The 230,686-nt window shown below is 41.2% G+C and carries 243 protein-coding genes, 12 tRNA genes, 6 rRNA genes, 1 other RNA gene and 3 other annotated features (1 of these 265 running past the window's edge); of the genes, 56 read left to right on the top strand and 206 right to left on the bottom strand.

Annotation, left to right across the window (positions count from 1 at the left end; all coding sequences use genetic code 11):
* Positions 1-10: 10 nt before the first annotated feature.
* From rplR to spoIIE, 77 genes are all read right to left on the bottom strand, one after another.
* Positions 11-373, bottom strand: a complete 363-nt coding sequence (gene rplR / locus HUX68_RS14030) for a 50S ribosomal protein L18 (RefSeq protein WP_174615412.1) — start codon at positions 371-373, stop codon at positions 11-13.
* Between the two features lie 32 nt (positions 374-405).
* On the bottom strand, positions 406-942 hold the full coding sequence (gene rplF, locus HUX68_RS14025; RefSeq protein WP_174615411.1) for a 50S ribosomal protein L6: 537 nt from the start codon (positions 940-942) through the stop codon (positions 406-408).
* 30 nt (positions 943-972) lie between these two features.
* On the bottom strand, positions 973-1,371 hold the full coding sequence (gene rpsH, locus HUX68_RS14020; RefSeq protein WP_174615410.1) for a 30S ribosomal protein S8: 399 nt from the start codon (positions 1,369-1,371) through the stop codon (positions 973-975).
* Positions 1,372-1,401: 30 nt separating this feature from the next.
* The gene (gene rpsN / locus HUX68_RS14015) at positions 1,402-1,587 is read right to left on the bottom strand and encodes a 30S ribosomal protein S14 (RefSeq protein WP_091275188.1); all 186 of its coding nucleotides are present in this window, start codon (positions 1,585-1,587) and stop codon (positions 1,402-1,404) included.
* Positions 1,588-1,615: 28 nt separating this feature from the next.
* The gene (gene rplE / locus HUX68_RS14010) at positions 1,616-2,155 is read right to left on the bottom strand and encodes a 50S ribosomal protein L5 (RefSeq protein WP_174615409.1); all 540 of its coding nucleotides are present in this window, start codon (positions 2,153-2,155) and stop codon (positions 1,616-1,618) included.
* Between the two features lie 26 nt (positions 2,156-2,181).
* Complete coding sequence (rplX, locus tag HUX68_RS14005; protein ID WP_174615408.1) at positions 2,182-2,493, bottom strand: 50S ribosomal protein L24; 312 nt, start codon at positions 2,491-2,493, stop codon at positions 2,182-2,184.
* Positions 2,494-2,531: 38 nt separating this feature from the next.
* Positions 2,532-2,900: a 50S ribosomal protein L14 gene (gene rplN / locus HUX68_RS14000; protein ID WP_174615407.1), complete on the bottom strand. Its 369-nt coding sequence runs from the start codon at positions 2,898-2,900 to the stop codon at positions 2,532-2,534.
* Between the two features lie 43 nt (positions 2,901-2,943).
* Positions 2,944-3,207: a 30S ribosomal protein S17 gene (gene rpsQ / locus HUX68_RS13995; protein WP_174615406.1), complete on the bottom strand. Its 264-nt coding sequence runs from the start codon at positions 3,205-3,207 to the stop codon at positions 2,944-2,946.
* A gap of 28 nt (positions 3,208-3,235) precedes the next feature.
* Entirely contained in the window at positions 3,236-3,427 is a 192-nt protein-coding gene (rpmC, locus tag HUX68_RS13990; protein ID WP_174615405.1) for a 50S ribosomal protein L29, read from the bottom strand.
* Entirely contained in the window at positions 3,417-3,851 is a 435-nt protein-coding gene (rplP, locus tag HUX68_RS13985; protein ID WP_174615404.1) for a 50S ribosomal protein L16, read from the bottom strand. The genes rpmC and rplP overlap by 11 nt, the downstream gene beginning before the upstream one ends.
* 18 nt (positions 3,852-3,869) lie before the next feature.
* A complete protein-coding gene (gene rpsC / locus HUX68_RS13980) occupies positions 3,870-4,511 on the bottom strand; it encodes a 30S ribosomal protein S3 (protein WP_174615403.1) in 642 nt (213 codons plus the stop codon).
* Between the two features lie 3 nt (positions 4,512-4,514).
* The gene (rplV, locus tag HUX68_RS13975; RefSeq protein WP_174615402.1) at positions 4,515-4,856 is read right to left on the bottom strand and encodes a 50S ribosomal protein L22; all 342 of its coding nucleotides are present in this window, start codon (positions 4,854-4,856) and stop codon (positions 4,515-4,517) included.
* An 18-nt stretch (positions 4,857-4,874) separates the two neighbouring features.
* Entirely contained in the window at positions 4,875-5,153 is a 279-nt protein-coding gene (gene rpsS, locus HUX68_RS13970) for a 30S ribosomal protein S19 (protein WP_174615401.1), read from the bottom strand.
* Positions 5,154-5,210: 57 nt separating this feature from the next.
* Entirely contained in the window at positions 5,211-6,041 is an 831-nt protein-coding gene (gene rplB, locus HUX68_RS13965; RefSeq protein ID WP_174615400.1) for a 50S ribosomal protein L2, read from the bottom strand.
* A 28-nt stretch (positions 6,042-6,069) separates the two neighbouring features.
* The gene (rplW, locus tag HUX68_RS13960; RefSeq protein WP_174615399.1) at positions 6,070-6,357 is read right to left on the bottom strand and encodes a 50S ribosomal protein L23; all 288 of its coding nucleotides are present in this window, start codon (positions 6,355-6,357) and stop codon (positions 6,070-6,072) included.
* Complete coding sequence (gene rplD, locus HUX68_RS13955; RefSeq protein ID WP_174615398.1) at positions 6,357-6,980, bottom strand: 50S ribosomal protein L4; 624 nt, start codon at positions 6,978-6,980, stop codon at positions 6,357-6,359. Before rplD ends, rplW begins: the two co-directional genes overlap by 1 nt.
* 26 nt (positions 6,981-7,006) lie before the next feature.
* Complete coding sequence (rplC, locus tag HUX68_RS13950; protein WP_174615397.1) at positions 7,007-7,639, bottom strand: 50S ribosomal protein L3; 633 nt, start codon at positions 7,637-7,639, stop codon at positions 7,007-7,009.
* Between the two features lie 30 nt (positions 7,640-7,669).
* Entirely contained in the window at positions 7,670-7,978 is a 309-nt protein-coding gene (rpsJ, locus tag HUX68_RS13945; RefSeq protein WP_174615396.1) for a 30S ribosomal protein S10, read from the bottom strand.
* Positions 7,979-8,528: 550 nt separating this feature from the next.
* The gene (tuf, locus tag HUX68_RS13940; RefSeq protein ID WP_174615395.1) at positions 8,529-9,719 is read right to left on the bottom strand and encodes an elongation factor Tu; all 1,191 of its coding nucleotides are present in this window, start codon (positions 9,717-9,719) and stop codon (positions 8,529-8,531) included.
* A 100-nt stretch (positions 9,720-9,819) separates the two neighbouring features.
* Positions 9,820-11,898 (bottom strand): elongation factor G, encoded by a 2,079-nt coding sequence (gene fusA, locus HUX68_RS13935; protein WP_174615394.1) that lies wholly within the window; start codon positions 11,896-11,898, stop codon positions 9,820-9,822.
* Positions 11,899-11,937: 39 nt separating this feature from the next.
* Positions 11,938-12,408 (bottom strand): 30S ribosomal protein S7, encoded by a 471-nt coding sequence (gene rpsG, locus HUX68_RS13930; RefSeq protein ID WP_174615393.1) that lies wholly within the window; start codon positions 12,406-12,408, stop codon positions 11,938-11,940.
* 35 nt (positions 12,409-12,443) lie between these two features.
* Positions 12,444-12,860, bottom strand: coding sequence for a 30S ribosomal protein S12 (gene rpsL, locus HUX68_RS13925; protein WP_174615392.1), 417 nt, complete (start codon positions 12,858-12,860; stop codon positions 12,444-12,446).
* 136 nt (positions 12,861-12,996) lie between these two features.
* The gene (locus tag HUX68_RS13920) at positions 12,997-13,248 is read right to left on the bottom strand and encodes a 50S ribosomal protein L7ae-like protein (RefSeq protein WP_174615391.1); all 252 of its coding nucleotides are present in this window, start codon (positions 13,246-13,248) and stop codon (positions 12,997-12,999) included.
* A 132-nt stretch (positions 13,249-13,380) separates the two neighbouring features.
* The gene (rpoC, locus tag HUX68_RS13915) at positions 13,381-16,992 is read right to left on the bottom strand and encodes a DNA-directed RNA polymerase subunit beta' (RefSeq protein WP_174615390.1); all 3,612 of its coding nucleotides are present in this window, start codon (positions 16,990-16,992) and stop codon (positions 13,381-13,383) included.
* A 102-nt stretch (positions 16,993-17,094) separates the two neighbouring features.
* Entirely contained in the window at positions 17,095-20,640 is a 3,546-nt protein-coding gene (rpoB, locus tag HUX68_RS13910) for a DNA-directed RNA polymerase subunit beta (protein ID WP_174615389.1), read from the bottom strand.
* Between the two features lie 574 nt (positions 20,641-21,214).
* Positions 21,215-21,817 carry a class I SAM-dependent methyltransferase gene (locus HUX68_RS13905; RefSeq protein ID WP_174615388.1) on the bottom strand — a complete coding sequence of 201 codons (603 nt, stop codon included), beginning with the start codon at positions 21,815-21,817 and terminating at the stop codon, positions 21,215-21,217.
* An 88-nt stretch (positions 21,818-21,905) separates the two neighbouring features.
* Entirely contained in the window at positions 21,906-22,271 is a 366-nt protein-coding gene (gene rplL, locus HUX68_RS13900) for a 50S ribosomal protein L7/L12 (RefSeq protein WP_174615387.1), read from the bottom strand.
* Between the two features lie 58 nt (positions 22,272-22,329).
* Positions 22,330-22,836 (bottom strand): 50S ribosomal protein L10, encoded by a 507-nt coding sequence (gene rplJ, locus HUX68_RS13895; protein WP_174615386.1) that lies wholly within the window; start codon positions 22,834-22,836, stop codon positions 22,330-22,332.
* Between the two features lie 72 nt (positions 22,837-22,908).
* Positions 22,909-23,067 (bottom strand) — a sequence feature (ribosomal protein L10 leader region).
* A 47-nt stretch (positions 23,068-23,114) separates the two neighbouring features.
* A complete protein-coding gene (gene rplA, locus HUX68_RS13890; protein WP_174615385.1) occupies positions 23,115-23,810 on the bottom strand; it encodes a 50S ribosomal protein L1 in 696 nt (231 codons plus the stop codon).
* 142 nt (positions 23,811-23,952) lie between these two features.
* Positions 23,953-24,378: a 50S ribosomal protein L11 gene (rplK, locus tag HUX68_RS13885; RefSeq protein WP_174615384.1), complete on the bottom strand. Its 426-nt coding sequence runs from the start codon at positions 24,376-24,378 to the stop codon at positions 23,953-23,955.
* Between the two features lie 247 nt (positions 24,379-24,625).
* Positions 24,626-25,159: a transcription termination/antitermination protein NusG gene (gene nusG, locus HUX68_RS13880; protein ID WP_174615383.1), complete on the bottom strand. Its 534-nt coding sequence runs from the start codon at positions 25,157-25,159 to the stop codon at positions 24,626-24,628.
* A gap of 213 nt (positions 25,160-25,372) precedes the next feature.
* Positions 25,373-25,546 carry a preprotein translocase subunit SecE gene (gene secE / locus HUX68_RS13875; protein WP_174615382.1) on the bottom strand — a complete coding sequence of 58 codons (174 nt, stop codon included), beginning with the start codon at positions 25,544-25,546 and terminating at the stop codon, positions 25,373-25,375.
* Positions 25,547-25,578: 32 nt separating this feature from the next.
* Positions 25,579-25,728, bottom strand: a complete 150-nt coding sequence (rpmG, locus tag HUX68_RS13870) for a 50S ribosomal protein L33 (RefSeq protein ID WP_174615381.1) — start codon at positions 25,726-25,728, stop codon at positions 25,579-25,581.
* 69 nt (positions 25,729-25,797) lie between these two features.
* Positions 25,798-26,436 (bottom strand): RNA polymerase sporulation sigma factor SigH, encoded by a 639-nt coding sequence (sigH, locus tag HUX68_RS13865; RefSeq protein ID WP_425509542.1) that lies wholly within the window; start codon positions 26,434-26,436, stop codon positions 25,798-25,800.
* Positions 26,437-26,545: 109 nt separating this feature from the next.
* The gene (locus HUX68_RS13860; RefSeq protein WP_174615379.1) at positions 26,546-27,055 is read right to left on the bottom strand and encodes an NYN domain-containing protein; all 510 of its coding nucleotides are present in this window, start codon (positions 27,053-27,055) and stop codon (positions 26,546-26,548) included.
* Positions 27,052-27,801, bottom strand: a complete 750-nt coding sequence (gene rlmB / locus HUX68_RS13855) for a 23S rRNA (guanosine(2251)-2'-O)-methyltransferase RlmB (RefSeq protein ID WP_174615378.1) — start codon at positions 27,799-27,801, stop codon at positions 27,052-27,054. Before rlmB ends, HUX68_RS13860 begins: the two co-directional genes overlap by 4 nt.
* Before the next feature lies 1 nt (position 27,802).
* Positions 27,803-28,201, bottom strand: coding sequence for a Mini-ribonuclease 3 (locus tag HUX68_RS13850; RefSeq protein WP_174615377.1), 399 nt, complete (start codon positions 28,199-28,201; stop codon positions 27,803-27,805).
* Positions 28,191-29,603 (bottom strand): cysteine--tRNA ligase, encoded by a 1,413-nt coding sequence (gene cysS / locus HUX68_RS13845; RefSeq protein ID WP_174615376.1) that lies wholly within the window; start codon positions 29,601-29,603, stop codon positions 28,191-28,193. Before cysS ends, HUX68_RS13850 begins: the two co-directional genes overlap by 11 nt.
* A complete protein-coding gene (gene epsC, locus HUX68_RS13840; RefSeq protein ID WP_174615375.1) occupies positions 29,584-30,252 on the bottom strand; it encodes a serine O-acetyltransferase in 669 nt (222 codons plus the stop codon). The genes cysS and epsC overlap by 20 nt, the downstream gene beginning before the upstream one ends.
* Before the next feature lie 121 nt (positions 30,253-30,373).
* Positions 30,374-30,573 (bottom strand) — a binding site (T-box leader).
* A gap of 43 nt (positions 30,574-30,616) precedes the next feature.
* The gene (gene gltX, locus HUX68_RS13835; protein WP_174615374.1) at positions 30,617-32,086 is read right to left on the bottom strand and encodes a glutamate--tRNA ligase; all 1,470 of its coding nucleotides are present in this window, start codon (positions 32,084-32,086) and stop codon (positions 30,617-30,619) included.
* 120 nt (positions 32,087-32,206) lie between these two features.
* A complete protein-coding gene (locus HUX68_RS13830; protein ID WP_174615373.1) occupies positions 32,207-33,313 on the bottom strand; it encodes a PIN/TRAM domain-containing protein in 1,107 nt (368 codons plus the stop codon).
* Between the two features lie 186 nt (positions 33,314-33,499).
* The gene (gene radA / locus HUX68_RS13825) at positions 33,500-34,873 is read right to left on the bottom strand and encodes a DNA repair protein RadA (protein ID WP_174616465.1); all 1,374 of its coding nucleotides are present in this window, start codon (positions 34,871-34,873) and stop codon (positions 33,500-33,502) included.
* A gap of 291 nt (positions 34,874-35,164) precedes the next feature.
* The gene (gene clpC / locus HUX68_RS13820) at positions 35,165-37,594 is read right to left on the bottom strand and encodes an ATP-dependent protease ATP-binding subunit ClpC (protein ID WP_174615372.1); all 2,430 of its coding nucleotides are present in this window, start codon (positions 37,592-37,594) and stop codon (positions 35,165-35,167) included.
* 17 nt (positions 37,595-37,611) lie between these two features.
* Entirely contained in the window at positions 37,612-38,676 is a 1,065-nt protein-coding gene (gene mcsB / locus HUX68_RS13815) for a protein-arginine kinase McsB (RefSeq protein WP_174615371.1), read from the bottom strand.
* Positions 38,673-39,209, bottom strand: coding sequence for a protein-arginine kinase activator protein McsA (gene mcsA, locus HUX68_RS13810; RefSeq protein ID WP_174615370.1), 537 nt, complete (start codon positions 39,207-39,209; stop codon positions 38,673-38,675). Before mcsA ends, mcsB begins: the two co-directional genes overlap by 4 nt.
* Positions 39,210-39,222: 13 nt before the next feature.
* Positions 39,223-39,696, bottom strand: a complete 474-nt coding sequence (locus tag HUX68_RS13805; protein WP_174615369.1) for a CtsR family transcriptional regulator — start codon at positions 39,694-39,696, stop codon at positions 39,223-39,225.
* A gap of 259 nt (positions 39,697-39,955) precedes the next feature.
* Complete coding sequence (locus HUX68_RS13800; RefSeq protein ID WP_174615368.1) at positions 39,956-40,654, bottom strand: MgtC/SapB family protein; 699 nt, start codon at positions 40,652-40,654, stop codon at positions 39,956-39,958.
* A 134-nt stretch (positions 40,655-40,788) separates the two neighbouring features.
* Positions 40,789-40,904, bottom strand: a 5S ribosomal RNA gene (rrf, locus tag HUX68_RS13795).
* 161 nt (positions 40,905-41,065) lie between these two features.
* Positions 41,066-43,984, bottom strand: a 23S ribosomal RNA gene (locus HUX68_RS13790).
* 145 nt (positions 43,985-44,129) lie between these two features.
* Positions 44,130-45,693, bottom strand: a 16S ribosomal RNA gene (locus HUX68_RS13785).
* A gap of 228 nt (positions 45,694-45,921) precedes the next feature.
* Positions 45,922-45,997 (bottom strand) — tRNA-Ala (locus HUX68_RS13780).
* 5 nt (positions 45,998-46,002) lie between these two features.
* Positions 46,003-46,079: transfer RNA gene (locus HUX68_RS13775), tRNA-Pro, on the bottom strand.
* Positions 46,080-46,083: 4 nt separating this feature from the next.
* Positions 46,084-46,160: transfer RNA gene (locus HUX68_RS13770), tRNA-Arg, on the bottom strand.
* A gap of 3 nt (positions 46,161-46,163) precedes the next feature.
* A tRNA-Leu gene (locus tag HUX68_RS13765) sits at positions 46,164-46,253 on the bottom strand.
* A 19-nt stretch (positions 46,254-46,272) separates the two neighbouring features.
* Positions 46,273-46,347, bottom strand: a tRNA-Gly gene (locus tag HUX68_RS13760).
* A 15-nt stretch (positions 46,348-46,362) separates the two neighbouring features.
* Positions 46,363-46,447: transfer RNA gene (locus HUX68_RS13755), tRNA-Leu, on the bottom strand.
* A gap of 6 nt (positions 46,448-46,453) precedes the next feature.
* Positions 46,454-46,529: transfer RNA gene (locus HUX68_RS13750), tRNA-Lys, on the bottom strand.
* 27 nt (positions 46,530-46,556) lie between these two features.
* Positions 46,557-46,632 (bottom strand) — tRNA-Thr (locus HUX68_RS13745).
* 10 nt (positions 46,633-46,642) lie between these two features.
* Positions 46,643-46,718 (bottom strand) — tRNA-Val (locus HUX68_RS13740).
* A gap of 14 nt (positions 46,719-46,732) precedes the next feature.
* A 5S ribosomal RNA gene (rrf, locus tag HUX68_RS13735) occupies positions 46,733-46,848 on the bottom strand.
* Between the two features lie 161 nt (positions 46,849-47,009).
* Positions 47,010-49,928 (bottom strand): 23S ribosomal RNA (locus HUX68_RS13730).
* A 145-nt stretch (positions 49,929-50,073) separates the two neighbouring features.
* Positions 50,074-51,637 (bottom strand): 16S ribosomal RNA (locus HUX68_RS13725).
* Together the 16S, 23S and 5S rRNA genes with 9 tRNA genes alongside form the textbook arrangement of a ribosomal RNA operon.
* A 496-nt stretch (positions 51,638-52,133) precedes the next feature.
* The gene (lysS, locus tag HUX68_RS13720) at positions 52,134-53,615 is read right to left on the bottom strand and encodes a lysine--tRNA ligase (RefSeq protein ID WP_174615367.1); all 1,482 of its coding nucleotides are present in this window, start codon (positions 53,613-53,615) and stop codon (positions 52,134-52,136) included.
* A gap of 260 nt (positions 53,616-53,875) precedes the next feature.
* Positions 53,876-54,097: a helix-turn-helix domain-containing protein gene (locus HUX68_RS13715; protein WP_174615366.1), complete on the bottom strand. Its 222-nt coding sequence runs from the start codon at positions 54,095-54,097 to the stop codon at positions 53,876-53,878.
* Positions 54,067-54,582 carry a 2-amino-4-hydroxy-6-hydroxymethyldihydropteridine diphosphokinase gene (gene folK, locus HUX68_RS13710; RefSeq protein WP_174615365.1) on the bottom strand — a complete coding sequence of 172 codons (516 nt, stop codon included), beginning with the start codon at positions 54,580-54,582 and terminating at the stop codon, positions 54,067-54,069. Before folK ends, HUX68_RS13715 begins: the two co-directional genes overlap by 31 nt.
* Entirely contained in the window at positions 54,579-54,944 is a 366-nt protein-coding gene (gene folB, locus HUX68_RS13705) for a dihydroneopterin aldolase (protein ID WP_174615364.1), read from the bottom strand. The genes folK and folB overlap by 4 nt, the downstream gene beginning before the upstream one ends.
* Positions 54,937-55,770, bottom strand: coding sequence for a dihydropteroate synthase (gene folP, locus HUX68_RS13700; RefSeq protein ID WP_174615363.1), 834 nt, complete (start codon positions 55,768-55,770; stop codon positions 54,937-54,939). The genes folB and folP overlap by 8 nt, the downstream gene beginning before the upstream one ends.
* Before the next feature lie 181 nt (positions 55,771-55,951).
* The gene (cysK, locus tag HUX68_RS13695; RefSeq protein WP_174615362.1) at positions 55,952-56,878 is read right to left on the bottom strand and encodes a cysteine synthase A; all 927 of its coding nucleotides are present in this window, start codon (positions 56,876-56,878) and stop codon (positions 55,952-55,954) included.
* Between the two features lie 89 nt (positions 56,879-56,967).
* Complete coding sequence (locus tag HUX68_RS13690) at positions 56,968-57,867, bottom strand: peptidylprolyl isomerase (protein WP_174615361.1); 900 nt, start codon at positions 57,865-57,867, stop codon at positions 56,968-56,970.
* Between the two features lie 17 nt (positions 57,868-57,884).
* A complete protein-coding gene (gene hslO, locus HUX68_RS13685; protein ID WP_174615360.1) occupies positions 57,885-58,769 on the bottom strand; it encodes an Hsp33 family molecular chaperone HslO in 885 nt (294 codons plus the stop codon).
* Between the two features lie 4 nt (positions 58,770-58,773).
* Positions 58,774-59,568 (bottom strand): type III pantothenate kinase, encoded by a 795-nt coding sequence (locus HUX68_RS13680; protein WP_174615359.1) that lies wholly within the window; start codon positions 59,566-59,568, stop codon positions 58,774-58,776.
* A gap of 126 nt (positions 59,569-59,694) precedes the next feature.
* A complete protein-coding gene (gene ftsH / locus HUX68_RS13675; RefSeq protein ID WP_174615358.1) occupies positions 59,695-61,746 on the bottom strand; it encodes an ATP-dependent zinc metalloprotease FtsH in 2,052 nt (683 codons plus the stop codon).
* 166 nt (positions 61,747-61,912) lie between these two features.
* Complete coding sequence (gene hpt, locus HUX68_RS13670; protein ID WP_174615357.1) at positions 61,913-62,458, bottom strand: hypoxanthine phosphoribosyltransferase; 546 nt, start codon at positions 62,456-62,458, stop codon at positions 61,913-61,915.
* 103 nt (positions 62,459-62,561) lie between these two features.
* Positions 62,562-63,947 (bottom strand): tRNA lysidine(34) synthetase TilS, encoded by a 1,386-nt coding sequence (gene tilS, locus HUX68_RS13665; protein WP_174615356.1) that lies wholly within the window; start codon positions 63,945-63,947, stop codon positions 62,562-62,564.
* A 238-nt stretch (positions 63,948-64,185) separates the two neighbouring features.
* Complete coding sequence (locus tag HUX68_RS13660; RefSeq protein WP_174615355.1) at positions 64,186-65,106, bottom strand: protein kinase domain-containing protein; 921 nt, start codon at positions 65,104-65,106, stop codon at positions 64,186-64,188.
* Positions 65,069-65,809 carry a vWA domain-containing protein gene (locus HUX68_RS13655; protein WP_174615354.1) on the bottom strand — a complete coding sequence of 247 codons (741 nt, stop codon included), beginning with the start codon at positions 65,807-65,809 and terminating at the stop codon, positions 65,069-65,071. The genes HUX68_RS13660 and HUX68_RS13655 overlap by 38 nt, the downstream gene beginning before the upstream one ends.
* A 96-nt stretch (positions 65,810-65,905) precedes the next feature.
* A complete protein-coding gene (gene spoIIE, locus HUX68_RS13650; protein ID WP_174615353.1) occupies positions 65,906-68,356 on the bottom strand; it encodes a stage II sporulation protein E in 2,451 nt (816 codons plus the stop codon).
* Between the two features lie 236 nt (positions 68,357-68,592).
* Here spoIIE and HUX68_RS13645 point away from each other — a divergent pair.
* Positions 68,593-68,666: transfer RNA gene (locus HUX68_RS13645), tRNA-Met, on the top strand.
* A 744-nt stretch (positions 68,667-69,410) separates the two neighbouring features.
* Here the strand turns inward: HUX68_RS13645 and HUX68_RS13640 are convergent.
* From HUX68_RS13640 to metG, 26 genes are all read right to left on the bottom strand, one after another.
* Positions 69,411-69,794, bottom strand: a complete 384-nt coding sequence (locus HUX68_RS13640) for a S1 domain-containing RNA-binding protein (RefSeq protein ID WP_174615352.1) — start codon at positions 69,792-69,794, stop codon at positions 69,411-69,413.
* 73 nt (positions 69,795-69,867) lie between these two features.
* Positions 69,868-70,248: an FtsB family cell division protein gene (locus HUX68_RS13635; protein ID WP_425509520.1), complete on the bottom strand. Its 381-nt coding sequence runs from the start codon at positions 70,246-70,248 to the stop codon at positions 69,868-69,870.
* Between the two features lie 6 nt (positions 70,249-70,254).
* Positions 70,255-70,854, bottom strand: coding sequence for a spore cortex biosynthesis protein YabQ (gene yabQ, locus HUX68_RS13630; RefSeq protein WP_174615350.1), 600 nt, complete (start codon positions 70,852-70,854; stop codon positions 70,255-70,257).
* Positions 70,851-71,153: a sporulation protein YabP gene (gene yabP / locus HUX68_RS13625; protein WP_174615349.1), complete on the bottom strand. Its 303-nt coding sequence runs from the start codon at positions 71,151-71,153 to the stop codon at positions 70,851-70,853. The genes yabQ and yabP overlap by 4 nt, the downstream gene beginning before the upstream one ends.
* Before the next feature lie 56 nt (positions 71,154-71,209).
* Positions 71,210-71,470: an RNA-binding S4 domain-containing protein gene (locus HUX68_RS13620; protein WP_174615348.1), complete on the bottom strand. Its 261-nt coding sequence runs from the start codon at positions 71,468-71,470 to the stop codon at positions 71,210-71,212.
* A 4-nt stretch (positions 71,471-71,474) separates the two neighbouring features.
* Positions 71,475-72,923 carry a bifunctional methyltransferase/pyrophosphohydrolase YabN gene (gene yabN / locus HUX68_RS13615; RefSeq protein ID WP_174615347.1) on the bottom strand — a complete coding sequence of 483 codons (1,449 nt, stop codon included), beginning with the start codon at positions 72,921-72,923 and terminating at the stop codon, positions 71,475-71,477.
* The gene (locus HUX68_RS13610; RefSeq protein ID WP_246206684.1) at positions 72,920-74,665 is read right to left on the bottom strand and encodes a putative polysaccharide biosynthesis protein; all 1,746 of its coding nucleotides are present in this window, start codon (positions 74,663-74,665) and stop codon (positions 72,920-72,922) included. The genes yabN and HUX68_RS13610 overlap by 4 nt, the downstream gene beginning before the upstream one ends.
* Positions 74,666-74,716: 51 nt before the next feature.
* Positions 74,717-75,253 carry a stage V sporulation protein T gene (gene spoVT, locus HUX68_RS13605; protein WP_174615346.1) on the bottom strand — a complete coding sequence of 179 codons (537 nt, stop codon included), beginning with the start codon at positions 75,251-75,253 and terminating at the stop codon, positions 74,717-74,719.
* Between the two features lie 134 nt (positions 75,254-75,387).
* Positions 75,388-78,909, bottom strand: a complete 3,522-nt coding sequence (gene mfd, locus HUX68_RS13600; RefSeq protein WP_174615345.1) for a transcription-repair coupling factor — start codon at positions 78,907-78,909, stop codon at positions 75,388-75,390.
* Positions 78,910-79,012: 103 nt separating this feature from the next.
* Positions 79,013-79,243, bottom strand: a complete 231-nt coding sequence (gene fin / locus HUX68_RS13595; protein ID WP_174615344.1) for an anti-sigma-F factor Fin — start codon at positions 79,241-79,243, stop codon at positions 79,013-79,015.
* 73 nt (positions 79,244-79,316) lie between these two features.
* Positions 79,317-79,883, bottom strand: a complete 567-nt coding sequence (gene pth, locus HUX68_RS13590) for an aminoacyl-tRNA hydrolase (RefSeq protein ID WP_174615343.1) — start codon at positions 79,881-79,883, stop codon at positions 79,317-79,319.
* 133 nt (positions 79,884-80,016) lie between these two features.
* A complete protein-coding gene (locus HUX68_RS13585; protein WP_174615342.1) occupies positions 80,017-80,661 on the bottom strand; it encodes a 50S ribosomal protein L25/general stress protein Ctc in 645 nt (214 codons plus the stop codon).
* 256 nt (positions 80,662-80,917) lie between these two features.
* A complete protein-coding gene (locus HUX68_RS13580; protein WP_174615341.1) occupies positions 80,918-81,871 on the bottom strand; it encodes a ribose-phosphate diphosphokinase in 954 nt (317 codons plus the stop codon).
* Between the two features lie 23 nt (positions 81,872-81,894).
* Positions 81,895-83,268, bottom strand: coding sequence for a bifunctional UDP-N-acetylglucosamine diphosphorylase/glucosamine-1-phosphate N-acetyltransferase GlmU (glmU, locus tag HUX68_RS13575; protein ID WP_174615340.1), 1,374 nt, complete (start codon positions 83,266-83,268; stop codon positions 81,895-81,897).
* 96 nt (positions 83,269-83,364) lie between these two features.
* Complete coding sequence (locus HUX68_RS13570) at positions 83,365-83,664, bottom strand: hypothetical protein (RefSeq protein ID WP_174615339.1); 300 nt, start codon at positions 83,662-83,664, stop codon at positions 83,365-83,367.
* A 188-nt stretch (positions 83,665-83,852) separates the two neighbouring features.
* Positions 83,853-84,143: a septation regulator SpoVG gene (spoVG, locus tag HUX68_RS13565; RefSeq protein WP_174615338.1), complete on the bottom strand. Its 291-nt coding sequence runs from the start codon at positions 84,141-84,143 to the stop codon at positions 83,853-83,855.
* Between the two features lie 130 nt (positions 84,144-84,273).
* Positions 84,274-85,086, bottom strand: coding sequence for a pur operon repressor (gene purR, locus HUX68_RS13560; protein ID WP_174615337.1), 813 nt, complete (start codon positions 85,084-85,086; stop codon positions 84,274-84,276).
* Between the two features lie 64 nt (positions 85,087-85,150).
* Entirely contained in the window at positions 85,151-86,008 is an 858-nt protein-coding gene (gene ispE, locus HUX68_RS13555; protein WP_174615336.1) for a 4-(cytidine 5'-diphospho)-2-C-methyl-D-erythritol kinase, read from the bottom strand.
* Between the two features lie 152 nt (positions 86,009-86,160).
* Positions 86,161-86,337, bottom strand: coding sequence for a small, acid-soluble spore protein, alpha/beta type (locus HUX68_RS13550; RefSeq protein WP_174615335.1), 177 nt, complete (start codon positions 86,335-86,337; stop codon positions 86,161-86,163).
* Between the two features lie 193 nt (positions 86,338-86,530).
* The gene (gene veg / locus HUX68_RS13545) at positions 86,531-86,788 is read right to left on the bottom strand and encodes a biofilm formation stimulator Veg (protein WP_174615334.1); all 258 of its coding nucleotides are present in this window, start codon (positions 86,786-86,788) and stop codon (positions 86,531-86,533) included.
* 182 nt (positions 86,789-86,970) lie between these two features.
* Positions 86,971-87,849, bottom strand: coding sequence for a sporulation peptidase YabG (gene yabG, locus HUX68_RS13540; RefSeq protein WP_174615333.1), 879 nt, complete (start codon positions 87,847-87,849; stop codon positions 86,971-86,973).
* A 385-nt stretch (positions 87,850-88,234) separates the two neighbouring features.
* A complete protein-coding gene (rsmA, locus tag HUX68_RS13535) occupies positions 88,235-89,116 on the bottom strand; it encodes a 16S rRNA (adenine(1518)-N(6)/adenine(1519)-N(6))-dimethyltransferase RsmA (RefSeq protein WP_281355750.1) in 882 nt (293 codons plus the stop codon).
* Positions 89,106-89,675: a ribonuclease M5 gene (gene rnmV, locus HUX68_RS13530; protein ID WP_174615332.1), complete on the bottom strand. Its 570-nt coding sequence runs from the start codon at positions 89,673-89,675 to the stop codon at positions 89,106-89,108. Before rnmV ends, rsmA begins: the two co-directional genes overlap by 11 nt.
* A 151-nt stretch (positions 89,676-89,826) precedes the next feature.
* On the bottom strand, positions 89,827-91,113 hold the full coding sequence (locus tag HUX68_RS13525) for a resuscitation-promoting factor (RefSeq protein ID WP_174615331.1): 1,287 nt from the start codon (positions 91,111-91,113) through the stop codon (positions 89,827-89,829).
* A gap of 249 nt (positions 91,114-91,362) precedes the next feature.
* On the bottom strand, positions 91,363-92,130 hold the full coding sequence (locus HUX68_RS13520; RefSeq protein ID WP_174615330.1) for a TatD family hydrolase: 768 nt from the start codon (positions 92,128-92,130) through the stop codon (positions 91,363-91,365).
* Between the two features lie 62 nt (positions 92,131-92,192).
* A complete protein-coding gene (gene metG, locus HUX68_RS13515) occupies positions 92,193-94,154 on the bottom strand; it encodes a methionine--tRNA ligase (RefSeq protein ID WP_174615329.1) in 1,962 nt (653 codons plus the stop codon).
* Between the two features lie 299 nt (positions 94,155-94,453).
* On the opposite strand from metG, the gene abrB reads away from it, so the two are divergent.
* Positions 94,454-94,741 carry a transition state genes transcriptional regulator AbrB gene (gene abrB, locus HUX68_RS13510; RefSeq protein ID WP_174615328.1) on the top strand — a complete coding sequence of 96 codons (288 nt, stop codon included), beginning with the start codon at positions 94,454-94,456 and terminating at the stop codon, positions 94,739-94,741.
* 338 nt (positions 94,742-95,079) lie between these two features.
* Positions 95,080-95,976, top strand: coding sequence for a glycine betaine ABC transporter substrate-binding protein (locus HUX68_RS13505; protein ID WP_174615327.1), 897 nt, complete (start codon positions 95,080-95,082; stop codon positions 95,974-95,976).
* A 349-nt stretch (positions 95,977-96,325) separates the two neighbouring features.
* Here HUX68_RS13505 and rsmI read toward each other — a convergent pair whose 3' ends face one another.
* The 17 genes from rsmI to tadA all read right to left on the bottom strand — a co-directional run bounded on the left by rsmI (position 96,326) and on the right by tadA (position 108,440).
* Positions 96,326-97,201 carry a 16S rRNA (cytidine(1402)-2'-O)-methyltransferase gene (gene rsmI, locus HUX68_RS13500; protein ID WP_174615326.1) on the bottom strand — a complete coding sequence of 292 codons (876 nt, stop codon included), beginning with the start codon at positions 97,199-97,201 and terminating at the stop codon, positions 96,326-96,328.
* Positions 97,179-97,472 (bottom strand): GIY-YIG nuclease family protein, encoded by a 294-nt coding sequence (locus tag HUX68_RS13495; protein ID WP_174615325.1) that lies wholly within the window; start codon positions 97,470-97,472, stop codon positions 97,179-97,181. Before HUX68_RS13495 ends, rsmI begins: the two co-directional genes overlap by 23 nt.
* A complete protein-coding gene (locus HUX68_RS13490) occupies positions 97,462-98,205 on the bottom strand; it encodes a tRNA1(Val) (adenine(37)-N6)-methyltransferase (protein WP_174615324.1) in 744 nt (247 codons plus the stop codon). The genes HUX68_RS13495 and HUX68_RS13490 overlap by 11 nt, the downstream gene beginning before the upstream one ends.
* 67 nt (positions 98,206-98,272) lie before the next feature.
* Positions 98,273-98,617 carry a DNA replication initiation control protein YabA gene (yabA, locus tag HUX68_RS13485; RefSeq protein WP_174615323.1) on the bottom strand — a complete coding sequence of 115 codons (345 nt, stop codon included), beginning with the start codon at positions 98,615-98,617 and terminating at the stop codon, positions 98,273-98,275.
* A gap of 14 nt (positions 98,618-98,631) precedes the next feature.
* Positions 98,632-99,459: a PSP1 domain-containing protein gene (locus tag HUX68_RS13480; protein ID WP_174615322.1), complete on the bottom strand. Its 828-nt coding sequence runs from the start codon at positions 99,457-99,459 to the stop codon at positions 98,632-98,634.
* A 5-nt stretch (positions 99,460-99,464) separates the two neighbouring features.
* The gene (holB, locus tag HUX68_RS13475; RefSeq protein WP_174615321.1) at positions 99,465-100,460 is read right to left on the bottom strand and encodes a DNA polymerase III subunit delta'; all 996 of its coding nucleotides are present in this window, start codon (positions 100,458-100,460) and stop codon (positions 99,465-99,467) included.
* Positions 100,461-100,576: 116 nt separating this feature from the next.
* The gene (locus HUX68_RS13470; RefSeq protein ID WP_077329907.1) at positions 100,577-100,906 is read right to left on the bottom strand and encodes a cyclic-di-AMP receptor; all 330 of its coding nucleotides are present in this window, start codon (positions 100,904-100,906) and stop codon (positions 100,577-100,579) included.
* 14 nt (positions 100,907-100,920) lie between these two features.
* Positions 100,921-101,556 carry a dTMP kinase gene (gene tmk, locus HUX68_RS13465; RefSeq protein ID WP_174615320.1) on the bottom strand — a complete coding sequence of 212 codons (636 nt, stop codon included), beginning with the start codon at positions 101,554-101,556 and terminating at the stop codon, positions 100,921-100,923.
* Positions 101,557-101,570: 14 nt separating this feature from the next.
* Positions 101,571-102,992, bottom strand: a complete 1,422-nt coding sequence (locus tag HUX68_RS13460; protein ID WP_246206683.1) for an aminotransferase class I/II-fold pyridoxal phosphate-dependent enzyme — start codon at positions 102,990-102,992, stop codon at positions 101,571-101,573.
* A gap of 325 nt (positions 102,993-103,317) precedes the next feature.
* Complete coding sequence (locus HUX68_RS13455; protein WP_174615319.1) at positions 103,318-103,509, bottom strand: sigma factor G inhibitor Gin; 192 nt, start codon at positions 103,507-103,509, stop codon at positions 103,318-103,320.
* Between the two features lie 202 nt (positions 103,510-103,711).
* Positions 103,712-103,975: a pro-sigmaK processing inhibitor BofA family protein gene (locus HUX68_RS13450; RefSeq protein ID WP_174615318.1), complete on the bottom strand. Its 264-nt coding sequence runs from the start codon at positions 103,973-103,975 to the stop codon at positions 103,712-103,714.
* A 65-nt stretch (positions 103,976-104,040) separates the two neighbouring features.
* Positions 104,041-104,259 carry a YaaL family protein gene (locus HUX68_RS13445; protein ID WP_174615317.1) on the bottom strand — a complete coding sequence of 73 codons (219 nt, stop codon included), beginning with the start codon at positions 104,257-104,259 and terminating at the stop codon, positions 104,041-104,043.
* Between the two features lie 131 nt (positions 104,260-104,390).
* A complete protein-coding gene (gene recR, locus HUX68_RS13440) occupies positions 104,391-104,987 on the bottom strand; it encodes a recombination mediator RecR (protein WP_174615316.1) in 597 nt (198 codons plus the stop codon).
* A gap of 422 nt (positions 104,988-105,409) precedes the next feature.
* The gene (locus HUX68_RS13435; protein WP_174615315.1) at positions 105,410-105,730 is read right to left on the bottom strand and encodes a YbaB/EbfC family nucleoid-associated protein; all 321 of its coding nucleotides are present in this window, start codon (positions 105,728-105,730) and stop codon (positions 105,410-105,412) included.
* A 30-nt stretch (positions 105,731-105,760) separates the two neighbouring features.
* Positions 105,761-107,452: a DNA polymerase III subunit gamma/tau gene (dnaX, locus tag HUX68_RS13430; protein WP_174615314.1), complete on the bottom strand. Its 1,692-nt coding sequence runs from the start codon at positions 107,450-107,452 to the stop codon at positions 105,761-105,763.
* Between the two features lie 193 nt (positions 107,453-107,645).
* Positions 107,646-107,911: signal recognition particle sRNA large type (ffs, locus tag HUX68_RS13425), an RNA gene on the bottom strand.
* A gap of 64 nt (positions 107,912-107,975) precedes the next feature.
* Positions 107,976-108,440 carry a tRNA adenosine(34) deaminase TadA gene (gene tadA, locus HUX68_RS13420; protein ID WP_174615313.1) on the bottom strand — a complete coding sequence of 155 codons (465 nt, stop codon included), beginning with the start codon at positions 108,438-108,440 and terminating at the stop codon, positions 107,976-107,978.
* 69 nt (positions 108,441-108,509) lie between these two features.
* Between tadA and HUX68_RS13415 the strand changes: the two genes are divergently transcribed.
* Entirely contained in the window at positions 108,510-109,043 is a 534-nt protein-coding gene (locus HUX68_RS13415; RefSeq protein ID WP_174615312.1) for a cysteine hydrolase family protein, read from the top strand.
* A gap of 118 nt (positions 109,044-109,161) precedes the next feature.
* Here the strand turns inward: HUX68_RS13415 and HUX68_RS13410 are convergent, their stop codons facing one another.
* Positions 109,162-109,680, bottom strand: a complete 519-nt coding sequence (locus HUX68_RS13410) for a type 1 glutamine amidotransferase domain-containing protein (protein ID WP_174615311.1) — start codon at positions 109,678-109,680, stop codon at positions 109,162-109,164.
* 270 nt (positions 109,681-109,950) lie between these two features.
* On the opposite strand from HUX68_RS13410, the gene hmpA reads away from it, so the two are divergent.
* The gene (hmpA, locus tag HUX68_RS13405; RefSeq protein ID WP_246206773.1) at positions 109,951-111,147 is read left to right on the top strand and encodes an NO-inducible flavohemoprotein; all 1,197 of its coding nucleotides are present in this window, start codon (positions 109,951-109,953) and stop codon (positions 111,145-111,147) included.
* Between the two features lie 93 nt (positions 111,148-111,240).
* Here hmpA and acsA read toward each other — a convergent pair whose 3' ends face one another.
* The 6 genes from acsA to HUX68_RS13375 form a co-directional block, all read right to left on the bottom strand.
* Entirely contained in the window at positions 111,241-112,956 is a 1,716-nt protein-coding gene (gene acsA / locus HUX68_RS13400) for an acetate--CoA ligase (protein ID WP_174615309.1), read from the bottom strand.
* 277 nt (positions 112,957-113,233) lie between these two features.
* Positions 113,234-114,784 (bottom strand): polyamine aminopropyltransferase, encoded by a 1,551-nt coding sequence (locus HUX68_RS13395; protein WP_174615308.1) that lies wholly within the window; start codon positions 114,782-114,784, stop codon positions 113,234-113,236.
* Positions 114,785-114,859: 75 nt separating this feature from the next.
* Positions 114,860-115,255, bottom strand: coding sequence for a DUF350 domain-containing protein (locus tag HUX68_RS13390; RefSeq protein WP_174615307.1), 396 nt, complete (start codon positions 115,253-115,255; stop codon positions 114,860-114,862).
* Between the two features lie 15 nt (positions 115,256-115,270).
* Complete coding sequence (locus HUX68_RS13385) at positions 115,271-115,879, bottom strand: DUF4247 domain-containing protein (RefSeq protein ID WP_246206682.1); 609 nt, start codon at positions 115,877-115,879, stop codon at positions 115,271-115,273.
* 68 nt (positions 115,880-115,947) lie between these two features.
* On the bottom strand, positions 115,948-116,619 hold the full coding sequence (locus tag HUX68_RS13380) for a PspA/IM30 family protein (protein WP_174615306.1): 672 nt from the start codon (positions 116,617-116,619) through the stop codon (positions 115,948-115,950).
* Positions 116,620-116,690: 71 nt separating this feature from the next.
* A complete protein-coding gene (locus HUX68_RS13375) occupies positions 116,691-117,200 on the bottom strand; it encodes a DUF4178 domain-containing protein (protein ID WP_174615305.1) in 510 nt (169 codons plus the stop codon).
* Positions 117,201-117,416: 216 nt separating this feature from the next.
* Between HUX68_RS13375 and speD the strand changes: the two genes are divergently transcribed.
* The 5 genes from speD (at position 117,417) to HUX68_RS13350 (ending at position 121,394) form a co-directional block, all read left to right on the top strand.
* Positions 117,417-117,794, top strand: coding sequence for an adenosylmethionine decarboxylase (gene speD, locus HUX68_RS13370; protein ID WP_174615304.1), 378 nt, complete (start codon positions 117,417-117,419; stop codon positions 117,792-117,794).
* 1,123 nt (positions 117,795-118,917) lie between these two features.
* The gene (gene tnpA / locus HUX68_RS13365) at positions 118,918-119,388 is read left to right on the top strand and encodes an IS200/IS605 family transposase (protein WP_174615303.1); all 471 of its coding nucleotides are present in this window, start codon (positions 118,918-118,920) and stop codon (positions 119,386-119,388) included.
* Between the two features lie 210 nt (positions 119,389-119,598).
* Positions 119,599-120,603: a DUF3231 family protein gene (locus tag HUX68_RS13360; RefSeq protein ID WP_174615302.1), complete on the top strand. Its 1,005-nt coding sequence runs from the start codon at positions 119,599-119,601 to the stop codon at positions 120,601-120,603.
* A 16-nt stretch (positions 120,604-120,619) separates the two neighbouring features.
* Positions 120,620-121,072 (top strand): hypothetical protein, encoded by a 453-nt coding sequence (locus tag HUX68_RS13355; RefSeq protein WP_174615301.1) that lies wholly within the window; start codon positions 120,620-120,622, stop codon positions 121,070-121,072.
* Positions 121,073-121,181: 109 nt separating this feature from the next.
* The gene (locus tag HUX68_RS13350; protein ID WP_174615300.1) at positions 121,182-121,394 is read left to right on the top strand and encodes a DUF2187 family protein; all 213 of its coding nucleotides are present in this window, start codon (positions 121,182-121,184) and stop codon (positions 121,392-121,394) included.
* A gap of 226 nt (positions 121,395-121,620) precedes the next feature.
* On the opposite strand, the gene HUX68_RS13345 is transcribed toward HUX68_RS13350, so the two are convergent.
* Positions 121,621-122,589: a helix-turn-helix transcriptional regulator gene (locus HUX68_RS13345; protein ID WP_174615299.1), complete on the bottom strand. Its 969-nt coding sequence runs from the start codon at positions 122,587-122,589 to the stop codon at positions 121,621-121,623.
* 134 nt (positions 122,590-122,723) lie between these two features.
* Here HUX68_RS13345 and HUX68_RS13340 point away from each other — a divergent pair, with 134 nt between their 5' ends.
* From HUX68_RS13340 to HUX68_RS13320, 5 genes are all read left to right on the top strand, one after another.
* Complete coding sequence (locus HUX68_RS13340) at positions 122,724-123,638, top strand: SDR family oxidoreductase (protein ID WP_174615298.1); 915 nt, start codon at positions 122,724-122,726, stop codon at positions 123,636-123,638.
* A 150-nt stretch (positions 123,639-123,788) separates the two neighbouring features.
* The gene (locus tag HUX68_RS13335) at positions 123,789-124,406 is read left to right on the top strand and encodes an NUDIX hydrolase (RefSeq protein ID WP_174615297.1); all 618 of its coding nucleotides are present in this window, start codon (positions 123,789-123,791) and stop codon (positions 124,404-124,406) included.
* Between the two features lie 268 nt (positions 124,407-124,674).
* Positions 124,675-124,941, top strand: coding sequence for a hypothetical protein (locus tag HUX68_RS13330; RefSeq protein ID WP_174615296.1), 267 nt, complete (start codon positions 124,675-124,677; stop codon positions 124,939-124,941).
* Positions 124,928-125,275, top strand: coding sequence for a type II toxin-antitoxin system RelE/ParE family toxin (locus HUX68_RS13325; RefSeq protein ID WP_174615295.1), 348 nt, complete (start codon positions 124,928-124,930; stop codon positions 125,273-125,275). Before HUX68_RS13330 ends, HUX68_RS13325 begins: the two co-directional genes overlap by 14 nt.
* Before the next feature lie 124 nt (positions 125,276-125,399).
* Entirely contained in the window at positions 125,400-125,753 is a 354-nt protein-coding gene (locus HUX68_RS13320; protein ID WP_174615294.1) for a hypothetical protein, read from the top strand.
* 619 nt (positions 125,754-126,372) lie between these two features.
* Here the strand turns inward: HUX68_RS13320 and HUX68_RS13315 are convergent.
* The 11 genes from HUX68_RS13315 to HUX68_RS13265 form a co-directional block, all read right to left on the bottom strand.
* The gene (locus HUX68_RS13315; RefSeq protein WP_174615293.1) at positions 126,373-127,623 is read right to left on the bottom strand and encodes a DNA polymerase IV; all 1,251 of its coding nucleotides are present in this window, start codon (positions 127,621-127,623) and stop codon (positions 126,373-126,375) included.
* A gap of 476 nt (positions 127,624-128,099) precedes the next feature.
* Positions 128,100-128,624: a DinB family protein gene (locus tag HUX68_RS13310; RefSeq protein ID WP_174615292.1), complete on the bottom strand. Its 525-nt coding sequence runs from the start codon at positions 128,622-128,624 to the stop codon at positions 128,100-128,102.
* Positions 128,625-128,750: 126 nt separating this feature from the next.
* On the bottom strand, positions 128,751-129,008 hold the full coding sequence (locus HUX68_RS13305) for a hypothetical protein (RefSeq protein WP_246206681.1): 258 nt from the start codon (positions 129,006-129,008) through the stop codon (positions 128,751-128,753).
* Positions 129,009-129,190: 182 nt separating this feature from the next.
* A complete protein-coding gene (locus tag HUX68_RS13300; protein WP_174615291.1) occupies positions 129,191-129,769 on the bottom strand; it encodes a nucleotidyltransferase family protein in 579 nt (192 codons plus the stop codon).
* 159 nt (positions 129,770-129,928) lie between these two features.
* Positions 129,929-130,129 (bottom strand): hypothetical protein, encoded by a 201-nt coding sequence (locus tag HUX68_RS13295; protein WP_174612719.1) that lies wholly within the window; start codon positions 130,127-130,129, stop codon positions 129,929-129,931.
* A gap of 51 nt (positions 130,130-130,180) precedes the next feature.
* Positions 130,181-130,507 (bottom strand): hypothetical protein, encoded by a 327-nt coding sequence (locus HUX68_RS13290; RefSeq protein WP_174615290.1) that lies wholly within the window; start codon positions 130,505-130,507, stop codon positions 130,181-130,183.
* 171 nt (positions 130,508-130,678) lie between these two features.
* The gene (locus HUX68_RS13285; protein ID WP_174615289.1) at positions 130,679-131,239 is read right to left on the bottom strand and encodes a hypothetical protein; all 561 of its coding nucleotides are present in this window, start codon (positions 131,237-131,239) and stop codon (positions 130,679-130,681) included.
* Between the two features lie 72 nt (positions 131,240-131,311).
* A complete protein-coding gene (locus tag HUX68_RS13280; RefSeq protein WP_174615288.1) occupies positions 131,312-131,674 on the bottom strand; it encodes a hypothetical protein in 363 nt (120 codons plus the stop codon).
* Positions 131,675-131,839: 165 nt separating this feature from the next.
* Complete coding sequence (locus tag HUX68_RS13275) at positions 131,840-132,352, bottom strand: type 1 glutamine amidotransferase domain-containing protein (protein ID WP_010530576.1); 513 nt, start codon at positions 132,350-132,352, stop codon at positions 131,840-131,842.
* A 450-nt stretch (positions 132,353-132,802) separates the two neighbouring features.
* Complete coding sequence (locus tag HUX68_RS13270; protein ID WP_174615287.1) at positions 132,803-133,102, bottom strand: hypothetical protein; 300 nt, start codon at positions 133,100-133,102, stop codon at positions 132,803-132,805.
* Positions 133,103-133,529: 427 nt separating this feature from the next.
* Positions 133,530-134,342, bottom strand: coding sequence for a pentapeptide repeat-containing protein (locus tag HUX68_RS13265; protein ID WP_174615286.1), 813 nt, complete (start codon positions 134,340-134,342; stop codon positions 133,530-133,532).
* Between the two features lie 254 nt (positions 134,343-134,596).
* Here HUX68_RS13265 and HUX68_RS13260 point away from each other — a divergent pair, with 254 nt between their 5' ends.
* Positions 134,597-134,800, top strand: coding sequence for a hypothetical protein (locus tag HUX68_RS13260; protein WP_085520978.1), 204 nt, complete (start codon positions 134,597-134,599; stop codon positions 134,798-134,800).
* A 212-nt stretch (positions 134,801-135,012) separates the two neighbouring features.
* Here HUX68_RS13260 and HUX68_RS13255 read toward each other — a convergent pair whose 3' ends face one another.
* From HUX68_RS13255 to HUX68_RS13240, 4 genes are all read right to left on the bottom strand, one after another.
* The gene (locus tag HUX68_RS13255) at positions 135,013-135,333 is read right to left on the bottom strand and encodes a hypothetical protein (protein WP_174615285.1); all 321 of its coding nucleotides are present in this window, start codon (positions 135,331-135,333) and stop codon (positions 135,013-135,015) included.
* A gap of 128 nt (positions 135,334-135,461) precedes the next feature.
* The gene (locus HUX68_RS13250; protein ID WP_174615285.1) at positions 135,462-135,782 is read right to left on the bottom strand and encodes a hypothetical protein; all 321 of its coding nucleotides are present in this window, start codon (positions 135,780-135,782) and stop codon (positions 135,462-135,464) included.
* Positions 135,783-135,930: 148 nt separating this feature from the next.
* Positions 135,931-136,200, bottom strand: coding sequence for a hypothetical protein (locus HUX68_RS13245; protein WP_174615284.1), 270 nt, complete (start codon positions 136,198-136,200; stop codon positions 135,931-135,933).
* Positions 136,201-136,764: 564 nt separating this feature from the next.
* Positions 136,765-137,025 carry a hypothetical protein gene (locus HUX68_RS13240; protein WP_174615283.1) on the bottom strand — a complete coding sequence of 87 codons (261 nt, stop codon included), beginning with the start codon at positions 137,023-137,025 and terminating at the stop codon, positions 136,765-136,767.
* A 298-nt stretch (positions 137,026-137,323) separates the two neighbouring features.
* Here HUX68_RS13240 and HUX68_RS13235 point away from each other — a divergent pair, with 298 nt between their 5' ends.
* A complete protein-coding gene (locus HUX68_RS13235) occupies positions 137,324-137,533 on the top strand; it encodes a hypothetical protein (RefSeq protein WP_174615282.1) in 210 nt (69 codons plus the stop codon).
* Positions 137,534-137,814: 281 nt separating this feature from the next.
* Positions 137,815-138,192: a YhjD family protein gene (locus tag HUX68_RS13230; RefSeq protein ID WP_174615281.1), complete on the top strand. Its 378-nt coding sequence runs from the start codon at positions 137,815-137,817 to the stop codon at positions 138,190-138,192.
* A gap of 141 nt (positions 138,193-138,333) precedes the next feature.
* On the opposite strand, the gene HUX68_RS13225 is transcribed toward HUX68_RS13230, so the two are convergent.
* The 37 genes from HUX68_RS13225 to HUX68_RS13045 form a co-directional block, all read right to left on the bottom strand.
* A complete protein-coding gene (locus tag HUX68_RS13225) occupies positions 138,334-139,560 on the bottom strand; it encodes an ArdC-like ssDNA-binding domain-containing protein (protein ID WP_174615280.1) in 1,227 nt (408 codons plus the stop codon).
* Between the two features lie 48 nt (positions 139,561-139,608).
* A complete protein-coding gene (locus HUX68_RS13220) occupies positions 139,609-140,424 on the bottom strand; it encodes a hypothetical protein (RefSeq protein WP_174615279.1) in 816 nt (271 codons plus the stop codon).
* 195 nt (positions 140,425-140,619) lie between these two features.
* A complete protein-coding gene (locus HUX68_RS13215) occupies positions 140,620-140,844 on the bottom strand; it encodes a hypothetical protein (protein WP_174615278.1) in 225 nt (74 codons plus the stop codon).
* A 6-nt stretch (positions 140,845-140,850) separates the two neighbouring features.
* Complete coding sequence (locus HUX68_RS13210; protein ID WP_174615277.1) at positions 140,851-142,995, bottom strand: type IA DNA topoisomerase; 2,145 nt, start codon at positions 142,993-142,995, stop codon at positions 140,851-140,853.
* Positions 142,996-143,042: 47 nt separating this feature from the next.
* Positions 143,043-143,912 carry a hypothetical protein gene (locus tag HUX68_RS13205; protein ID WP_174615276.1) on the bottom strand — a complete coding sequence of 290 codons (870 nt, stop codon included), beginning with the start codon at positions 143,910-143,912 and terminating at the stop codon, positions 143,043-143,045.
* Positions 143,913-144,114: 202 nt separating this feature from the next.
* Positions 144,115-145,362: a MobP2 family relaxase gene (mobP2, locus tag HUX68_RS13200; protein WP_174615275.1), complete on the bottom strand. Its 1,248-nt coding sequence runs from the start codon at positions 145,360-145,362 to the stop codon at positions 144,115-144,117.
* A gap of 3 nt (positions 145,363-145,365) precedes the next feature.
* Positions 145,366-145,818: a hypothetical protein gene (locus HUX68_RS13195; protein WP_246206680.1), complete on the bottom strand. Its 453-nt coding sequence runs from the start codon at positions 145,816-145,818 to the stop codon at positions 145,366-145,368.
* A 1-nt stretch (position 145,819) separates the two neighbouring features.
* The gene (locus HUX68_RS13190; protein ID WP_174615274.1) at positions 145,820-146,152 is read right to left on the bottom strand and encodes a hypothetical protein; all 333 of its coding nucleotides are present in this window, start codon (positions 146,150-146,152) and stop codon (positions 145,820-145,822) included.
* Positions 146,153-146,340: 188 nt separating this feature from the next.
* Entirely contained in the window at positions 146,341-147,504 is a 1,164-nt protein-coding gene (locus HUX68_RS13185; RefSeq protein ID WP_174615273.1) for a hypothetical protein, read from the bottom strand.
* A complete protein-coding gene (locus HUX68_RS13180) occupies positions 147,501-148,634 on the bottom strand; it encodes a peptidoglycan DD-metalloendopeptidase family protein (protein ID WP_174615272.1) in 1,134 nt (377 codons plus the stop codon). Before HUX68_RS13180 ends, HUX68_RS13185 begins: the two co-directional genes overlap by 4 nt.
* Positions 148,631-149,359: a hypothetical protein gene (locus HUX68_RS13175; protein WP_174615271.1), complete on the bottom strand. Its 729-nt coding sequence runs from the start codon at positions 149,357-149,359 to the stop codon at positions 148,631-148,633. Before HUX68_RS13175 ends, HUX68_RS13180 begins: the two co-directional genes overlap by 4 nt.
* A 1-nt stretch (position 149,360) precedes the next feature.
* A complete protein-coding gene (locus HUX68_RS13170) occupies positions 149,361-151,394 on the bottom strand; it encodes a VirB4 family type IV secretion system protein (RefSeq protein ID WP_174615270.1) in 2,034 nt (677 codons plus the stop codon).
* A gap of 16 nt (positions 151,395-151,410) precedes the next feature.
* Complete coding sequence (locus HUX68_RS13165; protein WP_246206679.1) at positions 151,411-152,094, bottom strand: hypothetical protein; 684 nt, start codon at positions 152,092-152,094, stop codon at positions 151,411-151,413.
* Entirely contained in the window at positions 152,091-152,429 is a 339-nt protein-coding gene (locus tag HUX68_RS13160) for a DUF5592 family protein (protein ID WP_174615269.1), read from the bottom strand. Before HUX68_RS13160 ends, HUX68_RS13165 begins: the two co-directional genes overlap by 4 nt.
* On the bottom strand, positions 152,426-154,228 hold the full coding sequence (locus HUX68_RS13155) for a pLS20_p028 family conjugation system transmembrane protein (protein ID WP_246206678.1): 1,803 nt from the start codon (positions 154,226-154,228) through the stop codon (positions 152,426-152,428). Before HUX68_RS13155 ends, HUX68_RS13160 begins: the two co-directional genes overlap by 4 nt.
* Positions 154,229-154,282: 54 nt before the next feature.
* Positions 154,283-154,870 (bottom strand): hypothetical protein, encoded by a 588-nt coding sequence (locus HUX68_RS13150; protein WP_174615268.1) that lies wholly within the window; start codon positions 154,868-154,870, stop codon positions 154,283-154,285.
* Positions 154,871-154,951: 81 nt separating this feature from the next.
* Positions 154,952-155,194 carry a YdbC family protein gene (locus HUX68_RS13145; protein ID WP_174615267.1) on the bottom strand — a complete coding sequence of 81 codons (243 nt, stop codon included), beginning with the start codon at positions 155,192-155,194 and terminating at the stop codon, positions 154,952-154,954.
* A gap of 15 nt (positions 155,195-155,209) precedes the next feature.
* Entirely contained in the window at positions 155,210-157,519 is a 2,310-nt protein-coding gene (locus HUX68_RS13140; RefSeq protein ID WP_174615266.1) for a VirD4-like conjugal transfer protein, CD1115 family, read from the bottom strand.
* Positions 157,503-158,564 carry a toprim domain-containing protein gene (locus HUX68_RS13135; protein ID WP_174615265.1) on the bottom strand — a complete coding sequence of 354 codons (1,062 nt, stop codon included), beginning with the start codon at positions 158,562-158,564 and terminating at the stop codon, positions 157,503-157,505. The genes HUX68_RS13140 and HUX68_RS13135 overlap by 17 nt, the downstream gene beginning before the upstream one ends.
* Positions 158,545-158,766 carry a hypothetical protein gene (locus HUX68_RS13130; RefSeq protein WP_174615264.1) on the bottom strand — a complete coding sequence of 74 codons (222 nt, stop codon included), beginning with the start codon at positions 158,764-158,766 and terminating at the stop codon, positions 158,545-158,547. The genes HUX68_RS13135 and HUX68_RS13130 overlap by 20 nt, the downstream gene beginning before the upstream one ends.
* A gap of 17 nt (positions 158,767-158,783) precedes the next feature.
* The gene (locus HUX68_RS13125) at positions 158,784-159,545 is read right to left on the bottom strand and encodes a hypothetical protein (RefSeq protein ID WP_174615263.1); all 762 of its coding nucleotides are present in this window, start codon (positions 159,543-159,545) and stop codon (positions 158,784-158,786) included.
* Positions 159,546-159,771: 226 nt separating this feature from the next.
* Complete coding sequence (locus HUX68_RS13120; RefSeq protein WP_174615262.1) at positions 159,772-160,419, bottom strand: hypothetical protein; 648 nt, start codon at positions 160,417-160,419, stop codon at positions 159,772-159,774.
* Positions 160,420-160,471: 52 nt separating this feature from the next.
* Positions 160,472-161,071, bottom strand: a complete 600-nt coding sequence (locus tag HUX68_RS13115; protein ID WP_174615261.1) for a hypothetical protein — start codon at positions 161,069-161,071, stop codon at positions 160,472-160,474.
* Between the two features lie 100 nt (positions 161,072-161,171).
* On the bottom strand, positions 161,172-161,363 hold the full coding sequence (locus HUX68_RS13110; protein WP_174615260.1) for a hypothetical protein: 192 nt from the start codon (positions 161,361-161,363) through the stop codon (positions 161,172-161,174).
* A 12-nt stretch (positions 161,364-161,375) separates the two neighbouring features.
* Positions 161,376-161,609: a pilin gene (locus HUX68_RS13105; RefSeq protein WP_174615259.1), complete on the bottom strand. Its 234-nt coding sequence runs from the start codon at positions 161,607-161,609 to the stop codon at positions 161,376-161,378.
* 5 nt (positions 161,610-161,614) lie between these two features.
* Positions 161,615-161,866: a hypothetical protein gene (locus HUX68_RS13100; RefSeq protein WP_174615258.1), complete on the bottom strand. Its 252-nt coding sequence runs from the start codon at positions 161,864-161,866 to the stop codon at positions 161,615-161,617.
* A gap of 435 nt (positions 161,867-162,301) precedes the next feature.
* Positions 162,302-162,784 (bottom strand): ArpU family phage packaging/lysis transcriptional regulator, encoded by a 483-nt coding sequence (locus HUX68_RS13095; RefSeq protein WP_174615257.1) that lies wholly within the window; start codon positions 162,782-162,784, stop codon positions 162,302-162,304.
* A 36-nt stretch (positions 162,785-162,820) separates the two neighbouring features.
* Positions 162,821-163,024 (bottom strand): hypothetical protein, encoded by a 204-nt coding sequence (locus tag HUX68_RS13090; RefSeq protein ID WP_174615256.1) that lies wholly within the window; start codon positions 163,022-163,024, stop codon positions 162,821-162,823.
* A 22-nt stretch (positions 163,025-163,046) separates the two neighbouring features.
* Positions 163,047-163,313, bottom strand: a complete 267-nt coding sequence (locus HUX68_RS13085; protein ID WP_174615255.1) for a hypothetical protein — start codon at positions 163,311-163,313, stop codon at positions 163,047-163,049.
* A gap of 1 nt (position 163,314) precedes the next feature.
* Positions 163,315-163,569 carry a hypothetical protein gene (locus tag HUX68_RS13080; RefSeq protein ID WP_174615254.1) on the bottom strand — a complete coding sequence of 85 codons (255 nt, stop codon included), beginning with the start codon at positions 163,567-163,569 and terminating at the stop codon, positions 163,315-163,317.
* Positions 163,562-163,990 carry a hypothetical protein gene (locus HUX68_RS13075; RefSeq protein WP_174615253.1) on the bottom strand — a complete coding sequence of 143 codons (429 nt, stop codon included), beginning with the start codon at positions 163,988-163,990 and terminating at the stop codon, positions 163,562-163,564. The genes HUX68_RS13080 and HUX68_RS13075 overlap by 8 nt, the downstream gene beginning before the upstream one ends.
* A gap of 2 nt (positions 163,991-163,992) precedes the next feature.
* Entirely contained in the window at positions 163,993-164,208 is a 216-nt protein-coding gene (locus HUX68_RS13070) for a hypothetical protein (RefSeq protein WP_174615252.1), read from the bottom strand.
* A gap of 104 nt (positions 164,209-164,312) precedes the next feature.
* Positions 164,313-164,495 carry a hypothetical protein gene (locus HUX68_RS13065; protein ID WP_174615251.1) on the bottom strand — a complete coding sequence of 61 codons (183 nt, stop codon included), beginning with the start codon at positions 164,493-164,495 and terminating at the stop codon, positions 164,313-164,315.
* Position 164,496: 1 nt separating this feature from the next.
* Positions 164,497-165,276, bottom strand: coding sequence for an ATP-binding protein (locus HUX68_RS13060; RefSeq protein ID WP_174615250.1), 780 nt, complete (start codon positions 165,274-165,276; stop codon positions 164,497-164,499).
* A 12-nt stretch (positions 165,277-165,288) separates the two neighbouring features.
* Positions 165,289-166,047 (bottom strand): phage replisome organizer N-terminal domain-containing protein, encoded by a 759-nt coding sequence (locus HUX68_RS19330; protein WP_174615249.1) that lies wholly within the window; start codon positions 166,045-166,047, stop codon positions 165,289-165,291.
* 95 nt (positions 166,048-166,142) lie between these two features.
* A complete protein-coding gene (locus tag HUX68_RS13050) occupies positions 166,143-166,427 on the bottom strand; it encodes a helix-turn-helix domain-containing protein (protein WP_174615248.1) in 285 nt (94 codons plus the stop codon).
* A gap of 217 nt (positions 166,428-166,644) precedes the next feature.
* Positions 166,645-166,869 (bottom strand): helix-turn-helix transcriptional regulator, encoded by a 225-nt coding sequence (locus HUX68_RS13045; RefSeq protein ID WP_174615247.1) that lies wholly within the window; start codon positions 166,867-166,869, stop codon positions 166,645-166,647.
* A 124-nt stretch (positions 166,870-166,993) separates the two neighbouring features.
* Between HUX68_RS13045 and HUX68_RS13040 the strand changes: the two genes are divergently transcribed.
* The 3 genes from HUX68_RS13040 (at position 166,994) to HUX68_RS13030 (ending at position 169,167) form a co-directional block, all read left to right on the top strand.
* Positions 166,994-167,383: a helix-turn-helix domain-containing protein gene (locus HUX68_RS13040; protein ID WP_174615246.1), complete on the top strand. Its 390-nt coding sequence runs from the start codon at positions 166,994-166,996 to the stop codon at positions 167,381-167,383.
* A gap of 280 nt (positions 167,384-167,663) precedes the next feature.
* Positions 167,664-168,047 (top strand): ImmA/IrrE family metallo-endopeptidase, encoded by a 384-nt coding sequence (locus tag HUX68_RS13035; RefSeq protein ID WP_174616458.1) that lies wholly within the window; start codon positions 167,664-167,666, stop codon positions 168,045-168,047.
* The gene (locus tag HUX68_RS13030; protein ID WP_174615245.1) at positions 168,019-169,167 is read left to right on the top strand and encodes a tyrosine-type recombinase/integrase; all 1,149 of its coding nucleotides are present in this window, start codon (positions 168,019-168,021) and stop codon (positions 169,165-169,167) included. Before HUX68_RS13035 ends, HUX68_RS13030 begins: the two co-directional genes overlap by 29 nt.
* Before the next feature lie 56 nt (positions 169,168-169,223).
* Here the strand turns inward: HUX68_RS13030 and HUX68_RS13025 are convergent.
* Positions 169,224-169,296 (bottom strand) — tRNA-Arg (locus HUX68_RS13025).
* Positions 169,297-169,450: 154 nt separating this feature from the next.
* Between HUX68_RS13025 and HUX68_RS13020 the strand changes: the two genes are divergently transcribed.
* Positions 169,451-170,095 carry a deoxynucleoside kinase gene (locus HUX68_RS13020; RefSeq protein WP_174615244.1) on the top strand — a complete coding sequence of 215 codons (645 nt, stop codon included), beginning with the start codon at positions 169,451-169,453 and terminating at the stop codon, positions 170,093-170,095.
* Between the two features lie 230 nt (positions 170,096-170,325).
* The gene (locus HUX68_RS13015; RefSeq protein WP_174615243.1) at positions 170,326-171,009 is read left to right on the top strand and encodes a deoxynucleoside kinase; all 684 of its coding nucleotides are present in this window, start codon (positions 170,326-170,328) and stop codon (positions 171,007-171,009) included.
* A 240-nt stretch (positions 171,010-171,249) separates the two neighbouring features.
* Here HUX68_RS13015 and HUX68_RS13010 read toward each other — a convergent pair whose 3' ends face one another.
* The 4 genes from HUX68_RS13010 to HUX68_RS12995 all read right to left on the bottom strand — a co-directional run bounded on the left by HUX68_RS13010 (position 171,250) and on the right by HUX68_RS12995 (position 174,673).
* Positions 171,250-172,179, bottom strand: coding sequence for an aldo/keto reductase (locus HUX68_RS13010; protein WP_174615242.1), 930 nt, complete (start codon positions 172,177-172,179; stop codon positions 171,250-171,252).
* 92 nt (positions 172,180-172,271) lie between these two features.
* Positions 172,272-172,994 (bottom strand): amino acid ABC transporter ATP-binding protein, encoded by a 723-nt coding sequence (locus HUX68_RS13005; RefSeq protein ID WP_174615241.1) that lies wholly within the window; start codon positions 172,992-172,994, stop codon positions 172,272-172,274.
* The gene (locus tag HUX68_RS13000; RefSeq protein WP_174615240.1) at positions 172,994-173,653 is read right to left on the bottom strand and encodes an amino acid ABC transporter permease; all 660 of its coding nucleotides are present in this window, start codon (positions 173,651-173,653) and stop codon (positions 172,994-172,996) included. Before HUX68_RS13000 ends, HUX68_RS13005 begins: the two co-directional genes overlap by 1 nt.
* Before the next feature lie 216 nt (positions 173,654-173,869).
* On the bottom strand, positions 173,870-174,673 hold the full coding sequence (locus tag HUX68_RS12995; RefSeq protein WP_174615239.1) for a glutamine ABC transporter substrate-binding protein: 804 nt from the start codon (positions 174,671-174,673) through the stop codon (positions 173,870-173,872).
* Positions 174,674-174,919: 246 nt separating this feature from the next.
* Here HUX68_RS12995 and HUX68_RS12990 point away from each other — a divergent pair, with 246 nt between their 5' ends.
* Complete coding sequence (locus HUX68_RS12990) at positions 174,920-175,129, top strand: hypothetical protein (protein ID WP_174615238.1); 210 nt, start codon at positions 174,920-174,922, stop codon at positions 175,127-175,129.
* A gap of 57 nt (positions 175,130-175,186) precedes the next feature.
* Here the strand turns inward: HUX68_RS12990 and proC are convergent, their stop codons facing one another.
* The 7 genes from proC to guaB form a co-directional block, all read right to left on the bottom strand.
* Entirely contained in the window at positions 175,187-176,002 is an 816-nt protein-coding gene (proC, locus tag HUX68_RS12985; protein ID WP_425509518.1) for a pyrroline-5-carboxylate reductase, read from the bottom strand.
* 498 nt (positions 176,003-176,500) lie between these two features.
* Positions 176,501-176,593, bottom strand: a tRNA-Ser gene (locus HUX68_RS12980).
* 119 nt (positions 176,594-176,712) lie between these two features.
* On the bottom strand, positions 176,713-177,987 hold the full coding sequence (gene serS / locus HUX68_RS12975; RefSeq protein WP_174615236.1) for a serine--tRNA ligase: 1,275 nt from the start codon (positions 177,985-177,987) through the stop codon (positions 176,713-176,715).
* A gap of 47 nt (positions 177,988-178,034) precedes the next feature.
* Positions 178,035-178,254 (bottom strand) — a binding site (T-box leader).
* Positions 178,255-178,285: 31 nt separating this feature from the next.
* The gene (pdxT, locus tag HUX68_RS12970) at positions 178,286-178,876 is read right to left on the bottom strand and encodes a pyridoxal 5'-phosphate synthase glutaminase subunit PdxT (RefSeq protein WP_174615235.1); all 591 of its coding nucleotides are present in this window, start codon (positions 178,874-178,876) and stop codon (positions 178,286-178,288) included.
* Positions 178,877-178,892: 16 nt separating this feature from the next.
* Positions 178,893-179,777, bottom strand: a complete 885-nt coding sequence (pdxS, locus tag HUX68_RS12965; protein ID WP_174615234.1) for a pyridoxal 5'-phosphate synthase lyase subunit PdxS — start codon at positions 179,775-179,777, stop codon at positions 178,893-178,895.
* Positions 179,778-179,813: 36 nt separating this feature from the next.
* Positions 179,814-181,151: a serine hydrolase gene (locus tag HUX68_RS12960; RefSeq protein WP_174615233.1), complete on the bottom strand. Its 1,338-nt coding sequence runs from the start codon at positions 181,149-181,151 to the stop codon at positions 179,814-179,816.
* A gap of 216 nt (positions 181,152-181,367) precedes the next feature.
* Positions 181,368-182,837: an IMP dehydrogenase gene (gene guaB, locus HUX68_RS12955; RefSeq protein WP_174615232.1), complete on the bottom strand. Its 1,470-nt coding sequence runs from the start codon at positions 182,835-182,837 to the stop codon at positions 181,368-181,370.
* A gap of 187 nt (positions 182,838-183,024) precedes the next feature.
* Here guaB and HUX68_RS12950 point away from each other — a divergent pair, with 187 nt between their 5' ends.
* Positions 183,025-183,993 (top strand): YaaC family protein, encoded by a 969-nt coding sequence (locus HUX68_RS12950; protein ID WP_174615231.1) that lies wholly within the window; start codon positions 183,025-183,027, stop codon positions 183,991-183,993.
* On the opposite strand, the gene HUX68_RS12945 is transcribed toward HUX68_RS12950, so the two are convergent.
* The 8 genes from HUX68_RS12945 to dnaA all read right to left on the bottom strand — a co-directional run bounded on the left by HUX68_RS12945 (position 183,966) and on the right by dnaA (position 194,016).
* A complete protein-coding gene (locus tag HUX68_RS12945; RefSeq protein WP_174616457.1) occupies positions 183,966-184,688 on the bottom strand; it encodes an EcsC family protein in 723 nt (240 codons plus the stop codon). The genes HUX68_RS12950 and HUX68_RS12945 overlap by 28 nt on opposite strands.
* Positions 184,689-184,856: 168 nt before the next feature.
* Positions 184,857-187,346, bottom strand: a complete 2,490-nt coding sequence (gene gyrA / locus HUX68_RS12940) for a DNA gyrase subunit A (protein WP_174615230.1) — start codon at positions 187,344-187,346, stop codon at positions 184,857-184,859.
* A gap of 86 nt (positions 187,347-187,432) precedes the next feature.
* Positions 187,433-189,355 (bottom strand): DNA topoisomerase (ATP-hydrolyzing) subunit B, encoded by a 1,923-nt coding sequence (gyrB, locus tag HUX68_RS12935; protein WP_174615229.1) that lies wholly within the window; start codon positions 189,353-189,355, stop codon positions 187,433-187,435.
* 28 nt (positions 189,356-189,383) lie between these two features.
* Positions 189,384-189,668, bottom strand: coding sequence for an extracellular matrix regulator RemB (remB, locus tag HUX68_RS12930; RefSeq protein WP_174615228.1), 285 nt, complete (start codon positions 189,666-189,668; stop codon positions 189,384-189,386).
* 167 nt (positions 189,669-189,835) lie between these two features.
* Entirely contained in the window at positions 189,836-190,948 is a 1,113-nt protein-coding gene (gene recF / locus HUX68_RS12925) for a DNA replication/repair protein RecF (protein ID WP_174615227.1), read from the bottom strand.
* A 15-nt stretch (positions 190,949-190,963) separates the two neighbouring features.
* Positions 190,964-191,182: a S4 domain-containing protein YaaA gene (yaaA, locus tag HUX68_RS12920; protein WP_174615226.1), complete on the bottom strand. Its 219-nt coding sequence runs from the start codon at positions 191,180-191,182 to the stop codon at positions 190,964-190,966.
* A 164-nt stretch (positions 191,183-191,346) separates the two neighbouring features.
* Entirely contained in the window at positions 191,347-192,483 is a 1,137-nt protein-coding gene (gene dnaN, locus HUX68_RS12915) for a DNA polymerase III subunit beta (protein ID WP_174615225.1), read from the bottom strand.
* A 183-nt stretch (positions 192,484-192,666) separates the two neighbouring features.
* Positions 192,667-194,016 (bottom strand): chromosomal replication initiator protein DnaA, encoded by a 1,350-nt coding sequence (gene dnaA, locus HUX68_RS12910; RefSeq protein WP_174615224.1) that lies wholly within the window; start codon positions 194,014-194,016, stop codon positions 192,667-192,669.
* A 554-nt stretch (positions 194,017-194,570) separates the two neighbouring features.
* Between dnaA and rpmH the strand changes: the two genes are divergently transcribed.
* The 13 genes from rpmH (at position 194,571) to HUX68_RS12845 (ending at position 207,069) form a co-directional block, all read left to right on the top strand.
* Entirely contained in the window at positions 194,571-194,705 is a 135-nt protein-coding gene (gene rpmH / locus HUX68_RS12905) for a 50S ribosomal protein L34 (protein WP_035507360.1), read from the top strand.
* Positions 194,706-194,811: 106 nt separating this feature from the next.
* A complete protein-coding gene (gene rnpA, locus HUX68_RS12900) occupies positions 194,812-195,165 on the top strand; it encodes a ribonuclease P protein component (protein WP_174615223.1) in 354 nt (117 codons plus the stop codon).
* 119 nt (positions 195,166-195,284) lie between these two features.
* A complete protein-coding gene (spoIIIJ, locus tag HUX68_RS12895; RefSeq protein WP_174615222.1) occupies positions 195,285-196,046 on the top strand; it encodes a YidC family membrane integrase SpoIIIJ in 762 nt (253 codons plus the stop codon).
* Positions 196,046-196,660 (top strand): RNA-binding cell elongation regulator Jag/EloR, encoded by a 615-nt coding sequence (gene jag, locus HUX68_RS12890; RefSeq protein WP_174615221.1) that lies wholly within the window; start codon positions 196,046-196,048, stop codon positions 196,658-196,660. Before spoIIIJ ends, jag begins: the two co-directional genes overlap by 1 nt.
* A gap of 386 nt (positions 196,661-197,046) precedes the next feature.
* Entirely contained in the window at positions 197,047-198,423 is a 1,377-nt protein-coding gene (gene mnmE, locus HUX68_RS12885) for a tRNA uridine-5-carboxymethylaminomethyl(34) synthesis GTPase MnmE (RefSeq protein WP_174615220.1), read from the top strand.
* Between the two features lie 95 nt (positions 198,424-198,518).
* Positions 198,519-200,405 (top strand): tRNA uridine-5-carboxymethylaminomethyl(34) synthesis enzyme MnmG, encoded by a 1,887-nt coding sequence (gene mnmG, locus HUX68_RS12880; protein ID WP_174615219.1) that lies wholly within the window; start codon positions 198,519-198,521, stop codon positions 200,403-200,405.
* 19 nt (positions 200,406-200,424) lie between these two features.
* Positions 200,425-201,141, top strand: coding sequence for a 16S rRNA (guanine(527)-N(7))-methyltransferase RsmG (rsmG, locus tag HUX68_RS12875; RefSeq protein ID WP_174615218.1), 717 nt, complete (start codon positions 200,425-200,427; stop codon positions 201,139-201,141).
* A 321-nt stretch (positions 201,142-201,462) separates the two neighbouring features.
* A complete protein-coding gene (noc, locus tag HUX68_RS12870; RefSeq protein WP_174615217.1) occupies positions 201,463-202,323 on the top strand; it encodes a nucleoid occlusion protein in 861 nt (286 codons plus the stop codon).
* 193 nt (positions 202,324-202,516) lie between these two features.
* A complete protein-coding gene (locus HUX68_RS12865; protein WP_174615216.1) occupies positions 202,517-203,290 on the top strand; it encodes a ParA family protein in 774 nt (257 codons plus the stop codon).
* Positions 203,271-204,113 (top strand): ParB/RepB/Spo0J family partition protein, encoded by an 843-nt coding sequence (locus HUX68_RS12860; RefSeq protein ID WP_174615215.1) that lies wholly within the window; start codon positions 203,271-203,273, stop codon positions 204,111-204,113. Before HUX68_RS12865 ends, HUX68_RS12860 begins: the two co-directional genes overlap by 20 nt.
* 167 nt (positions 204,114-204,280) lie before the next feature.
* Positions 204,281-205,435: an aminotransferase class V-fold PLP-dependent enzyme gene (locus HUX68_RS12855; protein WP_174615214.1), complete on the top strand. Its 1,155-nt coding sequence runs from the start codon at positions 204,281-204,283 to the stop codon at positions 205,433-205,435.
* 26 nt (positions 205,436-205,461) lie between these two features.
* Positions 205,462-206,166, top strand: coding sequence for a DUF554 domain-containing protein (locus tag HUX68_RS12850; RefSeq protein ID WP_174615213.1), 705 nt, complete (start codon positions 205,462-205,464; stop codon positions 206,164-206,166).
* A 447-nt stretch (positions 206,167-206,613) separates the two neighbouring features.
* Complete coding sequence (locus HUX68_RS12845) at positions 206,614-207,069, top strand: helix-turn-helix domain-containing protein (RefSeq protein WP_174615212.1); 456 nt, start codon at positions 206,614-206,616, stop codon at positions 207,067-207,069.
* Positions 207,070-207,348: 279 nt separating this feature from the next.
* Here HUX68_RS12845 and HUX68_RS12840 read toward each other — a convergent pair whose 3' ends face one another.
* Positions 207,349-208,227, bottom strand: coding sequence for an AraC family transcriptional regulator (locus tag HUX68_RS12840; protein WP_174615211.1), 879 nt, complete (start codon positions 208,225-208,227; stop codon positions 207,349-207,351).
* 244 nt (positions 208,228-208,471) lie between these two features.
* Complete coding sequence (gene yyaC, locus HUX68_RS12835; RefSeq protein ID WP_174615210.1) at positions 208,472-209,086, bottom strand: spore protease YyaC; 615 nt, start codon at positions 209,084-209,086, stop codon at positions 208,472-208,474.
* 89 nt (positions 209,087-209,175) lie between these two features.
* On the opposite strand from yyaC, the gene HUX68_RS12830 reads away from it, so the two are divergent.
* From HUX68_RS12830 to rpsR, 7 genes are all read left to right on the top strand, one after another.
* Positions 209,176-210,192 carry a YkvI family membrane protein gene (locus tag HUX68_RS12830; protein WP_174615209.1) on the top strand — a complete coding sequence of 339 codons (1,017 nt, stop codon included), beginning with the start codon at positions 209,176-209,178 and terminating at the stop codon, positions 210,190-210,192.
* Between the two features lie 79 nt (positions 210,193-210,271).
* On the top strand, positions 210,272-211,342 hold the full coding sequence (locus HUX68_RS12825; protein WP_343033650.1) for a mechanosensitive ion channel family protein: 1,071 nt from the start codon (positions 210,272-210,274) through the stop codon (positions 211,340-211,342).
* A 74-nt stretch (positions 211,343-211,416) separates the two neighbouring features.
* Positions 211,417-211,614 (top strand): DUF951 domain-containing protein, encoded by a 198-nt coding sequence (locus tag HUX68_RS12820; RefSeq protein ID WP_174616456.1) that lies wholly within the window; start codon positions 211,417-211,419, stop codon positions 211,612-211,614.
* 212 nt (positions 211,615-211,826) lie between these two features.
* Entirely contained in the window at positions 211,827-212,927 is a 1,101-nt protein-coding gene (gene ychF, locus HUX68_RS12815) for a redox-regulated ATPase YchF (protein ID WP_174615207.1), read from the top strand.
* A gap of 180 nt (positions 212,928-213,107) precedes the next feature.
* Positions 213,108-213,398: a 30S ribosomal protein S6 gene (gene rpsF / locus HUX68_RS12810; protein WP_174615206.1), complete on the top strand. Its 291-nt coding sequence runs from the start codon at positions 213,108-213,110 to the stop codon at positions 213,396-213,398.
* A 15-nt stretch (positions 213,399-213,413) separates the two neighbouring features.
* Positions 213,414-213,908, top strand: coding sequence for a single-stranded DNA-binding protein (gene ssb, locus HUX68_RS12805; protein WP_174615205.1), 495 nt, complete (start codon positions 213,414-213,416; stop codon positions 213,906-213,908).
* Positions 213,909-213,942: 34 nt separating this feature from the next.
* Entirely contained in the window at positions 213,943-214,173 is a 231-nt protein-coding gene (gene rpsR, locus HUX68_RS12800; RefSeq protein ID WP_170840739.1) for a 30S ribosomal protein S18, read from the top strand.
* 113 nt (positions 214,174-214,286) lie between these two features.
* On the opposite strand, the gene HUX68_RS12795 is transcribed toward rpsR, so the two are convergent.
* Genes HUX68_RS12795 through HUX68_RS12780 form a run of 4 tightly spaced genes read right to left on the bottom strand, consistent with a single transcriptional unit; the run spans position 214,287 to position 216,892 of the window.
* On the bottom strand, positions 214,287-214,916 hold the full coding sequence (locus HUX68_RS12795) for an ATP-binding cassette domain-containing protein (RefSeq protein WP_174615204.1): 630 nt from the start codon (positions 214,914-214,916) through the stop codon (positions 214,287-214,289).
* Between the two features lie 14 nt (positions 214,917-214,930).
* Entirely contained in the window at positions 214,931-215,608 is a 678-nt protein-coding gene (gene modB / locus HUX68_RS12790; RefSeq protein WP_174615203.1) for a molybdate ABC transporter permease subunit, read from the bottom strand.
* Positions 215,609-215,621: 13 nt separating this feature from the next.
* The gene (modA, locus tag HUX68_RS12785; protein ID WP_174615202.1) at positions 215,622-216,389 is read right to left on the bottom strand and encodes a molybdate ABC transporter substrate-binding protein; all 768 of its coding nucleotides are present in this window, start codon (positions 216,387-216,389) and stop codon (positions 215,622-215,624) included.
* A 14-nt stretch (positions 216,390-216,403) separates the two neighbouring features.
* Positions 216,404-216,892, bottom strand: a complete 489-nt coding sequence (locus HUX68_RS12780; protein ID WP_174615201.1) for a DUF1189 family protein — start codon at positions 216,890-216,892, stop codon at positions 216,404-216,406.
* A 216-nt stretch (positions 216,893-217,108) separates the two neighbouring features.
* Between HUX68_RS12780 and HUX68_RS12775 the strand changes: the two genes are divergently transcribed.
* The 11 genes from HUX68_RS12775 to HUX68_RS12725 form a co-directional block, all read left to right on the top strand.
* The gene (locus HUX68_RS12775; protein ID WP_174615200.1) at positions 217,109-218,056 is read left to right on the top strand and encodes a YybS family protein; all 948 of its coding nucleotides are present in this window, start codon (positions 217,109-217,111) and stop codon (positions 218,054-218,056) included.
* A gap of 29 nt (positions 218,057-218,085) precedes the next feature.
* The gene (locus tag HUX68_RS12770) at positions 218,086-220,059 is read left to right on the top strand and encodes a DHH family phosphoesterase (protein WP_174615199.1); all 1,974 of its coding nucleotides are present in this window, start codon (positions 218,086-218,088) and stop codon (positions 220,057-220,059) included.
* The gene (gene rplI, locus HUX68_RS12765) at positions 220,056-220,502 is read left to right on the top strand and encodes a 50S ribosomal protein L9 (RefSeq protein WP_174615198.1); all 447 of its coding nucleotides are present in this window, start codon (positions 220,056-220,058) and stop codon (positions 220,500-220,502) included. The genes HUX68_RS12770 and rplI overlap by 4 nt, the downstream gene beginning before the upstream one ends.
* 50 nt (positions 220,503-220,552) lie before the next feature.
* On the top strand, positions 220,553-221,926 hold the full coding sequence (gene dnaB, locus HUX68_RS12760) for a replicative DNA helicase (protein ID WP_174615197.1): 1,374 nt from the start codon (positions 220,553-220,555) through the stop codon (positions 221,924-221,926).
* 402 nt (positions 221,927-222,328) lie between these two features.
* A complete protein-coding gene (locus HUX68_RS12755) occupies positions 222,329-223,615 on the top strand; it encodes an adenylosuccinate synthase (protein ID WP_174615196.1) in 1,287 nt (428 codons plus the stop codon).
* A gap of 373 nt (positions 223,616-223,988) precedes the next feature.
* Positions 223,989-225,464, top strand: a complete 1,476-nt coding sequence (locus tag HUX68_RS12750) for a M23 family metallopeptidase (RefSeq protein ID WP_246206677.1) — start codon at positions 223,989-223,991, stop codon at positions 225,462-225,464.
* 394 nt (positions 225,465-225,858) lie between these two features.
* Complete coding sequence (yycF, locus tag HUX68_RS12745; RefSeq protein WP_174615195.1) at positions 225,859-226,563, top strand: response regulator YycF; 705 nt, start codon at positions 225,859-225,861, stop codon at positions 226,561-226,563.
* A 6-nt stretch (positions 226,564-226,569) separates the two neighbouring features.
* The gene (walK, locus tag HUX68_RS12740) at positions 226,570-228,402 is read left to right on the top strand and encodes a cell wall metabolism sensor histidine kinase WalK (protein WP_174615194.1); all 1,833 of its coding nucleotides are present in this window, start codon (positions 226,570-226,572) and stop codon (positions 228,400-228,402) included.
* The gene (locus HUX68_RS12735) at positions 228,399-229,736 is read left to right on the top strand and encodes a YycH family regulatory protein (RefSeq protein ID WP_174615193.1); all 1,338 of its coding nucleotides are present in this window, start codon (positions 228,399-228,401) and stop codon (positions 229,734-229,736) included. The genes walK and HUX68_RS12735 overlap by 4 nt, the downstream gene beginning before the upstream one ends.
* On the top strand, positions 229,717-230,646 hold the full coding sequence (locus HUX68_RS12730) for a two-component system regulatory protein YycI (protein WP_174615192.1): 930 nt from the start codon (positions 229,717-229,719) through the stop codon (positions 230,644-230,646). The genes HUX68_RS12735 and HUX68_RS12730 overlap by 20 nt, the downstream gene beginning before the upstream one ends.
* On the top strand, positions 230,643-230,686 hold the 5' end (the start) of the coding sequence (locus HUX68_RS12725) for an MBL fold metallo-hydrolase (RefSeq protein WP_174615191.1). 742 nt of this gene lie beyond the right edge of the window; 44 of the gene's 786 nt are visible here — the first part of the coding sequence; the start codon lies at positions 230,643-230,645; the stop codon falls past the right edge of the window. The genes HUX68_RS12730 and HUX68_RS12725 overlap by 4 nt, the downstream gene beginning before the upstream one ends.

Raw genomic sequence — 230,686 nt, 5'->3', positions numbered from 1 at the left:
TATCTATCGATTAAAATTCAAGACCTGCCTCACGGGCTGCATCTGCCAATGCTTTTACACGTCCATGATAAAGGTAGCCTCCACGGTCAAATACTACCAATTTGTAACCTTTATCCTGGGCACGTTTAGCAACCAACTTTCCTACTTCGACAGCTGCATCAACGTTAGCGCCGGACTGAACGTCAATTCCATTGTCTTTTGTTGAGGCGCTTGCCAATGTTACACCTTCAACATCATTAATCAATTGTGCATAAATGTGTTTATTTGAGCGGTACACATTGAGACGTGGGCGTTCCGGTGTTCCGGTAACATTCTTGCGAACACGCGTATGTCTTCTTTTGCGTACAGCATTTTTGTCAGGCTTTGTGATCATCTAGGTCACTCCTTTCTGCTCCCTAACTAACCTTACTTAGCAGTTTTACCTTCTTTTTGTCGTACACGCTCGCCTTCGTAACGAATACCTTTTCCTTTATAAGGCTCAGGCGGTCTGATAGCCCGGATGTTTGCAGCAACTGCGCCAACCAGCTCTTTATTAATACCTTTTACGATGATTTGTGTGTTTTTAGGAACATCAATTTCGATACCTTCGATCGGATCCAGTTCCACCGGGTGTGAATATCCTGCGTTAACCACTACCTTGTCACCCTGTTTTAGCGCACGGTAACCTACACCATTGATTTCAAGGTTTTTTTCAAAACCTTTATGCACCCCTTCAACCATATTACCGATCAGGCTGCGGGTGGTCCCATGCAATGCACGATGTTCTTTGTGCTCACTTGGACGTTCAACAGTAAGAACATTCCCTTCGATAACCACTTTCATATCTTCATGAAGGTCTCTTGTCAGTTCACCTTTTGGACCTTTTACTGTAATTGTAGTTCCGTCCAATTTAATTTCAACGCCCTCTGGAATTTCAATTGGTTTAAGTCCTATACGAGACATTTCGTACACCTCCTTGTCTTTAGATGTTTCTTACCAAACATATGCCAGTACTTCGCCACCAACAGCTTGTGTACGTGCTTCTTTATCAGAAAGCACACCGTTTGATGTGGATACAATAGCAATTCCCAAACCGTTCAGCACACGCGGTACCTCGTCAGCTTTTGCGTATACCCGCAAGCCCGGTTTACTGATGCGCTTAATGCCTGTAATTACGCGTGCCTTTTTAACGCCGTATTTAAGGAAAATGCGCAGAACACCTTGCTTGTTATCCTCAATGAATTCATAATCGCGGACAAAGCCTTCGCGCTTAAGGATATCGGCGATTTCCTTTTTTATCTTGGAAGCCGGAAGTTCCAGCTTATCATGACCTGCCATATTAGCATTTCGAATACGGGTCAGCATATCTGCGATTGGATCTGTCATAACCATTACATATTACCTCCTTCCCTAATCGGGGGTTTACCAGCTTGCTTTTTTGACACCAGGAATTTGACCTTTATAGGCAAGTTCACGGAAACAAATACGGCAAAGTTTAAATTTACGGATTACTGAATGCGGTCGGCCACATCGTTCACAGCGTGTATATTCACGTACTTTAAATTTCTGTGGGCGTTGTTGTTTCGCAATCATTGATTTTTTAGCCACAATTTTCCCTCCTTATATTGCTCTCAGCTTACTTCTGGAAAGGCATGCCTAACTGAGCCAACAATTCACGTGCTTCTTCATCAGTATTGGAAGTTGTTACAATGACAATGTCCATACCACGCACTTTACTTACTTTATCATAGTTAATTTCCGGGAAAATCAGTTGTTCTTTAACACCAAGCGTATAATTACCCCGGCCATCAAAAGCTTTTTTGGAAATACCACGGAAATCACGCACACGCGGAAGCGAAACTGCAATTAACTTTTGCAAGAACTCGTACATGCGCTCGCCACGCAGTGTTACTTTCGCCCCGATAGGCATTCCTTCACGCAAACGGAATCCAGCAATTGATTTTTTAGCACGGGTTACCATAGGCTTTTGTCCGGAAATTAATGATAGCTCTTCAACAGCATTATCCAATGCTTTTGAGTTCTGAACGGCATCACCAACACCCATGTTAATTACTATTTTTTCAACATCAGGTACTTGCATAACAGATTCATAATTAAATTTGCTCATCATTGATGGTAGTATATCTTCACGATACTTTTGTTTAAGTTCATTCATCATGTCGCCCTCCTTTCACCTGCGAACTATTTATCTACTGCTTCACCGGATTTTTTAGCGATGCGGACTTTCTTTCCGTCATTATCCTGATAGCCAACACGAGTTGGTTCGCCGGATTTCGGATCTATCAGCATTACATTAGAAACGTGGATAGGAGCCTCCTGATTGAGGATGCCACCCTGCGGGTTATCCTGAGACGGTTTTGCGTGCTTTTTGGTCATGTTGATGCCTTCAACCAAAACACGGTCCTTCTTCGGATAAGCTTCTAAAATAGTGCCGTCTTTACCGCGGTCTTTACCGGAAATAACTTTTACTTTATCACCTTTTTTTACATGCATGCTTTACGCACCTCCTTGACAAGGCTTTACTTTTCGCTTTATAAAACTTCTGGAGCTAGAGATACGATTTTCATGAATTTTGCATCGCGCAATTCACGTGCAACCGGTCCGAAGATACGAGTTCCTCTTGGACTTTTGTCGTCACGAATAATTACGGCAGCATTTTCATCAAAACGAATATATGACCCATCTTTACGGCGCATTCCTGACTTGGAACGAACGATAACAGCTTTAACAACTTCACCTTTTTTAACAACGCCACCTGGTGTTGCATGTTTAACCGTACAAACAATTACATCACCTATATTGGCTGTTTTCCGTCCGGATCCGCCTAATACTTTAACCGTTAAAACTTCTCTTGCACCAGAGTTATCTGCAACTTTTAAACGGGTTTCTTGTTGAATCATACGCTTGAGACCTCCCTTCGGATACCTTCCGAGCGAACTTTAATTATATAATTACCGCTTCTTCAACGATTTCAATCAGACGGAAACGTTTTGTGGCAGACAGCGGACGAGTTTCCATAATAGAAACAATATCACCAGTTTTTGCCTGGTTATTTTCATCATGTGTTTTAAACTTCTTGGAATACTTAACACGTTTGCCATACAGTTTATGAAACTTATATGTCTCAACCAGAACAGTTATTGTTTTATCCATTTTATCTGATACGACACGGCCTGTGTATACTTTGCGATCATTACGCTCAGTCATTTGAGGGTGACCTCCTCTCTTCAATTAATTACGCTAGTTCACGTTGACGCACAACAGTTTTCATTCGGGCAATAGACTTCTTTACTTCACGAATACGTGCAGTGTTTTCCAATTGGCCGGTTGCAAGCTGAAAGCGTAAATTAAAAAGTTCTTCTTTTAACGATTTAACTTTTTGTTCAATTTCGGCAGTGGTTAGTTCTCTAATTTCATTAGCCTTCATTGATTTCACCACCAATTTCTTCACGTTTTACAAATTTAGTTTTAATCGGCAGTTTGTGAGAAGCAAGACGCAATGCTTCACGAGCTACTTCTTCTTCAACACCTGCGATTTCAAACATAATTTTCCCGGGTTTTACAACTGCAACCCATCCTTCAGGAGCACCTTTACCGGAACCCATCCGTACTTCAAGGGGCTTTGCAGTGTATGGCTTATCAGGGAATATTTTAATCCAAACTTTACCGCCACGTTTCATGTAACGAGTCATTGCAATACGGGCAGCCTCTATTTGACGGCTTGTAATCCAGGAAGCATCAATTGCTTGCAGGCCATACTCACCGAAGGCAACTGAAGTGCCACCTTTTGCACGTCCTTTCATTTTACCACGATGCTGTTTACGAAATTTTACGCGTTTTGGCATTAACATAATGCATTTCCCCCTTCCTTAATTATTTGATTTAGTTGGAAGGACTTCTCCACGATAGATCCATACTTTGACACCGAGCTTACCGTAAGTAGTGTCAGCTTCAGCAGTGCCGTAATCAATATCAGCACGCAAAGTATGAAGTGGTACTGTTCCTTCACTGTAATGTTCCGCACGAGCAATATCGGCACCACCGAGACGTCCGGATACTTGTGTTTTAATTCCTTTTGCTCCAGCTCGCATTGCGCGTTGAATGGTTTGCTTTTGAGCACGTCGGAATGAAATTCGATTTTCCAGCTGACGAGCAATGTTATCTGCAACAAGTGTTGCATTCAAGTCAACTTTCTTAATTTCCATGATGTTTATATGAACCCGCTTGCCTGTCAGGCTGTTTAATGATTTACGCAGCGCTTCAACTTCAGAACCGCCCTTACCAATAACCATTCCAGGTTTACCAGTGTGAATCGTGATATTTACGCGGTTTGCCGCACGTTCAATCTCGATCGAAGAAACAGCAGCAATGCGCAAGCGATTTTCAAGATATTCTCTGATCTTAATATCTTCATGCAGTAAGTCTGCATAGTCTTTGCCAGCATACCATTTTGACTCCCAGCCATTAATGACACCGACACGAAGACCGTTAGGATTTACTTTTTGACCCACTGACTATCCCTCCTTCTTTTCAGTTACAACCACTGTAACGTGGCTTGTGCGTTTATTGATTTTACTTGCGCGTCCTTGTGCACGCGGACGAAAACGTTTCAATGTAGCACCTTCGTTAACGAATGCTTCGGAAATCACCAGGTTATCCGGCTCCATTTCATAGTTGTGTTCTGCATTTGCAATTGCAGAGTTCAAAACCTTTTCAACAACCGGAGAAGCACCACGTTGTGTATGACGTAGGATTGCTACCGCTTCACCAACTTCTTTTCCTCGAATCAAATCTATGACTAAACGAACTTTACGAGGAGCAATTCGAACTGATTTAGCAACGGCCTTTGCTTGCATGTGGAGTGCCTCCTCTCATTAGCGTTTTGTTTTCTTATCATCGCCAGAATGCCCTTTAAACGTACGGCTTGGCGCAAATTCACCCAGTTTGTGTCCGACCATATCCTCTGTTACGTAGACGGGCACATGTTTGCGTCCATCATAAACAGCGATTGTATGACCGACAAAAGATGGGAAAATTGTTGAACGACGGGACCAAGTTTTTACAACTTGCTTTTTATCAGTATCATTCAGGTTATCAATCTTTTTCAATAGATGGTCATCTGCAAAAGGTCCTTTTTTTAAGCTGCGACCCATGGATAAACCTCCTTTCGTAATCAAACGGCGAAATCCATTCCTCGCCGTCCTATCCGTTTATTTTTTGCGCTTACGAACGATAAATTTATCTGTAGGTTTGTTCCGCTGCCGAGTCTTGTAACCAAGCGTCGGTTTGCCCCAAGGTGACATTGGTGATTTACGGCCGATTGGCGCGCGTCCTTCACCACCACCATGCGGGTGATCGTTAGGGTTCATAACAGAACCACGTACAGTCGGGCGCTTGCCTAGCCATCTGGAACGGCCGGCTTTACCAACACTGATAAGTTCATGCTCAATATTACCTACCTGACCAACAGTTGCACGGCACGTTGACAGAATCAGACGAACTTCACCCGAAGACAAACGAACCAATGTATATTTCCCTTCACGGCCAAGAACCTGAGCTTCTGCACCCGCTGAACGTGCGATTTGACCGCCGCGTCCCGGTTTCATTTCAATGTTATGAATGATTGTACCCACTGGGATATCTTTAAGCTGCAGAGCATTCCCGAGTTTAATATCGGCATTTTCTCCGGATTCTATTTTTTGTCCTACTTTAATCCCTTTCGGCGCCAGAATATAGCGTTTTTCACCATCTGCATAGTGAATTAGCGCAATGTTTGCTGAGCGGTTCGGATCGTATTCGATTGTAGCAACGCTTCCTGGTATACCATCTTTATCGCGCTTAAAGTCGATGATACGATATTGACGCTTGTGACCGCCGCCCTGATGACGAGTCGTTAATTTACCTTGGTTGTTACGACCACCGCGTTTATACAACGGACTTAACAGGGATCTTTCCGGAGTATCTGTAGTGATCTCTGCAAAATCAGACGTTGACATGAAACGTCTTCCGTTTGAGGTCGGTTTGAATTTTTTAATCGCCATCTTTTTCCCTCCTTCACTCTTTTATAATTTACGCTTCAAAGAAGTCCAGTTCTTTACTGTCTTCTGATAACTGTACAATAGCTTTTTTGCGATCTGAACGGTAACCGCCGTAACGGCCCATCCGCTTAAACTTACCTTTAAGATTCATTGTGTTGACTTTTACCACATTCACACCAAAAACCAGCTCAACTGCATCTTTAATTTCTGTTTTATTGGCTTTCGGTTCCACTTCAAACGTATATTTTTTTTCCGCCATTAAATCAGCAGTATTCTCTGTAATGACAGGGCGCTTTATAATATCACGTGAATCTTTCATTATGCAAGCACCTCCCCTGCTTTTTCAGCTGCTTCTTTTGTGATGATCAGCTTGTCATGCGTTAACAAATCAAGTACGTTCAGTTCTGTTACCGTAAGCACTTTTACGTTTTGCAGATTATTTGCTGAACGGTTAACTGTTTCATCATTTTCAGCAGTTACAACCAGTGCTTTGGAATCCACTTTAAGTGCTTCCAGCATCTTCACAACTTCTTTTGTTTTTGGAGCATCAATTGAAATACTTTCCAATACTACTGCATCCTCTTCTTTAAGTTTGGAAGAAAGTGCAGATTTAAGTGCAAGCCGACGAACTTTTTTCGGCAATTTATAGCTGTACGTGCGTGGAGTAGGTCCAAACACAGTTCCGCCACCTACCCATTGCGGTGAACGGGTTGAACCCTGTCTTGCACGGCCGGTTCCTTTTTGACGCCAAGGTTTAGCTCCACCGCCTCTAACCTCTGCACGGTTTTTCACGGCATGTGTGCCCTGACGTAATGATGCGCGCTGCATCAGCACTGCTTCATTCATAGCGTGCGTATGTGGTTCAATGCCAAAAACGGAATCGTTCAATTCCACGTCGCCAGCTTGAGATCCATCTTGTTTAAATAGTGCTACTTTAGGCATGACATATCCTCCCTTCGTATAAATGATTAGTTAGCCTTTAATGCACTCGTGATTTTCACAAATGATTTCTTTGCACCAGGAATATTACCTTTAATCAAAAGCAGATTACGTTCGTTGTCCACCTTTACTATTTCAAGGTTTTGATTGGTAATTTGCTTTCCGCCCGTTTGTCCCGGTAATTTCGTACCTTTAAAGACACGCGCCGGGTCAGCTGCCATACCGATTGCACCTGGTCCTCTGTGAAAGTGGGAACCATGGGTTTTCGGACCACGTTGCTGATTGTGGCGCTTGATTGCACCCTGGAATCCTTTCCCTTTTGAAGTTCCGGTTGCATCCACCAAATCGCCAACCTGAAAAACATCAACGCTTAATTCTTGACCTACTTCATATTCATCAAGATTCGCGTTACGGATTTCACGAACGTAGCGCTTAGGGGCTGTGTTTGCTTTATCAGCATGACCTTTTTCCGCTTTGTTTGCACGTGATTCCTTTTCATCAGCAAAACCGATCTGTATAGCTTCATAGCCATCATTTTCTAATGACTTTTTCTGTAATACTACGTTTGGCTCAGCCTGAACAACCGTTACCGGTACAAGTTCTCCTTCATCGGAGAAAAGCTGAGTCATGCCGATTTTACGACCTAAGATTCCTTTCGCCATCCGTTACACCTCCTATATTAGTACATTAATTTATAATTTGATTTCAATATCCACACCTGATGGCAAGTCGAGTCTCATTAGCGAGTCAACTGTTTGTGGTGTTGGATTGACAATATCGATTAAGCGTTTATGAGTACGCATTTCAAATTGTTCGCGTGCGTCTTTGTATTTGTGCACTGCACGCAGAACAGTGTATACTGAACGCTCTGTAGGCAACGGAATCGGTCCGGATACACCTGCACCTGAACGTTTAGCCGTATCTACAATTTTTTCAGCAGACTGATCTAAAATACGGTGGTCATACGCTTTTAATCGAATCCTAATCTTTTCTTTTGCCATTATTTTCCCTCCTTTTCGCCCATTTTATAATAGACATTCTCCGTGAAAATTTCTTAACCACCCGCCATGGCAAAGGGGCCGGGTGTGTCAACAACCTTTCACTTCATCGCCTTTGTGACCAACATTCATATTATATAGATAAAATGCGGTCAATGCAACCATTTCTAATAAAAAACTTTTAGATTGCACATCTATGTATTATACAAACTAATTACATGGAATGCAAGGGATTATAGTGAAATTTTGCATGAAATTTGTTGATTTTTAAATTGAGGCAGGTTTTGGACTGCGCATATGTATTCCTGTACCAAAAATTTCGTTGCAGGAAAGTCTTTCTCTTCATTTGAATTGTGAAGTTCCAGCACTTGAATTATGAACTTCTAACACTAAAATGAGAACTTCTAGCACCTAATTTGTGAACTTCTAGCACTCTCAATGAATTCTCTAACACTTTGCTCAAAATAGCCGATTCCGGACGCCCTGATAAGCATAAAAACAGGCAGCGTCGTCACGCTGCCTGTTTTCTTTAGCTAGCTAGCTGATTGCTCTATTACTTCTGAATGGTAGTTACAACGCCGGATCCAACAGTACGTCCGCCTTCACGGATAGAGAAACGGGTACCGTCTTCGATAGCGATTGGTGAAATCAGTTCCACTGCCATTTCGATGTTATCTCCTGGCATTACCATTTCAACGCCTTCTGGAAGTGTAATAACACCAGTAACGTCTGTAGTACGGAAATAGAACTGTGGACGATAGTTTGCAAAAAATGGTGTATGACGTCCACCTTCTTCTTTTGACAATACATAAACTTCAGCCTTGAAGTTAGTGTGTGGTGTAATTGAACCAGGCTTAGCCAATACTTGACCACGGTTGATGTCATCGCGTGATACACCGCGAAGCAGTGCACCAATGTTGTCACCTGCTTCAGCATAGTCAAGAAGCTTACGGAACATTTCCACACCAGTAACAGTTGTTTTAGAAGCTTTCTCAGCAAGACCGATAACTTCTACTTCGTCACCAACTTTAACAGATCCGCGCTCAACACGGCCAGTTGCCACTGTACCACGGCCAGTGATTGAGAATACGTCCTCAACAGGCATCATGAATGGCTTGTCATGGTCACGTTCCGGAGTTGGAATGTACTCATCAACAGCAGACATCAATTCAAAGATTTTTTCTTCATAGTCTGCATCGCCTTCAAGAGCTTTCAGTGCAGAACCTTTAACAACTGGTACATCATCACCAGGGAAGTCATACTCAGTCAACAGATCGCGAACTTCCATTTCAACAAGTTCAAGAAGTTCTTCGTCGTCTACCATGTCACATTTGTTAAGGAATACCACGATTGCAGGAACCCCAACGTTACGTGACAGAAGGATGTGCTCACGAGTTTGCGGCATTGGACCATCAGCAGCAGACACTACCAGGATAGCTCCATCCATTTGTGCTGCACCAGTGATCATGTTTTTAACATAGTCAGCGTGTCCCGGGCAGTCAACGTGAGCATAGTGACGAGTGTCCGTTTCATACTCAACGTGGGAAGTTGCAATTGTAATTCCACGTTCTTTTTCTTCCGGAGCGCCGTCAATTTGGTCATAAGCCATTGCGGTACCTTTACCGGATTTTTTGTGCAATGTAGCAGTGATTGCAGCAGTTAAAGTAGTTTTACCATGGTCAACGTGTCCAATTGTTCCAATGTTTACGTGACTTTTTGAGCGATCGAACTTTTCTTTAGCCATTTATAGTTTCCTCCTTTAAATAAATACAAGTAATTTATTATTTTTAGAATAATTGTCTGCCTTCAATAAAAGTTATACTTCAGAATGAAGAAAAAATCAATTATTCTCCGGCATTTTTCTTAATTATTTCTTCTGAAATGCTCTTCGGTACCTCTTCATAGTGATCAAAATGCATCGTATATTGCCCGCGTCCCTGCGTGTTTGAACGCAATACCGTCGCATAGCCGAACATTTCCGAAAGCGGAACAAATGCTTTAATAACCTGTGCTGGACCACGTGCTTCCATACCTTCCACACGTCCGCGGCGTGATGTGACATCACCCATGATGTCGCCCATGTATTCTTCAGGAATAACAATTTCCACTCGTTCCATTGGCTCAAGCAATACCGCTTGACATTTTTCTTTGGCAGCTTTCAATGCCATTGATCCGGCAATTTTAAAGGCCATTTCGTTTGAGTCAACATCATGATAGCTTCCATCATAAACAGTTGCTTTGAAATCAATCAGTGGGTAACCGGCCAATACACCATTTTCTGCTGATTCAACTATACCCGCTTCAACAGATGGAATGTATTCACGCGGAATAACACCACCAGTAATTTTATTTACAAATTCAAAGCCCGCACCTTCTTCGTTTGGCTCAAATTTAACCCAGGCATGACCGTATTGTCCACGTCCACCTGACTGCTTTATAAATTTACCTTCCACTTCAGCAGAGGCGCGGAATGTCTCACGGTATGCAACCTGTGGAGCACCAACATTTGCTTCAACTTTAAATTCGGCCTTCAAACGGTTAACAATGACATCAAGGTGAAGTTCACCCATCCCGGAAATGATCGTTTGACCAGTCTCCACATTTGTTTCCGTTTTGAAAGTCGGGTCTTCTTCTGCAAGTTTACCCAATGCAATAGCCATTTTATCCTGGTCAGCTTTTGTTTTAGGTTCAATTGCAACAGAGATAACCGGATCAGGGAACTCCATGGACTCCAGAACTACGAGATCTTTCTCGCCACAAAGTGTATCCCCTGTAGATGTATCTTTCAAACCAACAGCAGCTGCAATTTCACCGGAGTAAACCGTTTTGATTTCCTCACGTGAATTAGCGTGCATCTGCAGAATACGACCGACACGTTCACGCTTATCTTTAACAGAGTTCTTAACATATGAGCCGGAATCCAATGTACCGGAATATACGCGGAAGAAAGTCAGCTTCCCAACATACGGGTCAGTCATAACCTTAAATGCCAGTGCCGAGAAAGGTGCTTTGTCATCCGCCGGACGGGTTGTCTCTTCCTCTGTCCCCGGAACGATACCTTCAATTGGAGGCACGTCAGTTGGTGCAGGAAGATAATCAATAACACCATCAAGAACTAATTGTACACCTTTGTTTTTGAATGCTGATCCACCGAATACCGGATAGAATTCAACATTCAATGTCGCTGTACGAATTGCCTGCTTCAGTTCCTCTTCAGAGATTTCCTCTCCTTCAAGATACTTCATCATCAGGTCTTCGTCCAGCTCAGCTACTGCTTCAACAAGACTGGCACGCAATTCTTCGGCCTTATCTTTGTATTCATCCGGGATTTCACGAGCTTCAGCCCGAGTGCCCAGATCATCTTCATAATAGAAAGCTTTCATCGAAATCAGGTCAATGATACCTTCGAAATTATCTTCAGCACCGATTGGCAGTTGAACAGCATGTGCATTGGCACCTAAACGTTCTTTCAGTGTATTAGTTGAATAAAGGAAGTCTGCACCGACTTTATCCATCTTGTTTATAAAAACAATTCTTGGTACACCGTATGTTGTCGCCTGACGCCATACAGTTTCGGTTTGCGGTTCCACACCCGATTGAGCATCAAGCACTGTTACCGCACCATCAAGTACACGCAGCGAACGCTCAACTTCAACAGTGAAGTCCACGTGTCCCGGTGTATCGATGATGTTTATACGATGGTTTTTCCATTGAGCAGTTGTTGCTGCGGAAGTGATCGTGATTCCGCGTTCCTGCTCCTGCTCCATCCAGTCCATCTGTGATGCACCTTCATGAGTTTCACCAATTTTATGAATACGTCCTGTGTAGAAAAGAATACGCTCAGTAGTAGTGGTTTTACCTGCGTCAATATGCGCCATAATACCAATATTACGCGTCTTTTCCAAGGAGAACTCTCTAGGCATGTATTCTTCTCCTTCCTGTTATTTGCTATATTTGGTTTTTTACCAGCGATAGTGAGCAAATGCTTTGTTTGCTTCGGCCATCTTGTGCAGTTCTTCGCGTTTTTTAACGGATGCGCCGGTGTTATTGGAAGCATCCAGAATTTCATTAGCAAGACGCTCTTCCATTGTCTTTTCGCCTCGCAGGCGGGAATAATTAACAACATAGCGCAAGCCTAATGCCTGGCGACGTTCCGGGCGCACTTCCATTGGTACCTGGTAGTTTGAACCACCGACACGGCGAGCTCGCACTTCAAGTACCGGCATAACGTTTTTCATTGCCTGTTCAAAAACTTCCATTGCATTCTGTCCGCTTCTCTCGGCTACAAGTTCAAATGCATTGTATAGGATTTTTTGAGCTTTACCCCTTTTACCATCAATCATAATCTGGTTGATCAATCGAGTTACTAATTTTGATTTATAAAGCGGATCCGGCAAGACATCGCGTTTAGGTACTGGTCCTTTACGTGGCATATGTCCCCCTCCTTTCCCTGAAGTTGATAGTCAATTTATTTCTTTTTAGGTTTTTTGGTTCCGTATTTGGAACGGCCTTGCATACGTCCTTCAACTCCGGCAGTATCAAGTGCTCCGCGCACGATATGATAACGTACCCCTGGAAGGTCCTTAACACGGCCACCACGAAGCAATACTACACTGTGCTCCTGCAGGTTGTGACCAATACCTGGAATGTATGCTGTTACTTCCATGTTGTTGGACAAACGAACACGTGCATATTTACGCAGTGCAGAGTTTGGTTTCTTCGGTGTCAGTGTGCCGACACGAGTACACACTCCGCGTTTTTGTGGTGAGTTCTGGTTTGTGAATTTCTTTTTGAAGCTGTTATACCCTCTGTTAAGTGCAGGAGAGTCATACTTCTTTGGTTTATTCACCCGGCCTTTACGTACCAGTTGATTAATAGTAGGCATTATATTTTCCTCCCTTCCTGTTATGGTTTTCTGTTAATACAGCATCCACCTGTTCGCGTTTTGTCGTCCCACATATCCAGGTGGTTCATCTTTGAGTAAAAAACAAAGCCTTCGCGTCAAAAGAACGCCAAAACCTTTATTGTCTTACTGCTGCTGCAGATGCTCCGACATCGATGCCGCATGCTTCCCCCAACCTTTTCATTGAGTCAACGCGCTTGCAAGAAACATTCATTTCATCGGCTAAAAGTTCTATCTTTTCCGTGATATGGTGATCAGCATCATCAGCAATAAACACTTCGCTAACTTGACCATTCCTTATAGCTTTAAGCGTTTGTTTCGTTCCGATTATTAAGTTGGATTTAACTTGAGCTACTTTTTCATAAGACATCCTCATATCCTCCAAAGTAACAAGCATAATCGGAAGCACCTTGATTATATTACCATTCTCGTTTTTTAATGTCAACTTAAATTTTTGGTATTTTTTTGTGCTCCCGATTTATTAACTTGTCATCGAAAATGATTATTGCACCGCTTCTGTTTCTTCGGCTGCTTCAACATTTTCCTCTATCTCATCTGTAGATGGTCTGATTTTACGATAACGGTTAATTCCAGTACCAGCCGGAACTAATTTACCGATAATAACATTTTCTTTCAGACCAAGCAGTTCATCCCGCTTTCCTTTGATAGCTGCATCTGTCAGGACACGAGTCGTTTCCTGGAAGGATGCGGCTGACAGGAATGAGTCGGTTTCAAGTGATGCCTTCGTGATACCAAGCAATACCGGTTTTCCGACTGCAGGTTCTTTCCCTTCCTGTAAGACAGGTGTATTGGCATCCTTGAATTGGTGAATTTCAAGCAATGATCCTGGTAGTACATTCGTTTCTCCTGATTCGATAACACGGATCTTACGAAGCATTTGCCGTACCATAACTTCAACGTGTTTGTCACCAATTTCAACACCCTGCATACGGTAAACGCGTTGAACTTCCATAAGCAGATAATCCTGCACGCCTTCTACGCCCTGAACGCGAAGGAGTTCTTTCGGATCGACTGAACCCTCGGTAAGTTCTTCACCCGCGATTACTTCATCACCAGCTGAAACTTTCATGCGAGCATTATATGGAACAGCATAGGAGCGCTGTTCTACATCTCCCTGGACAACTATCTCCTGTTTATCCTTCACTTCTTTAATTTCATGAATGGTTCCATGAATTTCACTGATAACAGCTTGCCCTTTAGGGTTACGCGCTTCAAACAGTTCCTGGATACGCGGCAGCCCCTGTGTAATATCGTCTCCTGCAACACCGCCTGTGTGGAATGTACGCATTGTCAACTGTGTACCAGGTTCACCGATAGATTGTGCTGCAATAATTCCTACCGCTTCACCAACTTCCACTTCATCACCTGTTGCAAGGTTACGTCCATAACATTTCTGGCAGACACCATGTTTTGTATTACATGTAAATGCCGAGCGGATTGTTACCTGTTCAATTCCTGCTTCAACGACTTGTTTTGCCTGATCTTCTGAAATGACAGTGTCATTTTCAACGATGACCTCACCCGTTTCTGGATGCTTAACATCCTGAAACGCAGTCCGGCCGATAAGCCGGTCAATTAATGGCTCGATGAGTTCTGTGCCATCTGTCAATGCTGAAACAGTCAATCCGCGATCAGTTCCACAATCGTCTTCTCGGATAATGACATCCTGCGCCACATCGACCAGTCGGCGGGTCAAATAGCCAGAGTCCGCTGTTTTTAGCGCTGTGTCAGCAAGTCCTTTACGGGCACCGTGTGTGGAAATAAAGTATTCCAATACGGTTAGTCCTTCGCGGAAGCTCGATTTAATCGGCAGTTCCATAATTTCACCGGCCGGGTTGGCCATCAGACCACGCATACCGGCAAGCTGTGTAAAGTTGGATGCGTTACCTCGAGCGCCCGAATCACTCATCATGAAAATCGGATTCCGCTTATCAAGGGATCCCATCAGTTTTTCCTGGATCGTGTCTTTCGCCTGTGACCAGATCGCAATAACACGGTCATAGCGTTCCTCATCGGTAATTAAACCGCGGCGGAATTGTTTCAGTACTTTATCAACTTTTTCCTGAGCTTCTTCAAGCACAGTTTCTTTCTCTGCCAATACAACAATGTCAGAAACGCCAACTGTCAGCCCAGCCTTGGTTGAATAACTGAAACCTAAATCTTTCATCCGGTCAAGCATTTTGGAAGTCTCACTGATTTTGAACCGTTTAAATACTTCAGCGATGATATCTCCAAGAATACCTTTTTTAAACGGAGCGATACCCTCCCGCTTTTCAATCTCTTCTTTAACGTTTGTGCCCTGTTCAACAAAATATTTCCCCGGTGTCTTAACTTCCAGGTTGTCATTTGTCGGTTCATTGATATACGGAAACGATTCTGGCAATATTTCATTAAAAATCAGTTTTCCGACAGTAGTCAGCAGCAGCTGATTATTTTGTTCTTTAGTAAATGACCTTTTGTTAAGGCTTGACGCCTGAACAGCAATTCTTGAATGCAGATGCACATAACCATTCTGATAGGCCATCAATGCTTCATTAATATCTTTGAAAATACTGCCTTCTCCTGCAGCACCTTCACGTTCAAGCGTGAGGTAATAGTTACCAAGCACCATATCCTGCGATGGTGTAACAACCGGTTTACCATCTTTCGGGTTCAGGATATTTTGCGCAGCCAGCATAAGGATACGTGCTTCCGCTTGCGCTTCTGCAGATAATGGTACGTGCACCGCCATCTGGTCGCCATCAAAATCGGCGTTATACGCTGTACAAACCAGTGGATGCAGCCGGATCGCGCGACCTTCCACCAACACCGGTTCAAACGACTGAATACCAAGCCGGTGCAATGTTGGGGCGCGGTTAAGCATAACCGGATGTTCCTTGATTACTTCTTCGAGCACATCCCATACTTCCGGGTGTACACGTTCGATTTTGCGTTTGGCTGATTTGATGTTATGTGCAAAGCCTTTTTCAACCAGTTCCTTCATAATAAATGGCTTAAATAACTCAAGTGCCATTTCTTTCGGCAGCCCGCACTGATACATTTTCAGGCTTGGTCCGACAACGATTACGGAACGACCTGAGTAGTCAACGCGTTTTCCAAGCAGATTCTGGCGGAAACGCCCTTGTTTACCTTTCAGCATGTGTGAAAGAGATTTAAGCGGACGATTACCCGGTCCGGTAACTGGCCGGCCACGGCGTCCATTATCAATTAATGCGTCAACTGCTTCCTGCAGCATACGTTTTTCATTTTGAACGATGATGCTTGGTGCACCAAGGTCCAACAAACGCTTCAGACGATTGTTTCGGTTAATAACCCGACGATAAAGATCGTTCAGGTCTGAAGTGGCAAAACGACCGCCATCCAGCTGTACCATCGGACGGATTTCCGGCGGGATTACCGGTAAGACATCGAGAATCATCCATGATGTTTCATTCCCGGAATGACGAAATGCTTCCAATACTTCCAGCCGCTTAATGGCCCTGGTCCTGCGTTGACCCTGTGCAGTTTTCAGTTCTTCCTGCAGCATATCAACTTCTTTTTCCAAATCAATGTCCTGCAGAAGCTTACGGATTGCTTCGGCACCCATTTGTGCCTTAAACGACTTTCCGTACTTATCATAATAAGCCCGGTATTCCTTCTCGGATAGAAGTTGCTTCTTCTCCAGTGGTGTATCCCCTGATTCCGTAACGATGTACGCAGCAAAATAAATAACTTCTTCCAGCGCACGTGGCGACATATCCAGCACAAGGCCCATACGGCTCGGAATACCTTTAAAATACCAGATATGCGATACCGGAGCAGCCAGCTCGATATGACCCATGCGTTCACGGCGTACCTTCGCCTTCGTTACTTCCACTCCGCAACGATCACAGACAACACCTTTATAACGTACACGTTTATATTTCCCGCAATGACATTCCCAGTCCTTTTGCGGCCCGAAAATACGCTCACAAAACAGACCGTCCTTCTCAGGCTTTAATGTACGATAGTTGATTGTTTCCGGCTTTTTAACCTCGCCGTATGACCAGGAGCGGATTTTTTCAGGTGAAGCCAATCCAATTTTCATATACTCAAAGTTATTTACATCTAGCAAGGGGCCTACCTCCCTTTTAGTGTCCGATTTTCCCAAATGCCAATAATGAAATTTATCATGATGATACTGGCCCCTATATAAAGGGCCAGTCACACTTCATATCTAACCTTCTTCAACTTCCAGATTCAATTTACTTGCGGCCTGTGTTTCCTCTTCCTCCAGTTCACGCATTTCAATTTCTGATTCATCACTGGAAAGCATTTTAACATCCAACCCAAGACTTTGCAGTTCCTTAATCAATACCTTGAATGATTCTGGTACACCAGGTTCCGGAACGTTGTCTCCTTTTACAATGGATTCATATGTTTTCACACGGCCAACAACATCATCAGACTTCACTGTTAAAATTTCCTGCAGTGTATAGGCGGCACCATATGCTTCCAATGCCCAAACTTCCATTTCACCAAAACGCTGACCACCGAATTGCGCCTTACCACCAAGCGGTTGCTGTGTTACAAGTGAGTATGGACCAGTAGAACGCGCGTGCAGCTTATCATCAACCATATGGGCAAGCTTAATCATATAGGATACCCCTACTGAAATACGGTTATCAAATGGTTCGCCTGTTCTTCCGTCATATAATACAGATTTGGCATCTTTAGGCATTCCAGCTTCTTCAAGGGTCTCCCAGACATCCTGTTCATTTGCCCCGTCAAAAACCGGGGTTGCCATATGAAGCCCAAGCTGTCTTGCTGCCATACCCAAGTGCAGTTCAAACACCTGTCCGATATTCATTCGTGATGGCACACCCAATGGGTTAAGCATGATATCGATCGGTGTCCCATCAGGAAGGAAAGGCATATCCTCTTCCGGAAGTATTTTCGAAATAACACCTTTGTTACCATGACGTCCGGCCATTTTGTCGCCTTCCGAAATTTTACGCTTCTGAACGATATAAGCGCGAACCAGCTGATTAACACCCGGAGGCAGCTCATCACCATCTTCACGGTTGAAGATTTTGACGTCAAGTACGATTCCACCTGCACCGTGCGGCACTTTCAGCGACGTGTCACGGACTTCGCGGGCCTTTTCACCAAAGATGGCGTGCAGCAGTCTTTCCTCGGCAGAAAGTTCTGTTACACCTTTAGGAGTTACTTTCCCTACTAAAATATCACCATCTGTTACTTCAGCACCAACACGGATAATTCCCTGTTCATCAAGATTTTTCAGCGCATCTTCACCAACATTCGGAATATCTCTCGTAATCTCCTCAGGTCCAAGTTTAGTATCGCGTGCTTCAGATTCATATTCTTCTATATGGATCGATGTGTACACATCGTCTTTAACCAGACGCTCACTCATGATGATGGCATCCTCGTAGTTATAACCTTCCCAAGTCATGAAACCGGTAAGGACATTTCGACCTAAAGCCAACTCTCCGTCTTCCATGGAAGGACCATCCGCCAAAATCTCGCCTTTGGTTACACGGTCACCCTGGCTTACTATCGGTCGCTGGTTATAGCACGTTCCCTGATTGGAGCGGATATATTTTTGTAATCGGTAACTGTCCAAATCGCCTTTCACTTCATTCCCGTCAACGTTGGAAACCCGACGAACATGGACCGATTTTGCCTCCACTTTTTCAACAATACCTTCGTTGCGGCAAATAATTGAAGCACCGGAGTCTTTACCGGAGACATACTCCATGCCGGTTCCGACGATCGGAGCTTCCGGCTGCATCAATGGAACTGCCTGACGCTGCATGTTTGCGCCCATTAATGCACGGTTGGAGTCATCGTTCTCCAAAAATGGAATACATGCTGTTGCAGCGGAAACCACCTGTTTAGGCGACACGTCCATATAATCCAGTTTTTCGCGCGGAACAACAGTGTTCTCCCCACGGAAACGAGCAATAACTTCATCATCTGTAAAGGTGCCGTCCTCATCCAGTTTAGCGTTAGCCTGTGCAACCACATAATTATCTTCTTCGTCAGCAGTAAGGTAATCAATTTCTGCTGTAACTTTACCAGTCTCCGTATCAACTCGGCGATATGGTGTTTCGATAAATCCAAACTTATTAACTTTCGCGTAACTTGACAGTGAGTTAATCAAGCCGATGTTTGGTCCTTCAGGAGTTTCAATTGGACACATACGCCCGTAGTGAGAATAGTGAACATCCCGAACTTCAAAACCGGCGCGCTCACGAGTTAATCCGCCAGGTCCCAGCGCGGAGAGGCGGCGTTTGTGTGTCAATTCCGCCAGCGGATTTGTCTGATCCATAAACTGGGATAACTGTGAACTACCGAAGAACTCTTTAATCGATGCAATAACCGGTCGGATATTTATCAATTGCTGTGGTGTAATGCTGGAAGTGTCCTGAATGGACATCCGTTCACGCACAACACGCTCCATTCTGGATAACCCGATCCGGAATTGGTTTTGCAGCAATTCGCCGACAGAACGAAGTCTGCGGTTGCCCAAGTGGTCAATATCATCCGTTCCTCCAACCATATGAAGCAGGTTAAAGAAATAGCTGATGGATGAAAGTATATCAGCAGGCATAATGTTCTTAACATCCCAGTCAATACCTGCATTCCCAATTACATTCAAGGCACGTTCACCGCTTGGGTCTGTTGGATCGACAATTTTTATCGACTGAAGCTCAATAGGGTCTTCCAGAACACCTTCAGCAGGCTCTAATACTTTCTCCCCGATTTTATCTTCTTCTTTCTCCAGATATGGAATAACCTTATTAAGCAACTTCCGCTCCAGCTTATCCCCTTTTTGCGCCAGGACTTCTCCGGTTTCCGGATCAACTATCGGCTCCGCAAGCACCTGGTTAAACAGGCGATTTTTGATGTGAAGCTTTTTATTCATTTTATACCGGCCAACATGCGCAAGATCATATCGTTTCGGATCAAAGAACCGCGAAATCAATAAACTTTTTGCATTCTCAACTGTTGGCGGCTCACCCGGACGAAGACGCTCGTAGATTTCAAGCAGCGCTTTCTCTGTTGTCTCGGTATTATCTTTTTCAAGTGTATTTTTAAGGTATTCATTCTCACCGAGAAGATCAATAATTTCCTGGTCGGTACTGAATCCAAGCGCACGCAAAAGCACCGTTACCGGCAGCTTCCGAGTACGGTCAATTCTTACATATGCGACATCTTTGGCGTCTGTCTCCATTTCGAGCCAGGCCCCGCGGTTTGGAATAACAGTTGCAGTTACTCCTCTTTTACCGTTTTTGTCTATCTTTTCGTTATAATAGACACTTGGCGAACGGACAAGCTGCGAAACGATAACACGTTCAGCTCCATTTATGATAAAAGTACCTGTGTCTGTCATTAATGGGAAGTCACCCATGAATACTTCCTGCTCTTTCACTTCACCGGTCTCATTATTGATTAAACGAACCTTGACACGAAGCGGAGCATTATATGTCACGTCCCGATCCTTTGATTCATCTACAGGATACTTTGGTTCTCCCAGACTATAATCGACAAACTCGAGTGATAGGTTACCTGTGAAATCTTCAATAGGAGAAATATCCTTGAACATTTCCCTTAGACCTTCTTCCAGGAACCATTGATAAGAAGCGGTTTGAATTTCGATTAGATTTGGTAATTCCAATACCTCGCTGATACGCGCATAGCTTCTGCGCTGGCGATGACGTCCATACTGAACTAGTTGACCTGCCAACTGCTTCACCCCTCAAATCATGCATTTTTACGGACACTGAATGCCCCTGAAAAAATGACTCATAATATTTATTAAAAAAACATGCTGCTGCAAAAACAGCTGTTTGAATCGTATTAATTTGATGATAAGAAACAACAATAGCACTTGTACTATTGCCTGATTAACATGCCGGGCAAACTTGCAAACGGATTATTACAAGTCATAATCCTGCATCACTTTGCATCGGTTATTACTGTAAAATTTGTAACACCGATTTTCTTACCATGATAAAAGAACTAACTATACATATAATATAAAAATAGAAAAAAGGTTTTCAGAAAAAAACCTTCATTGTGTATTTTGGTGGATTTTACCATTGTCCCCTATTGTCAATGATTTATACGTTTCAACTTATATGAAATTTCCTCTTGACAAAGGAACTCCCATGTTAGCATTTTACTATATTAACACACCTGTATTGTTTGGTCAAACCGTAATGCTTTTTTAACATAAAAGGTCTGCAAACCTATAGTGTTTTGTTGGTAAGTACTACCTTAACGGGAAATTGCTCACCATTTCAATTCTCTTGCAACAGACGGCAGCATTATTGTTTTACTGACACGAACAGAAAATAACCTTTACTTCTTTCGACAACTTCCACATTGCCAAATATGGACTCCAGTTTTGCTTTAGCTGTCGGCGCACCTTGTTTCTTCTGGATGACAACCCATAATTGACCACCTTCCAGCAATGCAGCACCGCTTTCCTCAAACATGGAATGAACGACGCTCTTCCCAGCCCTTATCGGGGGATTTGTTACAATTGCTGCAAACGTACGATTGTCAAGATTCGCCAGCCGATCGCTTTGAACAATTTCAATATTGGAAACATGATTAACTGCAGCATTTTTTTCAGACAATGTTAAAGCCCGTTCGTTAACATCAGCAAGCACGACACTCCTGTCACTGAAACAATCAGCAAGCGGAATACCTATTGAACCATATCCGCATCCGAGATCCAGAAAGTCGCCTGTTATGGATGGGGCTTTAAAATGTTCTATCAGCAGACGGGAGCCAAAATCGACTTCGTTTTTTGAAAAAACGCCGTAGTCGCTGAAAAAAATATAGTCCCTGCCCCGCAGTGAATAGTGCCATTTCGTTGGTGAACTTTTAGATTGAGGTTTTTGTGAAAAGTAATGCTCTGACATTCCAGCACCTACTTTATTTTATATCGTTGGAGTAAAAACACATATAGAGCCCGCCGGTAAACGACGAGCTCTTTATATAAAACTGCAGTTACTTAAGTTCTACAGATGCGCCCACTTCTTCAAGCTGACCTTTGATTTCTTCAGCTTCTTCTTTAGAAACGCCTTCTTTAACTGCTTTAGGAGCATTGTCTACAACGTCCTTAGCATCTTTCAGGCCAAGACCTGTGATTTCGCGAACTGCTTTTACAACTTTAATTTTAGAATCTCCGGCGCTTTCAAGCACAACGTCAAATTCAGTTTGTTCTTCAGCAGCTTCACCGCCGCCACCGCCGCCAGCAACAGCAACCGGTGCTGCAGCAGTTACTCCGAATTCTTCTTCAATTGCTTTTACAAGATCGTTCAATTCCAATACAGACATTTCTTTAATCGTATCAATGATTTGTTCTTTTGTCATGATTTTGTTCCTCCATTTTCATTTTAGTTTTTTATATCCGATACGCTAAGCAGTTTGCTTATGCGCCTTGTTCTTCCTTTTGATCTGCAACAGATTTTGTTGCATAAGCAAAGTTTCGAACTGGAGCCTGCAATACACTAAGCAGCATTGAAACCATGCCATCGTAGTTTGGCAGATCACCAAGCTCATTAATCTGTTCAAGGCTCGCAATTTCACCTTCGATTACGCCGCCTTTAATTTCAAGTGCATCATGTTCCTTAGAGAAACCTTTCAAAATTTTGGCCGGTGCAACCACATCGTCATTACTGAAAGCAATAGCAGTTGGACCTACCAGGTTTTCGGAAAGATCACCCAATTCAACAGAATCCACCGCACGGCGTGTCATTGAGTTTTTGTAAACTTTGAAATCAACTCCTGCTTCACGCAGTTGTTGACGCAGTTCCGTAACTTCTGCAACATCAAGTCCGCGATAATCTACCAGTACGGTTGATTGGCTGTCACGGAACTTGTCGGCAATTGCCTGTACCTGCTGTTGTTTTTGTTCAATGATTTTATTGTTGGCCATTTTTCCACCTCCTGTATTCACATTCATCATACCGGACACACCGGAGAGACTGACATTAAAAGCCAGGCTCCAATGTCAAAATTAAAAGCCCCCATGCAGACATGGGGGCTTTTTCAGACGACACACAAGAAAATCATAACGATTGAACTCATGCGCGTTTATTAAAACACCTCGGCGGGATATTAAGCGATCTCTCGCACCTGCTGTCTGCGGTACAACGTATTTACTTTATAACGAAAATCAGTATACCTGAATCTCACTTGGATGTCAACTGCAAATTAACGGCGGTAGCCTGATGCATCCACTTTAATTCCCGGTCCCATTGTTGACGTAATAGAAGCATTCTTCATATAAAGACCTTTGGAAGCTTGTGGTTTTACTTTCATAAGTGTTTCAGCCATTGCATCAAAGTTTTCTGCCAGCTTCTCATTATCAAATGAAATTTTGCCGATCGGTACATGGATATTTGCAGATTTATCTACACGGTATTCCACTTTACCTGCTTTGATATCTTTAACGGCTTTTTCCACTTCGAATGTTACCGTACCTGTTTTAGGGTTAGGCATTAAACCTTTTGGTCCAAGCACACGGCCAAGCTTACCAACTTCAGCCATCATATCCGGTGTTGCAACAATCACATCAAATTCAAACCATCCCTGGTTGATTTTGTTGATCAGGTCCTGCTCACCAACATAGTCTGCACCGGCAGCTTCAGCTTCGCTCGCCTTGTCGCCTTTTGCAAATACAAGCACCCGCTGCGTTTTACCAGTTCCATGCGGTAAAACCATTGCTCCGCGGATTTGCTGATCTGCTTTCTTCGGGTCAACTCCCAGACGGAAAGCAGCTTCAACCGTTTCATCAAAGTTTGCTTTAGCAGTTTCTTTCAATAAAGCAACTGCTTCTTGTAATTCATATGATTTCGAACGATCAACAAGTTTTGAAACTTCCTGATACCTTTTACTCTTTTTAGCCATTTTGTTTCCTCCTCAGGTTGTGGTTTTAGCGGTAAGACCTCCCACGTATAAAAGCACCCGCTAACCCTGATGCTTTTATAACAGTGAAAAGGCTGCAGGAGCCACCGCTCCTATTCACAGCCATTTCTTCAGTCCTTCAGTATTAGTCTTCAATCGTAATGCCCATGCTGCGTGCAGTTCCTTCAACCATACGCATTGCAGCATCCATATCAGCTGCATTTAAGTCAGGCATTTTGGTTTCCGCAATTTCCTGAACTTTGTCACGCTTAACAGAAGCTACTTTATTACGGTTTGGTTCACCTGAAGCAGTATCAATACCAGCTGCCTTTTTAAGCAACACTGCAGCAGGTGGAGTTTTTGTGATAAATGTAAATGAACGGTCTTCAAATACCGTGATTTCAACCGGAATAATCATACCAGCTTGATCTTGCGTACGTGCGTTAAATTCCTTACAGAATCCCATGATGTTCACACCTGCTTGACCCAATGCCGGTCCTACTGGCGGTGCTGGATTTGCTTTGCCAGCCGGGATCTGCAATTTAACTAACTTAATTACTTTTTTAGCCACGAGACACACCTCCTTAAAGTCCGTGATGTGGTAATAGGGGTGACCCCTCCCACTCATTATTAGCCATTCCCTCCGAAATCTCGGAGACATAAATAACAAAAGAATTTTAGCATGTATTGATAAAATATGCAAGGTTTTGTTGTGAAATTGTCTGTTGTACAACATTCCCTACTTGCTGTCAGACCGCTTGGATTACCTCAAAAAACTATTTTCTCAGTTTAAATCAGGACCATCAAATATATTTTCACTACAACTTCTCAATCTGTGAAAAATCGAGTTCAACCGGGGTTTCGCGGCCGAACATGTTAACATGAACCTTGATTTTCTGCTTGTCAACATCAATATGTTCGATCGTTCCGGTAAAGTTTGCAAATGGTCCATCTGTCACCCGGACATTTTCTTTCAGCTCAAAATCGATTTGTGCAGTCGGTTTGGCAACACCCATTCGTTTCAGTACTGCGTCCGCTTCATCCGGTAAAAGCGGGGTCGGTTTTGATCCATGTCCGCTTGATCCAACAAATCCGGTAACGCCCGGGGTATTGCGCACTACATACCATGAGTCATCGGTCATAACCATTTCTGCCAGTACGTAGCCAGGAAAGAATTTCTTTTTTACGACCTTTTTCTTTCCATTTTTAATTTCGGTCTCTTCTTCTTCAGGGACGATTACGCGAAAGATTTTATCTTCCATCCCCATCGTATCCACACGCTTTTCCAAATTCGTTTTTACTTTGTTCTCGTACCCGGAATACGTATGAATTGCATACCACTTCTTTTCCATTTAGACAGGACAAACAGGTTGTCCTTCCCTCCCTTTTGATCAATTTATACAATGCCACAAACGCAAAAATGAACGTGGCTTTCAGCACAAATCAGATAGTATAGCCGTTATTCGAAAAAAATTTTTTCAGGCAATATTAAAAAACCCGTTAACCCGGGTTTTTAACGAACAATCTATTTATTTTCCATTATAGCATAATTACAGGGCTATTATTCAAAATAAATTCAGAATCTGTGTTATACCAAGATCTATAAGTGCAAAAAATATAGCTACGAATGCAACGGTGGAAATAACAGTAATTGTATAACTTGTCAGTTCGCGGCTTTTGGGCCAGCTGACTTTTTTCATTTCCCTTGATACATTTTTAAAAAACTTAATGAGATTCATACCTGTACCCCCAAATTCTCCCCGAAAAACAGTTATTTTGTTTCGCGATGCACGGTATGCTTTCCGCATGTCCTGCAATATTTGCGAACTTCCAATCGTTCCGGCTGCGCAGCTGTATTTTTACGTGTTGTATAATTTCTGCCTGAACAAATAGAACAAGCCAAAATAACCTTCTTATTCATCCAATCACCCCATTAAGGGTTTTCACTTATATAAATGTAGCATGGTTAGCATATTGTGTCAATGACTTGTCAAATGGTGACTTCGTTTGCTTCGATTAATTGTTCCAGCTTTCGTTTGACACGCTGAAGTGCGTTATCAATGGATTTTTCATGACGCTTTAATTCAACAGAAATCTCCTGATACGTACGGCCATCTAAGTATAAATGCAGTACCTTCTTTTCCAATTCGCTTAATAATTCGGATAATTTCCCTTCCATATGACCCATATTCTCGCGATTAACGAGTAAATCCTGCGGGTCAATGGATTTCGATCCAGCAATCACGTCCAACAATGTCCGGTCGGATTCTTCATCAAAAATTGGCTTGTCCAGTGATACATATGAATTAAGTGGAATGTGTTTTTGTCTTGTAGCGGTTTTGATAGCGGTAATAATCTGCCGGGTGACACATAATTCAGCAAAAGCCCTGAAAGATGAAAGCTTGTCCCCGTCATAGTCACGAATTGCTTTATAAAGCCCGATCATCCCTTCCTGAACGATGTCTTCCTGATCAGCACCAATGATAAAATAGGTTCTGGATTTTGCACGTACAAAACTAAGATACTTTGTTATCAAAAAATCAAGTGCTTGACTGTTTCCCTGATGAATCAACTGAATAACCTCATCATCACCAAGCATTTGCAAACTCTGACTATTTGACTCTATCAGCTTGACACTCACCAAGAATGACCTCCCGCTATGCTGTCAATTTAAAACGTATTATACAGTAAGCGCTTCATTATCGTCAACACGGGTTTTCCGTCAAGTTGGGGAATTTTTAGTTTCCCCGCCGCCATTTTTCAAACTTTTCCAGCACATCCTTTTCCAGTGGTATTTTAATATGCGGACTGCCTTTCTTATGCTCATCTATTTTTATCTCTATCTCCCGTTCAATATCTTTCAACTCAATAAATAGTTCTCTTGCTGATTTTCGCAGTGCTCCGCTTCCGAATATTGTCCGTTGTTCCGCAAAGTCTGAGGTGGCGACATAAACCTGAGTCTGAACATTCTTCAAGTCTTTAACAAGCTTTTCAATACATTCGTCAGCTGTTTCGTTCTCACGTGTAAAAATGATTTCTATTTTGTAGGATTCCCATTTGCTCTCGATCCCCTTCACATAATAAGCATCAAAAACGACAATCACTCTCGCCCCCGAGTATGCCTGATAGTCTGCAAGCAGTTCGATTAAGCGGTCACGCGCCTGTCCGATGTCCTTTTCTTTCAGCCGTTTCAGTTCCTCCCAGTCGCCAATAATATTATATCCATCCACAACGACTATATTATTCATGATTCATTACCAACCGGAAATCTTTTTCGATATACTTCATATAACAACAGACTGCATGCCACGGAAGCATTCAGAGAGGATACATGTCCACTCATTGGAAGGTTTACCGTCCAGTCGCATGATTCTTTAACAAGCCGGCTCATTCCCTTTCCTTCATTTCCGATAACCAATGCAATCGGCAAGCTGCCGTCCAGCACACGATAATCCTCTGACCCTTCTGCCTCAGTGCCAACTACCCAAATATTATGCTTTTTCAATTCCTTAATCGTGCTGGCAACATTGGTAACCCGGGCAACAGGTATATGCTCCAATGCTCCTGCAGCAGTTTTTGCTACAGTTGCAGTCAGGCCGACTGACCGTCTTTTTGGGATAATAACCCCGTGTGCACCTGTTGCATCGGCAGTACGTAAAATGGACCCCAGATTGTGCGGGTCTTCCAGTTCGTCCAAAATGATGAAGAAGGCTGCCTCTCCCCTCTCATCCGCTCTTTGGTATAAATCATCCAAAGATGCATATTGATAAGAAGCAACATATGCCGCCACACCCTGATGGTTCCCGTCTGCAAGCTGGTCCAATTTATTTTTGGGGACTTTCTGTACGATTGTACCCGCTTCTTTACTTAGCTGCTGCAGTCTGCTGAAAACCTGATTGTTTAGTTGCTTGGATACCATCACTTTATTAACCGGTCTGCCTGACTGCAGTGCTTCGATGACCGGGTTTTTGCCGATAATAAGTTCCTGATCCATTTTATTCTCTCCTCCCTTCTGCAAATTGTATTGCCAATACGCTAAGTTCCTTCAAACGTGTTTCATTACCCATTAAATAATGGTATCCGATCAATGCTTCAAATGCCGTACTGTAGCGATATGTCTGTACATCTGTGTTCTTTGGAATTGTTCCCGATTTAGCATTTCTTCCTCTGGACACCACTTTTTCTTCCTCATCTGACAGCGAATTATTTTCCAGCCAGTGCAAAATGACAGAAGCCTGTGCCTTGGCCGATACAAAAGCAATCGCCGAACGGTGCAGCTGATTCGGCTTTACTTTGCCGGACCGCAATAAATGCTCCCGGACATGAACCTCATAGATTGCATCACCCATATAAGCCAAGGCAAGACTCTTCATTTGCCTTACATCAAGATTCATTGCCGCCTCGTTTCCACCGTGTTCCTTGTGGTGTATCTTCCAAAATAATACCCTGATCTTTTAACTGATCCCTTATTTCATCTGCCCGGCTGAAGTCACGATTCCTTCTCGCTTCCTCACGTTCCTGCAGCAACCCTTCAATTTCATCATCAAGCAGCTCTTGGGCCTCTGTTATAGTAATCCCCAATACATCAAGCTGTTCAGCAATGCTATTACGGAATGCCTCAATAACTTCTTCGGAGGTGTGCTCTCCTTGCAGATAAACATTGGCCTCTTTTGTCACATCAAACAAAACTGAAATCGCATTAGCCGTATTGAAATCATCGTCCATCGCTTTTTCAAATTGTTCTTTCAACCCGCTGATTTTCTCCAGCCATTTGTCCGCATCTTTATCCATGTTCATGCTGGATTTTTTACGGTGGTCAAGATTAAAGTAGGCCGTTTCAATCCGCCCAAGACTATTTTTCGCCCCCTCCAGCAGTTCTTCGGTGAAGTTTATCGGGTTGTGGTAATGTACGCTCAGCATAAAGAACCTTACTGCTTTTGGATCATGCTGCTGAATGATTTCCCGTGTCAGCACAAAATTGCCGAGTGATTTGGACATTTTCTCATTGTCGATATTAATATACCCGTTATGCATCCAGTAATTAGCAAACGGCTGTTCCGTCATGGCTTCTGATTGCGCTATTTCATTTTCGTGGTGCGGGAATGTCAGATCCTGTCCGCCGGCATGAATATCAATCGTTTCCCCAAGGTATTTCTTAGCCATGGCGGAGCATTCGATATGCCAGCCAGGACGACCATACCCCCATGGTGAATCCCAGGCGATTTCATTTTCCTTTGCCTTTTTCCACAACGCAAAGTCAAGTGGATCTTCCTTTTGTTCCCCAACCTGAATCCGTGCACCTGAACGCAATTCATCGATTGATTGATGCGATAACTTTCCGTATCCATCAAAGGAGCGGGGTTTAAAATAAACGTCTCCATCTACCTCATACGCATGCCCTTTTTCAATTAATGATGAAATGAATGACAAAATATCATCCATTGTTTCCGTTACACGCGGATTATATGTGGCATCTTTGACGCCCAAAGCACCGATATCCTCCAAATATGCATCAATAAAGCGATTGGCTACATCCGGCACCTCTTCACCGAGTTCATTTGCAGCCTTAATGATTTTGTCATCGACATCCGTAAAGTTTAATACATAATCGACATCATAGCCCTTGTACTCCAGGTATCTTCTGACGGTGTCAAACACAATCGCCGGCCGGGCATTCCCAATATGGATATAGTTGTATACAGTTGGACCGCATACATACATTTTTACTTTTCCTTCTTCCAGCGGCTGAAACGTTTCCTTCTGCCGCGTTAAGGTATTATAAATGGTAATCGGCATGTTTTTTCCCTTCCTTCAGTTCGGCAATTTCTTTTTTCAATTGGTCAATTTCCTCTTGCAGATGATCACACCGGTCTGCAACAGGGTCCGGTAATTTATGATGGTCCAGGTTTTTCCGTATCTTCTCACCATTCTGTTTAACGACTCGCCCCGGGACACCAACAATAGTCGAGTGATCCGGCACATCCTTCAATACAACAGATCCGCCACCCACTTTTGAGCTTTCCCCAATGGTTATTGAGCCAAGTATTTTTGCTCCCGTTGAGATTAAGGCATTATCCTTTATGGTTGGATGACGCTTCCCTTTTTCTTTGCCAGTGCCACCCAGTGTTACTCCCTGAAAAACAGTTACATTATCACCAATTTCACACGTTTCCCCGATGACTACTCCCATACCATGGTCGATAAAAAACTTCCGCCCGATCACAGCACCTGGGTGAATCTCAATCCCGGTTAAAAACCGGCTTATTTGTGAAATGACACGGGCAATAAAAAACAACCGTCGTTTAAAGAAAAAATGAGCAATCCGATGAGCCCAGATAGCATGTAATCCGGAATAAGTAAGGCATACCTCAAAATAAGTCCGTGCTGCCGGATCCTGTTCAAACACCACATCCATATCCTCTTTTAATCTTTTGAAAAACCCCATGATAGTATCCTCCTCTCAAATAAACATTTTTCTTTTTAGCAGTTATGACACTAGCTATAAAGGCTTGGCAAATGCCAATTTTTCTAATCTGTTTAAAAAAAACGCCCCTGTGTATGCACTACACAGAGACGCTTTTGCGCGGTTCCACTCTGTTTGAAGAAGATAAACTTCTCCCAACTTGATCCCTGATAACGGCAGGGGTACCGCCAGTAACGGGCTCAAAGGTGCATTTCGAAAATATTGCTTAAAATCACTCACAGCCACGGTGATCCTCTCTGGGTAAGCGAAATATTTTCTACTTTTCCTTATCAACGCTCCATATTGTATTATTACTATATTACACTTTACTTCCGTTGTGAATTATTTAGGCCCCCAGCTTTTTCAACAGTATGTCCAGCCGTTTTAAAATGACCTCTTTTCCAAGCAATTCGATTGCCAATGGCAGCTCCGGACCGTGAGTTTGGCCGGTTGTTGCAACACGGATGGGCATGAACAGCTTCTTCCCACGATGACCGGTTTCCTTCTGCGTTGCCTTTATTTCAGCTTTAATCGCATCCTTGTTAAAATCATCCAATTGAATCAGTTTGTCAGTAAAAACTTGCAGCACTTCCGGAACCTGCTCCCCATTCAATACTTTCATAGCGTCCTCATCATAGCTGATGGACTCCTGGAAGAACAGTTCGGTCAACTCCACAATTTCCGCACCGTAACGCAACTGTTCTTTATACAGGGCAATCACATTTTCAGCCCATTCTTTTGTCTCTTCATCCATGTCTTCAGGCAATTTGCCGGCTTTAATCAGATGCGGCATCGCCAGATCAATCACGCGTTCAATAGCAGCGGCTTTAATATATTCGTTGTTCATCCATTTTAATTTATTTTTATCAAAAATAGCTGCCGATGTAGACAGGCGTTCCGGATCAAAGATTTCAATCAGCTTGTCTTGGCTGAATATCTCCTCTTCGCCAACCGGTGACCAGCCCAGCAGTGTAATGAAATTGAATAACGCCTCAGGTAAATACCCCAGGTCACTGTACTGTTCAATAAACTGCAGGATATGCTCATCCCGCTTGCTTAACTTTTTGCGTTCTTCATTCAGAATGAGTGTCATATGGCCGAAGTATGGTGCTTCCCATCCGAAAGCATCATAAATCATCATTTGTTTCGGTGTATTGGAAATATGCTCCTCACCCCGAAGCACATGGGTGATTGCCATCAGATGATCATCAATGGCAACCGCAAAATTATAAGTCGGTGTACCATTCTTTTTCACAATGACCCAGTCTCCGAAATCACTTGATTCAAACGTAATGTTCCCGCGGACAATATCATTAAACGTATATGACTTACTTTCAGGCACGCGAATCCGGATACTCGGTTTACGGCCTTCCGCTTCAAACTGGGCAATCTGCTCTTCCGTCAGATCCCTGTGTGCACCGGAGTATTTAGGAACCTGTCCTTTCGAACGCTGTTCCTCACGTTCTTTCTCCAGCTCGTCTTCTGTCATATAACACTTGTAGGCAAGACCCTTTTCCAGCAATTCATCAACATACGTTTGGTATAGGTCCAGCCGTTCCATCTGACGGTAGGGTCCATACGATCCACCCAGATCAGCACCTTCATCCCATTCAATTCCAAGCCATTTCAAATATTTAAGCTGGCTTTCCTCTCCACCGGCTATATTGCGTTTAGCATCGGTATCCTCAATTCGGATAATAAATTTGCCATCAAAATGTTTCGCATATAAATAATTAAACAGTGCCGTCCGCGCATTCCCAATATGCAAATTTCCTGTCGGGCTGGGCGCATACCGAACACGAACCTGATCAGTCATAAAGGTTCTCCTTTCTATTTGAAACCTAATACTCATAAGTATTTATTTTATTTTCATATACAGTAAAAGTGATAACATATCATGTTATCACTTTTCCATCCTCTATAAGTTATACCTTTTTTAGAGTGCTTTTTCAAGTAATTTTGGTTTTGCGAAAATCATCCGGCCTGCTGATGTCTGCAGTACACTGGTAATCAGCACTTCGATGGTTTTCCCGATATACTCGCGACCTTCTTCCACAACAATCATCGTGCCATCATCCAGGTATGCAACACCCTGATTCTGTTCCTTACCATCTTTAATAACCTGTACAACCAGCTCCTCACCAGGCAGGACAACCGGCTTAACCGCATTGGCCAGGTCATTAATATTCAGCACGCTCACACCCTGAAGATCGCATACCTTATTCAAATTAAAATCGTTCGTTACCACAATTCCGTCAATCACTTTTGCCAATTTAATCAATTTACTGTCCACTTCATGGATTTCTTCAAAGTCGCCTTCGTAAATTTCAACCTTCACCGGCAATTCTTTTTGAATACGATTCAAAATATCCAGTCCGCGGCGTCCGCGGTTCCGTTTTAGCACATCTGACGAATCTGCAATATGCTGCAGTTCACCAAGGACAAACTGCGGAATAACGATTGTACCTTCCAAAAAGTTAGTCTGACAGATGTCCGCGATTCTTCCGTCAATAATAACACTTGTATCAAGGATCTTCGCTTTTGGCTGATGTGCCTGCTGCACAGGTTCAGCTTCAGACTCTGATCCTCTCCGCTTATCCCGCTCTTTCCGATTGATGTTAAGCAGGTTAACAAACTCTTCCCTGCGTCTGAATCCGACCTGAAACCCGAAATAACCTAGTAAAATAGTTAAAAATAGCGGTAAAAGCTGTGAAACAATTTTAATGTTAATGTCCTGAAGGGTGATATTGACCAGATAGGCAATCAAAAGACCGACAATCAGCCCAATACTTCCGAAAAATAAATCTCCCGCTGGCACTTTAATAAGAGCATCCTCAATCCATCTTAAAAATCCTACGATATAATCCGCAAGCCAGTATGAGAGTAGAAATAAGATAATTGCGCCTATGACTGTACCAAAATAAGGCGACGCCACCCAGCCGGCATTCGTAAAGTCCAGCAACTTAACAATTTCCGGCAAATATAAATATCCAATGGTTCCTCCGGTAATGATAAAAAATAAATATACTATTTTTTTCAGCACCACCATCACCTCCTGTCTATTATTATTGCCCTTTACAATAAAAATAATTCCTAAAATGACTGTATGAAAGTGTAAAAAAATTACAATATCAACTAAAGAATAGCATATTGGAAAATCGCAGTCAATCTAATAAACAAAAAATCTTAACATATAAAATATAAAAAGTCAAATTATAATTTTACCAGCTTAACGTTCAAGACCAACGTCCAAAGCCTCCCGGACAGAGTTTACGCCGATTACCTGAACTGATTCCGGTACTGTCCATCCACCAAGATTCTTTTTCGGGCAAATAACCCGTTTAAATCCAAGCTTGGCTGCCTCCTGAACCCGTTGTTCAATTCTGGCAACACGTCTTACTTCACCGGTCAACCCTACTTCCCCGACAAAAATATCTTCCGGTTTTGTCGGCTGATCACGGAAACTTGAAGCAATGCTTACAGCAACAGCCAAATCAATCGCCGGTTCATCAAGTTTCACACCACCGGCAACTTTAATATAGGCATCCTGATTCTGCAACATCAGGCCGACTCGCTTTTCCAGTACAGCCATTAGCAATGGAACACGATTTGTATCAATTCCCGTTGCCATTCTCCTTGGATTGCCGAAACTGGTCGGCGAAATTAACGCCTGAATTTCCACCAGAACCGGCCTTGTTCCTTCCATGGAGGCTACGACCGTTGAGCCCGCTGCACCCTGGGACCGTTCTTCCAGGAAAATTTCAGATGGATTCATGACTTCCCGCAGTCCTTCTTCCTTCATCTCAAAAATACCCATTTCATGGGTGCTGCCGAATCGGTTCTTAACCCCACGCAAAATGCGGTAAACATGATGGCGTTCCCCTTCAAAATACAAAACTGCATCCACCATATGTTCCAGCAGCCTCGGTCCGGCAATAGCACCTTCTTTCGTAACATGCCCGACAATAAAAATAGGAATCCCGTTCCCTTTAGCAATTTTCATTAATTCGGCGGTACATTCACGAACCTGCGAGACACTGCCGGGAGCACTGGCTACTTCTTCACGAAAAATCGTCTGAATTGAATCAATAACCACAAATGATGGCTTTATCTGATTAATCTGGTTCGCTATATCCAACATATTCGTTTCTGCCAGTACATATAACAAATCTGATTTAATTCCAAGCCGGTCCGCACGAAGCTTTGTCTGGCGCGTTGATTCCTCACCTGATATATACAATACCGGCAATTGTTTTTCAGCAAGCTGGGATGAAATCTGCAAAAGCAGTGTTGATTTGCCGATTCCCGGATCCCCCCCGATTAACGCGAGTGAACCCGGAACAATTCCACCGCCAAGCACACGGTTAAATTCCTTCATCGAAGTCGTAATCCGGGGCTCCTCCTCAGATTGAATCGCAGTAATACTTTCCGGCTTTTGTTTTGCGCTATTGTCAGCGCCAAGTGTTTGTCCGCTTCGCATGCTGGATGCTTCCATTTCTTCAACTAATGTATTCCAGTTCCCGCACCCAGGACATTTACCCATCCATTTTGCGGATTCATATCCGCAGTCCTGACACACATATTTCGTTTTCCGTTTGGCCAAGTCCATCCAACCTTTCCCTGTATCTATCATTATATACGATTTACCCGGCTTGAAGGTTACGGATTTCTATCATTTTCATATTAAAAATTACATACTTATGCCACATTGCCAATGTGATGCATGTGTTATTAAAAAATAAAAGCTGGTTGAATTGTTTCTTCCAGCTTTTATATGGACCTTCAACGATATAATATTGTTGCTGTACACCCGCAGCAACCATACACTTCGCTTCCACCATGTGCATTAGCGCAAGCGAAGTGATTACAGGCCACGGGATTGGGGCAGCAATTTCTATGATAAAATCATAAAATCTCCCTTGTTTGTTAAACCGATTTTCACTTTCTCACCTTTGGAAATGGTTTCTTTAAGCAGCTCCTCAGATAATAAATCCTCGATATTTTTCTGAATCGACCTGCGCAATGGACGGGCACCGTATTCCGGATTAAACCCTTCATTGGCAATCTTATCAACTGCTTTGTCCGTTAGAGTGAATTCAATGTCCTGCTCCTTCAAACGGCTTTGCAATTGTTTAATCATCAGGGTAACAATATCTTTCATATGCTTCCGTTCAAGTGAATGGAATACAATTGTTTCATCAATACGATTCAGGAACTCCGGACGGAATGCTTTTTTCAATTCATCCGTAACTTTGGTTTTCATATTTTTGTAATCCAGATTTTCATCACCCAGATTAAAGCCAACATATTTATTCCGCTTCAGCTCATTGGCACCGACGTTTGACGTCATAATCAGAACAGTATTGCGGAAATCAACCACACGCCCCTTTGAATCGGTCAGGCGGCCATCTTCCAGCACCTGTAATAAAATATTAAATACTTCCGGATGTGCTTTCTCAACTTCATCCAGCAGCACTACAGAATAAGGTTTTCTCCGTACTTTTTCCGTAAGCTGTCCGCCTTCATCATACCCGACATAACCTGGAGGTGAGCCCACCAAGCGCGAAGTGGAGTGTTTTTCCATATATTCGGACATATCAATTCGAATCATTGCTTCTTCATCAGAAAACATCGCTTCCGCCAATGCTCTGGCAAGTTCCGTTTTCCCGACCCCAGTTGGACCAAGAAAAATAAACGAACCAATTGGACGTTTCGGATCCTTCAAACCTGCACGTGCACGGCGAATTGCTTTGGCAACAGCATCTACTGCTTCCTCCTGACCAATGACACGATTATGCAACGTATCTTCCAGATTCAAGAGACGCTCGCTTTCCTCTTTCGTCAATTGGGACACCGGGACACCAGTCCACACAGATACCACTGTGGCGATATCCTCTACAATCACTTCAGACGTTTCCTGCCCCTGTTTTTCCTTCCACTGGTTTTTCGTTTCCTCAACTTCTTCACGCAGCCGCTGTTCGGAATCTCTCAACGATGCCGCCTTTTCAAATTCCTGACTTTGAACGGCTGAATCTTTTTCCTTTCTGACCTCTTCCAGCTTTTCTTCCAGTTCCTTCAGATTTGGCGGAATAGTGTACGAACGCAAACGAACTTTGGACCCCGCTTCATCGATTAAATCAATTGCCTTATCCGGCAAAAAACGATCCGTAATATACCGGTCAGATAAATTCGCAGCTGCTTCAACCGCGTCATCTGTAATCGTTACTCGATGATGTGCCTCGTAACGATCACGCAGTCCCTTCAGAATCTGAATCGTTTCATCAAGTGACGGTTCATCCACCTGGATCGGCTGAAAACGACGTTCCAATGCAGCATCTTTTTCGATATATTTACGATATTCATCGAGTGTGGTTGCACCGATACACTGCAGTTCACCGCGGGACAATGCCGGTTTCAGAATATTGGAGGCATCGATTGCTCCTTCTGCACCGCCAGCTCCAATCAGTGTATGCAGCTCATCAATAAACAGAATAATATTTCCTGCCTGGCGGATTTCCTCCATTACTTTTTTCAGGCGGTCCTCAAACTCACCACGGTATTTTGTACCGGCAACAACCGTACCCATGTCAAGGGTCATCACGCGTTTATCACGTAAAATTTCCGGAATTTCATTATTGACAATCTGCTGGGCTAAACCTTCAGCCACTGCCGTTTTACCGACACCAGGTTCCCCAATCAGTACCGGGTTATTTTTCGTACGGCGGCTTAGCACCTGAATAACGCGTTCGATTTCCTTACTGCGGCCAATAACCGGATCGATATTTCCTTCCTTTGCACTTACCGTTAAATCCCTGGCAAGAGAGTCCAATGTAGGTGTATTCGCATTTGATGTCTGTGCTGCACGGCCCTGGCGACCTGCTTGTGACTCATTACTTCCCAACAGCTGCAGCACCTGCTGACGCGCTTTATTCAGGCTGACACCAAGGTTATTCAACACCCTTGCTGCTACACCCTCTCCTTCACGGATTAATCCAAGCAAAATATGTTCTGTTCCGACATATGAGTGACCGAGCTTGCGGGCCTCATCCTGTGACAGTTCCACTACTTTTTTGGCACGTGGTGTATAATGAATCGTCTGCATCGGCTGTTTCCCCACACCAATGAGTTTTTCCACTTCCTCCTGAATCTTGGAAACTTCCAGCCCTAATGATTGCAGGGCCTTTGCAGCAATTCCGTCTCCTTCCCGCACCAAGCCAAGTAACACATGCTCCGTACCGATATTGTTGTGACCCAGTCGAACTGCCTCCTCCTGGGATAACGCCAATACTTTTTGCGCTCGTTCCGTAAATCGTCCAAACATCATATCCAATTTCCTCCAATCTATTTCTCTAACTGCAATCTCTCACGAATAAGCGATGCCCGTAATACATCACGCTCATTCGGTGATAACGTTTTTCCCGCATATTGCTGTAAAAAGCCTGGCTGCGTTAATACCATTAACTCATTAAGTATATTATGTGAAACATTGTTGATGATTCCCATGTCAATTCCCAAACGTACATTTGATAAACATCTGGCAGCTTCCTTCGATTCTATAATTCGACTGTACTCCAGAACACCGTACGAGCGAAAAATTCTGTCTTCCAGGTTGGTCCCTGAGCGCCTCATAATCTGCTGACGCGCTTTCCGCTCATGCTCAATTAATTGGTGAACGACACTTTGTAAATCTTCAACGATATCTTCCTCTGATTTACCAAGGGTAATCTGGTTGGAAATCTGAAAAATGTTTCCTACCGCTTCACTGCCTTCCCCATAAATTCCCCGAACAACCAGACCTAGCTGATTGATTGCGGGAATCATCTGGTTAATTTGCCGGGTTAACGCAAGCGCCGGCAAATGCATCATGACCGACGCACGCATTCCGGTACCCACATTGGTCGGACAGCTTGTTAAATATCCCCTCGTTTCATCAAATGCAAAATCTATTTTTTCCTCCAGCCAGTCATCAAACTCGAATGCTTTTTTCAGTGCCTTATTCAATTGAAGACCCGGAAAATAAAGTTGAACACGCATATGGTCTTCTTCATTAATCATGACCGATACCTGCTCATTTTTCGAAATAAGAACAGCAGATGTGCCGTCATGTTCCGCCAGGTGCGGACTGATCAGATGCTTTTCAACCAATACACGTTTTTGCACAGCAGTCAGATTTTTTAACGGAATAAATTCAAAGTCCTCGTAATCCTGAAATGACTGGTGTGCATAATGCTCCTGCATATACGTACCGATTTGGTGAAGATCGTCTTCTTTTGCCAAAATCGGGTATGCATACGATGCAAAATTGCGAGCGAGTCTGATTCTGCTGCTCAGTACGATATCACTGTCCGGCCCTTCCTCACGCATCCACGGGCTAATTGCCTCATTCATAAATTGTTGTAGGGTCATGAATTTTCACCCCGCTTTTGATTCTCCAATTCTCTGATCCTATCCCGGACTTTTGCCGCTTCCTCAAACGCTTCATCCTTTATCAAGCGCTGCAATTCTTCCTTATGGGCTTCGATTTGTTTTTTCGTATACAAATCGCCGCCTTTTCGCTGGGGCACTTTTCCATTGTGCCGTGTATTTCCACTGTGAACTCGTCGGAAAATAGGATCCAGCCGATCCGAAAACGCATGATAACATTCCGCACATCCGAATTTACCGACTTGTTTAAATTCCGTAAAGGTCATGCCACACTGCGAGCACTGCAAATCCTCTTTTTGTTTATAGGGAGTGTTTTGCGGACTTTCCATTGATGGCGCATCAAAATTAAATAGGCCCGCCAATAAATTATGAAGTGAATATTCATCATCCGGATACGTCATATATCCTTTTTCCTGTGCACACTTTTCACATACATGAACTTCCGTTTTATTGCCGTTTATCACTTGTGTAAAGTGAAGTGTGGCTGTACGATTGTGGCACTCCTGGCATTCCATACATCCTCCCCCTTTACTCTTCTTTGTTTAAATATTTCAGCGTAGACAGCATCGCGGTCATCACCCGCGCACGTACTTCATCACGCAATGGCAATTGAAACGCCAATGTTTTTCTGTCAATCACACTTAACATTATTTTTGCCTCACGTGCTGTAATCAGCTGCTCCTCCATTAAGCGTTCCAGTACATCCAAAGCGGCATGCTGTGTAACGGTTGGATTGATCATTTCAATGATATCGTCGATTAATTCAGCTTTATCCTGATGCTTGATTCGGATAATACGGATATACCCGCCGCCACCTCGTTTACTTTCCACTATATACCCTTTTTCCACTGTGAAGCGAGTATTAATCACATAATTTATTTGTGATGGCACACATTGAAACTGGTCTGCTATTTCACTTCGCTTTATTTCGATTGATTCCTGCCTGGCAGCTTCCAAAATTTGTTTTAAATGCTGTTCAATGATGTCTGAGATGTTATTCATTTGCCCTCCTCCTCTTAAGCGCTCATCTGTAAATTTACAACCTGTTGATTTTGACTTTGACTATCTTTGACTATGTAATCATTATACTGTAAAAAATCGGCAATGAAAAGCACTTCGTTCTATATATATTTTAGACAAAATTTAATTGAATGAAACATGGAATCATTATTACGTTCGGTTTACATTGTGAATGCCGGCCATCCGTTGATTATCCAAATTTGTAAACAAAGACCCTGCGTAATATCACGCAAGGTCTTTCTCATTTTCGTTCTGTAATATTTTTAACATGCTCCAGCTTCGATATCTCAGCAAACAGACGCATACGGTCCAATTTCGAATCATGATTAATTTTTATAAAAATATTTTGCAGAGCTATATCTTCCTTTTCAATTTCCACTTGTTTTATACTTAACTGAAATGACTCAAATATAGCGATCACCTTTTCTATTTTCAAATCGGAAAAAGCAACAATTTCAATCAGATCGGAAGAACGACTCTTCGAAAACATTTTTTCAATATTATTTAAAAAGACGAGACTCAGTAATATAACGAATGTCGTAAATACTGCAGGTGCATACATCCCTGCCCCAACCACAAGACCTAAACCAGCAACTGCCCATATGGACGCAGCAGTTGTCAATCCGCGGATAGTCATGCCATTCACAATAATCGTACCCGCTCCAAGAAATCCAATACCACTGATAACATACGAGGGAATACGCGCCGGATCAAACCGGATATTATCATACTCATCAATAAATGCCTCAAAACCATATAGAGACAAAAGCATCATCAAACATGAGCCCACACCTACCAATATATGCGTACGAAATCCGGCAGAATGTCTTTTCAATTCCCTTTCAAAGCCAATCAATCCGGATAGGACGAGAGCTATTAATACCCGAATCATTATCGTTAAAAAGTGCTCACCGAATAATTGATCAATCATATCAGCCATTCATTTTATCTCCCCTTGCATTATAACAATGTATATTATTTATATCCTATTTTAATTATCGTTGTTTGTAAAATATATGCATTTCAATACAAAAAAATCCGGAATACAATATTGTATTCCGGATTTTTTTATTTGCCTGGCGGCGTCCTACTCTTGCAGGGGCAAAGCCCCAACTACCATCGGCGCTGGAGAGCTTAACTGCTGTGTTCGGCATGGGAACAGGTGTGACCTCTCCGCTATTGCTACCAGACCTTCGGGCTGGAACCATGACATCTTTCGTCACGATGTTCTCCCTCATTTTTCAAGACAAGATATATTATAGGCATTTTCGATAAAAAATGCAAGAGCTATTCAGGAATTTATACCCTGAAAACTGAATAAGCGTATATGCAACGCACCATCAAAAGCTGTTTAGTTAAGTCCTCGATCGATTAGTATCCGTCAGCTCCACGTGTCACCACGCTTCCACCTCGGACCTATCTACCTCATCGTCTCTGAGGGATCTTACTCACTCGAAGTGATGGGAAGTTTCATCTTGAGGGGGGCTTCATGCTTAGATGCTTTCAGCACTTATCCTTGCCACACGTAGCTACCCAGCTGTGCTCCTGGCGGAACAACTGGTACACCAGCGGTGTGTCCATCCCGGTCCTCTCGTACTAAGGACAGCTCCTCGCAAACTTCCAACGCCCACGACGGATAGGGACCGAACTGTCTCACGACGTTCTGAACCCAGCTCGCGTACCGCTTTAATGGGCGAACAGCCCAACCCGTGGGACCGACTACAGCCCCAGGATGCGATGAGCCGACATCGAGGTGCCAAACCTCCCCGTCGATGTGAACTCTTGGGGGAGATAAGCCTGTTATCCCCGGGGTAGCTTTTATCCGTTGAGCGATGGCCCTTCCATGCGGAACCACCGGATCACTAAGCCCGACTTTCGTCCCTGCTCGACTTGTAGGTCTCGCAGTCAAGCTCCCTTCTGCCTTTACACTCATGCGAATGATTTCCAACCATTCTGAGGGAACCTTTGGGCGCCTCCGTTACCTTTTGGGAGGCGACCGCCCCAGTCAAACTGCCCGCCTGACACTGTCTCCGGACCGGATTACGGCCCTGGGTTAGAAGGTCCGTACAGCCAGGGTGGTATCCCACGGGTGCCTCCACCGAAGCTGGCGCTCCGGGTTCAATGGCTCCCACCTATCCTGTACAAGCTGTACCAACATTCAATATCAGGCTACAGTAAAGCTCCACGGGGTCTTTCCGTCCTGTCGCGGGTAATGTGCATCTTCACACATCGTATAATTTCACCGGGTCTCTCGTTGAGACAGTGCCCAAGTCGTTGCACCTTTCGTGCGGGTCGGAACTTACCCGACAAGGAATTTCGCTACCTTAGGACCGTTATAGTTACGGCCGCCGTTTACTGGGGCTTCGGTTCTGCGCTTCGCACCGAAGTGCTAACGCTTCCCCTTAACCTTCCAGCACCGGGCAGGTGTCAGCCCCTATACTTCGCCTTTCGGCTTCGCAGAGACCTGTGTTTTTGCTAAACAGTCGCTTGGGCCTATTCACTGCGGCTCACTCGTAAGCAAGCACCCCTTCTCCCGAAGTTACGGGGTCATTTTGCCGAGTTCCTTAACGAGAGTTCTCCCGCTCACCTTAGGATTCTCTCCTCGCCTACCTGTGTCGGTTTGCGGTACGGGCACCTATGAACTCACTAGAGGCTTTTCTTGGCAGTGTGGATGCAGGAACTTCGGTACTCTATTTCCCTCCCCATCACAGCTCGGCATTATTGGACGGATTTACCTATCCAACTGCCTTACTGCTTGGACGCACACGTCCATCGGTGCGCTTTCCTTCTCCTCCTGCGTCCCCCCGTCGCTCAAACGCTCATGAGGTGGTACAGGAATATCGACCTGTTGTCCATCGCCTACGCCTTTCGGCCTCGGCTTAGGTCCCGACTAACCCTGAGAGGACGAGCCTTCCTCAGGAAACCTTAGGCTTTCGGTGAAAGAGATTCTCACTCTTTTTTCGCTACTCATACCGGCATTCTCACTTCCAGGTGCTCCACCAGTCCTCACGGTCTGACTTCACAGCGCCTGGAACGCTCTCCTACCATTGTTCGAAGAACAATCCGCAGCTTCGGTGATACGTTTAGCCCCGGTACATTTTCGGCGCAGCGTCACTCGACCAGTGAGCTATTACGCACTCTTTAAATGATGGCTGCTTCTAAGCCAACATCCTGGTTGTCTGGGCAACGCCACATCCTTTTCCACTTAACGTATACTTTGGGACCTTAGCTGGCGGTCTGGGCTGTTTCCCTTTCGACTATGAACCTTATCACCCATAGTCTGACTCCCAAGGCTACGTAACCGGCATTCGGAGTTTGACTGAATTCGGTAACCCGGTGAGGGCCCCTCGTCCAATCAGTGCTCTACCTCCGGTACGCTTCCCTTGAGGCTAGCCCTAAAGCTATTTCGGAGAGAACCAGCTATCTCCGTGTTCGATTGGCATTTCACCCCTACCCACACCTCATCCCCGCATTTTTCAGCATACGTGGGTTCGGGCCTCCAGTCAGTGTTACCTGACTTTCACCCTGGACATGGGTAGATCACACGGTTTCGGGTCTACGACCGCATACTCATTCGCCCTGTTCAGACTCGCTTTCGCTGCGGCTCCGTGTCTTCCACTTAACCTTGCATACGATCGTAACTCGCCGGTCCATTCTACAAAAGGTACGCCGTCACCCATTAACGGGCTTCGACTACTTGTAAGCGCACGGTTTCAGGTTCTCTTTCACTCCCCTTCCGGGGTGCTTTTCACCTTTCCCTCACGGTACTGGTTCACTATCGGTCACTGGGGAGTATTTAGCCTTGGGAGATGGTCCTCCCGGATTCCGACGGAATTCCTCGTGTTCCGTCGTACTCAGGATCCACTCCGGAGGAGACGCATTTTCGACTACAGGGCTCTTACCTTCTTCGGCCGGCCATTCCAGGCCGATTCGTCTAATGCATCTCTTGGTAACTCCAATGGAGTGTCCTACAACCCCAGAAAGCAAGCTTTCTGGTTTGGGCTGCTTCCGTTTCGCTCGCCGCTACTCGGGAAATCGCGTTTGCTTTCTCTTCCTCCGGGTACTGAGATGTTTCAGTTCCCCGGGTGTGCCTCGCGTACCCTATGTATTCAGATACACGTCCTGTTCCATTACGAACAGCGGGTTCCCCCATTCGGAAATCCCCGGATCGAAGTCTACTTACGACTCCCCGGGGCATATCGGTGTTAGTCCCGTCCTTCTTCGGCTCCCAGTGCCAAGGCATTCACCGTGCGCCCTTCTTCACTTAACTATGAATAGACGTACTTCTTCTTCGCCTTCGCTTTTGATTTGATGTCGTTGATCTTGCTTATTCAGTTTTCAAGGTACAAATGAGAGAATTTACTCCCTCAAAACTGAACCAAACAACCAAGTATGCCTTCCGTAATAATCCTTAGAAAGGAGGTGATCCAGCCGCACCTTCCGATACGGCTACCTTGTTACGACTTCACCCCAATCATTGGCCCCACCTTCGGCGGCTGGCTCCAAAAGGTTACCTCACCGACTTCGGGTGTTGCCAACTCTCGTGGTGTGACGGGCGGTGTGTACAAGGCCCGGGAACGTATTCACCGCGGCATGCTGATCCGCGATTACTAGCGATTCCGGCTTCATGCAGGCGAGTTGCAGCCTGCAATCCGAACTGAGAATGGTTTTATGGGATTTGCTACACCTTGCGGCTTCGCTGCCCTCTGTTCCATCCATTGTAGCACGTGTGTAGCCCAGGTCATAAGGGGCATGATGATTTGACGTCATCCCCACCTTCCTCCGGTTTGTCACCGGCAGTCACCTTAGAGTGCCCAACTGAATGCTGGCAACTAAGATCAAGGGTTGCGCTCGTTGCGGGACTTAACCCAACATCTCACGACACGAGCTGACGACAACCATGCACCACCTGTCACTCTGTCCCCGAAGGGAACACGCTGTCTCCAGCGCTGGCAGAGGATGTCAAGACCTGGTAAGGTTCTTCGCGTTGCTTCGAATTAAACCACATGCTCCACCGCTTGTGCGGGCCCCCGTCAATTCTTTTGAGTTTCAGCCTTGCGGCCGTACTCCCCAGGCGGAGTGCTTAATGCGTTAACTGCAGCACTAAGGGGCGGAAACCCCCTAACACCTAGCACTCAACGTTTACGGCGTGGACTACCAGGGTATCTAATCCTGTTCGCTCCCCACGCTTTCGCTCCTCAGCGTCAGTTACAGACCAGAGAGTCGCCTTCGCCACTGGTGTTCCTCCACATCTCTACGCATTTCACCGCTACACGTGGAATTCCACTCTCCTCTTCTGTACTCAAGTCCTCCAGTTTCCAATGACCATTCGCGGTTGAGCCGCGAGATTTCACATCAGACTTAAAAGACCGCCTGCGAGCGCTTTACGCCCAATAATTCCGGACAACGCTTGCCCCCTACGTATTACCGCGGCTGCTGGCACGTAGTTAGCCGGGGCTTTCTGGTCAGGTACCGTCACGGTACCGCCTTATTCAAACGGTACTTGTTCTTCCCTGACAACAGAGTTTTACGATCCGAAAACCTTCATCACTCACGCGGCGTTGCACCGTCAGACTTTCGTCCATTGCGGATGATTCCCTACTGCTGCCTCCCGTAGGAGTCTGGGCCGTGTCTCAGTCCCAGTGTGGCCGATCACCCTCTCAGGTCGGCTACGCATCGTCGCCTTGGTAAGCTCTTACCCCACCAACTAGCTAATGCGCCGCGGGCCCATCTGTAAGTGACAGCTAAAAGCCGCCTTTCATCACGTCATCATGCGATGACGCGCTTCATTCGGTATTAGCCCCGGTTTCCCGGAGTTATCCCAATCTTACAGGCAGGTTGCCCACGTGTTACTCACCCGTCCGACGCTCGTTCCACAAGCTTCCACCCGAAGGCTTCCGCTTGCTTCCCGCGCTCGACTTGCATGTATTAGGCACGTCGCCAGCGTTCGTCCTGAGCCAAGATCAAACTCTCCATAGAAAGTTGATATATGATTGACACCAATCAACCATAGCTTAGCTTCGTAAATTGAATCCAGGGGAAAGCTTTTGCTTTCGTCCTGTTTCTTGACATACTGGTTGTTTTGTTCAGTTTTCAAAGAGCAAATTTATTGCGCCGCTTCAAAACAGCGACCTAATTAATATACCATCTTCTCAAAAACAAAGTCAATATCTTTTTTTAATGTTTTTGAAAAAATAAATGATATTTTGGTGGAGCCTAGCGGGATCGAACCGCTGACCTCCTGCGTGCAAGGCAGGCGCTCTCCCAGCTGAGCTAAGGCCCCAAAGATGGTCGGGAAGACAGGATTCGAACCTGCGACCCCATGGTCCCAAACCATGTGCTCTACCAAGCTGAGCTACTTCCCGTAAATGGCGCGCCCGAGAGGAGTCGAACCCCTAACCTTCTGATCCGTAGTCAGACGCTCTATCCAATTGAGCTACGGGCGCTTCTGGTGCCGAGGGCCGGACTCGAACCGGCACGGTAGTAGACCTACCGCAGGATTTTAAGTCCTGTGCGTCTGCCCATTCCGCCACCCCGGCTTGGCTTATTTGTTTATATTGGAGCGGAAGACGGGATTCGAACCCGCGACCCCCACCTTGGCAAGGTGGTGTTCTACCACTGAACTACTTCCGCAGTATGTATTTGAAATGGTGCGGGTGGAGGGACTTGAACCCCCACGTCGCGAGACACTAGATCCTAAATCTAGCGCGTCTGCCAATTCCGCCACACCCGCATTAAATGGTGAGCCATGGAGGATTCGAACCTCCGACCCTCTGATTAAAAGTCAGATGCTCTGCCAGCTGAGCTAATGGCTCACAATAATTTTTAATTAAAAAAGAAAATGGTGCCGGCCAGAGGAATTGAACCCCCAACCTACTGATTACAAGTCAGTTGCTCTGCCAATTGAGCTAGACCGGCATTAAAAGAATGGTGGAGGATGCAGGGCTCGAACCTGCGACCCCCTGCTTGTAAGGCAGGTGCTCTCCCAGCTGAGCTAATCCTCCCACACATATGTAAAGCCTGGCGGCGTCCTACTCTTGCAGGGGCAAAGCCCCAACTACCATCGGCGCTGGAGAGCTTAACTGCTGTGTTCGGCATGGGAACAGGTGTGACCTCTCCGCTATTGCTACCAGACCTTCGGGCTGGAACCATGACATCTTTCGTCACGATGTTCTCCCTCATTTTTCAAGACAAGATATATTATAGGCATTTTCGATAAAAAATGCAAGAGCTATTCAGGAATTTATACCCTGAAAACTGAATAAGCGTATATGCAACGCACCATCAAAAGCTGTTTAGTTAAGTCCTCGATCGATTAGTATCCGTCAGCTCCACGTGTCACCACGCTTCCACCTCGGACCTATCTACCTCATCGTCTCTGAGGGATCTTACTCACTCGAAGTGATGGGAAGTTTCATCTTGAGGGGGGCTTCATGCTTAGATGCTTTCAGCACTTATCCTTGCCACACGTAGCTACCCAGCTGTGCTCCTGGCGGAACAACTGGTACACCAGCGGTGTGTCCATCCCGGTCCTCTCGTACTAAGGACAGCTCCTCGCAAACTTCCAACGCCCACGACGGATAGGGACCGAACTGTCTCACGACGTTCTGAACCCAGCTCGCGTACCGCTTTAATGGGCGAACAGCCCAACCCTTGGGACCGACTACAGCCCCAGGATGCGATGAGCCGACATCGAGGTGCCAAACCTCCCCGTCGATGTGAACTCTTGGGGGAGATAAGCCTGTTATCCCCGGGGTAGCTTTTATCCGTTGAGCGATGGCCCTTCCATGCGGAACCACCGGATCACTAAGCCCGACTTTCGTCCCTGCTCGACTTGTAGGTCTCGCAGTCAAGCTCCCTTCTGCCTTTACACTCATGCGAATGATTTCCAACCATTCTGAGGGAACCTTTGGGCGCCTCCGTTACCTTTTGGGAGGCGACCGCCCCAGTCAAACTGCCCGCCTGACACTGTCTCCGGACCGGATTACGGCCCTGGGTTAGAAGGTCCGTACAGCCAGGGTGGTATCCCACGGGTGCCTCCACCGAAGCTGGCGCTCCGGGTTCAATGGCTCCCACCTATCCTGTACAAGCTGTACCAACATTCAATATCAGGCTACAGTAAAGCTCCACGGGGTCTTTCCGTCCTGTCGCGGGTAATGTGCATCTTCACACATCGTATAATTTCACCGGGTCTCTCGTTGAGACAGTGCCCAAGTCGTTGCACCTTTCGTGCGGGTCGGAACTTACCCGACAAGGAATTTCGCTACCTTAGGACCGTTATAGTTACGGCCGCCGTTTACTGGGGCTTCGGTTCTGCGCTTCGCACCGAAGTGCTAACGCTTCCCCTTAACCTTCCAGCACCGGGCAGGTGTCAGCCCCTATACTTCGCCTTTCGGCTTCGCAGAGACCTGTGTTTTTGCTAAACAGTCGCTTGGGCCTATTCACTGCGGCTCACTCGTAAGCAAGCACCCCTTCTCCCGAAGTTACGGGGTCATTTTGCCGAGTTCCTTAACGAGAGTTCTCCCGCTCACCTTAGGATTCTCTCCTCGCCTACCTGTGTCGGTTTGCGGTACGGGCACCTATGAACTCACTAGAGGCTTTTCTTGGCAGTGTGGATGCAGGAACTTCGGTACTCTATTTCCCTCCCCATCACAGCTCGGCATTATTGGACGGATTTACCTATCCAACTGCCTTACTGCTTGGACGCACACGTCCATCGGTGCGCTTTCCTTCTCCTCCTGCGTCCCCCCGTCGCTCAAACGCTCATGAGGTGGTACAGGAATATCGACCTGTTGTCCATCGCCTACGCCTTTCGGCCTCGGCTTAGGTCCCGACTAACCCTGAGAGGACGAGCCTTCCTCAGGAAACCTTAGGCTTTCGGTGAAAGAGATTCTCACTCTTTTTTCGCTACTCATACCGGCATTCTCACTTCCAGGTGCTCCACCAGTCCTCACGGTCTGACTTCACAGCGCCTGGAACGCTCTCCTACCATTGTTCGAAGAACAATCCGCAGCTTCGGTGATACGTTTAGCCCCGGTACATTTTCGGCGCAGCGTCACTCGACCAGTGAGCTATTACGCACTCTTTAAATGATGGCTGCTTCTAAGCCAACATCCTGGTTGTCTGGGCAACGCCACATCCTTTTCCACTTAACGTATACTTTGGGACCTTAGCTGGCGGTCTGGGCTGTTTCCCTTTCGACTATGAACCTTATCACCCATAGTCTGACTCCCAAGGCTACGTAACCGGCATTCGGAGTTTGACTGAATTCGGTAACCCGGTGAGGGCCCCTCGTCCAATCAGTGCTCTACCTCCGGTACGCTTCCCTTGAGGCTAGCCCTAAAGCTATTTCGGAGAGAACCAGCTATCTCCGTGTTCGATTGGCATTTCACCCCTACCCACACCTCATCCCCGCATTTTTCAGCATACGTGGGTTCGGGCCTCCAGTCAGTGTTACCTGACTTTCACCCTGGACATGGGTAGATCACACGGTTTCGGGTCTACGACCGCATACTCATTCGCCCTGTTCAGACTCGCTTTCGCTGCGGCTCCGTGTCTTCCACTTAACCTTGCATACGATCGTAACTCGCCGGTCCATTCTACAAAAGGTACGCCGTCACCCATTAACGGGCTTCGACTACTTGTAAGCGCACGGTTTCAGGTTCTCTTTCACTCCCCTTCCGGGGTGCTTTTCACCTTTCCCTCACGGTACTGGTTCACTATCGGTCACTGGGGAGTATTTAGCCTTGGGAGATGGTCCTCCCGGATTCCGACGGAATTCCTCGTGTTCCGTCGTACTCAGGATCCACTCCGGAGGAGACGCATTTTCGACTACAGGGCTCTTACCTTCTTCGGCCGGCCATTCCAGGCCGATTCGTCTAATGCATCTCTTGGTAACTCCAATGGAGTGTCCTACAACCCCAGAAAGCAAGCTTTCTGGTTTGGGCTGCTTCCGTTTCGCTCGCCGCTACTCGGGAAATCGCGTTTGCTTTCTCTTCCTCCGGGTACTGAGATGTTTCAGTTCCCCGGGTGTGCCTCGCGTACCCTATGTATTCAGATACACGTCCTGTTCCATTACGAACAGCGGGTTCCCCCATTCGGAAATCCCCGGATCGAAGTCTACTTACGACTCCCCGGGGCATATCGGTGTTAGTCCCGTCCTTCTTCGGCTCCCAGTGCCAAGGCATTCACCGTGCGCCCTTCTTCACTTAACTATGAATAGACGTACTTCTTCTTCGCCTTCGCTTTTGATTTGATGTCGTTGATCTTGCTTATTCAGTTTTCAAGGTACAAATGAGAGAATTTACTCCCTCAAAACTGAACCAAACAACCAAGTATGCCTTCCGTAATAATCCTTAGAAAGGAGGTGATCCAGCCGCACCTTCCGATACGGCTACCTTGTTACGACTTCACCCCAATCATTGGCCCCACCTTCGGCGGCTGGCTCCAAAAGGTTACCTCACCGACTTCGGGTGTTGCCAACTCTCGTGGTGTGACGGGCGGTGTGTACAAGGCCCGGGAACGTATTCACCGCGGCATGCTGATCCGCGATTACTAGCGATTCCGGCTTCATGCAGGCGAGTTGCAGCCTGCAATCCGAACTGAGAATGGTTTTATGGGATTTGCTACACCTTGCGGCTTCGCTGCCCTCTGTTCCATCCATTGTAGCACGTGTGTAGCCCAGGTCATAAGGGGCATGATGATTTGACGTCATCCCCACCTTCCTCCGGTTTGTCACCGGCAGTCACCTTAGAGTGCCCAACTGAATGCTGGCAACTAAGATCAAGGGTTGCGCTCGTTGCGGGACTTAACCCAACATCTCACGACACGAGCTGACGACAACCATGCACCACCTGTCACTCTGTCCCCGAAGGGAACACGCTGTCTCCAGCGCTGGCAGAGGATGTCAAGACCTGGTAAGGTTCTTCGCGTTGCTTCGAATTAAACCACATGCTCCACCGCTTGTGCGGGCCCCCGTCAATTCTTTTGAGTTTCAGCCTTGCGGCCGTACTCCCCAGGCGGAGTGCTTAATGCGTTAACTGCAGCACTAAGGGGCGGAAACCCCCTAACACCTAGCACTCAACGTTTACGGCGTGGACTACCAGGGTATCTAATCCTGTTCGCTCCCCACGCTTTCGCTCCTCAGCGTCAGTTACAGACCAGAGAGTCGCCTTCGCCACTGGTGTTCCTCCACATCTCTACGCATTTCACCGCTACACGTGGAATTCCACTCTCCTCTTCTGTACTCAAGTCCTCCAGTTTCCAATGACCATTCGCGGTTGAGCCGCGAGATTTCACATCAGACTTAAAAGACCGCCTGCGAGCGCTTTACGCCCAATAATTCCGGACAACGCTTGCCCCCTACGTATTACCGCGGCTGCTGGCACGTAGTTAGCCGGGGCTTTCTGGTCAGGTACCGTCACGGTACCGCCTTATTCAAACGGTACTTGTTCTTCCCTGACAACAGAGTTTTACGATCCGAAAACCTTCATCACTCACGCGGCGTTGCACCGTCAGACTTTCGTCCATTGCGGATGATTCCCTACTGCTGCCTCCCGTAGGAGTCTGGGCCGTGTCTCAGTCCCAGTGTGGCCGATCACCCTCTCAGGTCGGCTACGCATCGTCGCCTTGGTAAGCTCTTACCCCACCAACTAGCTAATGCGCCGCGGGCCCATCTGTAAGTGACAGCTAAAAGCCGCCTTTCATCACGTCATCATGCGATGACGCGCTTCATTCGGTATTAGCCCCGGTTTCCCGGAGTTATCCCAATCTTACAGGCAGGTTGCCCACGTGTTACTCACCCGTCCGCCGCTCGTTCCACAAGCTTCCACCCGAAGGCTTCCGCTTGCTTCCCGCGCTCGACTTGCATGTATTAGGCACGCCGCCAGCGTTCGTCCTGAGCCAAGATCAAACTCTCCATAGAAAGTTGATATATGATTGACACCAATCAACCATAGCTTAGCTTCGTAAATTGAATCCAGGGGAAAGCTTTTGCTTTCGTCCTGTTTCTTGACATACTGGTTGTTTTGTTCAGTTTTCAAAGAGCAAATTTATTGCGCCGCTTCAAAACAGCGACCTAATTAATATACCATCTTCCAAAAACAATGTCAATAACTTTTTTGAAATGATTTTTAGAAGGAGTTCGTTGCTGCCTTTGTTAGCGCAACGATTTCTAATGTACCATGATTATTCCCCGAAATCAATAGAAAATAAACTTTAATTTTTTGGATATTTTACCCAAACTGAAACTGTGCATTTATAGGGCACGGTTTTCAGTTTATCCACCGCGCATGAACTTACATAAAATGATTTAAAAAACAGATAAACCCTGCACCACTTTGTTAATATGGTACAGGGTTGATACTGAGCAAACACATTTTATCGCAGTGTGAAAGCCGCTTACATTTTATTAAGCTCTTCTACTTATTACGCATTTGCGGGAATAATAATACATCACGAATGGATGGTGAATTGGTTAACAGCATTACAAGCCTGTCAATGCCAATCCCTAAACCACCTGTTGGAGGCATACCATATTCCAGTGCCTCAAGAAAGTCTTCATCCATCAATTGCGCTTCATCATTACCCTGCTCCCGCTCTTTAACCTGGAGTTCGAAGCGTTCCCGTTGATCAATTGGGTCATTCAATTCACTAAACGCATTCGCATGTTCCCGGCCAACAATAAACAATTCAAAACGATCTGTAAACCGGTCATCTTCCGTGTTCCGTTTAGCAAGCGGTGAAATTTCTACCGGATGACCGTAAACAAACGTCGGCTGAATCAATTCCTCTTCCACTCTTTGTTCAAAAAATTCATTAACGATATGGCCGAATGTCATCGTATCTTGTATGTCAATACCGTGTTCTTCAGCAAGCTTTTTGGCATCCTCATCACTCATATGCTGCCAGAAATCCACACCTGTGTATTCTTTAACAACATCAACCATGTGCACTCTTTTCCATTCCGGTTCCAGATTCACCTCATAGTCGCCATACTTCACGACAGGGCTACCCAGCACTTCTGTGGCAATATGCGCAATCAGATTCTCGGTCAGCGTCATGACATCATGAAAATCTGCATATGCTTCATAAAGCTCCATCATTGTAAATTCCGGATTATGACGAGTAGACACCCCTTCATTCCGAAATACACGGCCAACCTCATAAACCTTCTCCATTCCGCCTACAATGAGGCGCTTCAGGTGCAGCTCAATGGCTATCCGCATGTATAGCGGAATATCCAGTGCATTGTGATGTGTTTCAAACGGACGAGCCGAAGCCCCACCCGGGATTCCATGCATCATTGGGGTTTCAACTTCAAGAAAGCCTATTTGATCAAGATAGCGACGCATTGATTGGATAATTTTACTGCGCAGTACAAACGTTTCTTTACTATCCATGTTCGTAATCAAATCCAAATAACGCTGACGATAGCGCTGCTCAACATCTTTCAGACCGTGGTATTTTTCCGGAAGCGGACGCAGCGATTTGCTCAATAAATAAAATTCAGTTGCCTTAACCGACAGTTCCCCGACCTTTGTCTTGAACATGACACCAGTAACGCCGACAATATCTCCCATGTCAACGGATTTGAAGATGTCATAAGACGCTTCGCCAATCATATCTTTACGTACGTATATTTGAATTTGTCCGCTCAAATCCTGTAAATGCGCAAATCCGGCTTTACCTTTGCCCCGTTTCGTCATGACACGTCCAGCGATGGTTACTTTATCTGTTTTTTCCTCCAGCTCCTCTTTAGAGAACTGGTCATATTTAGCAATTAAATCTTCTGCTAAGTGTGTACGGTTGAACTTTCCGCCAAAAGGGTCTACTCCCTGTCCCCGGTAGTTATCCAGTTTCTCACGGCGCACCCGCATATGTTCGTTCAATTCTTCAGACACTTTAATCACTCCATTACTTTTTAAAATGACCGGTCACCGATCCAATCAATTAATTGTATATAAGTATATAGAAAAACAAGCTTTCTTTCATCTTCAAGGCTTTACATTATGCAGAAACACGAAATCTGCCAGCAGCAAACTGGCAGATTCCCATGTTATGAAGCTCTGTTTGCAGCTTTTAATTCGTGGCATTAGGTATATAAAATTTCTTTGCCGGAACAGCATGATTCCGTATGATTATAACAACTTGTCCGGAATATTTACTGTTCTTCCTTTTCTTCATTTAAGGTTAATTCACGTTTGGTTATGTTTAATTTTCCTGCAATGGCGTCAAGCAGCTGTTCCGTAGCTTCTTGTTTTCCGCGTTCAACATTACCAAGTGTAATGATGGGAATTTCCAGCGAATTTGCCAGCCCCACCTGTGTATATCCTTTCAGTTTTCTGAAAGCCCTTATTCGTTTGCCAAGTCGTTTTGCGTCCATCGTCTTACATCCTTTATGTCGCTGTCTGGAAGTTCTGCCACTAATTCCGAAACTGTTCTTTGTCCGTTCGGTAATGGCATATCTGGTGCAATTTCATTCAATGGAATAAGCACAAATGCACGCTCATGCATTCGTGGATGTGGAATAATCAGCCGTTCCGTTTTTTTATTTTCTTGATTATACAGTAAAACGTCAAGATCAATTGTACGCGGACCAAAACGGATTTCCCGCTTTCTGCCAAGCTGATGTTCAATTGACTGGCAGACATCCAATAATTTCTCAGGTGAAAGTGTAGTCTTTATTTTAATTACCATATTTAAAAAATCATCCTGATTGGTATACCCGACAGGTGCAGTCTGGTAAATGGATGACTGCTTCAAAATAACAATTTCGTCATGCACACGCAGTCTGTGCAAAGCCTGATACAAATGCTGCCGCCTGGGTTCTATGTTAGTCCCCAGAGCCAAGAAAGATGAATAGTTCATTCCTTTCGCTCCCGGAAAGTTTCCACACCAACCGATTGATAGTGACCGGGAATCGGCGGGTCAGGCTTCGTTACCCTGATTGTACATGCTTCGAGCTGCGGGAATTGTTGAAACAATTCAGCTGAAATCTCCTCGGCAACTGCTTCAACCAAATTTTTAGGCTCCCCTTCCAACACAACCCTTACACATTCATAAACTTCTCCATAATCAATGGAATCCTCCATCGCATCAGATGCAGCAGACTTTGATAAATCAAGCATCAGTTCCGTATCTACATAAAAACGTTGCCCGAGCTTGTTTTCTTCCGGGTACAGGCCATGATAGGCGTAAAATTCCATCCCGTTAAGCAGGATCTTATCCAACAGGCACCGCTCCTTTCCTTCCGAGCATCGCATCCATCATTTTTGCCAGTTCCACGTTTAATTCCACATTATGAACACGAATAATTTGTGCACCCTTAGATATCCCAAGACAGGTTGTTGCTCCTGTCCCATTATCCCGCTCAGCAGGTGGCACATCAAGAACTTTTCCGATAAATGTCTTCCGGGACGTACCTAACAATACCGGAAACCCCAAATCGGAAAACTTTTCCAAATTATTCATCACGATAAGATTATCTTCCGCTGTTTTGGCAAAGCCCACTCCGGGATCAAGGATGATATTTTCATCAGGAACACCTGCATTCCTTGCGATCGCAATGCTTTCCTGAAGATCCTGTTTCATATCACCGATGATTGACGTGTAATCTTTATTTGTACGATTGTGCATTAAAATGATCGGAACATTATATTCTGCCGCAACTTTAGCAATTTCGGGCTCTCGCTTAGCTCCCCATACATCATTAATGATTGCTGCACCTGCATTGACTGCCTGTCTGGCCGTTTCCGCTTTATATGTATCGACAGAAATGGGAATATTCACGTTTTCTTTCACCTTGCGGATCACAGGTACAATCCGGGCAATTTCTTCTTCCTGTGATACGGCTTCATGATTCGGACGGGTGGACTCGCCGCCAATATCGATTATATCGGCACCGGCTCGCTCCATGGCAATCGCATGATTCACAGCCTGCTGCAACGATGTATAATTTCCTCCATCAGAAAAAGAATCCGGTGTAACATTCAGGATCCCCATAATATATGTCCGGTCCAACAGGTTATATGTTTTATTGTCTGTCACCAGCTTCATTGCGATACCCTCTTTCCTAACCGAATTAGTTCGACTACTATCGTATCACAGCAGCATCAAAAGCGAAAGCGCCCGCTTCAGTGATTTCGAATGGCTGGGTAATGGAACTGCATGCGACGAAACCAGTCCATACAAAAAGACCGGCACCCTAAAGGATACCAGTCCTGTGCAGCCACTCCTGTTATTGATTATCTTGCTGGAATAAAGGAGTGGACAAATAACGTTCACCATTATCAGGAAGAACAGCCAGCACTTTTTTACCTTTGCCAAGTTTTTTGGCAACCTTTTTCGCTGCTGCAACTGCAGCACCAGATGAAATGCCGCCTAGAATACCATCAAGCTTTGCTGTTTGGCGTGTTGCTTCAAATGCTTCATCATTGGAAATCCGGATAACTTCATCGTACATATCCGTATCAAGTACCTTAGGCACAAATCCTGCCCCCAGACCCTGAAGTTTGTGCGGACCTGGTGAGCCGCCGGAAAGCACTGCTGAATCTTCCGGCTCAACCGCATAAACTTTTACATCCTTAAAGTTATCCTTGAGTACCTTGCCTGCTCCTGTAATCGTACCACCAGTACCAATGCCGGACACAAATCCGTCCAGCCCGTCGCTCATTTGTTTAACAATTTCATTTCCCGTCGTACGGGCATGTACTTCAGGATTTGCTTCATTGTTAAATTGCTGCGGCATAAAATAGCCATTTTCATTTTTCAGTTCCTCTGCCTTCTTAATCGCACCATTCATACCATCCGATCCGGGAGTTAAAACCAGCTCAGCTCCATAAGCGCGTAATAGATTACGGCGTTCCTTACTCATCGTGTCAGGCATTACCAGTACCGCTTTATATCCTTTTGCTGCTGCAACCATTGCCAGGCCAATACCGGTATTTCCACTTGTCGGTTCAATGATGGTATCGCCCTCTTTGAGCTTGCCATTCTGTTCAGCTGCCTCAATCATGGAAAGCGCAATTCTGTCTTTCACCGAACTTCCGGGATTCATTGCCTCCAGTTTCAAATAAACATCTGCACTGTCTTTGTCTGCATAACCATTCAATTTTACAATCGGTGTTTCCCCAATCAGCCCGGTAATATTTTCAGCAACTCGCATCATAACTCCTCCTAAATTCCTACTAATTTTATAGGCTTTATCTATAATGTATGTTTAACACCCAAATATGTCAAACATTTGGATTACTTCTATTCATATACCCAATCCACGTTCAAATTATTCCAAAGCAATTTTGCATCCAGGTTTTTATTGGTTTTTGAAAGTGCCAGCTCCCTTTTTATATACGGCTTTATTTCTTGATAGGAAAATTTTATATCAGGCAGCTTTCGGTGAAGGTAGATGATTGCCACATTTTTTCCACTCTTAAATGGTTCACGGAAGGTTCGCTCCTTCATTTTACTGGCCTTCTCCGCATATCCTTCCGGCAGAAACTTACTGTAATCCACAAAAAAGCCGAGATAACCACCTTCTTCTTTCGTTTCTTCGTCAAGGGAATATTCTTTTGCGAGTATTTGAAATGAAGCTCCATTTCCAAGCTCTTTGATCACTTTTTCAGCTGTTTTCATATCCGGAACTACAATATGTGACAGCTGTAACGATGCCTTAAAATTATACTGTTCATGGTAATCTTTATAGTAGTTGCGAATTTTCTTTTCCGGAATGGTAACATCTGAAGTTAATAATGCACCCAGTTGATAACGGTAGATAATGTCTTCACGCCATTCCCTCTTTTTTTGCGCTGTTTCCTCCTGTGTCATCACCCCTTGCATTGTTGTCAGTAGTGCTATTTCCCGGGCAATGACTTTTTCGCTTATTTCAATATTTTGTTCCTCAGCAAGCTGCTGCACAATCTCTCTGTCAATCATACGTTGCAACTGTTCCTGTCCCTGGTTTTTACGTAAGGTGTTCATCCAGTCTTCATAGGAAATCTTTTCGCCACCAACTGTTGCCACTGGTTCCCTGCTGTCGATTTTTTTATTGTTATTATCCAGTACGACATTTTCGCCATCACTGTTCCAAAATATTAGTGTAGCTATATTGGTAATGAGCAAAACAACAATAATCCCAAACAGATAATTCCTTTTCACAGGGGGCCCCTCCCCTTTCAATGCTCATTTGCAGAATCTTTCAGCCCTTCAAGTTCTTCCTCGGTAAACTGATATTTTTCATTACAAAAATGACACGTTGCTTCAGCACCATGATCTTCCTCAATCATTTTCTTAATTTCGTCAGTTCCCAGCCCAATAATCGCATTTTCCAATCGTTCTCTTGAGCATTTGCACTTAAATACCACTGGAAGTGTTTCGTGAATTTTCACTTCTTCTTTTCCAAACAAACGCTCCAATATTTGCTCCGGTGAGTTCCCTTCCCTAATCAAAGTTGAAATGGCGGGGAAGTTTTGAATCTTATCTTCCAGAACTGCAATCGAATCTTCGGATGCTCCCGGCATTACCTGAACAATGAATCCACCTGAAGCAAGTATTGACTGATCCGGATTGACAAGCACACCGGCACCAACGGCAGAAGGTATTTGCTCTGAATTTGCAAAATAATAAGTGAAATCCTCGCCAATTTCGCCGGAAACAATTGGTACCTGACCGGTAAAATAATCCTTCAGCCCCAAATCTTTAACGACACTGATATTTCCTTGTGTACCCACCGCTCGTGCGACATCAAGCTTACCCTTATCATTCAAATCAAAATCAACATGTGGATTGGTCACATATCCGCGGATCGTGCCATTTGCATTGCCATCTGCAACAATGGCTCCCATCGGCCCATCCCCTTCAACTTTAACAGTCAGCGAATCATCACCTTTCAGCATTGCTCCCATCATGGCAGTGACGGTAACCGTCCGTCCAAGTGCAGCTGAAGCGGTAGCCCATGTATCTTGGCGTCTACGTGTTTCCTCAACAGTATTTGTTGTTGTGGCAGCATATGCGCGAACTATTCCATTGAGTGCTGTTGCTTTTACAATATAATCATTCACGGTATTATTCAGTCTCCTTTTGCTGATTTTCCTGCATATTTTTTTGATATATTAAATGCAATCCTTTTAGTGTCAAATATTTATCGACATAGTCAATCGTTTCAGAAGCATCGGAAATCAGTGTGGCAAGACCACCCGTTGCAATAACAACTGGCTCCGTCATAGCTTGTGACTTCAATCGGTTTACAATACCGTCAACCTGTCCCACATACCCATAAAAAACACCAGATTGCATTGCTTCCACTGTCGAACTTCCTACTATATTTTCCGGTGCCTGAATTTCTATCTTAGGCAGTTTTGATGCTCGTTTATACAATGCTTCCATGGAAACATCAATTCCCGGGGCGATCAGCCCGCCCTGATATTCCTTTCGTTCATTGATATAGCAATAGGTCGTCGCTGTACCAAAGTCAATTATAATAAGCGGTGCATCGTATTCATGAAGTGCTCCTACTGCATTTACAATCCTGTCAGCCCCAATTTCTTTCGGGTTCGGATAAGCCATCCCCAAATAGGAATGTACAGAATCCTTTCCGATTATCAAAGCTTCCGTATGAAAGTATTTTTTAGCCATCCTCTCCAACGAAAACATGATTGGCGGGACAACCGATGAAATGATGACCCCGGTAATATCCGTAAGTGCTATATCTTCGTGTTCAAGCATCGACTTCAGCAGTATGCCGAACTCATCTTCCGTTTTATACCGATCCGTTTTAATCCGCCACTCATGAATCAATTTATCATCATCGAATACACCCAGAACCGTATTCGTATTCCCAACATCAAGCACAAAAAGCATTCTGAACCAAACCTTCCCGCCATTGTATATTTTCTGTCTCTTAATATACCACAAAATAAATCCAATTAGAAAAACCCAATTTAAAGACCCTCCACTTTTCATGGAGGGTCTTAGGATTATAAATCATTATTGATTTTTATTGTCCTCATCGGAAGGAGTCTCATTTTTCCCCGACTCTTCCTCAGCTTCTTCCTTCTCTGCTTCACGTTCTTCCTGACGTTTTTCTTCAGCTTTTTGCTTTGCTTCTTCATAAGTTTCAGGATCAGCATCCGCATCTTTCTTGGAACTGATATTAACTTTAACATCATCTGAATCTTCGTCCGCAGGCTTTCTTTGTTCTGTTTGATCAACAGCAGGCTCCGGAAGAACGCCATCTTCAAACAGACTTTTAATTTGCTTGGCATCCAATGTTTCCACTTCAAGCAGTGTTTGAGCCATTAATTCCAGTTTATCTTTATGCTCGGTAAGAATTTTCTTGCCTCGTTCATAACAGTAATTAATAAAGTTTTGCATTTCTTTATCAATTTCATACGCAATAGTATCACTGTAGTTCTGATCATTTTGGATGTCACGGCCAAGGAAAACTTCACCGCCGCCGCTGGTAAACTGCAATGGCCCGATTTTATCGCTCATACCAAACTCAGTAATCATTTTACGGGCAATCCCTGTCGCACGCTGGAAGTCATTGGAAGCGCCTGTGCTAACTTCGCCAAACATGATTTCCTCAGCAATACGACCGCCCAGAAGACCGGTGATTTTATCAAAAAGTTCCGGCTTCGTCATAAAGTAACGATCCTCTTTTGGCAGCATGACAGCATAACCGCCTGCCTGGCCGCGAGGGACAATGGTAACTTTATGTACCATATCAGCTTCATCAAGAACCAAACCGATAATTGTATGACCACTTTCATGGTGTGCAACAATATTGCGCTCTTTCTCGGAAATAACCTTGCTTTTTTTGGAAGGTCCGGCAATAACCCGATCAATTGCCTCATCAACATCCAGCATATCAATTTTTGTTTTATCAAAACGTGCCGCAACGAGTGCAGCTTCATTTAACAGGTTTTCCAGATCTGCGCCGGAAAATCCTGGTGTACGCATGGCAATTGTTTTCAAATCGACTGTATTGTCCAGTGGCTTATCTTTCGCATGGACTTCCAGTACTTCTTCACGTCCTTTTACATCCGGACGGTTAACGGTAATCTGTCTGTCAAAACGTCCCGGACGAAGTAATGCGGGATCAAGAATATCCGGGCGGTTTGTCGCCGCAATCATAATGATACCTTCATTGGCACCAAACCCATCCATTTCGACGAGCAATTGGTTCAGTGTCTGTTCACGCTCATCGTGACCACCGCCAAGTCCAGCACCACGCTGACGCCCGACCGCATCAATTTCATCGATAAATACGATACAAGGAGCATTCTTTTTTGCATTTTCAAACAGGTCACGTACACGGGAAGCACCGACACCAACAAACATCTCCACAAAGTCTGAACCACTGATCGAGAAAAATGGTGTTCCTGCTTCACCTGCTACTGCACGCGCAAGCAATGTTTTACCTGTCCCCGGAGGTCCGACAAGCAGTACCCCTTTTGGAATACGGGCCCCGACTGAGGAGAATTTACGCGGATCTTTCAGGAATTCAACAACTTCCACTAATTCCTGCTTCTCTTCATCCGCACCTGCCACATCTTTAAAGCGGACTTTTTTCTTATCATCACTGACCATTTTGGCTTTACTCTTGCCAAAGTTCATGACACGGCCGCCACCGCCGCCTTGTGCCTGACTGAGAATAAAGAAGAAAAATAAGCCCAGTATCAGAAATGGAATCATTGTCGTCAGGAACGTAACCCAGCCACTTGGCTGTTCCTCTTCCTTGACATTGAGCACACTTTGTTCAGTCGCTTTATTATATATATTCGATACGATATTCGTATTTTCCGGAACCTGTGTAATGAACGTCTCGTCTTCACCTAACTGTCCGGTAATACGGATTATGCCATTTGATGGCTGCATCGTCATTTCTTCGATTTCACCATTATTTAAAGCTTGCATAAATTCTTGCACATCATATTGCTCTGCTTGTTCATTTTGTCCATTAAATACTCCAATGACGCCGATTACTACGAGAAAAATGAGTAAATAAAAGACAACATTGCGAAATATACGATTCATTCCTTACCTCCTCCCAAGCGGGAAAAACTACAAACATAGTACCATAGAAAAAAGTGCTAATACAACTAATTCATCTTACAATTTCGTGAGATTTTCAGGCTGTTTACGTTTTCCCGAATTGATGGGTTATTTGTGTTTCAAAAGCTATCAAATATGATTGTGACGGTTATTCTTCGCCGCCATAGATCTTTGGCTTCAGCACTCCGATATATGGGAGGTTGCGGTATTTTTCCTCATAATCAAGTCCATAGCCTACAACAAATTCATTTGGCACCTCAAAACCGATTATGTCCGCTTTAATATGTGCCGTACGTCCGGACGGTTTATCAAGCAGGGTAACAATTTTGATGGAGTTTGCTTTCCGGTACTTAAACAGATCCACCAAATAACTCAGTGTCAGCCCACTGTCGATAATATCCTCAATGATCAGCAAATCACGGCCTTCCACTTTCGTATCCAGGTCTTTTACAATCTTAACCTCACCAGAAGATCGCATTTTGCCGCCATAGCTGGATACATCCATAAAATCCATTTCCAGATGTGTTTCCACCCGACGCAGGATGTCTGACATGAAAGGCATTGCTCCTTTCAGCACGCCAATTGCCAACGGGAACCTGCCATCATATTCCTCGGTAAGCTGTTTTCCAAGGTCTGCACATTTTTGTGCAATCTCTTCCTCTGTAATTAATATTTTTTCAATATCACTATGCATGTTGCCCCTCCTGCGAATTACTCTTTTTTAGAAAACCCGGTTGTCACCAACCCTTTAGATAACAGCCTTAGTTGCATTTATGCAGTAATAACGTTTTATACGCTTATCTTCGAAAAACCAGCTGAATATATGTGTCATTATTCTCCAATTGCCGAGCGGGAATACCTTTCTTAAGCCCAACAAGCCATAGAACTGCTCCGTTATCATCGACAATTACGGGCCACGTATCCCGTTCCGGCAGCGGCACTTTTGCATCGATAAAAATATCTTTTAATTTCTTGCTTCCCTGCAGTCCCCGCCAGTACATTCTGTCTCCATCCCGGCGTGTTCGAATATGTAATGGCAAAGCAACCTCTTCACTGCCACATGCATAACACATATCGGATCTTTCATCGGGAATTTCGGTGTAAAATGCTGTCACTTTCCCGCCATACCAGTTTATCTTTCCCGGAATTTCGATTGTTGTCGGAGATAGTGTCGGGTTCTTATTATTGTCTCCAAAACTGAAAACAAATGTCTTGTACATTTTCTTTAATTTCAGATTGTCAGGAAAATCGATTTGTGTATTTCCGGATGATTTAGCCAGTAAGTCGAAAAATTTCCTTTCATGCACATACGACAGATTTTTGGGTAATTTTTCATATAGATAATTTAATATTAGATGATAGGCACGTCTTTGTAAAGAATGGGGAAATGCGGAAAATTCCGTGCTTTGAAACGTGACTTTCCTATTTTTCCTGTCAACATTCACGATCTCCTGTACCATCTTCGCTGCCTCATCGGTCAAAAAGTGCTCATCTTCCTGTAGTGCTTCACTTAAATGCTGTACGGTATTATGTATATTGCGATTTCTTTCTTTAAATAACGGAAGCAGTTGTTTTCGAAAAAAGTTTCTCGTGTAAATTGTTTCCTCATTGGAAGGATCCCGCCTTGGTGCTATTTGATGCTGCCTGCAATACATCTCCAGCTCATCTTTTGTCAAACAAAGAAATGGCCGGACAATCACCCCTCCCGCAAAACGTCGCGTAACAGGAATACCCGAAATTGATGCCGGATCTGCCGATCGTACAAATGCCATCAGCATTGTTTCCACCTGATCATCACCATGATGTCCAAGCGCAAGACAATCAGCGTTAAAACGATACATCTGTTCTTCAAAAAATGCATATCTCAGTTTTCTGGCTGCAAGCTGTGTCCCAAGCTTATCCTCTTCCTTATACGTTGGTACATCCAAGGAGGTTCCAACAAATTGAATATTCCATTTGTCACAAACTTGCCGGACATACTCAAGATCATTCAACGATTCCATACCGCGCAGCTGATGATCTGCAGAGACAACAATAATCGTCAAGTTCCAGACTTCTTTGATGGTATTAAAAAAATGAAGAAGTGCCATGGAATCCGGACCACCGGACACACCAATCAATACAGTCGAATTCTCGTTCAGCAACTGATGCTGTCTCATAAACGTTTGCACTTTTTCAATCATTTTCCTACCCATCTCCATATCAGAAAACTTGGCTTATTGCCAAATGGCGAAAACCTTAGTTGCGCTTATACATTGATAGTATTTATATTTTCTTAACTGCCAAGAAAGTATTTATACTTTATTATCTGCAAATACATTCTCGACATATTGTATCCATCGTATCACATATTCAATTTCCAGCAAAAGCAGAAACGTCCGGTGAATGAATCAAATTTCCAGCGCGGATTTGTTCCTGTCACTACAGCAACAGTGATGAGAGGTAAAATAGTGCCGAGACAGCTGCGATTCCTCCTGTTTCCACAAGTAATGATTCCTTGCCGGAATGGTTTCCGGATCTTGAAACCCGAATATTGTTCAATATTTTTGTAACATCACTTTTCATTTGTGCACTTGATTGATAGCTTCCCAAAACTGCCCTTTTTAATGTACCTTTATATACAGATAACAGCTTGGCCTCATCCAACTTTTTCATAAGGGTAGCCTTTGGATTCGGCCCTTTCTCAAAACGTTTTGGATAACATACAGATAAAAACACCATGACAAGTGCAAAAAGGTCATAGCTTGGTTCGGCTTTTCTCGTACCCATCCCCCAATACCCTCGGTCGTAAAATTCCGTATACTCCTTAACAGACCTGCCGATTTGAGTGGTCCCGCCAACATCAATCCAGCGCACTCTGGGCGGTGATGGTATGACAAGCAGGTTTTCCGTTTTAAAATCACCAAATACCCACCCATTATCATGCAGTTGTTCCAGATCATCCAGGAGCTGCAGCAAAAAGACACCAATCCACTCATTTCCATGACGCATAATAAAATTTGTCAGTAATTCGCCTTGCATGTATTCCATCACATAAAAGGAGTAAATTTGTCCTCTTCCGTACTCAACATCATCAACATCAAGCAAATAAGGCCCAAGGCGGCTTCCCTGGACCTTTTGAAACGCTTTAAGGACATTTACCTCCATCGTTATCGATGCATTGTTTTCGCTTATTTTCAATGCCGCTTTTTTTCCGTTATATTCACATAAATACACACTGCCAACCGCGCCGCTGCCAAGCTTTCTTCTGATTATATACCGCGTTTTATGCCATTTGCCGGTAATTACTGTTCCCGGCAGCAGTTCAGTGCCAGGTTTCTTCCGTGCCTTGTTCATTTTCATCTTCGAAACTCCTTAACAAGCTTTTCCGGCTAAACTGGTAGATTGCTTCACGAATTGCCGGTCCTGTCGGCGTAATCCCCCCACTGGTCAATTTGGGAAAGACCGTTGAAATGGAGTCAAGCTTTGGTGACCAGTCAAATACTTTCTGAATTTCGGTGCGTCTGCCCGGGAAACTGTAAATACAAAAGCGGTTGCGGCCAATGCGTGCATTCAAGCTTACAGACAGATCAATCAGCGCTTCCTTCACTGTCGGCAGTTTGTTATGCATACTTGCACTTGTATCGACCATTACAAGCACTTCCAAATCACACGTTTCCCCCATATCCTCAACAACTTCCATAATTTCTCCACGTTTTTCAGGTTCAATATCTTCCATCGACTGTTCGGAGCCCAGTATTTGCTTTAACTCCTTATTAACAAATCCCTGCAACGTCTGTGTCATCGCCTGCTGTGTCACTGTTTTCACCGTTTGTGACAATGATTGCTTATAAACGATCTGGCTGACACCACCACCCGACATTGCAATTTCTTCCACTTCCTGAAACCCCTCAGGCTGCTCCGTCTGATCGTCTTCCATAATTCCGATTACATTTACCGAGATTCCCTGCTGATACGCAAGAGCAGCAGTTGCAGCAGGATTTTCACCTTTATTTGAGCAGCCATCCGTAATCAGCAATATTTGCTTTAGCGTGCCTTTTTTCATCCAGCATACCTCCCATTAATTCCACTATCATCATCACCAATAGTTTGGAAGAATATACCTTGACTGGCACGTCAGGCTGAAGCTATCTTGCTCCGTTTACTGCGCTTCATTTGAATAGTATGGAATCGATGCCCACTGTGGTGAGTTTTTAACAATTTTAGCGGCAACAACAGTCATATCATCCTCAATTTCTCCTGACCTGGTCCGAACAACTTCTTCGAGCAGCAAGTCCGCTATTTCCTGAGGATCATCCGTTTTCATTTCCCGTATCTTACGTTTAATCCAGACGTCTGTATTTTCAATATGCTTTGGCCCATCAAATATTCCATCACTCATCATAATCAGGATATCTTCATTCATCAGCTGCTCCCCGACGATATCAACGTCGAATTCCTGAATGATTCCCATTGGCAGGTTGCTTGCCTCCACTTTGATCATTTCATTGCCACGTTTAATGAAACTTGGTGTCGATCCAATTTTCAAAAACCTTACAAATGCATTATGCAAATTCACAACAGCCAGATCCAGTGTTGCAAACATCTCGTCTGTGGAACGCAATGACAAAATGGAATTAATCGATTTAATAGCGACCCGCTCAGGAATCCCCGTCTGTAAGATTTGCTGCAGTAAACGTAGTGTCTCCTTGCTCTCTTCACTGGCCCGCTGACCATTTCCCATTCCATCACTTATTGCCATCGCATATTTACCTTCACCAAGCTCGATCGTCTTAAAACTGTCACCGGAAACTAATCCACCGCCTTTCGCTGCGTTTGCTATTCCCGTATCGATAACAAATTCTTTTGCCGAACCAAAAATCAGATAACAATATCCATTTGGAAATGGTGATACTTCTTCATGTTTGACGACAATCATTTCATTTAATATATCCGATAGAACCGGGGCAATCAGTTTAGACCCTTCCCCATGATAATCATAGAAGGAAACGGTCATTTCTATATCCACATTCCCTTTGTCCAGCCGGTAAATATCCAGCTTTTCAAGCGTGATCCCCATTTGTTTTAACATATGAACAATTTGCATCTCCTGCTGTTCGTGATGCTGCCGTTCCTTCATTATTTCAGATGCAAAATCCTCCATCACCTCGGACACACCCTGAAGCTGATCCGCAACAAACTGTTTACTTTCCATTACCTGTTTTTTCAATTGCTTATTTGCTTCAAAAAAGGATACTTCCTCTTTAATGGTGTCAACCACTTTTTTCGATTTAACACAATGATTTTCAAAATCACTCATTAGTTTCCGGTTTGGTGTATTCCCTTCAGATAATTCATCCTTTAAATCTTCCATTAATGAATACGTTTGGTCAAACTGTTTCTGCCAGCAGCGATCTTTCATAAAACAGGATTGACACGTCTTTTCGGTCACCTGACTTAAAAAATAATCCGTTTCACGGCTTGAATGCCGGTGATCTTCAGCCGGTTTTTCCGAAATGGCGAAACTTTTTGAGAGCGCTTCAAAAACGTCCGAAAATTGTTCCACACGCTTGGCCGTTACATTCCGCACTTTTTGCAGATACTGTTCCTGCTCATTGGAATGCTCCTCCGTACCGGGAATATATTTTGACAGCTTTCTGAACCAGCTCGCCGGCGTCAGGAAAAACAACAGTGCCGCTATTGATGACTCCATTAATGAAGGAATTAACGTATCTGAGGCCCCGTAAATCCCGACCAAAAACGTACCAACAAAGAGCCCGATCGCCACGCCAACTTTACTTCCTTCTTTGAGCAGTCCTCCCAAAAGTCCGGAAAATGCCAGCAAACTCATCTGATAGAGATTCGCCACATTTGCAAGTGACAGAATCAGGCCAGCCACCACCCCTACCGTTGATCCAATCGCTGCGCCCCCGACAAAAGCAAGCATCATAACAAAATACCGGGAAAAAATCTGCTCGACAGACGCATTATATACTTCCCAGCCAATCGTACCGGTAAGGATGGATGCCAGCAAAATGATCATACATATAATTTCTTCATTTTTTAAAGCAGGTTTATACCGTTTTGGTGATAATAATGGAATACTTTGCATAAAAATTAATACAAGAACCGTTCCAAGTACTCCTTCGACAAACAAAAGCATCCATTCATATGATGACAATTGGCCTGTAATGGAATAGACACACAGGCGGGGTGCCACTGCGGAAAGAAATACAAATAGCGGAATGAACACTTGCTGATTTCTGACCTGTTTAAAAATCCCGGCCAAAAAGATAAAAGAAGTCATCGCAAGTGCGATATAAATTCCATGGAAAACAGAAAAGGTAAGTGCTCCCGCTATGACTGCCAGCATTACTTTAGCGGCCTTGTCCCGGTGAATTATCCAAATAGTCGCTAAAAATGCCACAGCAAATGGTGATACAGCTTCAAGGATAACAGCCCGTCCAAGCAAAAATCCTACTAAATAAAACAACCATCCCCTTTCAAACAGTAATGATTTGGTCTTGGAAGAAACCTTCATGCGCAGTCTGTGTAATTGATTGTTATTGACACCAATCCCCTTAGATTCCGCTCGTGGAATTGAATCCATCATATCAAAATCACTCCTTCTAGAGACATTAAAACACAGTATGCATTCTTTTTTTGTCAAAACAAGCAGACGAAATCAAAAAATCGTTCGACTGCTTTCTGCCCGGACAAGCGATATTCTACAACCGCTACCGTAATCTGTTTACTGGTGTCTAACACAGCAGTTTTACCTACCTGCTTAAAAAATTATCATTGACACTGCTCGTTTGCTGTTGTAATATATCACTTGTGATTAATTTTGGCGGTGTAGCTCAGCTGGCGAGAGCGTACGGTTCATACCCGTGAGGTCGGGGGTTCGATCCCCTCCGCCGCTATACAAAGGAAAAAAGACTGTTTTCGGGCTTACGACATTCAAATTTTATAATGTCGATTCCCGGAACAGTCTTTTTTTTGTTTGGCTGTTTTTGAGACTAATACAACATCCATAAACTGCGACGTAGTGTGATGTTTTACCACCGCTGCGGAAATACACGTCGCTTTCACTTTCGAGCATAAGTGCGACATCTGCTCAAGCAAACTTTCGCAGTGTCTTCTTTACCGTGGGCGGCTGATACCACTACACCAGTCCGGGTGAGCGGAGGGCGGCGACTCCTGCGGGAACAGCACGAGTCCGAAGACCCCGCAGAGTGGTTGAAAAGGAAGGTCGACTAAAACCGTCCTTTGCGGACAACGTCGACATACCCCTCGTCGGGGCAAGGAGGCTGAGGCCGTGCCCGCGGTAAAGAAGACACAGTGAAAGTGATTTTCTTGAACTGATGTCGCACTTATGCTGGCAGTGAAAGCATCCGCCCGGAGTGATCTCGGACGGCGGGGAGAAAAGCGGATGTTATTAGAAAACAGCAGTTACGTCGCAGTTTAGTTCAACTACAACGTTAACAAACAAAATTCACGAAAAGGTCTCGCGATGAACCGAACAAACTGTGAACTATAGCCTTATCGACAATTAAAGCAAGGTGTACAGGGGAAAATGCGCACAAAAAAACAGGTACCACTTATCAAAAGTGATACCCGTTTTTTAAATTTATCGTGCATAGAGCATTATTAATAGACAGCAGCTTTTATCCTCTTTTAGCACCTCGACCTCCCCGTTTGGATTCGGTGTGCTTCTTTAATGAGGCTAAACGATCTTCTGAATCCTTCAGAAATTTATTCATTTTGGATTCAAAAGATTCTCCGCGATCACGATTATTTCTGGGGCGCGCCGGTCTATCCTTGGCTTTTTTGATGGACAAACCTATCTTGCCATCCTTTTCGACATTAATAACTTTTACCGTCACTTCATCACCGACGCTAAAATGATCGTTAATGTCTTTAACATAGTTGTCGGCAACCTCACTAATGTGTACCAATCCGGTTTTCCCTTCGCCTATATCAACAAAGGCTCCAAAATTGGTAATGCCGGTTACCTTTCCCTGCAGCTTGCTGCCTACTTCGATTGACATAAAAAAAATGCTCCTCCTTAAAAGTTTAAAATATATAGTTCTTATATAGTATAGCTAAGCATATGAAAGCGTGTCAATAAGAGGGTTTTTCATCAGGGAGGTTAAAGATCAATTCCCCTTTTTTGGAGAAGAAATAGTTCGTCCTGGCTATCTCCAATACATACTCCTCATTATTCAATAATTTAATTTCCTCACGAATATTCTTTTCCTCTTTTTTCAAAGTGGCAAGTTTGTCCTCAAGCTGCTCATACTGTTCAGCTTTCTCAGCCTGAATGGAACGTTGTTTAAAATGGTATGCTGCCATGCTTCCAAAAGTTACCATAACAACAATGGAAAATAACACAAGACGTCGGAATAACCGTTTTTTCTTTCTCTTTTGCCTTTCTATGTGGGCATCATAATTATGTTTGTAGTTCGTTTCCAAGCTGGCTAATGTTTTTTTCTTTGTGGACACCGGCATCTACCTCCTCTTAAACAATATCTTTTTTACCCACTTCCTGCATGTATTCTTTATTGTACTATAAAATCCTGCTGATTTGTATAAGTTATCCTGAATATTTTTAGGTAAGATACCAAAAAGCGTCCGAAAAATCCAAAAAACCGGAGTTAAAAGCAGCTTTCCTGCAAAACTTATTATACGCATAAGGGTCTGCAGGACAAATAAAATACACGTTACCACAACTTGGATGATAAATTTTACCGGCGTGATAAACAAAACATTCACTACGTTTTCAACGAATCGAAAACACATCAGTACAATTCTGATGATGTGTTCCAGCAGCCATCTGTATGCTTTTGCCACAAGCACCTGATAAACAGAAAATCCGAGCAGTACAGCGGCAAACACGTATAATCTTAATTCCCCGCTGTTCACCCTGAATAATAGATAATAGAGCAGCAGTGTCTGTGTCAGCCAAAAACTTATTTCCATAAAATAAGCCAAAACCCTGCGACTTCTCCAATGGATAGAAAAACGACGGAATGTTTCCTGTATTATGCCCAAATAAAGGCCGCTTAAAACCATCGCGATCATGGTTATGAACTGGACATTAAGCGTCATTTAAACAGCTTGCTAAAGAATCCTTTAGCTTTCTCCTGGCTATGTTCGTCCACATAGGAAAGCTCGTATATTTTACCCTTTATGGTAACATTGCCATCACCAACATCAAGGTTTTTCAGCTGCAGATTCTGCCCCCGTACAATCAGATATCCCATCACGGTTTCCAGTAAAAACTCTTCATTGTCAAAGCTGTCGACTTCTTTTACACCGGTTATCTCCATGTTTTTGCGGTTATCAATTTTAACAGCATGATCCTGCTGCTGCACACGCTGGACAGTTTCCTTCTCATAATAATTCATATACTTGTCCCTCCTTATCATTATTACATTATGAAAAAAGGGACAGGTATAGAACTTTATTTGGTAACTTTCTCTTCGTTTACAACGTGATAAAGCATGTCAGCCTCATCCTTTTTTACTGCCTCTTTCAGTGCTTTAATCTCAAGGGTCACTACCTTTTGGCCAAACTTAATGATCAGCTCATCACCAACCTCTACAGTTGATGAAGCCTTTGCCTTGTTTCCATTGATGGTAATACGCCCCTGATCAGCCACTTCTTTTGCCAATGTGCGGCGCTTAATCAGCCTTGATATCTTTAAAAATTTATCCAGTCGCAAATAATCACTCTTTTCTTTTTGCTTGATTCCAATAATAGTCCATTTCTTCCAGAGAGGTTTGGTATATATTTTTTTCCTGTTCGTTAAGCTGCTCTTCAATATACGTAAAACGGGATCTGAATTTCCTGTTTGCCTGATTCAGGGCAAGTTCCGGATTGACTTTATAATACCTGGATATGTTGGCCAGCACAAATAATACATCGCCAAGCTCCTCAGTGATATTCGTTTCATCTTCGTTGTCAACAGCAGCATGCACCTCATCCAGCTCTTCACGCAGTTTCTCCCAAATATCGGCTGCGTCATCCCATTCAAATCCGGCTTTTCCTGCTTTTTTCTGAAGCTTGGCTGCTTTCGCCAAAGCGGGCAGTCCATTCGGAATACCATCAAGCAGCGAATTACGGGTACCGCTTTTTTCCTGTTGCTTTAAGGCATCCCATGACTGTACAACTTCATCTGCTGATTCCATTGTTACTTCCCCAAACACGTGTGGGTGCCGATGAATCATTTTATCCGTAATAGAGCGAATAACATCATCAACCGTAAAGTATCCGTCATCCTCACCAATTTGACTGTGCAGCATGACCTGGAGCAAAACATCACCGAGTTCTTCTATAATTCCTTCGTCATCTTCCAGATCAATCGCTTCAATTAATTCATACACTTCTTCAATCGCATAGACACGAAGGCTTTCATGGGTCTGTTTTTTATCCCATGGACAGCCTTCCGGACTGCGTAACGCGGCAATAACCTCCCGCAGTTGGTCAAGGGTATGATGGAGCATGTTTGCCGGGACCGGTGGAACATAAACCGAAGTTAAATTATTTGCATTTATTGACCGGTCAAGCTCCTCCAATGGAATGCTCACGATTTTTTCCCTGCTTGTACCGGCCGCTTCGACAATGGATACGTAATAGTCTGCCGGCAAATCTTCCAGGAGGGCTAATTTTACCTCAGATGCAATAAACCGGTCATAAACCTGACAAAAAATAAGGTGATTGCGATAATTCAGCTGATTTCGGACAAACCCGGTGCCGTCAACAAACTGAAAGCCTTCGATCGGATCAATTTGCAGTGCGGTAAATAAATCATCCAAATAGCTTTGACCCCCGATAATTTCGACTGGTACCTCCTGTTGTTCCAGCAGCAATTGAACTGTTTTCTCCGCTAGCATCGGATGACCCGGAACAGCATAAATAATTGGTGAATCAGAAGCTTTGGCCAGCAGCGTTTCACAAATTGTACGGTACACCTCATCAAACTGCCCGGCAGACTCATAGATATAGTCAAGCGCAGTAAAAACGACGCCTTCTTCTTCCAATCCTTTTACCAACGGATGATCGGCTGTCCGAGTAAACACCGGTAAATCCGTATGGATTAATTTTTTATAGATTCCGAGCGGCAGCTGATCAAGGTCACCAGCACCCAACCCGATAATTTCTATTCTTTGGCTCATTTTATCTCCCTCTCTTTATGCAATCGAATCCAGAAACCTGCAAATGGCAGCATAGACAGTTCTTTTTCAGTAAATGCCCGAAATCTTAACAGCAAGAAAATATATAATAAAGCTCCAGTGATAACGATAAATAATACATATAAAAGCAAACCGCCGCGTGATGCAATATCAGGGGTAAGAAAGTCTATGACTGACAGATAGGCAAGCATCCCGAAAGCTGCGACAATTAATGCGGTCCAATTAATCTGTTTTTCAACATGCAGTCCGGGGAGCATCCGTTTAACTGTCCCTAAAAGAAGCAGCGTCAATACTGACAGACTTAGCACGGTAGCAACAGCTCCTCCGGTAATACCAAATAACGGCACAAGCAGCGTATTGGCTGAACATTTAATGATGAAAGCGATCAGAATAAATCCCGCCGTCCGTTTAATATATCCAAGCCCCTGCAGAATCGATGCCGCTGTAATCGCAATCGAACTAAGGATGACGGAAAGGGACAGCACCCGCAAACTGTCCGTTCCTTTATCATTTTGAAAAAGCAATGAGTTCGTTTCCGGGAAAACCGCAATCAGCCCAAGCGTAGCACCGACTGCCAAATAAAAACTTACTGTAATCGCATGTTGTACATATGTATAAAACGCTCCCGGTGCTGCCGTCAGCTTTTCCCTCGAAATTGCCGGTATCAAAGCCAGCGCAAATGAAGACCCCAGCACCGTGCCAAGCTGGATCAGCGGCTGCCCGCGGTCAAATACACCCTTGGCTTTCATTGCCTCCAGTTGGCTGAGTCCGCTATCCATCAACCCCGGCACCAGTGTGAACGCATCTGCAAGCTGAATAAGAATCAGAACCATATGATTCAAAGCTGCGGCAGTCCCAAGAATAAACAGGGTTTTTGTATAATAACGCCATGGAATATCAACAAAATGCCCCGGCGCGGGTTTATATTTTTTTATAAACAACAGCAAAATGACAACTGCCGTAACCGAACCCAGCATCGCCGCAACTGCAGCAGCCTGTCCGATGACATACATATTTCCCTCTTGTATATAGATGTATACCGCTGCAGCAATAATCACAAACACCCGAACAAACTGCTCCCCAACCTGCGAATGAGCTGTCGGTTTCATTTGCTGATTGCCCTGGAAAATTCCGCGGAGCAATGCAGAAAACGGAACCAGTAAAAAAGCGAACGAAGCAATTCTATACACCTGCTCAAGCCTTTTATCGCCTGCAAGATTCGCCAACAAATCCGCATTAAAAAACAGAAGTACGAACACGGCCAGACATCCGGAAAACAGCAGCAGGAAAACAGGGATATAAAATTGTTTAACTGTATCACTGCCGCGTGTTCCATATGCTGCGGCCATTGCTGAAACTGCCGACGGAAACCCATACAGTGACAGTACCAGCGCTATACCAAGAATCGGATAAACCTGCTGATAAATATAAAAGCCGACATCACCTGTTAAATTTTGCAAGGGGATCCGGTAACCGGCACTTAACAGCTTGCTGATTACCCCGGCAAGCGTCAGCAGTAATGCACCTTTTACTAATTTATTGGTATCGCTCCCATTCATGACTAACGCCTTTCCCGTAAACTTTTTGTCCATTATAGCATAATTCATTTTATCATACGGCGGGCTTTTCTTCGGTGGGCGCGGCATTTTTATCGGCAGCATCCGACTTTTATCAGCGGGTTCAGCACTTTTATCGGCGGCCCCGGTCTGACTGCGTTTTTTCACAACGCAAAAAAACCGGTTTTAATCAACCGGCTTTCGCAATAAGTATATTTTCTATTCCATTTGTTTGGCTAAAAAGCCTGATGCTGTTTCAACAGCTTTTTGCTCGACATTACTGAGCTTTTTCCCGTCTTTTGAAAATATCATGACACAACCTATTGCGTCACCATTTGCAATTATTGGACTAATACAATACGAATCAAGTTCGTCTTCCTTGCTTTGAATCAATTCCATGGTTGCCTTGTCTGTTTCAAAGACCGGGAGCCTGTCCTGCATCGTTTTCTCAGGCTGTTGTCCAATACTTTTACTTAAGTAATCTTTTTTTGATTCGCCTGCTACAGCGATAATTTCATCCCTGTCGCAAATAAGGACCGGGAACTGGAGGGAGTCAAACAACGCCTCAGCATATTCCTTCGCGAAATTGCCGAGTTCATTGATTGGCGAATATTTTTTTAAAATGACTTCCCCTTCCCGGTCAACGAATATTTCCAAAGGATCACCTTCGCGGATTCGTAAGGTTCGTCTGATTTCTTTTGGAATTACTACCCTTCCCAAATCATCAATTCGACGCACAATTCCTGTTGCCTTCATTTGTAAGTTGCCTCACTTTCTCTGATGACTATCTGGTGAAATGCACTTTATTCCTGCGTGTGCAAAAATCACCAGTTGTGGTCTTTAGTATGATTCATCCGGGAATAACTATACACACATTACAGCATATTTTTCTATTCAACCCTGTTTATTTGATCCATCTGACCCAAAAACTCTTCCAAAATATTGTAACGCTGACGCTTTGTATTCGGCGTCCATTTAAAAACTACCTTCAGTTTATTCCCTTCTGTGCCAAGCTGAAATCCTCTGCCAAAGGAGTTGGCAAGCTCAAACAACTTTGAACCGTCTATTTGCTGACTCCTGCCTTCATCGACAAGCAGCTCCAATTTTTTGTTTTTTTCATGAATGCTCTCCACCCGCTGTTCTTTTGCATGACGTTTTAACGAAGAAACGATAAATAAATTCCCGACCTCACTCGGATAGTCTCCAAACCGGTCAATCAATTCATCCTGCAAATCTTCCACATCATCATCTGAGGCAACGGTCTGGAACTGCTTATACATATCAATCTTTTGTTTCTCGTCCTGTATATACGTATCCGGCAGATATGCATCAAGTGATAGAGTTAACTCCGGCTCAAACGGCTTGATATCATCAAGTTCTTTGCCGTGTTTCCGGGCTTCGATCGCATCCTTAAGCATTTGTGAATACATATCGAAACCAACGGAATCAATAAAACCATGCTGTTGTGCACCCAATAAATTTCCGGCGCCGCGGATGGATAAATCACGCATGGCAATCTTGAATCCAGAACCAAGCTCGGTAAATTGCTTGATCGCTTCCAGGCGCTTCTCGGCAATTTCAGTCAATACCTTATCACGCTGATACGTAAAATATGCGTATGCAACCCGGTTAGAGCGCCCGACACGGCCACGCAGCTGATAAAGCTGGCTTAGACCCATCCGGTCCGCATTATTGACAATCAGCGTATTTACATTCGGAATATCAACACCTGTTTCAATAATAGTCGTACTTACCAGAACATCGAACTCACCTTCCAGAAAGGCAAAAATGACATTTTCAAGCTCCGTTTCATTCATTTGACCATGTGCCACGGCTATCCGTGCATCGACAAGCATTCCTAAATCACGGGCAGCCTTATCAATGTTCTCCACTCTATTATGCAGGAAAAATACCTGGCCGCCTCTTGCCATTTCACGTTCAATCGCATCCCGCATAAAAATCGGATTGTAATCCATTACATATGTTTGAATCGGAAACCGGTTTTCCGGTGGTGTTTCAATGACAGACAAATCACGAACACCAAGCATCGACATATGGAGAGTACGCGGAATTGGTGTTGCGGTAAGTGTAAGCACATCAACATTTGATTTCAGCTGCTTGATTTTTTCCTTGTGTTTTACACCAAACCGCTGCTCCTCATCAACAATCAAAAGTCCCAAATCACGATATTGCACATCTTTGGACAGAATCCGGTGTGTCCCGATAACGATATCAACCAGACCTTTTTTCAGACCTTCAATTGTTTCTTTCTGCTGTTTTCTCGTCCGGAACCTACTTAACAGGCCAATATTAACAGCATGATCCTGGAATCGTTCGCGAATTGTCTCATAATGCTGCTGACCCAAAATAGTAGTCGGAACCAGAATTGCCACCTGTTTACCATCTGCAACGGCCTTAAACGCCGCACGTATGGCTACTTCTGTTTTCCCGTAACCAACATCCCCGCAAAGCAGACGATCCATCGGACGTTGTCGCTCCATGTCATGCTTGATTTCCTCAATACAGCGCAATTGATCTTCTGTTTCCTGGTATGGAAAGGCAGCTTCAAATTCCCGCTGCATTTCGGTATCCTCCGAAAACGCATATCCTTTTCGGGCTTCCCGTTCGGCATACAGTTTAATCAGGTCATCGGCAATATCCTCAACAGATGACTGTACCTTGCGTTTAACCTTTGTCCATTCACTGCCGCCCAATTTATACAGCTTCGGTTCTTTGCCTTCTGACCCGACAAACTTTTGGACAAGGTCAATCTGATCAATCGGGACAAATAATTTATCATCACCGGAATATTTAATCAACATGTAATCTTTATGCAGACCATTGACTTCCAGTGTCTCAATCCCCAGGTACTTACCAATTCCGTGGCTGGCATGAACGACATAGTCGCCGACTTTCAGCTCCTGATAATTTTTTATCCGTTCAGCGTTCGATAGTTTTTGCTTTTTCCGCGGCCGCTTCGTTTTACTTTTGAAAAGCTCATTCTCTGTAATGATAACCAGTTTATGCATCGGAAATTCGATCCCTGAACTGAGATTTCCAGCCGTTATAACCGGCATCGAAGCAGGAAATTCAGGATCCTTCATCACAACGGACTCAATATCATAGTCCAAAAAGATAGAATGAATTTTTTCTGCTCGCTTTTCATTTGGTGCAAGTATGATTACGGAAAAGTCACCTTTTTCCCAGCGGTTCAGTTCATTTTTAAACAAGTTCATCTGTCCATGGAACTCTTGCATTGCTCTTGCCGATAAATTCACAATATTTTGTGGCTGTGTATTCGGTATATGTCTAAGAAAGACAGACATATACAACCGCTGCTGCTGCATATTCTCTTGTACTTCATTCCAATTGAACGAAAACCAGCTGTTCCGGACCATTTTATTTGTCTCCAGCAAGTTGCTGTACCACTCTGCTTCTTCCGTATCCAAATTCAAGGCAGTTTCGTGTACTCTGCTCATTTCATCCATGACAACTAGCCCATCTTCTGGAAGATAGTCTAGCAAACTGGCAGGATGTTCATAAAGAAACCCGATATATTTGTACATCTCCTGAAAATGCTCAAGATTTTTCATCCGTTCGATATCCTGCCCGATTACGTCAACCAATGCCTCTTTCGCCTCATTGCTTTTCAGCTTTTTAAGCGATGCGCCCAATGCTTCTTCAATCCGCTGGGCAGCTGACACCAAATCTTCTTCAGTTAAAAGAAGTTCATCAGCAGGTCCAACAGTAACTTCTGTCTGCTTATCCAGGGAACGTTGTGACTCCACGTCAAAAAAACGTATAGAGTCAATTTCTTCACCAAACAACTCAATACGTACCGGATGTGTCTCCGTTACCGGATATATATCAATGATTCCGCCTCTCCTGCTGAATTCACCAGGAGCAGAGACCATTTCTGTCCGTTCATAGCCCATATCAACTAAAGACGCCAAATAGTCTTCCAGATGAATTTCTTCACCATATCTGAAATCCAATTGATAGTTACTCCAGTAGTTTGTCGGCGGCAAAATCCGCTTCAAAGCAGCAACAGGGGCTATCAGAATACCTCTTTTCTTCTGTGACCATGCCGTCAGTGCTTCAATCCGCTGACTTTTCAGCTCAGGACTGGCAATCGCTATTTCGGATGCAATCAGTTCATTAACAGGATATAAATGAACATCTTCCTCACCTGCCAATTCCACCAAATCATCATATAGCTGCTGTGCCTGTGCCAGCTGATGTGTTACGAGCAATATGGGTTTTTTGACCGATTCATTCAGTACAGAAACCAGTAAACTTCTCGCAGAACCGGATAGCCCGGCAACCATTTGTTCATTCAATCCGCCGGAAATGCCATCAATTATTGATTCGATATCTTCTTTTGACTGTAAAAAATCATGTATACCCTTCATTTCCCCCACCTGCTTACGTGCAAAAATGCCTTGGCCAATTGATCAGCATAAACACCCGTAAGCATCGTTACAACTCTGATTAACCAAAGCTTCTTTGCATATTTTATTGTATAAAAAAATCAAGCTCATGATACTGCGGATTACGGTCAAGCGTATCTTCACAGTTTTCACAGATTGCCTGTATATGAATGTCACCATTGCGCTGATAATGAATCATTTCCTGTTTATCCTCGCTGGATAACTGATCCAACCCAAGCATCGTCGAATCAACTGCATGCTGATCCAACTTTCCGATTACTTTCCCGCAGTGTTTGCATGTATACACAATAGCCATACCAAAACCTCCTCGAATAAACACGGGGTCTCATCATAAAGTTTATCCGAAAAGATGCTTTTTATACTGTATGTCATTGCTGCATATTAAATTCGTTCATCACCTGATTGAACGGCTTTTCCATCCAAGCTTCACAAGCATCTGCTGCTGTTTGTATACTGTCGGATGCATCCTGCTGCTGTTCTTTTGAAAAATTACCGATCACATAGTCGATAATAGGCATTCGTGAGTCGGGGCGTCCAATTCCTATTCGCAATCGTTTAAATTCTTTGGAACCAACATGTTCAATCGTGGAGCGTACCCCATTATGTCCTCCATGACCGCCCTTTTGACGCAGCCTTATTTTCCCTGTCGGAAGATCCATATCATCATAAATAACAAGAATTTCGGTTGGATCTATTTGATAAAAATCCATTAATGGCCTGATTGACTGGCCCGACAAGTTCATGTATGTCTGGGGCTTCAGCAATGCAACCTTGTCACCGTGAATATGTTCGACTACTGATTTTCCATTAAACTTGTCCGTTTTTAGTTTCCAATTATGACGCTCCGCCAGCTCATCAATAACCATAAAGCCGATATTATGTCGTGTTTTCTTAAACTTGCGTCCAGGGTTTCCCAAACCAACGATACATTTCATTCCTTTTCTTCCTTTTTGTATTACATTTTTTGGAAAAACTCGCGTTCATCTCGTTTTATAGCGTGCCAATGTATTATTATCCAACGTTATAAAGTAATGCCCCCCTAATAGCAGGAGGGCTGTTGAAACCTTATTATTTTTCTTCTTCGTCATCTGACTTGTCTTCAGCATCAACCAGTTCCGGTTCAGCGTTCTCGTCTGTTTCTTCTTCATCTTCAGCGTCCAGCGTATCCGGTGGAACAACAGTTACGATGGTCGTATCAACATCTTCAAGGAATTCATACTTGCTTCCTTTAGGCAAATCTGAAATCGAAATGGTATCACCAATCTGAAGCTCTGATACGTCAACGGTAATCTCTTCCGGAATGTCTGCCGGTTTAGCACGTACCTGCAACTCATACATTGGCTGCTGCAGAACGCCGCCTTCTTTTGCACCCGGTGCCTCGCCGGTCACATTAAGCGGCACTTCAACATCCATTTCTTCAGACATGTCAACGATATAAAAGTCAGCATGAATTAATTCATCTTTTAATGGATCCATTTGATAATCATGCAGCATAACATCAACCGGTTTATCATTCTCGACATCTAGGGAAATGATTGCATTTCGGCCTTCATCGCGAACTGTTTTAACCAATTCCAGGCTGTTAACGGAAATTGACTTTGTTTCTTTTTCCTTTCCGTATACTACAGATGGAACATGTCCACTTTCTCTAATCTGTTTTGTTGCAGACTTCGTTTGATCATCCCGAAGTGCTGCATTTAATTTTACTGCCATCTTTATCACCCTCCATTATTGAAAAACTTGGTTTAACCCAAGCTTACATGGCAATTACCTTTCATCTTTTACTATTAAAACATAAAATAGTCTTTTTATAAAATATCACTATCTTCTACCCGCATTTTAGTGCGTTTAAACATTTTATATAATATTTTCTTGCCTCGCACCCCGTTACATTTTGTTTTCTCTTTTGGTATACGTGAAACTCGCAGTTAATATAAAAAACAACGAACTATAAACAATACAAATATCCTTAATCAAACAAAATACTTACAGACTTCAGCTCATGAACGCGGGTAATTGCTTCGCCGATCAATGGTGCCACGGACAGGGTCTTAATCTTTTCACTTTGCTTTTCTTCCGGAAGCGGAATGGAATTCGTAATAATCAGCTCTTTTATTTTCGAATCATTGATACGGTCGATTGCCGGTCCGGACAATACAGGATGTGTACAGCAGGCATAAACTTCCTTGGCGCCATTTTCAACGAGTGCATTGGCGGCCAGAGTAATTGTACCCGCAGTATCAATAATGTCATCAATCAGGATTGCCGTTTTTCCTTCAATATTACCAACGATGTTCATTACTTCAGCAACATTTGGGCGCGGGCGGCGTTTATCAATGATACCAATCGGTGCTTTCAGACGATCAGCCATTTTACGTGCCCGTGTTACACCACCGTGATCCGGTGATACAATTACCGGATCTTCAATGTTTTTTGCCTCAAAATAATCTGATAAAATCGGCACACCTTGCAAGTGATCAATCGGAACGTCAAAGAATCCTTGAATTTGCGGGGCATGCAAATCGAGTGTAATCACACGGTTAGCACCAGCAGTCTCCAGTAAATCCGCCATCAGCTTCGATGTAATCGGTTCTCTTGAACGAGCTTTACGATCCTGTCGGGCATACCCATAATATGGCATCACAATATTAATGGACCGTGCCGAGGCACGCTTCAGTGCGTCAATCATAATCAACAGTTCCATAATGTGGGTGTTCACTGGAGAGCATGTGGACTGAACAACATACACATCACAGCCGCGCACACTTTCTTCGATGTTAATCTGTATTTCCCCATCACTGAATGCAGACACCGTACACTCGCCCAACGTTGTCCCAATATGATTGGCAATATCCTCTGCCAATTTCCGGTTCGAATTCAATGACAATACTTTCAAATATGGATCTTTATATCCAGACGCCATGACATATAACCCTCCGTTTGAATTTATTTTCTGTCTTTGATCTTTGATGCGTATCCTTCTTTATTCGTCTGTCTGGCACGCGCAACTGACAACGAATCCTCAGGCACATGCTTCGTTATGGTGGAACCGGCAGCAACGTACGAGCCCTTTCCTACCGTTACCGGAGCAATTAAATTGGAATTGCATCCAATAAAAGCATCATCTTCAATGGTTGTTAAAGCTTTATTTTTACCATCATAATTGACGGTAATTGTTCCACAACCTATATTAACATTATTTCCTACATCTGCGTCACCGATATAACTTAAATGGGAAACCTTACTTCCATCTCCAATGTCTGCCTTCTTCACTTCAACAAAGTTTCCAATCTTGGCTTCATTACCAATAGCAGCCTCCGGACGAATATGTGCATAAGGACCGATTTTTACCCGATTTCCAATTGTGCTGTCAGTGGCAACACTTTGTTTCACCAGTGAGTTTTCTCCAACAGAACAGTTATGAATTTCACTATGTGGGCCAATTTCAGCCTCCGATTTGATAACGGATTGTCCGTCAATAATGGAACCGGGATGGATAATTACATCCTGTTCCATTTTCACATCAGGACCAATGTAGGTTTGATCCGGATCAATTATGGTAACACCGTTCCGCATATGTTTTTCATTAATCCGTTTTTTCATCGATTTTTCCGCTTGTGCTAACGCGACACGATCATTGACTCCCAATGTTTCCTCAAAATCCGCTGTCATGAATGCGCTGACTTTTTGATTTGCTTTTTTGGCAATTTCAATGACGTCCGGAAGATAATACTCACCCTGTACATTGTCATTCGAAACCTGTTTTAATGCCTGAAATAAGGTTTTGTTATCAAAACAATATGTACCCGTGTTTATTTCGTCAATCTGACGTTCCTGTTCACTTGCATCTTTATGCTCAACAATCCGCTCCACTTCATTCTTTTCATTACGAATAACCCTGCCATAGCCTGCAGGAGTGGGAGCTTTTGCAGTTAAAATTGTCGCTTTTGCATTTTCCTGTTCATGATGATCAAAAAGCGCCTGAAATGTATCACTCGTAATTAATGGTGTATCACCGCATACGACAATCGTTGTACCGTCTTTATCCTCCAGCACATCTTCTGCCTGCATCGCAGCATGACCTGTACCAAGCTGTTCCTCCTGGACAACAAGCCTGCTCTGATCACCAATATGCTCAGCCACTTTCTCAGCACCATGACCCACAATTGTTACCATCTCATCCAGTTGTGCCTGCTTCAGCTGATCGATCACATGCTGTACCATCGGACGGCCCATCACAGGATGAAGTACTTTATATAATTTTGACTTCATTCGGGTCCCTTGTCCGGCTGCAAGAATGATTGCATATCGATTTGCCATGAAATAATCCTCCATTCTTTTATCCAATATGAATATATCTCAAATGGCCAATGATTTCAATAGGAAACAACAGAGGAAGCGAGGATTGCGGGATGTTCAATTTGTTTTGATAGTAAGTGGCACATGAATAGAATCGCGATTGATGTTTGGATTGTGCGGTTGATGTTTTGCTTCGTACGGTTGATGTTTTGACTGTGCCGTTGATGTCTCGCTCGTTCGGTCGATGTTCTGCCTGTACGGTTGATGTTTCGTTCGTGCGGTTGATGTTCTGCTCGTGCGGTCGATGTTTCGCCCATACGGTTGATGTTTTGCTCGTACGGTTGATGTTTTGACTGTGCCGTTGATGTTTCGCTCGTGCGGTCGATGTTTTGCTCGTACGGTCGATGTTCTGCTCATGCGGTTGATGTTTTGCTCGTGCGGTCGATGTTTCGCTCGTTCGGTTGATGTTTCGCTCGTGCGATTGATGTTTCGCTCGTGCGAATGTTCCGTTCCGGGCGACTGGCGTTCGTGTCCTTGCCGTTAAGGCCCGGAATAAAAAAAGAAGGCTAATCCATTACAGATTAGACCTCTTGTATTCGTGCGGTTCACGAAGCACCAGCTTCTTCATATTGTACCTCTGTTTCGCCGGCACGATGATATTCTTCTAAAACAGCATCCTGGATTTTTGCACGTGTATTCGAATTGATTGGATGTGCAATATCCCGGAATTCACCGTCAGGAGTACGTTTGGAAGGCATAGCCACAAACAGTCCATTATTCCCATCGATAACGCGGATATCATGGACAACAAACTCCTGATCAAGAGTAATTGATGCGATAGCTCGCATTCTACCTTCTGTGTTTACGCGGCGCAATCTTACGTCAGTTACTTCCATGATGATTCACCACCTTTTCCCTTTTGAACTTATTACAAATATTCAACAAAACTATGAAAATTCCTGCTGATTTTTAAAAAAAATATAAAAAAATAAAAATCTTTCTGGTGCAAGAAAGATTTTTACGCTGTTATCCGTTCGATTTTCCCGGAATAACCTCAATATTATTCTGTTTTATATCCACATTGGTAATTTTCACAAGTGATGTGTATTTCTCCACAACTCGTTCATCTTCTTCATCATCTGCTTCCGCCAGAACACCGATTGCTTTCACATTTGCATCAAATTCATCAAGCAGACTTGTCATGCCATTAATGGTTCCACCGGCTTTCATAAAATCATCAATAATACAAACATTGGCATTCTCCCGCAGACTGCGCTTCGGAAGCACCATCGTTTGTATTTTTCGGGATGAACCGGAGACATAATTTATACTGACAGACGACCCTTCTGTTACCTTTGGATCCCGCCGTACAATCACTACCGGCACGTTAAGAACCGCCGCCACGGAATATGCAAGTGGAATACCTTTTGTAGCAACAGTAACTACAACATCGATATCCAATTCCGAAAATGTCGAAGCAAGAACCCGTCCAATCTGCTTCACCATTTTTGGGTTACCGAGTATATCACTCATATATAAATAACCCCCGGGAAGAATACGCGCCGGATCCTCCAAGGTCTTACAAAGTTCATGAATAAATTCAGTACTATTTTCTTCTGAAAGATACGGAATATACTTAACGCCGCCTGCTGCACCTGCAGATGTCTGCAAATATCCGATACCTTCCTCTTGCAAAACACGATCCACTATTCCCAAATCCTCGCTAATGGATGATTTTGCAGCCTGATACCTTTCAGAAAAAAACGGTAATGACGTATGTTGTTTTGGGTTTTCGAAAAAATAATTAGTCAACGAAACTAAGCGGTCGCTTCTTTTCATATCTGCACCTCTAAATCCGAATGATTAGTTTAAATATATCATCATTATACGTATTTAGCAAATGTTAACGGCGATCAAGTAATTGTACGACAAAAACTTCATCACAAAATCCCCTAAGGCCGTTATAGATGCGTTTTGCCTTGCTGTATTGCTGAACAAGTCCCACCATGGTTGGCCCGGATCCGCTCATGAGCACCCCGTCTGCTCCCGCCTTAACCATCTTCTCCTTAATTTGTTCCACACTCGGAAATAATGAAAATGTTACGCGTTCCAACGCATTTCCTGCGGCAGTGGCAAGTTTCGAAAAATCCTTTCCCTCGAGTGCTGCAATGACCTCACTTGTATCTGGGTGCATAATTTCTTTCATGTTTACTTTTGGAAAGATATGTCTGGTTGAGATGCCTATATTCGGTTTGGCCAAAATCACTAAAAATGGTGGAGGTGCAGGTAATTCACGAATTTTTTCCCCGTGACCGGTGCCAATTGCCGTTGTTCCGTAAACACAAAAAGGTACATCGGACCCGATCCCGGAACCGATCAGAGCCAGTTCATGCTTACCAGCACCGACCGACCAGAGTTTATTCAGTCCTCGTAAAACAGCAGCCGCATCACTGCTTCCCCCACCTAATCCGGCAGAAACAGGTATGTTTTTCGTTATTTTAATCTGGACGCCTTTATCGATCTGATATTTATTTTTGAAAGCGAGGGCAGCTTTATAAGCTAGATTACGCTCATCATTTGGCACATATTGATTATCCGCGGCAACATGAATCACATTATCAACTGACGACATCAGTTCAATACGATCGGCCAGATCAATAGAAGTTGAAATCATTTCCACCTCATGGAACCCGTCATCACGCTTACCGAGGACATCCAACGACAAATTGATCTTAGCTGGCGCCCGTTCAAATACAATCATCTCCGTCACCCACTTTAAATATGTACACAAATTGTATCACATAAGAAATGTGAAGGCGACTGTCCAGTGAAGTACGGATGATTAGATTCAGGTTAAAGGATGCAGTAGTTTCATTCGAACTTCGCACACCAAAAAAAAAACGGCAAACCCAGTTAGGGTCTGCCATTCATGTTCTGTTCAGCTATCTCGATTGCCCGTTTCACCATGTTACCGGCATCTCTCGCTTTAATGCCGCCCCAGCCTTCTTCCTGCACTGTGTCGTAAAAACCTAACTCCTTGGCTATTTCTTCTTTCATCTGGTCTGACATCATTCCGCCACGTCTTCCCATGAAAGAGCTCCCCCTTCTGTTAAGGATACGACAAGTATAGTTTATGTAGATAACCAGAGCATACACCAGTTAGATCTATACAAAACAGGAAATTATTTATTGAAAGTGAAGGACATATTTTCCGTAAATGAAGATAAACTGAATAACGCAGGGGGGATTTTATTCATTATAGACAAAAGCAGCAAACCTGAGTTTACTGCTCAACCATTAACGCTCCATCCTGAAAGCTGATTTGAACTGTCTCTGTTAAGACGTCTGCATAGCTGTATGAAACACGTTCGAATGCATTCTCGTCCTGATCCAATTCAACAATGAAAACAGATGGATATGTTTCTGCTAAAATGCCGCAACGTTCAATTGTTTTCCTTCTGCCACCATTGGCTTTAAGCTTTAAACGCTTGCCTAGCTGACACTCAAGACCTTGCTTAATTTCGACTAATGTTTTTGCCACTATACTCCACCTCACTAGTTATTATAATACCATAAGCTTGTTTAGTAAGTCAAATAAAACTTTATATTATACCAGTATAGCTTTTTTAATGTCAACAACAAAAATCACATTTCTCCACTATTATTTCAAATTCTTAACAAATTATGTATGGTTCAGGAAAATAATAGCTGATGTTCCACACATCAGCTATTTTCTTCTGTTTCATTATCGGCCGTGTAAGGCATGCCGGTCCGCAAAAGTCCTCTCGTTTCCACTCCACCAAGACCTCTTTCACCGGTAAGCGTATTTCGCAGTGCATCCCATACACCAACCTTATCCATAAAAGGGGTATAAGCGATTTTGGCCGTTATATAAACAGGATCCAGCGCATGTATATTAATACGGGATGGAGAACTTGCAAAATTTGCTCCCGCCCTAATCAGGGATTCAAAATGGGACTGGCAAGCTCCGGCAAAGATAATCAATTGATCAAGACTGGCGTTTATTTGCCGCGCCGTACGAACCGTCTCTGCAAAATATTTGGAATGCCGATAAGCACGAAGATCTCCTTTCCCGCCTTTATTACTTGAAAAAGCGTCATGACCTGTAATCACAATGATGTCGGGCTGTATACGCTCCATTAAACCTGCAATTTCAAACGGCATTTCCTTTTCACGGACATGGACCCCATGAACCTGCAATCCCAATCGGTTATACAGCTCAATACACTTTCTTAAATAAGAGGGATCACCGTCAATATGGAGTACTTTTGCAGGAAGCTGGAAATAACTTACATTACTCTGATACCCATTACTTGCCTGATACTCGCGCTTTTCCCGCATTAACTGGTAATCCTGTCGAAATAGCCGGTAGGAGGATTCTTCCTGTTCTTTGCCCTTCCGCTTTCGTTTTGCCAGATCCCTGTCTTCAACATGTGTCAGATCATCCAGTGGGGCATCAGCTGCCAGACGAATATCCTCTCCGTGCAATGTTGCGGTTTCATTTGTAACCGATGCAATCCGGAATAACAAATCATGCCTGTATGATATACGTGTTACAAATTCTCCTGTTGTAAAATCCATAAAGCCACCTCACAGCCATCGTTCAAGTGAACCTGTTCCTATATAGACTATGAAGCACTGCCCATTACTGTGCCTGGTTTTATGTTCAAGTAATTAAAAATAAAGGCTCTTTTTATAATTTTAGTTGCCGCTTAACCTGTAGATCAACTAAGCTATGACATAACCGCTGGAATGTTTTCTATCCAGTCTATGGTTCATAAACATAAAATTAGCGGAGGCAATACACGGAGACTCCCGGGGGAGCTGAGGCCTAGTTGAGACTCGTAGTGCGTCAGCACGAAGAGGCTCAACAGCCGCCCCCGGAAAGCGGAGTGTATTGCCGGATCGGTGTTATAGCAATCACAATCAGCCTATATAAAAAAGCCATCGCACGATGTGCAATAGCTTATTTTTTCAATTCCAAATAAAAGGTATTGGCAAGATCCGCGAACTCCTGCATGTTTAATGATTCACCGCGACGTGTACCATCAATGCCTGCCGCTTCAAGCAGCTGGACTATTTTTTCCCGTTCAAGTGATTCCTTAAAATGCCGCGTTAAATTATTTCGCAATGTTTTTCTGCGCTGGGCAAAACTGGCCTGCACCACATCAAAGAAGAATTCCTCATTTTCCACGTTTACAGGCGGGGTATCCCGCAACATCAACTGTAATACACTCGAATCAACTTTCGGCGGTGGCATAAACACACTTTTCGGCACACTCATAATGACTTCCGCATGTGTATAATACTGGACAGCGATGGAAAGAGAGCCGTAGCTTTTATTATTTGGCACCGCAGCCATCCGCTCAGCAACCTCTTTTTGAATCATAATGGTAATGCTTGCAACAGGCAGATTTTCCCGGAGTAATTTCATTAAAATTGGCGTTGTAATGTAGTATGGTAAGTTTGCGATGATATGAACCGGCTGACCCTGGTCAAAGTATGTATCGATTGCCTGCCTGACATCCGCTTCCAGAATATCCTGATGCAGCACCTGAACATTTTCATAATTCTGCAGCGTTTCCTCAAGAATAGGCAGCAAACGCTGATCAATTTCAAAAGCCAGCACTTTGTCAGCATGGATTGCCAACTGTTCAGTCAGTGCGCCAATACCGGGTCCGATTTCGATTGCCGCAGCCTGCTTGTCGATCCCAACCTGATTCATAATATTTTCAAGTATATTAACATCGATTAAAAAATTTTGACCGAGACTCTTTTTAAAATGAAAACCATATTTATTTAAAATTTCACTGGTCCGTTTCGGTGTCGCGATTCTTTTAATTGTCATCATTTTCCTCCTGGAGTACCTGGGCTGCCGTATGTTCAAATTGCTTCTTTGAAATCTGAAACATCGTTAAGCGTTTCAGCAACTGTTTCCCATTCGTATGACCGATTTGCAATAATTCACCAAGACGGCCTCTCCTTGAACTTGCCTTTGAACTCCCGATTAACCCATGGGAAATAAGATCCTGTTTCGTTATCTCGCTGGGTTCATTATCCGTCAGTTCATATACATCCCCCAACGCTCTCCGAATGGTCGCCGCAGAAGCATGTTCAATTCCAAGACTGCTGGCGGCGGGATGTTTTGCACGTGCATCTTCCCGTTTTATAAATGCATGCTTGCAGCCGGGTACCGCCTGATCAACAATATGACGAATGCGTTCTCCGGGGTAATCCGGATCGGTAAAAATAATGACACCCCGTTTGTTCTTGGCATGCTCTATTTGTTTTAGAATTGGCTCATTTACCGCCGAGCCATTCGTCTCAATTGTATCAGCATCGACCGCCTGACGGATTTTTGCGGTATCGTCACGGCCTTCCACAACTATGATTTCCTTTATTTTCAATAATGTGTCCTCTTTTCATTTGAAAACTTGGCTATTGCCAGTCTTGGTGAATACGTGGTTGCACTATATAGTATGGAGTATATTTTTATTACATATCTGCAAAAAATAATGCTCTTACCACTTTATTTTGATAAGAGCATTGTATCATATATTAATCAAGAATCTTTACTTTTACCGTTCTTCTTCCAAATGCTAATGCATCAGACCTGGACGCAAAATGAAGATCAATGCGATTTCCAACAATGTGTCCTCCAGTATCGCCTGCTACTGCATATCCATATCCTTCAACCCACACCCTGGTGCCTAAAGGGATGACACTCGGATCTACGGCAACAACCTTCTTATGAGGGTTTGCATTTAAATTAATTCCAGTTGCAGTAAAACCGGAACATCCTGAACAATCAGCTGTATACGCGCTGGCATTCATGTATAATACACGGGCACTGCTGTCATTATTTGCAGACTCAGTCTCCGTATCATTGCCGGAATTGCTGTTTGAACTGGAACTGTCATTTGTCTCAGAACTACTGCCGGAACTGTTATTGGAGCTTGAACTGGACAATGTTACAAGATCCTGCTCTTCCTTCGTGCCAAAGGCCACAATACGTTCTTCACTCTCACGTTTCACTTGTTTATCAATAAGTTCACGATTAACCACTTCACCGTTTTCTTTAGTGATTTCGTATTTTTTCACAACAAGACCTTCTGAGCCTTCTGCAATGACCCGCTTTTTGCCTTTTTCAAGATTACTGTCTTCCTGTTCTTCCGTTCCGTAAGCAATTTTTTCTTTAACTGTTTTTGTGTCCTTTTTGACCCGTATAATTTTGATCGGTGTATCCTTTGTTACCTTTTCTTTTTTAGCTGGCTTTACTTTATCCAGCTTTCCCAGCGAAATATCATTCTGTTTCAGCAGTTCATTAACTGTTCCACCGGTGAACCACAACTTTTCTTTTTTACCGCCGTTATGAACTGCGACCTTAAATGCTTTATTGATTGTAAGGGTCAGACCATTTCTGATTGGCTCCGATGCCTTATGGGAAGTTTCATCACGCTTCGAAACATCCATTCCATTAGCTTTCAGAAATTCGCCAATCGTATCTTTTGTTGTGTAATAAACCTGCTCATTCCCGTCGACCGTAACAATCACTTTGTTGGCTTTCTTGTATGTAATGTGCATTCCATCTGTAATAGCTGTGCTGACCTGGTGTGAAAGCGAGTCATGCTCTCCCACTGCTATGTTTAATTCTGTAAGAAGTTCTTTTACTGTGTTTGCGTGAGTCTGGACTGTTTGTTTTTCTCCATTTTCCGTAACGGCTACTTCAGCTTTCGTTGCTTCAAACAGGATAATACCAGAAAAAACAACCAGCGCCATAACACCAATACAAGATATGATCAGCTTTAATTTCGACGCCGGCAATAGCTTTGAAATAAAATTCATGCTCTTTGCCTCCTTTACGCGACTATGATTATATATAACAAATCTATGTGATTGCAACGAAAATCCGTTTACGGTTTGTTTACAATTAAATTACACAAGATAACCATCGTATGACACAACCTGTAGAACGCCTGTCACCACTGGTTTTACAGACATAAAAAAGAGACCGGAAAATGTTCCGATCCCCTAAAAATGTCCTATATTTAAGCTTGTTTTTGTTATCAAAAATTATGACAAAATACCCGATTTTTACTCAAAATGAAACAATTGAAAAGCGTTTTCTGTCGTAATTTTACTGAGTTCTTCGAAAGATGTTTCCCGGAGTTCAGCGACCTTTTCGGCAACGAGTTTTACATATGCTGGCTCATTTCGTTTCCCGCGGTTTGGATGAGGTGCCAGGAACGGCGCATCCGTCTCCACCAGCAGCCGATCCTTTGGCACCTGCACAGCCACTTCTTTTGGCAGGGTGGCATTTTTAAACGTTACCGGACCGCCTAATGAAATATAAAAATTCATATCAAGGCATGCCTGTATATAATCCGGTGCATCATTATAGCAATGCATGATTCCACCGACTTCCTCTGCATTTTCCTCCTGCATGACTTCAATAATGTCTTCTGTTGCTTCACGGTTGTGAATGATGATTGGCATCTTCACTTTTTTGGCCAGGTTAATCTGTTTGCGGAACACCTCTTTTTGAATTTCTTTTGGTGATTTATCCCAATGATAATCAAGCCCCATCTCACCGATGGCAACCACCTTTTGGTGTGCTGACAGTTCCTCAATCCAGTCAAGATCTTCCTGGGTCATATCTATTGCATCAACCGGATGCCAGCCAACCGCAGCATAGATTGTTTCGTACTGTTCGGCTATTTCAATTGCCAGCGGAATCGTCTCCCGGTCAAATCCGACAACCACCATATACTTTACACCAGCATCAAATGCACGTTGGATCGTCTCATCCCGATCTTCAAAAAACTGTCTCGCGTTCAAATGTACATGTGTATCAACTAACATACAATCGCTCCTATCGTACAGAAAAAGGCCAGCACCTCGTATGAGGGTGACCTTATTTCTCTTTATTTTACTACCGAACCATTTGGCAAGGATTGCTCAACAGATGCAAGGGTTAAGTTCCCAATTTCATCCTCACCGCAAAGTATCATTCCTTCAGATTTTTCGCCACGCAGTTTAACGGGTTTCAGGTTGGTAACACAAATGACCTTTTTCCCAACAAGGTCATCCGGCTGATAATATTCAGCAATACCTGATACTACCTGCCGTTTGTCCATGCCGACATCAAGCTGAAGCTTTAATAATTTATCTGCTTTTTTCACAGATTCCGCTTTGACGACTTCGGCAACACGCATATCTACTTTCATAAATTCATCGAAAGTAACTTCTTCCTTTTGTTCCGGCGCTTTTTTAGCAGCAGGTTTTTTCTTTTCCGGTTCAGGCTTTGTCATCATTGCCTTAATCGTTTCGACTTCTTTTTCCACATCAAGACGCGGGAATAGCGGCTCACCTTTTGCAACATGAGTCCCTGCTTCAATTCGACCATTGTCGCGAATTGATTCCCAATCCTGCAATTGCTCATCAGTAACGCCGAGTTGTTTGAAAATCTCGGCAGGTGATTCGGTCAAAAACGGCTGCAGCATAATCGCAGTCTTTCGTAATGATTCCGCCAAATGAGCCATCACATTCCCAAGCCGCTCTTTATTCGCGTCATCTTTTGCCAGAATCCAAGGCTCTGTTTCATCAATATATTTATTCGTCCTGCTGATCATCTTCCACAATGAGGAAAGCGCGACCGAGAACTGCATGTTATCCATCGAATCTTCCACTTTATCCACCGTTTCTTCCTGCAAGGACTCGAGTGACGCCTCAAATTCCGTTTCGGAAGCGATATACGCAGGAATTTTTCCATCAAAGTACTTATTGATCATGGCAACGGTCCGGTTAAGCAGGTTGCCAAGATCGTTTGCCAGGTCATAATTAGTACGCTCCACAAAGCCTTCAGGTGTAAATACCCCGTCCGACCCGAACGGAACTTCACGGAGCAGGTAATAGCGCAATGCATCAAGGCCATATCGATCTGTCAGTTGAATAGGATCGACAACATTTCCTTTCGATTTGGACATTTTGCCATCCTTCATCAAAATCCACCCATGCGCAAACACTTTTTTCGGCAGCGGCAAATCAAGTGCCATTAGGATAATCGGCCAGTAAATGGTATGGAAACGGACAATTTCCTTACTCATCAGATGCACATCTGCCGGCCAAAACTTCTGATACAGTTCATCATGATCCGTTCCATAGCCAAGTGCTGTGATATAATTTGTCAAGGCATCAATCCAAACGTAAATAACATGTTTTGGATCACCAGGCACTTTAATGCCCCAGTCAAACGTAGTCCGTGATACCGCCAAATCCTCCAGGCCCGGTCTGATAAAGTTATTCAGCATTTCATTTTTACGGCTTTCCGGCTGAATGAATTCCGGATTAGCTTCATAAAATTCGACAAGACGGTCGACATACTTGCTCATTTTAAAGAAATAGGATTCCTCTTTTACTTTCTCAACCGGTCCGCCACAATCCGGACAATGACCATCATCCAGCTGCCGTTCCGTAAAGAAGGACTCACATGATGTACAGTACCATCCTTCATACTCATCCAGATAAATATCACCCTGTTTAACAAGCTGATCAAATATCTTTTCGACAATTCGCTTATGACGATCTTCGGTTGTGCGGATAAAGTCATCATTTGTTATTTTTAATTTTTTCCATAAATCCTGGATACCACTGACAATTTCATCGACATATTTCTGTGGCTCCATCCCTTTTTCGTGTGCTTTACGCTGAATTTTTTGACCATGTTCATCCGTTCCGGTCAAATACATCACATCATACCCACGCAAACGTTTATATCGGGCAATCGCATCACCGGCGACCGTGGAATATGCGTGGCCAATGTGTAAATTGCCGCTTGGATAATAGATTGGTGTTGTTATATAAAACGTATTTTTCTCTTTTGGCATTACCATTACCTCCCTCAATCACTATTTCCATTGTAGCGATTTTATCACAAGATTTCCATTAACGGATAACCACCGTTTCATAATTCACAGTATTTCCTGATTACCTTATCTGCTAACCCCACAATATTTTATTTAATTTTCACATTAATTTTATCTTTCGGGAAAAATTTATTGACACTTTTAGTAATGATTGGTACTATATGTCATAAGCAGATGTCGAAACATGACGAAAAATTTTTGTAGCAATGAAAAAACAATGCCGAATTGTTTTTTCCATCCTTCAGAGGGGAGTTAGGAAAATGAAGTCTACTGGAATCGTACGGAAAGTTGATGAACTTGGCCGAGTTGTATTGCCTATCGAATTGCGGCGTAACCTTGACATCAAGGAAAAAGATACGTTGGAAATTTTCGTCGATAAAGAGAGAGTTATTTTACAGAAATTCAAACCTGCCATGACATGTCAGGTTACAGGGGAAACATCCGATGAGAATCTGGTGCTGGCAAACGGCAAACTTGTTCTCAGCCCTGAAGGTGCAGAGGAATTAATCAATGAAATCCAGTCCCGTCTGGTAAGAGAAGGAAAATAACAGGAACATCTGAATAATGTGATAAAAGCGGCTGACGCGCACCACCTTTCCCTTTTTTGTCAGCCGCTTTTTTTTATTTGGATTTTATAATATGGAACAGATCCGGTTTGGCTTTCGTTATTGCATAAGCAAAATTAAATTAGTTAAATATAGAGAAAAACAGAGTAATTCAATAGGAATAGCGTATTATATTAATACAGTGTTATTTTATTACAATTTACGATAGAATGTGGCAGATATTGAACTTTGAGATTACCATTTTAATATGAAAAAATTAGAAGGTTGGTCATCCTGTACTATTTAGATACTTAAATAAAAAACATCAAGGAGGATACATAATGTTAAAAAAATCATTAGGAATTATATCAGCCTTCGTACTAATGTTGGGTTTATCAGCATGTGGAGGCAATGAAGATGCAAACAATGAAAATGCCTCTTTTGGGGAGAAGGTTGAGTATACGATTACCGGAATAGATCCTGGTGCCGGACTTATGGGCCTGACAAAAGATGTGATGTCTGCCTATAATTTGGATAAATGGGAGCTTAAGGAAAGTTCTGCTGCTGCCATGACAGCAGCGTTGGATAAGGCGATTGAAGATAAAGAGCCCATCGTAGTGACTGGCTGGATTCCACACTGGAAATTTATTGAATATGATTTGAAAATGCTCGAAGATCCTAAAGGAGCGTATGGTGGAAAAGAGAAAATCAAAACGCTTGTACGCAAGGGACTAAAGGAAGATATGCCTGGTGCATATAAATTTTTTGATCAATTCCACTGGAAACCGGATGATCTCCAAAAAGTAATGCTGAAAATTGAAAATGGCCAATCAGAACAAGAGGCAGCAAAGAAATGGGTTAAGAATAATCAGGATTTGGTAAGTTCATGGATCAAAGGAGTCGAATCCGGAAATGGTGAGGAAATAAGAGTTACGTATGTTGCCTGGGCCGATGTGATTGCCAGTTCCAATGTTGTAAAATACGTATTGGAGAATAAATTAAATTATAAAGTTGAATTAATTCAGGTGGAAGCAGGTCCAATGTTTGCAGCAATTGCGGATGGAAGTGCGGATGCAATGGTAGGTGCGTGGTTACCTTCAACACATGTTGATTACTATGAAAAATACAAGGAAGAATTAGTGGACCTGGGAGTTAACCTGACCGGTACACGAAACGGTCTTGTTGTACCAGCATATATGGATATTGATTCCATTAAAGATTTAAAAGCAGCTGAATAGCCTGCAACTGGATCTATTTGTTGGATAAAAGGACAGATTTATTGTCATTAGATAGGAACGAGGCTGGGACAAAAAGTGATTTAGAAAAAAACGAATTAGTGGTGTGGCCAACGCTCCGGAAATATACTTCGCTTTCACTTTCGAGCATAAGTGCGACATCAGCTCAAGAAAATCACTTTCGCTGTGTCTTCTTTACCGCGGGCGGCTGTTGAGCCCTCCTCGTGCTTACGCACTGCGGGGTCTCACCTAGGCCTGTCCTCCCGCAGGAGTCTACGTATATTTCCTCCGCTAATCCCTAAAATTGTTCGTTTTTTGTATTACACTTTTTGATTTGTCCCAGCTTCGTTACCTATTGATCTACATGATATGCCTGATAAACATCCCGCTTTGCCATATTCCGGTCCAGTGCAGCCTGTTTAATGGCTTCCTTACTTGTCAGGTTTTCATCCCTGATATAATGGCTTACATGCTCCGAAACGGAAAGATGACTCCACCACAAATCATCTTTTTGAAGACCGGATGCCTCCGTACCTTCGACAACGAGGCAAAGTTCTCCTTTCAGTTCGCGTTCATTTGACCAATCCAGGAGTTCTTCCAACGTTCCACGTGCATACTCCTCAAATTTTTTAGTAAGCTCACGAGCTGCAACCGCCCGACGATTTCCGAACTTTTCCCTGATATCCTTAATCGTATCCTTCAACCGGAAAGGTGATTCATAAAACAACAGTGTCGCTTTCACTGATTGAAGCCGCTCCAGTTCAGCAGTTTTTTCCTTCTTTTTACGTGGCAAAAACCCATAAAACAAAAATTCATCAGCAGGCAGTCCGGAACCAACCAGCGCACATAAAGCAGCATTTGCACCTGGCAGGACAACCACCGGCTGCTCGATATCAATCGCGGCCTGTACCAGTTCATATCCGGGATCGGAAATCGACGGCATACCCGCATCACTTACTATGGCAATTGTTTCACCGTTTTCCAGATGTTCGAGCAACTCTTTTTCCCTCGATTTTTTATTATGTTCATGATAGCTGACAAGCCTGGTTGATATGTCAAAGTGATTCAGCAGTTTCCTGGTATTTCTCGTATCCTCCGCTGCAATCACAGCTACGGATTTCAATACCTTTAATGCACGGTATGTAATGTCTTCCAGATTGCCAATAGGGGTCGGGACAACATAAACCGTTCCATTTTTTTCACCATCAAAGCTTTTTTGAACCTTCATATTGCATCACTTCCTTCAACTTATCACGGATTAATTGGAATTTCCCCTTCCGTGTCAGCTGTTTAATCTCGTATTCCCGCTGCAGTGCTTCGGATTTTTCCGGAAACTTTTCCACAAACAATACCTGAAAAGGGCCGCGTCCTCTCGTATATTTTGCACCTTTTCCTTCCTCATGCATCACCAGTCTATGTTCCAGATCATTGGTATAGCCGGTATAAAGTGTATTATCACTGCATCTTAAAATATAAACAATATGCTCATTATCTTCCATAAATAATATCCTCAGCTTCCTTTGTGTACGTACTGTCATCATGATAAATATATAATGGCGGCAAAATCTTCAGGTCCGCATTGCCATCCCGAACCCCTTCAATCAAAATCATATTCGCATCCCGTCCCCGCTTCGGGTAAATAAATTGAAGCCGCTTCGGCTCCAGCCGGTATTTGCGGAACAATGTAATGATGTCAATCAACCTTCCCGGCCGGTGAACCATTGCAACTTTCCCTCCCGGACGAACGTGCAGTTTACACGCTTTCACAACATCCTCAAGCGTACAATAAACTTCATGCCGAGCGATAGTCAGATGTTCACTCTTATTATGCTCTGTTTTTGCCGGTGTACGGAAATACGGCGGATTACATGTGACCACATCGAATGCACTGTGTTTCAATGTTGCCTTCATGTCCTTCAGATCACCATGAATGACCGATAATTGTTCGCCCAGTTTATTTAATTTAATACTTCGGGTCGCCATATCTGCAAGCCGTTCCTGAATTTCAACTCCGGTTAACTCAGCATTGGTACGACGTGACAGCAACAGCGGAATGACACCGTTTCCTGTACACAAATCAAGAATCTTTCCTCTCCTGATTGGCACATACGCAAAATGAGCAAGCAGCACCGCATCAAGCGAAAATGAAAATACAGAAGAACTTTGGATAATGTGCATACGTTCTTCAGCAAGCAAATAATCAATTCGTTCGTCGTCGTATAATGGTACCATTCTTAATCCTTTCCAAATATGTTAGAAAAGCTGCCTCTAATGAATAGAGACAGCCGATAATAATTCCCTATTTCGTTTTATTTAAAAATAACAGACAGAACAGGCAATCCTCATCCTGGCGGGGGGTGCCGAAATGGACGTTGCAAATATGAAATCCCTCTTCATACAGCCGTGCGAGATTATCATAGCCTTCACCCGGTACATCCTTGGCCGGGTTGACAATCTCATCATCTTTAAAATCCTCATCAGAATCGTTCAAGCGATTACGCAAATGATGATTTTCCATTTCCAGACGGTGATTTTCCTCAAGAAGGTCACTCAATTTCCCCTTTAAATCACCGAGCTGTTCATACAGTTCGCCAATTTGTTCTTCCATATCTGATACCTGATCAAAAATTTTTCTCTTTTTCACGCCCGATCACCCCACTATTCTGTGGCTTGCGCTGTAATAATTCCTTCATCAATTAGTTCATCTAACGTATATTCAATAACCCGTTCTTTTTCAGGTATTTCTATGTGTATAATCCTCTCCAGCATATTCAAGCCAACTACTTTTCCATCACCATATGGCGTTTTAATTTTCTCACCCATATCCGGCAATTCACGTTTCGCAGTCTCATAATCATCGTTTTCATATTTAAGGCAGCACATAAGCCGGCCGCATAACCCGGAAATTTTAGCTGGATTAAGCGAAAGGTTCTGATCCTTAGCCATTTTAATCGATACCGGTTCGAAGTCACCGAGAAATGTTGAGCAGCAAAGCATTCTTCCGCATGGACCTATGCCTCCCAACATTTTTGCCTCATCCCGCACACCAATTTGTCTGAGCTCAATACGGGTTTTAAATTGCGAAGCCAGATCCTTTACCAAGTTGCGGAAGTCCACACGCCCATCCGCGGTAAAATAGAAGATTAATTTGTTTCGATCGAATGTATATTCCACTTCGACCAGATTCATATCCAGCTCATGGTGAGCAATTTTATTAGCACAGGTCTCAAAAGCACGTTCGGCATGCTGCTGATTTTCAGCTACTGTCAGCTTATCTTTCTCATCAGCAATCCGAATCACTTTTTTTAATGGGAGTACAACGTCCTCCTCATCAACCTGTTTATTCGTAATAACCACCTTGCCAAATTCCACACCTCGAACCGTTTCGACAACAACATATTTGTCTGCTTCTATATTGTTGTCTCCAGGATCGAAATAATATATTTTACCCGCTTTTTTAAAACGGACACCGATTACTTCAATCATGTATATCACCTCTGTATTTGAACGGCAAGCTGCTCCATCACGAGCGTTGGATTGACATTCTGTTTCAGCTTCCGCTTGGCTTCCAGAAGTTTGTTCAGAATGTCCAACAGCTGACCCTGTGAAAAAAACATCGACAGGTTCTCTATTTGATCCCCATCTTGTTGGAAAACTGCCATTCCATCCTGCTTACCGATATGAAAGTATAGTATATCCTTAAACGCAAGTAGCATTAAATCAAGTCCTTGCTCCTGCTGTTTCCGATCCTTGAAATGAGGCATCCACTTGCTGTGAATAAACAAAAAAACCTCATTAGGATTCCGCGAAAACATTTCTATCAATTGTATCATTAATTTTCGTGACTGCGCAAACCACTCATCCGCAGTCCAAGAAAACGCATCATCAAAATTATTCGTCAATGCACTCATTAACAATGCATCCCGTTCAGCCATACCTGAATCAATAAGCTGTGTTCGAAAAGCTTCCGGATTTAACGGTTTCAAATCAATGACCTGACAGCGTGAACGGATGGTGGAAATAATCGACTGACTGTTATCTGTCAGCATAATTGCAGTTGTTTCCTTACTTGGTTCTTCCAAAAATTTTAAAATACGGTTTGCTGCATTCACAGTTAATGTATCGGCATCTGAAATCACATAAACCTTCTTGTTGGATTCCATACCGGAATAATTAAATTCCTTTTGCAAATGATCGATTTGTTCCTTTCGAATGGATTGTCTGTCCGGATCCGGTTCAATCCAGTGCAAATCGGGATGGTTCCCGGATTCGATCCGTTTGCAGGCATTACATTCCAAACAAGGCTCTGAAGCCGTTTTATTGGTACAGAAAACGGTCTTGGCAAGCAGCAGGGCAATTGGGTTTTTTCCGGTCCCCCGGGCACCCTGGATTAAGTACGCATGTGATATGCGGTCCTTTATTATGCTGTTCGTGATGATTCTGCTTGCCAGTGGCTGTATTTCAGCAACCTCAGACCATGTTTTCATAGTTACCAGTCCTTAAAATAATAATAAATGTATTGTTCCTCAGCATTGATAGCGACCAAGGAAAGCCTCCATGGAATATCAATCTTTTTAAGGAGGCTATTCGATCGCTTTTGATGTTAAAACTGCATAAATTGCTCAATCGGCAGGATAAATACGGTTGCGCCGCCTACTTCTACTTTGACAGGCTTTGGTATATAGGAGTCTGCGTTTCCGCCCATCGGTGAGATTGGTGCTACCATCTGTTCGCGCTGTGAGCAGTTGTCCCGAATAATGTTCAGTGCTTCATCAACATACTCATCCTCACAGCCAATCATCAGGGTGGTATTGCCTTCTTTTAAAAATCCGCCAGTTGTTGCAAGCTTCGTCGTTTTGAAATTTTCTCCGCCCAACGCATCTGTCAGACGATTGGTGTCTTTGTCCTGAACAACAGCAATTATCAGCTTCATTTTCCTTACCTCCCTTACGCTTTATTGGTAAAACAGGAAATAATGGTATCCACAGCATCCTTTTCAACCTGGTCAAATGCCTGGTCTGCATTTATAACATGAATACGATCCGAAAATTGTGAAACAAGTAGTTGGTATGCTTCATAAACATGTTCATGAAATGGAAGCTTTTCAAGATCAAGCCTGTTACGTTCTCTATCTTTATTCGCCGTAATACGTGCCAACCCTTTTTTAGGTTCAATATCAAAAAACAGTGTCATATCCGGCATACAATCCTGAATCGCAAATTGATTGATCGAAAGTACTTCATCCATGTTCAAGCCTCTGGCATAACCCTGATATGCGAGACTGCTGTCAATAAAGCGGTCACACAGTACCATTTTCCCCTCTTCCAACGCTGGCAATACCTTTTCAACCAAATGCTGTCGGCGTGCGGCTGCATACAAAAGGGCTTCCGTTCTGCCATCCATTGCTGTGTTTTGCGGATCGAGGATGATGTTCCGAATTTTTTCGGCAATTTCAATTCCGCCGGGCTCCCGGGTCGTGACTATATCATATCCCATATCTGATAATTTCTTTGCGGCAGTCTGGAGAATTGATGTTTTACCAGCACCCTCACCACCTTCAAATGTTACAAAATATCCGTTCACTTAAGTTTGCTCCTTTATATAAAAACGCTGACTCTTTGAGTGACATCGTCATGTTGTATGGTTGCACCCTGATGAATCAGTTGTTTGATAATGCTGATGTGCGTATCTGTGATCCGCTCACCTTTTAAAATAAAAGGTATTCCCGGCGGATAAGGTGTTATCGCTTCTGCCGCAATACAGCCAGCCGACTGATTCAGTGGAACCTGTCTAGCAGGTCGATGGTGCATCGTCTGGTACGGCATTACTAGTTCCTGAATCTGTTTTGTAAATAGATTTCCTGTTTCTATTGTAGCATGATTCTGCACATTTTTTAATTGTTCCTTAACGCGCATTATTCCATTTTGCAGTTGCTTGTCATATTGAAATGGAGTAAGCCCATGAATAAGTAAAATTTGATCATGCGTTGCAAGCTCCGGATAAATCGCTTCTTTTTCAAATAGGCTGTAAACCTCATGCGCAGAAATACCCTGTTGCATCTGCAATGTTATTTTCAAAGGATCGTCAGTCGGGAGGACTTGCCACGCATCTTTTTCATCCAGGATTGCTATTATACGACTGACACTATTCATAACCGCCTTAACATCATCCTGTGACAGACTTGCAAGGAAATAACGGGCAATATCCAGCGACGCCATAATCGGGTAGGATGGACTGCTTGACTGGAGCATCTGCAGATAATGCGTCACCCTGTTGCTGTTAACCCTGCTGGAATTCATATGCAGCAAGGACCCCATCGTCATAGCAGGCGCCATTTTATGTGCCGACTGGACAACCACATCCGCTCCCAAATCAAGCGATGATGCCGGAAAGTTATCATTGGTGGAGAAATGGACACCATGTGCTTCATCAACAAGCACTGGTATATTATATTCATGTGCAAGGTCAATCATTTCTTTTATATTAAAAGTTTGGCCAAAATAATCCGGATAAGTCAACACCGCTGCTTTGGCATCCGGATGTTGTTCGATTGCCTCTTTGAATGTATTAAAATCAGGTGCCGTATACCGATTGACCTTACGATCAAATTCCGGTGCGACAAAAACAGGTCTGGCACCGCCCAGTTCCAGACTGTTAAAAATGGATTTATGGCTGTTGCGCTGCACAATTATTTTTTCCTCCGCAGTACATGCTGCTAAAATCATTGCCATATTCCCGGCGGTACTGCCGCCTACCAGAAAATATGTCTGCTCCGCCCCAAAATAATCAGCTGCCAGATCCTGTGCATCCTTAATAACATCATGTGGAGCATGAAGGTCGTCCAGCCCCGATAATTCAGTCATATCCAGCGGTAAAATAGACTGATAATATTCACGAGCCAAGGGTGGAAAAAGCTCTCCGTTTTTATGTCCAGGGACATGAAAAGAAATCGGGTCCCGTTTTGCAAATTGTTTCAAAGCGTCCAATAACGGTGTTTTCTGTTGATTGCGTTTCATCATAATCTTTCCTCTGCGTTTGTATATGTATATTTCTTATAAGGTTACCATAATTTATACCTTTGGATTAGTACAAGGAAAAATATATCAAAAACTCCCTGCCGCTGTACTTTGGTCCGCTGCCGCCGTATAATACCCAGTTTCCGCTGTATTTTTGCCTGTAGCCGCCGTACTTTTCTCCGCACCCGCTGTACAGTTCGCGGTTCCCGCCGTACAAAGCAGAATATCTTATTTTATAAAGTTTGACTGACTGATGCTGGCGCGGAACTGCACTCAAAGTTTCAATTTTTAAACAGAAAAAAAAGCCTTTGCAGGAAATCGCAAAAGCTTATGAGTGTAAAGTTGGCTGATTCATATTTTTTAATTTTTGCAGATAATAGTGATATTTTTCTTCCCGTGGTTCTGTGTGAATCATGTTTCGTTCACATTCGCAGCAAATAAACAGTTTGTATAAATGGATTCCTCGTTCCTTTTCCTCTTCGCATATACCGCACCGTTCATGTGAAATTACTTGTTTCATCTCCCCACCTCCGTTAGCTTAGTATCTCCTAATCTAACGAATTTTATACAAAAAAATCTTAGAATCATTGAAACTTTTTCTTCAGTATATGCTTTGCAGGCTTATCTCTTTACACTTTTTCATCATTCCTGTTAAAAATAAAAACGCATGCCAAATCCAAAATAGATTTCACATGCAGCATACACAGCGATTGAATACTTGCTTATAACAAAATTAAGTGAATAGCGGCAAGCGATCCCAGTCCAAACAAGCCGAGAAATCCGGATACAGCAGCGGTGAACAGATTAATCGGAATATGCAATCCGATGGCCCCACCAAACACATTAAAGAAAAACAGGAATAAAATACCTATTCCAAGTTTAATCGTACTGTGTGCGATAAAACGCATCGGTTTAACAGGAGCACCCACGAATAATAGAATAACGATTAATCCGACAATAACCGAGATAACCAACGTTGAACTCAAGTCAAATCACTCCTTTTCCTTGTCCCTTTCTAGTTATATATGAAAGGGAATACGGAAAAAGAACATCATTTACTGTATCGGACAGCACTTATTTTTCGCCGCCGCGCTTCCCGAAGCAGGTACAAGTATTTCTCCCGTGCAAGTTTCTCCGTATACATACCGTCATAGGATGACTCAATACTCTTCCCCAGGATAGCCTGAATCTGTTTCCACTCCCGTTCCAAAGCAAAAATAGATTGTAATAATTGTTCATCCACATCTCTTTTTTTTACCTTTTTACCCATGCTGTCACCCAACTTTTAGAAAACCTGGTTCGCCTGATATCAAGCACCTCGTTTTTCATATAAGGTCATCCATAAATTTAAAATTTATGACGTTATATAGAAAACTTGCAATCTGCAATGTAAGAGGGAGATTATACATCCCTTCTTCCCTCTAACGCTTTTGAGAGTGTAACCTCATCAGCATACTCCAAATCACCGCCAACAGGAAGACCGTGTGCGATTCGTGTCGTCTTTATTCCCGATGGTTTCACAAGTCTTGAAATATACATTGCCGTTGCTTCCCCTTCGATGTTCGGGTTTGTAGCCAGAATCAATTCTTCCACTTCCTCATCTTTCAAACGGTTGATGAGGTCCGGTACATTGATATCTTCCGGCCCTATCCCATCCATGGGTGAAATGGCTCCATGTAAAACATGATATTTCCCGTGGAATTCCTTCATTTTTTCCATCGCAATAACATCTTTCGGGTCCTGCACCACACAGATGATGGACTGATCCCTCGAAGTGTCCTGGCAGATGGAACATGGGTCCTGATCAGTTATATGACCACAGGTGGAGCAATGGGTCAGTTCACGTTTTGCATTGACTAATGACTTCGCAAAATCTAGTACATCGTCTTCTTCCATATTTAACACAAAAAATGCCAGTCGAACAGCCGTTTTCGGTCCAATCCCCGGCAATTTTGTGAAGCTGTCAATCAATCTGGAAATCGGTTCAGGGTAATACATACAATATGCCTCCTATAGGAAAAGCGGAAGCGCCCGTTTAGCAACGTACAAACTGCGCCCTGCCATGCAGGGTGGATCGGCGTTGCCGCGCAAAGCGGCGGTTTTAGACGATCTTCCCTAATCCGCAATAAAGGAAACACGGTGAGCTGGAAGCGAACCGATGTTGACTTTCACCACAAGGGTATAAGTGCGACTAGGCCTCTGGTTTCACCAATCGGCCAGTCTTCTTTATCGTAGTGAGGAGTGTGAAGTTTGCTAGTTGCTGGGCGCTGGAGCTGGACATGGCTTGTTCTGTCCAACAAGAAAATAAAGCCCAATTTTTATACATTCTTTACGAATTAGAAAAACTCAGGCATAGTCCCACATTACAGTGGGTGCCGAAGTTTTTCTTATAAGGTCCATCACATTTTGATGTTCTAATATTAGAACATTCCACCAGGCATATTCATTCCTTTCGTGAATTGTCCCATTGTTTCATTCGTTTTATCGTCAATTTGTTTAATAACATCATTTGTTGCTGTCAAAATAAGGTCCTGCAGCATTTCCACATCATCCGGATCAACTACTTCTTCCTTGATTTGAATATCTGTGATTTCTTTCTTGCCGTTTGCAACCACGGTAACCATTCCACCGCCTGCAGATGATTCAAACGTCATTTCATGCAGTTCATCCTGTGCTTTCATCATTTTCTTTTGCATTTTTTGCATCTGCTTCATCATGTTACCCATATTTCCACCTTTCATGGAAAACGCCTCCTTTTAATTTGAATCAATCTATTCGTGTATTTCCAGTAAATCGTCACCAACAAGTTTTCTCGCTTCAGATATCAGTGAATCTTCCTGTTGATCATCCTGTTGGCTCGCTGACTGCTCCTGTCTGCTAATATATTCATTGCGCAATTCCTGCCAATTATTCGCTGGAATCGGAATGAGCGTCAAATTCTTGCCTGTCACACTGGTCAATATGGATTCCACTGTTTCCCGATGTTCCAGAAAAAGGGAGCAATGAATCTCATATTTAAACTGTACCACAAGCGCCTGCTGCGATGCAGCCGCTGGTTTACTGTCCTGAATAGTAGCATGTGCCGGAGCGCTTGCTGACTTCAGTTTATTTAAAAATGCCGCCCATTGTGACTGTACTTCCTTCAGCGCCGGTTTTTCCGCCTCCTGCAATACATTACGGATTTTTTCGTATGGTATTTTAAAACTGTTTCGTGTCCCTCTTGCCTGTGTTCGTCTCGGTTCATTGGCAGGGGGCTGACGGGTTGCACTTGCAGGTGCATCTTTTAATGCTGCCAGTTCTTTTTCCAAATGTTCCAGTCGAGTCAAAAGACCGGTAACTGCTTCTGATTCTGCGGCACTATCCGCTTCATTAGCTGCAGGTTGTTTATTTGTAATGGTAAGCAAGGCAATCTCAATAAATACTTTCGGACTGTTTGTCCATTTTATCTCCTGCTGACATTGGTTCAGGTGCATGATTGCATCTTGAATCCAGTCCACTGATACCGTATTGGCAAGTTTTTGAAAGTTTTCATCGATAATTGCCCGTTCCAAAATGCCTTCAAGTGACGGGGCACTTTTATATAATAACAAATCACGGGAGAAATATATAAGGTCATACACAAACCGGGCCGGATCTTTCCCGTTTTGAATCATTTCATCAAGCAGTGAGAGGGCCCGTTGTACGTCCTTTTCATACATCGATCCGACAATCTCTGTCAGGATTTTCTGGGAGACTCCGCCTGTTACAGCAAGCACATCATCAAGCTCGACGCTTTCATCACTGTAAGATACAGCCTGATCCAAAATACTCAGTGCATCACGCATCCCGCCCTCTGCAGCCAGGGCAATCGTGTCCAATGCCTCAGACGAGACATTAATTTCTTCTTTTTCAATAATCGTCTTCATCCGTTCCACAATCGATTGACTGGAGATTGGTTTAAAGTCGAAGCGCTGACATCTGGATAGGATTGTCAATGGTATTTTATGCGGTTCGGTCGTGGCCAGAATAAATACAACATGTTTCGGAGGTTCTTCCAATGTTTTTAAAAGCGCGTTGAATGCATTCACCGAAATCATGTGCACCTCATCGATAATGTATACTTTATATGGTACAGCACTTGAGGCATATTTTACTTTATCACGGATGTCACGAATATCTTCAACACTCGTATGGGATGCCGCATCCATTTCAATCACATCGGAAATGGAGCCATCCTGAATGCCTCTGCATGCATCACATTCATTACACGGCTCTTTCACTGGGGCTTTTTCACAGTTAATCGTCTTGGCAAAAATTTTGGCCGCACTCGTTTTACCGGTTCCACGCGGGCCGGAGAAAATGTATGCATGCGAAAACTTCTCCTGAACAATCGCATTTTGCAGTGTTCGAGTTATATGTGATTGTCCAACCACATCCTGGAAATTCCTTGGACGCCAGACACGATATAAAGCCTGATAGCTCATAATAAACGTTCCCCTTTGTGAAGTCTACCTAAATTATACTCGATTTCGAGGGTAAATGTGAACCATAAAGAAAACAAATTATCCGGATGGGTTCAACAGAATTCGGGTGGTGCCGGGCACCTGGGAGGCGCCTCTGACCAAAAAAAGCTGCATCACCCCGTATTGAGAGCAATGCAGCTTTCTGCTATGTAAACCGTGCACCCATTGTCGATAGGATGTTCCTAAGCGTTACCCAAGTTCATGGCTCGGCCCAGGCTTCCCCGCGGCACACAGGGATAACCACTTACTGCTGCTTCCTTCCGGACCTGACAGAATTCATGGGTCTCTGTTGCGCAGGACCTGAACGTCAACACCAATCCCTTGAGGCAGACCTTAAAATCACCCTACCTCGAATGGGAATTCAGCCTCGCTATAGCGGATTGCGAGTACAGGGCACCGCTACCTCCCCACTTAGCACGGCAATACCCATTATAACCACTTTGCTTAAATAATGCAATTCAAATTCCGTGAAAGAATATGGAAACTATAAATTTTTGCGCTTTTGCCGCAGCTCTTTAAAAAAATCAGTCAACAAACGTCCGCATTCTTCTCCAAGGACACCACTTGTTACTTCAGCCTGATGATTAAACCGCTCCTCATTCAATAGATTCATCAAAGTACCTGCACAACCTGCTTTCGGATCGGGTGCACCATATACAACCCGTTTGATCCGGGACTGAACAATCGCACCTGCACACATCGGGCATGGCTCAAGCGTTACATACAAGGTACAATCTTCCAGCCGCCAGCTGCCGATTGTTTCATTTGCCTTTTTTATGGCGATCAATTCAGCATGGGATAATGTGGTCTGGGATGTTTCACGTATATTGTGACCTGAGCCGATTACTTCATCCTTGAATGTAATCACCGCTCCGATCGGAACTTCACCAATTTCTTTCGCTTTAATCGCCTCATCCATCGCCTCTCGCATATGTATGTTATCATCCATCTATTACCACCCCTAAGTTTTAAATATGAAAATCAGGAAATAAATAAAGAACAGGAAAGGAGTCCAGCTATGAACGATTCACTTGAAAACAGTGCCATAATATTTATTGATGTTATAAATGATTTTAATTTTAATGGCAGTGAAAAACTGCTCACAAACACTAAACCGATTTTACCACACCTCATAAATTTAAGAGAATTTGGGAAGAAAAATGATATTCCCATCATCTATGTAAATGATCATTACGGCTATTGGCAGGCAGATTTTCATAAAATCATTGCCCATTGTGAAAATGAGTACAGTCAGGAAATTATTTCCGAATTGAAACCGGATGATAATGATTATTTTTTAATCAAACCGCAGCATTCGGCTTTTTTCCAAACACCGCTGCACTCACTGCTGAATGAACTGAACCGGACACATTTAATCATGGCGGGCATTGCAGGTGACATTTGTATTTTATTTACCGCCAAGGATGCGTATATGTACCGGTACTCCATGCATATTCCCGAAAACTGCATGGCCTCTGAAGAACAAGATGGTAATGACTATGCCCTATACCTGATGCGAACGGTAATGGAGGCGAAAACGGATACGATTTGAGCCGCTGTAAAACATTATTGTAAAACTTCTAAAAGGAACTTTTACTGTTCTATCAGGATTAGATATAAAAATGCCCCCCCTTTACTGCAAAAAGGGAGGGTATAGCGGAGTCCGTATACTATTTATCAAGAATCTTCAATGCTTCACGGTTAAATGCAGGGATGTCATCCGGCTGTCTGCTTGTGACCAGCTGGTTGCAGCATACGACTACTTCTTCATCCTGCACATTTGCCCCGGCATATTCCATATCGACTTGGATGGAAGTAAAGCCCGTTGCTTTGCGGCCTTCCAGGGCTTTTGCTGTTATTAGCAGCTGTGGTCCATGACAGATGGCAAATACCGGTTTATCCGCATCCATAAATTGTTTAGCAAACTTCACGAAACGCTCATCGGCACGTAGCTGATCCGGTGAAAAGCCGCCCGGAATGAATAATGCATCAAAATCTTCCGCCTTCGCATTATCAATTGATTCATCAATGGTAACTTCCGCTTCCTTGTTCTTCCCTGTAACGGCAGCTCCTTTTTCCTTTTCAATCGTTACAACTTCATGTCCAGCATCCCTAAATGCCTTGGCTGGATCTGTATATTCAACATCTTCAAACATATTTGTAATAACGGTTGCTATTTTTTTACTCATTTAAATCCACTCCTTTACGAAGATGATTCATCAAGAATTCTACCCGCATGATAAAAAATAAAACATTTAAACACGATTTGTGAACAAATATGGGTCTATAGTCCTGTTATTTGTGACAACTTCACAAAATGGTAACAGTTAACGATAGGTTTTTCTCATGGTACTAAGACTGACAACAGACCTAAAATAAAGATGAAGGGGATAAAATTTTTTGAAAGGGAGTGCTTTGTTTTGACGAGACAAGCTACAGTTGAGTTAGACAAACAGACGATGGATATTGTGAAAGCTACAGTACCTATTTTACAGGACCGGGGAGATGAAATTACCAGCAGGTTCTATCAGCTTATGTTTGAGAATCATCCTGAGCTGAAAAATATTTTCAACCAAACGAACCAGCGAAAGGGGAGCCAGTCAAAGGCATTGGCAGATACAGTCTATGCAGCGGCTGCCCATATTGATCAGCTGGAACAGATATTACCGCACGTAAAACAAATTGCCCAGAAACATCGCAGTTTAAATATCAAACCGGAACATTATCCGATTGTTGGAAAATATTTATTGCTTGCCATGCAGGATGTGTTGGGGGACACAGCAAGTGATGACGTTATCAATGCATGGGAAAAGGCATATAGTGTTATATCCGGTGTTTTTATTGAAACGGAAAAGAAAATGTATCAAGAACTGGAGAATACAACAGGCGGATGGATTGATTTCCGCAATTTCAAAGTCGTAGATAAAGTGGCGGAAAGTGATGTCATTACATCATTTTATCTGGAACCCGCCGATGGGAATCCGTTTCCGGTCTATCAGCCGGGGCAATATATAACAGTGAAAGCAGAAATACCCGGACAGCCATATGCACATTTACGGCAATACAGTCTGTCCGCTGCTCCCGGCCAAGGATATTATCGGATCAGTGTTAAACGAGAGGACTCTCTGAATGGATTACCGGCCGGTATCGTTTCCAACTACCTGCATTCACAAATTGAAAAGGGAAGTATTTTGCCAATCAGCGCACCATCAGGTGATTTCATGCTGGATCAGGAAGATACACGCCCACTGGTGTTAATGAGCGGCGGTGTTGGCCTGACACCGATGATAAGTATGCTGGATACCACGATTAAACAAAATCCGGAACGTGAAATTTATTTTATCCATGCAGCCCATTGCGGCGATGTTCATGCGATGAAAGATCATGTCCGGCAATTGAATAATGAACATCCACAACTGCATGCGTATACAGTCTATGCGGAGCCGGCTGATGAAGACAAACAGTTTTGTGACAAAACCGGTTATGTTGATTTCGACTTGTTGTCATCGGTTCTTCCGACAAATGACAGTTCATTTTACTTTTGCGGACCAGAAGGATTTATGAAAGCAATGTATCAAAATCTGAAAAAATTCAATGTGGCAGAAGCAGACATACATTTTGAATTTTTCGGTCCGGCAAAAGCCATTACAGCCTAAATAGTTAGAAAACTAAAGCAGTAAGAAAATATTTATACTTTCTTACTTGCCATAGAAAAGGGTGCCTTAGATTGGCACCCTTTTTCATATCTATTATTCTTCCAATGTCGACGTATCACCGGTTGGAAGGCCAAGCTCCCAGGATTTCAGGAGACGGCGCATGATTTTACCACTGCGCGTTTTTGGAATGGAATCTTTCACTTCCAATTCTCTTGGTGCAGCGTGTGCACTCAATCCTGTTTTGATAAACTGACGAATTTCTTCAAGCAGCTCATCTGACTCTTTATAGCCTTCATTCAGCGTAATAAACGCCTTGATAATTTCACCGCGTTCAGGATCCGGTTTTCCGATAACACCAGCTTCTGCAACGGCTTCATGTTCAATTAATTTACTTTCAACTTCAAACGGTCCGACTCGTTCACCGGATGTATTAATAACATCGTCAAGACGCCCCTGGAACCAGAAATAGCCATCTTCATCTTTATACGCACTGTCACCGGATACGTACCAGCCATTAATGAAATAACTTTCAAATTTCTCCGGACGTTTCCAGATTTTACGCATCATTGCCGGCCAACCCTTCTTGATTGCCAGGTTACCCATCTGATTTGCCGGAAGTTCATTTCCTTCATTATCGACGATCGATGCTTCAATGCCCGGTAACGGTTTTCCCATTGAACCTGAGCGGATTTCCATGGAAGGAATGTTGACAATAAGCTGAGCTCCTGTCTCGGTCATCCACCATGTGTCATGAATTCTTAAGTCGAATGCTTCCAGTCCCCATGTCACTACTTCAGGATTCAGCGGCTCACCGACACTCATAATATGGCGCAATGATGAAAGATCGTGTTTTTTCACAATCTCTGAACCCGCACTTACCAACTTACGAAGTGCGGTTGGTGCTGTATACCACACACTTACATTATATTTATCAAGTGTACCGTACCATGCATCAGGACTGAACCTGCCGCCGCGGACAACGTTGGTTACTCCATACAGCCATGGGGCAAATACACCGTAACTTGTTCCGGTAACCCAGCCTGGGTCAGCAGTACACCAGTATACGTCATCCTTTTTCAGATCAAGCACCCACTCTGCTGTTGCATAATGCTGAATCATCGCATTATGAACATGATAAACACCTTTTGGCTTACCGGTGGACCCGGATGTATAATGAATTACCATGCCATCTTCCAAATCAACCCATTCGATCTCAAAATCGGTTGAAGCATCTTTCATTTCCTTATCATAATCAATGTATTTGTCGGATGTTTCATTACTGTCGCCAACCAGAACAATTTTTTTCAAATCAGGCAAATCATCCTGCGGCACCCGCTCAAGCAGATCCGGTGTCGTAATCAGCATGCTTGCTTCACTGTCCTGCAGGCGGTCACGTACTGCCTGCTCCATAAATGCTTCAAATAATGGTCCGGCAATCGCTCCCACTTTCAAAATCCCTAAAAACGCAGCATAAAACTCAGGGCTTCTCGGGAGAAACAAAAAGATGCGCTCTCCCTTTTCCACCTTATATTTTTTTAACACATTAGCAAATTGGTTACTGCTTTTTTTCAGATCATCAAACGTTAATGATTCTTCCCGATCCGGCGAAGAGTAATGCAGCGCAATTTTATCCTTCGTATCCGGATTTTCGGCATGACGGTCAATCGCTTCATATGCCATATTCACTTTACCAGTTTCATTCCAGCTAAAGTTCTTTTTCATATCATCCCATGAAAAAGTCTTCCGCATGTTTTCATAGTCCTGTAGATTATGATTCCCTTCACGGGCAGGTATTTTTTCCGTATGCATCCTATCACCTCATCCTGAAAATTTTGAAACCGTTTGCAACTCCTTTTAATAAAGGAATACGATATAATTACACCAAATATGCAATTATATGTAATTGTGAAAACATTTTGGTAACTAATTTCTATTTTAGAACATTTGGTGACAATTGAAAAGTAATATACTTGCTGCAAAAACTTTAATCAGAAATTTCCCAGCTATTTCGCCATAGCAAGTAACAAACTTTGGTGGACGAATGAGAAGGACTGGATTAACAGGCACCTTAAAACGTGTCCATTCTTCAATAGTTTTTCCAAGCCTTCTCATAAATCTGAATCAAATGTGGATCAATCAACGTGTTCGGTTTTAAATTGGCCAACTCACCATTTTCTCCTACTATTTTCTTGTCCTCATCCTTGCCGAAAGTGGTTAGAGCCGGAAGCATATCATCCGTTAAAAATTTTGTTGGAACTGATATTTCCATTTCACCAAGATTAATCGGGTCACGACTTGCCATCACGAATCCCCAGTTACCGAAACTCGGAACTGCCACATGAAGATTTTCAATAGATAATCCAGTTGCTGCAACAGTTTTTGAAATGGTCCAGTAAACCTTTGTGGCAAAGACTGGGCTCGTCGCTTGGATCATGGCAGCTCCACCAGGTTTTAAATGATTCCGAACCAATGAATAGAATTCCTTGGTATAAAGCTTGTTCAGGCTTTCATTATTTGGATCGGGTAAATCAACAATTATGACATCATACCACTCATTTGTATTTTCCAAAAACTGAAAAGCATCTTTGTTTTTAACATGTACCTTATCATTTTTTAATGAGCTCCCATTTGCCTCCAGTAAAAGTCGGTTGGAACGGGCTAACTCAACAACAGCCGGATCCAAATCCACAAGCGTAATCTCTTTCACTTCGTCATACTTGAGGACCTCCTTAGCGGCGATTCCGTCACCACCGCCCAGTATCAGGATATTTTCAGGGTTTTCAGCAGAAGCCATGGTAGGATGGACAAGCACTTCATGATAACGGTGCTCATCTATTGTACTGAACTGTAAGGATCCATCTAAATACAGTCTTACGTCTTCACCATCTTTGGTTAAAATAATTTTTTGGTATTTGCTTTGTTCCATATGCACAATAGGGTCCTGGTAAAGCTTCTGTTCAAAACTGAATGCCATTGCCTCTCCAAAAAATAACCCGGCCAGCAGTAAGATCCCGATGCATACACCAATGACAGCATGTAGTGCAAAACGACGGATTTCATGACGAAACAGCCATAAAACAATTAACGCTACCGTTAAATTGATACACCCAACTAAAAATGCGGTTTTTACCATGCCAAAATAAGGGCGGAAGAAGAAGACGAACAGCAATCCACCAATTAGCCCACCGGCATAATCAGAAAATAACACCCTGGCAGTACTTTTATTTAATGTAACACCGATTTCATTTGCTTTACGGATAAGAATCGGCAACTCAACCCCTGTTAACGCACCAATTACTAGTGTGATGATATATATATATAATGCATCTGTTCCCGCTGGTGCAAAGGCTGTGATCCCAAACATCGTAAAACTAGAGAACCCGCCAATTATTGCCACACCAAACTCAATCCATACAAAGGTGATGATTAAATTTTTCATAAACTTTTCACTTAAACTGGCCCCAATTCCCATACCAGTCAGAAAAAGAGAAATTGTTAGTGTGTATTGCTTTACACCATCTCCTAAAATATACGACCCCAATGCGCCAAATAAAACTTCGAAAATAATGCCGCAAATCGATACAATTCCGGATGACCAATAAATAATTTTGCTTTGTCTTACTGCTGCTTCATTCAATTTCCAACCACTCCACTATCAAACCTCACTGAAAAATTGCAAACGGCCAAGGCACTACCTTGACCGCGCACAATTTTACGTAATCGATGCACCGATAACGAATGCAAGCCCAATTGATACTCCCAATGACATAATGCCAACCGCAACATTATTTTTATGTAACTGCTCTTCAACAGAAAAATTCCTTGTAAATAAATCAAACAGCCAATAAGCAATCATTTGTAAAACCACGCCAAAAGCACCCCAAATGATTGTTTCATAAATAACATTGCTATTGTAGATGGCGAAGGATAAGATAATACAAATTCCGATTATCTTTCCAATAATTGATAACGCAACCGCCATATTACCCTTTTTGACTTCTTCCATATCCTTATATTTTCGGGTCATATTCTCAAAAAGAACCAAACCGGTTAACACAATAATGATCGAAATAATAAAGTAAACAATCGTAGCTACATATGGTCCCATATTATCAACTCCCCTTTATTTACCTGCTCCCGGGCCGCCACCTCGGAACGTTGTGATTCCACGACGGGGTACATTCAAACTCCCCATACCCTTGTAATCACCTTGACGCCGACTGCCCCAATCGTCCGTATCCAACATATTACCTAATAAACTGATAGCAAAAAACGTACTTAAAAAGTTCGGTGAATAATTTCGTCTTACAAACTCATCACTGGCAACTTCAATCAGCAGAACATCCTGGTCTTCTTCACTTTCCCGCAATGTAATAAAATCATCCGGATAAATTAAAATTTGCTGATTATCCTTTACATCGCTTATCTCCTCTGGTTCGATTGCTCCAGATAGGACAGAACTAAGCTCCGTAAGACCAAATTGTGTTGTTGCAAAGATTTCCGCGTTACTGTTATCCCCCTCTACCGTATATACCTCCGGAAAATTAGCTTCAATTATATCGTCTATTTCATTGTTTGCAGACTGTTTAATAGCAGCTGTAATTTCGTCTTTAGGAGGTTCATCCGGAATATTTTCTGCTGTAAAAGGGGCTCCTTGCATTCCTCTTAAAGAACATGAAGCTAATAAAAATAGAAGGGATAATAATACAATCGGCAGCATCCATTTTCTCACAAATCAATCCCCCTCTAATACAAGGAGCAGCGCTACTTCACATCAATGCTACTCCTTTTCTGGCCTATTTACTTTTTACCCATTTTTTCCTTTAACGCTGCTAATTCATCATCCACATCATTCTTCTTATTTAATTCCTCAAACTCGTCATCCAATGTACGGCTTTCTTTGGATAAATCCTCACTTGTTTCTGCTTCTGCTTCAAACTGCATTACTTTTTCTTCCATCCGTTCAAACCCTTGTTTGGATTCATCGTTGCCGATGGATGACATTGTACGATTAATTTTAGTTCTTGTTTTTGCGGATTCAGCACGCGCTTTTAAGGAATCCTTTTTAAGCTCCATTTCCTGATATTCTTTTTTCATTTCATCTAATTTGGTTCGCAGTGCTTCAGAATCGGTTTTGGCCCGTTCCCATGACTCCTGTAAGGTTGTTACGGTTGCTTCATGATCATTCTTATCCTGTAATGCACGGCGCGCCAAATCTTCATTCCCTGCTTCAATTGCCTGCTCAGCTTGTTTCTGTCTTTTTTCCACCATAGCATTAGCATCATCCAGCTTGCGTTTCAGCTTTTTTTCATTGGCGATTTGTTTGGCAACAGCAGTTTCCACCTCACGAATATCCTCAGCCATATCACGCATGAATTGATCAAGCATTTTCACTGGATCTTCCGCTTTATCCAACATGGAATTTAACTCCGAGCTTACTACCGTTGACATCCGTTTAAAAAATTTGAACATGTATATTCCTCCTAAAATTTAGTTGAACACATTCGTTATCCATGAACACTATGTCCCATCGCGGCCTTTTATCATGAACCTGCCATAATTTTAATCTCATATGGTTCGACTGGATAGCCAAAGCTTGCTTCAATCTCATTTCCCCAGTCCTCCAAACTGATGTTATACGCCGCATCTGAATCCGTATAATCAGCATATTTCATTTCTGTTCCATTTAAATTAGCACTTCTTCCTTCTCCAACAACCCTTGCTGTACCTGATTCTTCTAAATGGTAAGTATTACTTTCATAGGTGAGTTCTTTTGGAAAGGATTTGGATAATGTCAACTGAATTTTTTTGTAAATGCCAAGCTCCAGCTCATCATCCATTTCTGCGGATAACCAAATTGTATCACGTCCTTCCAATAACTGATACCCGTACCATTCATAACTTCCATCCCGGTATGTGATCTTCCCCACCACTTCATAATCGACGAGATCATAAGTTAAAATATCGCCAATCTGTATCGATAGCACCGTTCTTTCTTCAGGCAATGGTTCGTTTTTTTTATTTTTGGAAAAAATTTTGGAAAACAGACCCACCATTTCACCTCATTACTCAAAATAATATGCTTCATTTGTAATACGTATTTCCATTATAAAGGTTTCAATATACAATACATTTTTAGCCCCCAGTTGCTGCACATAATCCGCCGGGGATACGAACAACCAATTGCAAATACTAAAAAAACGATTTATACTCCCCTATATACGATGTTAAAGAAGCGGAAAAAAATTATTCCAAGGAGATTATCTTAAATGGAAATTATGGGGAGACAAGTAATTGCGGAACTATGGGATTGTAACATAGATATATTAAATGATATAAGTTTATTAGAGCGCATTTTTGTTGATGCGGCAATAAAGGCTGGTGCAACGGTGCGCAAGGCACTATTTCATCAATTTGCACCACATGGAGTAAGTGGAGTTGTCATTATTTCAGAATCCCATTTAACCATCCATAGTTTTCCGGAGCATGGCTATGCTAGTATTGATGTATATACGTGCGGGGCAAAATTAGACCCGACTATTGCTGTTGAATATATTGTTTACGCCCTGGAGTCCAAATCGAATGAGATAAAAGAAATTCCCCGGGGTATGGGACCGGTTAGACCACATCCAATCAAAGAGTATTAATTTAGCTGTGAGTTAAAATTCTTTAGCAAATGTTTCCCTTGTGCGGTTAATGTTTTGCCCCGAACAGTCGATGTTTTCCCCCGTGCTGTTGATGCCTTGAACCATTCTCGTCCTGGAACAGAATTCAATCGTTTCAAATTCATAATATATAAATATTCTCACACATTCTTCCAAAACTTATTTTTTTGGATGGTAAACAGCGTGTTTTACAAGCATTTTAGAAAACTTGGTTGTCACCAAGCTTTTAGGTGACAGCCATAGTTGCACTTATGCAGTAAGAAAGGATTTTATACTTTCTTAACTGCCAAAAAAAACCTCCTTCCGTTAACGTTGAACAGTAACGAAAAGAGGGCTTTATGCCTTTTTAATATATCCGGTTATCGTTTAGCTTTACGGCTGGATTACTGTCTATAAAACCGTGGTGTGACAATGCTTATACGCCCCCGGCAGGATTCGAACCTGCGACACATGGTTTAGGAAACCAATAGAAAGCATTTCAACACATTCCAATCATTTCTAATTTGTTGATTTGTCGGGGGCTGCCGAATAAATTGGTCAAAAACATTTTTATTTATTCCGGTACATTGCGACCTGTACGTTACCAAATGTGTGACCAGAATATAAGCTTTTAGTTCCACTCCTGGAATGACTATCCATGAAAAGGTTGATTTTGATTGTACATTCGATTAATGACCGGCAAAAAATGGGTATAGCTTAAAAATAGAGTTTTTGTTAAATTATAAAAATTTGTTTAAAATTTATGTACTTACGTGAAAAATATGGTACTGTGTTAGTAATTGGCTATTCCAGAATCGGGCCATTTTGCGGAATAAGGAAAAATCCGTTTTGTTGCGTGCATTTATTTTTGAAAAGGTGACAAACTATAACTGTCCAGAGGTTTGTGAGGGTTTCAAGTGAGAATCCCCTTTTACCGTCCAAAATATGTTTTGTGAACCCTAAGATTGATGTTTTAGGGTTCTTTTTTTAATGTCTTTGAAAACCCCTGGCTATGCCGGGGGTTCCGGAGAGCTTCCAGCGTGGGGTCAAAAAAATGCCTCTCTTCATGGTAAGATAAGGTTGGTTTCCCGACCACCAAATCTCGCCATATAAGGAGGCATGTCCAATGAAGGACAAGAATAGTTTAGCACATACCCAGTGGAGATGTAAGTATCATCTTGTTTTTGCACCAAAATATAGAAGGCAAATTATATATGGAAAATATAAAAAGAGTATAGGAGAAATAATAAGGGAGCTTTGCAAAAGAAAAAATGTTGAAATCCATGAAGCAAACGCATGCAAAGATCACATTCATATGTTAGTCAGTATACCACCAAAGCTAGGTGTGTCCCAATTTATGGGATATTTAAAAGGGAAAAGTAGTTTAATGATTTTTGACCGTCACGCCAATTTAAAATATAGATATGGTAACCGAAAATTCTGGTGCCGAGGCTTCTTTGTAGATACGGTGGGACGGAATAGAAATCAAATTCAAGAATATATACGGAATCAGCTCAGAGAAGACTATATGAGCGATCAGTTAACTTTATTTGAGGAATACGACCCTTTCACGGGGAAGAAAAATAAAAAGAAATAAGAGATTCTTTTAGAATCAGCGAGTGAGTGTGGTGCAAAAGGGAAAACCATTCAGTGGGCCTTTTAGGCCGAGGCCGGTAATAGAGGCTTTCAGCCGCAGAGCAAACCACCAGTTCACACTGGTGGTTTTGATTTCTGATGAAGAGACATATGAATATTTTTTGGTAGAACGTAAAAAATACCTAAAAACTATTTTGGAGGTCATCAAGCCATGGAACATCAACCAAAATTAACAGCATCGGAAATCTCTAATCTTTGGACATCTTATCAAAATGATTCAATGGCGATTTGTGGAATTAAATATTTTCTGGCCAATATTGAAGACCCGGATATTCGCTCCGTTTTAGAATATGCCCTAGATATTTCCAAACAGCATGTTCAGCATGTAACAGATGTTTTTCAATCGGAAAATTATCCGGTTCCGGTAGGATTTACTGAACATGATGTCAATGTTGAAGCTCCGCGTCTTTTTTCAGATGTAATGTATTTATCTTATATCCTCAGTATGGGGGAATTTGGGCTTAGCTCATATGGTTTGGCTTTATCCCTGTCGTCTCGGAATGACATTATTGATTATTATTCCGATTGTCTATCTGAAACAGTAAAGTTACATAATTGGGCTAAAAGCATGGCCAAAGAAAAAGGGATTTATGTTCGTGCGCCTCAAATTCCAACGCCTGAACAAGTGGATTTTGTTAAAGATACAAGCTTTTTATCCGGTGGATTATTTGGTGATCCTCGGCCATTACTGGGCGTTGAAATCGGCAGCCTTATTTATAATGCCAAGCGAAATGCACTTGGCCAAGCGCTCATCACGGGTTTTAGTCAAGTCGCAAAAAATAAGAACGTTCGTCAATATATGGAAAGAGGAAGAGAGATATCAGGTAAACATGTAGAAATATTTAATTCATTACTGCATAAAAATTACCTTTCAGGTGTGACCCCTTTAACCCCCGAGGTCACTGATTCAACCGTATCCCCTTTTTCTGATAAGCTTATGATGTATCATATTTCAGCATTGGTTTCCTCAGGAATGGGACAATACGGCATATCAATGTCCACCAGTCCACGTCGGGATTTAGGTGTCGATTATGCTCGTTTAATGGCTGAAATTGCCCAATATACTAATGATGGGGCGAAAATGATGATTCATTACGGTTGGATGGAACAACCGCCCGAGGCTGCTGATCGTCAGGAATTAGCAAAAAAGAAGTAGGGGGGCGGTGGATGGCATGGAAAAATTGTTTTGGTCCATTGCATTCCCCGGGTTCGGCCAGCTGTTAAACGGAAGATACATCAAAGGTATCCTACTCATTACCCTTGAATTTATCATTAATATCCAGGCAAATTTTAATGAGGCAATCCTGTACAGTTTCCAAGGAGACATTCAAACAGCTATAATGCAAGCCAATTATGGCTGGTTGATGTTCTATCCTTGTCTTTATTTCTTTGCGATGTGGGATGCCTTTAAGGATGCAGAAGGAGAGAAATCACGTTTTGCATTTTTACCGTTTGTATTTTCAGCCTATTTTGTAACTGTCGGTCTAATGTACTCTAAGACATTGACATTGTTTGGTGTATTGCTCGGACCCGTATGGCTGCCGATATTATTTGTGATACCAGGTGTGTTGGTTGGATTCATTGTGAAAAAGATCATGCTGTACATATTGGAAAAAAGGCCCTAATATATTCCAGTTTTTAAATTTAGAAACTTCTTTCATTAGAGAAGGAAATATACTGGATCATGGATTTTTCAGCACTTATAGAGCGACGAACTATACGAGGAGGATCAAAATGTTTAAACCAGATCGAAATAAGGCCAAGACTGGAGAAATTATCGAGTTTGAACAGGATAGTATCTTAGTGAAAGGCAAAGTTTTGCCATCAAATACAACAAACAGTATTGTGGTTGATATATCGGCGATGAAAGATTATGATAAACTGAATCATGGCTATTCCAATATGGTTGTCTCCCACAAAAATTACAGGGTAGTTGATGTGGGTTAGCAATAATTTTTTTGTAAATGGATATTAGGATACATGACTCAAGTACTTTGACGCAACTATGAAGCAAACGGGCGCGGTAATCGAATAGTGAGTCCTTCTGAAACGGGCCATTTAATTGAATAAGAATACAGCTAAAAATCTATTGGGATACACCGAGATACGTGTGAAATTAGGATATAGATAGTCCAACCATGTTGATCATATTAACTTTTGATCAACATGGATTTCACTTTCCATCCTTATAAAATGCTACAAGGCTTTCAGCCATTTTAAGAATCTTATCGTGTAATTCTTTTGGTTCAATCACCTTTATTTGATCAGCAAATCCCAATATATGGCTCTTTGCCTCGTCTTCGGTATCAAAAGAAAGCTTAACTGATATCCAATCACCTTGAGTTTTATTTTCAACCTCAACAATTTGAACAAATTGACCCGAGTATTTTAGCCGCGTCAAGATAGAAGGCATAACCTTTACCCGCACTTCGTATTTAGGTAAATTCTCAATAAAAGCCTTTGTTGATGATTCCCAATACTGAGCAAGATTGAAGCCTTTAGGTCTTTCAAATGTTTCTTCTATAGGTATTGCTGATAAAATACGTGATGCCCGGTAATTTCGTTTTTCATCGTTCTCTTTGGAAGCAATGAAGTACCAACGACTTCCCTTGGCTACAAGTCCAAGTGGTCTTACAACACGTTCATTCGTTTTTCCATCTGCCCGCTGATATTCAATTTTTAATTTATTTTCTTTCCATATGGCGTCTTTAAGGACTTCAAAAGACATTATCTTTTCTTTCTGTTTACGCCATGTACTCATGTCTACATGAATACGATTCCAGACGTCTTTAGCGTTTTTACGGTAATTTGCAGGGAGCGAAGCAATCAGTTTATTCCTTGCTTCCTCGGATGTATGAGTCATGCCCAGATCATCAAGCAATTGCGTAGAAGGAGAAACGAATAGCGTACGAATTTCAGATTCTTTTAGTCCTGTTAAATTTGTACGATAGCTCTCAAGTATTGACCAGCCTCCGTGTCTCCCGCGCTCTGCAAAAACCGGAATGCCGGTTCTGCTCAAGGCTTCCATATCCCGATGGATTGTACGCTCTGTCACATCCAGCTCCTTCGCCAATGCCTTCGTTGTTAATTTTCCATTATTTTGTAGCAACAATATTATGGTAATAAGTCTGTCTGCCCGCATTGATAACCACCTAACTAAATATATTAAAAATTTTTATATGACATAAGGTGTCAACATTATAGATTATACTATAGATATTACAAAAAAGTATCAATTGAAAGATACTTTAATAATGTAAAGTGAGGAGAATGTAAATGAAGTCTTTAAAAGGTCAAATCGCTTTAGTGGCTGGTGGAACAAGGGGTGCAGGACGTGGTATTGCAATGGAGTTAGGGGCTGCAGGAGCTACTGTCTATATCACTGGTCGTACTACACGAAATGAGCTTTCTGAATACGGGAGGCCTGAAACGATTGAAGAAACAGCAGAATTAGTGAATGATTTAGGTGGAGTCGGAATTGCTGTTCAAGTTGACCATCTGGTACCTGAACAAGTGCAGACCTTGATTGAAAGAATTGAGAAAGAATACGGGAAATTAGATATACTTGTAAATGATATTTGGGGCGGTGAATATCTCGTTGACTGGAATAATGCGAGTGTATGGGAGCATTCGCTCGAAAAAGGCTTAAGGATGCTTCGTTTAGCTATCGATACTCATTTGGTTACGAGCCACTATGCATTGCCGTTGCTCATCAAAAACGAAGGGGGACTTGTCATTGAAATGACCGATGGTACGAAAGAGTATAATAGTAAGAACTATCGATCACCAATGTTTTATGATCTAGCGAAAAGTTCAGTCATCCGTATAGCGGAAGGGCTCGCTCGCGAATTAGAACATCATCATTGCACAGCGGTCTCCTTAACCCCAGGCTGGATGCGATCCGAAATTATGCTCGATCATTATGGTGTCAAGGAAGAAAACTGGCGTGACGCTACTAAGAAGGAACCTCATTTCGTTATCTCAGAAACGCCACGTTATGTGGGACGTGCTGTGGCTGCTCTTGCTGGAGACCCAAAAGTATCACGTTGGAACGGCCAATCTCTGTCAAGCGGAAATCTTGCACAAGTTTATGGTTTCACTGATCTTGATGGTTCTAAGCCTGATTGTTGGAGGTATTTAGTTGAAGTTCAGGAGGCTGATAAACCTGCCAATGCAGAGGGTTATAGATAGTTAGTCAATGTTAAACAAACAGGCGCCATTCTGGAATAAAAGACAGGGCCTAATTTGCTATTGTCGGGCCGTATAATTGAAGAAGGTGCCGTTTAAAATTTTGGAAGGGATATGAAATAATAGGTATTATGGAATTGGTGGTGATGATAAATGGAACCTAAATGGCTTGAGTGGGCAAAACAACTTCAATCCATTGCACAGGCAGGACTAACTTACTCGAAAGATGTATACGACTTGGAAAGATTTGAATTGATAAGAAATATGAGCGTTGAAATATTGTCACAACAAACAGATATGGACAAAACAGTAATAAAAAATTTGTTTGCTAATGAAACGGGTTATGCCACTCCAAAAGTTGATATTAGGTCTGTTGTATTTAAGGATAATAAGCTTTTAATGGTTAGGGAAAATGCTGACGGGGATTGGTCATTACCTGGCGGATGGGGTGATATAGGATTAACCCCAAGTGAAGTTGCGATCAATGAAGTAAAAGAAGAATCAGGGTTTGATGTTAAAGCAACAAAAGTGATAGGTGTACTTGATAAGAAATGCCACCCACATCCTCCTTCTCCGTATCACGTTTATAAAATATTTATTCAATGTGAAATCATCGGTGGTCAACCAAAAAAAGGAATCGAAACAAGTGCAGTTGAGTTTTTTAGTGAAAATGAACTTCCACCATTATCGATAGCTAGAAATACCGAATCACAAATTCAACTGGCTTTTAAACATTTACATAATCCACAAGAAACTGTCTATTTTGATTGATGTTAAAAGTGGAATGTCACCCACTGTCTTCATCAAACGGGCGCAGTTGCGGAATAAATTTGTCCATCAGTTGGACAGATTGTGGAAGAGCAACTACTCAAAAGTCAGTGAAAAAATGCAAATATTTTAAATGCGAAAGTGCATTCATGCATGGAAAGGAGGATTAAAAACAGGGAGCATCTCCGTTGGATAATGCGATGATGTTCCGGATGTATCTTACTGTGTTATAATAAGAGTAATAAATAAACGTAACCCTTGAGGTGATGAAATGATGAGACCATTGAGCAAAAATGTCAAAGAAGAGCTCATGAATGCCATGAATGATCAAAATTCAGCAATGTTTGTTGTCGATGGAAAACTAATCTCTTTAGAGGCACATGATACACCTACCATGAATGTGGAGCCCGATAATTTGGCACAAGAAATCCAAGAGTACCCGGAATTAAAGAAATCACTGCAACGTTTTCTTGACAATCCGGATATGAGACGATATACCGCGAAAGAGTTAAAGGTATCACGGCATGACAGAAGATAACCGGAAGTTTTCAGTTTATTTTACGGAAGAGTTTAATAAATGCTTGGATCAAATCCAAGCATTTTTTTCCGGGCAAGGGGAAGATGTGCTTGAATGGTGGTTTTCTAAGGAAGATAACATGATTGATGAAATCGATCGGCTGTTATCTTCATTTCCATATGCCGGAAAGATGGTCGAGCAGGGGCCTTTTAAAGGTTTCCGTTGCCTTACATACGGAAAAAGCCGTCATCGAATGTTAAATTATTTGATTTTTTATGCAGTTTACGAAAATGATTGCGAGATTGATGTCATTAATATTTTACCCGCACGTTCAAAGCGGAAGCGAAAAAAATAATTCCCGTATAGGGCACCTTTCTGCAATAAGTGAAGGTGCTTTTTCTTTCTTTAGTAAAGTGAGAGAATAGTAACTAAGGAAAAATTCAAGGAATAAATCAAGTAGAATTTTAAGGATGGTCTTGATGAAAAATCATATAAAGGTAAATGGAAAGCTTCTTCAGACAAACAAACGTTTTAAACAATTGAAAGAGAGGCAAAAGAACTGGATAGTGCCGGAGCTCTATAAACTATACCACAATAAAATGAAGGAAAGACGTACAACAAGAAAACTCCCTCCATATCAGCGTGATATAGTTATTTCGACTCTATATGAGCAAATTCAGGATAGGGGGATATGGATCCCTTATGGTGAGGTTAAAAAGTACGCCTTTCGTAAAACCACGAAGATGGTAAAAGCCTTTAAAAAACAATATCCCAAGTTAAGTGCGGAAATTGAAGCTGAACATACGAGGAAACAAATGAATCATTCGGGCTGAAATAATGTTAAAACAGAGTTAGTAACTGTTAGGAAAACCAACTAATATCAGAATAGGCTATTCAAGAGTAGAGCGCGATTGTTAAAGATCATAAGCCTAATTTCTCGTTCAAAAGAAAGAGGAATTAGGCTTTGAATATCTATTCCTTAGTGCAAAATATCGTTGAAAGTGACACTAATTATGCAGCATTTCTGTTTGTACATTAAAAGCGTATTCTAATTCAACAGTGTTCGTCTTTAATAAAAAATCAAAAGTTCCGTTTTTATTGACTTCACTCAAATAAAGAGGTTATAATTAAAACATGCTCAAAGGGAATATATGTTCCCAACTAACTAATTGACCCCCTTTTATTTATGATCACCTTTACTCTTGTAATGGTGGTCTTTTTTTAGTTAGTGCCTTTGTTTTCATTCAGGTCATAAGCTGTTCATTGATTTTAATGGTATACCTTATAGAATGAAACTGAGCCGCATTTCTAGTCAAAGAAATGCGGCTGTATTAGTAAAAATTTTATAACACCAATTAAAAATGGCTTTATTATATCGCTCACAACAAAAAGTGATTTGTCATCCCACACCTGCCCTATAGATGAGGAATTAATCAACTAGGATTTTTTGCCCTATTTATAATGGCCACCAATCTTTTTACTTCTATCTATCGTAATTCCCGCATCTGTATAACTGGATGCACGTAATATAGAAGTGGATCCATATTTACTACGAATTGCGTCCATCACATACCCGACATCGTTTTTCTTAGCACGATCCTCGAATAAGTCCAATTGTATTTTCTCTTTATCGAATAGATTATCTAATGTTACATATACATGTCTGATTTTGCTTTCCCCATCATAGAACTTTTGGAATAAATGCATACAAATCTGATAAATATCCTTTGTCACATTTGTTGGCAGGTGAATTGACTGTGATCGAGAAAATCCCCCTCTAGTTTCCTTTGAATAAGATATTCCTAAGTGAATTGTTTTCCCTACTTTATTGAAAGAACGAGCCCTCCGGCAAACTTCTTCACAGAGGTCCAGAATACAAACAGAGATATCTTCTTCACTATAATCCCGTAACAACGATATGCCGTGGCCAAATCCTTTTTGCTTCGTTTTAGTAAAATCACCGAAAACGGGGCTTAAATCAATTCCCCAGGCATGCCAATACAATTGTTCTCCCATAACTCCAAAATGCTTTTTCAAATATTTCAGGTTAAAATTAGCGATCTGTCCAAGATTAACAATTCCCATTCGGTTCAAATTACGTTTCATTCTGCTCCCGATTCCCCAAATTTTTTCAACAGGAGCTGGCCAAAGCTTTTTTTCCACATCCTCGTATCTGCATTCGGCAATACCAAGTTGCTTGGCGTGCAGGTCCATAACAACTTTTGCCAAAAATTTATTATCCCCAATCCCAATGCTGCAGGTGATACCAAATGAATCAAAAATATCCTGTGTTATTTTTTCCGCAATCTGCCACGATCCACCATATAATTTTTCTAGTCCGTTTAATGTAACCCAGACTTCATCAACAGAATAAACGTGAATAGCTTCTTTAGGTGTATAACGATTGAGTAATTTAGTTATTTCAGTAGATACCTTTAAATAATCGGCCATATGCGCTGGTGCGATGACAATATCAGGATCCTTTGGAAGTTCGTAAAAGCGACTAACGTTACTAATTCCATATTTACTTTTTAAAGCAGGAGAAGCTGCAAGTACAATGCTACCCGATCTATTTGGATCACCAACAACAGCTAACATAACTTTCATAGGATCCAATCCTAGCTTCATGGCTTCTACACTTGCATAAAAGGAGCGCATATCAATACATAACACATCATGGCGCGGATAAAGAGAATAATCCATTAATTAATTTCACCACCAACAAGAACATTTGTTCCTATTATATGCAATAATGATAAAAATAATCAATGGAATATCTAACCACTTGAAATGTGATATTTAGGAAAGTTGCTTAATTTGTTCTTTTAACCAAAATGCTCAAGACAAAAAAATCCAAAGATATTTACGGCCAGTGCTCCGGTTTTTATAAATCATCAATCCGATTAATAACGCAATCGAAAGGGCGTAAATAGAATACGAAAGTGCGTTATCTAGCATTAATATAAGAAAAATTGATAGAACAATAAGGACTGTGGTAACGTTTTCTAGCAAGATCAATTCCCCCTTTCGAATCTTATTTCATTTTTTCACTAAGAATAGTTTTGTTTAATAATTATTATCGGCCCTTCACAAGGGATTATCCCATTAAATGACCCTTTTTAGAAGGACGCACTTATTCGGTTAGCGCGCCCGATTCATGAACAATCAAAATTAAAGATTCATTCTTGATTATTCTCCATTTGTTTTAAATATAAATAAAGGCCATAATCTGTCGGAACAGAAGCATAACCCATCTGTCTTAACATAGCAGTAATATTGCCTCGATGATATGTTCCATGATTCACAACATGGGGAACTTGCTCAAATACACTTGTTTCCATCAAATCACCATTCGGATTTTCAATCACAAGAGATTTATCTATGTTTTCAATTTTACTTAAGAACAACTTGTATCGTTCTGACAGTTTAAGAAACATCGTTTCCATTTCTTCTATTTCTTTTGACACTGTTTCCTCTTTTAGTTGCTTTTGTAGCATCAATGAGTCATTCATATTTTTACCAGAAAAAACTTCTATCCACCCAAGATCAGAAAGATAAACATGGGCTAAAACATGAGATACCGATGGAAACACACTTTGAACTTCTTGACGATAAACATCCTTGGGAAGCTCCCTTAATCGGTTGAAAATTTGTCTATTTGCCCATTCATTATATTCATACATCTGCAATTCAAGCTGTGCCATTTAAAGCTTCTTCCTTTCATGTTTGATATAGTAGCTTATTTATACACTACCCCTTTGGCTTTTGGACTCTGTTTATTCCGTGAAAGCGCCCGATCGTATCGCAGTACAATTTTTAACCGAAAATTGTTATGGCTCACTAATTCCCATTGCAAGCAAAAGGAAATAAGCACCTATTAATACTGCTCCGTTTAATATGATTCCGATTAAAATACACCAAAACTTTTTCGAGGCTATTGCAAAAATAATACCAAGCACCGAAAGCACAGCAAACACGATTACACCTAAAATTAAATTCGCATCTGGTCCTCTTATGATAAAGAAGAAAATCACACTAATTAAAACCGTTAGTATCGATAAAGTCCCTAAAATATCCTTTTTATTCAAGTTTAGCCCCCTTTATAACACTGTTTCACAAAAGGGTTCAATGATCAATATTGGCTAACTCTTATTAAAGATTAGCGCCCGTTTGCAGTATAGTTTTATAAACTTTTTTTCAAGAATTATCTTCGGTTCACCTTCACGATCTGTATATGTTCGGATTGCTTATTCAGACTGCGTCCGTTAGTTTAATATGACTTAATATGCTGAATCTTAATCTTATCCCAATTTGATTTCCAATTTTTCTTTGCTATACGTTCCTCATAGATAGCAACACGTTCCTTATCCTCTTTAAAATAATCGGTTGGCTTTACCTCTAAATTCAAAAGATCATCAACTCCATGTGGGGCAGCTAATGTTAAAGCATTACGTTCATCCAATTTTACGCCTAAGGATGTTGCTGTTTCTGGAAATTTGGATATAGCATCAAATGACGATGAATAAGATGGAATTTTATTTACAAGGTGCATTCTTGCCTCATTCTTTACAGACCAAGGTATATTAGGGTGCATATTATTCAGATTTCGCTCAAGCTTTTTTTCTTCGGTCTCACTTATATTTGTATCATCAAAATAAATTACATCAATATCAGGCATAGGTGTCCTTTCGCTATAACCATGTAATATATCCCAAATTTTTGAACGAACAAAACCAGCACACACCCACCAATCGGGTAAATTCAGTGACTTTGCCGTCGTTAAAATATCCATCATCCAATCATCTTCATTAATTACTATTAAAATGTCCTTTTCATTCTTTAAGTCCATATTAGCTCTCGTATACTCCCTACTTTTATGAATTTCCTTATCAGCAAATGACTCTTTACATCCTAGACGCCAAATCTTATTCCAGATATGCGCCCGTTATTGAAGTTTACTTTTCTGATATTGGGTATTGTTTATTTATGTATAATTAATACCAAGGATTTAACCAAATGAGATACCGTAAGCACTACCAAAAAACTTAATAAATGGAGCTAAAATAACTATCAAACACAATCCTGTAAACATATACTTTATATATTTCTTCCTATTTACCCCTTCTCTCAATTCCCAAAGCCCTAATGTGATAAAAGCAAGACCAACCATAATTGAGATATACGGAAGTATAATAATTAGAATCCCCAATCAATTGTCCCCCTTAGCGGTAATTCTTATTAAAAATTCGGGCCCCTTACATTAATAAGAGCCCTTTTTTGGTTTACTTTTAAATAGAAATAAAAACCACCATATTAACAAATATAAATAGCCTATGATTACTACAATTGACCATACAGAACCTTGTTGTAACTGGTTAACTAGATATTCCAATTCGTCCATTCCTTCCGTTCTTCCAAGACTATTTAGCAGACCAATTACTGGAACTGTTACAGTAAATACAATCGCTACAATGGACAAACCGTCTATTATTTTTTTCACAACACTATATATTGCCGCCACTAATGTTATTAATAAAAATAAGTAATTGAGTATCCAAAACCAATTAGGTAAAGTCTCCCAATACATTTCTTTCCCCCTACTTAAAATTATTTTCTTGTTGCTTGCCCCTTTGCTCATTAATTATTATTTCAAATTTCTGTTATTTACACAAGATTTTATTCCGTGTATAGCCCTATGACGCAATAGCGGCGCTAACTCTTATTAAAGATTAGCTTTTGCTGAAGATTGCCCCCACAATTAATTCAATTTTTTACGTCTAACCAAAATGAATAACATAATAATGCCAATGGCTACAACCACTGTAGCCCGAATATATATCTGGTTTCCATTATGTTCAGCACTTAAATCAACCTCTTCTGTTGGGGGCTTCCCTTCTCCAAGCACTTCCAAATCCTGTGAAGAACTCAACACATCGGTACGATCACACATGGTTGACACAAGTGTTTTTGCCCCATACATAGTTGATTCGTTAGCATAAACCAAATATTCTTTTCCCTGTGTAAATTTATACCCACAGTCTCCACCACCTTGACCAGTGGTAATGATAATTTGTGATTGTTCAACACCCTTCCAGGTGTTCGTGACCTCAAATAGAACGGATTTAGGTGTATATCCTCTTAAACTCCATTTCTCTTTTATATCAACAACTTTCCCGCTAAATACGGCTTTTGAACGTTCAAATTCTTCTTCTACACTTGGTAATTCTGCACATGAACAAGCACTTGTAATCGAGGGAAAAGAGCCTATTATAAAGATAACAATAAAAATGAAAGCGAGTAGCGACATTGCCTTCTTCAATTAAATCACCTCAATCTCCCCGATAATCATAAAATGAAAATATGCGTTGAACCTTTGTTTTAGGAAAGCGTCCTATAGCTGGATAATGATATTTGAAATCACTCCAAAAATCACTGAACATACTAATATGAATATTGTTTGTACGTAAATAAAGTACTTTGCTACATCATACCCTGCTGTATTGTTGTCTATATTTTTTGCAGCCTTTAAATTGATTGGCATAAAGGGTAAAGAAAATAGAAATCCTCCCGATAGTGAAATACATAAATGAACAAGTAATGGGTTAGTGGTTAAACTCTCCATTACCCCACCAATGATAAAAAAAGGAACGCCAGCCCATATGAAAAAAGTTGGAATTAACAAAACAATTGCCATGATTACTAACATAAAGTTCTTTTTAAGTGTCTTGAAATAACTATCATAGTAAATATTCATCGTTAAATCCCCTTGACTTCTAAAAGGTCCAAGGGCGCTACCTTATTCAAGGATTGCGCCCGTTTGACGAAGATCATGGCAGATGGGCATGAGCGCTTTGTCTATTATCAAATAAAAAATAAAGAGAGGCTGCATGATTAACAGCCCCCCTATACGATTGACAAATTATTTTTCTAAAAGCTTTAGAGATTCGCGATTGAATGCAGGAAGATCATCAGGTGTTCTGCTTGTTACAAGGTTTCCATCTACGATTACTTCTTCATCTTTTACAGTTGCTCCTGCATTTTCCAAGTCTTTTCTTACGGAAACAAAACTTGTTAGCTCTCTACCTTTTAGTTGGTCTGTATTAACGAGAAACTGTGGACCATGGCAAATTGAAAATATGGGTTTATTGTCTTGGAAAAATGTTTTCGCAAACTCACTATTCTTCGGATTAATACGTAGTAAGTCAGGAGAAAACCCGCCAGGTACGAGTAATGCATCATAATCGTTTGCATTTACTTCATCTATGCCTCTATCCGCTTGTATTTCGTCTCCATTTTTGCCATTGATGGTTTTTTTTGCTTCATTACTGATAATATCTACCGTATGCCCAGCCTCTTTGTAAGCTTTCACAGGATCAGTTAATTCAATTTCTTCTACCATGTCTGTTACAAGGACTGCAATGTGTCGACTCATATAGTACTTCCTCCCTTTATCATTCTCGAATATATTCTAGCATACTGCTCATAACTTTATTAAGCAGTATGCTCATGAACCGTATTATGCACGAACCAAATAACGATGCTCTAACTGACAGGCACTTGTTCCCTTCTACCTTATCGTGTTACATAAACGTGCCCTACAATGGCATTTGGGCGCTGGTCTTTATTCCCCAACTGCGCCCGTTTATTGAATACCAGTTTAAGTCATATTTCTGAAAAAACCTAACGTATTAAAACTCAATTTTTTTGTCATGTTTGTAGCATTTTGCTAAGTATGACATTTCGCTATTGATAACAAGTTTTTTACAATAGTCATCTCTGTAGACTTTGGCTTTTGACCCTGTAGCCGTGAGGTGTCAAAACTATAGTAAATAAGCTCCCCATTAAATTGATACTCCTTAATCGCAGTACCATTTGGTATAAATTAGGGGAAACGAATAAAATCTGGTTTGTCATTTTTCACATTTTCTATGAATTGATCAATTTTTTCCCTTTCTTTTGAGCTAATACCATTTTGTACCACGATATCGCCATTTTCAATAGCATCTTCCATGCTGTATGATTTAGGAAGTTTATTGGTCAATTTCTTTCCAAAGTTTTTAATCTTATCTTCAAATGTATCATTATTAACTGCTTGAGTAGATGCTGATCCATTCCAATCCATAAAACTAAATACAAACGTACTTATTAAAATCAATACCGCTATCGCTATTCCTTTTTTCAATGTAATACCTCCATTTGAAATATTTCTTAGCGATAGCTTATGTAATTTAAAAATCTTTTATAGATGCTATATTGTTACTCATTATTCCGGAAAGGCGCCCTTTTCTTGAACCATAATGATGTAACTGGGTAAATGAATAATGCAAAAACTAAATTACTCACGTAAGATATATCGAACAAAAACTTATTAGGGCTGTTATGTCAGGGATATTATTTAGTCAACAAAGTGGAGGTTTAGCCCCTCCACTTTCCTTAAATTTTTTTCAAATAAATAATGAAATTCCCACGTCTTTCAAAGATATCATTCGTTCGAGAATGACAACTCCTACATAATAAGATCCGATTCAAAAAGGACGACCTGTTAAACAAGCTCGCCCGATTAAGGAAGATCATTTCAAAGACCTTATCCAAAAGTAAATTGTAATCCTTTAATTCAACCAATGGCTTGGTTTCTCTAAATAGTCGGGAATTTGCGTGTGATGATCTCCTTTTGCTGAATTAATTTGTGACTGCGTCAGAAAGAGAGCTTCTTTCAAGTTAGCACCACTTAGTTCTGCGTCCCTAAGGTCAGCCCCAATAAAATCAGCCTTTCTCAAATCACTATGGCTTAAATCAGCTGCAATCATTAGTATTCCTCTAAAATTTTCGCCTTGTAAATTCAACCCTTTTAGATTTGCCCCTAAGTAATCCAAGAATTTCTTTTCCCTTTTCTTTTTACTCTTATTAATAAGGTCCGCACGATATAATTTGCTTGTCTCTATCAATATAGCGTTCACTTTGTTTCTATGTGCAACAATATCTATTTCTAATATCTCTTTAGATGTTTTTATGGTTAACTCAACCGTTTCTTCGTACATCTTTTGTAGACTAGAGTGAAATGATTGGGTTTCCTTTAAAATCAAAGCCTGTTTCAGATACCAAAGCATTTCATGCAATTGTTGGACAAGAGGAAATACGGCAAACATTTCTTCAGCACGTTCTGGGTCTTTTCGCCAGTCTTCACCCTTATAAATATTTTGTGAAACATGCTGCCCAGCACCAAAACACTCATAAGCTACACAACCACGAAAGCCTTTGTCTCTTAACTCGTCATGTATTGAACACAAATTATTTGAACATAAATGTCGGCAAGGTTCTCCACCGTCTTTGTTAAACGGAAAATCAGCTGATTCTGTATAAGGCAATGCTACACAGCATAACCCAAAGCAATTCTTGCAATCTGATTTTAAGTCATCAAACATTATTAAACACTTCCTGTGTAGTTCACATAGTATTTAAAGTATATATGAAAAAGAAAACTATTAATAGTTGCAATTTTACAACACAGAAACTGCGCATCTTCTTCCGCGAAAGCGCCCGTTTGTTTAAGTATATTTGTTCACAAACTTAAAGGTTTTAAGACCTGCCTCTTTTCTTTCTCTCAGTTATTTTTTAGAGTATAAGTTTAAATGCCTTTACAAATAATACCCCTATAACAAATTAGGGGGTTAATAAAATGGCAGAAGCACCCACAAGTAATAATGCTATGAGCACAAGTAATAATGGAATGAGTACATCTAATAAGATAAACCTTTCAGGTCTTGGTATTGGAGCAATTGTACTAACCACTGTTTATACGGCGGTTTTGGCTTCGCAGTTAATGGCTACCAAGCATAAAGTCAATTACCTTTATTACAAAGAATTAACACAAAATAAATAGCGAATTATAGACGGTGCTTTTTTCACCGTCTTTTATTTAAATAAAACAGAATCTGAACTAACCTGCCCGTTACTTTAAGTACATTTCTTCACAATCACCATTTATCCTAACATAAAAAATCCATTTGCTTTACGAGCGTTGCTAAACAATCTGGCCCAATTCAAACACAGTGCTTCCTTCCTCCACAACTGCGCCCGATTGGTGAATACTCTTCACTTCTTACTAACTATGATTTTATTTGCGACCATTTTGTTTTCAGGGTCATTATTCCATTCACCTTTTACCCAAATTTCCACCTTTTGATCAGCCTTTAATTTTGAGAATTCATTAACGGGTCCCTTGATCTCAGTTTTGTCATCAACAAAAACTTCATAAACTGGATATGAAGCCTCAGGTTCAACGTCATCTGTCACAACGGCAATACTGGATTCTTTCACCTCATGAACGATACCTTGAAAGTCTGATCTATTTCCACATCCCGCTAATAAAGCACTTACAAACAAAACCATTACAAAAAGAAATATTCTTTTCATTGGTTATATCCCCCGATTCAAAACCTTTTGTAATGTTAAACGAATTGGATTCATTATACAATATGGCTCTTATATGCGGTATGGCACTAATCCTTATTAGGGAAAAGCGCCCGATTGGTGAATACTCTTCACTTCTTACTAACTATGATTTTATTTGCGACCATTTTGTTTTCAGGGTCATTATTCCATTCACCTTTTACCCAAATTTCCACCTTTTGATCAGCCTTTAATTTTGAGAATTCATTAACGGGTCCCTTGATCTCAGTTTTGTCATCAACAAAAACTTCATAAACTGGATATGAAGCCTCAGGTTCAACGTCATCTGTCACAACGGCAATACTGGATTCTTTCACCTCATGAACGATACCTTGAAAGTCTGATCTATTTCCACATCCCGCTAATAAAGCACTTACAAACAAAACCATTACAAAAAGAAATATTCTTTTCATTGGTTATATCCCCCGATTCAAAACCTTTTGTAATGTTAAACGAATTGGATTCATTATACAATATGGCTCTTATATGCGGTATGGCACTAATCCTTATTAGGGAAAAGCGCCCAATTCTTGAATAGTCATACCGTGCTAATATCCAACTTTATATGATTTTAGCCATTAAATACATAATTATCAGAACCAACCCTGTGTATATAAAGGTTTTAACATTAACTTCTTCAGTGACTTGAACCTTTATCCTATCAAAAATTAAAAAGATTGCACATACAAACAGGATTACAATTAGGGATATACCAAAATATGACTTAGAAACATCCTGAGGAGTTTCAAAATAAGAAATTAAAAATAAAAAGATTGAAAATCCAACAACTAAACCGGTAATCCTTAATGTTTTCCAAACCTTTTCACTCATTCAATCACCAACTTTTGTGCCATTCTTATTCCATCTTCGAGTCCTATAACTGAACAAGCTAACCATTTACCTTTATAAGAAAAAAGAACAACAGCTGCAACTGCTGCAATAATCGTAATCTACATCATGAACCCCCATTTCTAGTTAGGTTTAAATCCCCAATATATAAAACGAAATCCATATATAAAAGGATTCGCTCTTTTTTCATAAATTGGACTACATGAAAAAGGAGGAAACCTTTGTTCCGGATTTGCGCCCAACCATTTAACAGGCATATCCCTCATTTTACTCTTTTTTGTGGTCAAGTCTTTTGTTACTAATAAAGCCCCAAATTGCTAATCCAAAAAGAAAAACAAATAATATTGTATATATAATGCCGTTTTTTATTTCATGATTGGAAAAGCTACTATAAGCGCTCGTCAGCCATGTCATTGAAGTAATAAATAACGCAAAAAGCAATATTGGTTGAATTTTATTTTTGAGCAATGATATCACCTTCCTTTTCCCATTAAATGGCGCGATACCAAGAAAGGGCGCAATTATTTCGGATGTGCGCCCAATTGTTTATTTATTATCTTCTCTATAATCTATTTCATAAGTTTCTGCTTTCTCTAACAGATCATCAGAATCCCCACGACTAAGGTGTCTATCGGGATGACCTAGCATATACACATATTTTTGTAAGCGTATTTGTCTAATAATTAGTGCTACAAGACCACCGCCCAATGATATAAATAATCCAATTCTGTAATCTAGAAATAAAGATGTAAGCAACAGAATCCCAGATGGAAGTCCAATAATTAACTGGATTTTTTTTAGATTCATTAACAACACCTCAATCTTTACTTTATCAAAATTATTTAACATTAACTATTTCATTTTATGGCTCTTATGTAAAATACGGGCGTCGATCTTTATTACAGATAAGCGCCCTTTTGATGAAAATTACAAACCATTTTAGATGTGCAATTGCAGGCTTTCTTTAAGATGTTGATAATGGACAAAGGTCCAAAACCAAGATAAATAGTAATAAAATATCATTTTCAAAAAATACCATGAAACCTTAAATTAACTATGTCATAATTATACAAAGTGGAATATTTCATAGAAAGGTGTGTTTTATATGGATAAAATCAAATTAAACAAGCGAGAAGTTTTTCAATATATAGCCTACGGAATAGTAATGCTCACACTTGTTTCAAAGCTGATTTTAAGTTTTGTTCGGGTGACCGAAAAAATGCCTGCGTCGATTTATTACGCTTATGAACCAGTTGGCCTTACTATCGGACTAATTTTTTTAGGCATATCATTCTTGTTTCCAAAACAGAAATAAATTTGCAAAATAACATCGTTAGTAAACCAAGATTTTTTAATCTTAATCCTCCCCTTTGCCAACGTTATTTCCAATAATAACACAATTGCAAATGTAGGAAACGCCCACATTACAATCCTTATTTATTCCATTAACTGGCCCGTTTGCCGAATACTCACTCACTTTATTTTTACCATAAAACCAATGTTTGAACAATGTATATCAAAGGAGTAAAGCTTGGATTCTTTTTTAACCTTATTTAAAATGAAAATAGCTTTACCAATTTGATTTGAGGTGATGGCATGGATGAAGAATTACAGCAACTTACACAGGATTTTATCATATTGCCTTTTGTTTTAAAGATATTTGAACAAGATAAAAAACATTTTCAGAGATACAGTTCATTAGAATCATTGAATGTATTTCTAAGTATGCTTGATGCTGCTATTCAAGAAGTAATCAATGATCTATCTGCTACAAAGCAGCAACTCTATACCAAGCACCATATTGTTATTAAACGGACTGGAAACACGGTATATCAATGGTATGACGAAAATCAATCCGGCACGATTCGTTACACCCCGAATAAAATGCAGCAATTAACAAAAGAAACCATGGTTAAGTATATAAGAAAAGTAAAAAACTTTAAAATGACACATGAAGGCTGGCGATTTGATTAACCAACAAAAACGTATGCAGAAGGTATCTAAGAGAGGGTAACATCTTTATATTATTTGCAATTTTTAATAGCAACAATTATACAATTTTCATAGGCGGTTAAGTAAAAGGCTGTTTGCTTGGAAAGGGGGAATAATCACCCCCTACATTTCCAACTCCATTTCTAGCTCTTGCCTTTTAGTTAATTCATTAGTTTGCTGCTTTTCTTTTTCTTGATCTATATCCCATTCCTGCATTTCAAAATCACTTAATTCTTTTTCTGTTAATTCTCTTTCATATGCCAAAATTCCATGGTTCCCTTTATCCTCCATAAAATCAACAAAGCCTTTAGGCTGACAACCCAATGACACAGGACGGTGTAGCATTTCATACCAATAGAGACCATCCTCATAGTTTTTCACTGATTCTTGTGCATGTTCTTTTTCGCGTTCTTTTATTAATTCAGGCTCTATTTCATGAATAAACTCAATGGCAGTTTCACGTACACCTTCCAGTAAATTAGTTTTATCCTTCATCTCTTTATCTTGAGTCCAGTTAGCTAAATAGGGTAGTGAATAATCACTGGTATCAATATCAAAGTAGTTTGCTACCGCATATGCTGTCATTTCTGCTTGATATTCCTTTTCTTCTGCTGGCATAGCTTTATAATCATCATTTTGCGGGTTATGCCGTTTTGCATGGCAGAGCTCATGCAACATCGTCTTTACATTTTGTAATTCTCCATTACGTGGATTCAAGCCTATATGACCATTATTTATATCACCGGCTGCATGATAAAAAGCCCCTTTTGCTGCCCCTAGTTCTTCAAACGGCTTTCCAATCGAAACATCCATTTTTTCACCAATTTGATGCATAGCATCTAACATCACATCATAATGCTTTACATCCCCTTCCATCCATTTATTTGGAAAAATTTCCGGCAGATCACGAGCTTTTGCATTGGTTTGACTTATGTCAAATACATTGCCAGTGGAAAAGTATAATTTACTTTTTCGTTTCTCTAATTCCCCTTTTTCAATCTTATCTTTCTCCTGTTCTGTTGCATACTTCATATTTTTCCATTTACTGTTATGATCCTTGAATTTAGGTGCTGATTTATTTGGTACAAGAATTTTGAGAGCTTTTTCTCCTTTTTGCACTTGAAATCCTTTTTCTTTCCAGAATTTATAGCTACCTACAGCTTGGGCCCCTTCAAATTGGCTTTGAATTAAAGCGGTATTACGCAATGAGTACTGGTGAAATTGTGTCATGAATTGCAGGTATTCCGCTAGATTTTCTTCACTCTGAAAGTATGAATCAATGGAATCATTCATGTCCTCCGTTAACTGCCTTACTTCCTCACGCTTTTGTTCAAATGATTTTCGTTTCATGTGTTTAACCTCCTCAACATAAAAAGAAGGACTCCTGTGTAGAAGCCCTTACATTTCCATTCCTGGTTCGGATGATTTTTCTGTTTCATGATTAGAAACCCCATGTTTCCACTTTGTATAATGAAACGTTTCCCACTCTTTTATGTTTTCTTGTGTTGGTTCCAGCAAAGCATATTCATATTTATCTGTTATAAATACTTCTTTATCTTTCAGTGTAAATGCTTCAAATTCCCCAAGTTGATATGCATATTCATCTTCCAGTCCAGCAAGATGGTTTAAGGTATTTTGCTTACATGCTTCAAATAAATCTTCCATATTCGTATATATGGAATAACCACCTGTTTGTTTATCCAGAATGACAGTAGGCTTTTCCAGCACATCCAATTCTTCATTTTTATCCTTTAACCAAGCTAATTTCGTATTTTCGTCAAGCAAATCACCAATAGGTACTGTTGGGTCATGTTTTAAAAAAGAAACATCCTGCACTGCAAGTCGCTCTGGACTTTTAGCACGTGCGAAGCCGGAACTTCGCTCTTTCTCTTGGTTCCAAAAGGAAAGGCAATCTTTATAAAATTGATGGAGTATATGTTCCGTGCGTTGATCTTTGGCCGGATTGCTTTCAAGACTGGAAGCATAATGAATAGTACCGCTTTCTGTATGATAAATAATGGCATCCTCATGTGCATTGATATAGCCATTATCCGGAACAGTTGGTTGAAGCCTTTGTTCATGAATATGTTCCTCTAATTCAAGAATTGCTGCTGTATGTTCCTCCTGTGATATATAATCAAATTCGACGTCTAATTCCAAATCGTGAATGACATAAACGTTCTGATTTCCTACGAAGATTTCTTTTTCATTCATAAATAATACCTCCTTCAAAATAAGGGAGGACTCCTTATTTAGAAGCCCTCACTCAAATTTTCTTTCATATAATGTTTCATCCACTTCCTCGTTAATGCAGAAGAATGATGTGCATTGTTATCAACCATACAAATCATTAAAAGAAAAAAAGACTTCCAAAAGAATGGAAGCCTTGATTCATGAAAATGATTGAACTTATACTGGTTCACCGTCTAAGATTACCGTTTTTGTTTCGAAGTCTAATGGGATTAATGCCTCCTCGTCAGCTTCAACAATCGTTTGAATAGCATCTAATGTTACATCGTCCACATCCATTTCAATATCTCCATCTTTTACGATAAACACAACACTGGTATCTTTTATTTCCTTCACATAGCCAACATCCACTACTTTGTATTTCCCGTCTACATATAAATCCATTCGTTATCATCCCTTCTGAAATTCTGGCTTAAGTCGTCCTTCATTGCTGTCATAACGTAAATAAGCATTAAATGTTTTTCCTTTTTTGCTCTTAAATCCTTTTATAAGACTCGTTTTACTACCAGCAAGTATCTTTTTCATATTAGCTGCACTAATGGTTTTTCCTAAAAACCTTTTAGGCAGTGTAAATGTGCAGCCATCTTTGTAACCGGAACAACCGTAAAACTTTCCTTTATCTTGAATATCACCATTGCATAATGGACATCTTCCAATGCTATTAGCGTGTTGCTGGGTCTGTATTTTCTCTTGTATTTCTTTGCCATTTAACTTATCAGGGGTCTCGTGTATCTGCTGCTGAATAAACTGTTTGATTTTATCCATAAAAACATGGGAAGCACCTTCTCCTTTTCCGATTTTCGTAAGGTAACTTTCCCATTTAGCAGTCATGGTCGGACTGGAAAGCAATGTTCCTTCAATCGCTTCACATAAGATTTTTCCTTTGTCTGTAACGGTAGCCACATTCTTTTTAATCTCAACGTATTTCTGCTGCTTAATCCGTTCAATAATACCACTTCGAGTGGCTTCGGTACCAAGTCCTTCAATCTCTTTGAGAATCTCGACATCTTCATCCTGTTCAACGTGCTTACCACATGTTTTCATCATGTTAATAAGCTGCCCTTCACTGTACGGCTTCGGAGGCTTTGTTTTCCTTTCTTTGATACGTATATCCCCTTGAACCGTTTCCTTTTCCGACACATTAGGAAGAACAGCTTCCTTCTCTTTTTCTTCTTTATCCTGTTTTTTTGCGGGAAACAAGGTTTGCCATCCCTTCACTTTTTCGGTTTTCCCAGTCGATTTAAACGGAAGGCCATTCACATGTGTGAGGATCGTTGTTTCTTCATAGATATAATCTTCATGAAACATTCCTAACATGGTTGCCACTACTTCACGATAAATATTTCGTTCTTCATCTGAAAAACTTTGCAATGTTTTTTCAGAAGGAATCGTTTTCGTGGGAATTATCGCGTAATGCTCTTCTACCTTTGCTCCATCCACAAAGCGTTTGTTTGGCTCTAATGTCTTCGGCGTAAATTCTACTTGAAGAACACATTGATATTCCTTCAAATTATCCTTTAAATACGCAAATTCGCTGTCTGTAATATAGTTACAATCGGTACGTGGATAAGAAAGAACCTTCTTATCATACAACCGTTGAACGATGTCCAGTACTTTTTTCGGACTATACTTCCATTGTTTATTCGCTTTACTTTGCAAGGTAGATAAGGAATGAAGTTTTGAAGCCTTTTTCCGTTTTTCATTCTTTTCAACAGAAGCAACGACACCTTGTTCTTTTCCGGCTATCCGGTATTGATCTAATAAAGCTTGCACCTTCTCTTTGGCATCTTCCTTTACATTCGCCTTCCCTTTATAATAACCCTGTTCAGCTGTAAATGTCGCTTCAATTTCAAAAAACGGTTGGGTTACAAAGTTATCAATCTCTTTCTGTCGCTGATAAATCAAATAAACGGTTGGCGATTGAACTCTTCCAATTGAAAGGCTTCCGGAATATCCTTTTTGCTGTAAAAGCAATGTGTAAAGTTGGCTGGCATTCATGCCGACCAACCAATCGGCTTGTTGTCGAGCTTTCGCTTCCTCATACATTAATATATCTTTTTGATTATCCAATAGTTTTGTAAAACCTTTTTTGACTTCATCTCTTTCCAATGAATTAATCCATAAACGCTTAATCGGTTTTTGACTGTTTTTATAACCGGTCATATACAATGTCGAATAAAATATGTTGCTGCCTTCCCTGTCTACATCACAGGCGTTAATAAGAGTCGTTGCAGCATCAAATAATTTCTTCACTGCCTTGAATTGATCTTTCACATTCGATGATACCTTATACTCGAATGTATCAGGGAAAATAGGCAAATTCTTTAAATTCCACATTTGCCATTCCTCCTTATATTCACCAGGCATTTTTAATGACACTAAATGTCCGACTCCCCATGTAATCGTTGCGCCTTCCGGAAAAATGCTGCAGGGTTTTAATTCAATGTAAGTTTTCGTTTTGTTTTTAACATCAAATGCATCTGCATAAGACCGAGCCTGACTCGGCTTTTCAGCCATTATTAATGTAAGTCCCATTTATTATCACCTTTTCTAAAATAGTGAGGACTCCTTTTCAGAAGCCCTTACATCTCCATATCTGGTTCCGTTTTCTTAGAAATTCCTTTTTCATTTTGTTCTTTTGCATGTAAGTCACGCAGCCATTCAGCTTCATCCCACGTATACGAATTTAAAAATTCACCCAGCTCCATATCTTCAATGTTTTTTTCTAGCCACTCTGCATCCACTTCAAACGTTCCATCATAGGTGTAAAGCTCTACTTTTTTTGCTAATTGTTGTTGCAGAACCTGTTCTTTCATCTCACCATTTGGATATTCTGGGAACTGGATTAAATGGTCAAGAGAACTTAAACCGTGATTTTCACTAAAAATATAAAATGCGTAATCACTGCCAATATCATCAGGCTCCAACGCACTAATTGTAATGTCATCTGTTTTATTTGTATCATATAAGTCTGTTACAGAAAGGTAAAATTCTTTATCTTGGATTAATTCATGTATACTTATACCAAGATCATGTAAAACAACCATATCACGTTCCTCTTTTGACTTATTCTGCAATCCCATTTGTTTATCCTTTTGAATAATCTTATCGTAATCGAAGTCATTACGCATGAAATCATCGAATGTACATGTCTGTAAATCATCTATAATGTCTTGATAGCTTTGATATTGTAGCACTTCCTTTTCCTCATAATTAGCACCATTAACCGTAGTAATGAATTGTTTTTGTTCTAAATCTATTACAGCAGTCAGTTCATAATCCTCATGATCTTCCATAGTAGTATAGCCGATGCTAATCGTCGAAGATTCCGTTATGTCATTTGCTGTCGCCAGCGTTAATAATGCATCATCGGGAGTAACATTAAATTCCTCGTTGTTATATTTAATAAATGCTTCCCTTAAATCATGTAACCACCTATTATCTTGACTCATGTGCTTGTTCTCCTTTCCTTACAAATTATTTTAGTATTGAATCAGCATTAATAATGTTGTTTTCATTTAACAAACTTCCAGATATACGGTTCAACAAATAACACAAATAAAAGCACCCCTATCATTTTCAATAAGAGTGCTTCATGATCCGTTATAAACAAGTATATGTTTTGCATAGCATCTCCCTTCTTTCTTCAAATAGTTACATTTCATATCCTTCCATCATCTGATCGAACTCCCGTTGATTCTTTTCTTTTTCATAGTCCTGAAATGTTTTCCGCATTGCTTTTTGTAATCGAATTAAAGAAACACGAAAAGAAGTGACAGCCTGATTATCAAATTGATCCGGCTGCCACGATTGCTGAAATAAAGTCTGTTTATTCATTTGCTTGTATTGTGACTTGAAATTATTTTGTTCTTTATCATATGCACGCATTTCAGCAAGTACTACATTACCCATACGCTTCTTTAGATCATCTAGCTTTGTTTGTTTATACCGGTCATAATTACTCTCTTCACCGTACATTTCTTTCATGACTTCCACTTCTCCATCCAATTGTTGATGCAATTGTTCCAGATCATCCGCATGAAACTGCTGCAAATAAATGTCTGTTATTTCATCAATGTAAGGTCTTGCTGCATTAATGGATTGATATCCATATTTCCATTGTCTTTTATCAGAAGGAAGATGTTTTATCCCTTCTTTAAATAACTCTTTTGTTTTTTGATAGGTTGCTAACGATACCTGATTTTCTTTCTTATGCTGGATGGTTCCACGCAATAATTCATCTATCCTATTTCGTTCATTGGTCCTGTCCATCAACATATTAGCAACATTGGATTTCATTTTTTCCAGCGTTTTTGGTTTCCGTTTTGCTCGATATTCCTCATGCCAGACACCGGTTTCTTCATCCAACACATTCATACGTTCTCTTGTTGGATGCGGTTCAACGGTTGCCACATGCACATGAATATTATCGGTATTGTAATGCAGGGATGCTGTCCAGATAGCTGATTTCTCCATCCCTTCTGATTGCAAAACAGTATTCATGGTTTTTCGCACCATGTCACGCATTTTTTCTTCATCAACCGTGTGCGATTCTGGAAAATAAATATCCTGTTTTGCCAGCCAACCATTATCAAAACTAATCACATCCTGCCACATGGGAGAATTATTTTTTTGAGCTAATTGAAATTGTTCTTTCAATGTTTTCTTTTCATCTAAACTCAATTTATCGTTACGATTCGTGAATAATTCCCCTTGTTTTTCTCTATCATCCATGTAATCCATAAAATCAAAGAAAACTAAAAAATCATCCTTGTCTTTGGATGATTCATTCACATGAACATGTCCTTTTGCATCGTCACGATCAATATAATTAACGTAGTCATTAAATGCTCTTGAATGAGATGTTACAAATTTAGTTCGCAATACAACCGCAGGACTCATACTTTATTCAGTCCTTTCTTGTTGTTTCCGTTGTTCATAATCTAGCTTTTTCTTTCGCTGCTTATGGATACGTTTTTGAATTAAATCCTCCGCCTGCTGTAATCCTTTTGTTTTATAATCTTCCGTAGTAGCCAGCTTATTAAACTTATTCACCAGGTAATAATGGTTCATAAATTCCAATAAGATTTTTGTATCTCGGTCAATAACATTACCGGTAACTTGTAGTGTTCTTAATTTTTCATTCATTGGTTCCATTTTTTCATCTATTAATTTGGAAATGGTTTGTTTTAATAAAAGATGTTCTTCTTCTCTACTCTCAAAATAAGTATTAACCATTAATTCGACTGCATTCGCTTGCGATATATTTTCTTCTTTAGCAATAATCTTAATTTTTTCTTTGGTTTCAGGGGTCAACATAAAATGAGAGCTGCGTTTATTTTCTTTTATATGGTTCACATTAATCAGCACCTTTCACATTAGATTGCATTATATTATCCAACATTTGATTTACTTCCATAGGATCTAGTCCAGATACATCACTTAATAAAATAAACATTTTTTCCATTTGTTTTTCTAACTGATCTAATCGGCTGAATGTCATCTCTAATGCAGATGCAACTTTATTTAAGGTACTATCGACTTCTTTTTCAGCTTGCTTAACACCATTAATTATCACCAGATCTTCAACGTATCTTTTTAACAATTCATTACGTGACACTTTCTGTTTTTTTGCTTCATCATCCAATACTTTAACAGTCCGAATATCCAGGTCTCGAATTTTCACTTCCATTTGAAAACATCTCCTTTATGAAAATATACAATCCCTACTCGAAGGAGTAAGGATTGTTGAACAGGATAAGGGGAAAATGTACCCACATAACGTGTGTAACTAGGCAGAGCCTAGTTTTCCGGTGACCCCATTAAATTAATTAAAAATACAGGTTTTGTACAGGTCGAAATACAGGTTTCATACAGGGTTTAATGCTTCTTATTATCCTTGTTTTTCGCTTTATTATCGTTTTGGGAAGAAGAGTCATCCTTTTTCTTTGACTTACTTTTCTTCTTATCAGAATCGTTTTTATCATCCCGATTGTCACGTTTTGAGGATGAGTTTTCTTTATTATTGGAATCATTATTCGATGTTTTTTCGTTCTTATTTGTACCATCATTGGAAGCATTTTTGTTATTCGATTGGGTCTTAGAATCATCATTATTTGATTCACGTTGCTGTTCTTTTTCTTCCTTTGTTACCGTTAAAGCATTCAGCTTATCTTCACGATTTTGATATTTTTGACGAAGCTCTTTGATCTTTTCCTGATGTTTTTGTATTTCTTCTTTGGTATCTTGAATGGCATTTTCTTTCTGCTGAATTTCTTTTTCCGTCTCCAGCTTTTCTTCCTTTGTTTCAAATTTCATTTCCCTTTGAAATGACCCTTTCTCCTTTTTCAGTGTGGAGATTAATTCTTTTTGAAATGGAATACGATCCTCAACCAGTGTCTTCATTTGATTTTGAATACGTTCCATTTCTGAACGAATGGTTTCCTTTTTGTATGCTTTATCGGTTTGCGTAACTAACGATTTATTGATGGATATTTTACGATAATCACCCACGAGAATAATTTCTTCCGGTTCCGGAAGTTCAGACTCATCAATCTTTCCATCTTCTGTTGTAGCAACATTATTATCATGATTTAACTGTTCTTTGTACGCTTGTTTAAGAATTTCTTCATCACGATGCTCCGTAATAAACAATCCAATTACACGATAATCATCGGGAACATTTTCAATTTGTATAACCATTTTATTGTCCGATTTAAAAACTTTATGTGCAGGATAGGTTTTTCCAGTATCCTTGCCTTCGGATACAAATGAAAAGGTTGGTTCAACTGCATCTGTTCCAGTATGCATCGTTTCAATGGTCACCTCCATCAAATTATTATCAGGATTGTACTCCCAATTTCTAAGTACAATAGTAGTTTGATTTAATCCTCCAATAGATTCATGAAATGGTGTTTGTGCAATAACCGTATCATCATACATCCATGATTCTGATGTAAAAAAGACACCAAATAAAAGTACACCAATAACCAACATTACCAAGTACGTTTTATTTTCTTTTCCACGAGTTAATGCTTTTTTCACGTTGAAGCACCTCCTGTTAAAAATGGTTTGATGTATTGCATTGGATTAACCTTTTCCCCATTTATGATAATCTCAAAGTGCAAATGAGCTCCTGTTGAAGAACCCGTAGAACCAACACGACCAATCACATCACCAGCTTCAACCTTGGTTCCAACCGGTACGCCTTTTTCTTTCATATGTGCATAATGTGTAACCATTCCGTTATCATGTTTAATCTTCATGTGCCATCCATAACCACTGCCTAAATTGGATTCTGACGAACGGAATGTTGTTCCACTTGCTTCACTAACAATTACTTTTCCATCTGCAAATGCGGTAATAGGTGTACCCCTTATACCAGCACTGGCAACATCCAGTCCTCCATGAAAAGAGGAACATCCATAACAGGAACGATAACCAAATCCGGATGTAATATTTTTGGTGTGTGGGGAGAGCCATGATTTATTACCAATAATTTTCATATCAACCTCCGTTGCAGGCTTACAATTTTTCGTTAAACCGCCAAACTTTTTAACGATTTCTTTTGTGGTCGGCACCCAATGTGCGTTTAAATTATTCGGGTCATTCGCTGCACCAATTGGAGCATATACACTTCCTAATTGTTCAATCGTAACCAATCCATCTACAATAATTCGATTATGCAAGGTAAGAGCCATAGACTCTAATCCTTCCTGCATGGTGTCAAATTGTAACAACCCACTACCGTTTGGATTCATTAATCCACCTGGATTATTGTAGGCTTTTACAGCATGGGATTCGCCCCAAGCTGTCTCATGCATGGCAATGGCAGCAAATAAAACAGGGTCAATACCTCGTTTTTTGGAAAGCTTCACTATTTCATCACCGTACCCTTTTAAAGCACCGGAACGTTTTTTATTTTGAAAAATACTGTTCCATTTTTTCATGTTGATTTCACCGGCCGGAGAACAAATGAATTGTGCAGTACCACTTGCTTGTGCTGATTTTTGATGATCAACACTACCACTTACTCCCCCAATAATCGCTAGAAGGATCGTCATTAAAAAAATGCCTATTAAAATCGTTAAGGCATTCGCACTAATAAAACTTAGAACCCACAACATGATTTTCTTTTTCGCAATACTTTTTGCTGCATTCCATAGTTGCTTCATGATGTCTCTTTCCTTCCGGTACCTTCCATGCCTTTTTGATTTGGCGTAACAATGTTTGATACGAGCCACTTTCCATCATGTGGTTGCAGCGTAATGTAATACAATTGCATTGGATTACTGGTTGTTTGACCGTCAACGGTAACATGCCATGTTGCAAAAGCACCAAATGACATGTGATTATCCTCTGGATACTGGGAAGCAAATAAATCCACTTTTTCTAGCTTTCGTTCTACATATTTGTTCTCCAAGGCTTGAATATCAGCTTTCACTTTTTCCAAAAAAGAATCTGTTACAATCCCTTCCCATTTATCCCAATCCGACTTTTGCAATAAATAAAGAGCAAGCCCTGTTTTAGCCTGCTCTTTTGCCTTTGATACGGTTTGTTTTCCGTACTGTTGCTGGTACTTTTCTTCTAAATTATGCGTATTAGATGATGTTTTTTCCGTTTCCTGCTGTTCATTCTGCTTATTGGGAGTGCCATCATCTTTTAATGCTGCATTGATTCTTTCTTCATTAAGTCCAGTTGTTTGTTGTTGAGATTGCTGTGCAGCTTGACTTGTTTCAAACATTTCCTCCGGTGATTGGTTTTCCGGTTTATCCGTCCATTTCCATACATACATAACGACAACCAAAGATGCGATGACGGAAAGAAATATAAGCTTTTTAAACATTCGTTTTTGAGGATCTTGTTCTACTAAGCTGCCCCTTTCATCTTCTTGTGACATTTTACAGTCCCCCTTCAAACAACTGTAATTCTTGTTCAGATGCTTCAATGGAGAACATTAAATTACCAACCCCACTAATACTTAAAACACATTCTCCTTGCTGCAACTGTGGTACATAATCTAATTCACTTTCCGTTAATTGTCCTTCAAAAATAGCACGCAGGGAGTCTAATGTATTGGAATCTTGCTGCATGATAAACTTATACTGTGTCAATTCAAACAAGGTACGGATTTTCGTAACGGCTGCTGTATCAGAATGATCTGGTACAAAGTCACGAATCGACTGACTGGCAAGAATTAAACCGCCAAAAAACTTACGGGCTTCTCTTGCAAAATCTGTTAAATAAGAAACCGCCAGCATATTTTCCGGATTGACTAATCGGTGTGCTTCATCAATCATAATGAGAAATCGTGTAATATCATCCTCTGAAAAAGTATCGTCATGATACATTTTTTGCTTTTGCGGTGCACCAATTTGAATCAAATTATCCCAAATCAAATTTAGTGCATTAAACATTTGAGCCTGGAACACATTCTTTTCAAACTTTCGTAGATTGCGAATCGAAAAAAATATGATCTGTTCGTTTGTAATGTCTGGTAAAGATGTATGCCCATTAAATAAGGCCTCATACGTATTAACCATGTTATCAACCGTTAATTCAATGGTTTCCAACCGTTTTACACGATACGGAGACAATTCATTGCGAATATTCCGTTGTGTCTCGTTTCCATCATCTTTTACATCCTCATATAATTGTTTTCGAAGAAATGTTAGAAATTCACCAAAAATGGGATATTCATCATTCTGCAGTGTCGTAACGCCTGTTGTCTTCAATTTACCCATAAATCCCAATGATTGATAAAATTGCCGCAGAACCTTTTTAAATTCATCCAGTTCTTCGGTTGAAGGCGTTTCACCGGTTTCCGGGTTACTTGCCATAAATTCATAAAACTTAGCCACTTTGGAAATGTGTTGCATAAAACAAAGGCGTTCATACTCTTCAAAACTTAATGCTTCTTTTGCTGGCATATCCCGGCTTATAGGTGTATCGTTTTCATCTTGTTCTTCATCCGTTCTGTCAGAACGAAAGATTTGCAGGATATTAATGATTCCATCACTTCCATCTAAACTCACAATATGTCCACCTTGATTTTTGACAAGCGTATTAAATTCACCAGTCATTTCGAACCCTCGAATAAAATCCCCTCTGGCAGCATTATCCGTGAGTAATTTTTTCAAAGTGGTCGATTTACCGGCACCCATTTTTCCAACGACCACCGCATTATAAAAACGTCGCATTTTATCCCGGTGAAACAGATCAAATAATACATTTCCTCCGGTAAAGGATGTACCAAAATAACTTCCACGTTCATCATTCAATTCAGAAAAGTGATAAGGAAGTCCGGAAGCAAGTGTAAGGGCAGACATTCCTTTTCCTTCCCGTTTGTTCGGAAAAGCAAGTTGCCGTTCATATGGAAGAAACATTGACTGCCATTCCCAAAAAGACTCATTCAAAAAAATTTGTCCTTTAAATCCCATAGATTTCAACTTTGACATGGTCCGATTTACTTTTTGTTCTAATTCCCAAATTGTAGGAGAAGCCACATACAAACGAATATGCATCAACTTAATAACTTCCCCAGCCTTACTTATTTGTTCATATAATCCTTCCATTTCCGTATATCCTCGTTGAGCATCCATCCGGTCTGATTCATGTTTGGCGGTTCTATGACGTACATCTTGTTCCATCATACTTTTATTAATAGCATTTACGGTATCTTCCTGATTCATCGTGGCAATATCTGATACAACCGTCACATCATACATAGACATTAATTCATCCATCCAAAGTACATCTACTTTTTGTGGATATTCCCAAACATGAATACATGCTTCATAACCATCCCCTTTTTTCATGTATTTATCCTTATAGGAAACACCACCCTGTGGTTGGATAGCAGCTAAAAACGCTTTATCCAATACCGGTTTTTTAGACTGCTTTTCTTCGGTTGCAGCTTTTTGTTTTGTAAACATGCTATTCATCCCTTCATTACAATTTTGTATTTTGATTATTTAACAGAAACAAAACTTGTTCCTTTTTAGCACGGGATAACTTCCTTAAAGGGAAGGCTTGATTCATCCCTTGTAAACAATCGTTTTTTCTGTCCGTTAATTCTTCTCGATCATTTCCATAAACAAAAAAGAAGAACTCCCGATTGGAACGTTCTTCCTCGACATAATCAAACTCATATAACTTTTGTTCGATATATTTCAGGTGTATCGGATTTGCCGTCTTCTCTGCCTTTTTCAACCAATAATGACGCTGCTTTTCCGTGCTTGCGGGGAAGTTAAGAATAACCTCTTTATAAGACTGAAAATAACTTCGTAAAAATCGTGCCCGATTCAACAATAAAAAATTTATATCTTGATCATTAAGTGCATGGATATTTTTAGTCTCCACCTGAAAAATATCCATCACACCATGCTTCATTAAGATATAATCATCATGTATTTGAAGAAAAGGCAGTATTTCCGTTGTTTGCCGCAAGACTTTTGGCTTTGGGGCCTTCTTTTTCTTTTGCTGATTTTTTTCGGTTGTTTTTTTCGGTTTTCGTTGGAACCACTTTTTCTTTGGTTTTTTGGATGTTTCTTTTTGATTCAGTGATGTTTCGGTTTCCTCTTGTGCTGGATTTTCTACTGTTTGTTCATCAGGTACTGCTTTTAAATGGCTCATACATCTGACCTCCTTGTGGACTGTACCTCTTCATGTGTAGCTATGTTTTGGTTTTTGTGATGGTCAATAGCATGATAGACTCCTTTTTTATTACGAAACCACAACATCATGGACTCATAAACGCGTTTATCCGGATTCTGTCCAGATGGCAGAAATAAATAAATCATGCCAATAACAGCAACTACAATATATGGAATCATGAACACGCTATGCACTAAATCACGTAATATGGTGAGCAATAAAAGAGAGCTAATCAGTATAATGACTAGCTCTCGCATTTCTAAGCCTAAAATTTTCGGTTTTGCTTTTATTTCCTTTGGAATCTCATATTTCATGATTCATCATTCCCCTTTTCATTGTTATGTCCTTGTCTTACTTTATCTATCCTTGCACGTATGTCACTGACTTTTTCGCCAACGTCATAACCAGTGTTATGAGCCCTTCGCATAAAGTGACTACCTCGTTGTACCGGTTTGCTTCCACCAATCAATGTATGTTTCTTATGATCTTTTGGATAAAGATAGCCAGACTTTTTATCAGGTTGTTCTGGTGATAAAACTTGGTTATGTCGTCCATCACTTCCCGATGCAGTTGGTGATGGATTGGAATGGTCCGTTTTTGGTATAGAAATAGGAATATTACTAGCATCCCCACCAACAGCAGTAGTTGAAAATGAACCTTCCCCTTTTGGGCTATATTGCGGATCAGCATCTTTGGAAGGGATAGGCTTAATATGGTCATTCCTTTTCAACCCTCTTGATGCACCAACAGCACCAGCAGTAGCTCCTCCAGCCGTTTTTCCACCAGTTTTTACTACTTTGCCGGCAGCTGCACCTGCTGTCTTTCCACCGGCACCTACCATTTTACCGGCAGCATATCCTCCCATCATAGCTTGGTATCCAGAACGCAAACCTGCATCAATACCCATTGTACGTTGAATAATGTCTGGGGCATCAATTAACGCCCATGCACCCGCAATTAACAACAGAATCACACCGACAATGCCAATATGACGTTCCATGTTGTTCGCCCACTGTGCGTAGAATATAAACATTTGCAGTAATACCATCATGACAAAAATAACAGCAAACGTACTGACAATCTCTGTTAATACTTTTTTCAAGCGTTGACCGCCAGTTAAGTCTGTTGCAGCTGTAAACATTCCATGCAGCTGATGATACGCCAGATCAAACATGGCACGACCAATTTTGATAACTGTTATTGCCAATGCAAAGGCAGTTACCGAAAGTGTGGCAATGATGATAAACCAATTAATATGGTACCGGTAATAGCTTTGTTGCCCAAGATTCGTTGCTGGAACAGTGTTTTTTCGAAGTTGAACAACCCGAGTACCACCATCTCCGGTGGAAATTAATTTCTTCGTTAAAAAGTCATATCCAAGACCACCGTTGTCGGATTTTCTTTTTAATTCTTTAACCCATGGTTTTGTTGTCCATGGAAACCATCCATCATCTTCATAAACATTTAATTTTTCATTGACTTCAATCGTTTCTGGATTTTCTAATTCATTTCCATACGTATAATTTGTGGTTCCAATCTCTTTACTTTTCGGGTGCGGTGGATGTGGTAATAAGTTTTCATTCCCTGCCATTTTATCTTTATCCAAGCCACTGGCATAATTAAATCCACTGTCCACATAATATTTCACATCCGCAATATTTCGCTTTAATACATCATCAGATAAGGTTCCACTTTCATCCAATTCATTCAATCCAACATTCAGTAAATCATCCATCATCCCCATCAGAGAGGGAATAACTAATATCATACTAACCGCAACCAAAATATTCATGGCGACTTCATTTCGTTTCTCGATTTTATTTAACATAAACAAAAAGCCAAGCACGGTAACAGACACAACAAAGAGCGCCAACGCCAAAGGTTGCATTTTTTCCATGAATTGCTGCATAGCCGGGCTATCATATAAACCACCTAAGCTAACAACAGTATCTGCGACACCCTCTATCCAGTCATTAATCCAAACTAGTAATTGGATGATACCCCAACCAATATTTCGGATTAAGTTATCATACAACCAGCCACTATAAATGTCCAAAATAGCAGCTAAATCTTCATATAACTGTTTAAGGGCTTCCTTATTACCATCACCCATTCTACCCCTCACTTTCTACATAAAAAAGACTTGCCAAAGGAGGCAAGTCAATTGTTATTTACTCATATCAATTTTATTTTCGTTCACATAATCAAGACTTAATTGGATACCTTCTTTTACATCTTTATAGATGCTTTTCTTAAGAAATGATTCGTCGTTATTTCCCTTTTCTCCGATCGTAGTATTTAAAAGCCAGGCTTTACCAAAATAAGCAAATGGAGAACTGATTTTACCATGATGAACAACTGTCATTCCTCCATCTGCAAATGGACTGTGACCGGAATTTTTATTATCAAATGCTTCTCTTAAAGATTTTAATTTTTGATTCCTGTCATAGCTTAAATCGTGAAGATTAATGTAATAGGCTTTCATATCCCTTTCTTTTAATGCTTTATTATAAGCATCTATGAGTTTAGTGTTTTTAACATATTCCTTCTTTGCATCAAACATGAGTACATAAAAGGCTTCATTGTTTTCCTTTTTTTGAACTAATGCATCAAGTGTAATCTTATTCAATCCAACTTCTGGATTATCTGCTGTGCTTTGAGCATCATCCTTGGCAGCATTACCACTATCTCCACATGCCGTTAATATAAGTAGAAATGACATTACGATGAAACTAATCAACAATCGTTTTCGCATAATGTACACCATCACTCCATTTCTCTTTTTTAATTAGTATATCAATCCTCCAAACCTATGGAAATAGTTTCCCACTCCTAATTATGAAAGATTCGGTATTTTCGTATCAATAATCTCTTTTAGCTTTTCCAATTCTTCCGGTGTAAAGGTGAATCCTTTACCGATTATTGTTTTAGTCGGATTCCACCACCTGACATCATACTTCGGTTCACCCCCATTCCAGCTTATCCTATTAAGTTCTTTCGTCCAGCCGGACTGACTGACATATATTACAGCAATTTCTTCAATAACATCCCATTTCACACGATAATCATTATGTTTCATTTTATACCCTCCCATTTACATTGTAGCTTCTTCTCGTACCTTTTTAGCTTTTTGATGTTCTTCATTATCTTCTGATTCGCTGTCCTCATTTGGAAGTTCCTCAATCCTTTCTTTTTCGGCCTCTGCCCTTTCTTGTTCCTTCTGTTTGTTTAGTTGTTGTTCAATTCGTTTGGTAGCTTTATCACGCCATTGCTGCATAACATCTTCCGACAAAAACGTATTCAACGTGTTCATTGTCTGTAAATGCAACCGTGTAAAAGAAGGATGATAAACCAAAAAACTCAAGAAATGAAGGAACGACCAATTCTCGATAGATTGCAACAATTCATGTGTTACGTCATCATCCAAATCCCCCTGACTCTGTTCTATTTGTAATACACTGGTTTTGTACCGTTGAAATGCATCATCTGTCATCACATCTTTCATTCGTAAAAATACATCTCCATTGACTTTTGCGGAATACACCAGTTTCTGCAGCTCCATGTCATGATACTTATCGGAAAAAAGAGGTAGCATCATAATGGATTGATCGGTATCAAAGTCATCGGCCAGGTATTCATACCGGAACTTATGACTGGTTACATCTTCGTTAAAGATAGGCTTCGGTTCAATCTTTCTTCGTTTCTGATCTTGTCGCTTATTTACGCGGATTAAAACGGATTGCCCTTCTTTTAACCGCATTAATTCATCCGGTGTCAACAATGCACGTTCTTTTGTAGACTCATTGTGTGATTTATCTGTAGAAGTAATCGGGCCGGAACGACCAACATCCGTTATCGTTCGATTCCCTAACATACTGGAGTAATGCTCTGCTGTACTTTTATCCTCTGTCAGGATATAAATCTGATTGGAACAGTTTCCAATAATGGTGTCTGAATCATCTCCGTAAGCCGACTTTACTTGGGAATAGGCCTGAATAACTAAGTGATAACGGAAACCACGTCCAGCACCAACTGTTACCATGCTGGCCATTCCATCAATTGGCGGCATGTTCCCAAATTCATCAAGTAAGAAATGGACATTTCGTTTCATCTTACCATTCTTACTTTTCGTCGCTTTTTCCGAGTTGACACGGTATAGCTGACTAACAAAAATACTTGCCAACACATCATTGGACTGATCAGAATCAGGTGTTGCCAAAAAGACAGCTACCGGTTTATTACCAAATCCAATTTCCGTAAAATCCAAACTGTTATGTGAAGTTACCTTAGCGTTTGGTTCCAATGTGAATATTTGCAGCTTATCCATGGCTACGCTGAAAATACTTCCTCTTGCATTACCCTTGGAAAAGTTACTGGTTGCATACATCATGCGAGCTGGATTATTTTCATTCCTCGCTTGAAAAAATTCATCCAATGCATTGTTCCCTTGGTCATCCGTATCACTTCCTTTACTGGAAAGAAAGTTCGCAACAGAATACATGGTAACGCGTTCTTCTTTTCCGAGTTTTATCATATCCTCGGTCAAAGCAAGGATAATCGCCGTAACAAGGGACTTCGCACTATTCGACCAGAAAGGGTCCTTCGCATCTGGATTGTGATACAAACTAAACGCCACACTGTTGGCATACCTTTGTGCATCCGCAGCACGACCTTGTTTCCACGAATCAATTACTAACTGTAAGGGGTTAAAACCCATGCTCATGGCATGTTCAATCAAATTAAAAACATATACGTCATATCCCCGTTGTTTCAATGTTTCATAGGATGCACCAGCCAATTCGCCTTTAGGGTCATTAATAACTAAAGAAGGCTTTTCACTAGCCCGACTTTGCACATCCACCATTGGTACAACAAAGGTTTCCCCTTTACCGGAACGCGTAATCCCAATAATCATGGTGTGAACAGGGGCATTATCAATTAATAAAGAATAGTTTCTGCCTTGATGAAGACCACCAACAATGGTACCACCTTTTCCGTCATACGCTTCTTTGGAGGCCGGTATGATCTGATATTGCTTTTTCATATTTTTTACGGATTCAAACTCATTCGTTCCATGCTGCCCATGATTAATGGATTGATAATTCATCCTAATATTGTAGAGTAGTTTGATAATCCCGACAGCTAGCACTATATAAAACCCGATATAATACTTCCAATGCTCTTCCTGGAAGATAAAAAAGGAATGCCAATCCACGGAAAAGGATTCAAATGAAAATGTCTTGGCATTTTCGGAAAACCGTATGATCAACTTTCCCACTTGTTGAAAGAAGTGTAATAAGAAATTGGCCATAAAAAAACTGGCTATGGTTACACCCGTTATAAAAACGCTAACGACTTTTCCATTACTCCATCGTTCCGTCAGTGGTTTATGGTTCGTATTCAACACTGAACACCCTTTCTTTCTCTTGTTTTAATGCAGCATTTATTTCTTTAGCCTTCATGTGTGTTGATAGTTGATAATACGCCTTTTCAAATGCTTTTCGATTGTCTTGTAAGTTCTCATTTGCATCTTTACAATCACCAGTGTAATCAAACACCGACCAATCAATTCCTTTCTGATCTAATGCACTTACAATATCTTGTGTTGCTTTCCACCCCGCCTTATCATCATCCATCGCAACAATCACATGCTTATCACACCATTGGTTTGTGTTATCATGGATATGCTCTTTTACTTTTCGTGTTTTGGAAGCTCCGGTTAAAGCAATGAATCCAACATTTTCATCCACTTCACGGAAAGAGAGAGCATCCAATATAGACTCACTTATCACAACCGTTTCAGCATGATCTGGAATATCCATGAAAAAATCCCTCGTTTCTTTGGAAGGATTCAAAATAAGTTGTATTTCTTTTGGTTCGATCGTTTCATCCATACTGGAGCGAAGCAAGACTCTATCTAATGTGTCATCTTCCCCATACAATGGAAACACCAAATTTCGTTTGCACATCCAGCTATTATGGGAGTAATCCTTCCCCAGTAATGGTTCAGCCTTTTGAAAGAGATGCTGCACCACTTTTTCTCGCTGTAAATCAGCAATAAAAGACCGTGAAACTTTTGTAGAAAGTCCACGGTATCCATTATCTAATGATTTACTTTTTAAACCGGTCTTGGCAAAAGAGAAAACCCGTGCCGACCAATTTAACGCTTGTCGTTGTTCTGGTGTTAGATTCGGATAGGTCTTTTCCATTTGTTCTTCATATGCTGACATATTCCCCTTTTCATGAAATTCCAGCATCATACGTGAACCACAATGGTTTTCCCGGTTACATTGAATAAATCGCTGATTGTTCTTATACATAAAGGCTTCATGTTCATGGCATTCAGGACAATTACAAATAAAGTAGTGTCCTTTATCTTCTGCATTTAATTCATCTAAGGCATTTTCAATGTTTTGAAACACGAGCTTTTTATAAGCATTTTGTTTCATATGGATAATCTCCTGTTTTACCTTCGACGAAATGTTTTACTCCCATCCTTTCCTCAACATGATGTTTTGCTGTTCCAAGAATACCTTGCTGTACGTTTTCAGGAAACGGCATTTCTTTTTCCAAATAATCTTTTCCATACGTTTCAAGTAAACCTATTAATAGGGCTCTAGCGCTATTATCCCAAAACATATCTTTCACCATGTTACTCATCTCCCTTTTTAAGCTATTTTCGATTCAAACTTACGTAATATAACGTCAATCACCTGTTCATTGATCTTTTCATCTGTATCTAATACTTCCCCTGTAAACAACAATTCATCAAACTTTGTATGGAACGCTTGAACTAACTGATTATGCAGCTGATAGGCTTCTTTAAATCCATATTCAACAATGAATGGTTCGTCAAATAAAGTGGATTCAAAGGTTTGATAGGCAGCATTTTTAATCATCAGGACATCAATTCGCTGTTTTTGCAGCGATTGATAATTCGTAACAACGTGCGTAACAAATCGCTGAAACGATTCCCCATGACCCATAAATGCCTTAATCCGTCCGTATACATATTTCTGTATTTCTTTTTCCCCGGATGATATATCGGCTTTTTCTTGTTGCTGCTCACCTTCGGATGGTTTATTTAACGAAAAGAACTTATGACCTCCCAATGATTGAATACCGTTACTCCGTTTGTTTTTCGCATCCTGTTTCTTTTTCATGTTTTTCTCGACTTCTTCCTTTTGCTGCTGGAGAATAACATTATAAGTGGTGCTAATGGCTACCATGACATACTCCATCTCGGCATAGATGCTCGTTTCAATAGATGGTAGCACACCATCATATAATTGTTTTAATTGATCGTTACTTAGCTCTAATACATAAGCTCGCTTATCCGAATTATTCAATACTTTTTTAAATCGTTGCTGAAAATCATGAAAAGGCTTATCCTTAACAATTTTTGAAAAAACTTTGTTCGTCACATTCATAAACTAACTCACCTCCAAAAGATGTATGAATACAGCATAAAAATTCACAACCATAGCTAAAGCCAAAAATACCATCATCTTTTTACTTCTGTACTTTTCCATTAATTCATTTGATAATAAAAATGTAGCAACGAAAAGAGACACAATACTCACTGCTAACCAAGTCATGACTGATTTTCGATCCCTCCTTCGTTTCTTTTAAAAAAGGACTCCCAACCGAGAGTCCTTACATTTCCATAGGGTGATCTTTTTTATCATATTTTGGTAATGCTGATTCCTGCTCATTTTCCCTTTCAACAGCAAATTGTTCTCCTTCATGGATGCTGCTTGCTAATTCATCAACGTCCTCAATTAAGGACTCGGAACCATCTGGATGCTTCGCAAAAATTTCCTCCCCATTGACAAACTTTTTCAATGCTTCATCTACGGTTATTTCTTTTAGAGGATCAGGTTGTTCTTCCATATCTAATGTCTGCTTTAATTCCTGATTTTCTGCTTTAAGTTTTTCAACCTCTATATTTTTGGAATACATTTCATCATTGGTGTCTTGTAACACATTTTCCAAATCATAAACCCGTTTCCTCTCTTGAAATATTTGTTTTTCCAACTCCTGATGTTTTACATGTAGGACCTCATTCTGCAAATTGACATGGAACAATTCATGATGAAGATTGTCTGCACCTATTGCTAGTTGTTCAACTCCATCCATTTGGTGAATCATCCAATCAATATGACCTTGTTCAGCTAGCATAGATACATATTGGTCGAAAAGAATGTTCCCCATTTCAGGATTTTCTTGATTGAATTGACTTTGTTGTTCCATGATTTTATTTATTTGCTCCATACGTTTTTGAATGGACTGTACATCATCCACACTGGCACCTCCTTACGTTTGGTTTTAAGAAGGAACTCCCAATCGGAAGCCCTCACATCTCCATTTCCTGTTCTTTTTGACTATCCTTTACATTACCAAGTTTCATGTTCTTCTCTTTTTCCAGTGAATCCTCAATGTGCGTTAATTTCTTTTTTTGTACAGAGGTTAAATCCATTTCTCTGATTTCATCTAACACTTCACGCTTAAGCTCATACACTTTTTCGTACCCATGCTTTTCCTCAAAATCCTTTATGTCTTGTTCTCTTTTTTGATCTTCCTCCCGAGACGATTCTTTCTCACTTGGTTCTTTGTTCAAAAAATCCATCACTTGTTGTTTGTAGGATTCTTTAAATTTCGTTTCTTCTTTCGTAGGCTGTAATTGCTCCAGAACATCTTCTTTGTAGGTCTGCTTAAACTGTTCAGTTTGCTGCACTACCTTATCATGTTCCTTCTGAACATCATCCTCAATTGTTTGAATTTTATCACGCGGAAGCTTTGACTTTACCATGGTATCTTGATAAGCCAATTCCAGTTGTGCGTATTTCCATTGAATTCCTTTTTCATCCGGTTGCACCTGTAATTTTTGTTTGGCATCCAATAACTGTGCATATTTCGTTGCTAACTCTTTTTCAAAATCCGTTGTAACTGCCATCTTTCCCCTCCTTTGAATAAAACAATCCCATCCATCCGAAGTAATGGGGATAAACAGGATTATAAGGATAAATAAAAAGGCATTAATAAAATGCCCTGCATTATGATTCCAGTAGTTGATATGTCAGAACCGTAACGGAGTCATCTAAATCGTATTCAACAGCTATTGCTTCTTCCATTTCACGAATATCCTTTATAGAATGAATTGGTTCATTTAATGTAACATCAATATTTCCGCCACCATCTTGATTCATATAGCTAACAAAATAAACATATTCTTTCGCCTTCCCCATTGCTACACCTCCTTAAAAGCCGACAACACGACCGCCAAACCAGCTAACAAGACTTGTAGCCAAGAACACAATACCAAAGCCAATACCCACATTTACCATCCAACCAACATACATTTCTTTCTTCTGCGGGTCCTTAGCAAACGTCCATAACAGCCCAATCACAACCAATACAAGACCAGCTAAAACTGGTGCAACCGGCTGAATACCGTTTGTAATATTTGTGATCGTTTGAATCAAATCTTGCATGCTTCTCACTCTCCTTTATTTGTTAATGCTTTGGTGACCTGTTTTTGGTTTTTAACACTAACCTCCAGAATAATTTCCTGATGCCTTTGATGCAGCCACTCATAATAGGACCGACCGTTGGCTTCAATAATACTTTTTGCAAGGGATTCATATTCCTTGAAACCCTCTGGCTTTGCCGGCTTCTTTCGTCTTTTCATAGCTGGTTTCTTTGTTGCGCCTTCATTTTGAAATGAATGATTCTGTGTTGACTCGGACATGCGATTTCACCTCCCTTTGTTATAAAAAAAGCCCTTTTCCTCAAATAGAAGAAAAGAGCTTATCGGAAGTTCCTAAACTTCCTGATACTAATAATATAACACCCATTTCATGGGATTTTGTTCGCGGTTTCGTTTGCAAATTTGTTCGTCATTTTGTTCGCAAAATTGTTCGTATTTGATCAAACCCTATTGACACATTATCGTGTTTAGATTATAGCTTTGCACAGAAAATGAAGAAAATAAAAAGGAACGGAACCCCTAATACCCATAACCAAAATTCAACGGAATCTACCATATTCATATAAAATTCGGTATGCATGAACCAATTCAACAAAATCAAAAATACAATACCGCAAAAGATGGAAAATGCAATGAATAAAGCAAGCAGTAACATTACGAATAATGACTTTTTGATGGTGTGAACAAAAGTAACCATTATACATAATCTCCCTCTGTCAGTATCGCGTATAGTTTTCTCCCCAGCATCTCCAATGCATGTTTTTTTATCTGATAGTATTTCGTTTTGCCAACAAAAAGTTGCTGAAATATCACTTCATCACTATATTGCCCGCCATCATTTCTTCTGTTAATATACTTTAATTGAATAAGCTCCCGTTCCATATCATTTAATGAATCAATCGCTTGATGCAGTATGTCTAACCACTCGGCAGCTTGAATAGATTTCATTGCACTCTTTTCAACTTTACTGTTTTTGAAATCGGAAGAACCGTATGGCATATCTGATAGTGGTACAACTAATTTTGGTAGGCTCGTTTCCTTTGAAAGTCGCTTAATTTTTTTATACCGATTCAACCAATTTTCTTCCGCATAATGAATATAAAATTGCTTCACATTTTTTAGGACTTCATCAAGTTCTTTTTGTGTAAATAGATTTTCCATTTCTGATACAACATACATATTGAATTCATCCTTTCCTTGAAGTACCAATAAATCTTAATCCCTTTCCTCTTTATGCTTCCGATGATTCGGAGGGTGATATTTATCTAAAGAACGCAATGTCCAAGCAATTCGCTGAAAAGAAACAGAAGCGTTATATAAGTTGCCATTCTCAACTGCCACTAAGGCTTTGCCCAAATGTTTATCATAATAATCCCATTCCCGCCGCATGTACGTTTGAATTGATTGTGTTGTACTCATTCGTTATCACTCCTTATGGTTTTTAGAACAAACTTCCATCTACTAGCAACACGTCAGCATTATCATCTTTTATTTCATCCAGTAATTCATCAATAGGCAAAGGTTCTCCGTCCTCATTAAGTGATCTGCTATGCTTTATAATCACTTTATCTCGATGAATCTCATATAAGTCATGCACGACAGTCCCCTCTGCATCATCCGCAATATATTCTATATATTTTTGTCTTGCTATTCCTTTATTTTCGGCTTTAAGCAACGCATAATAGGGTTCATGAATTTCATTAATCATTTCATTTCCTCCCCAATAAACGGTTATTGATTAAAATACTTATATAACTATATAATGCTTCTGGTGTTGCAAAGCACTCATGGCTGTTTCGAGATAATAACTCATAAAAATCGTGGTAATTTTTCATGAAGTACATATTGGAATCTAAAAGAAATTCTGGATGATCTTGTTGTAAATGAAGAATGGTTTGGTACAACGGGTCTGATTCTTTACCTAAATACTCATAAACATGTAGTTGCTGCATGGTATCATTCATTTTGTTTTTCCCTCCATTTTGCAATTCTGGAATCCGCAATTCTTATATCAGTCCAATTTGTTAGCTCTTCCAGATAAAAAGGTTCTGAACATCGTGGACAATTGGGCAGCCTTTTTTTACCCCGATATTCTTTCTCCAAATTCCGTATAGTCTTTAGCCAGGGCTTATAATTCTTTAATTGTTCTGCCTGTTCTCGAAGACGGTGTACTGCATGGTTATCATCTTTCATTTGTCTAGCTAAATTGATCAATACATCAAAAGCATCTAATCTTGCACCGCACTGTTCACAATAAATCTGCCGACTTTTTGTATTAATAATTCGTTTAGGTTTATGACACGTACAAACTTTTCCAGCGTTCTGATCGATTCGTAGATCTGTTATTTGAACGACATCTGCCTTTTTAGGTATGTTGGAATTCATATTTACACTTCCTTTCTATCTTTAAAAGATTGTTCTACTTCCGGATTCCTAATCTCATGCAACAGCTCCCTAACGATTATTGCTTCCTCACTATCTGGTCCGTCTAACGATTCCATCCGTAACTGAAATGAAAATAATGCTTCACGAATGAAATGTACCTCTGAATAATTGGCATGAATGACCAGTTTCTTTTCTTCATATTTGTTGATGGCCTGCATCATATCCTTCCAAAAACATTTAACTGTTCAAATAACCGTTTTACATATAAATAAATGATGCTATACTAGAAAATATCTTAATTTGAAAATAGAAAGTTTGATATTTAGGCGTATCGGTGCTTTCTGTTTTCCAATTTATCGAGATATTTCCTTGTTTCAGCTACCGTTGGTACATATTTGTCACCAACGGAGCTTTTATGTTGCATCCATTCCCGCCATTTCCTGTCGGTCTCCACTTGGCTATCCTTTGGGTCAAACACCATCACGCTTTTCATACCTTTCCACATCTCAAAAATTCCTCCTTCTGTAATCTAAACTATTTATAACGATAACGTTTGTATTGTCCATCATTCTTGAAAAGTTCCGTTCATTCACCCGTTCTTTGAGTTCATCACTACTTAAATTGGTGGTATAGATAGTTGCTTTCCCTGAGCGATCATCGAGTGTCTCGAAAAGTTTAGACGTAGACCATTCCGTTTGTTGTTCTGCCCCAATATCGTCTAGCACTAATAAATCCACATGTTGAATAACGTTTAGCAACTCATCTTCTGTGATCCCTTTAGTGTCATAGGTTCGCTTGATTTTAGTGAACAATTTTGGAAGGGAGAGAAACAAGCATTCGTAGTCTCTTTTCATCAACTCTTTCGTTATAGAAATTGAAAGATGACTTTTTCCGGTTCCATAATTGCCTTTCAATAAGAGATTTTGTTTTCGATCAAATGAATGAATGTACGCCAACACCTTTTCTTTAGCCCTTTTTAAGTTGCTGTCGAGTAACTCAAAGTTATCTAATGTTGCTTCTTTCAGGGAGTCATTTATCAGCGAATAATAATTAAAACTGTCCATTAGCTTACTACGTTTGAGGCGACTGTATTTTTGTTCAGCTGCCTTAGCCAGCTTGATATCTTCACATCTGCATCCGTAATTTGCTATCACTCGTTCTCCTTCACGTGGTCCAGAAGGTATGATCAATTCTGTTTGTGACACGTACTGATTACAACCATCACACACAAACGTTTGAAGTAGATTATGTTTCGGAATTTTTATATGCTGTTTGATACTTTCCATCAGGAAAACCTCCTAAAATCCGTAATTATAACCATCATTTGCAGCAGTTTGCTTCTTATGTTCTTTATTGCTATCCTTGATTTCTTCCAGCGTCAATAACGATTCATTTTGCCAATTTCGGAGAATTCCCTCAATGTAATTCAACTGTCTTTTATTATTGGCACACGCTATCTCCATAGCCTTGAGTATAATTTTTTCAGAGTTTTTAAATGATGAATCATCCAACCACAACAACAACTGTTTTTTTGCCTGAATATTATTCGACCCAAATCCATTGTTATCCCAAAAATGAATGATTTCGGATGTACGTTGTTGTTCTCTCTCTCTATCTATCTCTGTTTCTTTCTCTGTCTCTTTCTCTGTGTTACTATTTGTTTCATCCCCGTTACATTGTAACGCTTCTTGTTTTTTTCTTTTCCTGAACTTCCTTACTCGCCTTGTCGACTCACTTTCGCTGCCAATCATTTCCGGAATACCATTAAGGTAATACTCCTTTTCATCAAACGTTTCTATCAATCCTTTTGAAAACAAATAAGACAGCGTCATTTTAATATTATCCTTATCCTCATCTATCTCTAAAACTAGTTCATCTACAAAATCATCTCCGATATCTTCAAAGTAAATATACCCTTCGCTTTTAAGACTGAGTAACAGTAGCTTAAGATATATAATTGTAAAAGTATCTCCTCCAGCTAATCGCCTTAACAGCTTAATTTCCTTTTGATTAAAAAACGTTTCTTTTAGTTTTAGCCAATAGTACTTCTTAGGCATTTGAAGCCACCTTTCGCTTTAATTTACTGATTTATTTTCATAATAGCGTTGAATGTTGTCAGCATTTTCGATATATTAAATATAAAGCGTTTTACCTAGACTACATCTTTGGTCTGTTCTTCAACCCAATTCATCAACGATGTATAAGGAATGCGGATTTTGTTCCCTTCCCTAATACAAGGGAAGCCGTTATGTTCAGACTGATGACAAAGTTCATAGGTTGCTGTTCTACCGATTCTTAATATCTGAGCTGCTTCCGGCACTTTAAGAAGACGGGGGGCTTCCTGATACCCATGCTCTTTAAGTAGTTTTTTAATATTGTTTAAATGTTTTTCGTTTTCCTCCCGGACAATTTGACGGATTGTGTCTTCGAAGGACATTTATTTCACCAACCTTAATTGCTCGTTTTTATTGTTTATATTGAACGCCTAACTCTTTACGCTCGGTGATCCATTATTCAGCACACTTTACTGGATCATCAATCATGTAAGATGGTTTATCTTGTTTTTAGATATTAACCATGTCAGCGACTTCACGACTATCTGCTAGAACTGTTCCGTTTTGAAAAACGAGTTTCAATCCCAATCAAATAACCTCCTACACGGTTTGTTTTTGTAAACCTTGTATAACAGACCCAGTAAAAAAAATTTCACGTGGATCACGATCTAACGCTTTTGAAATTGTCAACATTGTAATACCTGATGGTTCTGAGTCATGCAATTCTATTTTCGTAATAGATTGACGGGAAATTTTTGTCCGTCTTGAAAGTTCAGATATTGACATTCCGCGTTCATTTCGGATTTTCCGTAATTTGTTATCCATGATTAACACCTCCTATAAACGTAATGTAACACATGAATAACAATATCGTCAATAATGTTTTACAAAAAAATTGTTTATTTTTCTGATTACATGTTGTAAAGTATGAATTACAGGGGTGAGAAACATGTCTGAGATAGGAAAACTGTTAAAAGAATTAAGAGGTAAAGAATCACTGAGGGAAGCAAGCAAACGAATCGGAATCAGTCATACCTATTTAGATACTATTGAAAAAGGATACGATAAGCGATCAGGTAAAAACGTAAAACCGACCCCTGATACACTTAAATTGATTGCAAAGGCTTATTACTATTCTTATGATAAATTACTCGTCATGGCCGGGTATATAGAGGAAAAGGGAGAATATAACGATGAAAAATCAGCAATCATGGATAAAATAGCAACTGAATTCCCAGATGCGGATTTAATGTTTCATGATCTGGCTAACATGACAGCAGAAGACCTTGAGGATGTATACGATTATATTAAGTTTAAGCAAAGTAAGAAAAGAGAATAAACTATTATAGCTAGTGGATGATGTGTTCTCATAGCTTAAAACTGTTAACTTTGATAAATAACATTCGGATAAGCTGATATATAAGTAAAATTATATAGGAAAATTTTGTTTATGGACAAAATCCCAAAAAGGTATACATATTTTTGTATACTCTCTTTTATAGCACAAAACGGAACATAGGTTCTATTATTGAGGTGTTAAATTGGTTTACACATATATAGAAGAATTCATCAACGATTTATGCTTCAAATTAGACATCTACGAACCACATCATTTGGACATGTTCACCATAGCTAAAAAGCTCAACATAAACATTGTTTACCGTGAATCAAATTTCAGTTTCAGTATTGAAAATGATATTATACTTGTTAAATCCACAATACAACAAGAATGGCAAAACTTTTGTCATGAATTAGGGCATCGTCTCCGGCATGTAGGACAGCAATTGAAAATGCATTATCTATTCCGGGATTTGCAAGAGTACCAGGCAGAGAATTTTGCATACCATTTTTGTGTACCAACTTTTATGCTAGAAAAAATTGAAAATTTGACAGCCTACAAAATAGCTATATTATTTAATGTCGAATATGAATTTGCTTCAAAAAGACTAGAAATGTACGAAAGGAAGGTACTAAATGAAAGGTTCTATAGTCAAGCGTGGTAATATGTATTCATTTGTATTAGATATTGGCCGTGATCCAGTTACAAAAAAACGTAAACAGAAACGAGTGTCAGGGTTTTCTAGTAAGAAAAAAGCGCAAAAGGCCATGAATGATATGATGTCGGAATTGCAGCGTGGCTCTTATGTTGAACCGTCGAAAGAATTAATGAGCGATTACCTTGATAGATGGCTCAAACATAAACAAACTCGTGTGGCATATTCTACATATGCGCATTATAAGTCGTACATTGACAATCATATAAAGCCAGCACTTGGTGCTATACAGGTATTTAGACTAACCCCAAATGATGTACAGAACTTTTATGATGGGCTGCTGGAACAAGGGGAGCTATCAGAACGATCCATACATCATATACACCGAATTTTAAGTAATGCGCTTGAAAAAGGCTGTCGCATGGAAGGATTGCCGAAGAACGTTGCCAATGCAGCAGAACCTGCATCTGTAGCCAAAAATGAAATGAAACACTGGAATATGCTAACACTGAAAAGTTTTCTCGATGCTACTCGGCAGGAGAACTTTTTTATAGCTTGGTATTTGGCTGCTTTTACAGGAATGCGACAAGGTGAAATTCTTGGTTTGAAGTGGGATTGTATCGACTTTAATAATAAAACAATCTATGTTCGAAGGGCATTAAAGCGTGAAGAGGAAAAATACCGGATTGCTAATCTGAAAAATAATTCGAGTTACCGATCAATAGCCGTTACAGATTCCGACATTTTTGAATTAAAAAGACATTACAATTTACAGAAAGAAAAGAAAATGGGTGTCGGTCGTGACTATGCAGATAATAATCTTGTCATTGCAACAGCTTTTGGAAACAAAGTGGAGCCTTCAAACATCATTCGAGCATTTAAGCGTTGCATAAATCGGGAAAAAGTGCCACAGATTCGGTTCCATGATTTACGGCATACACATGCATCCATGCTTTTTGGATTAAAAACGCATCCTAAGATTGTACAGGAACGTCTTGGTCATTCAAGTATTCAAGTAACACTTGATACCTATTCCCATATGCTGCCAAACATGCAAGAGGCTGTTGCTGAATCATTAGAATCTGCATTCAAAAAAGAAGAAAAAGTCACGAACAGTTATTCGCTTTAGCAGACTAAAAGTGACCAATCCGTGACCAAATAAAAACTTGATATGTTTTGAAACTACGCCCCCGGCAGGATTCGAACCTGCGACACATGGTTTAGGAAACCAATGCTCTATCCCCTGAGCTACGGGGGCAAAATTGCTATTTAAAAATGCAACAATCACTATTATACAAAACAGATGGCTTCTTGAAAAGCACTTCATCTTGTTTCACATGGAACTGTCTTTTTTTATATGCTAAAATAAAGTACATCTGTCGAATTTTGTTACATAGATTGGAGGGATCGTTATGACAGAAGTCCCGTTTATTGCAATTGAGGGTCCGATTGGGATTGGTAAGACATCACTTGCAAAAAAACTTTCTGTCCATTTTAATTTTCATCTATTAAGGGAGATTGTCGAGGAAAATCCGTTTCTCGGTAAATTTTATGATGATATTGATGAGTGGAGCTTTCAAACGGAAATGTTCTTTTTATGCAATCGCTACAAACAGCTGGAAGACATTGAGAAAAAGTATCTCGACAAAAACCGGGCAGTCATCGCCGATTATCATATATCAAAAAACATGATTTTTGCAAAACGAACGTTACAGGATGACAAATTTAAGAAATATGAGCAGATTTATCACATTTTGACGAAGGATATGCCTGTTCCGAATATGATGATTTATTTACATGCCAGCCTTGATACCATTTTGAAGCGAATTCGCATGCGCGGAAGGGAAATTGAGCAGAATATTAAGCCATCCTACCTGGCACAGCTGGCAAAGGATTATGAGGATTATATGAATGAATTCGAAGTGCTTCATCCAGAAATCCCGGTCATCCGCATTAATGGAGATGAAACAGACTTTGTAAAGCATCAAGATGACCTGGACATGATAATAAAAAAGGTCGAACAACAGCTGAATAATCATCAGGTGATGTCCAAATAAGAAAAGCGTAAGTGCCCGTTTAGCGACGTACAAACTGGAGCACTCCGCAATGAGATAAAGGAAACACGGTGAGCTGAAAGCGAACCGATGTTGACTTTCACCACAAGGGTATAAGTGCGACTAGGCCTCTGGTTTCACCATCGGCAAGTCTTCTTTATCGTAGTGAGGAAGTGTGAAGTTTGCTAGTCGCTGGGCGCTGGAGCTAGACAATGAAAAAAGGGGAACCAAATATGAAATTACGTGATAAATACCAGATTCCACATGACAGCATCATAACAATTGCCGGTACTGTGGGGGTTGGGAAATCAACGATGACCAGGGCGTTAGCGAATGCATTGAATTTTAAAACGTCATTGGAAAAAGTTGATGCAAATCCGTACCTTGGTAAATTTTATGAGGATTTTGAACGGTGGAGCTTCCATTTGCAGATTTATTTTCTGGCTGAACGATTTAAGGAGCAGAAGAAAATTTTTGAGTATGGCGGTGGATTCATCCAGGACCGTTCCATCTATGAAGACACAGGTATTTTTGCAAAAATGCATTATGAAAATGGTACAATGTCGAAAACAGATTATGAAACATACACAAACCTGTTTGAGGCAATGGTCATGACGCCGTATTTCCCACATCCCGATCTTTTGATTTATTTGGAAGGTTCATTCGATGAGGTGCTGGAGCGAATTCAAGTGCGCGGCAGGGAAATGGAAAAAAATACGCCAATTTCATATTGGGAAGAAATGTATAACCGTTATGAAAACTGGATCAACAATTTTAACTCCTGTCCCATTCTGCGGGTTAACATTTCCGATTATGACTTGATCAATAAGGAAGACACCATCGAACCGATTCTGGAAAAAGTCGGACACTTCATCCAGCAATCACGAAAATGGAAGACAAGAGAACTTATACGATAAAACTAAAATCGGTGCTCCTGTAATCTGGGGCACCGATTATAATTTCCTGTCACTCCTTGTTTAGCTTTTCTCCCGACATTAGACTGCTCTCTCCCGAGTTTCGGCTCTTCTCTCCCGACTTTGAGCTGTTGTCTCCCGAGTTCAGACTACTCTCTCCCGAAATTTAGCTGTCTCTCGCGAGTTTCAGCTTTTCTCTCCCAAGTTTGAGCTGCCTTCACGCAAGCAATTTCCAAACTATGCTCAGGCAGGAAAAACTTCTTCAATGGTTTTTACATCTTCAGCTGATAAATTAACTTCAGCTGCTTTCAAATTATCCGTGACCTGCTTAACATTGCGCGCTCCCGGAATAACTGCGTCAATCGGATCAAGTTTCAAATAATAGGCAAGCACCACATGTGCCGGTGCCACCCCATGTTTGTCGGCAATCTGATGCAGATAGTCCACTTTTTCCAAATTACTAAGATACGTTTCTCCTTGAAATTGAGGTCTTTTCTTTAACCGATCAGAAAGAACCGTGTTTTCCGTATATTTACCGGCCAGTAAGCCTGATGCAAAAGGAAAATATGGTATAAACGAAATCTCATTTTCGAGTAAATAAGGAAACAATTCCTTTTCGGCTGAGCGTTCGAGCAGATTATAATGCCCCTGCACTACATCCAGGTAGCCATCTTGATTGGCTTCTTTCAACTGCTCCATGGAAAAGTTGGAAACGCCGATGGCACGGATTTTTCCTGCCTCCCGCAAACGCTGCAGTGCCCCGACAGCTTCATATTTTGGTGTATCATCATCCGGAAAATGAATATAAAACAAATCAATCACATCGGTCTGCAGTCGCTTTAGGCTATCTTCCACGGTTTGATTCAAAAATGAAGGGGTATTATCATGAACTACTTTATCACCCTCACAACGGTTTGATCCTTTTGTTGCCAAAACAACTTTGCTGCGATCGCCTGATTCTTTTAGTGTCTTTCCGATAATTTCCTCAGAAAGTCCATTGCCGTACATGAACGCTGTATCAATGAAATTCAGCCCATGGTCGATTGCTTCCGTAATAATTTTTCCACCATATTCGGTGTTTGTTTCCTTATTTGCATGTCCTATTTTGTTTGCACCAAGTCCAACAGGATGGATTTGTAAGCCTGTATTACCTAATTCCACTTTATTAACCATCACTATATCCCACCTTTCCTATATCATATTCAGTACTCGGCTTGGTATCAAATAAAAAGCTGCCAATCCAACAGATTGACAGCTTTTTATGATTACAATATTTTATTCAGAAACTCTTTCGTCCGCTCTGATTCCGGATTGGTAAAAATCTGCTCCGGATCGCCTTCCTCCATAATAACTCCTTCATCCATAAAGAGAACACGATCGCCGACTTCTCTGGCAAATCCCATCTCATGTGTTACAACTACCATGGTCATTCCTTCATAAGCAAGCTGCTTCATAACCGCAAGCACCTCACCGACTAGTTCCGGATCAAGTGCTGATGTAGGCTCATCAAACAGCATTATCTTTGGCTCCATGGCAAGTGCCCGGGCAATTGCCACTCGTTGCTGCTGACCGCCTGATAACTGATTCGGATACATTTCCGATTTATCGCTTAATCCGACTTTTTCCAGTAATTTTTGGGCACGTTCCTTCGCTTCATTTTTACTAATGGCACGTGCTTTCTGCGGAGCAAGCATGACATTTTCAATAACGGACTTATGCGGGAACAGATTAAACTGCTGAAAAACCATCCCAACTTCTTTTCGTACTTCATTAATATTTGTTTTTGGATCGTTCAAATGTGCACCGTCAACGATAACGTCACCACTTGTTATTTCCTCAAGCAGATTCAAACATCGCAAAAATGTACTTTTACCGGAGCCACTCGGACCGATTACACAAACAACCTCTTTTTGTTCAACCTTACAATCAATTCCCTTCAGCACCTCTAATTTTCCGAAGCTTTTATGCAAATCTTCAACGGTTATCATTAGACATCCAGCCTCCTTTCAAGAATGCTCAAGACGAAGGACAATGTCAGCGTGATTGCCAGATAGAAAAAGGCAACGGTTGTATAGATTTCAACAGCATTAAAGTGGTTGGCTGCAATCAGACGTCCCTGGAAGATCAATTCCGGAACAAGAATTACTGATAATAGCGATGTATCCTTAATACTGATAATAAACTGGTTACCCAATGGTGGAATCATTCGTTTAAACGCCTGTGGCCAAATAATGTAGCGCATCGTCTGCCGATGACTCAGACCAAGTGACCGGCCTGCCTCCATCTGACCTTTTTCAATTGATACAACGGCACCACGCACAATTTCTGCGATATATGCACCCGAGTTTAAAGCAATAACAATAATACCAGCTGTAACGGAATCAAAATTATATTGAATGATCAGCGGCAGTGCATAGAAAATCCAGATCGCCTGAACCAGTACCGGAGTACCGCGCAGAATCTCAATATATACACTCGATATCCAATAAATTATTTTAAATCTTGATATACGCCCTAATCCAAAAATAGCACCAAGAATAAAGCCTATTAAAAGACCAACTACTGAGATCAGCAGCGTATAATAAAGACCGGTCATCAGTTGTGGTAAAAATTCAACAACACCGGCAAAATTAAATCTGTCCAGCATCCTTTCACCTCTCTTGTTGTCTGTAACGTGAATCATTAGGGTAATTCTTTTCCCCACTCAGCCCAATGATTGTTAGTTGATTGAATCCAGCATCTATCGGCAGTTTATCCCCGTTTATAATACTTTGTTTGCAGTTGGGGGTGGACCGCCGGTTATCCTCGTAAAAAGTTTAAAAGGGTGTAACAACCGGATGGTTACACCCTTTTACTGCATTTATTATTCTTTTGGTGGTGCTTCTCCAAACCATTCTTTATAAATTTCAGCATACGTTCCATTTTCCTTAAGGGTTGCCAGTGCATCATTAATAGCTTTCACCAATTCATCCTGCCCCTTGGAAATGGCAATACCGTAATTTTCAGCTTTATACAATTCGCCGACCATCTTCAATTTGTCGCTTCCTTCTGTCTTAATGTAATACGCGACGTTTGGCGCATCATACAGAACAGCGTCGGCACTTCCGTTTTCCACTGCCAGGTACACCTGACTCATCTGTTGATATTCGTTGGCTGTTGCACCTTCAATATTCTCTTTTATAAAGGCGGCACTGGTTGACCCGAGTCTGGTTGCAATTGTTTTTCCTTCCAGATCCTCAAGACTTTTAATTGATGTATTGTCTTTCGGCACACCAATACGCAGCCCCGATTTGTAGTAAGGATCACTATAGTCAATCTTTTTGGCACGTTCTTCAGTAATACCGATACCTGCAATAGCAATATCAAATTTGCCTGTTTGCAGACCCGGAATAATTCCATCAAAGTTTGTCGGTGCCAAATCAATTTCAAAACCTACTTCATCGGCTATTGCCCTAATAAGTTCAATATCAAAACCCGTATACTCACCGTTTTTCTTAAATTCAAACGGAACAAATCCGGTATCCGTCGCAACGGTATATTTATCTTTTAATCCGCCATCATCTCCGGATCCATTGGAACCTTCACCACCGCCGCATGCTGCAAGACCAGCTATGAGAAAGGCAGAAAACAAAATAAGCCCCAAATGTCTCCACTTTTTCTTTTTCAATGTTGTTACCCCCTTTGATTTTTTAAGCAATACATACTATTAATATTACCAAATACCCACTTTTTCGAAAAATATGATTTTAAACCAAATTTGGATATATGATGGCGTTTGACAGGCTTATACTCGTTAGATTGTCCACATTCTGATATTTAATGCTAATAACGCTTAAATAATGCAAATAACTAAAAATATGCAAAAAGTGATATGAATCATCGACCTCCAAACAGTAAAGAGCTATAGTTTTAGTTGGAAGATTTTGTTGAAAAGGATGAAAAAGACATTGTAGTCGAAGCTGATTTTTCTGATTTGCAGATGTTTGCTGACGAAGCAGTTACAAACTTTGATCATTATAAAGAGGAAATTGCAGTAATCTATGAGAAAATGCCAAAATTCGACTATAAATATTTTTGTTGTTACGCGTATTCCACCTACAAAGTTAACTTTCTAAGCTGCTAAAAAAACGCTCTTACATGGGATTTTAAGAGCGTTTTTTCCATTTATGTTATGAACAGGCTATTTCTTTTCCCCAAGCTGAATAGACCGCTTACGGGCATTTCTAACACATTCCTGAACAGCTTCCTGAAATCCGCCGGCAGAAAGTGCTTCAAGCCCGGCTTGTGTGGTTCCGCCAGGACTGGTTACTTTCTTTCTTAACGATGCTGCCGTTTCACCTGACTGTTTAAGCATTTCACCCGCACCGACAACCGTTTGTGCGATTAGTTCGATTGCAGTTCTTTTGTCCAGTCCAGCTTCAACTGCTGCTTTTTCCATTGCCTCGACAAAATAGTACATATAAGCCGGCCCGCTCCCGGAAATTCCTGTAACGGTATGCATATCATTTTCTTCAACGATCACTGTTGTCCCGATCGTATCAAATAATGCTTGTGCCTCCGCCATATGTTCTTCCCGGGCATACTTCCCGGCGGATAACGCTGTAGCAGAATAACCAATCGAAGCAGAGGTATTGGGCATGGCCCGGATTACAGGGGAATGATTTCCGATTAATGCTGTTATATCATCGGTTGAAATTCCCGCAATCACGGAAATAACCAGCTGAGTTGGGTTTAAATATTCTTTAATCGATTGTACGGCTGGTTCCAGATCATAAGGTTTCGTAGCCAAAACAACAATATCAGCATCGACAGCAACTTTCTCTTTGTCTTGAATACTTTGTATCTGATACCGGCGCTCCAATCGGTCAATTCGTTCCTTATTGTTTCTGTTTGTTACAACAATCTTTTCTTTTTGCAGAATCTCTGCATGCACTATACCGGAAATAACCGCTTCAGCCATCGAACCAGCTCCAATAAAAGCGACTTTTTTATCCATTGACATAACCTCCTTTTTTGAATTAAACATTATCATACAAAATTATTTATCAACAAAAACACCCCAATCGAATCCTGTTAAAGGACGGATTGGGGTGTTTCCGTGGTACCACCTTCATTGACATGCTGAACATGCCCGCTCTGGTTTCATAACGCAGCGAGACTGCGGTCAGGGTTAATCTGACAACTCCAAGGCAGGTTTCACAAAAGCCGTACCCGATGGAATTTTTCAGCCGATGAATTCCACTCTCTGACAGGAAGCAAATTGCTACTGACCTCTTCTCTGTTTATTACGTATCTTACTGTATTTTCAAGTACTATACCTGCTAATAGCGCCAATGTCAACTCTTAAATAATGAATACCATTATAAAAAATGATTTTGCTGGAACAACCTCGTCTTATTACGGAGCGATGGTGTTTTTCTCTCTGACAATATAAAAAATCGCTGCAGAAGCAACGATTTTTAAAGTATCTCCAATTTATGCGCTTATCATTAAATGGAGGAGGTAGAGGGATTCGAACCCCCGCGCGGTTTGACCCGCCTGTCGGTTTTCAAGACCGATCCCTTCAGCCGAACTTGGGTATACCTCCGTGTGCGACAAGATTTAATATATCATGCTGTACATCCATTGTCAAACATAATTCCACAAAGAATTTATTTATAAAATGGACATCGGGCCACACAACCGGGTGGCCCGAAAATCCGTTTCTTATTTGATTACTTGTTTACCGCCCATATACGGCTGCAACACTTCCGGAACAACAACAGATCCATCCTCCTGCTGATAATTTTCCAAAATAGCAGCTACCGTACGTCCAATAGCCAGGCCGGATCCATTCAGTGTATGGACAAATTCAGGCTTTCCCTTTTCCTCCCGGCGGAAACGAATGCCGGCCCGTCTTGCCTGAAATGCCTCAAAATTCGAGCAGGAAGAAATTTCACGGTATGTTTCCTGAGTTGGAATCCATACCTCAATATCGTATTTCTTCGCGGCTGTAAATCCTAAATCACCAGTACACATGCTCATCACACGATATGGCAGTTCCAGCAGCTGGAGGACTTTTTCGGCATGACCAGTCAATTCCTCCAATGTTTCATAGGATTCTTCCGGCTTTGTGAAATGGACAAGCTCTACTTTATTGAATTGATGCTGACGGATTAATCCACGTGTATCTCTTCCGGCAGAACCTGCTTCAGAGCGAAAATTAGCGCTGTATGCTGCATATCGCTTCGGAAGATCATCGTTTGCCAGAATCTCATCACGGTGGAAATTCGTCACTGGAACTTCAGCTGTCGGGATCAGGAAATAATCCCACTCTTCCAGTTTAAAGACATCTTCTGCAAATTTCGGCAGCTGACCGGTACCAGTCAGGCTTCCACGATTAACAATCTGCGGCGGCATCATCTCTGTATAACCATGTTCGTCTGCATGCAGGTCCATCATGAAATTGATTAATGCACGTTCCAGTCTTGTACCCAAGCCCTTGTAAAACACAAAACGGCTTCCGGTTACTTTGGCTGCACGTTCAAAGTCAAGAATATCCAAGTCAGCAGCAATGTCCCAATGTGGTTTTTCCTCAAAATCAAATGTTGGAATATCGCCCCATTTACGTGCTTCCACATTGTCGTCTTCATCTTCACCGACAGGCACCGTCTCATGCGGGATATTCGGAATGGAAAGCATCATATGATTCAGCTTTTCCTCAATTTCCTTCAGCTCCCGATCAAGTTGGGAAATCTGTTGACCCACTTCACGCATTTCCTTAATAGCAGGTTCAGCATCCTTTTTTTCCTTTTTCAAGACCGAAATCTGTTTGGAAGCTTCATTCTTTTTTGCCTTCAATTTTTCGGTCTCTGCAATTAACTCGCGGCGGCGTGCATCAAGTTCACCGAATTTGTCCAATTCGGATAAGTCTTCACCGCGATGAGCCAGCTTTTCCTTAACCACTTCAAAATTATTACGCAAATACTTCATATCCAGCATAATTAATTCCTCCTTTTAGCAAATAAAAAACTCCCGTCCCTGCATAAAACAGGGACGAGAGTGTTGCTTCCCGCGTTGCCACCCTAATTGAAGAGAAAAACTCCTCCGGCTCGAACAAACATAACGGCTGTTAACCGGGTTTGCCTACTCCATTGTTCAGCAAACCAGTTTAAGGATGGATTCTCCACAATGCCTATATCGGTTTTCAGCCGCCACCGACTCTCTTCAATAAGCATTCCGGGTACTAATTCCTTGCATAACTGATCATATATTATGATATATCATACCCAATTACCTGCTAAGATGCAAGTGTTTTTAACGATTGTTCCACCATTTGGGCAAAATATTCAATAAAACGATTATCATCGGTCAATTCAGGATGAAATGCCGTGCACAAATAATTTCCCTGTTGTGCCGCTACAATACGGTCCTGATACGATGCAAGTACGTCTACCTCAGGCTCGGCATCCACTATATACGGTGCCCGGATAAATATTGCATTGACATGTTCACCAATGTGTTTCACCGACAAATCCGCTTCAAAACTGGCGACCTGACGGCCAAATGCATTACGGGCAACCTTCATATTCATTAAACCTAAATGAGCACTTTCCTGCCCTTCAATTTCACTAGCCATCAAAATCAGGCCGGCACATGTGCCAAATATAGGTTTACCCTGGTTGCCAAATTCCCGGATTGCCTCAAAAAAGTCATAGCTGTCAATCAGCCGGCGCATCGTTGTACTTTCACCGCCGGGAAGAATCAGCCCATCAATTGCATCAAGCTGCTCCTTACGCTTAATTTCAACACCTTGTGCACCTGCTTCTTCTATTGAACGGATATGTTCGCGCACAGCCCCTTGTAATGCGAGTACACCTATTGCAGTCATCGTAATTCCTTCTTTCTTATTCGCTGCGATCCTGCATGCGGTCATGAGGTTCCAATGTACTCATTTCCAGACCCTTCATTGCAGTACCCAGACCTTTGGAAAGTTCGCCAATCAATTGATAATCGGTATAATGTGTTGTCGCTTCAACAATAGCTTTTGCGAATTTTTCCGGATTATTTGATTTAAAAATTCCGGATCCGACAAATACACCATCCGCACCGAGCTGCATCATTAATGCCGCATCAGCTGGCGTTGCCACACCACCGGCTGCAAAGTTCACTACTGGCAGGCGGCCTTCTTCCTTAATTTCCAGTAACAGGTTATATGGCGCACCGATTTCTTTTGCGAATGTCATGACTTCATCTTCTGACATCGACGTCAGCTTCCGTATTTCCGATTGTACCTGGCGCATATGGCGGACAGCCTCAACAATATTCCCTGTACCTGGTTCACCTTTTGTACGCAACATGGAAGCACCTTCGCCAATACGGCGGGCAGCTTCACCCAGGTTACGGCAGCCGCAAACAAATGGTACTGTATAATCGGATTTCTTTAAATGAAACTCCTCGTCAGCAGGCGTCAATACTTCACTTTCATCGATATAGTCAACACCCATTGCTTCAAGAACACGAGCTTCAACAATATGGCCGATTCGTGCCTTTGCCATAACCGGAATGGATACCGCATTCAGGACTTCCTCGGTAACTTCCGGACTTGCCATGCGGGCAACCCCGCCGGCAGCACGAATATCGGATGGAACCCGCTCCAGAGCCATTACCGCTACTGCACCGGCTTCCTCAGCAATTTTAGCTTGTTCCGCATTGACAACGTCCATAATGACGCCGCCCTTTTGCATTTCTGCCATACCACGTTTAACGCGATCAGTACCTGTATTTGTCATTTTATTTCCCCCTCGGTATATTTAAATTCTTTTACGTTAAAACCATCCTTTTACAGTATCCACGATCGAACCGAATAAATTGGAGAAGAAACTTCCAATGGATCCTAATGTAAGCATGAACCAGTTATCTTTCTCCACTTTTTCCTGTGCGACTAACGCAACAGTTTGTTTATTTTGATCGGGAAAGATATAACCGTAATCCGCATTGCCATTGTAAACAAGTTCAGCGGTCCCTATTTTTTCGCCTTTTTCAACTGGGGCCTTAAGTTCACCGTTTTTATTCAGTTTTTCTTTATTTATATGATATTTAATGCTGTATTTCTTATCTTCTCCCTGTTTAACAGGGGCCTTAAATGCTGCTTTTGTGGCTATTTCAACAGTATCTTTCTTTCCTTTGGAAACCGGAATAACAGATTTATCTTTCAGCTGGTAACCTTTCGAGAATACTTCTTTTGTTTCAAAATTATTGAACGCATAATCGTACAATTTTTCCGTTTCCTGAAAACGTTCGCCTTTACTGTCTGTTTTCATCACAACCGAAATAAATCGCTGACCATTTTTCTCAACAGTTCCGGTGAAACAATATCCGGCAAGGTCAGTGTAGCCGGTTTTCAGTCCGTCTACTCCTTCATATTTAAACTGTTTCAGGTATGTTGCTTTATGTGGAAGCATCCAGTTCAGATTTTCCACTTTATAGCCTTCAAATTTTGTTTCAGTCATACTTGTATATTCCATTGCTTCCGGATGATCCTTAATCAAATTGTACGCAAGCAGGGCTGCTGACCTTGCTGAAAGTAAGTTGTTTGCATTCGGATCGGTACCTTTTGGAACATTATCACCGAGCCATTCATTTGATAGTCCGGTGGAATTTACAAATTTATAATCGGGTAAGCCCATTTCCTCTGCTTTCTTATTCATCATTTTAACAAATTCGCCTTCAGAGCCGGCAACCAGTTCTGCAAGTGCAATTGTTGCACCGTTATCTGAAAAGATTGCCATCGCTTTATATAAATCTTTCACTTTATATGGTTTGCCCTTCGTCAGGCCGATTCCCGAAAAAGTTGGGTCAGCAGAGATACTGTAGGCGTAATCACTGACTTGAGTCGTTGTATCCCAGCTAATTTGACCGGATTGAATGGCTTCCAACACTAAATATTCAGTCATCATTTTGGTCATACTTGCTGGAGGCAATTTCATATCAGGATTTTTAGCATATACTATTTTTCCTGTCTCAGCATCAACCAAAATAGCTGATTCTGCTTCTATGTTTAACGATCCTGCTGCCTGTGCAGAAAATGGCTGTGCAATAACTGCAGTCATCATAAAAACTGCAATCAGTAAAAATAACAATCCTTTTTGTAGCGTATGTTTCACTTTTCTTTAACCTCCAACATAAAATGATTTTTATACTTCTTTTCTAGTAAAATAGGAAGCACTTTGATATTTTACCATAAAAAATAATGAAAAAATAGACGGGGAATTATCCCCATCTTAGAAAACTTCATAGATAAATTATACTATTTTTAATTCGAAACCCTTTTAAAGCAAGCTTTACACTTATTCGGCGAATCCGGCATTTTCTTCAAAAAATTAAAATGAATAATTCGGTGCTTCTTTCGTAATCTGCACATCATGTGGATGGCTCTCCCGCAATCCTGCATTGGAGATTTTGATGAAACGTGCGTCATGGCGTAATGCATTAATTGAAGGAGTTCCGCAATAACCCATTCCGGCACGTAGTCCACCGGCTAATTGATGGATTGTATCAGCAAGCGGTCCTTTGTATGCTGTTCTTCCTTCAATACCTTCAGGAACGAGTTTTTTAGCATCCTCTGAATCCTGGAAGTAGCGATCTTTTGAACCTGCTTTCATCGCACCGACTGAGCCCATGCCGCGGTATACTTTATATTGTCTTCCCTGGAAAATTTCCGTTTCCCCGGGGCTCTCTGCTACACCTGCAAACAGACTGCCAAGCATCACTGCACTTGCCCCGGCTGCCAATGCCTTGACAATATCACCGGAATATTTGATACCACCATCGGCAATCACAGCTGCACCATATTCTTCAGCAGCCTGGGCACAATCATAAACAGCTGTGATCTGCGGGACCCCGACACCGGCAACAACACGTGTAGTACAGATGGAACCAGGTCCAATGCCGACTTTTACTACTGTCGTCCCGGCTTCAATCAATGCTTTTGTCGCTTCAGCAGTTGCAACATTTCCAGCGATGATATCCAATTCAGGATACGCTTCCCGAACCAATCGTATTTGATCGAGTACGCCTTTGGAATGCCCATGCGCCGTATCGATTACAATTGCATCAACACCGGCATCAACCAGTTTTTCGATACGTTTCAGTGCGTCACCGGTAACACCAACCGCAGCACCGGCAAGTAATCTGCCCTGCGAATCTTTTGCTGCATTAGGGAATTCGATGACTTTTTCAATATCCTTAATTGTAATTAAACCTTTTAACATTCCGTTATCATCAACTAAAGGCAATTTTTCAATTTTGTGTTGCTGTAACAGGTGTTCCGCTTCATCCAATGTTGTACCAACAGGAGCAGTTACAACATTTTCACTGGTCATAACCTCTTTAATCGGAATAGAGTAATCCTGTACAAAACGTAAATCACGGTTTGTAATAATGCCTACGAGTATTTGCTCATCGATATTATTGACGATGGGGACACCAGAAATGCGGAATTTTCCCATCAGATGTTCTGCATCGTAAACCTGATGTTCCGGTGTTAAAAAGAAAGGATTGGTGATAACCCCACTTTCGGAACGCTTAACCTTGTCTACCTGCTCCGCCTGATCCTCAATCGACATATTTTTATGAATAATACCCAAACCGCCTTGTCGCGCCATTGCAATTGCCATTTCCGCTTCCGTAACAGTATCCATACCGGCACTGATGAACGGGGCCTTTAACTTAATATTATCCGACAAGTCTGTACTGATCTTTACATCCTTTGGAAGAACCTCAGATTCGGCAGGCATCAGCAATACATCATCAAACGTCAGCCCTTCTTTGGAAAACTTATCCTCGCGCATGTTTTTTCCTCCTCCTGTTCATTAATTATATATTGTTAAATGATTATAAATCATCAAATGGGCCAAACTATACATGTTTCTATTGTTATATACAATACGCCAACAAACGCGCTTTTTCAACAGGATAATCAGGTCATGAAAAAAGAAAATAGATTCAAAATATTTGAATAGATTATGGGGGAAAATGATGAATAAACAAGATATTTCGTTATTATTTACATATTTGCAGTCACAGGAAACGGCATTTGATTATTTGCTGCAATGCTACAGACGACAAAATCAGCCCGAAGCTGAAACGAAGAGTTATGAGAATGCAAGTGCACTGATGCATTACATCGACCATGGCAGACGATTTCTGACAAACGCACGGGATGCGGATATACTGCTGATGCCGGTTTTATTATTTTACGGGATGACTCATTTGTGCAAAGCTTGTCTTTTGACAAAAAGACCGAACTATCCCGAAACAACAGCAGTACTCGCACACGGAGTTTCGACACGAAAACGAAAAAAAAAGAACTATACCTTTTTACAGGATGAAGTCAAAATACAGCACAATGGTTTGTTTCCTTACCTGGCAAAATATTTATACGCCGTCGGGACATTTCCGTTTGAAAAAATCAGGATGGAACAATTATTTTCCCTCATTCCAGAACTGAACCAGCTGTTTACTTTCAACCATTCGCAAAAGTTGACGGCAGTGGGGAAGACAGATTCTGATCAAATGTATTTCCCGGAAACACTCCTTGACAGCTATAACCTGACCCAGACAGCATTCATTAAACGAATTAAAAAGCATGTTCCGGGGCTGGCCCACGTTCATACTGTTTCCGGATATATGGAAATGGTGTTATCAGCACCTGTTCATGAAGCATCCAGTCCTTTTTTTATTGACCCTGGAGCGGAAACTATTTATTTTCCTCATAACAGAGAACATTTCATTGCACTTCCCGAACTGCTGATCCATTATTTGCTGCTGTATAACTTGAGCATGGTCAGCCGCTATGAAACGGAATGGTGGGGGGAATTGCTCACTTCCAAAGCAGAGGCCGATTTCCCGTTTATCCGGCACTTCCTTCAAGTCACTGCTGAGAAAGTGCCATTCCTGGTGGGCAAAGAATTACTGGATCAATTGGATCCAGGCTCAAGAAAATAACGCAGCCGGTAGCAATTCATTGCGGTTTCACCAAGATGATCCAATAAATTGTAATTGGCATACGCTCCGATAACTGCACCGATTCCCGGCACCAGCTGAAGCATTTTTACAAAATCAATATAATCGCGGTACTCCTGCTGAAAAACCCGCCAATCCCATTCAGCAAGTTCTTCTTTTTTTTGCCGCCAATTTTCAATTGTTCGGAAGGTTTCCTCACGATAGCGGTCACTGGAGAATGCCAGCTGAAAAATGTGTAAAATAAACAACCGTTCCTTATAGTCTTTCACATCATACCCATACAGGGCAGCCGTTTCAAACAGAAAACGCATCTTGATGGACAGCAGCAGCGGGAAATCAACAAACCCAAGCAATATGCCGCCTGCACCTGTTCCGGCGCCCTCAGCAGCAGCCGTCCGTTTGTATACTTCTTTACGTTCCAAAACAAGCTTTTCTTTAGACTCAAGTGTCCCCGGTGGATCCTGCGGCGGTCTGACCGTATACTCCGAACCAATCAAAGTTGCCTGGACCATTTTCTTGATACTTTCTGTGATTACCCTATGAGCCCGCTCCGGAATTTTTTCATTAATTTTGTTTTGCGCCTTTTTGGCAAGCTGGTTGATAAATGTTGAATCTTTAGCCATTTTTTTGCGCCATTCAATCAGTTCAACCTTAGCTTTTTCATCATAAGTAGTCATCTGCATCGGTCCTTCAAAATTTTTCATGTGAATAATATCGTCGAAGTTTTTAGTTCTTTCAGGAAGAACAGTATTTCTACCGATATTTTATTTTTCCGGCTATAAAAAAGTGACACCAAAGAATAAATATTCCTTGCATGCCACCTACATTATACGAACTGGAAACCATTACGTTTCATTTTCATCTGATTCTGTTGTTTCATCTGCTTCCTCATGCGCAGATTCATCTTCATCCGGTTCAACTTTTGCTACTGTCGCAACTTCTTCTTCTTCATGCAGCCGTATAAGTTTGACGCCCATCGTATTTCTGCCGGTTTGGGAAATTCCTGAAACCGGGATACGTATTAGCACACCGGCAACGGTAATCAGCATAATATCTTCTTCGCCTGTTACAGCTTTAACTGCAGCTACATGGTCCGAACTTGAAAGTTTACAGGTGAAAATACCTTTACCGCCACGGTTGGTAACCCGATATTGATCCTCAGGCGTACGTTTACCAACACCTTTATGAGTGACATGAAGCACCTGCAGACCTTTCTCCAATATTTCCATGGAAATAACTTCATCATTACCCCTTAGTGAAATACCGCGCACACCTGCTGCGGTTCTTCCCATGGAACGGACCTGATCTTCCGGAAAACGAATCAAATAACCGTTTCTCGTACCAATCATAATATCTTTCATACCGTCAGTCATGCGAACGGAAATCAGTTCATCTCCCTCACGAAGTCCTACCGCAATCAGACCGCCTTTTCGGATGTTGGCAAACTGAGACAGTTGCGTACGTTTGGAAATTCCGTGTTTGGTCGTAAAGAACAAATACCAATCTTCACTGAATTCACTTGCCGAAATAACGGCGTTAATCCATTCATCTTTTTCAATCTGAAGCAGATTAATGATTGGAATCCCTTTTGCCGTCCTACTGAATTCTGGAACCTCATATCCTTTCGCACGATAAACTTTCCCTTTGTTTGTAAAGAAAAGAATCGTATCGTGAGTCGATGTCGATACGAGATGTTCAACAAAGTCATCTTCGTTTGTCCCCATTCCCTGAATACCGCGGCCCCCGCGTTTTTGGGTGCGATATGTGGAGGCTGGCAGGCGTTTTATATATCCTTTATGGGTGAGTGTTATAACGATGTTCTCAACCGGAATCAAATCTTCATCCTCAATGAAGTCAGCACCGCCTACAACAATTTCAGTCCGACGGGAATCATTATATTTTTCTTTAATCGCTGTCAGTTCTTCCCGGATTATTTCCAGAACTTTTTCTTCGCTGGCCAAAATGGCTTTCAATTCGTCAATCAGTTTAATCAGGTCGTCGTATTCATTTTCAATTTTTTCCCGTTCGAGACCCGTTAATCGCTGCAATCGCATATCCAGGATTGCCTGTGATTGTTTCTCTGACAGTCCGAACCGTTCCATCAGACCATCACGCGCAATATCCGCAGTCTTGGAATTACGGATTAACTCAATTACCTCATCAAGGTGATCAAGTGCAATACGTAAGCCTTCCAGAATATGTGCACGGGCCTCGGCTTTACGTAATTCGAAAGCTGTCCGTCTTTTGATAATTTCTTTTTGGTGCTCAAGATAGTATTCCAGACATTGTTTAATGGTCAAAACTTCTGGCTTGCCGGCCACAAGCGCCAGCATATTGATACCAAAAGTGGTTTGCAGTGCCGTATATTTGTATAAGTTATTCAGAACAACATTTGGATTCACATCGCGGCGAAGTTCGATAACAACACGGAGTCCGGTACGGTCGGACTCATCCCGGAGATCGGTAATGCCATCTATTCGCTTCTCTCGGACAAGCTCAGCTATTTTTTCAATCAGTCTTGCCTTATTTACCTGATATGGCAGTTCGGTCGCGATAATCGTTGATTTACCATTCGCATGTTCCTCAATTTCAGTTTTTGCCCGAATGGTAATCGATCCTTTTCCTTTTTCATACGCCCTTCGGATACCGCTCCTCCCAAGAATTTCACCTGATGTAGGGAAATCCGGACCATGTATGTAATTTTCCATCAGTTCATCAATGGTGATTTCCGGATTGCGGCTGACGGCCAAAACGGCATCAATTGTTTCTCCCAGGTTATGTGGCGGAATATTGGTGGCCATTCCTACCGCAATTCCGGACGTTCCATTAACAAGCAAGTTTGGAAAACGGGCAGGGAATACAAGCGGTTCCTGTTCTGTACCATCATAGTTATCCTGATAGTCAATCGTATCCTTGCTGATATCACGCAAAAGTTCCATTGAAATTTTTGACATGCGGGCTTCGGTATAACGCATTGCCGCTGCTGAATCACCGTCGACGGAACCAAAATTCCCATGCCCGTCAACAAGCGGGTTCCGGTAGCTGAAATCCTGTGCCATCCGGACCATTGCTTCATACACAGCTGAGTCGCCATGCGGGTGATATTTACCGATAACTTCCCCGACAATACGCGCAGACTTTTTATGTGCCTTATCTGAATGCATTCCCAGATCATTCATGGCATATAAAATTCTGCGATGCACCGGTTTCATTCCATCCCGAACATCCGGCAGGGCACGAGATACAATGACACTCATTGCATAATCCAGGAACGATGTGCGCATTTCCTTACCTATATTTATTTCCGTAACACTCGGACGTTGTTGATCCGCCATTAAAATTACCTCCAAATCATTAAACAAAGGCGTAAGCGCCCTTTCAGCGCTTGTTATTCGCTGCTATCAGATATTAAATACTTGTTCTACACATCCAGATTCTGCACGTATTCGGCATTTTCCTGAATAAAATTTCTGCGGGGCTCCACTTTATCGCCCATTAACATATCGAAAATCTGATCAGCATCAATTGCATCAGTCAGGTTAACCTGCAGTAATGTACGTGTATCCGGGTCCATCGTCGTCTCCCACAGCTGAGTTGCGTTCATCTCACCCAGACCTTTGTAGCGCTGAAGACCGGGCTTTGGTGTCTTCGGAAGTTCCTCCAGCAACTCTTCCAGCGCCTTATCATTGTATACATAATGTGCCGCTTTGCCTTGTTGAACTTTATAAAGAGGCGGCTGAGCAATATATATATAACCTTGTTCGAGCAGTGGGCGCATATAACGATAGAAAAAGGTTAATAGTAAGGTACGAATATGTGCACCATCAACGTCTGCATCGGTCATAATGATGACTTTGTGATATCTTGCCTTCGATAAATCAAAATCTTCACCAATTCCCGTTCCAAGTGCCGTAATCATAGCACGTACTTCATTGTTGGATAAAATTCTGTCCAGTCGTGCTTTTTCCACGTTCAAAATTTTCCCGCGCAATGGAAGGATTGCCTGAAAATGACGATCCCGTCCTTGTTTTGCCGAACCGCCGGCAGAATCACCCTCCACAATGTACAACTCACTGATTTCCGCGTTTTTTGACGAACAATCAGCCAGTTTACCGGGCAGATTGGAAACTTCCAATGCACTTTTTCTCCGAGTCAATTCACGTGCCTTTTTGGCAGCCATGCGGGCCCGTGAAGCCATCAATCCTTTTTCCACAACAATTTTGGCTACATCCGGGTTTTCAATCAGGAATTTGGAAAAAGATTCACTGAATGCTGAATCGGTAACGGTCCTGACTTCACTGTTGCCAAGTTTTGTTTTCGTCTGACCTTCAAACTGCGGATCAGGATGCTTGATTGAAATAATCGCAGTTAACCCTTCGCGAACATCATCACCAGTCAGATTCGGATCGCTTTCTTTAAACATGCTGTTTTTACGTGCATAGTCATTGATTACACGAGTCAGACCGGTTTTAAAGCCTGATTCATGTGTCCCGCCTTCAATGGTATGGATATTGTTCGCATAGGAAAAAATATTACTTGCAAAGCCGTCATTGTATTGAATGGCGACTTCCACCGTGATTTTCTGTTCTTCCGTTTCCGCGTAAAATGGTTCATGAAGCACTTCACGTGTACTGTTAATGTATTCAGCATAGGAGCTGATTCCGCCTTCATAATGGTACGTGATCGGTTCTTCATCAGTCCGCTTATCTTCAAGCGAAATCTTAATGCCTTTATTTAAAAATGCCAGTTCACGCACGCGCTGTTCAAGCCTTTCAAAATCATAGGCCCTCGACTCCGTGAAAATTTCCGGATCCGGTCGAAAATGTGTAACCGTTCCAGTAATGTCCGTTTCTCCAATAACCTCAATGTTGCCCTGAGGAACACCTTTTTCAAAACCAAGGAAATGGATTTTACCATCACGATGTACATACACTTCCAAATTACTGGAAAGCGCATTAACGACTGAAGCACCTACACCATGGAGTCCCCCGGAGACTTTATAGCCTCCTCCGCCGAATTTACCTCCGGCATGCAGCACGGTCATAATAACTTCCAGTGCTGGTTTCCCGGTTTTTTTCTGAATATCCACCGGAATCCCTCGTCCATTATCTTTCACGGTAATGCTGTTGTCTTTCTCAATGATGACCTGAATATGATCGCAAAATCCGGCAAGTGCCTCATCAATACTGTTATCAACAATTTCCCATACAAGGTGATGCAATCCCCGATCACTTGTTGAGCCGATATACATACCTGGTCTTTTCCGGACTGCTTCCAATCCTTCAAGCACTTGAATCTGATCAGCATTGTACGCCTGTTCATTTTTTACTTTTTCATCCGACATTTTTTCACCTACGTTTCTTTGTAAACCTTTATTCTTCTTCCAACTCGTCTGAAAAATCTTCCAGTTTGCTTATCATTGAAATCATGCTTGCTCTTTTTTTCAGTGTCGAAACTGATAATGAACTGAAATAAACCCGGTCATTTGTGATGACAACTGACTTCGCCTTATCCGTTGGTCCAAAGACTTTTTCCTGTTTTCCCATGTTGTCCATCATTTCTTCCATAATCGTTGAAGACGATACAACATTGCGGTCGATAATTGTTATAACATTTTTTGATTGAACAACATTATCATTGCCAATGTGAATAAACATCGTATTCCTCCACGTTTAGAAAACTTGGTTCTCACTAAAGGGAATCTTATGAAAGCGTTTTGTGCTTTCTTAGAAGCCCTTATGCTCTTGAGTGCAAGCCTTTTGGTGACGACCATAGTTGCACTTATGCAGTAAGGATGTATTGTGTTTTATACATTCTTATCTGCCTATGTAAATACCTTCCCATCTTCCACCCGGAAAAGTTCCGCTTCCTGCAGCGTTTCATGTTGAATTCCTTTGACACTGGTGGTGGACACAAAGGTTTGTACCTTGCCTTGAATTGTATTTAATAAATGAGATTGCCTGAAATCATCCAATTCGCTCAGTACATCGTCCAAAAGCAGTACCGGATACTCGCCAATTTCATTGAAAATTAATTCTATTTCTGCAAGCTTTACAGATAAAGCTGCAGTACGTTGCTGACCCTGTGATCCATAGGTTTGTACATTTTTATGATTAACATGGAATATCAGATCATCCCGATGCGGCCCGATTAACGTAGTTCCACGTTCAATCTCTTTTTCTTGTATTTCCTGAAACTTATTGCGATAGATACTTTCTATTGTTCCCGTTTCAGCCGATTCCGATACGTCAATAGTTGGAGCATATATTATATCAAGTTCTTCTAATTCACGGCTTATTCCATAATGAATTGGCCGAGCCCATTTTCGAAGCAGTTCAAGAAATAAAAATCTCCGCTCAAGCAATGAAGCTGCATGCTCTGTCAATTGTTCCGTCAATACTTCCAGCATGGTAAGGTCAGCCTGATAATTCCGCTGGATCTGTTTCAATAAGTGGTTACGCTGCTTCAGTATTTTTTGATATTGACCCAAGTGATAGATATAGGTGGGTTGAATTTGCCCGAGTTCCATATCAATAAAACGCCTGCGTATTTGCGGCGGACCTTTAACCAATGTCAGATCTTCCGGTGCAAACATGACGACATTCAAAGCTCCAATATAGTCGCTAAGGCGCTGTTGTTCCACTCGATTGAGCTTTGCTTTTTTTCCTTTTCCTGACAAGACGATTTCAAGGGGAAATGATTGGCTGCGTTTTGTTATTCTGCCTTCTATTTTAGCATACTCCTGCTCCCATTGAATCAGCTCTTTTTCCCTTGGGGTGCGGTGTGATCTTGTAAAAGCCAGCAGGTAGATAGCTTCCATCAGATTTGTTTTTCCCTGTGCATTTTCACCGATGATGACATTTATTTTATCATCAAATGTTATATCCAATTGGGAATAATTGCGGTAATTTTTTACTTTTAACTGTTCAATGTGCATGAAAGATCACCACAATTAATCCTTGACGACTTTAAAAGAGCCGACATTTTCAATTTCGATTATATCATTCGGGTACAGTTTTCTGCCGCGGCGGTGTTCCAGCTCGTTATTAACCAGCGCTCCCTGATCCTGCAAAAATGCTTTAACCATTCCGCCCGATTCCAAAATATTAATTAATTTAATAAATTGACCGAGTGTAATAAAATCTGTATTTATTTCTATTTCTTCATGCATTTGTTATCACCAAATTTTCAGGTAAAGTGTCTGTATTTGCATTAAATAAACTTTCTAATGAACCTTCTATCTATTTTACTAAAGTTTTGGACTAATGGGAAGGAAAGACTGTTTAATCGATGAAGAAAGCTCTTATCATATCAGATAAGAGCCTTTCATTCTTTTTAATACGTTCGGACAGGCAATATTAACTGCAGTACGGAATCATCATTTGCCGGTTTGATGATAAACGGGCGCATTGCTCCGGTAAATTCAATTTTCACTTCATCGTACTCAATAGCTTTTAATGCATCCAGCATATATTTGGAACTGAACGAAATTTTTAATTCTTCTCCCTCGATCGATGTCACTGAAATTTCTTCAGCAACTTGGCCAACTTCCGGCGAATTGCTGGTAATTTCCAAAAGATTATCGCCTGTCGTTGTTAATCTGACTACATTATTCCGATCCTCTTTCGCCAGAAGAGAAGCCCTGTCAATTGTATGGCTTAAATCTTTCGTTTTCACATTTATCATTGTCTTGCTTTGATCCGGAATCAGTCTGGCCGTTTCCGGATAATTTCCATCAAGCAATCTGGATAGAAAATTTAAATGTTTTGCCTGAAAAAGAATTTGATTGTTTGTGACGCTGATTTCGATTTCCTCGTCGGAATCGGCCAGGATTTTATATAATTCATTTAAACTTTTGCCAGGGACAACAATACTGGAAAAACCTTCGTTCGATTCATTTATCGGAATCTCACGGGCTGCAAGCCGATGACTGTCAGTAGCTGTAAAGCTTAATGTATTATTCTCCAGTTTAATATTAACACCTGTAAGGATAGGACGTGTTTCCATAGTTGAAACCGCAAATACAGTTTGTTTAATCAAGCTTTTCAGCAAATCTGTCTGCAGTTTGAAATTATTATCCGTTTGCAGCTTAGGTAATTGCGGGTACTCCTCAGCATCCTGACCATTCAGGTTAAATTGTGCTTTACCTGAACGAATGGTTACATTCAAACTGGAATCTGTCTCAATTTCCACTGTTTTCTCCGGAAGTTTACGGACAATTTCCGGAAAATAACGTGCCTGAATAACGATACTGCCTGGTTCAATTTGTTCCGCGTAGATGATTCCATTTTCTTCTGCAGGAATAAAGGATTCGATGGAAATATCGGAATCACTTCCGGTTAATTTTATTCCATTTTGTGAAGCTTCTATTTTCATACCAGTCAAAATCGGTATTGCTGTACGTGATGAGATAGCTTTCATAACGTTTTGGACGCTGGAAATTAATTGATCACGCTGAATAATAAATTTCATTGAATTTATTCTCCTTTTTGCACATATAGTTATTTTTTATTAATAAAAATATAGTAATAATAGTAATAGGGCTTGTGATTATGTGGATAACTGGATTTATCCGATTGTTTTAAAGTTATACACATGTGGACAGGTTGTTTATAAGTTAGTTCCACTATTCACATTTAGTCACAGGTGGATAACTTAAAATGATTTCAATTGTTCTTTTAATTCTTCAATATCTTTATGAAGCAATGTATCGTTTTCCATCATTTTGGTGATTTTTTCATGTGCATGGATAACCGTTGTATGGTCACGTCCCCCAAATTCTTCACCTATTTTAGGGAGGGAAAAATCAGTCATTTCCCTGGATATATACATTGCGATCTGCCTTGGAAAAGCAATTGATTTTGTCCGTTTCTTGGCAAGCATGTCCTCCAGTTTTACGTCATATTTTTCTCCGACAGTTTCCTGAATCTGATTAATTGTAATTGTCCGCGGCTTATTGCTTGGGATAATATCTTTGAGTGCATCTGCTGCAAGTGATGCATCGATATCCTGGTTGACCAGGGATGAGTAGGCAACAATCCGAATGAGTGCACCTTCCAGTTCGCGGATGTTTGTATCAATTTGATTAGCAATATAAAGCATGACTTCATTTGGAATATCGAGTCCTTCCGCTTTTGCTTTTTTTCTTAGTATTGCTGTCCGGGTTTCCAAATCAGGCGGTGTAATATCTGTAATCAGACCCCACTCAAATCGTGAACGTAGACGGTCTTCCAATGTTGGTATTTCTTTCGGCGGACGGTCACTTGAAATAATTATTTGTTTATTTTCTTCATGCAGCGTATTGAACGTATGGAAAAATTCTTCCTGTGTTTGTTCTTTTCCCGCCAGAAATTGAATATCATCAATCAGCAGGATATCAACATTCCGGTACTTGTTACGGAAGTTAGCTGCTTTATTATCCATAATGGAATTAATAAATTCGTTTGTAAATTTTTCTGATGATAAATAAACTACATTAGCTTCCGGATTATGATCGCGAATGTAGTGTCCGATTGCGTGCATTAAGTGTGTTTTTCCGAGCCCGACACCACCATAAATAAACAGCGGGTTATATGCTTTAGCCGGTGCTTCCGCAACTGCAAGTGAAGCAGCATGTGCAAAGCGGTTGCCGGATCCGATAACAAATGTGTCGAATGTATATTTTGAATTTAACATCGTTTTAGGTGAGTTCATTCCATCATTATCGTGCGTATGAATTTTTTTAGCCGGTGCTTTTATATCTTCCGGCTGTTGCTGGACCTCTGGAATAATGAACTGGGTTGTCAGACTGGATCCGGTGATTTCAGTTAAAATTTCGTTAATCAGTTGGGTATATCTTCCCTCCAGCCAATCACGCGCGAATTCATTCGGAGCTGAAACAATTAATGTATCATGCTGCAGTGATTCAGCTTTTGTGTTTTTAAGCCAGGTATCAAAGCTCGGTTTACTTATCTTTTCTTCAATTTTTTCCAGTGCTGCAGTCCAAAGCTCATTAATGTTTTCCAACGTAATTCACCCCTTTCAATGGTGTAAATGATGAAAAAACCTCTCTCAATCTCCCAATGCGAAAGATGGACAGGTGTATATCGGTAATTTTTTTAATTGTGGATAATTAAAAACAGGCACATACAATGTTTTTAAAAGTTATATACGTAATCCACAATGTTGTTAATAGTTTATTAAACAAGTGTGTTAATAACTATCCACAATCTATCCACAAATTGTGGATAGTGAAATATCAATAGATTGTTTTCCACAGATTAAAGCACAATTATAATACCAAATAAAATCAATTGGTGCAATGGATTATCGACAGTTATCCACAATCTTCACCAGTTGTAGACAAAACCTATCAACAATATTATATTTTGTGAGTATATTGTCGATATTAGTTGTGGATAGAAAAAAATGAAGTGAATTGTAAAAACAACAGGGTGTGGATAAAAATTTTTTTGATGAAGTTGACAGATACCGTAAATTTTCCGTATAATTACTTAGACTGTCTAAAAGGAAATTTTTTTAGTATAGATTTTTAATTCCTTAGGGAGGTGCAAGATAAAATGAAACGAACATTTCAACCAAATAATCGTAAACGTAAAAAAGTACACGGCTTTCGTGCACGTATGAGTTCAAAGAACGGTCGTAAAGTTTTGGCTCGTCGTCGCCGCAAAGGAAGAAAAGTATTGTCTGCATAGGCCACTGAAAAACTCAGTGGTCTTTTTTTCTCGCAGACCAGAATTCTGAAGCGGATATTTTTGTTTTGCAGACTGAAGTAGAGTCTTCTATATAAAGGTGATTGTCATGAAGAAGATTTTCCGTATAAAAGATAATAAAGAATTTCAATATGTGTTTAAGCATGGAAAGTCTTTTGCAAACCGGCAACTGGTCATTTATTATATAAAGAGGTCGGACCAGGACCATTTTCGGGTCGGACTTTCAGTTGGAAAGAAAATTGGAAATGCTGTAACACGAAATCGGATCAAGCGTTATCTGAGGCAGAGTCTTCATGAACTTGATGAGCGTATGCAACTGGGCTATGATATCGTAGTGATTGCACGGCAGCCTACTAAGCAGATGAATTTTCATGAAGTGAAGAAAAGCCTGATTCATGTTTTATCAAAAGAGCGCTTGCTGAAGAAAAAGAAGTTTATGTAATTTTATATAGTTAATGCACTGATTTAATGATAAACTACAATTAATGTGAGTACATATAGTTGAAAGCATCTGTTAGTCGGACAAGGTGTTTTTGGTGTGATCAGTAAGGAGGAAATAAATTGCGAAAAAAGGTTTCATTGCTTGTAATCCTGACGGGGTTGGTTACGGTTCTATCCGGTTGTATGAATGTAAACGACCCGATCAGTAAAAATACGGAAGGGATCTGGGCGGAATGGTTTGTATGGCCGATGACCCAGTTTATTAAATATTTTGCCGAATTGTTTGATGGTAATTACGGTCTTTCCATTATTATTGTAACCATTATTATCCGACTTGTTCTGCTCCCGTTAAACGTAAAGCAGTTGAAAAGTTCCAAAGCAATGCAGGATATTCAGCCTGAATTAAAGGAAATACAGAAAAAATACAGTTCAAAAGATGCCAATACACAGCAAAAATTGCAGCAGGAAACCATGGCATTGTTCCAGAAGCATGGCGTTAACCCGCTTGCAGGTTGTTTGCCGATTTTTGTTCAAATGCCTATTTTAATAGCGATTTACCATGCTATTATGCGTTATGAGCCAATTCAGGAACACAGCTTCTTATGGTTTGAATTAGGTCAACCGGATTATATTTTACCGTTAATTGCCGGGGGGGCTACCTTCCTGCAACAGAAACTGATGATGGCTGGAAGTCCGGCGGCACAAAATCCGCAAATGATGGTCATGCTTTATGTAATGCCAATCATGATAACTGTTTTCGCATTTTTCTTCCCGTCAGCATTGGCATTATATTGGGTTGTTGGTAACGTATTTATGGTTGCACAGACAGTTCTTATTCGTAAACCAATGATGAAAGATGCTAAAACTGGAGGCGACAAATAGTGAGAGAAATAACTGCCAGCGGACAAACTGTTGAAGAAGCGGTCCAATCAGCATTAGAGCAGTTAGACACATCCAGGGACCATGTGGAAGTTGAAGTAATTGATGAAGGAAAAAAAGGCTTGTTGGGAGTTTTTGGCTCCAAGCGGGCTATTGTAAAAGTAAAGATGGGCAGAAACCAAATTGAACAGACAGAAGAATATTTGATGGAAGTAACAAAAAAGCTGAACGTTGATACAGCGGTAACCACTTCAGTAGACGGGCATCATGTAACGTTTAATCTGGCTGGAGATAAAATTGCCTTAATGATCGGTAAACGCGGGCAAACGTTAAATGCGATTCAATATTTGGCACATCTTGTTTTAAACAAGGAAGGCAGCCAATATTATACGGTAACTGTTGATGCAGAAGGGTATCGTCAACGAAGAAAAGAAACGCTTGAATCGCTCGCCCATAAGATGGCAGATAAAGCTGTTCGATTAAATAAAAAGGTAGCACTTGAACCGATGCCGGCGTTTGAGCGAAAAATTATTCACAGCGCTTTACAAAGGAACGATACGATTTCCACCTATTCAGACGGAGTGGAACCGCACCGTCACATTGTGATCAAGCCATAAATCAACTTAGTTATATCCCAAGGGTCCCATTGCCTTGGGATATTTTTTTGTTCATAAAGGACAAGGGAAAGTCGAAATCTCGGATTTTCACATGTTTTCGCCGGAAAAAGATTAATAAGTGCCGAATAAATTAAATATTTGTTGGAATAACACTTAAATTCACCAGATTCAAAAAGTGCCGATTTCACTTTTCATACCTTTCCTGTTGAAGAAAATTCGACAATTTTTCAGGTGGAGGTATCTGTCGAAAAGACGTCGAAACTGTCCACATGTGGATAAGTTTTATTTTTGTTGGAATTTGTGATATTCTATGATGTTAGTGACATTAAAATTAATGGATGTTTCTTATAGATATTAACATGTGGATAGAAATGGGGTGAAAGGGTATGGAGACGGACACGATAACAGCGATATCAACGCCGATTGGTGAAGGAGCGATTGCGATTGTCCGATTAAGCGGTCCGGAGGCAATCAAGGTTGCTGCATCGGTGTTTGAAGGGAAGAATTTGCTCGAATCTGCATCACATACGATGCATTATGGAAAAATAATCGATCCGGAAACGAAAGAAACAGCCGAGGAGGTAATGGTTTCCGTAATGCGGGCGCCAAAAACCTTTACCCGTGAAGATATTGTCGAAATCAATTGTCATGGTGGATTGGTATCAGTAAACAGGGTGTTGGAAATAATGCTTGGTAAAGGTGTACGGATCGCTGAACCAGGGGAGTTCACCAAACGGGCCTTTTTGCATGGACGAATTGATTTGTCCCAGGCTGAGGCTGTGATGGATCTGATTCGTGCCAAAACAGATAAGGCCATGTCGGTAGCACTGAAACAGATGGATGGACGTTTATCATCGATGATTCAGCGTTATCGTCAAGATCTGCTGGAAACAGTTGCCCATGTCGAAGTGAATATTGATTATCCTGAGTATGATGATGTAGAAGAAATGTCGAATGAAATGATGCAAAAGAAGACAAAAGAAGTGCATGATGAGATAGAGGAACTTCTCCAGGTGGCAAAGCAGGGAAAAATTCTGCGTGAAGGGCTTGCAACCGCAATTATCGGCCGTCCGAATGTCGGGAAATCATCCCTGATGAATTCACTCGTGCAGGAAAATAAAGCAATCGTTACCGAAGTTCCCGGAACAACACGTGATGTTATTGAAGAATATGTCAATGTCCGTGGTGTACCGCTAAGGCTTGTCGATACAGCAGGAATCCGTGAAACAGAGGATATTGTCGAAAAAATTGGTGTCGAACGATCCCGTCAGGTTTTGAAAGAATCGGATCTTATTCTTTTTGTCGTAAATAATAATGAAGAACTGTCGGATGAGGATGAAAAATTGTTTGAAGCAGTTCAGGGGCTTGATTTCATTGTAATAATTAATAAAATAGACTTGGAGCCAAAACTTGATTTAAATAAAGTTGAGCAGTTGACAGAAGGAAATCCGGTCATTTCAACTTCATTAGTTAAAGAAGAGGGTATTGATGAACTGGAGTCAGCAATTGCAGAAACTTTCTTTGCAGGTGAAATTGATACAGGTGATTTAACGTACGTATCCAACATCAGACATATTCAGTTGCTGAAGCAAGCCAAACAGTCACTCGAAGATGCGATGGCCAGCCTGGAAATGAATATGCCATTGGATATTGTTCAAATAGATGTAACGCGAACGTGGGAATTTTTAGGTGAGATAATCGGCGATACAGCGAGTGACAGTCTGATCGATCAGTTATTTTCACAATTTTGTTTAGGGAAATAGGAAAGGCGGAAGCGCCCGTTTAGTTGCTGGGTGTTGGAGCTAGACACGATAGGAATGAGATAAACTAATCTTTTTAAAAGAAAGGGTGAACAAACATGGTATATGATGCAGGACATTATGACGTTATTGTAATTGGCGCCGGTCATGCGGGTGTTGAAGCCGGAGTTGCCGCTGCCCGAATGGGTGCGAAAACATTAATGCTGACATTGAACCTGGATATGGTTGCGTTTATGCCGTGTAATCCATCACTTGGCGGCCCTGCTAAAGGCATAGTCGTTCGTGAAGTGGATGCGCTTGGCGGTGTAATGGCGAAAGTAATTGATAAAACGCACATCCAGATGCGGATGTTGAATACCGGGAAAGGTCCGGCAGTGCAGGCATTGCGTGCACAAGCTGATAAACCATTATATATAAAAGAAATGAAGCATGTCCTGGAAAATGAAGAAAATTTGACCTTACGACAAGGCATGGTTAATGAATTGATTATGGAGGACGGCGTCTGTAAAGGTGTGATTACCGAAACAAAAGCCGCGTATCATGCTGAAAATGTAATCATAACAACAGGTACGTTTATGCGCGGGAAAGTTCTGATGGGGGATCTCGAGTATGAAAGTGGTCCAAATAACCAGCGCGCTTCCATTAAATTATCAGAGTATCTGGAGAAACTGGGAATTGAACTGACCCGATTTAAAACCGGAACACCGCCAAGAGTAAACAGTCATACGATTGATTATTCCAAAACGGAAATACAGCCTGGTGATGAAAAACTGCGTGCTTTTTCGTATGAGACAACGGAATATATAACCGATCAGATTCCATGCTGGCTTACGTATACAAATGAATTCACACATCAGATTATCAATGATAATTTGTCGTTGTCAGCGATGTATTCCGGAATGAAGCGTGGTACAGGACCACGGTATTGTCCATCGATTGAGGATAAAATTGTCCGGTTTAACGACAAACCACGCCATCAAATTTTCCTTGAGCCAGAGGGCAGAGATACGGAAGAAGTTTATGTCCAGGGACTGTCAACGTCATTACCGGAATATATCCAGCATGATATGGTGAAATCCGTTCCGGGACTTGAAAATGCAGAAATTATGCGTGCCGGTTATGCGATTGAATACGATGCGATTATTCCGACTCAGTTATGGCCGACACTCGAATTGAAAAATATTCCTGGATTATTCACTGCCGGTCAGATAAACGGCACATCCGGATATGAGGAAGCTGCCGCACAAGGTATTATGGCTGGAATCAATGCCGCATCCAAAGTGCTTGGTAAAGAATCACTAATTTTGGATCGTTCCCAGGCATATATTGGTGTTCTGATTGATGATCTTGTAACCAAAGGTACAAATGAACCGTATCGTTTACTGACATCCCGTGCCGAATACCGTCTGCTGCTTCGACATGATAATGCAGATTTAAGATTGACAGAAATTGGATATAACCTTGGTTTGATTAAAGAAGAACGTTACAATAAATATGCTGAAAAGAATCAAATGGTGGAAGAAGAGAAGAACCGTCTGTACAAAATTGTGATTAAGCCGGAAGAACATGTTCAAAAAATGATGAAAGACGCAAATGGAACGCCATTAAAAGAGGCAGTGCGTGCGTATGATCTTTTGAAGCGTCCGGAAATTACCTATGATATGCTGGAAACGGTGATTGAGCCTAATCCTGAATTACCGGAAGTTGTCCGTGAACAGGTGGAAATCCAAATTAAATACGAAGGGTATATTAAAAAGGCAAATGAGCAAGTCGAACGTATGCTGAAAATGGAAGATAAGAAAATACCTGATAAGATTGACTATGATGCTATCAGTGGTATTGCAACAGAAGCGAGAGAAAAATTGAAACAAGTACGTCCGCTGTCTGTTGGTCAGGCATCACGGATTTCCGGCGTAAATCCGTCTGATATTTCCATTTTGCTTATTTATATTGAACAAGGTAACGTTGCCAGGGTTGCCAATTAAAGTGCGAGGAGTTCTTTGTATGAATCCAGAACGATTTACCGAGGCATTGCGTCAGCATGGTATCGATTTAAACGAAACCCAGCTGGAGCAATTTAACCGTTATTTTGAAACACTTATAGAATGGAATGAAAAAATTAATCTAACCTCATTGAAAAGCAGGGAAGATGTATATTTAAAACATTTCTATGATTCCATTACAGCTGCATTTCATCATGACTTTTCGCACACTGCACATATTTGTGATGTGGGTGCCGGGGCCGGGTTCCCGAGCATCCCACTCAAAATATGTTTTCCACATTTGCGTGTTACGATTGTCGATTCATTGAAGAAACGGATTAATTTTCTAAATCAGCTTGCAGTGCAATTGGATCTTGAAAATGTGGCATTTTATCACGACCGAGCGGAAACATTTGGAAAAAGTGAAAAATTCAGGGAAACATTTGATATCGTCACAGCAAGAGCAGTTGCCCGAATGTCTGTATTAAGTGAATTATGTCTGCCACTGACCAAAAAGGATGGCGTATTTATTGCCATGAAGGGGGCACAGGCTGAAGCTGAATTAAAAGGTGCTGAGACGGCAATTGAAATCCTTGGTGGAAAAATGAATGCATTTCATACGTTTACATTGCCAATGGAAGAAAGTGAACGTTCTATTATTATCATAGATAAAAAACGTAAGACACCTAAAAAATATCCGCGTAAACCTGGACTTCCGAACAAAGATCCAATTGAATAAAGGGGCAGAAAGACCAGATATTATTTTTTAAATACATACTCATTCATGTGTACATATGATAAAATAGGATTATAGATTAGTATGGTTGTTTAATTATTAGTAAACGTGGCATTCGTTAAAAAGGATTCTTATGAAAGTATTTTGCTTTCTTGGAAACCCTTATGCTCTAAAGTCAAGCTTTATGGTGAATGTCCTCAGTTGCACTTTTGCAGTTAGAAAGTGTTTATACTTTCTAAATTGCTAAAAAATACAATGTTTCACGTGGAACAATTTAGCAGTAGCGATCGTCATTGATGTACGAGTTAAAGGTGGTGCTTGATTATGGCAAGTCCTTTTAATCGAATATTTGGTCTGGGGGATAAATCTAATTCCAACCAAAAGGAAGATTCATATAACCCGAATGAAGTCGAACAACTTCCTGTTGAAAAGATTGAACCTAACAGATTTCAGCCAAGGTCTATTTTTAATGAGGAAAAAATAAACGAACTGGCCCAAACAATACATACACACGGTATGATTCAGCCAATAATTGTTCGCAAATTGGGTGATAAAGAAGCATATGAAATTATTGCCGGTGAACGAAGATGGCGGGCGGTACAATCACTCGAGTGGACGAAAATACCGGCGATTATTCGGGAAATGTCTGATGCGGAAACAGCTTCGGTCGCTTTGATTGAAAATCTGCAGCGTGAAGAACTGACTGTTATTGAAGAAGCGCAGGCATATGAAAGTTTGTTGGAACTTCATGAACTGACTCAGGAAGCATTAGCCCAGCGTCTTGGTAAAAATCAGTCAACAATAGCAAACAAACTGCGATTATTAAAACTTCCGGTAGAAGTCCAGCAGGCTGTGCTGGATAAGGAAATTACCGAAAGACATGCACGGGCATTAATTAAGGTTAGTGATCAGGACAAGCAGCGTGAAGTTTTGAACGCAATTTTGGAAAAACAATTGAATGTGAAACAAACGGAAGAATATATTGAAATGCTTGATAAACCGAAAGAAAAACCTGCAAAAAAGAAGCCAAAACTGAAGGGTGTTAATAAAGACATCCGGATTGCGATGAATACGATTCGTCAGTCATTGAATATGGTCTCTAAAACAGGAATTGATGTAGAATCGGACGAGAAGGACGAAGACGATTTTTATCAGATCACGATAAAAATACCTAAAAAGAAATGATATATTTTAGCTTTCATATCGGAATTAAAAAGCCATTCATCTTTGCTGGAAGGATGAGTGGCTTTTCATTCCGCTTATTACGATAATGACCACTGAATGAAGATTACTTTTTTCTAACAATAACCATGAATAAGAGGTATTCCGACAAAAAAAGTGGTAAAATAAAACGTATAGAGTTTAGGTGGGTGACAGCATGGGAAAAATTATGGCCATTGCAAATCAGAAGGGTGGCGTAGGAAAAACAACATCATCGGTAAACTTGAGCGCAGGATTGGCACATTTCAATAATAAGGTGCTGCTTGTAGATATTGATCCACAGGGAAATGCCACAAGCGGTGTTGGTATTAACAAAGCTGACATGGATCAGTGTATTTATAATGTTCTGGTTGAGGATTTACCGGCAGAAAACGTTTGTGTACCTACTAATACAAAAAATCTCGATATTATTCCAGCAACAATCCAACTTGCAGGGGCAGAAATTGAGCTTGTTCCGACTATTTCAAGAGAAATTCGATTGAAAAAGTCATTGGAGGATTTGAAAGATAACTATGATTATATTATTATCGATTGCCCTCCGTCGCTGGGATTATTGACAATTAATGCGTTGTCCTCATCGGATACCGTCATGATTCCGGTACAATGCGAATATTATGCATTGGAAGGTTTGAGTCAGCTTTTAAATACAATCAGACTCGTTCAGAAACATTTAAACAAACAGCTGATGATTGAAGGTGTACTGTTGACAATGCTCGATGCCCGTACAAACCTTGGTGTTCAGGTGATCGAAGAGGTCAAAAAATATTTTCAGGATAAAGTCTATAAATCTGTTATTCCGAGAAATGTTCGCTTGGGTGAAGCCCCAAGTCATGGTCAGCCAATTATTACGTATGACCCGAAATCGAAAGGTGCAGAGGTCTATCTTGAATTAGCGAAGGAAGTGATGAGCAGTGGCGAAAGGGTTAGGTAAAGGTTTAGATGCTTTTTTCCCTGAAATTGAAGAAAAGACAGATGACATGATTCAAGAGATTCCTGTCAAAGATTGCCGTCCGAATCCTTATCAGCCTAGAAAGACATTTCATGCGGATGCAATTGAGGAATTAAAAGAATCTATCTTGCAATACGGCATTATTCAGCCGCTAATCGTACGAAAGAGTATTAAAGGTTATGAAATTGTCGTTGGTGAACGCCGTTTTCGTGCTGCGAAAGAAGCTGGTCTGGATGTGATTCCAGCGGTTGTCAAAGAGCTTACTGACGAAAAAATGATGGAAGTGGCGCTGCTGGAAAATCTGCAGCGGGAAGATTTAACGCCAATAGAGGAAGCTTATGCATATTCCAATTTGATGAATGAATTGGAAATTACTCAAGACGAATTGTCAAAACGTCTTGGCAAAAGCAGATCCCATATTGCCAATATTGTTCGCTTATTATCATTGCCTGATCAGGCGATTGCCTATATTAATAATGGGGAGCTTTCAATGGGGCATGGTCGTGCATTGCTGGGAATCAAGGATACGGATAAAATCATGCCGTTCGTTGATAAAATACGAAGCGAGAAATTGAATGTACGACAAGTTGAACAGCTGATTGTACAGTTAAATGAAAAGGGAAAACAGACAAAGAAGAAGAAAAAGCCTGAGAAAGATGTGTTCATCAAGGAACGTGAGACAGTTCTTCGGGATCGTTTGGGTACTGCTGTATCTATTAATCGCGGAAAACGAAAAGGAAAGATTGAAATAGAGTTTTATTCGAATGATGATCTCGAACGGATATTAACGACGTTGGAGAAATAAACAGTTCAACGATTAAAATAACAACTGACTGATTAGCCGCGTGATGCTGTCAGTCTTTTTTAATAACGATACGTTATGGAAGACAATACTAATAAATATATTGGTATTCGCTGTAAAACGCGGCAGGTGGCAAGTTTTTCATTTTAATTGAAAGGGGGAAAAGGTAGATGATTTACTTTGATCAGGCCGCTTCATCGTTTCCAAAACCACCGGAAGTAGGGGAGGCGATGGTGTACGCTTTAAATGAAGCAGGTGCAAACCCGGGCAGAGGGAGCCATAAATTAGCGAGAGATGCTGCAAATCTGATTCAGGAAACCCGGGAAAGAGCAAGTCGTGTATTCGGTTGCACAGATCCCAAAAAAGCGCTGTTTTATCCGAATGCCACAGTTGCCCTGAATCAGGCGATTAAAGGTTATCCATTGGAGGCAGGGGATCATGTCATCGCTTCTTCTTTTGAACATAACTCCATCAGAAGACCGTTGGAGTATTTAAAAAAACAAAAAGGGATCGTCGTGACATATATTAAGTGGGAAGAAGACAGTAATCAATTTATACATAATGTAAAAAGTGCGATATCCTCAAATACAAAACTGATTGCGATGACACATGCATCAAATTTAACCGGTGCAATTCTCCCGATTGAAGAAGTTGCGGAGCTTGCACACAAGAATTCCATCATAACGCTGGTTGATGGTTCGCAGACCGCCGGACATACAGAAATAAATATGACGGCACAGGGAATCGATATGCTGGTTTTTTCTGGTCATAAGGGATTACTTGGACCTCAGGGAACAGGGATGCTTCTGGTTGAAGGGAATATCCAGCTTGAACCGATTCACCATGGTGGAACAGGAGCACATTCCGAATCGGTTGGACAACCAGATCAATGGCCCGAAAAATACGAAAGCGGGACACTGAACACACCGGGGATCGCTGGTCTGAATGCTGCGATGAAACAATTTGAAAAAAGACAAAATGAAAATGTTCCACGTGAAACATTGCTGGCAAAAAAGCTGTTAACTGGACTTAAAACTATACCGGGAATTACCTGCTATGGTCCTGATGAACATCAACCACGAATGCCGATTGTAACCTTTAATGTACGAAATATCTCTTCACAGGAAATGGCCATGATATTGGATTCACACTATGATATTGCGGTACGCGCCGGTCTTCATTGCAGTCCGCTTGGACATGAGTCGCTGGATACAATGGAGCGGGGAGCAGTGCGGGCAAGCTTGGGGATATATAATACCGATGCAGAAGTAAATACATTTTTAAAAGCAGTCAGTGAAATAGTTGCAGCTTATGAGCAGTTATAAATCACAGAATAATTGGAGATGTTGTAATGGTCTTATATGGAACATTAGTGAATGGTGCCTGTATTATCGCAGGAAGCTTGCTTGGGTTGATTTTTACGAAGATACCGGAACGTTATAAAGAAACGGTAATGCATGGAATCGGATTGGCCGTTATTCTGATCGGGATGCAAATGGCTTTTTCAACAGAAGTTATTATTGTTGTCCTGCTCAGTTTATTGACAGGAGCAATAATAGGGGAACTTATCCATGTGGAAGAAGGACTGAACCGCCTGGGTGCCTGGATTGGCTCACAATTTTCAACGACAGATGACGACTTCAGTGTCTCCCAGGGATTCATTACCGCTTCCTTAATATTTGTTATCGGGGCCATGTCGGTCATTGGCGCGCTGGACAGTGGCTTACGTGGCGATCATGAAATACTGATAACGAAAGGCATCATTGATGGATTTGTTGCGTTGGTTTTAACAACAACGCTGGGTTTTGGTGTCATTTTTTCCGTAGTTCCAGTTGTTCTTTACCAGGGTTCAATTGCATTGTTGGCCACGCAAATTGAACAACTGCTTCCGGAGTCATTTCTGAATGGTCTTATTACAGAAATAACCGCAGTAGGCGGGCTGTTAATTGTCGCGATCGGTTTGAATCTCCTGAAGATTGTTCAAATCCGTGTCGGCAACTTACTGCCTTCATTGTTTACTGTCGGGTTTGTTTATTATATATATTTGCTTTTTTAAGAAGTCTTTTCGAATATTGCTGCTCAAATTCACGATTGGTGTGCATGTTGAGTGGCAATATTTTTATCCGTCGATTTATTATATAAGAGGTGTTCAACGATTGAACCAGTTTGATGAAGATCCCTGTGAAAGGTATCTGAATAAAGAATGTGAAGGAAATAAAGTTACATTAGTAATAGGGTAAAACACTTAGGGGAAGGTATAATATCGGGAGCATTTTGGGAAAAATCCTAAAATGTATAATAAGATGCAGAATATTTCATGGAATTATCTGAAAATAATAAGGATTTATACTTTTAATTAATCCCTAATATAAAAAGAAGGATTGCCGAAAAGGAAGCAATAATGGAGGGGCAACGACAGGTTGCGCCTTGGTGCGCCTATTACTATCTTTACTTAAACTATTCACTCTGCCAATAATGGAAAAAAAGAAAGGCGATGATTAACATGTATTTTGGTGAACGGTTAAAAAAAGAACGAGAAAAAAGAGGGTGGTCACAAACATACCTCGCTGAAAAAATCCATGTTAGTCGTCAGTCGGTCTCAAAATGGGAAATTGGCAAGAATTATCCCAGTATCGAAGTGATCATTGAATTGAGTGATCTATTCGGTATCACAATAGATGAATTGTTAAGGAGTGACAAAGAATTGAAAGAAAAAGTTATTTGGGATAGTAAAAAACTGGCGCATCCGAAATGGAAAGCATTCTTTGATAGTGTGTTTTTATTGGGCGTATTTCTATTAGTCGTAAAGTTGATTATTCTTGGCCTGCATCATTTTGTTAGTACAGGTATTATGATTCCAGAGGGTGTACCAAAAATTATATCAAATTTTTTACCATTAGCTTTAATGATAGTTGGCGGTATTGGTTCCGATCAGTTTAAAAATAAATATGTTGATTAATGAAGAGGGGGGCAATGATTCTCCCCCCTGATAAAAACCTGGGATTTTTTGCTTTGAAAAAGGCGCAACAGTTATAAAGCTGGGGGCGCTAAACTGTATAAGTAGCGCCTTATCGTCAGTATGCTGGTCAGATAAGAAACAGGTTTAACATTTCCGGGTTTATGGGGCATCATGGCCATAACAAGCGATGACTCCATTGTTCTCCGATATTAAAAAGACCAGTCAATACCTGCTGACTGGTCCAATTGGAAATGAAAATTTAACGGAATATCACTTCTATCATTTAAGCTTATCGCTGCCTTTTTCTTTTACTGGCATCCAAATTTCGCTATATACATTTTTCGAAATACTAGTGTGATTTGTAAAAGAAATCCCGGGCATATCTGCTACTTCATAATTGGAAGAAGGCAGCCATTCGGAATATGTTTTTGCGAAAGTTTCCTGAAGTGTAGTGGGGAAGGGCCCTCTGTTAGGGAAGATTGCCCACAAACTTTTATCAATGGTAATTTGCTCCAGATCATCGAATGGATTTTCTTTTGTAGTAGCAAACCCAATCATATGCGTCAGGAAACCTTTTTCTTCCAGGTATCCATCATCAAAATCATATGATACATTTAGGACTTGATGAGGATATAAATCGGCTAATTGATGCATTTCATTTCGTTGTTGTTCGGTTATGGACTGAGCTAATTCAATGATAGCATTATTTTCGCCCTCGAATTGAATGGGAACCCTTTTCGATACACCAACGATATTAAACTTTTCCTTCTTTTCAATTTTGAATTCCATAGATACTCCTCCTCGTATATCAATAATGAAAGTAAATTTGGGAAATGATTTTTGAATGTTGTTTTTCATTACTTCTGATGGTAAAAAACCACTCCATTCACGAAAAGCTCTTGAAAACCCTTCGATGGATTGATAGCCATACTTATAGGCAACATCTGTCACTTTGGCTCCGTTTATTAATTCAACATTCGCAACGGATAATCTCCTGTTTTTGATATACTCATTCAATGACATTCCTGCCATGTACGAAAACATTCGTTTAAAGTGATAATCGGATATTCCTGCAATTTTTGATATCGTTTTTCCGGAGATTTCTTCTGTTAAATGTGTTTCGATGTAATCCATTAAGTGATTTAATTTTTGTAACATGCATTTCCCTCCTCCACAACTACATACTATCGTTAAAATGAATAATGTACTCGATATTTTATATACGGAATTTGTCGGGGGTTGTGTTTCATAAAGGATAACAAACGGTCAGTCACTGTTTAAGGCTACCCGTTAAATAGATACACTAAAAAAACCGCATTTTACGCTCAAAAATGCGGCTTCAGGGCTGCGCTGTTATAAATAAAAAATCATTTCGGATAAGCAAGCAATACAATAGGCAACATCACAGTAATGTTCTTTTCGTTGCAGCAATTCGTGTTTTGGGCAATGCACCGGCTGTTAATTTTTGATCCACCAAGTGCAGGACTTCAGCCGTTTTTTTGGCTATTTCCACTACGACAGAAAGCCGTGTATTTTGCAGAATGGAATACTCCATAAATCCGCTCATATTGACAACTCCTGTGATATGAATATCTCCGACAGGCGGTAAATCTTTGTTCACCGCCGCTCCCGGACGCAGTGGCCCTTTATCCAATATAATACTGCCAACCTTTGCCGTTTTTCCAAGGGAGGCATCGACAGCAATAATAAACGGGTTATGGTGCTGCTTGTTTATCAGGGTTAAATAGTCTTCCAGATTCAATGCATGAACAGGATTATTCAGTGTGCCATAAACGGTAAAAGATCCCATTTGCTGTTCCGCTAAATAGGAGCCCGTCAGCGGACCAAGTGCATCACCGGTTGAGCGGTCTGTTCCAATACAGACGACAAGACAGTCCTCCATTGATTCAGGCATTAGGGAAATAATTTTTTGGCTCATTTTTTTCAACAGAAAAGGATTGGTGTGAAGCAATTGAAGTTTATTATTTTTTGAATCAAAACGGTTTATAAGATTCATAGCTTATCCTCCAGAAACATATTGGTATAAGTATACGGATATAATTTTCGTTCTATACCTAAATACATGAAAATAATGGAGGAAATGCAATGTGGAATGCTGGTCTGAAATGGATGTTCTTAATTATCGGTACAACAATTGGGGCAGGTTATGCTTCCGGGAGAGAGTTATGGCAATTTTTTGGCCATGAAAGTGGACTTGCTATCATATTGTTTATGATTTTTTTCTCTATTTGCTGTCTGGTTATTATGAAAATCAGCTATGAAAAAAAATCAACTGATTATTTACCCGTGTTAAAAATAATCGTTGGTTCAAAATTAACGCAGGTCTATGATGTTATGATATTTTTATACTTATTTACTACGACTGTTGTCATGATAGCGGGCAGTGGTGCGACCGGACAGGCATTTCGTTTCTCGTATTGGTGGGGTGTCTTTTTCATTGTAATCGCGCTGATTGTATTGTTTATGAAGGATATTAGCGGTCTGTTGGCGATTAATCAACTCATTTTGCCGTTGCTGCTTGGCGGGCTTTTGTTTATTTTGCTGTTATTTACGTTGGATCAAAATCTGAATTTATCTCCAAATTGGCATGAACAGAGGAATTGGACCGCTGCATTTCCGTTTACTGCATTGAATATTCTGCCGTTAATTGCTGTACTGGGCGCAATTGGCAGTAAGGTAAAATCTAAACAGGAGATATGGATTGCTTCACTCGGAAGCGGGCTTTTGCTTGGGGTTATCTCTTATATATATAACAGCAGCCTGATTCAAATAGCGGACGAACTGCTTTTGTATGAAATTCCATTATTTGCAATATTAAAACATTATCCGTTTGGTATGCTGATATTCATGTCAATCATGCTATGGTTTGCGATTTTTACCACCGCTGCAGCAGGAGTACTTGGCATTGTTTCCAGGTTGAAAACGATATGGCATAATAGTCCTGTATGGTTGCTGGCTTCTGTCATATTGGTTTTGATGATTCCATTGACAACCCTTGGCTTTTCCGCGTTAATAAGCTATATTTATCCTGTATATGGAATTTTAAATTTATATGTGCTGACAAGATTATTACTTTATCCTGTTTGGAATAAAAAGGGTTGAACGATCAGCGCATTCCTTTTATTGGAGTTAATAGTAATGTACAATTAAATTTAAGTATTCGTTTGTCGGGGGGATGTATGTGGACTATTTCAGTGATAGGGTTACAAACTTATGGGATTATGTAACTGGTCCCGAATTCTGGACTACGATTTTCCAGGGCATTGTTGAAATAATTGTAATTATAGTTGTTGCTGTATTGGTAATACGGATTGGGTCAAAACTAGTTGATCATCTATTCGAAGGCCGTAGACAGGGCCCACTTCGTATTTCAGAACGAAGAGAAAAAACACTTGAGAAACTAATTACCAATACACTTAAATATACGGTTTATTTTACAGCATTTATCATGATATTGGATGGCGTATTCAAATTTGAAGTCGGTGCACTTCTCGCTGGTGCTGGAGTTGCGGGCCTTGCTATTGGTTTTGGTGCACAAAGCCTTGTCAAAGATGTCATATCAGGTTTCTTCATTATTTTTGAGGATCAGTTTTCAGTTGGGGACTACATCATTGCATCAGGAGTGGAAGGCACCGTTGAGGAGATTGGCTTGCGGACCAGCAAAATCCAAAGCTGGACAGGTGAATTGAATGTCGTGCCGAATGGCAATATTACACAGGTAACCAATTATTCCATCTATAATGGATTGGCCGTTATTGACATAAATGTGCCATATGAAAGTGATGTTACAGTGGCCGAAGAAATTATAGAAGATGTCATTCAGGGTCTTCCGGACAAATATGAAGAGATTGTCAATACACCAATCATACACGGTGTACAGACGTTAGATGTTTCTCATTATGTTATTCGTGTCATTGCGGATACGCTTCCTGTTTATCAATGGGCAGGTGCCCGGATTATCCGGAAAGAAGTGAAAGAGCGTCTATATAACGAAGGAATTCAAATTCCTGCGCCACGTCTTGTTATGTACACAAGAAATCAGCAGCCAACATCGATGGAAGCCGAACACGACAAGAGTAAACAGGCTGACTTGCCGTACGAACATGACAGTTTAAAACAAACTGCTGCAAGTAAAAGTGAGAATCAATCAGAGGATGATTCGGATAGCCAACTATCGGGTAAGAAAACAGAGTCAGGAAGATGGAAACCTGACAGACGTGATATCGGAACAGATGGGGATGGTGCAGAATAATGTGGGAAACGTTGCACCTGGGCATTTGATCAAACGCAGAGGTTGTCCATAATGGAAAGCGAGGTATGGATAGAATGGTTGATAAGGAATTCGGACTGAATGATGTTGTACAAATGAAAAAACAGCATCCGTGCGGAGAAAACCGCTGGCAGATTATCCGCATGGGAATGGATATACGGATAAAATGCCTTGGATGCAGTCACAGTGTTATGCTGCCGCGCAAAGAATTTACGAGGAAAATGAAAAAAGTCCTTGAAAAAGCCGAAAAATAAATTGGTTAAAATTGACTAAAGTGTCCAAAAAATAGTATTATAGAGCTATATAGAGATAGAAAAATTAAAAATAATAGGGTAAAAGGCAAAAATGGGTGACTTTTGTTGCCCATTTTTGTTTTTTGATAACTTGTCAATTTATTTGGTTGTATCTATAATTGGTATGACTGAAGCGTTCATATGAATGGCAACCCTTAAGGAGTGAAAGTTGAATGTCTTTAACAGCAGGAATTGTCGGGCTTCCGAACGTTGGGAAATCAACGTTGTTTAATGCAATTACACAGGCTGGGGCAGAAGCGGCAAACTATCCATTTGCCACGATTGACCCGAATGTTGGAATTGTCGAAGTTCCGGACAATCGCTTGAATAAATTAACAGAAATGTATCACCCAAAAAAGACGGTTCCAACGGCTTTTGAATTTACTGATATTGCCGGAATCGTGAAAGGTGCAAGTAAAGGGGAAGGACTTGGGAATCAGTTTTTATCCCATATTCGACAGGTTGATGCGATTTGCCAGGTAGTGCGGTGTTTTCGGGATGATAATATTACCCACGTATCAGGTAAAATTGATCCGATTGATGATATCGAAATCATTAATCTGGAGCTGATTCTTGCCGACCTGGAAACCGTCAATAAGCGTCTGCAGCGAGTTGAAAAAATGGCCAGACAGAAAGATAAGGAAGCAGTTGCGGAACAGAATATTCTTTTAACGCTGAAGGAAGGCCTTGAAAACGACCAGCCTGTAAGGGCATTGGAATTTTCCGAAGAGCAGTGGAAAGTGGTGAAAGGTCTTCATTTATTGACAAGCAAGCCTACATTGTATGTGGCAAATGTCAGTGAGGAAGAAGTGGCTGATCCCGACGGAAATGAAAATGTGCAAAAGGTAAAAGAATATGCTGCAAACGAAAATGCCGAAGTAATCGTCGTCTGTGCCAAAATTGAAGAAGAAATTGCCGAATTGGAACAGGAAGAAAAAGAAGAATTCCTGGAGGATCTCGGCATTAATGAATCAGGACTGGATAAATTGATTAAAGCTTCGTACAATTTGCTTGGACTGGCAACTTATTTTACCGCCGGCGAGCCGGAAGTACGTGCCTGGACTTTTCGTAAAGGCATCAAGGCACCACAGGCTGCCGGAATTATACACACTGATTTTGAAAAAGGTTTTATCCGTGCCGAAACCGTCTCCTATGACGACCTTATGGACGCACAGGGGATGGCCAAGGCACGGGAAAATGGCAAGGTTCGTCTGGAAGGAAAAGAATATATCGTCTTGGATGGCGATGTTATCCATTTCCGGTTTAATGTATAGCGTAAAAAGGATCCCTCGAATGGTTGTTTTTTAAAATAAGATTTGGTATAATACACTATCGTGAGTAATGAAAATAGATTACTCCTTGCTTCATGACGTGCAGGCTTATAGATAATGGACAGCCATTACGCTGAGCCGGCATAAAAATGGGGCCGCTAAGACCAAAAGGAGGTGCAACGGATGAGAAAATACGAAATCATGTACATCGTCCGCCCGGATATCGAAGAAGAAGCTCAAACAGCTTTGGTTGAGCGTTTCAACAACGTATTGACTGACAACGGAGCGGAGATTGAAAAAGTTGATGAAAAAGGCAAGAAACGTCTTGCTTATGAAATCAATGATTACCGTGATGGATATTATGTAGTCATTAACTTTAGCGGTGATGAAAAAGCTATCAACGAGTTTGATCGTCTTGCTAAGTTCTCTGACGATATTATTCGTAATATGGCAATTCGAGAAGATGATCAATAATAAGGGGTGGTTCTGATGTTGAATCGTGTCGTACTTGTCGGCAGATTAACGAAGGATCCTGATTTACGTTATACACCGAACGGAGTGGCAGTAGCCAACTTTACCGTAGCAGTCAATCGTCCTTTTTCCAATCAGCAGGGAAACCGTGACGCAGACTTCATTAATTGTGTTGTCTGGCGCCGACCGGCTGAAAACCTTGCGAACTATATGAAAAAAGGCAGTATGATAGGTGTTGATGGACGTATACAAACACGGACATTTGAAGGACAGGATGGTAAAACTGTATTTGTAACAGAAGTTGTCGCAGACAGTGTTCAATTTCTGGAAACAAAAGGTTCCTCGCAAAGCAGAGGACAGCAGTCATCAGGATTCCAGCAAAATCAAAACCAGAATCAGAACCGGATGAACCAAAACCAGAACCAAAACCAGAACCAAAATCAAAACGAAGAGGACCCGTTTAAAAATAACGGAGAGCCTATCGATATATCAGATGATGATTTGCCATTCTGATCAAGAATGGATATAACTTGAAGGAGGGTTAATCATGGCAGCTCGTCGCGGTCGTGCAAAGCGTCGTAAAGTGTGTTATTTCACAGCAAACGGAATTACACACATTGACTATAAAGATGTTGATTTGCTAAGACGTTTCATTTCTGAGCGTGGAAAGATTCTTCCTCGTCGTGTAACTGGAACTTCTGCAAAGTATCAGCGTAAACTAACAAAAGCTATTAAACGTGCTCGTCAGATGGCATTATTGCCATATGTGGCTGAGTAATAAGGAAAGCGGAAGCAAGTATGCTTCCGCTTTTGCTATAGTTTATAACGTCAGACTGCCTACACCGTAACAGACCAAAGCTGACTCTCTACATGTACCGTGTGAAATGTTTGCTATTTTAACTGATTATTCATTATTTTTCCTTCCTCAATCTGCAAAATCCGATTTCCCAGCTTTACAGCTTCATCATGATCGTGTGTGACCAGAATAATAGGGATTTTCCAAAGCGAATGGAGACGCAGCAGCTCTTTTTGACATTCTTCCTTTGTTTTATCATCAAGTGAAGAAAATGGCTCGTCCAGCAGCAATGCGTCCGGTTGTGTTGCAAGTGCCCGGACAAGTGCTGAACGCTGTTTTTCGCCGCCGGAGATCTGATGCGGATAGCTCCCCAGCAAATGCCGGATGCCGACAACTTCCACGAGTTGACGCATAAGCGTTTCATCTTTCATCCCATATTTAATGTTTTGTTCAATCGTCATATGCGGAAAAAGCGCGTAGTCCTGGAACAGATACCCGATATTTCTTTTCTGCACAGCAAGTGGTTTTACCTGATCCTGGAAAAGAATTCGATCGTTCAGTATAATACGGCCTGAATCAGGGTTGGACAGACCGGAAATGCAGTTCAAAATGGTTGTTTTTCCTGCTCCGGATGGTCCAAACAGGACGGCGATTTCCCCGTGAATATTGAAAGAAACCTCAATTGTTAAGTCTTTCAGCTTTTTGGTAATGTCCAATGTCAGCATTATCAACCCACCTGTTATTTGTCAGTCGAAAACCGAAGAATATTTTTTCCGTTCCACCAATTGAGCCATAAAATTGCACAAAACCCAACGGCAATGATACTCAGCACCCAAAACACAGCCGCATCCATGTTGCCGGATTCGACAGCAAAATAAATGGTAAGCGGTATTGTTTCAGTTCGATTTGGAATGTAGCCGGCTATCATCAATGTTGCGCCAAATTCACCCAGGGCACGGGCAAATGTTAATACAAGTCCGGCAATTAGTCCGGGCCGGGCGAGCGGGAAGGAAATGGTCCAGAAAACCTTCCATTTGGATGCCCCCATCGTTAGCGCTGCATTTTCCAGATTTGGATCATAATTTTGGAAGGAAGCGGCAGCACTCTGGTACATTAATGGGAACGAGACGACAACAGCAGCGATAACAGCGCCAATCCAGGTAAAGACAATCTGAAAATCAAACCAGGACAGCAACCAGCTGCCGATTGGCCCGTTCGCTCCAAATAAAAAAAGCAGTCCAAACCCGACTACTGTAGGAGGCAGGACCAGGGGGAGCATCAGACAGGATTCCAAAATACGCTTTCCGGGAAACTGGTTGCGAGCAACAACTCGTGCAAGAAATACACCGAGCACAAGTACAATTACCGTGGCAATGCCTGCTATTTTTAATGACAGAAATAATGGTGTTAAATCCATTCCATACCCACCTTCATGAACCAAATCCGGCATTGGACAATATCGACTGAGCTTGATCGGATTTTAAAAATGAAATAAATGTTTTTGCCTGTTCGGTGTTTTCACTGGTCGAAATTACTGCTGCCGGATAGACGATTGGTTCGTATAAATCTGCATCAACTTCGAGGATGCCTCGTACTAGATCAGATCGTTTTAAGTCAGAAACATAAACAAATCCCAAATTGGTATTTCCTGATTCAACATAGGTGAGGACCTGCCGCGCATCTTTCGCGAATACAAAATTGCCCTTTAGTTCGTTCCAGACTCCAACGTTTTGCAGCGCTTGTTTGGCATATGTACCGGCAGGAACACTTTCCGGATTTCCGACTGTAATCTGAGTGAGATTGGTAGATGAAAGTGCTTCTAACGACTCAACGGATACATCACTGTTTTTGTTGGTAATCAGCACAAGTTTGTTTTTGGTGAAAATGGTGCGTGTATCAGCTAATATCATATTTTGTTCTGCAAGGATGTCCATTCTCCGTTCATCGGCAGACAGGAAAACATCAACCGGTGCTCCCTGTTGAATTTGCTGGGCAAGTTTTCCTGACGCACCAAAATGCAGTGTAACAACGGTATCCGGATATTTTTTTTGAAATTCATCCACAATTTCATTCAATGGACCGGACAGACTTGCTGCTGCTGAGACGAAAATTTTATGTTCTGTTTCATTTGCACTGTTGGAACAACCGGCTGCCAATAGTAATACGAGAATAAATGAAAACAATTTTACATATTTCATAGCCAACAAAACCCCTATTTTCGTGTTTTTCGCCTTGGATAAACTGTAATAATTTTAACAATAAACAGCATGGAATAGATAATAAAAATCCATAAATAAGAATCACCTACAGGGAAAATCAAGGCAGCAATTGTATAGACCAGGAATGGGATAGTCGTGGTGTATGCGGTCATTTTCCACAAAATTGAAAAGCGGATTTTCCGGTTCAGCGCTTTTGCAATAAGCGTTCCGATATATGCAATTATTGAAATAAGCAAAAAAAGCATGATGGTTAATGGTAAATAGTAAAACATAAAAAAATATATAACGTGCATCAGGAAAGGCATATCTGCTCCCAGGCCGTCCGCGGATGTAATCCTGTTTATGAACGAAGGCAGCGATACAACGAATATCAGGATAAACATATATACGACAGTAATGTCCATCCCAATGCGATTCAGTTTAAACATTGCCTGTTTCCTGGGCAACCTGATGCTATGTAAAAAGGCCTGTAGAAAAATCATTCGTTCCATCCTTCGTGAAAATATTGCTTACGCTTTATATTATAATGGAAAACTACGACAAAATCGCTTTTCGGGAATGAAGATTCCATGACTTTTAATGGAAAAGACACGATTCGTCAATTATTGCCCGGGAAATAATTTGTTTATCCACCAATTAAGGGTGAAATCGTGTTATCATATACTAATGATAAAATTTCAAAGATGTAGGTGCAATATATGAATTCAAAAAAACTGACAGATGGTGCAATGCTTACAGCACTATATATCGTTCTGCTGCTGATAGCTCTATTTGTTCCATTTATCTCATTTGTGGCGGCTTTTGTCCTGCCTGTTCCGGTTATTATGTATGCAGCCCGTTATCATTGGAAATCAGTCGCCATTATGATCGGGGCCATTTTAGTCTTATCGTCCCTTTTTGCAACCTTTCTGTCCCTGCCTGTCACAGTTCTTACTTGCTTAGGCGGAATAATGATTGGTGCTGCAATCCATAACGGCTTATCCGCCTATGAAACGTGGGCACGTGGATCAATTGGCTTTGTATTAGGGCTGCTATTCACCTTCCTGTTCAGTCAAATCATTTTTGACGTTAACTGGATTAATGAATTAAATGCGATGTTGACCGAATCAATGCAGATGAGTCAAAACATAATGAATCAGTTCGGTCTCGGGCAGTTGACAGAGGAAGAAATGAACATTGTGAAAGAGCAAATATCGATGATAACGAATTTGCTGCCGGTCGGGCTGGCAATTATGGCAATCATATTTGCGTTCATCAGCCAGTGGGTGGCATACAAAGTAATCAACCGTTTGTACCAAAAACGATTGGCATTCCCGCCGTTTCGCACGCTAAGGTTTCCGGTGGCGCTGATCTGGATTTACTTTTTATCCCTGATAATTACTTTCTTTGATTTGGATTCTTCCGGTACGTTATATTTGGCAGTAAATAATATTATGTGGCTTACTGGAATACTGATGACACTACAGGGTTTTTCATTTATTTTCTTTTACGCCCATCAGAAAAATATTTCAAAGGCACTGCCTATTTTAAGTGTGGTACTGTCGTTCTTTTTCCCATTTTTTCTTCTTTACCTTGTACGTCTATTAGGTATAATTGATATAGGTTTCGGATTAAGAGACCGAATTGGGGATAAAGGCAATAAATAAGCAGGAGGAAAGCAGTAGGAGCTGATTTCATGCCGGATTCGAAAAAGAAACCAATACTAAGCAGACATCTATGGGTGATTTACCTGTTATCTGTTGTCGTGCTTTTGTTTATTTGGTATTACTATTGGGTGCTGGGTCTGATTATGACGGTGCTTTTTGCTGCATCTTTTTATTACAGCATTCGAACGGAACGTAACATGCGGGATCGAACTGAACAGTATATTTCCACCCTTTCGCACCGTATTAAAAGGGTTGGTGAAGAGGCATTATTGGAGATGCCGATCGGGATTGTGCTATTCAACGATGATTATGTGGTTGAATGGGCAAATCCATATATGAATGACTTTGCAGAGAACGATACCCTTGTTGGTACATCCCTTTCCATTTTGGATGACAACTTGATTTCACAAATAAAAGAGGATAACAGTGAAGTGTGGCTGGAATTGGAATCGTACAGGTTTCAGACGGTCGTTAAAAAAAATGAACGATTGCTGTATCTGTTTGACCGGACTACACAATCCCAAATACAGAAACTCTATCATAACGAGCAAACGGTTTTATCGATAATATTTCTGGATAACTATGAAGAAATCACTCAGAACATGGACGATACCCTGAAAAGTCAGCTGAATTCAAAAGTGACTTCGGTACTGAATAGTTGGTCGAATGACTATGGAATTTATTTGAAACGTACTTCCCAGGATCGTTTTCTGGCTGTTTCCACGAAAGAAACACTCGATCAGCTGGAGAAATCAAAGTTTGATATTCTGGATGAAGTTCGTGGACTGAATGCCGAACATAACATACCGCTGACGTTGAGTATCGGTATCGGTTATGGAAATGTTCCGCTTCCTTCATTGGGTGAGCTGGCGCAGTCAAGTCTGGATCTGTCACTTGGACGCGGTGGTGATCAGGTGGCAATAAAAGATGATTCAGGAAAAGTACGCTTTTACGGCGGCAGAACAAATCCGATGGAAAAGCGGACCAGGGTGAGAGCGCGTGTTATTTCCCATGCGTTAAAAGAACTGGTAAAAGAAAGTGAAAATGTTATTATCATGGGTCATAAGTCACCTGATATGGATTCGGTTGGTGCAGCTATCGGTATCTTGAACATCGCCAAAATCAATGGTGTGGAAGGATACATTGTACTTGATCCGGATGATATTGATACAGGTGTTTATCGGTTGATTGACGCCATAAGAGAACAGGACGATTTGTGGCAGCATTTTGTGGACCCTGAGGAGTCAGAAGCCATCATAACGAGCAAAAGTCTGGTCGTTGTTGTGGACACACACAAACCATCCATGGTTGCCAATCCACGGTTATTGAATAAATCCGAGTACAAGGTCGTTATTGATCACCACAGACGGGCAGAGGAGTTCATTGAAAACCCTACGCTGGTATATATGGAACCGTATGCTTCATCGACAGCAGAGTTGGTAACGGAACTGCTGGAATACCAGCCGAAAACATTAAAACTGAAAATGCTTGAGGCAACAGCCCTATTAGCCGGGATTATTGTTGATACGAAAAGTTTTACACTGCGAACCGGATCACGTACATTTGATGCTGCTTCCTATTTGCGTTCAAAAGGCGCAGATACTGTTCTTGTCCAGCAGTTCATGAAAGAAGATCTGGATATTTATATTAAGCGGAGCAGATTGATTGAACGTGCGGAGATTTTCCATGATACGATTGCCATATCAAAAGGAAAGCCGGGCGAAGTGTATGGAGGAGTATTAATTGCTCAGGCTGCAGATACTTTGCTGACAATGAGCGGCATCTCGGCATCCTTTGTCATTTCCGAGCGCAATGATGACCGAATCGGTATCAGTGCCCGTTCCCTTGGGGATGTCAATGTACAGATCATAATGGAGCAGATGAATGGTGGCGGACATTTAACCAATGCCGCAACCCAGATTGAGGATACAACGATTGAAGATGCTGAAAAATTGTTAAAAGAGATATTGCAGGAGTATTTTGAAGGAGGGGAAACAGAATGAAAGTAATATTTACAAAAGACGTTAAAGGAAAAGGTAAAAAAGGTGAACTGAAAAACGTTTCGGACGGATATGCACGGAACTATTTACTGAAGAACAATCTGGCGGTGGAAGCAACCTCCGGAAATCTGAAGGCGTTGGAAGCGAAACAAAATAAAGAAAAGCAGAAAGCCCAGGAAGAAGTGGACGAAGCAAATAGATTGAAAGAAGAGTTGGCCAATACTACGATCGAAATTAAAGCAAAATCCGGGGATAACGGACGGTTGTTCGGTTCCATCACAAGCAAACAAATCGCGGAAGAATTGAAAAGTACACATGGCCACAAAATTGACAAACGCAAAATTGAACTGGATAACCCTATTCGTGAGATGGGCTATACGGATGTTCCGGTTAAACTGCATCCCGAGGTTACCGGTACCATGAAAGTTCACGTCTCTGAGAAGTAATTCTGTCTCAGACGGATCTGTAACAAGCCTCTAAAAAGGGGAGATTATGCATGAATGAAATATGGAGTGATCGAACACCGCCACATAACATTGAGGCAGAGCAGGCAGTAATCGGAGCGGTGTTTCTGGAGCCCGAAGCTTTATCTTCTGCCGCTGAATCGCTGATGCCGGAAGATTTTTACCGCGCAAGCCATCAGCGTATTTTTGATGCAATGCTGAAATTGACAGACAGGGGCGAACCAATTGACCTTGTAACGGTGACGACTTCATTATCAAATGAGAAAAAGCTGGATGAGGTTGGTGGTGTTCAATACCTTTCAGATCTGGCCGGCAGTGTTCCGACTGCAGCCAATATTGAATACTACAGTAAAATTGTCGAAGAAAAGGCTTTGCTCCGCAGGCTGATTCGTACAGCAACCGATATTGTAACTTCCGGATTTGATACGGAAGATGATGTGGAAGATGTGCTGAATGAGGCCGAAAAGAATATTCTCGAGGTTTCCGGCCGTAAAAATACAGGCGCCTTTAAATCCATCAAAGATGTTCTGATCGATGTATATGACAATATAGAACAGCTTCAGCACCATGATGCCGATGTAACGGGTATTCCAACAGGATACCGTGATTTGGATCGGCTGACATCAGGGTTTCAGCGGAACGATCTGATTATTGTCGCAGCCCGTCCGTCAGTGGGTAAGACGGCATTTGCCTTGAATATTGCGCAGAATGTTGCGATTAACACGGATGAAAATGTTGCTATTTTCAGTTTGGAGATGGGAGCAGATCAACTTGTTTCCCGAATGCTCTGTGCAGAAGGAAATATCGATGCCCAGCGTCTCAGGACAGGCAGGCTGGAGGCGGATGATTGGAGTAAGCTGACAATGGCGATGGGCAGTTTGTCCAATGCCGGAATTTATATTGATGATTCTCCCGGTATTCGTGTCAGTGAAATCAGGTCCAAGTGCCGCCGCCTGAAGCAAGAGCATGGTCTTGGCATGATTTTAATTGATTACTTGCAATTGATTCAGGGCAGCGGAAACTCCCGGGAAAACCGGCAGCAGGAAGTTTCGGAAATATCACGTGCATTAAAAGCACTGGCTCGTGAGTTGAACGTGCCATTGATTGCTCTGTCACAGCTATCACGTGGAGTTGAATCGCGCCAGGACAAGCGGCCAATGATGTCTGACCTGCGTGAGTCCGGAAGTATTGAGCAGGATGCTGATATTGTCGGGTTCCTGTATCGTGATGATTACTATGACCAGGAATCAGAAAAGCAGAACATTATTGAAATTATTATTTCCAAGCAGCGTAACGGTCCAGTCGGTAATGTGGAACTGGCATTTGTCAAAGAATATAATAAATTCGTGGATCTGGATCATCGGTATTCCGACAGCGATGTACCGCCGGAACCCGTACAGGCGTAAAACAGTCTCGAATGGAAGAGGCTGTTTTATTTTTTTACGTAAGGTTACTACTTCTTTCCGGGACAAACGGGCATGTCCAACATGAGAACGCGAAACAACCAATTATCTTTCCCGCTGATAAACAGAGTCAGGCCACCGAAAAAAAGTGTGAACCCACCGGACCAAGCACAACAGCTGCGGTACAAAACACACCCCTCCACCATATTCTGGAAATAAATGCAATATAGCATGCTCGTCCGCCAACATGCACCGGCAACTTTCGCTTAATTCCAAAGTTAACCGAACAATAAATTATTTATAACACTTATTGTTCGCTTTTTGTAATTGACATCGCTTTTTTTTACTGATAAACTTACTCTGTTAAACATGAAATACAAATGATAATAATAGTGGAGGTGCGTTATGTCCTCAGTAGTTGTAGTTGGCACGCAATGGGGTGACGAAGGAAAGGGTAAAATTACTGATTTCCTGTCACAGAACGCAGAGGTTGTTGCTCGTTACCAAGGTGGAAATAATGCCGGACATACTATCAAATTTGATGATATTACGTATAAATTGCATTTGATCCCATCAGGAATTTTCTTTGATGATAAAACATGTGTACTAGGAAATGGAATGGTAATTGATCCAAAGGCGTTTACTGAAGAAATTGCCTATTTGCATGAACGGAACATTTCCACAGACAACCTTCGTATCAGTAATCGTGCTCACGTTATTCTGCCGTATCATTTAAAGCTGGATGTGCTGCAGGAAGAGGATAAAGGTGAAAATAAGATAGGTACAACCAAAAAGGGTATCGGACCTGCATATATGGATAAAGCTGCCCGATCAGGTATCCGGATTGCTGACCTGATGGACAAGGAAACCTTCCGCACGAAGCTGGAACAGAACCTGAAGGAAAAAAACCGCTTATTTGAAAAAGTGTATGAAACAGAAGGCATACAGGTTGAGGACATACTGGACGAATATTATGAGTACGGCCAGCAAATGGCGAAATATGTATGTGATACATCTGTTGTACTGAATGATGCGCTTGATGAAGGGCGCCGTGTACTGTTCGAGGGTGCACAAGGTGTTATGCTGGATATTGATCAGGGAACCTATCCGTTTGTTACCTCGTCCAACCCGATTGCCGGCGGTGTTACCATCGGCTCCGGCGTCGGCCCTTCTAAAATAAATCACGTTGTGGGAGTATCCAAAGCGTATACTACTCGTGTAGGTGACGGCCCATTCCCGACAGAACTGCAGGACAGTATTGGTGACCAGATCCGTGAAACAGGCCGTGAATACGGAACGACCACCGGTAGACCACGCCGTGTCGGTTGGTTTGACAGTGTTGTTGTCCGTCATGCTAAGCGGGTGAGTGGCATAACCGATTTATCACTGAATTCCCTGGATGTTTTAACAGGGATCGAGACATTAAAGATTTGTGTTGCATACCGATACAAAGGTGAAATCATGAATGAATTTCCGGCAAGCTTAAAAGTATTGGCTGAATGCGAGCCGGTATATGAAGAAATGCCTGGGTGGACTGAAGATATTACGAATGTTCGCAGTCTGCATGAACTTCCGGCAAATGCACGTCATTATCTGGAGCGGATTTCGCAATTGACGGAAATCCCGCTGTCCATTTTTTCCGTTGGACCGGACCGCACACAGACAAATGTCGTACGCAGTGTATACAGCTAAGACGAACCAACAGTAAGCCGCACCCTTATCAAACTGGTAAGGGTGTTTATTTTTAAGGCATGGTGTTTTCTTAAATTGTATAATTTAGTTAAGCTTCTTGTTCCCATTTACAATTTACACCATAATTATACTTTATTCACCAGTAATCATTACAAAATCATTACAATTGTACTATCTATCAAGGAATTAATTACCCTTGACTGGATAAAAAGTCCCGAAATAAGTCGGAATTTGGATAAAAATGTTAGCAATTATACATTTGCTTTACATTTCAATTGGTTCCCTTTTTTGCAATTTCTATCTGTGGTAGATTTAAGGACAGAAAAAGAAAGTCTTTTGAACTAGATATACACAGCTAGGGGGAAATACGAGCTTGTTACATAGAGATGAAGCTGTAAGCGGGAATGCAAACCTTTTTATAAAGGTTGCGATTGTCGTATGTATCGGCATGTTATTGCCTTTTACAACAGCATTTGCAGATGATAAAAATGGAACACTGGAAACAATCTACCACGTATATGTGGATGGTAAACATATTGGTAAAGTGGATCAAAAGCATATTGTAAAAGATGTGGTTGATTCCAAAATTAAAAAGAAGAAGGAAACGTACAAAAAACTTTCACTGACAACAGGGAAGAAAGTCTCTTTTGTGCCGGAACGTGTTTTTGATCCATCCTATAAAAATGATAAAGTGGCTGAATTTGTTAAAGATAATCTTTCCATTAAAGCAGAAGCGGTTGAAATAAAAATCGGGGATGATACAGTTGGATTTTTCAAGGATCGGGAAACTGCTGATAACGTTCTCACCCAATACAAGGGAGAATATGTTGACAAGAAAGTGTTGAAAAAGCTGGCTAAACAAGCGGACGATGAAAATAGCAGCGGGCCAACACCTCATCATTATGAAAATATGGACGATCTTTCCCTGTCTGTTGGTGAATCAGTGATTACAGACGTATCATTCTCAAAGGACGTGTCATTTAACGATGTAAAGGTGTCACCTTCGAATGTCCTGACAGTGGAAGAAGGCATCAAAAAACTGAAAAAAGGAACATTGGACGAGCAGGAACATAAAGTGCAGGAAGGTGAAGCACTGAGCGGTATTGCAGACCAATACGATATGTCGGTCGATGAACTGATGGAGCTGAACGGCGACTTAAAGAAAGATGGGGTTCTTAACGTTGGCCGGAAACTGCAGGTAAAGGAATATGAACCATTTGCAACTGTGGTGGTCAATGAAGAAAAGAAAGTGGAGAAGACCATTGATTATGAAACGAAAGTCATCAAATCAGATGATCTGTATAAAGGTGACGAAAAAGTAAAACAGGAAGGCCATGAAGGTCAGAAGGTTGTCCACTATTCTATAACCGAAAAGAATGGCGAGGTTACGGAAAAGGAAAGCCTAAATAAAAAGACAACGGAAGAGCCTGTAAAAGAAATCATTGTTAAGGGAACGAAAGTAGTACCATCACGCGGTACAGGCGAATTGCACTGGCCAACAGTAGGCGGCCATGTTTCCAGCAATATGGGGATGCGTTGGGGGTCAATGCATAAAGGCATGGACATTGCAGGATCAAGCGGCAGCACTATTCTGGCGGCTGACAATGGAACAGTTGTATCGGCTGGCTGGAATGATGGCGGCTATGGCAACAAAATTGTGATTAATCACAATAACGGGATGAAAACAGTATATGCTCATCTTTCATCCATCAGTGTTAGTCCAGGCGAAACAGTTAAAAAAGGGAGTGCCATCGGGGTTATGGGCTCTACCGGAGATTCAACCGGTATTCACCTTCATTTTGAAGTATACAAAAACGGATCAGTGGTAAATCCGCAAGATTATTTGTAATATAAAGTCGAAGCGGATCAACATGATCAAATCCGAATACAAAAGGCTGACTTAATAAAATAGAGTCAGTCTTTTTATATGGCGTGTTTAAAAGAGCAATTATCGAATTGATATACTGCGGCTATAAACACTGGATTAATTGCAAAGTGTAAGAATTTATATGGAAAGTGTTAGAAGTTTCATAACAAGTGTTAGAAGTTCACAAAATAGGTGTTAGAAAATAACCGTGCAAGTGTAAGAAGTTCACAATAAATAATACCTTCTCTCCCCTGGCTCAACGCTTTAAAACAGCTGCCAGGTTATTTGATGCATTGAATTAACTGTAAAAAAAGACATTTACGCCAAAGTACGATAGAATAGAGCAAAGGAACGTTTAAAAAGGATGTGACTTTCGATGACACAGAAAATACTAGTAGTGGACGATGAACAGCCAATCGCTGATATTTTGAAATTTAATCTGGAAAAGGAAGGCTATCAGGTCGTGATTGCCAATGATGGGGATGAAGCAATCGAACTCGCCGGTTCAGAAGATCCCGATCTTGTGCTCTTGGATATCATGCTGCCCGGTAAGGATGGCAATGAGGTTTGCCGGGAAATCCGCAAGACACAATCCATGCCGATTATCATGCTGACGGCCAAAGATGCTGAAATTGATAAAGTGCTCGGCCTTGAGCTTGGGGCAGACGACTATGTAACCAAACCATTCAGCAATCGAGAAATTATTGCCAGGGTTAAAGCTAATTTGCGCCGGCAGCAGCAAATTCCGGAAGATGGCGTAAAAACGACTAAGAATATTGAAATTGGCCGTCTGGTTATTCATCCGGATGCATATGCAGTTACGCGTGACGGTGAACAGCTGGAATTGACCCATCGTGAATTCGAATTGCTGCATTATCTAGCCCGTCACATTGGCCAGGTTATGACTCGCGAACATTTGCTTGAGACCGTATGGGGTTATGACTATTTTGGTGATGTTCGAACCGTAGACGTTACGATTCGCAGACTTCGTGAAAAAATTGAGGAGAACCCGAGTAACCCAATGTGGATTGTCACAAGAAGGGGCGTCGGCTATTATTTACGCAATCCTGAACAGGAGTAGTTTTTAATGCAAAAAGTTGGCTTTTTCCGATCCATTCAACTGAAATTCATTATTATATTCATCCTGCTGCTGCTTGTGGCCATTCAGGTAATCGGCTCGTATTTCGGAAGTGAACTGGAAAGCGAGCTGTTTGATAACTTTAAACAACAGATTAATCAGCGGGTGGATTTGCTGGAATTGAATCTGGAAGAGGCTTTTAATAAAGAGCGGACAGATGGTTCGAATGGAATGACGCTGCAGGAGGAAGTACAGAACATAGTAAGCAGCAACAAAGGCGCTCCCATTACAAAGCTGCAGGTAATTGATAAACAGAGCAGGGTCATGGCTACAAGTGATTATTCTAATTTGAACATTGTTGGAAAAAAAACAACAAACGAATTGATTAATCAGGTTGTGCGCTTTGGAATTGCTCAGGATACCAGACAATATAATGTGGACACAGGAAACCGTGTATATCGAAAAGCTATTCCCATTTATGATGATGAGCAGACCCAGGTTGGAACTATTTTCCTTGAAGCATCGCTGAAAAATGTCTATGATCAGCTGCAGCAAATAAATCGCATTTTTGTGCAGGGGTCTATTTTGGCGATTACCGTTTCTGCTTTTATGGGGATTCTGGTTGCCAGAACGATTACAAAACCGATTATGGAAATGCGCAGACAAGCCCAAACGATGGCACGAGGCGATTTTTCGCAAAAAGTAAATGTCTACGGTACGGATGAAATTGGACAGCTTGCTGAGACGTTTAATGATTTAAATGTACGATTGAAACATTCAAGGGCATTAACTGAAGAAGAACGGCGAAAACTCAGTTCTGTGTTATCCAATATGTCGGATGGGGTTATTGCGACGGATAAGTCCGGCGCAGTTTCTTTAATGAATGATGCTGCAGCAAAATTGCTCAGTGTCGACCCTGAAGAAGCGCAGGGCGCCTATTTGATGGACCTGCTGCAGCTTGATGAAAAGACGATTGATATTTCGGACTTGCCTGATACCGGTTCGATTATTATCGATTTCAGTGAAGAGGACAGTATTTTCCTAATTCGTGCCAACTTCTCCACGATTTCTGATGAAGAAGATGATATTACAGGATTTATTACGGTTATCAGCGATGTTACAGAACAGGAAAAAGTGGAACAGGAACGCCGTGAGTTTGTCTCCAATGTTTCACATGAGTTGCGGACCCCGCTTACAACAATGCGGAGCTATATTGAAGCATTGTCGGAGGGCGCATGGGAGGATAAGGAAATCGCGCCGCGCTTTCTCGGTGTGGCACAAAATGAAACAGACCGCATGATCCGCATGGTAAATGATCTGTTGCAACTGTCAAAAATGGACAGCAAAGAACTCCCGCTGCAGAGGGAAAAAGTGGAATTTATTGAACTTTATCACCATGTTATCGACCGCTTTGAAATGAATGTGGAAGAAGGAATACATCTGGTGCGTGATCTGCCTAATGGCAAGTATTATGTCTGGATGGATAAAGACAAAATGATTCAGGTAATGGACAATATCATTACAAATGCCATTAAATATTCACCTGAGGGTGGCACAATCCGGTTCGGGGCTACCAAACAGAAAAGCCAATTGCTGATCAGTATTGAAGATGAGGGCATGGGAATTTCCTATGATAAAGTTGATAAAATTTTTGAACGGTTTTACCGGGCTGATAAAGCAAGAACCAGAAAGCTTGGAGGCACCGGACTTGGTCTGGCCATTTCAAAGGAACTTGTGGAAGCACATCACGGCAGGATTTGGGCGAAAAGCAAAGAAGGTAAAGGGACAACGATTCTCTTTACACTTCCGCTGATGAATAAGAAGCGGAGGGGTAAAAAATGAATGCTGAAACGGTAAAGTCAATTATTTTATGGGTCTTGGTGTTATTAAGTTTATTGCTTACATTCAGTCTATGGAACTTTCAGCCTAATCTGGAGCTTTCCAACAGCAGTGAATATGTGGATCAGGTTGATCTGGGTGGAAAAGAAGTTACCAAAGAGGAAATTATCGAACCGAAATCGATTGTTTTTCATAATGGCAATACCTATTACGGATTCTCCGATCCGAAAGATATGCAATCGTTATATCATGATATGCAATCATGGGAAATGTATAATTTTCAGTTTTCCGGGCAAAACGGGGAACCATCACAGGAAAAACAGCTTGAGATTATTTTCCCGGAATCAATGCCAATGCAAATGGCGAAAACGCTGTTTACATTTAACGAAGACAAGTCAGTACCGGAATGGAGCTTTAAAAAGATTTTTATTACGTTTAATACCGATGACTCTGTTTTGAATGTTATTTTCGTTGCAGAAAACGGGGAGCAGCGGGCCAGCGCTGTTGTAAACAATTCCAGAAAATATGACATGCTTTGGAGCTATCTTACGACATTTGAAGGTTTGAGGGAATACATGCTGGTTGAATCCGGAAGCAGACCGTACTATGTTCCGAAACATCAAATTAAAATGAACCGGAAAGTGCTGACAATTAATACAATTAATCCGTCGTTATTGGTTGATGCGCTGTTTCCCACACCCGACGTTGTCAGCCGGAATGAGATAAATGAGAGCCGGTTATATTTTTCAGATGGTATTCGCGGAATGCGGGTGGATAAGAATATACAACGCATGCAATTTGATAATCCGTATCAGTCAACAAGCAGACCACTTACAGATGTGGAACTGATTACGCAGAGTGTGCAAAAAATCAATGCTGCTAAAGGCTGGACCGGCGAATATAATCTGATGCACATTCAATCACCAGACAATATCATTACGTATCAGATGTACTACAACGGTTTCCCTATATACAGCACGCTTGGTCTTTCCGTGATTGAGCAGAAATGGCTGCCGACGGAAATAAGTGTGGAATTGAACATGTATAATCGCCCGTTGTTTCAATTAAACAACTTGATAAATGAAAATACGGTAACATTGAAACCGGCCTCCGGGGTTCTAAGTTATTTAGAGAACAGCTCAACCTATGAATTGGAAAATATCAGCGATTTACGGGTCGGTTATTACTTATCTTATCAGGGAATTGACACGAACAATGTTGTTCAATTGCAGCCTGGCTGGTTTATGGAATATAGTGGAAAATGGCAGCAAGTTGAATTTAACGATGAGATGCAATTTCGGGAAGGTGGGGCTGAGGATGCAATGGAAACAGATTAAAGTGTTATTTATCCTTTGCTTTCTCGTTCTGGATATCTATTTACTGGTGATGTTTTTTCAGAAACAACAGGATGCGGAAGATTTGGGAATAGCTGAATCATTGACTTCAACTGTTGAAGACCTTGAAGACGAAAATATTAAAATTGAAGCTGATTTGCCTCAGCAGCAGCTGGAGGAGTCATTCATATCGGTAAAACAGAAGAACTTTACTAAAGAAGACGAAAAAGTATTGGATGACAAGACAAATCTGGAAGCAGTACGAATAAAAGACAACTTGATGATTGGCAGATTTGAGGAGCCTGTTTCCTTGCAGGAAAATGGTTCGGATGATGTCATCGCAGAGCAAGTGAAATCATTTATTTTGTCTCCGGAAAGCTACACATTCTGGGATTGGAATAAAGAACTGAATGTGCTTGTCTTTTTCCAGCAAAAGAATGATCGGCCGATTTATTTTAATCAAAGCGGAATTGTCCTCGTTTTCCTGAATGATGAAAATGAAATGATTTTCTTTACACAGACAATGCTGGGTGAACCGCAGTCACCGGGGGATACCAATTCATTGATTAAGCCGAAACAGGCAATTAATGTACTGTTTACCAATAATATGCTCGTCTCCGGCGATGTGGTTACAGATGTAAGTATCGGATTTTATACACGGTACCCGCTTGACAGCGGGGTAAAGGTATTTGCTCCGACATGGGCAATTACAGTGAATGAAGAAGAAAATTTTTATGTCACGGCTATTGAAAATCGTGTGTTTTCCAGTGATGAGCAGCAATTTCTGGAAAATGCAGCAAGATCCATCTTTAATAAAGTGCGAACAACTGGAGAAGAGACCGAATTAAAAGAATTTGTCTTGAATCATATTAATCAGAAGCTAACAGAAGTTAATCGGAGTGAGACAGAATGACATTACGATTTAGTGTACTCGCATCGGGAAGTACGGGGAA

This window comes from Virgibacillus ihumii (genome assembly GCF_902726655.1).
Classification (GTDB): Bacteria; Bacillota; Bacilli; order Bacillales; family Amphibacillaceae; genus Lentibacillus; species Lentibacillus ihumii.
Note: the sequence above shows the minus strand (reverse complement) of the source record. Positions and strands in the feature narration are given on the sequence as shown.

What these genes read in the sequence shown, in the direction of transcription:
- rplR (WP_174615412.1), bottom strand. Translation starts at nt 373, where the DNA reads ATGATCACAAAGCCTGACAAAAATGCTGTACGCAAAAGAAGACATACG.
- rplF (WP_174615411.1), bottom strand. Translation starts at nt 942, where the DNA reads ATGTCTCGTATAGGACTTAAACCAATTGAAATTCCAGAGGGCGTTGAA.
- rpsH (WP_174615410.1), bottom strand. Translation starts at nt 1,371, where the DNA reads ATGGTTATGACAGATCCAATCGCAGATATGCTGACCCGTATTCGAAAT.
- rplE (WP_174615409.1), bottom strand. Translation starts at nt 2,155, where the DNA reads ATGAATGAACTTAAACAAAAGTATCGTGAAGATATACTACCATCAATG.
- rplX (WP_174615408.1), bottom strand. Translation starts at nt 2,493, where the DNA reads ATGCATGTAAAAAAAGGTGATAAAGTAAAAGTTATTTCCGGTAAAGAC.
- rplN (WP_174615407.1), bottom strand. Translation starts at nt 2,900, where the DNA reads ATGATTCAACAAGAAACCCGTTTAAAAGTTGCAGATAACTCTGGTGCA.
- rpsQ (WP_174615406.1), bottom strand. Translation starts at nt 3,207, where the DNA reads ATGACTGAGCGTAATGATCGCAAAGTATACACAGGCCGTGTCGTATCA.
- rpmC (WP_174615405.1), bottom strand. Translation starts at nt 3,427, where the DNA reads ATGAAGGCTAATGAAATTAGAGAACTAACCACTGCCGAAATTGAACAA.
- rplP (WP_174615404.1), bottom strand. Translation starts at nt 3,851, where the DNA reads ATGTTAATGCCAAAACGCGTAAAATTTCGTAAACAGCATCGTGGTAAA.
- rplV (WP_174615402.1), bottom strand. Translation starts at nt 4,856, where the DNA reads ATGCAAGCAAAGGCCGTTGCTAAATCAGTTCGAATTGCTCCTCGTAAA.
- rpsS (WP_174615401.1), bottom strand. Translation starts at nt 5,153, where the DNA reads ATGGGTCGCAGCTTAAAAAAAGGACCTTTTGCAGATGACCATCTATTG.
- rplB (WP_174615400.1), bottom strand. Translation starts at nt 6,041, where the DNA reads ATGGCGATTAAAAAATTCAAACCGACCTCAAACGGAAGACGTTTCATG.
- rplW (WP_174615399.1), bottom strand. Translation starts at nt 6,357, where the DNA reads ATGAAAGATTCACGTGATATTATAAAGCGCCCTGTCATTACAGAGAAT.
- rplD (WP_174615398.1), bottom strand. Translation starts at nt 6,980, where the DNA reads ATGCCTAAAGTAGCACTATTTAAACAAGATGGATCTCAAGCTGGCGAC.
- rplC (WP_174615397.1), bottom strand. Translation starts at nt 7,639, where the DNA reads ATGGCGAAAGGAATCTTAGGTCGTAAAATCGGCATGACTCAGCTTTTC.
- rpsJ (WP_174615396.1), bottom strand. Translation starts at nt 7,978, where the DNA reads ATGGCAAAAGAAAAGATTAGGATTCGATTAAAAGCGTATGACCACCGT.
- tuf (WP_174615395.1), bottom strand. Translation starts at nt 9,719, where the DNA reads ATGGCTAAAGAAAAGTTCGATCGCTCAAAAAGTCACGTAAACATTGGA.
- fusA (WP_174615394.1), bottom strand. Translation starts at nt 11,898, where the DNA reads ATGCCTAGAGAGTTCTCCTTGGAAAAGACGCGTAATATTGGTATTATG.
- rpsG (WP_174615393.1), bottom strand. Translation starts at nt 12,408, where the DNA reads ATGCCACGTAAAGGACCAGTACCTAAACGCGATGTCTTGCCGGATCCG.
- rpsL (WP_174615392.1), bottom strand. Translation starts at nt 12,860, where the DNA reads ATGCCTACTATTAATCAACTGGTACGTAAAGGCCGGGTGAATAAACCA.
- HUX68_RS13920 (WP_174615391.1), bottom strand. Translation starts at nt 13,248, where the DNA reads ATGTCTTATGAAAAAGTAGCTCAAGTTAAATCCAACTTAATAATCGGA.
- HUX68_RS13905 (WP_174615388.1), bottom strand. Translation starts at nt 21,817, where the DNA reads ATGTCAGAGCATTACTTTTCACAAAAACCTCAATCTAAAAGTTCACCA.
- rplL (WP_174615387.1), bottom strand. Translation starts at nt 22,271, where the DNA reads ATGACAAAAGAACAAATCATTGATACGATTAAAGAAATGTCTGTATTG.
- rplJ (WP_174615386.1), bottom strand. Translation starts at nt 22,836, where the DNA reads ATGGCCAACAATAAAATCATTGAACAAAAACAACAGCAGGTACAGGCA.
- rplA (WP_174615385.1), bottom strand. Translation starts at nt 23,810, where the DNA reads ATGGCTAAAAAGAGTAAAAGGTATCAGGAAGTTTCAAAACTTGTTGAT.
- nusG (WP_174615383.1), bottom strand. Translation starts at nt 25,159, where the DNA reads ATGGAAAAGAAGTGGTATGCAATTCATACGTATTCCGGGTACGAGAAC.
- secE (WP_174615382.1), bottom strand. Translation starts at nt 25,546, where the DNA reads ATGAATCTCATTAAGTTTTTTAAAAATGTATCAAGGGAAATGAAAAAA.
- rpmG (WP_174615381.1), bottom strand. Translation starts at nt 25,728, where the DNA reads ATGAATAAGAAGGTTATTTTGGCTTGTTCTATTTGTTCAGGCAGAAAT.
- HUX68_RS13860 (WP_174615379.1), bottom strand. Translation starts at nt 27,055, where the DNA reads ATGAATAATATAGTCGTTGTGGATGGATATAATATTATTGGCGACTGG.
- rlmB (WP_174615378.1), bottom strand. Translation starts at nt 27,801, where the DNA reads ATGGATCAGGAACTTATTATCGGCAAAAACCCGGTCATCGAAGCACTG.
- HUX68_RS13850 (WP_174615377.1), bottom strand. Translation starts at nt 28,201, where the DNA reads ATGAATCTTGATGTAAGGCAAATGAAGAGTCTTGCCTTGGCTTATATG.
- cysS (WP_174615376.1), bottom strand. Translation starts at nt 29,603, where the DNA reads ATGCCGATTACCATTTATAATACCTTAACGCGGCAGAAGGAAACGTTT.
- epsC (WP_174615375.1), bottom strand. Translation starts at nt 30,252, where the DNA reads ATGGGGTTTTTCAAAAGATTAAAAGAGGATATGGATGTGGTGTTTGAA.
- gltX (WP_174615374.1), bottom strand. Translation starts at nt 32,086, where the DNA reads ATGACTGATCAGGTTCGTGTTCGGTATGCGCCCAGCCCGACAGGAAAT.
- clpC (WP_174615372.1), bottom strand. Translation starts at nt 37,594, where the DNA reads ATGATGTTTGGACGATTTACGGAACGAGCGCAAAAAGTATTGGCGTTA.
- mcsB (WP_174615371.1), bottom strand. Translation starts at nt 38,676, where the DNA reads ATGACCCTACAACAATTTATGAATGAGGCAATTAGCCCGTGGATGCGT.
- mcsA (WP_174615370.1), bottom strand. Translation starts at nt 39,209, where the DNA reads ATGGAATGCCAGGAGTGCCACAATCGTACAGCCACACTTCACTTTACA.
- HUX68_RS13805 (WP_174615369.1), bottom strand. Translation starts at nt 39,696, where the DNA reads ATGAATAACATCTCAGACATCATTGAACAGCATTTAAAACAAATTTTG.
- HUX68_RS13800 (WP_174615368.1), bottom strand. Translation starts at nt 40,654, where the DNA reads ATGGCTGATATGATTGATCAATTATTCGGTGAGCACTTTTTAACGATA.
- HUX68_RS13715 (WP_174615366.1), bottom strand. Translation starts at nt 54,097, where the DNA reads ATGGACGCAAAACGACTTGGCAAACGAATAAGGGCTTTCAGAAAACTG.
- folK (WP_174615365.1), bottom strand. Translation starts at nt 54,582, where the DNA reads ATGAACTATTCATCTTTCTTGGCTCTGGGGACTAACATAGAACCCAGG.
- folP (WP_174615363.1), bottom strand. Translation starts at nt 55,770, where the DNA reads ATGAAGCTGGTGACAGACAATAAAACATATAACCTGTTGGACCGGACA.
- cysK (WP_174615362.1), bottom strand. Translation starts at nt 56,878, where the DNA reads ATGCGAGTTGCTGAAAATATTACCGGGCTGATTGGGGAAACACCGATT.
- HUX68_RS13680 (WP_174615359.1), bottom strand. Translation starts at nt 59,568, where the DNA reads ATGCTTTTTGTGCTTGATGTTGGGAATACGAATACGGTTCTGGGTGTA.
- ftsH (WP_174615358.1), bottom strand. Translation starts at nt 61,746, where the DNA reads ATGAATCGTATATTTCGCAATGTTGTCTTTTATTTACTCATTTTTCTC.
- hpt (WP_174615357.1), bottom strand. Translation starts at nt 62,458, where the DNA reads ATGCATAGTGATATTGAAAAAATATTAATTACAGAGGAAGAGATTGCA.
- tilS (WP_174615356.1), bottom strand. Translation starts at nt 63,947, where the DNA reads ATGATTGAAAAAGTGCAAACGTTTATGAGACAGCATCAGTTGCTGAAC.
- HUX68_RS13660 (WP_174615355.1), bottom strand. Translation starts at nt 65,106, where the DNA reads ATGAAAATGAACAAGGCACGGAAGAAACCTGGCACTGAACTGCTGCCG.
- HUX68_RS13655 (WP_174615354.1), bottom strand. Translation starts at nt 65,809, where the DNA reads ATGAAAAAAGGCACGCTAAAGCAAATATTGCTGATTACGGATGGCTGC.
- spoIIE (WP_174615353.1), bottom strand. Translation starts at nt 68,356, where the DNA reads ATGATGGATTCAATTCCACGAGCGGAATCTAAGGGGATTGGTGTCAAT.
- HUX68_RS13640 (WP_174615352.1), bottom strand. Translation starts at nt 69,794, where the DNA reads ATGTCAATCGAAGTAGGCAGCAAGCTGCAGGGAAAGGTAACCGGCATT.
- yabQ (WP_174615350.1), bottom strand. Translation starts at nt 70,854, where the DNA reads ATGACGCTTAATGTCCAGTTCATAACCATGATCGCGATGGTTTTAAGC.
- yabP (WP_174615349.1), bottom strand. Translation starts at nt 71,153, where the DNA reads ATGAATTATTATGAGAAGGAAACTGTCCAGCGTGTGCAGCAGCAGGAT.
- yabN (WP_174615347.1), bottom strand. Translation starts at nt 72,923, where the DNA reads ATGAGCCAAAGAATAGAAATTATCGGGTTGGGTGCTGGTGACCTTGAT.
- spoVT (WP_174615346.1), bottom strand. Translation starts at nt 75,253, where the DNA reads ATGAAGGCAACAGGAATTGTGCGTCGAATTGATGATTTGGGAAGGGTA.
- mfd (WP_174615345.1), bottom strand. Translation starts at nt 78,909, where the DNA reads ATGAAGGGTATACATGATTTTTTACAGTCAAAAGAAGATATCGAATCA.
- fin (WP_174615344.1), bottom strand. Translation starts at nt 79,243, where the DNA reads ATGGCTATTGTGTATACATGCAAACACTGCGGGAAAGTAATCGGAAAG.
- pth (WP_174615343.1), bottom strand. Translation starts at nt 79,883, where the DNA reads ATGAAATGTATCGTTGGTTTGGGAAACCCTGGACGCAAGTTTAAGAAA.
- HUX68_RS13585 (WP_174615342.1), bottom strand. Translation starts at nt 80,661, where the DNA reads ATGGCAGTAAAATTAAATGCAGCACTTCGGGATGATCAAACGAAGTCT.
- HUX68_RS13580 (WP_174615341.1), bottom strand. Translation starts at nt 81,871, where the DNA reads ATGGCGTCTGGATATAAAGATCCATATTTGAAAGTATTGTCATTGAAT.
- glmU (WP_174615340.1), bottom strand. Translation starts at nt 83,268, where the DNA reads ATGGCAAATCGATATGCAATCATTCTTGCAGCCGGACAAGGGACCCGA.
- HUX68_RS13570 (WP_174615339.1), bottom strand. Translation starts at nt 83,664, where the DNA reads ATGAGCAGAACATCGACCGTACGAGCAAAACATCGACCGCACGAGCGA.
- spoVG (WP_174615338.1), bottom strand. Translation starts at nt 84,143, where the DNA reads ATGGAAGTAACTGACGTAAGATTGCGCCGCGTAAACACAGAAGGTAGA.
- purR (WP_174615337.1), bottom strand. Translation starts at nt 85,086, where the DNA reads ATGAAAAGAAGCGACCGCTTAGTTTCGTTGACTAATTATTTTTTCGAA.
- ispE (WP_174615336.1), bottom strand. Translation starts at nt 86,008, where the DNA reads ATGATTGTATTTGAACGGGCGCCAGCTAAGATCAATTTGTCGTTGGAT.
- HUX68_RS13550 (WP_174615335.1), bottom strand. Translation starts at nt 86,337, where the DNA reads ATGGGAAGACGTGGCGGAATGATGTCAGACCAGATGAAAGAAGAAATA.
- yabG (WP_174615333.1), bottom strand. Translation starts at nt 87,849, where the DNA reads ATGGATTTTACAACAGGAGAATTTGTAACACGTATATCATACAGGCAT.
- rsmA (WP_281355750.1), bottom strand. Translation starts at nt 89,116, where the DNA reads ATGACAATTAAAAGAATCGCGACACCGAAACGGACCAGTGAAATTTTA.
- HUX68_RS13525 (WP_174615331.1), bottom strand. Translation starts at nt 91,113, where the DNA reads ATGAATTTTATTTCAAAGCTATTGCCGGCGTCGAAATTAAAGCTGATC.
- HUX68_RS13520 (WP_174615330.1), bottom strand. Translation starts at nt 92,130, where the DNA reads ATGTTAGTTGATACACATGTACATTTGAACGCGAGACAGTTTTTTGAA.
- metG (WP_174615329.1), bottom strand. Translation starts at nt 94,154, where the DNA reads ATGCCAAAAGAGAAAAATACGTTTTATATAACAACACCAATCTATTAT.
- abrB (WP_174615328.1), top strand. Translation starts at nt 94,454, where the DNA reads ATGAAGTCTACTGGAATCGTACGGAAAGTTGATGAACTTGGCCGAGTT.
- HUX68_RS13505 (WP_174615327.1), top strand. Translation starts at nt 95,080, where the DNA reads ATGTTAAAAAAATCATTAGGAATTATATCAGCCTTCGTACTAATGTTG.
- rsmI (WP_174615326.1), bottom strand. Translation starts at nt 97,201, where the DNA reads ATGAAGGTTCAAAAAAGCTTTGATGGTGAAAAAAATGGAACGGTTTAT.
- HUX68_RS13495 (WP_174615325.1), bottom strand. Translation starts at nt 97,472, where the DNA reads ATGGAAGATAATGAGCATATTGTTTATATTTTAAGATGCAGTGATAAT.
- HUX68_RS13490 (WP_174615324.1), bottom strand. Translation starts at nt 98,205, where the DNA reads ATGGTACCATTATACGACGACGAACGAATTGATTATTTGCTTGCTGAA.
- HUX68_RS13480 (WP_174615322.1), bottom strand. Translation starts at nt 99,459, where the DNA reads ATGATTGAAGTAATCGGTGTCCGTTTTAAAAAAGCGGGTAAAATATAT.
- holB (WP_174615321.1), bottom strand. Translation starts at nt 100,460, where the DNA reads ATGAAAACATGGTCTGAGGTTGCTGAAATACAGCCACTGGCAAGCAGA.
- HUX68_RS13470 (WP_077329907.1), bottom strand. Translation starts at nt 100,906, where the DNA reads ATGAAGCTGATAATTGCTGTTGTTCAGGACAAAGACACCAATCGTCTG.
- HUX68_RS13460 (WP_246206683.1), bottom strand. Translation starts at nt 102,992, where the DNA reads ATGATGAAACGCAATCAACAGAAAACACCGTTATTGGACGCTTTGAAA.
- HUX68_RS13455 (WP_174615319.1), bottom strand. Translation starts at nt 103,509, where the DNA reads ATGAAACAAGTAATTTCACATGAACGGTGCGGTATATGCGAAGAGGAA.
- HUX68_RS13445 (WP_174615317.1), bottom strand. Translation starts at nt 104,259, where the DNA reads ATGGGTAAAAAGGTAAAAAAAAGAGATGTGGATGAACAATTATTACAA.
- recR (WP_174615316.1), bottom strand. Translation starts at nt 104,987, where the DNA reads ATGTATTACCCTGAACCGATTTCCAGATTGATTGACAGCTTCACAAAA.
- HUX68_RS13435 (WP_174615315.1), bottom strand. Translation starts at nt 105,730, where the DNA reads ATGAAAGGTGGAAATATGGGTAACATGATGAAGCAGATGCAAAAAATG.
- dnaX (WP_174615314.1), bottom strand. Translation starts at nt 107,452, where the DNA reads ATGAGCTATCAGGCTTTATATCGTGTCTGGCGTCCAAGGAATTTCCAG.
- tadA (WP_174615313.1), bottom strand. Translation starts at nt 108,440, where the DNA reads ATGGATGATAACATACATATGCGAGAGGCGATGGATGAGGCGATTAAA.
- HUX68_RS13415 (WP_174615312.1), top strand. Translation starts at nt 108,510, where the DNA reads ATGAACGATTCACTTGAAAACAGTGCCATAATATTTATTGATGTTATA.
- HUX68_RS13410 (WP_174615311.1), bottom strand. Translation starts at nt 109,680, where the DNA reads ATGAGTAAAAAAATAGCAACCGTTATTACAAATATGTTTGAAGATGTT.
- hmpA (WP_246206773.1), top strand. Translation starts at nt 109,951, where the DNA reads ATGGATATTGTGAAAGCTACAGTACCTATTTTACAGGACCGGGGAGAT.
- acsA (WP_174615309.1), bottom strand. Translation starts at nt 112,956, where the DNA reads ATGCATACGGAAAAAATACCTGCCCGTGAAGGGAATCATAATCTACAG.
- HUX68_RS13390 (WP_174615307.1), bottom strand. Translation starts at nt 115,255, where the DNA reads ATGGGACCATATGTAGCTACGATTGTTTACTTTATTATTTCGATCATT.
- HUX68_RS13380 (WP_174615306.1), bottom strand. Translation starts at nt 116,619, where the DNA reads ATGTTCAAATTTTTTAAACGGATGTCAACGGTAGTAAGCTCGGAGTTA.
- speD (WP_174615304.1), top strand. Translation starts at nt 117,417, where the DNA reads ATGGAAATTATGGGGAGACAAGTAATTGCGGAACTATGGGATTGTAAC.
- tnpA (WP_174615303.1), top strand. Translation starts at nt 118,918, where the DNA reads ATGAAGGACAAGAATAGTTTAGCACATACCCAGTGGAGATGTAAGTAT.
- HUX68_RS13360 (WP_174615302.1), top strand. Translation starts at nt 119,599, where the DNA reads ATGGAACATCAACCAAAATTAACAGCATCGGAAATCTCTAATCTTTGG.
- HUX68_RS13355 (WP_174615301.1), top strand. Translation starts at nt 120,620, where the DNA reads ATGGAAAAATTGTTTTGGTCCATTGCATTCCCCGGGTTCGGCCAGCTG.
- HUX68_RS13350 (WP_174615300.1), top strand. Translation starts at nt 121,182, where the DNA reads ATGTTTAAACCAGATCGAAATAAGGCCAAGACTGGAGAAATTATCGAG.
- HUX68_RS13345 (WP_174615299.1), bottom strand. Translation starts at nt 122,589, where the DNA reads ATGCGGGCAGACAGACTTATTACCATAATATTGTTGCTACAAAATAAT.
- HUX68_RS13340 (WP_174615298.1), top strand. Translation starts at nt 122,724, where the DNA reads ATGAAGTCTTTAAAAGGTCAAATCGCTTTAGTGGCTGGTGGAACAAGG.
- HUX68_RS13335 (WP_174615297.1), top strand. Translation starts at nt 123,789, where the DNA reads ATGGAACCTAAATGGCTTGAGTGGGCAAAACAACTTCAATCCATTGCA.
- HUX68_RS13330 (WP_174615296.1), top strand. Translation starts at nt 124,675, where the DNA reads ATGATGAGACCATTGAGCAAAAATGTCAAAGAAGAGCTCATGAATGCC.
- HUX68_RS13325 (WP_174615295.1), top strand. Translation starts at nt 124,928, where the DNA reads ATGACAGAAGATAACCGGAAGTTTTCAGTTTATTTTACGGAAGAGTTT.
- HUX68_RS13320 (WP_174615294.1), top strand. Translation starts at nt 125,400, where the DNA reads ATGAAAAATCATATAAAGGTAAATGGAAAGCTTCTTCAGACAAACAAA.
- HUX68_RS13315 (WP_174615293.1), bottom strand. Translation starts at nt 127,623, where the DNA reads ATGGATTATTCTCTTTATCCGCGCCATGATGTGTTATGTATTGATATG.
- HUX68_RS13310 (WP_174615292.1), bottom strand. Translation starts at nt 128,624, where the DNA reads ATGGCACAGCTTGAATTGCAGATGTATGAATATAATGAATGGGCAAAT.
- HUX68_RS13300 (WP_174615291.1), bottom strand. Translation starts at nt 129,769, where the DNA reads ATGGACTTAAAGAATGAAAAGGACATTTTAATAGTAATTAATGAAGAT.
- HUX68_RS13290 (WP_174615290.1), bottom strand. Translation starts at nt 130,507, where the DNA reads ATGTATTGGGAGACTTTACCTAATTGGTTTTGGATACTCAATTACTTA.
- HUX68_RS13280 (WP_174615288.1), bottom strand. Translation starts at nt 131,674, where the DNA reads ATGAATATTTACTATGATAGTTATTTCAAGACACTTAAAAAGAACTTT.
- HUX68_RS13275 (WP_010530576.1), bottom strand. Translation starts at nt 132,352, where the DNA reads ATGAGTCGACACATTGCAGTCCTTGTAACAGACATGGTAGAAGAAATT.
- HUX68_RS13265 (WP_174615286.1), bottom strand. Translation starts at nt 134,342, where the DNA reads ATGTTTGATGACTTAAAATCAGATTGCAAGAATTGCTTTGGGTTATGC.
- HUX68_RS13260 (WP_085520978.1), top strand. Translation starts at nt 134,597, where the DNA reads ATGGCAGAAGCACCCACAAGTAATAATGCTATGAGCACAAGTAATAAT.
- HUX68_RS13255 (WP_174615285.1), bottom strand. Translation starts at nt 135,333, where the DNA reads ATGAAAAGAATATTTCTTTTTGTAATGGTTTTGTTTGTAAGTGCTTTA.
- HUX68_RS13250 (WP_174615285.1), bottom strand. Translation starts at nt 135,782, where the DNA reads ATGAAAAGAATATTTCTTTTTGTAATGGTTTTGTTTGTAAGTGCTTTA.
- HUX68_RS13245 (WP_174615284.1), bottom strand. Translation starts at nt 136,200, where the DNA reads ATGAGTGAAAAGGTTTGGAAAACATTAAGGATTACCGGTTTAGTTGTT.
- HUX68_RS13240 (WP_174615283.1), bottom strand. Translation starts at nt 137,025, where the DNA reads ATGAATCTAAAAAAAATCCAGTTAATTATTGGACTTCCATCTGGGATT.
- HUX68_RS13235 (WP_174615282.1), top strand. Translation starts at nt 137,324, where the DNA reads ATGGATAAAATCAAATTAAACAAGCGAGAAGTTTTTCAATATATAGCC.
- HUX68_RS13230 (WP_174615281.1), top strand. Translation starts at nt 137,815, where the DNA reads ATGGATGAAGAATTACAGCAACTTACACAGGATTTTATCATATTGCCT.
- HUX68_RS13225 (WP_174615280.1), bottom strand. Translation starts at nt 139,560, where the DNA reads ATGAAACGAAAATCATTTGAACAAAAGCGTGAGGAAGTAAGGCAGTTA.
- HUX68_RS13220 (WP_174615279.1), bottom strand. Translation starts at nt 140,424, where the DNA reads ATGAATGAAAAAGAAATCTTCGTAGGAAATCAGAACGTTTATGTCATT.
- HUX68_RS13215 (WP_174615278.1), bottom strand. Translation starts at nt 140,844, where the DNA reads ATGGATTTATATGTAGACGGGAAATACAAAGTAGTGGATGTTGGCTAT.
- HUX68_RS13210 (WP_174615277.1), bottom strand. Translation starts at nt 142,995, where the DNA reads ATGGGACTTACATTAATAATGGCTGAAAAGCCGAGTCAGGCTCGGTCT.
- HUX68_RS13205 (WP_174615276.1), bottom strand. Translation starts at nt 143,912, where the DNA reads ATGAGTCAAGATAATAGGTGGTTACATGATTTAAGGGAAGCATTTATT.
- mobP2 (WP_174615275.1), bottom strand. Translation starts at nt 145,362, where the DNA reads ATGAGTCCTGCGGTTGTATTGCGAACTAAATTTGTAACATCTCATTCA.
- HUX68_RS13190 (WP_174615274.1), bottom strand. Translation starts at nt 146,152, where the DNA reads ATGGAAGTGAAAATTCGAGACCTGGATATTCGGACTGTTAAAGTATTG.
- HUX68_RS13180 (WP_174615272.1), bottom strand. Translation starts at nt 148,634, where the DNA reads ATGAAGCAACTATGGAATGCAGCAAAAAGTATTGCGAAAAAGAAAATC.
- HUX68_RS13175 (WP_174615271.1), bottom strand. Translation starts at nt 149,359, where the DNA reads ATGTCACAAGAAGATGAAAGGGGCAGCTTAGTAGAACAAGATCCTCAA.
- HUX68_RS13170 (WP_174615270.1), bottom strand. Translation starts at nt 151,394, where the DNA reads ATGTTTACAAAACAAAAAGCTGCAACCGAAGAAAAGCAGTCTAAAAAA.
- HUX68_RS13165 (WP_246206679.1), bottom strand. Translation starts at nt 152,094, where the DNA reads ATGAGCCATTTAAAAGCAGTACCTGATGAACAAACAGTAGAAAATCCA.
- HUX68_RS13160 (WP_174615269.1), bottom strand. Translation starts at nt 152,429, where the DNA reads ATGAAATATGAGATTCCAAAGGAAATAAAAGCAAAACCGAAAATTTTA.
- HUX68_RS13155 (WP_246206678.1), bottom strand. Translation starts at nt 154,228, where the DNA reads ATGGGTGATGGTAATAAGGAAGCCCTTAAACAGTTATATGAAGATTTA.
- HUX68_RS13150 (WP_174615268.1), bottom strand. Translation starts at nt 154,870, where the DNA reads ATGCGAAAACGATTGTTGATTAGTTTCATCGTAATGTCATTTCTACTT.
- HUX68_RS13145 (WP_174615267.1), bottom strand. Translation starts at nt 155,194, where the DNA reads ATGAAACATAATGATTATCGTGTGAAATGGGATGTTATTGAAGAAATT.
- HUX68_RS13135 (WP_174615265.1), bottom strand. Translation starts at nt 158,564, where the DNA reads ATGAAACAAAATGCTTATAAAAAGCTCGTGTTTCAAAACATTGAAAAT.
- HUX68_RS13130 (WP_174615264.1), bottom strand. Translation starts at nt 158,766, where the DNA reads ATGGTGAAAGATATGTTTTGGGATAATAGCGCTAGAGCCCTATTAATA.
- HUX68_RS13125 (WP_174615263.1), bottom strand. Translation starts at nt 159,545, where the DNA reads ATGAATGTGACGAACAAAGTTTTTTCAAAAATTGTTAAGGATAAGCCT.
- HUX68_RS13115 (WP_174615261.1), bottom strand. Translation starts at nt 161,071, where the DNA reads ATGGCAGTTACAACGGATTTTGAAAAAGAGTTAGCAACGAAATATGCA.
- HUX68_RS13110 (WP_174615260.1), bottom strand. Translation starts at nt 161,363, where the DNA reads ATGGGGAAGGCGAAAGAATATGTTTATTTTGTTAGCTATATGAATCAA.
- HUX68_RS13105 (WP_174615259.1), bottom strand. Translation starts at nt 161,609, where the DNA reads ATGCAAGATTTGATTCAAACGATCACAAATATTACAAACGGTATTCAG.
- HUX68_RS13100 (WP_174615258.1), bottom strand. Translation starts at nt 161,866, where the DNA reads ATGTCCGAGTCAACACAGAATCATTCATTTCAAAATGAAGGCGCAACA.
- HUX68_RS13095 (WP_174615257.1), bottom strand. Translation starts at nt 162,784, where the DNA reads ATGTATGTTGTATCAGAAATGGAAAATCTATTTACACAAAAAGAACTT.
- HUX68_RS13090 (WP_174615256.1), bottom strand. Translation starts at nt 163,024, where the DNA reads ATGAGTACAACACAATCAATTCAAACGTACATGCGGCGGGAATGGGAT.
- HUX68_RS13085 (WP_174615255.1), bottom strand. Translation starts at nt 163,313, where the DNA reads ATGATTAATGAAATTCATGAACCCTATTATGCGTTGCTTAAAGCCGAA.
- HUX68_RS13080 (WP_174615254.1), bottom strand. Translation starts at nt 163,569, where the DNA reads ATGAATGATACCATGCAGCAACTACATGTTTATGAGTATTTAGGTAAA.
- HUX68_RS13075 (WP_174615253.1), bottom strand. Translation starts at nt 163,990, where the DNA reads ATGAATTCCAACATACCTAAAAAGGCAGATGTCGTTCAAATAACAGAT.
- HUX68_RS13070 (WP_174615252.1), bottom strand. Translation starts at nt 164,208, where the DNA reads ATGCAGGCCATCAACAAATATGAAGAAAAGAAACTGGTCATTCATGCC.
- HUX68_RS13065 (WP_174615251.1), bottom strand. Translation starts at nt 164,495, where the DNA reads ATGTGGAAAGGTATGAAAAGCGTGATGGTGTTTGACCCAAAGGATAGC.
- HUX68_RS13060 (WP_174615250.1), bottom strand. Translation starts at nt 165,276, where the DNA reads ATGGAAAGTATCAAACAGCATATAAAAATTCCGAAACATAATCTACTT.
- HUX68_RS19330 (WP_174615249.1), bottom strand. Translation starts at nt 166,047, where the DNA reads ATGCCTAAGAAGTACTATTGGCTAAAACTAAAAGAAACGTTTTTTAAT.
- HUX68_RS13050 (WP_174615248.1), bottom strand. Translation starts at nt 166,427, where the DNA reads ATGTCCTTCGAAGACACAATCCGTCAAATTGTCCGGGAGGAAAACGAA.
- HUX68_RS13045 (WP_174615247.1), bottom strand. Translation starts at nt 166,869, where the DNA reads ATGGATAACAAATTACGGAAAATCCGAAATGAACGCGGAATGTCAATA.
- HUX68_RS13040 (WP_174615246.1), top strand. Translation starts at nt 166,994, where the DNA reads ATGTCTGAGATAGGAAAACTGTTAAAAGAATTAAGAGGTAAAGAATCA.
- HUX68_RS13035 (WP_174616458.1), top strand. Translation starts at nt 167,664, where the DNA reads ATGTTCACCATAGCTAAAAAGCTCAACATAAACATTGTTTACCGTGAA.
- HUX68_RS13030 (WP_174615245.1), top strand. Translation starts at nt 168,019, where the DNA reads ATGAAAGGTTCTATAGTCAAGCGTGGTAATATGTATTCATTTGTATTA.
- HUX68_RS13020 (WP_174615244.1), top strand. Translation starts at nt 169,451, where the DNA reads ATGACAGAAGTCCCGTTTATTGCAATTGAGGGTCCGATTGGGATTGGT.
- HUX68_RS13015 (WP_174615243.1), top strand. Translation starts at nt 170,326, where the DNA reads ATGAAATTACGTGATAAATACCAGATTCCACATGACAGCATCATAACA.
- HUX68_RS13010 (WP_174615242.1), bottom strand. Translation starts at nt 172,179, where the DNA reads ATGGTTAATAAAGTGGAATTAGGTAATACAGGCTTACAAATCCATCCT.
- HUX68_RS13005 (WP_174615241.1), bottom strand. Translation starts at nt 172,994, where the DNA reads ATGATAACCGTTGAAGATTTGCATAAAAGCTTCGGAAAATTAGAGGTG.
- HUX68_RS13000 (WP_174615240.1), bottom strand. Translation starts at nt 173,653, where the DNA reads ATGCTGGACAGATTTAATTTTGCCGGTGTTGTTGAATTTTTACCACAA.
- proC (WP_425509518.1), bottom strand. Translation starts at nt 176,002, where the DNA reads ATGGATAAAAAAGTCGCTTTTATTGGAGCTGGTTCGATGGCTGAAGCG.
- serS (WP_174615236.1), bottom strand. Translation starts at nt 177,987, where the DNA reads ATGCTGGATATGAAGTATTTGCGTAATAATTTTGAAGTGGTTAAGGAA.
- pdxT (WP_174615235.1), bottom strand. Translation starts at nt 178,876, where the DNA reads ATGACTGCAATAGGTGTACTCGCATTACAAGGGGCTGTGCGCGAACAT.
- pdxS (WP_174615234.1), bottom strand. Translation starts at nt 179,777, where the DNA reads ATGACAAATACAGGTACTGATCGCGTTAAACGTGGTATGGCAGAAATG.
- guaB (WP_174615232.1), bottom strand. Translation starts at nt 182,837, where the DNA reads ATGCGCGAGGATAAGTTTTCCAAAGAAGGGCTGACGTTTGATGATGTA.
- HUX68_RS12950 (WP_174615231.1), top strand. Translation starts at nt 183,025, where the DNA reads ATGAATAAACAAGATATTTCGTTATTATTTACATATTTGCAGTCACAG.
- HUX68_RS12945 (WP_174616457.1), bottom strand. Translation starts at nt 184,688, where the DNA reads ATGACTACTTATGATGAAAAAGCTAAGGTTGAACTGATTGAATGGCGC.
- gyrA (WP_174615230.1), bottom strand. Translation starts at nt 187,346, where the DNA reads ATGGCGGATCAACAACGTCCGAGTGTTACGGAAATAAATATAGGTAAG.
- gyrB (WP_174615229.1), bottom strand. Translation starts at nt 189,355, where the DNA reads ATGTCGGATGAAAAAGTAAAAAATGAACAGGCGTACAATGCTGATCAG.
- remB (WP_174615228.1), bottom strand. Translation starts at nt 189,668, where the DNA reads ATGTTTATTCACATTGGCAATGATAATGTTGTTCAATCAAAAAATGTT.
- recF (WP_174615227.1), bottom strand. Translation starts at nt 190,948, where the DNA reads ATGCACATTGAACAGTTAAAAGTAAAAAATTACCGCAATTATTCCCAA.
- yaaA (WP_174615226.1), bottom strand. Translation starts at nt 191,182, where the DNA reads ATGCATGAAGAAATAGAAATAAATACAGATTTTATTACACTCGGTCAA.
- dnaN (WP_174615225.1), bottom strand. Translation starts at nt 192,483, where the DNA reads ATGAAATTTATTATTCAGCGTGATCAATTAATTTCCAGCGTCCAAAAC.
- rpmH (WP_035507360.1), top strand. Translation starts at nt 194,571, where the DNA reads ATGAAACGAACATTTCAACCAAATAATCGTAAACGTAAAAAAGTACAC.
- rnpA (WP_174615223.1), top strand. Translation starts at nt 194,812, where the DNA reads ATGAAGAAGATTTTCCGTATAAAAGATAATAAAGAATTTCAATATGTG.
- mnmE (WP_174615220.1), top strand. Translation starts at nt 197,047, where the DNA reads ATGGAGACGGACACGATAACAGCGATATCAACGCCGATTGGTGAAGGA.
- mnmG (WP_174615219.1), top strand. Translation starts at nt 198,519, where the DNA reads ATGGTATATGATGCAGGACATTATGACGTTATTGTAATTGGCGCCGGT.
- rsmG (WP_174615218.1), top strand. Translation starts at nt 200,425, where the DNA reads ATGAATCCAGAACGATTTACCGAGGCATTGCGTCAGCATGGTATCGAT.
- noc (WP_174615217.1), top strand. Translation starts at nt 201,463, where the DNA reads ATGGCAAGTCCTTTTAATCGAATATTTGGTCTGGGGGATAAATCTAAT.
- HUX68_RS12865 (WP_174615216.1), top strand. Translation starts at nt 202,517, where the DNA reads ATGGGAAAAATTATGGCCATTGCAAATCAGAAGGGTGGCGTAGGAAAA.
- HUX68_RS12855 (WP_174615214.1), top strand. Translation starts at nt 204,281, where the DNA reads ATGATTTACTTTGATCAGGCCGCTTCATCGTTTCCAAAACCACCGGAA.
- HUX68_RS12850 (WP_174615213.1), top strand. Translation starts at nt 205,462, where the DNA reads ATGGTCTTATATGGAACATTAGTGAATGGTGCCTGTATTATCGCAGGA.
- HUX68_RS12845 (WP_174615212.1), top strand. Translation starts at nt 206,614, where the DNA reads ATGTATTTTGGTGAACGGTTAAAAAAAGAACGAGAAAAAAGAGGGTGG.
- HUX68_RS12840 (WP_174615211.1), bottom strand. Translation starts at nt 208,227, where the DNA reads ATGTTACAAAAATTAAATCACTTAATGGATTACATCGAAACACATTTA.
- yyaC (WP_174615210.1), bottom strand. Translation starts at nt 209,086, where the DNA reads ATGAATCTTATAAACCGTTTTGATTCAAAAAATAATAAACTTCAATTG.
- HUX68_RS12830 (WP_174615209.1), top strand. Translation starts at nt 209,176, where the DNA reads ATGTGGAATGCTGGTCTGAAATGGATGTTCTTAATTATCGGTACAACA.
- HUX68_RS12820 (WP_174616456.1), top strand. Translation starts at nt 211,417, where the DNA reads ATGGTTGATAAGGAATTCGGACTGAATGATGTTGTACAAATGAAAAAA.
- ychF (WP_174615207.1), top strand. Translation starts at nt 211,827, where the DNA reads ATGTCTTTAACAGCAGGAATTGTCGGGCTTCCGAACGTTGGGAAATCA.
- rpsF (WP_174615206.1), top strand. Translation starts at nt 213,108, where the DNA reads ATGAGAAAATACGAAATCATGTACATCGTCCGCCCGGATATCGAAGAA.
- ssb (WP_174615205.1), top strand. Translation starts at nt 213,414, where the DNA reads ATGTTGAATCGTGTCGTACTTGTCGGCAGATTAACGAAGGATCCTGAT.
- rpsR (WP_170840739.1), top strand. Translation starts at nt 213,943, where the DNA reads ATGGCAGCTCGTCGCGGTCGTGCAAAGCGTCGTAAAGTGTGTTATTTC.
- HUX68_RS12795 (WP_174615204.1), bottom strand. Translation starts at nt 214,916, where the DNA reads ATGCTGACATTGGACATTACCAAAAAGCTGAAAGACTTAACAATTGAG.
- modB (WP_174615203.1), bottom strand. Translation starts at nt 215,608, where the DNA reads ATGGATTTAACACCATTATTTCTGTCATTAAAAATAGCAGGCATTGCC.
- modA (WP_174615202.1), bottom strand. Translation starts at nt 216,389, where the DNA reads ATGAAATATGTAAAATTGTTTTCATTTATTCTCGTATTACTATTGGCA.
- HUX68_RS12780 (WP_174615201.1), bottom strand. Translation starts at nt 216,892, where the DNA reads ATGATTTTTCTACAGGCCTTTTTACATAGCATCAGGTTGCCCAGGAAA.
- HUX68_RS12775 (WP_174615200.1), top strand. Translation starts at nt 217,109, where the DNA reads ATGAATTCAAAAAAACTGACAGATGGTGCAATGCTTACAGCACTATAT.
- HUX68_RS12770 (WP_174615199.1), top strand. Translation starts at nt 218,086, where the DNA reads ATGCCGGATTCGAAAAAGAAACCAATACTAAGCAGACATCTATGGGTG.
- rplI (WP_174615198.1), top strand. Translation starts at nt 220,056, where the DNA reads ATGAAAGTAATATTTACAAAAGACGTTAAAGGAAAAGGTAAAAAAGGT.
- dnaB (WP_174615197.1), top strand. Translation starts at nt 220,553, where the DNA reads ATGAATGAAATATGGAGTGATCGAACACCGCCACATAACATTGAGGCA.
- HUX68_RS12755 (WP_174615196.1), top strand. Translation starts at nt 222,329, where the DNA reads ATGTCCTCAGTAGTTGTAGTTGGCACGCAATGGGGTGACGAAGGAAAG.
- yycF (WP_174615195.1), top strand. Translation starts at nt 225,859, where the DNA reads ATGACACAGAAAATACTAGTAGTGGACGATGAACAGCCAATCGCTGAT.
- walK (WP_174615194.1), top strand. Translation starts at nt 226,570, where the DNA reads ATGCAAAAAGTTGGCTTTTTCCGATCCATTCAACTGAAATTCATTATT.
- HUX68_RS12735 (WP_174615193.1), top strand. Translation starts at nt 228,399, where the DNA reads ATGAATGCTGAAACGGTAAAGTCAATTATTTTATGGGTCTTGGTGTTA.
- HUX68_RS12730 (WP_174615192.1), top strand. Translation starts at nt 229,717, where the DNA reads ATGCAATGGAAACAGATTAAAGTGTTATTTATCCTTTGCTTTCTCGTT.